The organism is Vibrio neptunius, from assembly GCA_019339365.1.
Classification (GTDB): domain Bacteria; phylum Pseudomonadota; class Gammaproteobacteria; order Enterobacterales; family Vibrionaceae; genus Vibrio; species Vibrio neptunius.
Genome location: CP079860.1, coordinates 692060 through 922745, shown reverse-complemented (window position 1 = coordinate 922745; position 230686 = coordinate 692060). Strand labels below are relative to the sequence as shown.

Below are 230686 nucleotides of genomic sequence, written 5' to 3'. Positions count from 1 at the left end.
ATTTTACCAACCAATTATTCAATGAAAAACAGTATGTTATATCATGTTAACTAATGCATCAAGACGAGTATTATATATTTGCTGTAAAAATCCGTTCTATCACACTTTGTAGGCAGACATTTAAATATAAAAATACAGCTTACCCCACATTGAGTAATAAACTTTGCACACGACGACCCGATGACTATACCCACCTCACTGTTTCAAAGAAGGGCTAAATAAATACATGACGTCAACACGTCACCAACAGATTAAAATATAAGATTGGGAGGATTCAAGACGTCTGTAATACCCAAAAATAAGCGGTGTCATTATCATCTTGTCTCAGCTCTGGCATTGTCTCCCCCTTGTTTGAGAGAGAGCACGTCCGAAGAAAGGTTAGATTGCCATTCCCCTGTCGTTGGGCAAATGGTTGTAATTGCTATCATCCAAATCAAACAACAAAGTCACCATGGCTGCTTCCAAGGCCCAATAACCAAAAAACGTTGGCAACCGTAAATTGGCGCCTATTATGCCAAGAACCCGATAAGAGTAGGCTAAGTACCTGTTTTGATTTTGTACTCTAAGTGGGATGAGTTTGAACACCGTGCGGCAAGTTGGTTCAGGCGATGGCATAACAATAGCTGTGGTGCTCAGCAATGATATGATGAGTTCAAATTGATGCGGTGAGGCAAAGCATAGGCGCTAAGCGGTGATTTGATGAAACCTTGACCACACGACAAACGAGCAACCCTAAGTAGATTCAGAGTTGCTCGCGATTGGTCTAAATGGTTAATTACGAGCGGACGTTGAGAAGTCATTTAAGGTGGACGAGATCCCCTTCGCCATGTCACTCATATCAACCGCAATATGAGAGCTGTCGATGATCTTCTTGTTGGTATTCTGAAGAAGATTAGATAGGTAGTCTTGTGCTTGTTTGAGTTCGTTGATGCTGCGAGACTGCTCATCAATCAGTACGGCAATGTCATTCTGTTGTTCGACGGTTAAAGTAATCGAGCTAGAAATTTTATCGATGTTATCCGCCGTTTCACTGCTGCATTGCTTACTGTTTTCCACTTCTTTCTGTAACTGAGCCACAGAATCAACAGAGACTTTCACTCGGTCGGTCAAGTCATTGAGCAAGCTACTAATTTCTCCCGTTGAGTCATTGGTTTTACTCGCCAGCATTCTCACTTCGTCAGCCACTACGGCAAAGCCTCTGCCTTGTTCACCTGCCCGTGCCGCTTCAATCGCCGCATTGAGCGCCAGTAAGTTGGTCTGTTCGGCAATGGTCTGGATAACATCAATAATGCTATAAACTTGCTCAGCAACAGAACTGAGTTCCTGTATATTTTCAGACACTTTATGCGATTCAGCAGAAGCTAGCTCGACGGCTTTCATATTGGCGTGAACGGAATCTAAACCACGCTTTGCACTGGTTTGACTTTGCGCAGCTGATTCTAACGTTTGACCCACCATCCCTGAAACACGGCTGAAGGAATCGACCAAACCATCAGAAATTTGAGCAATCTCTTCGTATTTGCGTTTTTCGTCATCGTAGCTTTGATTGACCTCTTGCGATAGCAACTCTACCCGGCCCGATAAACTGGAGATATTGTCCGCACTGGTTTTGAGGCCTTTGACCACCGAAGACAATGCATGCCTCATCGACTGAATATTCTTCGCCAACAGGCCAAGTTCACTCTTGTTGATCAGCGCATCGATATGATCTTTATCTTCTAGGTCACCTTTTCTGGTGTCTCGGCTCACTGCCACCAATTGATGAATGGGCTGGGTTAAACTGTGGCCGATAAAGTACGAGAGTACAATAACTGCGAGTATACCGACACCTGCTATGACTAAGATATCTTGCTTTAAGCCTTGAGCATTGCTGTCTGCATAGCGGTTATAACTCAGCACCGCTTGGTGCATCGCCCCCAGTGTTTTGTGGTTGGCTAGCATAAACTGATCAACTTGCTCTTCGGTCGGCTTGCCCGTTTGTTGCAGCAAAGAGAAAGCCATGGCTTTTTGCGTATTCCATAGCTGCTCTACATTACTGAGCCTGTTTTTGAAATCTTGCGCGGTACTTTCAACCAGATTAATCGGATTTTTCATGGTTAAATCAGAGAAAGTCTGGCCTCCTCCTTTTAACGCCCTGAGTGAAGTTTCGTAGAGTTTAATGGTATTGTCGTAATTGAGCTGAGGATGAGAAGACTTATGCCCCTCATAGATGGAGAGCATGACCTCACTGGCAAACTTCTTGGTCAACATTCGCTGTCGACCTGCGACATTAATGACCGTTCCGTCCTGCTTATTCTTTTCTAAAGTCACAATAATATCGGTCGCAATCAAAACGATAGTGACGACAAATACAACGAATATAGCTACCAAACGATTGGTCACAGACCATTGAGACAAAAGTCGCTTCATGTTTGTATCCCTACTCTACTCATAGCTTTCAATCATATGAATCTAGATGAATATATGATATTCCGCTACCGATCATCAAAAATTCATCGTAAAGCGAGATAGCGACGCAGGGATACGGATTTAGGTCTGCTTATTGGAGGTCTGTTTATCCTTTTCAGTGAGTAAATGGTCAAAAACATGCCTGACAAAAGGCGCCCCAACTTTTGACCCACCGTTACCATGTTCGATGACCACAGTGGTGACATATTCAGGGTGCTGGCAAGGCGCAAAACCGGTAAACAATGCGTGATCGAGGAGGTTGTGTCTCAGCGCTTTGGAGTTATAAACTTCGTCTTTCTTGAGACCAAACACTTGCGCTGTACCAGATTTCCCACCACTGCAATACTCAGTCCCTCTGAACGCTCTGCGGCCTGATCCTCTTGATCCCTCATTGACTAATCGCATCGCATTGAGAGCAATGTCCCATGATTTGTCATCGACTCGCTTCATGTCGTTGAACACTGGCTGATCCACCGCAGTTGCGGACTCAAAACTCTGGCCATGCTCAATCACTGCTTTGAGCAAGTGAGGGGGGTCACGTTACCATGATTGACCAATACCGATGTGGCTTTTGCTATCTGCAATGGTGTCGCCGTCCAGTAACCCTGACCAATACCGATAGGCACTGTATCGCCTTTGTACCAAGGCTGATGATGACGTCGCTGTTTCCATTCTCGGGTTGGCATATTGGCTGCGGTTTCTTCAAGAATATCGATGCCTGTCAGTTGACCAAACCCAAACAGCCCCATCCAGTCTGAGATGCGATCAATCCCCAAATCGTAAGCCATCTGATAGAAGAATGAATCCACCGACTCTTCTATTGCTAAAGTGACGTCGACATCACCATGCCCCCAGCGACGCCAGTCACGCCAAGCTTTAGAATGGCGACTGGAACCTGGAATCTGCCAACGACCATGATCGTTGCGAATCGTCGTTGGGCTAATGACGTGTTCGCTCAGCCCAGCAATAGCCATGAAGGGCTTCGCTGTAGAAGCGGGCGGATAAACACCAAGAGTGGCACGGTTAACCAATGGGTGATGGACATCCTCAAGCAATTGACGATAGGCAGGGCCTGAAATTCCATCGACAAACGGGTTAGGGTCATAGCTTGGGCTGGACGCCATCGCCAATATACTGTTGTCTTTCGGGTCGAGTACAACCGCACTGCCCTGCCTGTCTCCTAGTAACTCATAGACATAGTTCTGTAAATCAGCATCGATATTCAGCACAATGTCTTTCCCCGCGACAGGAGGAACATATTTGATGGTGCGAATCACTCGCCCGCGGCTGTTAACTTCGACTTCTTCGTAACCTTGCTTGCCATGGAGCATTTTTTCGTAGTAGCGCTCGATACCCAGCTTGCCAATGTTCTTTGTCGCCCGATAGTTAGATAGCTCGTCTCGACGCTTGAGACGTTCAATATCGCGATCATTGATGTGAGAAACATAACCTACAACGTGTGTGAGTGACTCACCGTAAGGATAGAAACGCTTCATCTCAGCGTTGATCATAAAGCCCGGAAATTGATGTTGATGAGCAGAAAAACGCGCCACTTCTCGTTCAGATAACTGCCCTTTTATCGTCACCGCCTTAAAGCGTCCGCGATAGAGATGCTTTAGCTTGTGTAACTGCTCCGGTGATAAGTCGACATATTTTTGCAGATTAACAATCGATTGTTCGAGGTTGACCGCTTTATCGGGAAACACATCCAGCACATAAACCGGAATGTTTTTGGCAATCAGATGACCATTACGGTCGTAAATCAGGCCCCGAGCAGGCGAAATAGGCAGAACCTGAATTCGGTTATCATTGGCCCGAGTTTGGTAGTAGCTAAAATCTTTGACCTCAAGATGGTAAAGATTTGCCACCAGCACCCCCAATAAGGTGATCATCGCAATAAACGCAACGACCGCACGGCGTTGGAACAGCTTCACTTCCCACTCATGATTGCGCATGGGGGTACGTTGTTGGTTGAACTTCATAATAAAGGGACAAATTGACGGTGGTTTTATCGTCCAAACCCTGTCAATTTATTTACATTTGGCTACATTGGGGCCTACTTTAACAACAACGGGTAAACCTTGTGTACGAAGAGTGTCAACAACTAAGTTAACTTCCCTATAACCAGCATTCAGTATTCCTGTTTATCATTCTGGACTCATGGATACTGTTCGCTCCTGATGAAGAGAGATATTGAAGGGGATACGGCCTTTTAACGACTCTACGTAATTGCTGGATAACGTTTTTTTGAGGGCTAGCCTGTCACGCTTCTATCAATATTGGCGATAAAACTCCATATCAAACTTGGAGAGGCATGAATGAGTGGTGTTTACCATCTGCTTGCGTGATGCCAAAAAAAGCCGCCTATATTGAGGCGGCTTTGATGTTAATGGAAGGTGATTATTACACCGTTATACCTTTTTTATGGACAACGTCCGCCCACGCCGTGCTAATCGCCACGCGAGATTTGCTGTCTAGGTTATCGATGAATCCATTGTCACCTGCCTGAGGGTCAAAGCCACTCATTGCTTGTACTAAAGCATCAATCGAACTTTCAGATAACGTTGTGTACTCACGTTCACCGTTTGCGTCTTTCTCGCCCATTGCGATAATCATCTGCGCACGCTTACCGTCGAAGTAATCATTGAACGTCACCGAACCAATATGCTCAAACTTCGCTTGGTCAGTCTCGCTGACTGGGTCACGCAGAATGGACAATTTCAGATCGTACCCGCTACGTTCGAACCACAGTTTCTGCCAATCGATGCCATTGAAGACAATGTTATCTTCGCTGCTAATATCTTCAACAAGGTTGTCGATGACATCACCGCTCACCACAAAGCTGTCCACATCCGTGCCACCTTTGAAGGTGTTTTGATAACCACCCAACACCATCAGGTCACGGCCTTCTTCACCATTGAACTGACTGAACTTAGAGATGGCAGCAGCGATGAGGTGATCCTCGCCCTCACCACCATTCAGCACGGCATGGTAGCCCATTAGCTTCACCACATCGTTACCCGCGCTTGCATTGATACGGTTATAGTTACCGAAGACATTAGCAAAGTCATTGCCCGCGCCTAGTTCTACTTGGTTGTTGTTACCAATCGTCACCGAGTAGTCTTGACCGTCTCCCGTATCCACACGGTTGAAGTTGCCAGACGTCACCACGTAGTCGCGGCCTAAGCCAGTGTCAATTTCACCGCCCTCACCAAAGACAAACGACTGGTCATCACCGGCGCCAAGGAAAACATGGTTAATGCGTCCAGCAACAACTGCCGTGTCGTTACCATCACCACCAAACATCATGTTTTCACGTCCCATCAGAACGCCCATATCGCTGCCTTCGCCACCAGTGAAGATGTTTGACGTACCTGTGGCATAGAATACGTCATCGCCTCGTCCGCCCCAGAAGTTGTTATTGTCTCCTAGATACGCACCAAGATCTTTACCATCACCACCCCAATTGAAGTTGTAGTTTCCTAGGGAGAGGTTAATATCGCCATCACCTTGGAGATGGCCACTGTTACGAAGGAAATCAAACGTTTTCTCCTTCATGTTCAGCAGATCGGCGGTGAGATTCTCTTTAAGATTTTCCACCAGCGATTTCATCTCTTTCTGCTTGTCTTGACTGAAGATAGTCGCGAACAAATTAGGCAGGTTAAGCGAGTTAAAGCCAAAAGCACGATCTTGCGTTTCTGCTGTTTCGGTATTGCCATCAGAAGCAGTCGCTCCTTGCGCACTGTTCACACTCGTACCATTGACAGAAACCGCAGACTTATTTTCTTCCTCTTCTGGTGCTTTGTCTTTCAGTCCATGAGTTTCAGCAAAAGACTGAATACCATCTGCCCCCATGTCGATACCCGACTTCAAGCTATCCAACAACTTAGCAGGGTCGACAAAGGCTTGCAGTTGATCACCACTGAACTCACCAATAACCTCCAACATCTCTGTGAGGATCGCCACACCATCGACGGCTTCACCATTGCGCGACACAATTTGGCCTGATGTGGTGTAATCCACACCAAAAATATCTGCCAGCGTGGTCTCAGCACCGATTCCAGCCATCTGCCCTAGCAGCTTATTCTTAAGCTGACGAGGCAAATCTTCTGGCGTGTAAGTGAAGGTCGTTTTTGCCTGACCCGTCGCAGAGAACTGCTGTGTCATGAGGCCAAAAAGTGAACCTAGGTTGGTATCCAAAATTGACTGGATGTTGTCACCAAACATAAAGTTCCAGTTGCCTGTCGTCACTTGGATATCCGCACCCTGACCACCCACGGCGAAGTTAAACGCCAGCTTTTCATTGGCTTGACGAAGCTTATCTGCACGGCTGAGTTTGCCAGCACTAGAGTCGCTATTGCCACTTAACCATTGGTTATACTGCTTGTTTAACGCCGCTTCCGTATCGTGTTTCAGGCCACGACTACTGCGCTCATTGTGCGAATCCAGTTCAACCAAACTGGTGTAATCAACGCTGCTACTCTGATCCAAGCCAGACATATCTTTGACGAACTTCTTCGCCCCCGACAATGTCCATTGCTGCTCTTGAGCAGCAAGCCAATCTTGGTCCTCACCCGAGGTAGCAATGCTCTGTAGCACACCCGAAATACGAGCGGCACCGTCGAACGGATTCACCAATGGTGGAGTCGGAATAGACTTGTCCATCATCACAAGCAGATCATTACTCTGACCTAAGTTGAAGCTCACATTGCGATTACCGATGAACATTTGTGCACCTTCTAGTGCCTGATAGCCACCCATATCGACGCTGTGTTTGCTCTCACCATTACCAATGTGAACCATGACGTTATTGTCACCAAAGGCCAGCGACTTAAAGCCACCGCTGCCGACTTTAATGCCCACATTGGATGTACCCCAGTTTACAGCTGTAAACTCACCATCACCCACGTTGACTTGAATGTTGCCGGAGTAGCTGAGTTTATTGTTTGCAGCGGAAGATGAGGTTTCCGTTTCCACTTTGCGTTTTTCTGGCGCATCAAACACATCATTGTTGTCACCAATCGCACCACGTGCAATCTCACCGACGTCGCTGACACCAATACGAGATAGGTCGATATCGCCTTCGGCAATGCCATTGCGAATACGTTCTTCCTTGGCAATCACTTCGCCTTGCTCATTCCAGCTTAGCGACACTTTATTGGTTTCGGCTTTTTGAATCCAATCGCCATTTTCGTCCTTAGTATGCTTGCGACCCGTCGCATCAACTGCCAATTCTGAACTACGCGCAGACACATCGACGCGAAGACCATTGACATCCATCGCATTGATAAACTGATGACCAAAGCCTTTTTGCTTGTCATCACTCACCAATGAACAACCAACAATACTAATATGATCAGGCGTATTGTTGATGTTTTCCGCTTGGCTAAACGACTGCTGGAAATTGGCTAATTTCGCTGCCAGATCTTCGGCGCTGTAACCACTCAAATGTGTGTTGTTACTGTCTGAATCATCACGACCATGACCCACTAACTGCCAACGTAGCTTTCCATCCAGTTTTGAAGGATCGCCATATACCACGCGATAATTGCCATCTGAATCCAGCTGCACTACTACACTGCTTTCAGGGTGCTTACCCGCGAGGTTAGCGGCAGCATTTGCAACAACAGAGTCGTTCTCCATTTGGACGATGATTTGACCGTCAAAACGGGTTTCACCACCGTCCGCTGTTGGAGTCACCGCAACACGTTCCCAGTCGTTGACATTTTGGTTGTGAATAGCTGTATTTGCGCCACTCAGGCTGTCCTTAAACGTGAGCTTCGGTTTGTTGGCCACATCATCGTAGACAACACGCAAAGTCATATCGTCTTGTTCAACCCTGAACTGGTTCGAGTCGCTGACTCTTAGCGCAGGAAGGTCAAGGCGGTGCGTGATACCTGGAACGAACCCTTCAATCCCTTTGTGCGACTGCAAGTGCGCTTTGCCATAGATGGCAACAAACTTTTCGTCATCAGGCAGGCTTTGTAGTACTTCCACCGCAATGTTGTTTGCTGCACCAGCACGGTACATTAGACCATGTTCAGTTCCCTGAACGTTTGGACGTGCAGAGCTGTTTGCATCCAGCGCCACAATACGCATACCGTTCGCACGTGCGTTTTCAAACAAAGTAGCATCGAGATGCTTGGTTTTCAGCATTGCACTTAATTCACTCGACATTACGCCTGTCGCTAAGTAGCGATCAATTAGTGGCTGCGCGAGGTCTGAGCGTAAATGCTCAAGGCCAATTACAGTAACACCCTGCTTTTTCAGTGCATCCATCTGCTCATTAACAAAGCGCAGGCCATTAACATCACTGCCATGCACTTCGCCAATCAATAGGCCTTTACGATCATCGAGAAGAACCGAAAGCTGCTCATCCACACCCGTTGCGCCAGCAAGCTTATTTGTCAGCTCATCGTAGCCTGCACCAGAGTATCGGCGATCCCAAGCATCAACGTCCGTCTCATGGCTACTACGGTAGATCCCTTCAATTTGATCCATACGGTCAGAATCAAGTTGCGATAGGTAGCTCTTGTCAGCGAACTTCTTCAGCAAAATCATTTCAGCTGAATCACCGGAAATCGGATCCGCTTTCTTCGCCGCTTCTTTCAAGAAGTAGAATGCCATTTGCACCGATTCTACACCCGTCAAATCCTGAAGTTCTTGATAGCTATAGCCAAGATGAACCGTTTTAGTCGATTCATCCAACGTAGCTTTACTCAACAAGCCATTCGACTGAGACGTTTCTAACCACTGTTTGAAATCAGCGTAATGATCACCGAGATCTACGTGGTATTTGGCATCAAAGCCTAGGTCATTAGGTGTTTCGCCTTTGTAGCCTTGCTTCGGTGCCAAGTATGGGTCTTCATTGGCCCAACGAACCATCATATCCGTCAAACCTCGATGTTCACCGTTGGCCTCTTCAATCGCGACCATAAAGATACGCGCTGCAAGCTCTGGTCTTGTTTGCGCAATGGCATCAATATCCACTTGGGCCACTTGCATCTTACCGATAAACAAGGCACTGGTGATCTGCTCTTTCAACTGCGTTAGCGCTTGATTACGCCCCGACGTTGGGTGTTCAGCTATGTAGGCATTGACCTTCTTATTCAGCTCAAAGCTCGCGACGATTTGATCACGGCTTACCGTCTGATGAACAAGATCAAGTTGATCGAGAATACCTTGATAGGATGCACCAATCGGCTTAGCGAAGACGTTTGCTCTCTCTTTCAGTTCTTGCCTAGTAAAGATCTGCGATACATCGACCGCTACTATGGCCTTGTTACCTGACACATCATCTGGATTACCAAGCGCCACCAGTGTCTCATCCTGAGCGTCGAGACGACCACCCGATAACTTTTTAAGTAATTGATCTCTCTTGTTTAGAAATTCATGAGACAGTTTACGCTTGGTCGTAAATAAGGGCTCATCTAAGCCATGATTCCACTTATCATTAAAGGAAGCGCGAAAACTTGCATTGATCGTCACCTGCTGGAAATTAGAAAACTCCTGTGGATTTCGGATGACCACTGCACCCTGTTCATTGACATTAAAATAGGTTTGGATCGAGCCCTTGCCTTCTCCTAAGCCATCTTCGGCGAATAAGCTTTTCGGAACGAAGAAAGTAGCAGGGAAGTTATCCGCCATAACGGCATAAGGATTTGCGTCATCTGCACCATGATGAACCATCTCGAGACCATTAGTTCGACCTAAATCAACATTAATCCGATCCTTAAGCTCTTTTAAGCGGCCGCTCACATTACCAAGGCTTGCTCCATCTTTCTTGTTGTAGAGCTCTTCATTGCTATAGAGCTCTTTGTATTTAGGCGTTAAGTCTTCATACGTAACAGAGTCTTTCCACTGCTGCCATGTTAATGGCTGTTTTACCTTATCCTGTGGACCGAGGTCTCCATAGGAATACATCACAGTAAGCAAATCATAATCTGCGGTCATCGGCTGCTTTGAGACCGGATCACCAATGACTTTAAACGGCGCCAATTCCCCATTTGTGATGTAATGAACCTGCCATAGCTCATTGCCGTCTACCGTCACCCTATTTAGGAAGAAAGGAACGCTTTGGTCACCATTGGTCGCCGTTGTTTTATACATACCGCTCTGGTCATCCAGCTCCAGAGGGGTGAGTGAGTGATATTTGGAGACCAGCTCTTCTACCCTAACTTGATTGAGGTACAAGTCGGCACTTACCGCATTACCAGATTGAATAGATTGCTCTGCATGACGGTTAAACGTTTCAAGATCTCTTCTTGCTGATGCTTTTGCAAATGATTGATCTACGGGGATAAAGCCTGACATTGGCCCCCAATCAGAACTTTTGGCTTTAACGAAGAGACCTTTACTGCTGTACATCTTAGATGCAATCAGAGATTTAGATTTCTCGTCAACAGGACGCACACCAATAATCACATTTTCACGCTCTGCAATATCTGCTAGTACTTTTTGATCCACCTCTGGCATGCCAAGTTCAACCGTTTCAGGCTGCGAAATTGGTTTTAGGATAAGATCTCGGGATTCGTAGTTCTTGCCGTGTGGTTCTAGGTTTAACTTTGCCTCATTATGTTTGATGTGTTGTGTATTCAACAAATCAGACACAATTTGTCCCGTATATTGGCTCATTAAACGATTGCTTGCTTCATGGCCGTAAAAAGTTTGCTCACCAGTGACATTGAATCCTGAATTCGAGAGTTTAACTCGCAGTTTCTCGCCTTCTTCACCCAAACCTTCGTTGTCCGTGAGTAGCAGAATTGGTGTCTCTTGAGGCAAACCTTTTAGGTTCTTCTCCACCGAGAATTGGCCGTTAACTGCTTTCGCAATCGTACCCACAATACCAGCAGGGTTCGCCACTTCATGAGCGGTGATGGCTTTGGTCATACTTGGCATAGGTCGATCAAGCAATAAGCCCGACACCGCTTGGCCATTTTGCGCAGCATAACGTGCTAAATCAGCGGCAATTGGACCGCCCATTGAGTAGCCGTGCAGGATGATGTTACTTGGGTCAATACCCTTGTCATTCACTAAGTAGTTGAACATGGTGCGAGCGTCTTGGTACAAGCCTTTTTCGCTTGGTCCGCCATCGCTTTCACCATAGCCACGCAGGTTGACTGCGAGCATGTCGATACCTTGTTTCTGGTAGTGGCTGCGAATCGCACTCGCTTGCTCTTCAGCAGACGAGCCAGAACCATGCAGGAACAACGCGACTTTGCCGCTTGTCGTGCTCGTTTCATCGTCGCTTGAGGCCGTTCCCTGATGGTAATACCCCGTTAGACGGCCCGCTTCCCCTTTCAGGGTGACTTTCTGCGACTCACCCTTTTCTACCGCATGATCAAGTAGGGTTTGCGTGATGTCGCCAATCTTACGACGCGCGTCTTTCTCACCGTATAATTCATTGTTGAGGAATCGAGTCAGCGGGCTAAGAGATGCTTTATCGCGCGGCGGCGTACCATCATTTTCAATCGCCACCTTGTCTTTATGCTTCTCACTGCCTGACAAGGCATCAAGGTCATCATTGACTTGATGACTTTGCTTCTTCGCGGCAATCTCAAGCTGAGCTTCCTGCAGTGCCTGACCAAAGTTGAAAAGCTCTGTCGGCGTCCAAACACCAAACTTAGGTCGCCATGTGTGACCGATAAGTTTGTCAGCCCCACCCGCTTTTAACACTTTTGCGACTGTACTTGAGCAGTTTTTGGTCAACAACTGATAGCGAGCATCTGGATCGTGACTTAAACGATTCCACTCTGCTTGCATCGCCGCCACATCCAAGCCTTCTAGGTTGATGCGGAACACTCGACCTTCATCAGCTTGGCTAGCTTTAAAGGCTTCGATTTCTTCCAGCGCTCTCTCAGCAAACAGACGAACCACGTTGTCGATGCGTTTTGCCACAAGGGCTGGATCACCACTCGCTTGAGCTTGTTTCTGTAGCTCTTGAGCAAAACGGTTTGCTACGTCCATCATGTCGTAGCTGGTGTCATTCCATTGATCGACGAATGGCTGGAAAACATGCGCTGGAATGCCTGTCGATACAAGCATATCCGGATTGCCCAGTAGCACACTCGCATAACCTTCAGAGGCATCTTTGTAGGCTGCGTCAATACCTTTCGCGGCGTTGAGCTTTTCGATAAAGCGTTTCAGCTTAGTTTCGCCATCGTTCAAGCCAAAGCCATCGTTTTCTTCCGATGCCATATCATGCTCAAGCGTATCATTTTGATGCGCCGGTTGACTGAAGTCGCTCCAGCGTAGTTTGAGATCTGGCTGATATTCTGTCGCCACGTTGAAGATATTGCGGATATTGGATGACTTGCTACCGAGTGGCCACCAACTGACGTAATTTTGTTTGTTGAAGTCGGCCGCGGCTTGAGCGTAGATCTGCGTGCGCCCTTGGCCAATTTGCAATGCGGCGTGACCCAACGCGCTGTGATCACTCGGCTTCCAAATGTACATGGTTGCGCTCACTGGTGACATATGCTGTTCAAGCGCTTGGTGTACTCTGTTTAACCCAGTGATATCAATGCCTTTGCCATCTTTGGCAAGTTCATTGGCAGAAAGCCCAGCGAAGATCGTATCGGCGATGGCTTGACCATATTCATGACTTACGGATGCTTTTACTTTTTCAAGTACAGCATCGCTACCACCTAGCTGATCGATCTTGGCAAGATTGCCTTTACCCTTAGTGACGAAATCGCCATTTCCATCCAGATACAGATGTTTACTCTGTTTTAAGTGGGCATTGTCAAGCTGATCATATAGACGGCTAAAACTATCGTGCGCTTTGATGCTTTGTTCAGAGACCGCCAGAACAGAGACTTCTTCTAAACGTGAATTAACCTGATTTAACAGTGAGTTCATCGCTTCAAGACGACCAGAATCTGGATGGCCCAGAGCATAACCTTCAATCTTTTTACGTAAGTTGACCAGCTGCTCCACTGACTCAAGTTCATAGTCTGCGTGTTCAGCTGTACTCGCATGATACTCAGCCAAAGCATCGATCACTTTTTGGTAGCTTTCACCACGCACTTTACCGCTTACATGAGCAGCATCAAGTAGTTCAGTTACCGACATCAACTCTGAGTTGGTGTTGTACGTCCAAGCACCGTCTTCTTTCTGAGCCAAAATTCGCGTGCGGCCATCGTGATGCGAGAGCACCTTGTTGTCCACTAAGAAAAGCTCATCTGGCATCTGCTCGAAATTGTCGAAGTTTGCTAGAATGAAGCGCTCAATGGCTTTTTGTTGAGCGGCATCTTCAGGATTATCCAGAAGGATGGTCTTGCTCTTATCATCGGAACCCGGCCATGAGCGGACTTCGAAACCTTCATCGCCTTCTTGCACCAAGAGATTACGCTCGGTACGAAGTGAGTAAAAGGGCAGAGATTCACGCAACATGCTGTCGATGGCGCTGAGTTTAACGTCCAATTCAACTAGCGTGTCAGCTCTATAATCATCAGGGTTGTCTGCCAATAGTTCCGCTTGTCGTGCGCTGCTCAACGCATCAAAACGGACTTTGACACCTACGCCTGCATCGGTAAGTCGGCGTCCAATCTCGTCTGCTGGTAGATCCTTGTACTCGGATACTGGCTTATCAAGCAGTCGAATTTCACCAACCAAACCTTCACGCTGCAATTGGCGCAGTGCAGGTAGCTCAACATGCCAAAAATAGTTACCAAGACGTACACCACCTTCTGCGATGACATACACATCATGTTGTGCACCCGTCGCATAGACTGAACTCCAAAACCCCGTATTGCTAAACGTTGCTGCATCAATTGACGATTTCAATTGATTTTGCTCGGCGTTATCTGGGTCAAGGAACAGGCCGCCCCAACGCATTAAATGCTTATTCAGGTCGATTGCAAATGCGTTGCCTTTAACATCAATGTCGTACACGACCTTTTTGCCATCAGTCTGGGCATTGTCGAGAACGTCTCGGTATTGCTTGAAGTTTTTACCAGACCAGAAGGAAACAATGCTTTTCTCTGCGTGTGGCGTTTCAAAACTATAACCATAGCTCTCAAGCTTAGTGAGAAACTCAACGCGTTTGTCCCAGTCATAATCGAGCGTCGATTCAACAAACAAAGTGGCTAATGCTTGCGCTTGATCTTTCGGTACTTGATTGTCGGTGTGTTCGATGTAACCGCTCATAGATTGAATCATGCGCTGCTTGACTTCATCAGAGACATCAGCATCGACGCGTTCAAAGCCAGGGACTGGTACATACTTGTCCGTCGCCACGTCATTATCAGTGTCTAGCCAACGATAGAGATTCGCCACTTTTTCTGCGCGAGCAGCTACAAGCGATTCAGCAGAGTCATGCGAAGCTTCACCAAGCCCTACTAAATTCACCCCAGAAATGCGAACCTCTTTTCGAACCACATCCTGAGACGCAGTAGTGTCTACCACAATGCTGTCAGCGTTTGCTTCCATGAACATTGAGGTGATGGTGCTACCACTGTTCTTACTGCGAATACCTGCGTTAATTTGCAGACGATTCACGGCGTTTGTCGCCCCTTCCAACGCTTCCAGCTCTTGCTCGGTCAAGCCATCACTGAATCGACCATCAGCGTTTGTTTGACTGTCGGTGTTAACATGACTGCCCGTTTCACCAGCCCCTTCCACGCGATGAGCGTTACCCGAAAGGCCGCTGCCAGCCACGCCTTGACGGTCTGGACGATCGCCTTCGTTTTGCTTCGCCCCTTGCGCATCATTCTGTGCTTGGTTAGCTTTGTTTTCGGCATTCATCGCATCACGATCACCACGCGATTGCGCGTCGTTTGCGGCGCTGTGTGCGTCAGATTCGGCCTGTTTCGCGTCGTGACTTTTCGCCACAGCATCGGCTTTGCGTGTTTCTGCATCAGCTTTAGCTTCGGCGATGTCTTGCTCTGCACCTGCTCGATTTTGCTCACCTTTTGCGACACCCGCTTCAGACTTGGCAATAGAATCTTTAACTTTGCTGTTATTGTCAGATTGCGTCTGCTTCGCCGCCGCCATCTTGTCACTAGCTAGCTGCTTGGCATCGTCGATCTGGCTTTGAACGCCATCGAGCAAACCGCCGGCAAAATCGTTGCGCCATTGTTCGCCTGACTTACCAGTATGCGTGGCTTGGCCATCAAGTACATCGAGACCTTGCGCCAGTGTTGTCAACTCAGCGGTCACGGCTTCCGATTCTTCTTTCACTGCATCACGTTGAGCCTGGCCGTTATTTTCTATGGCTTGTTGGTCGGTCGACTCCAATTGACTTTGTGAACCCGCGACAGCATCAAGCTGTTTCTGCTTTTCTTGTTCAAGGCGCTGACGATCCGCTTCTGCGCGCTCTTTATCTGATAGGGCATTCTGCGACGCTTGATTTTGTTTCGCGTGCTCACTCACTGCGTTGGCTTGTGGCGACGATTCCGATTTCGCCACGACATTATCTAAGATATAGCCCAGCCCATCATTGTGGCCTGTGCCTTTGAATTCGATTCGGTTACTGCCAGCATGTGCGGTCAGTTTTAAGGTTTTTTGCTGCCAAGCAGAGGCATCACCAGACGATGAGAAGACGACTTCACCGTTCCAAAGCACTTCAATGCCTTCGTTATTCGATAGACCTGCACGTTTTGCAAAATCAAAGCTCACTGCAATGACTTCACCTTCTGTAAGATCGGTCAAATCTTGATAAAGACTGGTATTGGTGTGGGTATCAAGCTCAGTGACTCGTGTGCCATGGCCTTCTCCATTCACGCCATACACGCTACCCGAGTAAGAAGCTTCAACACCGTGTGTCGATTGCCAACCACGATCGCCTTGTTCAAAATCACCATTCACAATCAGATTCGGAGCGTGATCAGAAGCGCCGTCAATGTTGAGGTCATTGTCCATCTCGTTGAGATCTGGGGTATCCACCTTAGTGACACTGCCTGTTAGGCTATCACCCAAGTCCGAGCCCACTTCTTCAATGGCATCCATTTGGAAACCATCCAGCTTGGTGATTTCAGGTGTTGCAATCGCACCACGACCTTTTTGCGTGCCGGATGTCGAGGCTTCATCACCTTGAACCAAGTAGTTAATGGCCTGGCTGCCACCGACACCCAATAGTGTTTGTTTGACGTTATCAAACAGTGCCGAGAGTTTGTTGCTGCTGGTGTTGCTCGATGCAACCGCTAAGCTGTAAAAATCGCCGTTACCGACTTTAATTGCCACGTTGTTTCGTGCGTAAGAGGCATTGATGTTGAGACCGTCACCGATGTGAATATTGGCGTTGGCTTTGCCTTTCATTACGGCAACATTAAGGCCATCCCCCACTTTCGTGTTGATATTGTATTTGCCCCAAGCCACGTTAACAGAAACACCATTGCCCACTTTGGTGTTGATGTTTGCGTCACCGTAGGCAGCCGTCACACTCAAACCATTACCGACCGTGGTGGTGATATTGGCTTTGCCTTTCGCAGCAGTCACCTGCATACCATCACCCACTTTGGTCACGACGTTGCCTTTGCTCCAAAGGGCGTTGAAGCTATCACCATCGCCCACTTGGGTAACAATGTTGGCCTCACCTTTTGCCAGTACCACGTTGCGGCCATCGCCCACTTTAGTAATGACGTTTGCTTTACCCCAAGCTCCGGTGTAGTCGTCGCCATTGCCCACATGAGTAATGATGTTGGCTTTACCTTGCACCACGGAGACTTCTTGGCCATCCCCCACTTTGGTGAGGATGTTGGCTTCACCTTTGGCAAAGTTGTAGCGATCACCGTCGCCCACTTGGGTAAACACGTTAGCTTGCCCCCAAGCGACATTGATGCCCAAACCATCGCCGACCTTGGTCACGATATTGGCCTTGCCTTTGGCAATACCTATGGTCGTGCCATCTCCGACATGGGTCATCACGTTGCCGATATCAGATATCAACAAACCCACTGTGGTGCCTTCGCCCACTTTGGTGAGTATATTACCTTTACCAGCCAATACCGCTGCGGTTGTTGCATCACCAACATGAGTCACGACGTTCGCTTTTGCTGCTGCCACCACGCCCATGAAATCATCACCCACTTTGGTGACAATATTGGCTTCGCCCAGTGCTAACACGCCCGTGAGACCATCGCCAACATGCGTCATGATGTTGGCTTTGCCAAACATCGCCGCCAAGGTTGTACCGTTACCGACTTTCGTCATCACATTCATTTCACCGGCGAACAATCCTAAACTGGTTCCATCGCCGACATGCGTGTAGATGTTCGCTTTACCGACCATCAGCGCCGCTGTCAGATCATTACCGACTTTGGTCATGACGTTGGCTTGACCAATCATCGCAGCAAACGTGCTGCCATTGCCGATGTGAGTAAAGATATTGGCGTTCCCAACCATTGCAGCGAGTGTGGTGCCGTTGCCCACTTTGGTCGCAACGTTGCCTTTGGCAAGCATCAGCGCCACTGACATGCCATCACCAATGTGCGTGAAGACGTTAGCTTCTGCCACCATTAATGCCAACGCATCACCGTTGCCTACTTTGGTAAAGACGTTACCTAGGCCACCCATCAGTGCCCAAGCATTCCCCTCGCCCACATGGGTGAAAATATTGCCCGCACCAATCATAGCCGCAATAGACGTTCCATCGCCCACTTTGGTGAAAATGTTGCCTGCCGCCCCCATCACACCAAGAGTTTGACCATCACCAACGTGCGTCAGAACGTTGCCAACCCCAAGCATAATGCCTGTCGTGTCGCCATTACCCACTTTGGTGAGGATGTTCGCACCACCCACCATCACACCGGTTGTTGAGCCATCACCGACATGAGTCAGTACGTTTGCGCCCCCCCATCACAGCAAGGGTATCCCCTTTACCTTTTTTGGTCAGAATGTTGGCACCGCCTAGGGCTACCGCGGTGGTGTTTGAGGCTTGTTCATCTCCACTAATGTGAGTCATCACGTTCGCACCGCCCAACATGCCTGCGGTGAGTTCACCTTCACCCACTTTGGTTAGTACGTTCGCCCCACCCGCAAGCACGGATGTTACCTCACCGTTACCGACTTGCGTCATCACATTGAAGCCGCCCGCCGCTAACCACAAACCGTGGCCAGAACCGATTTGGGTATGGGTGTTATAACCACCCAGCATCGCGACTCGGCTGTTGCCAATCCCTTTGTGCACAGAGATATTGCCGTACGCCAGCAAATGCGCAAGGTATTGACCATCGCCGATACGAACCAATACGTTGACCGCACCACCTGCATAAACATCCATCTTGCCTTGCTTGCTTTGATGTACCAACACGTTCGCCAAACCCGCACCTCGGAAGGTGAGATCCCCTTCCTCGCCACTTTTGACGATCACGTTTGCCGCACCACCACCGTTGAATTCGGTATTGCCGAACTGCGAACTGTGTAAGATGACGTTAGCGATACCACCACCATTAAAGTAAACATTGCCGCGCGTCACATTGGACTTGATGACGTTACCACCACCCGCACCACTGAAATGCACATCACCAGAGCTTTCACCGCTATCGGTCGCTGGCTTAAACAAGGTTTGATCGGTGTATTCGTCGATATCTGCAACAGTTTCACTCATGCTTCTTATCGCGTTAACGCTGTAGTTCAGAGCGCTGAGTGAGTAACCGCCTTTACCCATTGAGTGGTATCCGTTCGCAGACGAAATATCTTCGTTCGCTAAGTTTGCGGTATGATCACCTTCTTTGTACCAAGAGCGAGCTTGATACTTAAGCACACCTGTCTCGGCGTCGTTGGCCAGTTCAACCACCACAATTTTGGTGTATGGCCCAAGTACTTTGGCGTAAACATAAGTGTTTGGTTTTCGGTTTGATTTAATCGCTTGAACATCGACTTTCGTCCCATCGGTCGAGATAGCGTGACCGCCCATTTTCGCATCTGACAATACCACATCTTTTGCATCAATCAGTGCACCATTGGCGTAGGTCACCCACTCATATTCAGTCAGGTCTTTCTCCATCGCATGAACGGTTAACGATTGCTGATGTTCAACGGCAATATTAGAAAGGGTGTAACCACCATTGATTGGGTTGACTTCAAAACCACCGGCAGAAGACACATCGGAGCGAGCAAGACCAGATAAATGATTCCCTTGCTTGTACCAAGCTTCAGAATAGTATTTGAGTTTACCCGTTTTTGGATCGTTAGAGAGACGAACTTTGTTGATTTTAGTGTAAGTACCATCTGCGATAGCAAAAAGATAAGTATTTGGCTCTCGCTCTGATTTTACAGCGGTCACCGTATGAGTGCCGCTACCAATCCATGAACCATGCATTTTCGCCGTGGTGAGAACGATGTCTTCCGCTTTGGCATATTCCATACCCTGAGCATCAAAGCTACTGCCACTGCCTTTCCGTGTAATGGTGTTATAAGCACCACCACCAGAGAAATGGATATCACCATGTGCAACATCGGAATAAAGACTATTGTAGCCACCGACACCTTCAAAGAGAATGTTACCGTGTGTTTGTTGGTAGACATCTTCCGCTTGGCGCGTACGCTCAATACGGTTTGATGCGCCCGCACCTTGCAAGGTAATGTCACCTACTTTACCTTTACGGACTAAATGGTTATCAGCACCTGCACCACGGAAAGTGATGTTTCCGGTTTCAACGCGAGAACTAATGCTGTTTGCAGCGCCAGCGCCATCAAAGGACACATCCCCTCGAGAGCCTTGATATTGGTCAAACCAAGTACGGTCCAATTTATTGCCCGCCCCTGCACCAGCAAAAGAGAGGTTACCGTGGTTGGTTTCATGCCAAAGGGCATTGTAGCCACCAGCGCCTTTAAAGGTGACGTTGCCGCTCAGGCCTTTACGTTTAACGCTATTGTAAGCCGCGGCACCACCATAACTGACATCACCGTGATGACCCAAATGGTCAATCGATACACCGCCAGCAGCTCCAGCGAATGAAACATTACCATCGCCACTTTTGTTAATATCTGCATATCCTGCAGCGCCTTTTACAGAAAGGTGCCCAGTGGAGTCCTCCACTCTTAGATATGCCGAACCACCTACGACTGTATCGTTGCCGCTGCCGGTATGAACCGTTGCACCAATCGATCCGACGGTGACGTGATCATCACCACCGTAGGCATGGATTTCTCCACCAAACCCAATAGCAACAATATCGTTGTTACCATTATCGGCGGAATAGTTCCCTGTGAAGAAGTATTCAACACTTCTCCAAAATGGTTTTCCCATAAGCCAAACTCTTGTTTAGGAGTTAAATAGAAAACCACTGTACCTTTCTGATACAGCGGTCATTTTGAGCATCCACTTTGCCGCGGACAGTGCAGACTTTCTGCCCCTTCCACGGTAAAAATACACGGCGACGAAGATCGTTAACGACTTCACGACCATGCCCGAATGGAGCAATCATCTCTGGAATGTAGATATGCTGGCCAGAACGCCAGTCGGATGGAGATATTTCGCGCACTCCAGATAACAGCTCATCTCGGATCTGCTCAGAGACAAACGCCCAATTACAAAATGCAATTGGGCGTCCATGCTCATCTTCGTAGTAGCAAAACTGGTTTAGCTCAAAGGCAGGCATAATACGCTGTTGCCACTCTGCAACCACATATCGTCGATGAAGAGGCGAGTGCTGACTCAGCAGCATGACACCACCTATCATCTGCTGGATTTGAGCTAATGTGAGATTTGCTGGTTGATGTTTAATAGACATCTGCCCTATATCAACCGATATGCTGTTATTTCTTTGCTCGGGAAGTGCGTTTTTTCGGAGCGGCTTTCTCTTCCACGAGAGGTTCCGCTGGTGATTCTTCCGCCTGGTTTACCTCAGCATCACCTGCTGGCAGAAAACCGGCTGCCACTAGCTTGTCAAATTCAGCTTCCATTCTTGGATCTTCTAACATGTTCTTAATCATCGAGACCATGTACATAAATCCAGAGGCAGGCATATGGACAACTTGCTTAAGTTCAAGATCATTATCGCTTTCAGCCATTACGCCATTCGCCATATTGTTTTGATCCTGACCTACGAAATAAAGAGAAAAAACACCTTTATTGTAGTTAACACTAGATACTGTTTGAACAAACTTCTCAGTCATAAATTTCCCCGATTTATTTTAATAGACGCAGTAAAAGCCCCTCATCCTTAAATGAGATGGCTTTCAGTCTGAAAGCTAAATTAAAAGGCAAAATATAAAAATTCAGCCATAGATAATTATTGTAATGTTATTTTGTGCCGAAATATTACATCGGAAAACATGGGCCATCAATAGACTTAAATAAACTAAATTAGAGTAAAAACTCTTTTCTTTTTTGTCCATTATTCACTCAATACCATATCAATGTAACAATCACATCAGTTACTCAATAATGAGACACTCATCATTATTACAAATTGAATTAGTACAATAAATAGACAATACCAGCCTATTGGCGGGTAAACCATCCACAAATGGTGATTGATCGTGTTAACAAGCGGTGATAGGATTCAGCTCCTTTCAAGACGCTGAAAATAACATCGGCTAAGTAATTTAATTATGTCAAATAATGAAGGGTTGACGCTGATATGCATCCACTTTTATTTAAGTATCATCAGCGGCAATAGAGAACTATTAAAAGAAAATGCTAATTTAATAAATGCTAAAAATTACAAAGAAGAACTAAAAAAAATACAAAAAGAAAACGACGTAAGAATAACTAAAAAACATTTACCATTTAAAAGCATAGACAAAATTAAAACCCCTGCTATTTTATTTGATTCACAAGACACACCATTTATTTTAGCAAAATCTAATAAAGACAAATGTTTAATACAAAGGCCTAATAAAGAAAATCCGGATATAGTTTCATATCAAGAACTGAATTCAGCTTGGAACAAAAAGTCTCTCGAAGTAAAACAAGCGCAATCACGATTTGACATCACTTGGTTCATCCCCGAATTTCTGCAGCATAAACGAGTCTTGAGTGAGATCCTGTTGTTCTCTTTTGTCCTGCAGATCCTCGCCCTGATTTCTCCTCTTTTTTCCAAGTGGTGATGGACAAAGTATTGGTTCACCAAGCATGGTCAACGCTGGATGTGTTGGTATTTGGCCTCGTCGTTACCGGTGTGCTCGAAGTGGTCCTTCGCGGTTTACGTGAATATCAATATGCCCACACCGCCAATCGGATTGATATACAACTCGGGCTAAAGTTGGTGAAGCATCTGTTTGGCCTACCATTGATGTTTTTCAAATCTCGCCAAGTTGGCGCCATTGTGACACGCGTACGGGAGCTCGACACCGTACGTGAGTTTTTGACTGGCTCCATGTTTACACTTACGGTCGAAGTGCTGTTTATGTTCGTCTTCCTATTTGTCATGAGCGTACTTTCCGGGCCCCTCACTTGGCTTTTCATCGCCACCATACCCTGTTACGCCCTTCTTGCTTGGTGGCTAACACCACGAATGCAGGCTGCGGTTGAAAAACAGTTTTCACATGCCGCCGCTAATACATCCTTTCTGACCGAAACCGTCGCCGGTAGTGAAACGTTGAAAAGTTTGGCGGTTGAACCGCGATTTATACGCCGCTGGGATGAACAAACCGAAAAAATGGTTTCAACGGGTTACGATGTTCAACAACTCAATAACCGCTCCAATCACGCTGTTCAGTTACTGCAAAAAATCACGAGTGTCGCCATTTTATGGCTGGGAGCGACCGAAGTTCTCTCTCTTGAAATGACGATTGGTCAATTGATCGCTTTCAATATGATGACCAACCACATCGCACAACCTCTAGCGCGCCTGGTCGACTTGTGGGGGCAATTTATTCAAACTCGTGTCGCCGTAGAAAAACTGGCGGATATGCTCAACCTGCCAGTAGAACAACACACTGGCAGTGACCAAGTTACACTGCAAGGCGCGGTCTCTTTTAACAATATCACCTTTCGCTACCAGCCAGATATTCCCCCCACCATCAACAACTTGTCGCTGGACATTCGAGCAGGGGAAACCTTAGGCGTCGTCGGCACCTCTGGTTCAGGGAAAAGTACTTTAGCCCGCTTATTGTTGCGACTTTATAGCCCAGAACAAGGCACCATCACGATTGATGGCATCCCACTCAATCACCTCCACATTCAACACTTGAGACAGCAAGTGGGGGTGGTACTACAGGACAATTTCTTATTCAACAAAAGCGTAAGTGACAACATCGCCCAATCTAAACCCGATGCCCGCTTAGAAGACATTATTGAAGCGGCAAAGCTCTCTGGCGCACATGAATTTATCCTCAGATTACCGTTGGGCTACGACACCGTTCTAGCCGAAGGCGGACAATCGCTATCTGGAGGCCAAAGACAACGACTTGCCATTGCACGAACACTGTTGTCAGATCCAACGGTCTTGATTCTGGATGAAGCCACCAGTGCTTTAGACGATGAATCACAGGCGTTAATTCAGTCCAACATGGCCAACATCGCCCAAGGACGCACCGTGATCACCATCGCGCATCGCTTATCGACCGTTCGGGATTGTGATCGCATCATTGTGCTTCACCAAGGCGCGATTGTTGAGCAAGGCTCGCATCAACAACTGCTAACCCACGGCAAACAATACAAACAGTTATGGCAGCTTCAGCAAGAGCTCAAACAAGAGGACACCACGGCATGACCCATATCATCAAGCGTTTCTTGGCTATAGGTCAGCCTCGTCAAAGTCTCGGACACCATTATGAGTTTTTGCCTGCGCATCTTGCTTTAGCGCAAAAGCCACCGTCACCCTTTGCACGGCTAACGGCCATCACATTAAGCCTCGGTGTACTCGCTACATTGCTTTGGGCCTATTGGGGGAAATTGGATGTACAAGCCACCGCCACAGGTCGGTTTGTCGTCTCGGGGCGCTCTCAGGTTATCCAAGCTTATGAACAAAGCCGCGTCATGAACATCCATGTCAGAGATGGTCAGCGCGTCGAAAAAGGGTCGCCACTCTTGACCTTAGATACGCTTGGGGTGAATCAAGACATCATGCGTTTGCTCACTCAATCGGAATTTCAAACCAATGAACTGATTCGTTACCGCACTTTGATCAACGAGCAACCTCTGATTGAGGCCCCGATGTTCAAAGCCTTGCCAGCACAACAACAAGCACTGATCAGAGAAAACTATCTCAGCGAGAAACGAGAATTTGAGGCCACTTTGGCCAGCATTCACGCAGAAATGAAGGTCAACCTTACCTCTCAAGCAGCGCGACAAAGCGATATCAATGCGCTCATTCAGCTCACCGACAACATCAGTCAACGTCTTGAGGCGCGTAAAAGGCTCAATCAAGTCAAGGTGATTGGCCATGTCGAGTATCTGGAGCAAGAAAAAGAGCTGCTGGAAGTACAGCGTCAAGTCGCTCAGCAACAAGCACAACTGCAAATACTACAATCTCAGTATGAGAGCCTAGAAGAGCGCCAAACCAGCTTCAAAGCGCAGAAACAACGCGAGTGGCTTGAAAAGCGCCGCCAAGCTAAATTACAACTGGCTTCGTTAAATCAAGAACTGTCTAAAGTGCGTGAGCGCGAGCAGTTGGAACTCATTCGCTCTCCTGTCGATGGCACAGTGCAACAACTCAGCGTCTATACTCTTGGGGCGGTGCTACAACCTGCGCAAAATTTGATGATTATAGTGCCGGACAACAGCGTGCAGATTGCAGAAGTACAGATTCTCAACAAAGACGTGGGGTTTGTCTATCCAGGTCAATCCGTCACCGTCAAAGTGGACGCCTTTCCCTATACCCGCTACGGCACCATAGAGGCGGAACTGCTGAGCATATCTCGAGATTCCACCACCGACGAACAGCAGGGGCTGGTTTTTCCGGCTCAAGTACAACTCAAGAAAAACAATATTGTTATTGATGGGCAAACCGTTGAGCTCACCCCAGGCATGTCTGTGGTTGCTGAGATAAAAACCGATAAGCGACGAGTGATCGACTACCTACTCAGCCCCATTAGAGAATATCAAGCTGAAGCGCTGAGAGAGCGATAGCGATGACCGTCACTTTATCTGCCCACGACAATAGCAACGCCACAGAGCACGATCGACCGCAAGCAAATCCACGTAATAACTGGGGTGTTGAGGCGGTGGTTTATGCAGGCCAACAATTCCACAAGCAATACTCCAGCTCACAGCTTAAGCATGCGTTAGGTTTAAATCATGCCCACCTAAGTGACATGGAGATGAGAGAAGCTGCCGACTATCTGGGCCTCAAAAGCCAAATCACAACGCTGCGCCCACCCGCGCTCGACACACTCCCTCTCCCTGCGCTTATCGAAGATGACCATGGCTGGAAGGTCATGACTCAGATCAGCGAGGGGGCATGCTCGCTTTATGACCCTCAAACACAACAGTTGCAAACGCAACCTATTGCGACAACCCGCTCTCAGGGTAAACATAAAGTCATGCTGCTTGCCGATGAGCAGTTAAGCAGCAAAGAGGTAAAGTTTGGCTTAAGCTGGTTTGCCCCATCGATTCTTCGGCAAAAAAGCCAACTGCGTGATGTGTTTTTTTACGCCATCGCACTACAGGTGTTTGCCCTCGTTAGCCCAATGTTGTTTGAGAATGTCATTGATAAGGTGCTGGTTGGACGCAGCTTATCCAGCTTGCACGTGCTGGCTCTTGCCATGTTGGCCTTGGCCATTGCCGAACCAGCATACAGTTATTTACGAAATACAGTGTTTGGCCACCTTGCTAGCCAAGTCAACGCGGAGCTTTCAGGCCGGCTATATCGTCACTTAGTCGGTTTGCCATTGACCTATTTCAAGCAACGTCAAACCGGACAGATCATTGCTCGAGTACGTGAAATGGCACAAATCCGCCAGTTTCTGACAGGGTCGACATTGATGCTGTTACTCGATCTGATTTTTGTCACCGTGTTCCTCGCCGTGATGTTTCATTACGCCAGCACGCTCACTTGGTTGGTGATTGGCTCGTTGGTGGTTTACTTTGTGCTGTGGCTAATCGCGGGGCCGCTGATCCGCAAAAAAGTCGAATCTGAATATGAGTCCGACGCCAATACCACCACATTTTTGACCGAGGCCATCTCTGGCATTGAAACCATCAAGACCACAGCGACAGAACACCGCTTTCTCGACCAGTGGAAACGTATTCTTAGCCAACAATTAAACCGAAGCTTTGACGCGCAAAAATCCGGTCTGGTTGCAGGGCAAGCGATCGCTCTGGTGCAGAAGCTCACCGCGGCATTACTGCTTTGGTGGGGCGTGAACGCAGTGCTCAAGGGGGAAATTACACCCGGTCAATTAGTGGCCTTCAACATGCTCGCTGGCCATGTCACGCAGCCGGTCTTGAGACTGGCGCAAATTTGGCAAGATTTTCAGCATACGCTCATCGCGTTAAGACGCGTGGGCGATATTCTCGATGAACCCAGAGAGAACAGTAAACAAGGTTTAGCCTCAGTGCCCGAGCTTGAGGGCGGCATTGAATTTAGTAACATTCGTTTTCGTTATCACGAGGATGCACCAGAAGTGCTCGCCAATTTGTCCCTCAAGATTAAGCCTGGGCAATTTATTGGCGTTACAGGCCCTTCAGGTTCAGGAAAAAGCACGCTTACGCGTTTACTACAGCGCTTATACGTTCCTCAACATGGACAAGTGTTGGTCGATGGGATGGATCTAGCGATTGCCGACCCGGTTTCTCTGCGTCGCAACATGAGCGTGGTATTGCAAGAAAGCATCCTCTTTTCCGGCAGCGTGGCGGACAACATTCGTTTGTGTCAACCGCAAGCCAGCGACGAAGAAGTTCGCCATGCCGCACAACTAGCGGGGGCGTTAGAGTTTATTGAAGGGCTGCCTCACGGTTTTAACCAGCCTGTGGGCGAGAAAGGTGCCTCCCTGTCTGGTGGCCAACGGCAGCGCATTGCTTTAGCAAGAGCCCTATTGGTGGACCCGAGGATCTTATTGCTCGACGAAGCGACGTCTGCACTCGACTATCACTCTGAAGCCGCCATCATGAGCAATATGGATGACATTTGCCGCGGGCGAACCGTGATCAGCATTGCCCATCGACTTAACACCATTCGTCATGCCGATAACATTCTTGTGCTCGATAAAGGCAAAGTGACCGAAAGCGGCACACACGATGAATTGATTGCCCAGCAAGGCTTATACGCAAAACTTTGGCAACAGCAAGTGGGAGAATAGCCACTTGCTGAGACACTTACCTCGGTGAGGCCACACTGGCTCGTTGATAGCCAATCAACGCGAGGTGAGAGTTTGCTCTTGCTTAAGCGTCTTAACGATGCCGTCTCGCTGACTATCGCTCAATGGAAACCAACGGTTGTTCTGGATCTGCGGTTCATAAAAGTCAACGGTTTCAGCGCATAGGCCGATTAACTGGTTAAAAATCAGAATTTTTTAACCGTGTGTCTAGAAAAGGATGGGGGTTAGACAAGGCCGTCCCAGAAAACAGCTTCTATTGTTTAAGGTTGGGGATCATTCAGGGATCATACAGTGGGATCATACAGGACACACACCGAATGGGAGCATTCAGGACACACACCGAAAGGACTCAATAATTTGACCGAAGCATCACAACGAACTTCAGGGTGAAGTGAATCATCGATCTTTCTCTTTACATGTGTGTGTCCAATATTTTTCAAGCCTGTCATTAGAACGGGAGTCCAATTATCTTGTTATATGCTTGTGTTGCACCTATAGTTTATGCGCACATACAATACGCATAGGTTGCTATCATGAGAAACGCACATAGTAAGCAAGCACCAAAGAAAGCGACAAACTTAAGCTTAAACAGTGAGTTACTTGCTGAGGCTAAACGCTTAAATATAAACCTTTCGGCAACAATGGAAAAGGCACTTGAGAAAGAAGTGAATCAGCGCCTGAAAGCTGAATGGTTAGAGCAAAATGCTGATGCCATTAATGCTTGCAACGAGCTAACTGAAAACCACGGACTATTTTCTGATTCTTACCGAGTATTCTAATGCCACAATTTTCGCTGTACAAAAACAACGATAAAAGCACTTCAACCGCATACCCATACTTTGTTGACGTTCAAAGTGAATTGCTTGATACATTGAATACTCGATTAGTTATTCCGCTTACACCTACTGCGTTGTTAGAGAAAAAAGCGCCCAGTCATCTATGCCCCGTAATCAATATCGATGAAGGTGACTTCGTAATTCTGACTCATCAAATGGCAAGTGTACCAACCAAAATTCTAAGAGAACCTGTAAATGATCTAAGCACTTTTAGAGACGAGATCATCTCTGCTATCGACTTTTTGATTACTGGCATATAACAGGCAGTCTCGTTTTTCTGCGTGTTAGGTTTTATACTGATACTTTAGGGTTAGCACCGTACTCATTAGCGTCATTGCTGTCTTGCGTTAAAAAGACAATAAGAACTATCACACCAATAAGTGGAATTAAAGCAATTAACTGCCACCAACCACTACGCCCTGTATCATGAAGCCTTCTAGTCGCAATACTGATAGCTGGGATAAGCAGCGCTAATGAAAATATTATTGAAAATAATTCTTTACCAATTATCAAATCAATAACGACCAACCCGACATAAAAAAGCATATAAAAAAGAGTAAACATCCAATACTCCTTTCTTCTAGCTCGACCAGTAAAATCTGCATATTTTTTCAATGCTCCTATAAAATAATCCATTTGGATTCTCCTTGTAGTTGATAAAACTCTAGAACCTAACATTCTTAATAACAGGCAGTCTCGTTTTTTTGCCTGCCTGATTTACTATCAGCCTATTATAAGTGACTAAAAATTAATGTAAATATGTCAAAATATATATTCTGCCATCATATAAAAACGAGCATGCGATTTATCTTAGCAAGAATAGCACTCATCCTTTGGCTAATAATAACTTATAAAATATTCTCTCTGCTAAACGAGACTAGACTGTCAGAAAAACAAGCCTTTTTCATACTCAAACCGAATTCAACCCCAATAAACTGTATAAGTGAACAACAAAAAGGCTTAGAGAGAAGTTTTTATATATAGAGGGATCTACCGTGCCTCGACAGGAACCCAAACGGCTTTGTTGACTAATTGGTGGATGTGGTACTCAAAAAGATTATATTTCTTTAATTAGCGACTCTGCTACGTGTTTGAAAGGGATAAAGCAGGTATCAAAATCATGGGGTTAAGAAGACATTCAGAAGAAGACATTCAGTACACACACCGAGAGGACTTACCCTCAATGTGATTGAGACAACCTATCTTTCTCTTCACTGGCGTGTGTTCCCTCACATATTTTTCAGACGACAGATCACCTCATTCAAACACCACCTACGCCCCAGCCATCCCCCTCAATATTTTGTTCCTCATCCTCACCACAGTATAAGTTAGGATGATGTGCACATGGTTTCACATTATAAAATCAAATGCATAGTTAGGTGCACGTTTAACATGAAGTCGATTACCTAATTATTACTATCTAAATGTTTTTATGATGGGTGATTTTTCATCATTACTTGAGCGTTATTCGACCCGGATAACTCTTAAAACATTCATGATATTGCCTGAGTATAAAATAGTGAAAGATTCACTTTCTTAGACCCGGCTAAAACGACAACAAAAGATAGGGATATCCGTTTATATTCTCTTGCTGGAAATTTAAAATGACTGGATTTAACGAAGACATTGCCAGATTCAGAGGTAATGGGCCATATTTATACATTAATGATAAAACCCTTATTGATGCAGCCTCAGGAACATTTAATCTTCCTCTAGGCTACACTAATAAACGTTTAGCTGAAAAACTAAAACAACAAATCGACCGTTGTACACATTTAAGCTCTGCATTTACTAAACCTCTCTCTGAGCAAATATTATTAAAGTTACGCAAACACTTGCCTGCTGGCGTTGATCGTATGTGGCTGCGTGATGTTTCTGGTTCCGGTGCGGTTGAAGGGGCTATTCGTATGGCCCAGAAAAAAACAAAACGTTCTGGGGTTATTTCGCTATTTAAATCGCATCATGGACAATCTCTGGCTACGGCCAGAATATCCGGTAATGCGTTCCGCTTGGAGGAATTTACCGCCAACATTGATGGTTCTTTCAAAATTCCCGTTCCTCAGAGTGATCTGGTGGAGGAGTCGAAAACACAAAGCGCAGAAATTAACTATTTCAGTCAACTGGAGGACTTCATTAATTTTGGCTCCAGTGGAAATATTGCCTGCATGATCATAGAACCTATTCTGGGCAATGGCGGAAATATTGTCTTACCTGCCGAGTTTTACAGACAGGTTAGAAAAATATGTAGCCAATACGGCATTGTTGTTATCGCCGATGAGGTTCAGACAGGCTTTGGCCGTACAGGAAGTTTCTTTGCAAGTACAGGCTACGCCAAAGAGTTAGATCCAGACATTATCGTATTTGCCAAAGGAGCAGGCGGCATAGGTATTCCAATTGGTGGCATTCTGATGAAGCAGGCTTTGGATGTGCTAGAGCCCTACGAGCATTCAAGCACCTCAGGCGCCAATCCTCTGTCTCTGGTTGCTTTGCACGAGACCATTGAGATCATTGAAGACGAGCACCTGCTGCTGCAGGTTCAGCAAAACGAGCGCTACCTGAAAGAAGGGTTACTCGGCTTGCAGCAAAAATATGCCTCAATCAGCGGGGTCCGGGGCGTGGGGTACATGTTTGGCTTCGATGTGCCTTCGCCAGAGATCGCACGGATGGTCATCGATATCGCTTATTCGAATGGGCTGGTTATCCGCGGTTCGCGCTATGGCAAAGGACGGGCGATTAAGGTCAGGCCTCCATTGATTTGCACCCGAGACCACCTGACTGAAGTGATCCGCAAACTGGATGTAACTTTCGCCCAGTTGGCCTGTGAACTCGAAATGATGGACGAGGTGACCGCATGAAAGCATTAAAATTCAATACCGTGTGGGATGTCATCAACACTCAGGTAGAGCCTTTACAGTGTAAAGAAGGGGATGATGTGGTTGTCGCTGTTGAGGTCTGCGGCCTGTGTGGCACAGATGTCGGTATCATCTCCGGTGATTACCCTGTTGCGGTTCCGGGTACAACCCTTGGCCACGAATCAACAGGAACGGTGCTCCGTGTCGGTGAAGAGGTTTCAGCATTCAAGCCTGGTGATCGTGTAGTGATCAACCCAACCTATTCCTGTGGCAAATGTCGTATGTGCAAGACCGGAAATGAGAACCACTGTGAGCGTAAAGCTGGTACGGAAGCAGGGGTATCCTATGACGGAACTTTTGCCGAACAGTACTTGGCTAAAGCCAGCTCTCTTCTGCATCTCGACGACCATGTCAGCTTCGAAGCCGGTGCACTGACTGAGCCTCTGAGCTGCACACTGACTGGTGTCGACAAACTGAATATTACCCATCCGAACATTCGCGCCTGTGTCATTGGTGCAGGCACCATGGGAATGCTCTATCTGTGGTCTCTGCACTTGCGTGGCATAAGCCCGTTCCTCGTTGAAAAAAATGAACATCGTTATCAGTTTGCGCTCGACGTACTGCCGCCGTCTGTGCGGATATACCAAGACTTTACACAGGCAATGCGTGAAGAGTATGGAAATGACCAAGAGACACTGGATCTTTGTGTTGATACTACCGGTTACCTTACTGAAACCGTCTTCTCTCGCCTTGCTCCTGGCGGCAAAATCATGAATGTGGCGCTCAAGGAATCCAGTGCCCAGCTCGATATTCTGAAAATCGCCGATAAAAGCCTATCAGTCATCGGCTCCATCGATTCACTCAACAACAGTTTTGAGCGGGCCTACCAAATCATTCGTGACGGCTTGATCCCGGCAGAACAGCTCATCAGCCACCGCTTCGAGTTCGAGGAATTTGAGCAGGCATTTGCCATGGTGGGCTGCAACATCGGCAAGAAGCAGCTTGAACCTATTCAGGAACCAAACTGTAAGGTACTGCTGCGCATCCCTTCCCGTAAAGAGGAAGTCCACGCATGAATCACTCCGTAATAATATTCGATATCGATGGTGTGATCGTCGACAGCGAACAGTTGCACTTTGATTTGCTAAAAAACCTGTTACCCCATCAAACAGAAGGCGTGAAGGCGGAGGACCTTATTGGCCTGAGCCTGACTGAAACACTGGAACAACTAGGCGTCGGGAACGAGCAGCAGCCCGCCCTGATAAAGACCATTGTCCAGACCTACAAGATGGAAATAGGCCCTGCCTACCTGCGCAAGGAGGCAAAGCCTATCATTCATGCACTGCTTGAGAACCGCATCCCGGTGGGTTTTGTTTCAACCGCACCTCGTGATGTATGCCTTGCTAACCTCTCAGCGCTTGGATTACCGGCTGAGTCTTCTGTTCCTCTGATTTCAGGAGATGAAGTGGCGAAGACCAAGCCCCATCCAGATCCGTATCTGGCCATGCTGGAGATGCTTAACGCCAAAGCGAGTCAGGCTATCGTTATCGAGGACACAGATCTAGGTATCCAGGCTGCCGTTCAGGCGGGGATCCCTAGGGTATATGGCTGGCCCCACGCCCTGTCCAGTAACGAAACCTACCATCAGGCTTCAAAGGTTATCGGGACTCTGAGTGAGGTGGAAGAGTTCCGGCAGTTGCTGGTATGCGATTGAGTTAACCGAGAGTATTTAAACAGATCGAACGTCTTATCAGGGCTGATTTTTCATCACTCTAAGCCCTGCTGATACTGAAATAAAAAATCATAGTGGCTCCCACATAACTCGGGGCCACATCGAATTTACAGGAAACAACATGGAACTACTGGATTCCACACCTTCACCAGCGATTCCCCGCTCTATCAATGCCACCCGCATTGCCTTTTTTGTTGCTGGGTTGAGCCTGGCTGCTTGGGCACCACTTATCCCCCTCGCCAAAGAGAGGCTGATGGCCGATCACGGCACCATAGGGATGGTACTGCTGTCATTTGGTATCGGATCATTTCTGATGATGCCGCTGTCCGGCATTCTTGCATCGCGCTTCGGCTGCCGAGTTGTGTTCTTCACAGCGACAATACTGATGCTTGCTATGATGCCGGCTCTGGTCACGATGAATACTCCCCTGACCCTTGCTGTGGCCCTGTTTTTGTTCGGTGCAGGGATCGGCGCGATGGATGTGGTGGTTAATATTCACGCCGTATTGGTTGAAAAACAGGTAGACAAGCCTGTGATGTCAGGATTCCATGCCCTATTCAGCATCGGTGGTATCGCTGGAGCTGGGCTGGTAAGCCTGTTGCTGATGCAGGGGCTGGCTCCCCTAACCGTCATTGCGCTGATTATAGCGGCGGTTGTGATCATGCTGCTATTTGCCTATTCAGGCATGCTCACCTACAGCGAGTCAGACGAATCTCCGCTGTTTGTGGTACCCAAAGGTATCGTGATCCTGCTGGGCGTCCTCTGCTTCGTGGCCTATATCATGGAAGGCTCTATGCTGGACTGGAGTGGTATTCTTCTCACCAGCAATAATCTGATCACCGTTGACCATGCCGGTCTGGGTTACACGGTATTTGCGTGCGCAATGACCGCCGGACGCCTGCTGGGTGACCGAATAATCGCTGCTTTTGGCCGTCTGCGCGTTTTTGTGATCAGTGCGCTCATCGCGTCGCTAGGATTCGGCGTCATCGTTCTTGGGAACAGCCTAGAAACCATGATCGGCGGCTTCTTCCTGATAGGCGCAGGCCTGTCAAACATTGTCCCCATCCTGTTCACTGCGTCTGGGCAGCAAAAAGTGATGCCCAGCACCCTAGCCGTCGCGTCAGTCTCTACGATCGGTTACTCAGGGATCTTACTTGGTCCGGCATTGATTGGGTTTGTCGCCAACGCCACCACTCTGGGCTTTGCCTTCGGTGTCGTTGCCGTTCTTTCGCTAAGCCTGCTGATTTGCGCCCGCTTCATTTTTTCTGCTAATGACTAGAATTACCAACAAGGATAAACATGGATATCTCTCATTTTAACTGGATAAACCCACCAGCATCCTGGACTCAAAATAATGATAAAATCATCGTAAAAACGGACCTCAAGACCGATTTCTGGCGCGAAACACATTACGGTTTTATCCGTCATAACGGACATATATTTGGCTGTGAGGTGGAAGGTGATTTCACCTTTGAGCTATGTATTGAGGGCGAGTTCAGCGAACTGTACGATCAGGCAGGGCTGATGATCGAGCAGGGCGAAGAAGTCTGGTGTAAAGCAGGAATCGAGTTTGCTGATGAGCAGGCTCTGATGAGTAGTGTACTGACTAATGGCAAGTCCGACTGGGCGACAGGCCCCTTCCATGGCGATACCAAAAAGTTCTGGATGCGAGCAACCGTCATGGGAGACGTACTAAGGCTGCAATACTCAGGAGATGGTATTACCTGGCCCCTGCTCCGCCTCTGTACTATTCCTCTGGCTCAAAAGCGTTTTGTCGGCGCCATGTGTTGCACACCGGAACGTGAAGGGCTGCAAGTGGCATTCAGTCAGTTCCGCCTCAGCCAACCACTTGGTAAAGATCTCCACGATCTTTCATAAAAAGTCGTTTAATAAAGCCATACTCCCGTCCGCTGGGGTGTATGGCCTATTCCCGCTGAGAGCGTAAATTCAGGGCACACACCAATAATTGTGCACGAAGATTGACTCACTAAATATATATAACCCCAAAGTTACCCAGAATTATTGATAGCGTCTCTATTTCCCATTTTCATCGTCAAGTCCCCTTCATTTTCTTACTATCAGGCGAAAAAAACCACTATTGCGACCTTTAGACAATCATTGTTCTACCGAAACAATCCACTGCGCACTCACCCATTGAAGTTCAATAAAATATGGTATTTATGGACGTTGCCTTTCACCATAAATACGATTAAATTCAGGGCGATGAAACTGCGGCTCGGTAGGGTCTTGAGATTGTTCTGGAAACTTCTCATAAACTTCAGCTTCATCAAGAAGCAGCCCCGTTCTGCGTCTATCTACTTTCAATTCAGATTGTTTTTCACAGTACCCTAGAAATAATTTCTCTCCTTTGATTGATGACACATCATGCACACTAATATGACATCCATGATTAAATGAAGAGAGTAAATATCGGTAATTATTAATGTAAAAGTAGATCGAGCGCCCTTGCAAGCTCGGCGACAAACGGGTGTGATAAGTTAAAAAACGCCCTCTTGGTGGTTTTTTATCACTTGGGAACTCTAACTCTACACTCCCCACATCTCCATAACGGTATTTCACGTAGCCAGTATCGGGGCTGTAATGTTGATAAGCGCACAAAGACGCTAGTTTTCCATTTTCTAGTTGGGCATTAAAATAGATATCTTCATCATCTTGACAGAGTGTCCGATTCAAAGTGTCATCTTCTTTAATGATCAACGGATGAGCATAAACTGTTGACAAAAATACAACGTTAACAATTAAAGCCAATAATAACCTTCTCAACTTCATTCAAACACCTTAGCTTCCCATAGCTTGTTAAAATTATCCCTACGCAACTTATAACTATCAGTGCCACTATTAACAGCTCTCGTTACCGAGTTAATAGCGGAATCTTCTGCACCAGCATCGGCTTTCAAATAGACTTTGTTGACCAACCAAAAGTTCGCTGCTGAGCGCGTGGCATACTTAACCTCCAACAATATCTCTGGGTTATTAACTGCATCGATAATATCATCAGGCCAGCGCGCTTGGTGAGCAGCATGCCACTTATTAAAAGCGGTATAATTGCCACGACCAGTTAACTGCTTTAACCCTCGACCTCTAAAATTCCAACCATCATCCGTTGTTAAGTAATCACCATTTTTTAATTCTCCCCGACCTCCGTACATAACATTAAACAGGATGCGTTTATCATCTTCAGATGGTCTTGTGCCATCTTTTTTTACAAAAAACCATTTTCTTTTCTATCAATACCCAGAACATCAATATATCGTTTGCCGGGATGAAGTTTATGATCTGCTGGGTAGTTTCTCTTTCTCGCTGTCTCGAACTGAGAGGTATCTAACACCGTAGTCCGGTAATTGGTATGTTCTGCCATATTCAAAGTAGGCCCAGTTTCTTGCATTATCTGCGCGAAGAAATGAGTCCTACGCAAAGGGGTATCAAGCTTATAAAACTCAATATGGTCATTGAGCTCATCCACGATACCTTGCAACAGATTTTGCTTGCTACTGCTTACCCTTGGGTACACTGCTTGTAGCATCTCAAGTGTAAACCTAAACGAATACTTCCACTCTTCAACAACGGCCTCATCTAAAGCAAGAATGGTGTTTTTGTCGACAATCCCATCAACGCCGCCAAATGGGTAGCTTTTATGCGTGGTATGTGTCGGTTTATAGTGGGTTTGAAACTGTTTCACTGCGCCTTCTGTCGCGCGGCCAAAATCGCCATCAGCGCCAGATTTCCCCAAGTCAAAACCCAATGCCATCAAGGCCTGTTGGATTTTCTTTATTTCTTCGGTATCACTAGCGCCTTGTTTAACAGCATGAAAATTGCCGCCCGCCAACTGATTAAGAGGTTTTGACTCTTTCAATATTGAAGATTTCAACATCATTGTGTGTGTTGGTTTTCTGTTCTTGGCGAAAAACTGCAAATGAAACTTATCTAAACTGTCTTTGGTACCATTTGCCTCGCGCTCGGCAAGAACACGCTCTCTATTTTCAGCCCACCGCTGTCGATCTTTCGCGGTATAGGTTAATTCTGCTCTACGCTCTTGACGGTGACGTTGTGCTCTTTCTCGGGTGGTTTCTTGCCTTTCTTCTGGCTCATCTGGAAAAGATTTATAACGCATTTTAAGTTCGCTCACATAAGAAATGGAGCTAAATTGTATAAATATCGTTCAATGCGTTTTCAGGCTACATAACCATTATTATTATGATTTAACATTATTTATCAGCCCGTTCTCATTAGCTCGCTAGAAATTTACGACATAAAGAAGTTCGTAAGTTCAGGACACACACCTATCATTGTGGCAATGCATCAAAACCAGCCTCAAGGTAGAAAGCCTATCTGTCTATTTACTGGTGTGTGTCCAGTATTTTCCTTTTAAACCCGGTGTATTTTCAGTTAATAATCAAAAAATAATCTATAAAACCAATACTAAAGTCCAATATCATTAATGAAATCAATTGAATAAAGTGTGCCTGCTTGCATATTGCATGAGAACTTACTAACAACAACATGGAGAATTTAGATGGAACACGCAATCGATCAAGAACAGTTGGCTTCACAAGAGTTTGAACTGGAGTTTGAAGTGGAAGCGGAAGCGACAACATGTGGTAGCTGTACCAGCCCACGTCAAGATGTAGGCCACTAAGGTCGAGGATAGCCCCAAAAGGGGCTATCACTATCATGATAGACACAATCACCATTAGCCGCGCTATCAATAGCGCCATGAATTCAACACGAATCGAGCCAAAATACCGCGTCTTCCACCAACACTCACTTGATTACAAAGCCTGTAGTAACATTGTACACCGATGGGGCGAGTGTTTAGTTGAGCCTCAGGAACACCTCAATACCCTCTATGGTTCGGGTTACTGCCTAGCCTTGAATGAAATCACGAAGTGGAGCCTACCCTTAACGCTACAGGTCTTTGACTATATTCATAGCAATGAGCTTTTACTTAGCTATGATTGCCCCAAATTGGTCGACGTGTATATGTTTCTTACCTCATCGTCCAATTGGACCCCATTTGGTATACATCAAGACTTTGAAGATTCACACATTATTGATGTCGCGGGCTCTGGTCGGGATCTGTATCTATGGGAGGAAAAGCCCCCTTTCCAGCCCAAAGTGGTCAACTCGGAGCGATTCACTGGTATCCATCTCGATTACAAGCCTCTGTTACCAAGTGCAAAATGTTTATCACTAAAACCAGGACAACATTACAATGTCCGCCAAGGCGTAATGCACATTTTTCATGCGTTGGGGCCGGGTGTATTCATTGGGCTAAGTTGTGAGGAATCTGACTCAGACAAAGCTCACACTTATATTCCCCCTATCTATGATCCAAATATTGTCTCAAATCTCGATGCCTTATCAGGACGTCGCTTAACTTGGCGAACTCATACTTGCCTCGACCATGTAGTCAACACAGACTTTGGCAAAGTAAAGCTAGATGCTGACGAAGTAATTCAATTAAACGCCTTAAGCAGTCAATCTAGCCAACCCTTACTCGTTAACGACTGGTTGCAAGACCTAGGCCAAAGAAGGTTGCTCGCGAAACTCATCAAAGTAGGAGCTTTGCATGCTCACTAACTCGTTAGAATCGGTGCTGAACGCTATCGATCAACTCTCTATTTCCACTAATAAATCAGCGATATACAACAAAAGCCATGTAAACGCCGATTTGACACCACTCGCTTCAATGGTGTTCAGTCGCCTTTCGAACATAGGCTCTTCACGTATGAATATTCGCCTCATTGCCGATGGGAAAGACTTACACCCTGCACTATTTATTCAGTCAAGAATAGGCGACGGTCTCATTGAACATAGCTTACTCGATAACGATTTGGTGACCCAATGTCTCAATGAAGGCGGTACGTTAGTCTTCGACCACATCAACGATCATGTTACCGAGCTCAGAGGGATTCAAGAATACATAGAAGCCAGTTACGGAGTGAAATGCTGGATTCAGTGTTACTTAACTAAAGCCAACCAGACCGCATTCAACATGCACTCAGATGATCATCCATTTCTAGTCCTACAGCTGTTTGGCCATAAGCATTGGATCCATGACAACAACGACACTGTTGACTACAACACTGGTGATATTGCTTTTTACCCAAGAGGAAAGCGTCATGATGTTCATGGCAAAGGGGTCACTTCCATGCACCTAACCATAGCTTTTGAAGATTTCGACGGCCAAAACTACAACGAACTCAGCCAAGAGCAACAATTACAGGCCTTAAAACCACGTATTGGCAATGCACTGCCTTTCTCTATTGACTCTCAACACTCGTTATCTAACTGCGGTTTTCGGGGCTACTATAACTTTCTTCCCCCATTTGAAACAGAAGGAGAGGTAATCCGCCTTATCACTCCAAAGCGAACGATTAAGCTCAAACACAAGGACTACCTCGATATCTTACGATCGCTACAATGCTCCCCTTCTTCAACGGTCCTCGAACTATCGGAGCGACTGGACATCGATCCCACACGTGTTGAAGCCTTTATCCGCTTTGGCTTAAGCAATGGTCTAATTATCCGAGGTCTATGATATGGCTATTATCAAAACTCTAAAAACCATCGAATGGAACCGTAATTTCACCTTATTCGCTATGGCCAGTTTTGCTTCTGGAGCCGGTAATGCATTAATCCCGATCGCTTTTTCTATCGAATCTTTCAATATATCGCCTTCGGGAGTAGGGATAGCTCTGGTGATGCTGGCGCTCTGGTTAGGCCGTTTTCTAGGTATGCTTGTCTATCGCAAGCTAGCCATTACTGCACTAAAGCCAACCATGATCCTTGCCGATATCACGCGTTTACTCGCCCAGTTTGGGCTACTGCTCTATATTGCACTCGGCACGAATACTGTCATAGCGATGGTGATTTCAGCGTTTGTTTATGGCCTTGCCTCTTCCTTTTATCTACCCGCTAGCTTTCAGTTGCTCCCTAGTATCACTTCTGCAAAGAGCCGCGAGCAAGCCAACTCCGTGTTAGCCATTCTTGGCGACATCTACAGTATTATTGGACCTTTGTCAGGCGCGACTTTGGTTCTGTTGCTTGGATTTGAGACCGTGCTGATGATCGACTGTATCACTTTTCTCATCGCCATTGGATTGATCTACGCCATCCGACTTGTTCCCAAATCAGAAACGAGTAACGAACCTGCTGCAGAAGAAAGGAAAGGTGACACCTCAACGCCTCCAGTAACCTTGCCAAATTGGTCAATTAATGGGCTGAAAAGCTGGTTTTTTGTCTCGATTTGTCTTGGATTTCTCGGAGTTGCAGGGCCTGCAATGGTTATAGCCAATCACTCAGAAAGCGACTGGGCATTTGTCGCAACCTGCATCGCTATAGGATCATTAGTGGGTTCGACCGGGATGCTCAGCGGGCGCTTTAAACACTTCACATGGAATCGAGTCCATTTGCTATGCCTGATTCTATTGTCTTTACAAGCTATCGCAATAAGTAGCACCCTACCGATCACTGTGATTGTCGTTTGCGCTATGTTTGGCGCCTGTGCAACGACAATGAGTGGTATCAAATGGGACACGGTCACCCAAACACACCTAACTGCAAGTCAACTGCCTCGCTTTGCCTCGAACGACCAGATGGTCACCAATACCGCAGTGCCTTTGGGTATGGTGTTGTTTGGTATCACCAGCCACTTTGGTGTTAGTCATTATGGAATGATGGCTGTGGTAGCAACCGTTGTTTTGTCTTTTTGGTATATCCGCTCAGACGCACCAAATACAGCGCAGGAGCTTGCTCATGATTGATCTGATTTCTAACCGCAAAATGCGTGAGAAAATAACGCAAAATGGTTATCTATGTATTGATGATTTTTTTGATAAAGCAAGCTTTGCCAATTTCAATAAGGCGGTAATAGACTCTTGGCAGCAGCAGCAAGGATGGCGCACTCGTGTCGGACACAATGGTAAGAAGTTTAATACAGAGCTACTTACTCTAGAGAAACGGGAAAAAGTGTTCCAAAAAATGAATCTGCCGCCAGTACCGGCAGACAGATTCAGCTTTATCTACCACTTTGTCGATCAAGGTAGTGATGTGTTAGTCAGAAAAATTGCCAACCAAGCAATGGCACACTGGCTTCCTATACTCGGCCTTAACGCTACAGAGTTTGAGCAAAGCTTCTCGCTAACGTCATTTAATCGCTACTGTTTTATCGATAATCACAACGATCACACAAATAGTGCACAAGTCAGTCCATATAAAGTGACTATTATCGTCTATTTTGGTGATCCTGAGTTTCCACCTTCACAATCAAAGCTAGTATTTGACTATCGAGGTACAGTACATGAAATCACCCCCATGCCTAACCGCAGCGTTATGTTTTTCCCATCGCCCCATACCACCCATCGTGTCGAACACAATCAATCACAGGATGATGAACCACGATTGGCACTGTCTGGTTGGTTAATGTGATGAAGGGTATTGCCTATTGACAGGCAGAAGGCTCGTATGTGTTATGCGGTTGGTAATTCAAGAGTTTAATAGCATGATTATGAAAGTAATCATCTACTTCAAGTATCGTTATACTTCCAGAGCCTAGTTTATAGTCAATATATGCCATGCTTTCTACAGCTATTTGTTGGAAAGCCGCGATTACGAAGCTTGAGGAAAAACCATGAGCCACAATGATAATATCTTCGTTGCAGTCTATTACTGAGTTGACGAATTCCGCAACTCTAGTAGCTAACTCTCTTGGTGATTCCGCTCCTTCACAAATGCGATGATCTAATCTAGCTCCCTTTTTAGGTGGAAATCTAATCAGCTCATTGTGCTTTTCTTGAGGAATACCCTCGTTGTTACCAAATGACATTTCACGAAGGCGAGCATCTAATTTTAACCGAGAACCCTCGTTACATATTATTTTTGCCGTTTGCTGTGCACGGTTCAAATCTGAAGAATAAGTAACTAATTTACGGGAATCGAAGCCTAGTTCATTGATCGTAGACTTTATCAACTTAGCTTGTTCAATACCGTTTTCTGTTAGGTTTGAGTTGTACCAACCACCGACTAACCTATCAACGCTGTGAGTCGCTTCGGTATGTGTAACTAAACAAATTCTTTTCATTGTACTTCCTTTCAAGAAACCGAATAACGCCCTGCTCTTACGAGTCTCCTCATAATTTATATATAAAACAATGAGTAAACGCAACTCGTGAAGCGGTAAATTGTCTGCTGATGAGGGTCGACCAGTATCCCTCAATATTTTTCAATGTCGATTGGAGATTGGGAAAGCGAAGACTTTCAAAATCCACCGGAAGGTAACTTCAAACGCCCTATCACCAACTATGATTTAGCTGAATTCTGCGCTCTGCTGGGTTATTCAGGCACCAAAATGGCTTCCATAATGATAGAAACCGTTGGTGTTTTAAAAATGCCCTGAAGGAAGCGATTGAATTTACCGAAGCTCAAGGAATCGATGATAGAGAGCGTGAACACATAGAACGATGCGTTTCGCTCATCCAAACGGAATGTGAATACTTACTAGCGCAAGCCGACAGTGTTCCAGAAATGAGTGAGCTTCTTTAATGGCTAATGCAGGGGCTAGTGTCCAGTATCACTGGAGCATATCAACATCGAGGTTTCACCGTATTTGAGCCCTCAAAAGCCCTCTGACCTAGAAAACCGTATACATCAGCCTAAACTTATTAAGTTATCCTTGATGAGAGTAAACGAATGAGAATCGTATTGTTAATCTGTATGAGTTTGCTGATGAGCCAGGTCAACGCCAGTGTTGTCAATATCTACACAGAAGAGTTTCCTCCCTATCACCATACTTACGATGGCCAGGTTGTGGGTGTTGCAACACAAATCATTACGCAAGTTATGGAGCAGGCAGGTATTGAGTACCAGCTTCATTCACAACCTTGGGCCAGAAGCATGGCAACAGTTCAAAAAGACACAATGGGCTTGATTTATTGCATTTCTCGTCGGCCAAATCGTGAAAATCTGTTCATTTGGGTAGGAGAGATACTACCCGCTCCGCAGTCCATTTATTCCCTTAAAAGTCGTGAAGATATAACGTTGAGTCGCCTGAAAGACATAGAGAGCTACCGTTTTTCGACAATGATTAGTGATGCAAGAGAACGCTTTTTGGAAGAGAACTCTGTCTCTCTCGAAAACTCAATACGATTAAGCGGTATGGACGCTAGATATCGACAATATGAAATGCTTAAAAAGGACGAATTGACCTTTGGCCCATTGCGGATGCACAAGCTTACTATATCGCTAGAGAAATGGGTGATGACCCAACAAGGGTCCTCAATAAGCAATGGGAAATGGCATTCGGGCAAGAAGAGTACTTTTTGGCTGCTAACTTGAACTTACCGCCACAACTACTCGATAAAATCCGTACTGAGCTTAAAAACTACCGAGCTACTCAGGAGTATCGAGATCTTATCAACTACTGGGGATTAAACGACTAAATCAACACAAGACGTCAAGGACTGTAGATTGGCGTACAAAAGCTCTCCACGACCTGAACTATCAGATCTAGTCAGAAACAATATGAGTAAACCAAGTTACTTATCCACAACTGAGTAAATGGTAAAAGCTTACATCTATAATGTCTTTTTAATTAACAAAAAAGTCTTCCGAATTTATCCTTCATCTTTTCAGCCTAGAAGTTTGCTAAAACAAAAGGGCACTTTCGAGTTAGAAAGTGCCATGGATAAAAATTCAGTCTGTGACCTGCTCCAGCCAGACTGGATGGAGTTTATAGAAAAGAGAACGTAGCGATGTCAGTACAAGCTCTTGGCAATCATATTGGAGCAAACCGTCCCCTGCCGAGAGTGCTATGCCAAGATTCATCGTGACATATGGTTTTACTTGGCTCACCTTTTTTATGTTAAGCAAACCCTCTCTTATTCACTTTGAATTTGAAGATAAACATCGAGCTTTCAGCAGGCAAAAAAAATCGCCTAGCTGCATACTAGGCGAAGATTCCGAATGTTGATTTGAAAGTGGCGATGCTCTTAGCTGACTTTACATCGATTCGTTCAAACCATCCGCGATTTAGAGAATGGTGTCACCTTTGTTTACTATATCTCCTACAGAACAGTGCATGTGTAGTGGTACGGTGAATTTGGCCACCTAATTAGAGGTGTTAAGATACACCTCATAGCATGACAGGTGAAACTATGACCAAGCGTACCAGACGCACTTTCAGTGCGGAGTTCAAACTCGAAGCAGCACAACTTGTTCTCGACCAAAACTACACCGTTGTTGAAGCCGCCAAAGCCATGGGGGTCGGTAAATCGACCATGGATAAGTGGGTAAGGCAGCTCAAACAAGAAAGAAAGGGAGTGGCTCCTCAAGCCTCACCAATGACACCAGAGCAAATTGAGATACGAGAGCTGAAGAAGAAACTTGCTCGCCTTGAAGAGCACAATGAAATATTAAAAAAGGCTACAGCTCTCTTGATGTCGGACTCACTGAACAACTCTCGATAATCGAGAAACTCAGGCAGAGCTTTAGCGTTACCACCTTATGTCATGTGTTCAGTGTCCACCGCAGCAGTTACAAATACTGGCGTTGTCGCCTTAAACATGTTTCTCCAGAGTTGGTGAAGCTAAAAAGTCTTATTAAAGAAGTTCATACGGCAAGCAACGGCTCTGCGGGTGCGAGAAGCATTGCCGACATGGTTACGGCTCAAGGTGTAAAACTGACACGTTATCGAGCTTCTAAGATGATGAAATTATTAGGGTTGGTAAGCTGCCAAACACCGAAGCACCGATATCGAAAGGCATCACAAGAACACGTAGAGATCCCAAACCATCTGTCTCGACAATTTGCCGTTACCGCTCCCAACCAAGTCTGGGTTGGTGATGTGACGTATATCTGGACGGGACAGTGCTGGATGTATCTTGCTGTTGTCATCGACCTGTTCGCTAGAAAGCCAATTGGTTGGGCGATGTCAGTATCGCCTGATAGTAAGTTGACAGGAAAGGCACTCGCTATGGCGTTTGAATCACGAGGTAAACCCAAAGGCGTGATGTTCCACAGCGACCAAGGAAGTCATTACACCAGCCGTTCTTATCGGCAACTGTTGTGGCGTTATCAAATCAAGCCAAGCTTATCTAGGCGAGGTAATTGTTGGGACAATAGCCCGATGGAGCGGTTCTTCAGAAGTCTAAAGACAGCATGGGTACCAGTGTCGGGTTATCGGAGTTTTAGCGAAGCGAGAGAACATATAACTCGATACATCACGGGCTACTACAGCCAACTCAGGCCCCACCAATATAATGGTGGGCTGACACCCAATGAGTCTGAGCGATTGTATTGGGAAAACTCTAAAACCGTGGCCAATTTTAGTTGACCACTACAATTTACGGCCGTTTATTACACCAACACCGGTCACTATTGCTGCGCTCGGGAGAGGTTGCTCATAGACTTTGTATCCTGCTATTTGCCCGATTTCAAAGAATGAGGTTCCAACATCAATCACTTTTGATATCCGTTCCCGGGGAGAAAGTTTACCTCTAGAGCTTTGCTTTTCACGACTTGGCAACTCTAAAGCGAGTGATTCAGATTGGGCTTGATTAAACTTTTCTAGAATAGCTTGATAACCATCAAAGTTAACTTTGGCCTCTTCAGTTTTCGGATCTAATATTGAAACTAATTCAGACATGCTTTTTGCTCTTTATTCGTAAAACTAAGACCAAGAATCACTACTGCCATAATAGCAACCCAGTACGCCCAGCTATGACTTTGCCCCGCACCAACCGCTAATGCCGCTGCTATTCCGGCCATTGATTGCTGTAGGAATCCACACAAAGCAATGCTATGCGCGCCATTGTGCGAAGATTGGCTTGCAGCAATGGACATGCTGTTTGGAAAAACGATAGCTTGTCCAAAAATAATGAGTAGATACAAACTAAGATAAGCAGCAATAAGGATTTGCCTTGGAATCGCAGTGCTGAACAACCAAACCCCTAGCATGATTATTGAGCCTAACATCATCAGATAGGCCCCCAGATTCATTAACTTCTGACTGCCAACCTTGGTTACAAAATGTTTGACACAAAGAGAGCCTAAGAAATACGCAACACCAATACTAAGGCCAAAGAAACCAAACATTTGGCTAGATAGCTGTAAGTCATGTGAAAATACAAATGGACTCACTTCTTGCAACGTCACTATCGTGGCAAACCCAAGCCCTCCTTGAACGCAAGGGATCAGAAAACTGCGGTCATTTGCAATTTGAATATAACTTGATCGCGATGTTGGTGAAGCTTGACGCTTTTGTTCAGTCGATTGAAAAGGGATGAACATAATCACGACTAATGCTCCGACAGCTATGGCCGACAATAATATGAAGCCAAACCGCCAATCGCTATACTCAGTTAATATCGAACCGATAAACTGCCCGATACCTAAAGCAGCAATGAAGGCCATCGAAAGCAGCGAGAGTTTCTGCGTCAACTCATCTCCGCTCCAGTTATCTCTTACCAAGATCCTGGCAATGATTGCAGCACCACCCGCTCCCATCCCTTGGATTACTCTCGCGACCATTAAGCTCTCGATTGTTTGTGCAAAATAGAGATATAAACTCGCTCCAATAAACACACTTAAAGCCATCATCAAGGATCTATCTCGCCCATATTTTTCTGCAGCATGCCCCCAGTAAATAACGGGTAAAGCCGCTCCAATCACAAAAAGTGAAATGGACAATTCAGCGTAATGACGACTTATGGAAAGTTCGCTTGCGACCTCAGGCAAAGCTGGCAAATACAAAGTGGTCGACATCTGTGCCATCAGCACTAGCGTACAAGCTAAAACCAGTACGAGACGATTACCTGCTCTACGCATCATGCACTCCATGCTTTTGCTTGAGTTGATTCAATCTAATGGCGAACTCTTGAATATCTTTATCTTGCATATTTGAGCGCAACATGACTCTTAGACCCGCCTTACCTCTGGCGATGACTGGGAAGAATATCGCTGAAGTGTAAAAGCCCGAACTAAATAGCTCTCTGGCTATATTGATGGTCGCTTGCTCGTCTCCCAAAGAAACAAATCGGATAGGCAATCCATCACCTTTGGCTTGGGTCGTTACCAACTCGTCAAACAATTCAACTTTACGCATTAGCGTCGTTTGTAATCGATTAATTGTTCCATCCTGATGCAACTCAGTCGAAGCAATAATAGCGCCAAGGCCCGCCGTATTAATTCGCTGTGACCAAGTGATCGGCCCACCATATCTGGCTAAAAGGTTCCTGACTTTATTGTCCTTGTGTTGACGAAAGAACACGGCACCACCCGATGCACCAAAGCCTTTATTTAGAGATGCGATGAGCAACGTCTGATCATTAAGTTCATCGACTTCACTCAAAACCATGCCTACTCCATTATGACCAGTGGTAGAAAGGCCGTGAGCTTCGTCAATCAGCAGAAATAGCCCGTATTGACTTTGCAGTTCTAGTAACCTTTTTATCGGTGCCGCTCCACCTGTGCTGTATATAGAATCAGCGACAAACGCGACTTGTTGGTGCTGCTTACAAATATCCTCCAATGCGCACATGTCGTTATGCTCAATCGTGATGACTTTTGTTTCATCAGCGCAAATGGGTTTCATATAATTCAGACAAAAGTGCGCATGCTTATCAAAAACCATGACCGGGGGGTATTATTGGTAAGGGCACCAGATGAAAGTAATGGTAATACTGCGGCGGCGGCCGCTGCGCAAGAAGGCAGTGTGAACACGTCACTACTTGTTAGTTCACCTAATTGGCACTCTGCTTGGTTCAGTATTTCGTATTGAACACGAATGCGTGAAGTCGAAGAATTTAATGCCCCTGTCGACTGAATACCGTCAATTGCACCTTGTATAATTGCAGGATGGCTATCCAAACCAAGATAAGAGTACGAGGACATATTGACAAACTGCTCGCCTCCGGGAACTGTCAAGTGCTCACCATTTCCCATATTCTTACTGATAATATTAGCAAGGCCATTATTGCTGGTTGTATCCCAGAAACCTTCGCTTATATCTATTGATTTTTTTATATTTGTATACTTATTCAAAACTATTCCTTGTCATGCGAGCCTAATTGATAAAAAAAACCATATTTCAATGATACTTTTATATATTTGTAAATTTATGTCAACCTGACAAGCAATTCTTTATTGCCGTTAGTTAAGGCCTTCTTAATTGAAAAGACAGAATCTTCCTCTCCAAGGTTTACATTATTTTTATCGAGCGGCAGCTTTAGGGAGCTTCAAATTAGCAGCAAAAGAACTCTTCGTTTCTCCAGCTGCAGTAAGTCAGCAAATAAGACAACTCGAAGCTAGCGTAGACACTTGCCTGTTCCACCGTCATCACAGGAAAATTGAACTCACCCCTTATGGGGAAAGTCTTTACAAACAGGTCAAGAAAGGATTTAACCACCTAGAATCTGGTCTGGATGAACTGGTTGATGACCCATACCCAAACAAGCTCGCGATATCAACACCTAGCTCTTTTGCTCATCATTGGCTAATTCCAAGATTACAAGGATTCAGAGAGCGGCACCCTGATATCAACATTCTAGTTGAACCAACCAACCGTCTCTCTCAACCCACTGACAATAGTATCGATTTATGCGTACGCTTCGGTTCTGGTCAATATACTGGAATGCATTGTGAATGGTTGATGAAAGACATTATATATCCTGTATGCCACCCTTATTATCAAGAAAAGTATGGCATATATAGCATCGATGATTTGAATAATGGTGTGCTAATAGAAGATATTTATACAGATATGAGTTGGAAGACTTGGCTGGAATTAAATGATAAAAAACCCATTAATCCTTCGATTTTATTTCATGGTTCTCAATTTGTGGTAGAAAGTGCCCTAGCAATGCAAGGAATAGGATTAATAAAACACAGCCTAGTTAATAGATATATCAAAAATAAAACTTTAGTTAGAATTGGAGAGAATTTTACCGAGCTATCCTTCTCATATTTTATATGTTTACCTGAAAAGAACTTGAAAAGACCCAAAGTGACATTGTTTATTGATTGGTTAAAGGAGCAAGTCAACAGTGATTTTCCAACAGAAACATAGTTCTTAAACAACACATTAATCACTCTCGGTAAATCGATAATCTTTCTCTTTACGGGTGTATTTTTTGGGATTTGTTGACTATTACACGCCCCTTATTAGCCACCTTTATGCAATCTGCTCAATTCTGCACTTTTGGCAAAGAGGGTAACTAGTAACCAACTCTGAAATCTGCAATTTCATTTGAGCAAAGGAAGTACCATACAAGTAGAAAGCAGTTCCCTTTGGCCCTTGCCAGTAACTATAGACTTTACCATGACCATAAGTTAAACGATCCAACTCGCTGTGGACGTAGTTAGAGTCGCTATTTGCATATACTTCGGGATCTAGGTCTGTACCATTTAAGTAAATAGCTAAACCTTCTAAAGTACCGAGCTCAAGCTCCGAGTCAGTGGTTTCAATCTTTAATTTAGAACCTTTGGGTATTCCTATATTTTCGAGCGAAGATCTGATGACTTCAACCGTTTCTCTACTTGAGTTGTTAACCTGAATTACTACATCGCAATGCTCGATTTCCCCAGACTGGGATTGAAGTGTGCCGCCGCCAGAAACTTCACCGATTGAGTTTTTTGACAAAATTTCATCAAGAGGGTCTCCGTATACTTCAGCTCTGTGCATTGGTTGTATTCGAGCATTTATCGTGGCCACGATATATTCGGGCTCAGGTTCTGGCCTGCTGCCCTTTTCTTGAACAATCCGAACATCAGTCAATCTCCTTTTAATGGTCAAAGCTAAGCGGCGTGGCTTACAGTGAGTGAGAACACACCAAAAGAGCTACAGGCGCTTTTGTGAGGTGAGCTCTACGTCTCTTTGTGAGGGTTTCCTGTTTTTATATAGTTCTTTATGTAAAAACCAATATCTTCAGCAGTCCCTGTAATGACAATATCTCCGGTGTCTTTATTGACAATTAAAGGAGCATTTCCTCCAAGCGCCTCTCTGAAATCACCGGTTTCTATGTACTTCTCGGTGTTGTAATAGAATACCCATCCAAAGTCATATTGTTCAGTGTCATGGTCTTGAATTTTTAACTTTATATTGGGGTGCACGTAATTTGGTAAAGAAGAACCAAAGCTGTTCATTTTAATCTCTTCACCCTTTAAATAGCTTTCAACTTTCTTGACCGCTTCTGTAAAATTCATAATCACCTAACATTCTTAATAACATGCCGTCTCGCTTTTTATCTGCCTGACTTTCAATCAATTTATCCTAAGCTACTAAAAATTGAGCAACATTCAGGACACTCGAAAAGGCTGGGGTCTGAAACCGCACGCCTCACACTCCGTAACCTAGAAAGCATGGATTCTGATGGATTACAACTGATCAGAAAGGCATAAAGGCATTTGGACTGGCATTCAGGAGATCACGAATTTGTTTGAGCCCTTCAATCAATTTTCTCTCTTGACTGATAGAGGTAAGTGAAAGCCGGATATGTTGAGTGCTTGAGCCATCCACACTGAAATAGCTGCCACTGGTGACAATTAATCCGCGGTTCTTGGCTTCCATGGTAAACCTATCTTGCTGCCAATGCTCGGGTAAAGATAACCACATATGGTAGCCAGTAGATTCCACGCCATTCAATGAAAAAATCTCACGAGCGATTTTTTGTCGGCTCGACGCCATGTCTCTTTGGTTCGAGGCGAGAGTGAAAGCTTCACCCGACTCGATAAGCAGTGTCGCGGCAATGTAGTTGATAGGCGATGACAACCAGATATTGGCTCGTATGTGAGCATTGAGCCGTGCGATTTGACTAGCCGGTGCTTTAATAAACCCGCACCGCATTGCAGGGCTAATCGCTTTAGACAAAGCGGTGACATGAAATGTGTAATCTGGTGCAAAGTTAGCAATAGGGGGATGGGGTGTTCATCTAAGAAGCAATAGATGTCATCTTCTACCAACCAAACTTGATGCTCATTGATGATCTGAGCGATTTCTTTTTTTCTCATTTCAGGCATCGACACACCTGTGGGGTTCTGATGGCATGGAATGACAATCACGAGAGAGGGTGAATATTGTTGAATCGCACTATCCAGTGATGCTGGAGATAGACCATGTTCGTCTAAGTCAACGCCGACAACGTTACGGTTAGATAAATTGGCAATGGCCAATATTCCTGGATAAGTGAGGGATTCAACCAAAATGGTGTCACCAGGCTCAGTTAGCGTTTCTACTAATAAAGAGAGAGCATGTTGAGCCCCATTGGTCAATACGGTGTTATCGATACTACCGCCTTCCAGACCATACTGTTGAGCCCACTTGACGGCCGCTTGTCGGTGTTTTTCATGTCCCGAGTCTTCACAATATCCAATCAAAGTTTCAGTGAGATGATCAGACGCTTGTCGATAGGCGCTCTTAATCGCAGGAATGTTCTTGTGTAAGCACGGCTGTAGCAGAGAGAAATTGTAATTGGTGTCTTCATGGACCACTTGAATAGCTTCATTCAGATCAGAGTGAGCAGCAACAAACGTACCTTTACCAACAAACGATTCAAGCCGACCTTTGTCACTAAGCAACTTATAGGCTTTAGCGACCGTCGCTGGAGTCGTTTTAAGCTCATCAGCTAACTGTCGATGGGTCGGTAGCTTAGTGTTGGCCGTGTATTCGCCACTATTAATCTTTTCTTCAATAGCGTCAGCAATACGTACGAATTTGTTGTTATTCAATCGACTTCTCCTTAATTATCCTCTTCGATTATAAAGCATAACTATGTCTATTCGCTATGGAATTGATCAGTTAATGATGTCATTTTTAAATTGACATATGTCAATTTGACAAATAACATGCATCAAAGTGATAAGAAGATTACATAACACTAAAAACAATGCTCAATGAGGAAGCTCAGATTCACTCATTACCCCGTGTAGCGAAGAGGCCTATGTCCTATGACATCTGACCATAAAATACCATCACTGAATCTCAGATGAAGACTTTTCATAATTGACTATGAAAGGTTGGTAGATAAGTAAGGTTAAACACCTCGTGCCCACGGGATGATTGCAAAATCGCCATTAGTCAATGACACTAAAATTGACATATATCAATGAAAGAACATTGAAATAATATCTTATCAAAGTGGAACCGTGGAGACCTTAAACGCCATTTGGTCTATCAACGTGTGGGCCACAGCAGAGAAAGGGGTTATCCACGTCAAAATAGCACTGATCGTTGGTGAGTGAATTTGCAATAAGTTCGCTTGTTCAAATATTGCCGTACGGAAATTGAAAGCAAATAGCAAAGGACTAAGGAGAACGCTATGAAAAACAATGTTGCCTTTATTGGATTAGGTGTCATGGGCTACCCAATGGCAGGACACCTTTCTAGTCATGGTTACCCAACCAAAGTTTACAATCGCACAACGAAAAAGGCTCATGACTGGGCGAAAGACTATCACGGTGAGGTTTGTTCATCGCCAGGGGCCGCGGCTCAAGATTGTGATTTGGTATTTGTTTGTGTAGGAAATGATGATGACGTTCGCAGCGTGGTTTACGGTGAGACGGGTCTTATCGACAATATGAAACCAGGAAGTATCTTGGTCGACCATACCACCACATCCGCCGAATTGGCGATTGAACTCGGTGTGGCCTGCAAACAAAAAGGGATCGCATTCATTGATGCCCCTGTGTCTGGTGGGCAAGCGGGGGCTGAAAATGGTGCTCTAACTATCATGTGTGGTGGTCAAAGTGAAATGTATGAGCAGGCAGCATCTGTGATGAGCGTTTATGGAAAACAATCCAAGTTGATGGGAGGAAACGGCCAAGGCCAACGTTCAAAAATGGTCAATCAGATCTGTATTGCTGGCGTTTTGAAAGGCTTGAGTGAAGGACTGACGTTGGCAAAACATGCTGGCTTAGATATCGATGACCTTGTGGATGTCTTGAAGCATGGGGCGGCAGGTTCTTGGCAGATGGAGAATCGTTCCTCAACGATGTCTAGAGATGAATTTGATTTTGGGTTCGCGATTGATTGGATGCGCAAAGATTTAGGCATTTGTATCGACGAAAGCAAAAGGTTAGGGATAGATTTGCCACTCACGATCAAAGTAGATAGTGAATATCGTGAGCTACAGAACCACGGATACGGTCGTATGGACACCTCTGTACTCATCAAAACCTATCAAGAGTCATCATAAAAGGAGCAACACAGCGTGGAATTTCTAGGAAGCGATATTACATTTTGGATTCTGGTTGCACTGATGGTGTCTGCATTTGCTGCTGGGTTTATTGATTCGGTTGCCGGTGGAGGCGGTCTGATTTTGGTTCCTTCTTTCATTCTTGCCGGCCTACCGCCACACATTGCGCTGGGACAAGAGAAGATTGTCAGCACCATTGGTACCATTGCGGCGATCCGTAATTTCGTCAGAAATAAATGTGTGATCTGGACAGCGGTAGCAACGGGTATACCTGCGGGTTTAGTGGGGGCCTATGCGGGTGCGGAAGCAATACTTTATTTCGATCCTGATACGATCGGCAAGATCATACTCGCCATGCTTCCATTTGGTATTGTGTTATCTTTCATTCCCAAAAAGAGCAAAGAACACGATACGAATGCGCCCATCAATCGATACGTCATCTTGTTTGGTGTTCCTGCTGCCGTATTTGTGATTGGATTTTACGATGGTTTCTTCGGGCCGGGAACTGGAAGCTTTCTGATCCTTGCACTGCATTATTTGCTCAAGTTCGATTTGGTTTCCGCTTCAGCGACGTCAAAGTTATTTAATTTTGCTTCGAATATAGGTGCACTGATCGCATTCATGTTAGCGGGGAGTGTTATGTACGCATTGGCCGTCCCATTAGTGGTCATGAACTTATTTGGTAACCACGTTGGTAGCGCTTCGGCAATGAAGTATGGTCCAAAACTCATTCAACGAACGATATCCATCTCTCTGAGCCTGTTGATGATCTCATTAGGCTATAAGTTCATTTTCTAACGGGTATCCCTGTTTTCCCAGTAGCCCTTTATGTCAATCGACGTAAGGGGCTTTTTAAATGCATAAGAAGCATCAATATGAGGCAAGGTCGGTCTCAAATTTTGACTATTTGAGAAATAGAAACTAGAAATTCAGAGTAGAAATTCAGGACAAGTAGAAATTCAGGACACACACCAAAAGGACTTCAAGGGATGGCCATCTCTGGTTCTGAATGGGGCAGAGCCGATCTAGGCCAACCAGCCGTTCTAATCACCTCAAGGAAACGAAACCGATAGATTGTATTCAGACTCATTCACATAAAGCGACTTGCGCCGAGTATGAGCCTATCGCGAGACGCAATCAGTCAAGGAGCCGGTTCCTTGACTTCAAGATTTTAGCGATGCTCCGTGAGTCCGGATAACGTCCTGATACCAGAAAAAGCTTTTCTTGCACTTACGCTCTAATGTGCCACTGCCGTCATCATGACGATCAACATAAATATAGCCGTAACGCTTACTCATTTCCGCAGTGGAATTGGCAACCAGATCGATAGGCCCCCAACTGGTGAAACCCATCAGCTCCACTCCATCCAATATGGCTTCTCTGGCCTGAACCAAGTGGTCATTGAGATAGGCAATGCGATAATCATCTTCTATCTCCCCATTGGCGTTGATTTCATCGCGCGCCCCAAGTCCATTTTCAACTATGAATAGCGGCTTCTGATAGCGGTCATAAAGAAAGTTAAGCAAGATGCGTAGCCCTTTCGGATCAATCAACCACCCCCACTGACTTTTCTCTAGATACGGATTAGGTACGCTGTCGACAATGTTACCGACCTCTTTCTGCTTCGGATCCGCACTGGCACAGCCACTCGCATAATAACTGAATGAAATGAAGTCAACGCTGGCGCTCGCCAGTTCCTCTATATCACCCGGCTGCATGTCGATCTCAATCCCTTTTTCACGGAAATAGCGAAGCATGTAACCTGGGTAACGACCGCGAGTCTGGACATCACCAAAAAACAGCCATTTGTTATTTTCCTGCATCGCCGCGATAACATCATCGGGATTACAGGTATACGGATAATTAAGCGCACCAAGCAACATGTTACCTATCTTGGCATCTGGAATAATCTCATGACATAGTTTCACCGCTTTTGCATTAGCGACAAGCTGATGATGGATTGCCTGATAAATGGCCTGCTCACTAGCCTCTTCAGCCAAGCCCACACCGGTAAACGGCGCGTGAAGAGACATGTTGATTTCATTGAACGTCAGCCACAGTTTGACCTTGTTCTGATAACGTTCAAACACGGTACGAGCATAGCGCTCAAAGAGGCTAATCAGTTCACGGCTTGCCCAACCGCCATAGTTTTCTACCAACGCGTAAGGCATCTCATAATGAGACAAGGTGACAAAAGGCGTAATATCATGTTTCGTTAATTCGTCGAAGACACGATCATAATACGCCAACCCTTCTTCATTAGGCTCACATTCATCGCCATTCGGGAATATACGCGTCCAAGCAATGGACAACCTCAGACAGTTAAACCCCATTTCATTGAATAGAGCAATATCTTCTGGATAACGCTGGTAAAAATCTATCGCCAGATCTTTAATACCTTCGGTGCGTTGTTGGCGCGTCTGGTGCGGACTGAGAATCCCATTGGGCAACATGTCAGACGTCGACAGCCCTTTACCATCATGATCAAAACTGCCTTCCACCTGATTGGCCGCAATCGCGCCACCCCACAGAAAATGCTTAGGAAAAGTTGTCATCATATTCTCTCTCACTTCGAGTCTGAACTGAGTGTAACTCACATTTTAGGAACAAAATGAGGCTGAGGTGTGAGATAGTTATTTCCTAGTTTTTTCCGTTCACGCACACTACAACCCTTCCCTCCGATAGCAGTGAACAATGGATAAGAACAGCGAAACTTGGCACCAATACTACCAAAAGGTACTGGCCAAAAAGCACTCACCAAAAACTGAGAACGCACACCAAATCAACCGTTCTGGCTGTACAGTTGCGATTGACTGTGGCTGTGGTACGGGCAGCGACATCGCCTACCTAGCGCAGCAAGGCTATCAGGTGTATGGTTTTGATAATAATGAAGACGCGATTGGCCTCTGCCGCGATCGATTCGCAGACCAGCCTTCGATTAATCTCTCACTCTCCACATTTGAAACGTTCCGTTACCCACAAGCTGGAGTGGTTCTGGCACACAACAGCCTGTTCTTTGCTGAACCGGAGGCGTTTCCTGACACGTGGCAATCCATCAGTAACAGCCTAAAAATTGGCGGCGTATTTAGCGGTGATTTCATGGGTGAAAAAGACTCTTGGGCTCATGGATTCCGTATAGCAACTACACCACTGACGAAACCACAGGTGGAAGCTTTGTTCAAAGATTTCGATATTATCCAGTTCCAAGAGCGCGATGAATCAGGAAAGACAGCACTGGGACGAATCAAGCATTGGCATACCTTTTCTGTGTTAGCGGTCAAGAAACCCGCCTCTAACTAATTAGAACAATATCCTTATGTTCAACCAATGCAATTTGTAGCATTTCCGCGATCTCTTAGACAACATTTTTCAGCGATTCGCTCTATGATGAAATGAGTCAGTTCAATAAGAGGACATGGTAATGAAATATCGACATATTCTGGTCGCGCTGGAGCTGTCGGAAGAGAGCAATGTGTTGCTTGAAAGAGCGGTATTTATGGCTAAGCAGCATGACGCGGAGATATCGCTCATCCACATTGATGGCACCCATGGAGAAATCTATCCGGAGCTGGTCGACATTCAGGCTGACACCAGCGTCAGACCACTCAACGAATACTCGATGGAATGGTTGCGCGCATTCCAAGCCAAGCTAGATTTTCCTGTGAAGCATTTTTTAGTTGGGACTGGCGATCTGGGCGATAAGCTCAATGACACCATTGAGGACAACCGTGTCGACTTGCTGATATGTGGCCACCATCAGGACTTCTGGAGTAAGATCATTTCTTATTCGAGACACCTGATCAACAAATCTCCTGTCGACATTCTGGTTGTGCCAATTCCAAACTAATACAGCGAGTAAAAAATCAAAAAAGCCATCCTTGCGGATGGCTTCGTCATTTTATGTTACAGCTAAACTAACGCTTGTTGATTTAGTGAACGACATTGGCGTCTCCTCTCTCTTTTTGCATCTTGTCGATTAGGATAGAGGCAATTGGCGTATCATTCTTTGCACATCACTGCCATATTTTATGCGCTGGCGGGTTTCTTCCAGAGAATATAGCTGAGTCTTTCTCGCTTCAGGGTTTGAACTTCTACCCTCTGTTACCATACTGTCGCTCGATGATTTCTCGCTGTCTAGTCTTCCGGGGATAGTTTTGACCGTCGACCAGCCAATACTGCCAATAGAGCGAGCTGTCATAATGCCTTGATAAATGGTATAACCACGAGCGCCTACTTTGACTTGACCCAGCAGAATCTTAGTAAAACCACCGTGAATCGGGGGGGCGTATAAGTCATGGTTTTGCCGCCTTGTACCATTTTGGTGACAATAACTTGACCTTCTGAACTGCCAATTCTCATCGCAGGATTGGTTTTACGCGCCCAGTCAAGGTTGTACTCAGCTGACGGGCTAATCTTGTTCCACAGCCGAGAGCCTAGCCCCGGCTGAGTGACATCTTCCAAAGCACCGCCAGCTCTTACCCAACGTAAGTTTTGTACTGACTTGAAAGCTGAGTAGCCACCACTGACCACGCCAATAATATCAAATGGAATAGTAGCGATATCCAGTTTACGAGAGATGTCGCCATCATCAATGATGCCTGATGCAATCTGGAGCGCACCACTGGTCATTCCCGCAATACCGCCAATGATGCCAGCAGCAAGAACCAAACTTGAGCCTCCGGTCGGAGCAGCCAGTGCAATCCCCACAATACCCGCTATAACGCCGAACGCACCAAACAAAATCTTACTGATATTCAAATGACCACTTGGGTCCGTAAAGTTGAGTGGATCGTTATGACAGTAGACATAAGCATTATGAACGCCCTCACTAAATGGCGCTAAACTGTCTGGGGCGTTAAAACGCATTAACTTAGGTTGGTAGACTCGATAGCCTTGGCCTAAGTGGTAACCTTCGAGTACCGGGTCCAGCCATTCGCCGTTAAAGCCTAAGTGCGATGGCGAGACCGTCATAGATTGCGCCATTGCAAGACGCACAGAGGTTGGCAGTAGTGAAATGCCTCCAGCCACCGCACTGGTTTGGCCAATTTTAATCAGAAACTCACGACGATTAAGCGGAGTAATGAATACTGAATCTTTATTGCTCATTGTTATTTACCACCTGTTCGCGTTGACCATATGGAGAGTAGCGGTACATTGCATCCGTTTGACCCGCGGTGTTAGAAGCAATGACAGAACCGTTTTGATCGGTGGCTATCATAGAGACAACAGAGTCTTGTTCTGACCATTTCGGCACACCATCATCGTAGATGTAGTGGGTTACGCGGCCATTGTCTTCAATAGACGCGATGTCACTCCACAAATACTCAAACTGGCGACTATCGGTATCAGAGTACTGCCCAATGAGACGATCATTGCTGTCGTAGGTGTACATCCATTCCGTGTTATCAGACAGCACGCTGGTAAGTTTGTCGAAGTGGTCGTAACTTAGCGCTCGCCCTTCTGCATCCTCAATCATGTTGCCATTCAGGTCATACTTGAGTACGGTTTGGCTCGGAAGCTGAGGGTGCGTGTGGGTGATGCGTGTTAACTGTGTTGGATCATCTGCTTCGTAGTAGTAGTCTGCGAGGTCTTGAGAATCGTTGGTGACACAACGCTGAGTCAGCATATTACCGAGGTCATCGTAGTCCCATTCAAGGAATAAGATTGGTTCACCCCAATCGCTAAGTGGGCCGGTACCTAAAAACTCAACGCGCTTAAGTTGTGAGAGTGAATCATAGGTGTACGTCTCCGTTACATTGCCCAAGGTTGCACACTCTTTTTCTCGGCAGCGAAGTAAACCAAGTTCGTTGTAGTCTTGAGACTGCTCAAAGATGTAAACGTCGTTGAGTGCGACAGCACGGTTCACTTCGCGACTGTATTCATCCCATTCAATCTCGGTAATTTGAGTGTGACTACCCGATGTCAATTGCTCTAAAGTGATACGATCAAATTGATCATATTCGTATTCAACAGTAGCTTTATCTGTACTTAATTTGACTAATCGGCCAAGCTCATCATAACCGAACTGACGTCTGTCTCGCGTGCTTTGAATCGAGGTAATCACACCACCTTTTGAGTAAATGTACTGGCGGATGTTGCCGTCATGCTGCTCAAACTCAGGTAAACCCGTCACAGAATATGTAATCGAGCTTCGACTCCCGTTGCTATCTTCACTGCCAGTTGGTAGGCCGGAGACGGGATCATATTGGTATGTTGTTGACTGGTCTCCAGACTGTTTCTCGTTGAGAACACCTAACTGTGCATCGCGACTAAAACGTCTTGTTGGAGCGGATAAGCTGGTTTCTGTCTGCGGAATATTACTGCTATCGGCATAGGTCCAAGCTAAAGAGGCTTGGCTACTGGCACCCCGACGAAGTTCAAGAGGTCGCCCCAAACCATCAAGATCACGCTGCCCAACGATCTGTGAACCTATTTTTAACTGAGTGACTTGCGTTTGATCGGTATGTACCGCGTAGGTAATTTGCTGAGTCACATGGTTAGCTTGAGTAATATGAACGGCACGATCAAACTTGTCGTATTGATAGCTTTTCGATTGACTAGCTGGATCGGTTTCTTTCTTAAGTCGGCCCCAAGCATCGTATTCATAATGCCAAACGCGATCACCTTGTTGCTTTCTATCTTCTAACCCCCAGTTGTTCAAATCACTGACTGTTAGCGCTAACCCCTCAATGCCTTGTGTTTTTTGGCGGCTGGCTAGATTGTTAAACGCGATATGACGATTACCATTCGGGAGCGTAGTTGCTTTAATCTGCCCCCAATCATCGTATTCATACGTTTCTGTCTGAGTGACAGAAATCGTACGCGCCTTTTTATCGGGCAGATCGTCAAAAGTGCTCTTGCTGGCTAAGCGTCCGAATTCGTCATACTCTTTTTTCCAAGTGGTTGTAGTGCCGAGCTTCGCTTCTAACTCTCTGCCTTGCCCATCCCAACTCTGTTCGCACAAATTGCCCTTGCAGTCTGTGAGCACCATGGTTTGCCTAGCTTGGGTGGTATCCACTAGATATTGGTATGAACGTGCAGCACTACCATCAATGCGTTCGCTTTTTGTCCGACGTAACGAGTCATATTCAAAACTACAACGAACACCATCCGCATCTACATGATGAGCAATTTCGCCAATATCGAGATAGTGGCTAACAACCACATTAATTTTTGTATTGTCGTGACACACCAGTTCCTCATGTTCTTCAACCGTGTCACCCTCCAAAACATAGTGATAGCTTGAAGTCTTGGCATAGGTACCCTCTGCATGAATGAAATCGTTTTGGATGGAAGCTAGTCGACCCAAAGAAAATGTCTCACTGTTATTCTCGTGGTAGCGGTAATGGCTTTGGTAGCGATCATGAGCATTTTCCAAGCGCAGCACGACATCCTTTTGATTGTTGAGACCTGCAACCTCTCCGTACTCATAAGAAATCTTACGTTGTTCAGAACCATTGCTCAGAGTACGAGATTTGACAAAGTTCACCATGCCAGAAGGAGAGGCTGGACAGCCTGGCTCACCTTGTGATGAATAGTACTCATAATACTCAGCAATGTTGTTTTCATCGATAAAAGACAACATGTTACCGTACTGATCGTATTGCCAATGACGAGTTTGCAGATGACTATCTTCACCCGATGACCAAGTTTGCTCTTCTTGATTGATGAGCGCGTATTGAGCAGGCTGATTGGCAAAATCCTCGTTGTCACGAGCTGGATAGCCAAGCTTCTTGAGGTGGACAATTTTGTCGTTTATCAGGCGAGCTTCTTCAACCAACAAGTGGAATTGGTTATAGGTTTGAATGGTCTTGATCGTACCGCTTTCCACTTTTTGTACCCGGTATGAGTATTCGATTCCACGTTCAAGTAAGTTATCAACCCCTTCACCTAAACTACCGCCAGGCACGTTGTAGCCCATAAAGTTTCGGCTATCGGAATTCACGCTGCCATAGTGAGTCTCAATAATGGGGGAGTTTCTCGTTAAAACACGATGAGAAGTGACCGCTGGGAGGTAAGTGTTGGTGTTTACTCTTATTCCATTGGCGTCATAAGCCAGTTGCTCAAGCATTCCACAAGGGTGGGTAACACTCTGAATTAGGTTATAGGACCCTATCGTTTTGTAGCCAAAGTCATAACTACCCGCATCTTCAGATAATTGGCATTGAACGAGATTGTTATTGTTTAGGATAAGTCTGAAATATGCTTCGTGAGCACTGCCGATATTCGTAAAAACATTCACTCTGCTCGGATCAACGTGAACGATAAGCAAAAGTGGTTGGCTTTCTGATGTACGATCATCCCAGACTTTGTTCAGACGTTTTTCTTGACCTATGTTTAACCAGGAAAAATGCAGAGCATGGCCATCACTTTGGATGACTTTAATCAGATTACCGTGATCATCTAAGATGTCTTTGCGACCATTTCGATAGGTAATCTCATAGCCACTAGCGTCACCTTTCACTGAGAAGTCGAGCAATTTCTTATAGCGAAGATCAAGTTTGTAGTTCGCGCCCAATTCAGCTCGGTAAGACTGCCCATTCGCTAGATGCAGTTGTTTATTTTTAAGATCGTATCTTGGAATGTTTAACTGCCAACCCATGCCGAAACCTAGGTTATCCCGCGAGTAGGGTGAAAACTGCAGAGCGATATCAAGGTTAGGGCCTTTTAGCCAATTGCCGACTAAGGATCCTAAAAGAATTTGATAGGAGTAGCTTCTTGTTCTTTGGTCTACGCCCCCTGAACAATAACTATCAAAATTAAATGCATTTGAAGTCCAATTAGACATAGTGCCTCCTTTAAGGCGAAAGTTAGCCCAGCGTATGTGGGCTAACGGTTTTCTCAGGCGAGATATTATTGGTTAACTAGGTTCCATTGGGTGTAGTCCCATTCCTGACCGCCACCGCTAAACTGGCTTTCAGGGTAAGTCAGTTTTAGACGTGCTTTGTTTCCGTACTGGTCATAAGCGGTGAAACGATATTCTTTCTGAGAATCGTTAATTGATGTGTTGCCTGAAAAAGAAGCTGGCTCAATGTCACCGAACGCAGTTTTTGGTTAACACGCCATGTAGCTGTACGGCCCTCACCCGCTGCACTATTCCAAACGTATTGATCTGAAACCGTGCGCTCTCGACCGGGTTCAAAGATATAGCCTTTCACCGAGCGGAATCCGTTTGGACAATCGCTGTAGCAGCCAAGCCACTCGTCTTGCAGGAATACTTTGTCGCTGTTCGATTCTTCCCAATTATCCATGGCAACTTTGGTCATAGTGATAGAGGTGTCCGTCGGTGTGATGTAGAAGTTACGGACTTCAGCTTTGTCGAAATAGAAACCGTCACCTTCATCTTTCCAAACGGTTTCGCCTGTGCCAATGTCAGCAAACTCAGAAGCGCTGTATTCTTTAGGTTGCACACCTTGGTAAAGAGCACTTTCATCATATGGGTAAGCACAGCTATCGTAGACACTGCCGTTATCAAACTTGATTTGCGCACAAACTTGGCGATATTGAGCCGTTTCGTTGCCATATACCCAAACCGTTAGCTTGTTTGATGCTGTTGAGAGAATGCGTGAGTTAGGAAGACTTTTAATACTCTGATAAGCGCCACTGATTTGGTGGGCGTAGTCATTCTCGTTGTAGGTATAACCCCAACAATCTCGCCCATAGCTACAGTCTTTGTCCTGACCTAATTGGACGTCATTGCTTTTCAGATAAAACGAAATTGCATTCTTTACTTCATCATTGCTTACCGTCACAGGTGAACCGTAACGATCAGAAAAGGCCACCGTGACATTGAGCTTAGATTGCATTTTACCATTGGCGTAGAAAGGCATCGGAGCGCCAAGGCTTTCATTGTGATCCGCACTTAGCATGATCGATGAAACCTCATAACTACCATTAATGGCGGCAAACGTTGATGCAGAAAGTAAAGTTAACGGTAGTATGACGAATATATTCTTTTTTAACTTGCTCATTATTAATCCCTTATGATTTATAAGTGTAACCATTGCTAATTTCTATCTATTAATTTAATTATTATTTTTGCTCTAGATTTTATCTCTAAATTAATTAGAGACTATTAACCTCCTTACCATTAAATCTTCAGCTCAGATTAACGGAGGTTTTATCGGGTTTGCAAAAAGGGGATTAGAATGGCATTTAAACCATGATTGAATTTTTATTCCATTTAAAATCAGCAACTTGAAAATTATACTTTTAGCAAACTTAAGAATAACCGAACACTTAATAGCCGTTTTTTAGATTTGTTATGATAACTTCAATTCTATTTATAAAAATAGATATAGATATTTGTTGTCAGCCGAAATTTAATGACCTTTTGATGATAGAAGTAACAGTTAAATTAACTAAAAGGTTAGAATGATATACCTATATTTAGGTGTTATTTTTATTTTTAACGAGATTTTCAATCGAAAAAATCATATTTTGACGAAAGTGACGAGAACATTAATTTTGTTAATTCAGGTAGATAATGACATTGTTGAGGAGCTAATAACTTTAATGTCAATATAACAATGACAGAGAGGTGGGCAATTTAGGTCGACACCTATCCCATGATTGTTTTCGGGATGGGACCAAAGTCAGGCTAGGACAGCCTAAATCTGATTACACTTAGGTTCAAACGAAGGGTCGTGGTACTAAAAATGGGGCTAAACTAATAAGACGCGTTATGTTTCATAAAACTCAGCGGTGTTTGGCCCATTTGCTTCTTGAAGAATGCGATAAATGCACTGTCTGAGGAAAACTCTAGCCAATGCGCAACGTCGCTCACTTGCCTTTCTCGGCACAATAGCTCTATCGCCTTAAGCGTTCTCCATTGCTGCCTCCATTCCTGATAAGACATGCCCGTTTCGGCTTTAAAAATTCGAGTGACCGTTTTAGTGCTAGCTCCAGCTGAATTGGCTAACGTCACCAAATCTGGAGCCAAAAATGCTTCATCTGATACCCGAAGACGAAAACTATTCAACCTTCGGTCGGTTGGCAATGGCAACTCGTAGGAGTAGGTCTTACTATGGTCAAACTCTTCCCAGAACAGAGCAGTACAGTTGTTCATTTCTATTTCGGGTTTGTCTACTGGCCAGAAAGCCATTTTGTTAATCAGCGCTTTCAGCAACTCGCTGACTTCAATAATGGTAATGCTGTCTGGGCAACGAAAAGCATTGCAATCAAAATACAGCGAACGGTACGCCACTACATTGGTCATAAAAGCACGATGCACAGTGTCTGGCGGAATCCAAACCGCTTTAGTCGGTGGAAGGATACACACAGAGTTCGACAGCGCGAAGTTCATGCACCCTCTTGGCGCGTACAACAATTGACCTTTTTGGTGCTTGTGCATACCAGAATCGTGTCTGCCAAGATCAGCCGCAATTCCTACCACTTTCGAATCAATTTTATCGGGATCAAACATAGTATGTTCTTCGATCAGCACGCCCACCTGTCCTAATGTTGATGTTTTTGGTGTTATTGTCGTTAATGGAAAATTTTAGCGCTCTTTATACTTGATTCCAATTCAAATTTATTGAGGATTAACTATGCAGCCTAAACCTTCACTCTGGCTGATGTTCACTATGTTGATGTTTCCGCAGGTTGTCGAAACCATCTATAGTCCGGCATTACACTCTATCGCTCACTCTTTTTCCGTCACCAACGCTCAAGCTTCACAGACCTTATCTGTCTATTTTATCGCTTTTGCATTAGGCGTCGTGTTTTGGGGGGTTGCTGCTGATCAATGGGGTAGACGGCCTGCCATGATAGGAGGAATAACGGTTTACGGCCTATCAACATTGATTGCTTTGCTCAGCACACAATTTGAGTGGTTAATCACTGCTCGTGCTGCCAGCGCATTTGGAATTGCAGTTGGCTCAGTGGTGACTCAAACCATGTTAAGAGATGTCTTTGATGGAGAAGCTCTGGGGAAAGTGTTCAGTTTAATGAGTATGGGGATCGCTATCAGCCCCGTTATTGGTATGTCTATAGGTGGTCAGCTGGTACAAGCGGGAGGACATAATTATGTTTTTTCAACCTTACTGGCCATGGCTGTCATTCTGGTCGTTTACAACTTGTGGAAGCTCCCAGAAACTCAGCGCGAAAAAAAACCGCTTAACCTTTGCCAGTTGGGTACATCGATGTTTAAGGACGGTCATATCTGGTACTCAACGATCATGATTGCCGTCTTCAATATCGCCTTGTTTTCCTACTATCAACTGGGGGCTTTCATCTTTACTAAGCTTGGCTTCAACTCTGCCCAGTTTGGTTATAGTGGTATTATCCTAGGGATCGGTACCTTAATTGGCAGCTATTTAAACAAGTATTTGTTGAGCAAACATACTCCATCGTCAACGCTGGTTGGGATAGCAGTTACACTTCTATGCCTTGGAAGCCTAGGGGTTTATCTCACCCAGAACAGTATTTACTTTATCATCATGATGATGCTGGTGGTGATGGCATTTGGCATTGCTATTCCAAATGTCATCAGTGCAGCGCTTAAAGATTACAAGCATTACACAGGCTCTAGCGGAGCCATATTAGGCCTGATCTATTATATGCAGATCGGCATAGGTCTGGTTGTCGCAGGACAGGTTCAGCAGCTGGGTACAGTGTTGTTAGGCTGCTCTATGATAGCTTTAGTGTCCTACACCGTAAAATCGTACAACCAGTACCATTTGACCGGCCATTAGTTAAGAAAAAGCAGCCGTATAAAATTGGCTGCTTTTATCTATATTCAGTAGGCGGTTAGATTACTCTTGCTCAAGCGCTTCCTCATCCATTGCCGAGGCACATCGAATTTCATACTGGTTAAAAGAAAACGTACTGGTGCCATGCGCTCGTTTGGTAATGACTTTTTCGTCCCCGTATTGCACCGTCACGTGTGTATAAACCTTGTTCTTCACCTCAACAACACTCTCTGCCAGAGCTTGTTCAAGCTCTAGCTCGTGCCTGTCTCGTGCCATTTTCACTTTCTCTAGACGTGCGTTGGATTCCACTTTAAGTTGCTCGATACTGGCCCCCTCCTCTTCACTCCGCTCAGATTTAGGGGTTTTCTTATACTCTAGTTCCTTACGAACAACGTCCATCGTCGCCTCTTGAGCGAGCTTATATTGCTCTTTGTATTTCTGCTGACGATCTTTGAAGTTTTGATAGCGGGCAAATGGATTGATATAAGTTGCTGTATCCCCCTCAACACCAAGGTTTACACAGGTCACTTTACCACCAACTTTAGCGCTACCCCCGCTTAAAGTACCTTGCTTTCCAGCAGCGTCTGATACGGTTAAATCTTTACCACAACGAATCTCATTATTCATACAATGTACAGACAAGCTGATATTCTCTGCGGCTTGAAGTTCTGAAAACTGAGCATAATTCGCGGTTATTGACCCTCCCGCTTTGACGTGGCAGCTTTTTTCTTCATCTTCTGACACATTATGACCGATGATACCTTTAGCTACGTCAATATCCCCTTGAGCCTGAACATCTGCAGATTCAATAAAGCCACCAACCGTCAAATTCCCAGTAGCGCGAACCATCATATCGGACTCGATATTGCCAGTAACTATCACGTTGCCTTTAAATTTGACATGCCCTGTCGCGACCCCAATAGTTGGTAGGCATAGAGCATCTTCAACTTCTACAGTACGTTCTTTAATCATTGGCATCCCTGAAACCGCAGCAATAAGCAAGTTCGGATCATCGGGCGATATTTCTGAGCCTTTAGACGCTTTTAGCATGGCATCATTGCCGGGTTTCGGTGGGATAAGCTTCCCCTGAACCGTCATTCCCTGCGTTCCCTTCGTCGCAGGAATACGCTTCATGAGGCGTGAATTTGCTTCGACAGTCACCGTTTCGCCAAGATCAAGCATATCTACCTTGCCATCTTTATCTTGAGACGGAGCGAGTACTTGTTTGGTGATATCTTTAACTAAGGGAATGAATTTGGCGTCTTGCCCTTGAATAGGATTTTTGCCTTTAGCAACAGGCTGGGTAAAGGTCTCACCCGGCTTTAATTGATGGCTCATCATCAACACTTTTTTCAGCGCAAGTTTATTGATGCCTTTGGTGACGTGCGCTTGGGCTAATGCATGTACAATTTGTGGGCCTTTAAGCGGCGAGCCACGATAAGCCCCAGTGACCACCATACTGGCTAGCATATCATGCTCCGATAATACCACTTCAACCACAGCATCTCTGATTTCAGCGATAGCGAAACCCACTAAAGCTTCGCTTTTTCCTTCTTTGGCACAGTTAATGAATCGAGTGATCTCATCGCTCAATACGCAAAAACCGGTCGCACCTAAGCCTGCTATCGCTTCTTCAACACCTTTACTATCAAAACGACCATCGATATTCATATCTGGTCGCAATTTAGCAATAACCTGTTGATTATCATCAGATAAGCTGACTAACTTGTCCCACATTTACAGCCTACTTAATCCAGTTTCTATAACTTTAGTTTATATAATCCTCGCAAAATACAGTATTAAATTTGTGACAAAGTAAGGCTTAGGTCACTTCTCAGGTGCTTTTACACTGTAAATATACCTAAGCTGAGCTTGGGAAGTGGTGTTTCGCATCTAAACTGTACACTGCCTTAACACGCTTTCCTTGTTTCGAATAATTTAACGAATCACAGAGTTCTGAAGCCAGTACAACCCCCCGTCCATGCGTTAAAGACTTATCAATATTGTGCTGCAACTTACGGTAGTCGAACCCAGCACCATTATGTTCTAGCTCCAAGACGAGTTGTTTTTGTTCTGGTTTGAAATCAATCAGCAGAGTCACCCAAAACTCCTCAGAAAGTTCTTTAAGTTTTTCTTCACGCAATTGATAAAAGGTAAAGAAGCCATCAGGTTCTTCCTTGATTGTCGAGTCTAGGTGCAACAACCCATGTTCAATCGCATTTGCAAAAAGCTCAGACAGAACGGAGCAGACCAGATCTAAATGCGGCCCCGTCATCACACCTGTCAGAAACTGCCTGACTTCACTCATGATGGTGACCGATTTAAGCACACCAGCTGGAAAGTGCATTTTCGATTGAGCGGGCGTTTTACTCAAATAGTAATTGTTTTGCTGGGCAACTTTATCATTGCTGTTGGAGATGGGAAACTCCATCGCCAGTATTGATAAGTCATCGCCGACATTGCGACTCGCAAACTTCCGTACGGATTCAAATAAGGTTGGAATCAGTGCACGCCCAGTCGTTAAAGCTTGTTCAAGACGTTCTTGTCCGTATTGCTCACCGACACCATTTTCCGCTTCAATAACCCCATCGGTATAGCAGACTATCTTTTGATCGGGTTCCATCTTAAAGTGAACCAGATCGGCTTCGAATTCATGTGCCTTTAACACACCTAGAGGCATGTGTGTAGAGACGAGCTTTCTTCTAATTGAACCGTCTTTGTCGAGCAGATAACCGTCAGGTAAGCCTCCCCCCACCAAGAAACTTCAAAACCATTTGCCCGGATTTCAAAAACACTGGCCGCCAGCATCATACCCATAGGAAGGAAACGCACCAGCACATCATTGAGTTCACGTACAATCTCTCCCAGAGACAGGCCTTTCGACGCCATAGAGAAAAACGCCCGAGTCGCAGGTATGGCAGAAATAGCGGCTGGCAATCCATGCCCTGTCGCATCAGCGATCATCACGTATACGCCCCCATGCGGCCGATTTGCCACAATGATCAAATCGCCGTTGAAAACGGTAGATGGGGTAGAAATATAGTTGATGCCATAAATGCTTTTCACTTGAGAACTCATTTCATCCATTAGATTGGAGAAAATCGACTCAGCAATGGCATAATCATAGCGAACTTGTTCGTGAAATTTACTCAACTGATCGCGTTGAATTTTTACCTCGTTGTGCATTTTCAACGTTCTATAGTGCGCTTGCACCTTTGCAACGAGGACACTTTTCTCGACAGGTTTAGGGATAAAGTCTTCACCCAAAGTCAGGCAGCGTTCAAAAGAGTCGTGATCATCTAAAACCGTGAGGAAGATGATTGGGATGTGCAATTTAGGAAATGCATCATGTATCTCCTTTGCCGTAGTATATCCATCTTTAACTGGCATCATTACATCAAGCAAGATAACATCTGGCAAAGACGACATTTTCGACATTGCTTCGACTACGCCTTCGCCATTTTCGAACATCGTTATTTGCTTGGCCGTCTCCCCCAGCATACAACGACAAAGCTCTCGATTGGTAGCGTGGTCGTCAACTATCATGACATGCATACGACCCTCCTTGACCGCTATTCGATCAGAAACTTCTTATCAAAACGAGAAATGGTCAGTATTTTACGCACCTGTGGCAACGTATTAGTTATACGGATCATTCCATCCTCCTGCTCTAGGTAGTTATGCATATTGAGCAACATTCCCAGCCCAGCACTGTCAATATAATCGACTTTGCGCAAATCTATCGTAAAGCGAAAGTCCTTCTTGTCAGAGTAACAACGACGAAACTCTTGAACTAAATTGAAGCCAAAAGCCCCTTCAATTGAGATGGTCACTTGCTTAGATTGCGAATCTATTTGGGTTTCTATCGACATGATGTCTCCTTTTCAACAACGAAGGCGAGCACGCCTCCACGACCAATCGGTTATGTTTGGGCATCAAAACAGCTCCACTTCTCCTTCTTCAATATTTTCCTGAGAAGCGGCTGGAGCGCCTCGATGCTCAATACTGGATTTCAACTCTGCGACTGCTTGACTAAATGCTTGCTCATCAATGGTGCCATTTTCATAAGCCGTCAGGTAGTCTGTTATCTGCTCTAAAAATACCACACTGTGTTTGGCATAATCCCCTTGCTGGACAATGATGTCTGTGAATTGTAATGCTCGAATACCGTCCCCGACACGCCCATGTAGCGTGGCGCCAATCGATTTAATTTTCTGAACTTCTTGTTCAATCGCGACGTTAGCTTGCTGGACTCCCTGAAGCATATCATCCACTTTTTCTTTTGACTCAATCGCTTCGGTCATATCAATCGAGGCCATTTCACCCACCGTTTTATTGGCCTCTTTGACCGTGTTTTGTGCAATATTAATCTCTTTCTCGATTTCGCTATTCAGCTCCTCGGCTTTTACTGACAGGTTTCTCACCTCTTGCGCCACGACTGCAAACCCTCTCCCCGCTTCACCAGCCCGAGCGGCTTCAATGGCCGCATTCAGCGCCAAGAGGTTGGTCTGCTCAGACAGACCACGAACCTGAGCGAGTAATTTAAATACCGTATCCAATTTGTCCGACATATCATGAATGCTATGGACCGCAGAGATACTCCTCTCTGACACGTTAATCAATGTATCGACAAACTGGCGAATAATGCCTTCGGTCTTTGGTAAAACCTGAGTGATATCGTATGCACTGTCTTTATTTCCCATCATGCTTGTCACTAATTCTTCAGCAATCGCATTTTGGCTTTCCGCTAGGCTCTGCAACTCAAAAAAACTCTCATTCAACGTTTCGGCAGATTCATTCACAACACCATGTTGATGATCTGAGCGGTTCATTGAGCTGCGCAGCGATCTTGTGTAATATTTCACCGACACCATGCGTCGCAACCTTTTCGTGTTGGGTCAATGTTTGTTTTTCTTTTTCAAGCGATTTAGACACTGAAGCCGTACGCGGAAAAACAAGCCAAGGAACCGCTGCGGCTAACACCATCACGGCGACATGGGCGATAGATGAAGACAAAGTCATGCCTATGGATAACAACACAATCTGCGTTCCTATTGCTAAGCTATAGCGAGTTTTTGCGGTCATAGTTTTCTTATTCATAGTACATCCCTGACGTCATGCCCTTTCTAGGTCTCATTTTTTTAAGCAATCACATATCTGTTGAGGTATCTGCTTAAGGCTCAATACCTTCTGAGCCGCGTTCATCTCTACCGCCACTCTTGGCATCCCCAGACAACGGAAGAGGCCTTATCCTGAGCAATGGTCATTGCACCCACTTGACGCATTTTGAGCATACCGCGAGCACCATCTTGTCCCATACCGGTTAAAATAATGCCAAGCGCGTTTTGTCCAACCGTTTCTGCCACCGTATCAAACATCACATCCACTGACGGTTTGTGACGATTAACCGCGGGCCGATCATCGAGCTGGCAATACAAGTGCGCCCCACGCTTTACCACCACCAGATGCTTGTCGCCTGGAGCGACATACGCACATCCATTGACTAAAGGCGCGGTGTTGGCCGACAGTTCTTGTACCTGAATGTCGCTGTGATCGTTGAGGCGCTGAGCAAAAGACGCACTAAACATCGCCGTGATATGCTGGGTAATGACAATCGGGGGTAAACCAGAAGGAAGGGCTGACAGCACATTTCTTACCGCTTCGGTCCCTCCCGTAGATGCGCCAATAGCAATCAGCTCAACTTTGGTTTTAAAACTGGTATGGGCCACTTTCTGTGCAGGGGTATGTGCAGAGCGATCCAAGAAAACATTGGCGCCTGCCGCCATCTTGATTTTGTCGGTAATTTGATCTTTGTAATTGACCATTTCACCCGTGTTATCGACAGCAGGTTTGGGAAAATAGTCCACAGCACCTAACTCAAGTGCAGCTAATGTGGCTTCCGCACCATGCTGAGTTAAAGTGGATATCATCACCACGGGCATTGGGCGTAATCGCATCAGATTTTTTAAGAATTGGACGCCATTCATTTTGGGCATTTCGATATCTAGCGTCAGCACATCTGGGTTGTGAATCTTGATGAGATCCCTCGCCTGATAAGGGTCTTCAGCCATAGCGACAACGTCCAGCAAAGGATCAGCATTAATCATTTGAGCCAATAACGCTCTAAAAACAGGAGAATCATCAACCACCAGTACTTTTATTTTTTTCATTAGAACAGCTCCACATCATCATCATGAGGGCGGTGACTTTCTTTATCCAATTGACTAGCGTACTTATCTTCTTCATGCTGCAAGTGATGGATTTCGTTGTAGGGGATCCGCTTCATCCACGCTTGTCCTGTTAGTGGGTTGAAAATGATTTTGCGCGGATCGACGCCTCCTAAGTCTTGCGCCACAACCGACAGTTCTTCCTGCTCGACATAATTCAGAATAAAGGCAATATTTTTTTCTCCGATCATAGAGTGGCGACCTAACATTTGTGCACCCCCGAACAATTTCACTTTGAGGGATGATCGTCTAGCACCATGGGTGATCAAAGTATTGATTAACATTTCCATTGCATGGCTACCGTAGCGTGATGCTGTAGACACCACCTCATTAGGACGCCAGGCGTTAATTTCAGAGTGGTTATGGAAAGGCAACAGAAAGTGGTTCATCCCTCCTATGGCGGCATATTCATCCCATATACACGCCGCAATACACGAACCTAACCCCGTAGCAATGAGCTCGTCTTCTCGAGTGCAATATACGCCTCCAGGAAACACTTTGATCATGTGTCTCTCTTTTTTGAGGATGATAAAAGCGATTGAAATGGCTGTTTTCGTTTTTCGGCTTCCCGTTCTTTAGCCCAATCATAGCTGTCCCTATTGTTTTACATAGATGGTTTTGCCTAAGTGACGAAAAATATTGCTACAAGCTCCTACACTTTCAGAGTGTCCAATAAACAAAATCCCATTCGGTGCAAGCTGTTGATGAAACCGTTTGATCAGTTTTTCTTGAGTTGGTCTATCAAAATAAATCATGACATTACGGCAAGAAATTAAATCAAAAGATTGTTTGAAATCCCACTTATCTAACAAGTTGAGTTGAGCAAACTGAATACAATTCTGCAGCCCTTTAGCCACTTTGATATTGCCTTTCTGGTCGCCCTTGCCTCTAAAAAAACAGCGCTTCAGGTATTGCTTGGGGATTGAAGAAATGGCTTCATCGTTATAAATCCCCACTTTTGCATGCGACAGTACTTTACTATCAAGGTCGGTGGCAGTAATCGAGACTTGCTCAAACATCTCGAATGCATTTGCACAGTAAAGAGAAGAGGCAAAACTGTATGGCTCTTCTCCTGTTGAGCATCCCGCAGACCAAATCTTAATATTTTCCGTCCCCTGCTGCTGCCACTCCTCCAGTAGTACTTTCTCGAGAAACTCAAAATGATGGTATTCACGAAAAAACTGCGTTTTATTGGTCGTTAGGCTATTGATGAACCTCACTCGCTCGTTGCTGTCTTGTTCGATCACAGATTTGTAATCGGCAAAGCGAGTAAGCCCTAGTCGCCTGAGCTGGCGACTAATTCGTCCATAAACCATTGCCCGCTTTCTATCTGCAAAGTAGATTCCCACATGTTTGTGCATGAACCACTGGATAAACTTAAAGTCTTTATCCGTCAGTTCAAACTCTTCCCCAGACAGTCCGCCACCCTCTCGGTTTAGAACTCTTCCCATTCGTCCCCTTCCTCGCTGGCTTTAAAACCAGAGTTAACGACACGCTGTGTTCTTATCTCCCTAACATTGTCATTCTGCCTAGTCTCTTTCGTCGACGTATCAAAACTTGCGACGTTGTCATCGGAAGCAAAGAAGTTCATCAAGTGAATGAGTTGCTTACCTTCATCTTTAAGCGACTGGCTCGCTGCCGAGGTTTGTTCAACCAACGAAGCATTCTGTTGAGTCATCTCATCCATGGTCGTTATCGCTCGGTTTATCTCATCAATACCAGTCGATTGCTCAACACTAGACGAAGCTATCTGTGCGATGAGTTCGGTCACCTTCTCAACAGCCTCGACAATTTCGCTCAAGGTGTCACCTGATTCGTCTACTAATCGTGAGCCTTCGTCTACTTTTTCAACACTGTCTTTAATTAGGCCTTTGATTTCCTTAGCCGCAGCCGCACTGCGTTGCGCTAAATTACGCACTTCACCCGCGACAACGGCAAAGCCACGCCCTTGTTCACCAGCGCGTGCAGCTTCCACAGCGGCATTCAGTGCTAATAGGTTTGTCTGGAAGGCAATTTCATCGATAACACCAATGATGTCAGCAATTTTCTTGCTCGCGGTATTGATCTCCGACATTGCAGAAACCGCTTGGCCCACCACCTCACCGCCTTTACTCGCTTTCTTAGTCGCATCTTCCGCAAGAGAGTTTGCTCCTTTCGCATTATCAGCATTTTGACGAACCGTGGCCGTCATCTGCTCCATGCTTGCTGCTGTCTCTTCTAGATTGGAAGCCTGTGCTTCTACACGTTGACTAAGATCATTGTTGCCTTCAGCAATTTCAGTAGAAGCGGTAGCAACTCGTGCTGAGGCTTGAGTGATCTTATCAACCATATTACGTAGATTCAGAATTGACGTGTTGACGGCATCCGATAGACGACCGAATTCACCTTTGTTGTCTTCCGACATATTGGTATTCAGATCCCCATCCGCCACGCGGCTCATCACATCAATACACTGGCCTATTGGCTCAACCATGGTATCAAGTAGGTTGTTGATCCCATCCCCCAACTCTTTCATAAAGCCACTGTAAACAGAGGTATCAATTCGCTCGTTTAACTCACCGGAGATGGCGCGTTGGATTAATGCTTCAACCTGACGCTGACCATCTTGCTGCTCGGTAATATCTTCCCACTGCAAGGCTGGGCCAATGTAATTGCCTTGCGCGTCATGCATGGCAATACAGGTTAAATTAAACTCAAGACCACCCACGGCAATATTTGAGCTAAACGGTAAGCGGTCAGGGTTATTGATAATGTTTCGCTGATGACTCGGGTTCTTGTGGAAGACATCAATATTTTTTCCGACCAGATTGCTAGCATCGAATCCTGGTAGCGCTTGTTGTAAATCACTCTCTCTGGACTTGAGTAACGCGGCCAATGCTGGGTTGAGATACTGAATAATGCCATCTTTGTCAGCCATCATTAGGTTCGTCGTCATGCCTTTGACCGCCGAGGCTAAACGACCGACTTCCTGCTCTTTTTCACGCTCTTCGGTGACGTCACGCCACTCGAGAGTATTACCGATGTAGTTGCCTTGCGCGTCAGTAATCGCAGCAACATTAAGTTCTATTTTGATACCTGCAATATCAATATCCGTTTTATAAGGAAGATTATTTGGTGTAGAAAGTAGCTGCCTTTGATGGGCTGGATTGTGATGAAACTCATCAATACAACGGCCCATCAACCACTCTTCAGATGCTCTAAAGCCAGACCAAACCGTCCGAAGCTTAGACTCGTGTTGGCCAAAAAGATCAATGGTTTCTTTGTTGACATAAGTGATAAGAAAATCACGATCAATCATTACCATCGCAGTTTGAGCTTGATCAACCGCCGCTTGTAGCCTTGCCACATCGTCTTGTTGAGCACGTATGGCGGTGACATCTGACCACTCTAAAGTATTACCAATGTAATTGCCCTGCGAATCAGTAATCGAAGCGACATTCAACTCTATGATTAACTCTGCAATCTGAATATCGGTCTTATATGGTAAATTCGATGGGTCCGACAGCAATTGCCTTTGATGAGCAGGGTTCTTATGAAATTCATCAATACAACGCCCCATCAGCCACTCTTCTGAAGCCGTAAAGCCTGACCATACTGTTCGTAATGTCGCCTCGTGTTTACCAAATAACTTGAGGGTTTCTTGGTTGACATACGTGATGTTGAAGTCACGATCTATCATCACCATGGCCGTTTGGGCTTGATCAACCGCTGCTTGCAACCTAGCAATATCATCTTGCTGGGCAATCGCCGCCGTCACATCAGCCCATTCTAGTGTGTTACCAACGTAGTTACCTTGTCCGTCTATGATGGCGCCGACATTCAACTCAATTTTTACATCTTTGACGTCAATGGTCGTGGTATAAGGCAGATTTGAAGGATTGGAAAGCATTTGGCGCTGATGCGCTGGATTGGAGTGAAATCCATCAATACAATAGCCGATTAAAGACTTTTCATCGGCACGAAAATTTGGCCACAGCGACTGAAACAGCGTCTCGTGCATTTTCAGTAAGTCCAGTGATTTTTGATTCACGTAGGTGATGTTAAAATCCCTATCGATCATCATCAGTGCTGTTTGAGCGGCATTCAATGCAGAAAAGAGTTGATCTTTCGATAACCCTTGATTACTTTCCGGCTCGTAGTCTTCCATTAAACTATCCTGCGCAATGGATGAAAATTGCTCTGCAGCAGGTTGTGGTTTCCGATTCCAAAATGCCATGAGTCACCTCTCACTGGTTGCTTCGTTTGACGTATTTAGGCCCAACTCTCTTCGTTCTGGTCAGGTACAACAAGCTCTGAAACATCAAACAGAGCCTCAAGTTTTATTAAAATCAGATGACCATTTTCAACAGAGGCGATACCTCTGATATAGCTATGATCAACGGTATGAGATACATGCGGTGCGGGCTTTATTTGCTCATCGGTTAATGGATAAACCTCTGAGACACCATCAACAATGATGCCAAGCGGATGCATATCTGCGTCATTGAGAACGATCACCACCGTGGTAGCGCTGATCTCTGCTGGGGGCAATCCAAAGCGAGCTCGTAAATCAACAATGGGGACATACTCTCCACGAATCTCCAAAACACCGATCATGTAATCTGGAGAGTTAGGGACTTCTCGTACAGAGCTCCAACCTCGAACTTCACGCACATCCAAAATAGGCACGCCATATTCATCTCCCCCTAAGACAAAGCTCAAAAATTCATAGGGAATACTCATGAAACGCTCCTCAAAATTCTGTCTATATTGAGGAGCTCTTCGGTATTGAGTAGCGACATGACTTGCTCACCGACATTGATTAACCCCTGAAGATAAGGAGTCACGGCCGACTCACCCACTCCTGGATAAAGCTCATTTTGCCCTTGGCTAACGACATCGCTCACTGCATCAACCACTAGGCCCATCAAACGCTCGTTCTCTTCTGCCTGAAAACGCAAAACAATCACAACCGTACTTGGCAGATATTCACATTCACCAATTTCAAATCGACTTCGCAAATCCACAACTGGAACAATCATTCCACGTAGATTTATTACTCCCTTCACATACTGTGGTGCTCTCGGTATCGGTGTTGGACGCTCCCAGACACGAATTTCCTCAACATCTTTTATCTCAACACCATATAACTCATCCGCAAGCTTAAAACTTAAGAAGTCCGCACTTTCAGACACCCCCTCTTCGCTGACTTGCTCTAATACCGCTTGAGCCTTAGCTTCAATTGCTTGGCGAGAGTCTACCTGTTCCGCTGCCATCGATTCCATCATGCCTCCTTATGCAGCCAAGCCGCTGTGCGTTGAGTCTGATGCTCGATTGAGGAAATTGGTGATCAGCCCTTGTATGTCGAGAATTAACGATACTGAACCATCACCAAGAATAGTGGCGCCTGAAATACCAGCCACCTTACTGTAATTCGACTCCAAGCTCTTAATGACCACCTGTTGTTGATCAAGCAACTCATCCAACAGTAGCCCAACCCGATTACCAGCAGCCTCGACAAAGCAAAGAATACGTTCATCTAGCGAACCACTCTGACCCATCTCTAATTCTTCTTGGAGACGCAGGATTGGAATGTTTTCTTCGCGCAAGCGGTATAACTCAATGCCTCCAGAGGCAACCTTGATACACTCAGGGTCAATCTGTATGGACTCCACTATAGTTAAGAGCGGGATGACATACACTTCACCAGCCACTTTGACCAACTGACCATCTAAAATCGCCAACGTTAAAGGTAAGCTGATCGTGAAGCAGCTGCCCACTTCCAATTCCGATTCAACTTCAATGTGACCACCGAGTTCTTCAATATTTCTTCTGACTACATCCATCCCAACACCTCGTCCAGAGATATCAGACACTTCTTCTGCGGTCGAAAAACCCGGCGCAAAGATCAAGTTCATGATCTGCTTATCGCTCATGTCTTCACGGCGCGCATCTGGTGCGAGTACACCTTTTTCAGTCGCCTTGTTCCACAACTTGTCACAATCTAAACCCGCTCCATCATCTTTAATTTCAATCACGATTGACCCACCTTGATGATAGGCATTCAACTTGATCACACCTTGCTCTTCTTTACCTCTTTCTAATCGGGTTTGAGGTTGTTCTATTCCGTGATCAATCCCATTTCTAACCAAATGAACCAAAGGATCGACAATGCGTTCTAGTACGGTTTTATCCAGTTCAGTCTGCTCACCTTGAATTTGTAGATCGACCTGCTTCTCTAGGCGATTGGATAAATCTCGAACCAACCGAGGGAAACGGCTGAAAGCAAAGCTCATTGGTAACATTCGAATGTTGAGCACGTTTTCTTGCAGATCTTTGCTATTCTGGAGCAACTGCGCCAAGCCTACTTTGAGTTTCTCAAGCTTTTCCATCGTAAAGTCATTGCCAATTTCAGTAAGCATTGATTGGGTAATCACCAGCTCACCAACCAAATTGATCAAACTATCTACCTTGTCGATATCAACACGAATAGAACTGACACTAGACTCAGTTTTAGCCACTTTGGCTGATTTCTGTTCGGCTTTTGCCATAACGGGTGGGAGAGCATCTTTAGCAGCAGCCGCTTCCTGATCCACTGACTCTGATGGTTTGCTCTTCACGACGGTCGAGGGTTGTGAGACGAATTCAATCGACAGCTCACATTCATCTTCCACCCATTCGAAAATTTCTCGAATATCTGCTTCTTCGACCTCGGCAGCTAGTTGCGCTTGCCACTTGAGATAGCAAAGCTCAGATTCTATGGCCTCAATATCAGGCAAAGATTCAGTGATCACAGTGATCACACAGGAAGGATGAAGTTCGTTTAGTTCTCTTAGAATTCTGAGTGGATCATTGCCGCTAAAGAACATCTCGGGATGAGGCTCAAAGATGACATGCCAATCACCTTGAGTGGACTCAGTCTCAGGCTCTTCTGCCTCATCGGCCGAAACCTTAGTTTGTGTGGTTTGGCAATCTGGCGTAGATACGTCTTCGCCTAACAATTGATGAAGTTCAGCACTGACTTCTTGTTGTAATTCGCTATTAACCTCGCTTCCCTGCTCATGCCCCTCGAGCATACTTCGAATACAGTCACCACTTTTAAGAAGAAGATCCACCGTTCCAGCTGTGAGCTCTCTTTCGTTATTACGGACGCGATCTAGGTAAGCTTCGACGGAATGGGTAAATTCACTGATATCAAACAAATTAAACGTGGCCGCTCCTCCTTTGATAGAGTGAGCAGCCCGAAAAATAGTATTGATGGACTCCTCGTCAATAGAGGTCACGTCCAAATTAAGCAGCACATCTTCCAACACTTCAAGATTTTCACGACACTCTTCGTAAAACATCTTGCGCAACTGTTCCATATCTAAAGCCATGAGCGGTTCCCTGCCAAACGACGTTGTTAATGAATACTAATCTTATTTAAATAACGCGTTTTAGTGTTTTGAGTAGCGTTTCTGGATTGAAAGGTTTAACCAACCACCCAGTTGCACCAGCCGATTTACCTTGCTGCTTTTTCTCGGTGCTGGTTTCGGTCGTGAGCATTAAGATTGGAACAAATTTATATTGTGGCTTGCCCCTAAGCGCTTTGACTAATTCAAACCCTCCCATGTTGGGCATATTGACATCTGAAATAACCACATCAAATTTGCTACTCGCCACTTTGTTTAATGCATCTTGGCCGTCGTTGGCGGTTTCTACTTCGTATCCGGCATCGCGTAATGTGTGGCTTACCATCTGACGAATTGATACAGAATCATCTACTGCAAGAATCTTAGTCATTTTGATTACTCTCCGACTTTAGTTTTAAATCAAATACGTCTTGTAAACCCAGCGTCTCAATGCCTTCGAGCAAAACTTCACTAGGTTTAAGCAATTGAATTTCTCGTTGATTCTTCTTTGCGGAAATAAAAAGAGAAGAGAGGAGTTGTATACCTGCAGCATCCACCCTCACCACTGCTGTGGCGTCTAAGTGAATAGTGTCTTGGTTTGCAAGCCATTCTTGATACTGAGTTGTGGTATCTAGCACTGTAGAAATGTCTAGAGACTCAGGAAGTAAACATTCCATGTTTCTACCTACACTTTTCTTATATTTTCCTAGCCGTTATGGAAGCTGTTCGCTTATTTTTGAGTTTAGGAAGGAATAGTCATTTAGCAAACGCACTCGAGTACTTTATGAATCAAAAATCATATGTCGCTAGCTAAACTATAGCTAAATACTTTATTTTTTAGTCACTTACTCTTGTGTGCACCTCAGAAATAATTTCCACACTCTTTTTGTAGATAAATGGCAATTGGCATAGAAATCAAAAACATTTTTTAAGCTTGTGATCCGTTATTGGTTCTGTACGACATACGAGAATAACCAGCGACACGGTAAGTTTACATTGTAAATCTGCGCATACGAGTGTGATGTTTTCTCAAGCTGTAGTCGATAGAAGTAACATTTCCAAGACAAGCAATGCGCAATCCACACCCTATTAAACTAAGCTCATATTTGATTGTTACGTTACGTTTACATAACCGACATTCGCACTTGGCGATTTGTAAGACGAAACATAGGAATAAATCTATGAGCCTTTTTGCTGATCTAAAACTACGTTGGAAGTTAATAGCCATTGTTGTCATTCCCGTTGTTTGTTTGGTGTATTTTTCCCAAACTCAAGTAATGGGAAATATGGCATTGCTCAAGGAAGACAACAATATATTGATGCTGTCTGAGTTTTCCGTTAAAGCAAGCGCCCTTGTTCATGAATTGCAAAACGAGCGTGATATATCCGCTGGTTTCATTAACAGCCGGGGTCAACGTTTCTTCAAAGAACTCCAACAACAACGTGAGAGTGTCAATGAGAAGAGAAAACAACTCCGGCAATTTATGGATAGGTTTGATCCCGCCATCTACGGTTCGGCGTTTGAAAGTCAGTTGAATCATTCAATAACTGAACTCGGCAACATCGCATCAACAAGATCTGCCATTGACACACTAAATATTCCTAGTAGCCAAGCTGTTAGTTTCTATACCGAGCTGAACGCCCTGTTTCTTGCAGATATTGTTCATTTATCTAAAGCCAGCTCAAGTGGTGAGCTCAGTTCCATGGCTGCAGCATATGTGAATTTCTTACAAAGCAAAGAACGGGCAGGATTAGAACGGACCGTATTAACGAATGTCTTTTCAACAGATACATTTCAAGGACGCCAATACGAACGTTTCCTCAACTTGGTATCGGCTCAAAATAATTATTTGGACGTCTTTAAAACGCTCGCCGCTCCCTCTCAATTGGCTGTCTACGAAGAGATTATGACTGGACCAATTATTGAAGAAACACTTGCTTATCGTCAGGTGGCGATAAGAAAAGGGACTTTCGGTAATTTTGGTATTGATGCTTCCGTCTGGTTCACCGCACAAACATCAAAAATCAACATGCTCAAGCAAGTTGAAGATAAATTAGCAAACGATGTTATTGCCCTTACTCAAGCTTATGCAGACAAAGCGAGATACTTGTTAACACAAGATATTATTCTAACTTTAGTTTCAATACTTCTTACTGCTTTGGCCGTCTATTTTGTACAAAAAACAATCACCACCCCCATTTCAAGTGCTGTACAAATAGCGAACTCCATCGCATCTGGAGAACTGAACAATCAGGTAAGTTATAACTTTAATGATGAGTCGGGAATGTTGCTCAAGGCGCTGTCCAAAATGCAACACAATCTGCGTCAAGCGCAACACAGCCTAGAAGAGAGAATGGAACAAGAGCGAATTTTAGCTGAACAAAATAGCCGGATACGACAAGCACTGGACCAAGTTTCAGCCAATGTCATGGTGGCAGATAACAACAATGAACTCATCTACCTCAATCACGCAATGCTCAATGAGTTCAATACTAATGCGGCAAGTTTTAGCAAATCCATCAGCGGATTTGATCCCACTAATTTGTTAGGGACAAACATCGGTCACTTCAATCAGACGAATGAATATCAGCGTATTTTGAATAGCTCAGAGGCTAGAATCGATATTGAACTTAGCATAGATAATCGTACCTACAACGTCATCGCTAACCCTGTTCTGGGTGATAACAGAACTAGGCTAGGAACCGTGATTGAATGGACGGATCTCACAGAGCAGAGAGACGCCGAGCTACAAGTCGAAAATGTCATCCGAGCCGCCGCATCGGGTCAACTTAGTACACGTTTGGATACAACGCGCTTAACCGGATTCATGCATGAGCTGGGAGATGGGATTAATGAGCTGCTCGACGCAATTGTAGGCCCTTTAACCATGGCAGCAGATTGTATTGAAAAAATCTCGGCTGGCCAGGTACCAGAGACTATCACGGATGACTATCGAGGTGACTTCAATCGTTTGAAGGATAACCTCAATACCTGTATCTCTGCGATCAATTTGCTAATCACTGATGCCAATGCGCTTGCGGATGCCGCAGTCAAAGGCAATCTATCTGCACGAGCAGACGTCTCTCAACATCAAGGAGACTTTCGCTCCATCATCCAAGGTGTCAACAATACCTTGGACGCGGTCGTGACACCACTTACCGTTGCTGCCGATTGTGTTGACCACATAGCGAAAGGTCGCGTACCACAACCCATCAATGAAAACTACAACGGTGATTTCAATAAACTTAAAAACAATCTAAACACCTGTATTTCGGCCATTAACCAACTGATGGTCGACGCCAATTCATTAGCCTCATCAGCCGTAGAGGGTAATCTAGACAGCCGCGCTGATACCTCACTCCATCAGGGAGATTTTAAACAAATCGTACAAGGGATGAACCAAGCGTTAGATGCCATGGTGGAACCTATCAATGAGAGCAAGAATGTCCTAGCAAAACTAGCAAATGGGGACTTAACCTGTACAGTCAAAGGCCACTACAAAGGCGAGTTCTCTATATTAAAGCAAGCGGTGAACGCCAGTATTGAAAACCTGATGGGATTGATTAAGAACATCAACCAGTCTGCTGGAATTGTTCGCAGTTCTGTCAGTGAACTATCAAGTGGAGTAGTAAACCTTAGTCATCGAACAGAAGATCAGGCGACGTCACTAGAACGAACTTCCGTATCTATGTCAGAAATGACAGAGTCTGTGAAGCAAAATGCTGACAATGCGAACTTAGCTACAGAACTGGCTCGCGACGCCCAGACAAAAGCGCAGAAAGGGGGCGAGGTGGTTGACCGGGCAGTAGTCAGCATGGCGGAAATCAATAGTTCCAGTAAGCGAATCTCAGACATCATAGGCGTAATTGATGAAATAGCCTTTCAAACCAATTTACTTGCGCTTAATGCAGCCGTTGAAGCGGCGAGAGCCGGCGAACAAGGGCGGGGTTTTGCGGTTGTGGCTGGAGAAGTTCGAAACCTCGCTCAACGTTCGGCTCAAGCGGCTAAAGAAATCAAAGAGTTGATACGAGACAGCGTCTCTAAAGTAGAAGAAGGTACTGAATTGGTTAACGAATCTGGCTCAACTCTAAAAGATATTGTATCTGCCGTAGAGAAAGTCAACACCATGATCTCTGACATTTCTGCCAGTTCCTCTACTCAAAGTGACCGCATTACTAAAGTAAATGAAACGATTAAAGAAATGGATGGTATGACTCAGCAGAACGCAGCTTTGGTAGAACAAGCGTCAGGTAACAGTACATCAATGGAAGAACAAGTAAAAAGTGTCATTCAGCAACTGTCCAATTTTAAGATTGAAGACGCCTCTCCTTCATCAAGAAGAGAAACCAATAATTCGACCGTTCTAAAGCTAAGTAACTACCCTAACTAAATGAAGTAACCGATGAAAAAAGAGGAGAAGTTTCTCCTCTTTTACTTGAATGTTACTACTGAGTTGCCATAACAGTGAATGAGCTTGAGGCTTTTTACAGTGTAAATTGGTCCATTTTACACTGTCATCAAATCGAGCATTACCTGAATATCAATTCTCAATTGCTGCTCGGTTTGCTTCCTTCCACTCAAACTGAACTCGTCACCGCATTCTTGCCAGCTTCGCTGCTGCAATAATTTTCTAATCATTAAATCTGAACTGTTTTGCAATGCCGTATTTGAGGCTAGCAACATATTTGCAATAAAAGGAGCCACGCATTCGTACCCAGCACCTCCCTTGCAATAACGAGCGATCAACTCAAAGAACCCTCCGAATTCGTCGGAAGCATCTTCCTTACGCAATAGATTACGTACAATGTCGGTTTCAATATCATTAAAAGCTTCACCTAACAGATAGGGCATTGATTGCTCAAAGTGGTTCTCAGCAATTTGTAGCCAGGTTGGCTGCCCTTTTATCATCACGACAGAGTGGCAGCCACTTGCTTGGTCACGTTGGATGCCCAGCTTCACCGCTGTGAATCCATTCTTGAACCAGAACTGGAGTAATTCGCTAGTCGCTCCAAAACTGGTAGAAATAAATGCCGCGTCACTACCTAGAGACAGCTGCTCCACCATAGATGAGCCGATCCCTTGCTGCTGATAATCCGGATGAGTAGCAATTCGCATGATTCGTAGACTGGCTTGGCGAGCAGCCTCCCCCACTCCGATTTGGTTTGCCAGCATCACTGGCACTAGGTGCCCCTTAGGTCGCCGGTTGCCCTGCTGGATCGATTCTATCAAGGTTGGCTCTAGTTCCCCCTCGCAAACAGTGAGCATACACCCAAGACAGTCACCATGATTGAATGCAGCAAAAAGCTGGATCGCCTCATCTTCCAGCAACAACATTAAGTCATTCGGCGATGTCTGGTAATGCGCATTCACTAGCAAAGCAAAACAAGTTCGCAACAATTCGGGGTTGCTTATCAATTGAGTCTTATCAATCTTACTGAGTTTAACATCAGATGAAAGAACCGTTTCTGTCGGGGTCAGTTCCGCATTCAGCAAAAATGTGTCGAACAACCAATTTTCCAAAGGGTCATCCTTACTCCAGCGTATAGGTTGTTCAAGATGATAAAATGCGGTTCCAGCTCTTTGTTGTTTCAGCCATTGTTGGAACTTGAGCGTAAACCCTCTGCCACATCCTTCATAACCATGTATCGTGGTAGAAAAGACGCAGCGATGATGTCGCTCAACCATTTTTTTCAGCATAGGAATTGGAATCGCGGAAGCTTCATCAACCAAAAGAAAATCACATTTGGGTTCTTGTCTGATCAATTCATCTGGTGCTATGAACGTGAGTGAGGAAGCATTATAGCGAAGGTTCCCCTTGCTCAACGACGCACTAGGCAACAATCGCTGAGCATGCTCAAACACAGGGGTGACGGTAGCTAAGCTAGGTGCAGTCACTAGAATACGAAGGGTGCGAGTTTGCATCAGCTCAGCAGCCGCTATGCCCAATGCACTACTTTTTCCTCTTCCGCGATCAGCAGTCAAGACCAATGGACGTTTGCGATGGCCTTCGACAACTTTGCGAATCTTTTCAACAGCGATGTTTTGCTGCAGAAAGGGAGTAGATTCAATCTTTTCAACCAAAGGAAGTGACGGAAATGATTGAGCCTGTTCGATACAAATCAAACGCTCTAATGCGGAATTTAGCCACTGTGTGGCTAGGGAAGCAGAGTCAGATGGCGGTGGCAAAATCACCACTACGCCCCCACCTTTCACACAACCTAGTACCGCACTGAATGAGCTAGCATCAAACTCTGAGGACAAATCACACACCAAAAGTGAACACTCTTGCCCCAATAACCGCAGCCCGTGTTTGTAAGACACACAATAGCGCTGGTCACTGTCAACACAAAGGTCACCACCAAGCTGAAAGATATTGGCTCCTGCATACAAGTCTTTAATCGTCGATAGAGTTTGCTTTTGCCAAAGCTCATCCCCTTTGAGCACAACACCGAATCTATGATTAGCCGTACGAGCAGAATGCATTAGCTGAGAGAAATAATCGCGCATGGACCGTTGTCCGGTTTCAGAATGTATGCGAATTATAACAACTTGGAACGAGAAATGAGATATAGAAAAAAGCCGCTCTTCGCGGCTTTCATGTACTGACTGATGTTATTTCAATTTAGACGAAACAAAATCTAGGATTTCCTGCATAGTGGTATCGTCGACTTTCTTCAGGTTAAGCGCTAGATCAGCGCCTTTGCGGCTATAGCTCGCTCTTCCTTTAATGAGATCAACTTTACGAGTGGTAGGCCGCTTGCTTGGTGCAAGCGCTTCAATCCATTGCTCAATGGTCTCGGATACTTCTTTAGTGATACGAGCCACACCCTGAGCCTGGCTACGTTGCCAGACGAAACCATCGGTTGACTGGCATTTGTCCAAAAGTTTACTGCGGTTCGCGCTACTCAGCTCGTTAAACTGCTTATGCAACTTAACAATAGTAGGACGGCCTAAGTCTGCGACATTTGGGTAAGCTTGAAGTAAAGTGAGCGGCAAATCGGCTGCTTTTAATGCCCCACTCACCAAAGCCTCACTGCATTGGAACATTTTTGCCAGTGCTTTCTGATCTTCCGCTTCCCCACTTTCCAATTTAGCCTGCATCTCTTTGCCTTTCTCATACAAAGACAGCGGCTTGTGCGCGTTAGCGACATCAGACAGGAATTTTGCATGCTCGCCGTTGATGTTTTCAGCAACGTAAATCAAAAAATCTTTATCAGCCAAGATACATGACATGCGACGACGACTACCATCGAGCACTTCGATTTTACCATCATCACGTTTACGACCGACTGCCGGATATTGCTGACCGCGCTCTTTCAACGTAGCGAGTACATCGGATAACGCGTGCTCATTCAGAAACGATTGCTCACGAGCATTTTCAGCAAACACGACAGTATCTTGTGCAACCTGATTAGCCGGAATACGCACTAATTCAAAGGTCACTACGTCTTCACCAGCGACAGAGAGCTCAATAACCTGAGCCTGATCTTTCGCCGCCTTTTGTGCTTCCTGAGGGGTGGCGACGTGGCGTTTGTTCGCCTTGCCAAACAATCTTGCGTTTAAATCTGAAGTCTTAATTGCCATAGTCTCATTACCCCTGATTTAGTGATGACCAGTTGCTGTGTAGGACACGTTCTAGTTCCAACGCACTCTTTTGAACAGCGTCTTGCGCTGTCGCCAAGGTCTTTTTACCACCTTCGAAATCGCCCGTTGTCAGGTCAAACACAGTGCTGTAAGTATCAGCACAAGTTTCAAAAGCACGGCTACGTGGAATAGTGGCCATTGTCACTTGATCGCCTAATAGATAGTTCATTTCGGTCAGAACTGCCACTTGCTTCTTGTTGTCATCTTCAAACATAGTCGGCATCAAGCGAACAAACTCTAGTCCCTGCCAATCTTCTGGGAACATCTCATAGACTGTTGGCAGGTGTTGGAAAAAGTTAACCGTTGACGCCCAGTCTAAGCGTTTTGCCGCACATGGGATCAGCAAAGCATTGGAGGCGTACATCGCGTTCCAGACCAAAGGATCAACGTGTGGTCCCGTATCAATCATAATGATATCGAAATCGTCAGCAATTTGGTCAATCAGCTTTTGTTTAAGTAGTTTGACTATGTCCAACGACTGATTCTGTGACAGGTTTTGCCACGCTTCCGCGTTAAACATTGCGTCTTCTGGGAACGCTGATACGGTTTTCAGGTTCGGGTACTGAGTGGGCAGCAACACATTTTTATGCAGAAACTCTTTGTCGACTTCAACGCCTTCAGGCACGTTGTCGAGCATGACATCCACAGCTGAGTAAATGTTATCGTGGTCAGTCAGGCTAATTTGCGGATTAAGGAATAGCCGTAGCGAGCCCTGAGGATCTAAGTCAATCAGACAGATTCGGTAACGCTTGTCTAAATTCAACGCTAAGCATGCGGCTAGATGCACGGCCGTCATGGATTTACCAGTGCCACCCTTCTGGTTTTGAACGTTAATGATCCAAGGTTTATTGTCATTATTTTTCTTACGCTCATGGAATTTTGCTACACCTGCAGCGTCCATCAGCATATGCGCTTCTTGCAGCGAAATTGAATAATGGTTTGCATTATTCTTAGTAAACTGATGCCCGGATTCTTCAAGTTTACTGATGGCCTCATCCAGTTTACGGCGAGTCAGACCTGAACGAGTTTCCATCAAAGCTTTCGACATTGGTGGAAAATGCTCATCACTGCGCTCTTCTAAAACAATCTCAATGCGGTCGGCCTGAACCTGAGCCGTTTGCTCAGCCAGCTGAATGAGACTTTCGATTGTCTGTTCTCTTTTCATTGCCAAATTCCATTATTAGTGACTGTTGTCAATTGTACAGCATAACAAACCAAAAACAACGAAAAGGTGAACATGCATTTATCGACAACAATCACATTAATAAGAGAATTTTCAATCGATTTAATGAATCCTCAATAAAACCTGTCAATATTTAACCATAAATATAGTGAAATAACCCTGTAAGAATCTCCCACAATAAAAGTGTTACAATGTCACATATTTACATTGTAAACTTGATAGCCACTAAAAACCGTCTTATTTTCTCGGAACGATTGATATCTGCGTATGATTTACGGCCAGTGTAATTCCGATTGCGAATAACCTTACTTGCTGATGACATACACAGCGAGTACGACTGAAACAAGCTTTTCGAATTAGTACTCTAGATGAGCGATAAATTCACTCTCTGAAAGCATGATCAAGGTAACTCCTTTGATCATGCTTTCGAATGTAAATCATGAGAGAGGAACCATGATCAAGGTAAAAATAGACATGATTCAAGGACTCATACGCATAATTTAAAATGATCATAGTACGGATCAATGATCAAGCTCGTTTGTTCCTCGGAAGCATGAAAATATCGTACTAAGTTACGGCAGAGTGCAGATGAACTAAGGGATTAAACTAATATGACCAATTCTGAACATCAATCGAGGAACCCACTTCGTGATGTATCGTACATCGGCTTTTATCTTGATCATGCTTTCATACACTAAGTCAGGGAATGAAATCGATGTCAATCAACACAAAGATGTCAAACGGATTTCACGTTGATGAATAAAGCGACATTTATGAGCCATTTTCAACACGAATCAAGAACACCTTGATCATCGTTTCGTACTTATTTGTACAAAAATGCATTACTCTATATGCATGTCTAGTTAATAGTGAATATTCTTTGTGGATAAAGTGTGAGTGCACGATGATCATGCTTCTGAAGAACTAATGATCATGCATTCGAGCTTCTATTGATCATCGTTCTGGATAATATTGATCATGCTTTCACTCTAGTTATGATCATCGTTTCGAACTACTCATGATCATGCTTTCAACGGTGGATAAAAAAACACTTTAAATTACATTAACTTAAAAGCGACACTACACTCAGATCAATAGATCATATAATCATTTAAGATCACTTTAATCATAAAGATCAGCTTATTAAAACAATAAGTTTTCCCTTTATTTATGATCGATTTTTCTTTATCCTTTCGGAACCATAGCGATATTACGGCCATTGTGATACGGATCATAATAAATGAGCTCAGAAGAAAAAGTATTGATCAAAGCTCCTAGGAGCCATAAAGATGGGCACATGTTTGAAGTGTCTGAAGCCGCAGTCAATTGGATTGAACAGTATCAACACTTCAAAGGGGTCACTAAAAGCATAGTTGAACTTCTGAATCTCATCTCTCTACAAGGCTTCAGTAGTAAAGATGGCCTAGTCTCTACGACAGAACTGATTGAAGCAACAGATGGTCAACTGACTAGAGCAGCGATCCAGCAACGATTACGCGCTGCTGTGAACATCGGTTTGTTCCAGCAAGTTCCAGTTCGATTTGAAGAGGGTCTCGCAGGAAAAACAATGCTACATCGTTTTGTGAACCCCAACCAACTGATCTCAGTACTTGGCGCAACTAGCCTTATGACCGAATCGGTAAAACAGAGCGAAAAGCAAAAACGCTCTAAAGCGTTAGCGCAGACTCACGTTAACAAACGTTTGTTGAATGAGTATGGTCTGAACACTCCACCAGCAATGAAAGATGAAGCAGACCAGTTTGTTGTGTCACCCACCAACTGGGCTGGCATTATTGATCAGGCTTTAGCTCCTCCTCGTACGCGTAAGCAGTATCAGAAAAGTATGGTGTCGATCTCGGGTACTAAAGCCGTGATCGAAACGCGCTCTTCGAAGAACATCATGACGGTAGATGATCTTATGACGTTGTTTGCCTTGTTTACTCTGACCGTTCAATATCACGATCATCATCAGCATCAGTACCAGTTAGATGCGAAGCAGGCACCAAATAAAACGCCACTCTACATTACCGATATTTTGTCACTGCGTGGCAAGAAAGACAGTGGTCCGGCGCGTGATTCGATCCGCGACAGCATCGATAGGATCGAATTTACCGATTTTCAATTACATGAACTTACAGGGCGCTGGTTGAGTGAGAACATGCCAGAAGGCTTTAAGAGTGATCGTTTTCGTTTCTTAGCTCGAACCATTACTGCTTCAGAGGAAGCGCCAACAGAAGGTGCAGATGGCGAAATTCGTATTAAGCCAAACCTCTATATCTTGGTCTGGGAGCCGTCCTTTTACGAAGAATTGCTGACTCGGGACTATTTTTTCCTCTTTCCACCGGAAATCCTGAAACAACATACGTTAGTTTTCCAGCTTTATAGCTATTTCCGAAGCCGAATGTCACGCCGTCATACGGATGTTATGCTACTCAGCACGCTCAATCAGAAATTGGCGCGCAACATAGAGTGGCGTCGATTTTCTATGGATTTGATCCGCGAATTGAAGAGATTATCTGAAGGAGAGAGGACAGAAGAACTGTTTGAGGTAAACCTCTGGGGTTACCACCTGACGATCTCGACGATTGAAGAGGGCGGTAAGATCAAAGATTATCAGCTTGACATTAAGTGCGACGCCGAAGAAGTCCTTCGTTATTCTCGTGCCCGCACGACCAATGCTGGTAAACGCAATATGGCGCCCACTTTACCAAACCCGCTACGCAATGAAATGGTGACAAAACAGCAATTGGATGAAATGTCTCAGATCATTGATGGCGAGTTCGAGCCAATTCAACGTAAACAAAGATCGCCTAAAGGGAAATTGGGCCGTCGAGTAAAAGTTCGCAAGCATCTTGTTGAGATTAACGCGGATGAAATCACTATTACTCTATCTAAATATACCTCACCAGAGGCTCTAGAACGCTCTATAACGGCTTTAGCAGCGATGACTGGTCATTCTCACAATTCAATTCAAGAAGAGTGTCAGGAGCTCATTGAGAAGCTTGATTTCCTTCGAGTAGGGGAAAAGATCATTCCATACGAGACACTTAGCAAGCTGATTGAACTTTACAATGGCCAAAGTGAAAACAAGCATTTATCCATTGAACGCCTGATCGCCGGCTTAGCAGTGAGACGCAAAATATGTAAACAGGTTTATGAAGGACATCTTGATGAAGCTGTATTTAGAGTGCTTGACGAAGTTGCAGTCTGATTAAAGATAACGCTCACTTTCGTATTAGCCAGCCATTGCTGGCTTTTTTACCCTTGATTACTCAGTGACACAGCCTGTTACACACCTAGAGTGAATAGACAAATCTACTACATTCCCCTGACAGTGAACTGACATTGTTTGCAACTGAGTTGGATAACATTTACCCCGAATAGACAACCTTTTGTCCTTTCTGATGAATAAGGGATCTGGATTATCCCTGATAGATTGGCTCATATTGTTACATTCATTCTGAATATTTCGCGAGTTCTTAAGAACTCGCTTTTTTTTGCCTGCTATTCCTCAACCACTGAAAGCATGATCATGGCAAAACCTTGATCATTGTTCCGTCAGTCTAAAAACAGTGAGTTTTGTTGTGAGCGCTATTGGTTTTGCGATCATCCAAATCAACCGCAGATAAATCAAGAAGATCGCTGTGTTTGAACATCTCAACAATATCACCACGGTCTTCGCAACACTGCCATTCAAACGATCAATGACACTGTGCGGATAAGTCTTGATCATCGTTCCGAGGTTCATTCCAGCTTTGTGCGGCCATAAACTGGACGTGTGACTCAATCATCTGATTTGACTGAGTTTGCCAGTGTGCTTCGGGACGTTGATTACAAAACTCTAAACTGAGCACCGCCAGGTTTTGCAGTCGTCTCATGCACCAATCTTTTAACAATAACTCTGTATCGCTTTTGCAGGCGCATAATTGGAGTTTGCTGTAGGCGAGTTGCAGATACTGGTAAGCCTTATCAGGTTGTGAGTAGCGCTCAAAATGGAAAACTCGCAGACAAGCATCCAACCAGCAGGCAATGGCTTTACTTTGTAATTCGCTAATCTCTGGACCCCAAACTTCGTCAGGCACACCCAGTACTAAACCTTCAATACCTTGATCATGCTTCTGTGTTTGGTACCAGTTGTCGATGTGTGAGACCCAGTTCTCAAGCGTCATCATGCCGCTTTAACCCAATGTTTTACAAAATGATTTGGACCAATTTGATCAAAGCCTTGTTGCACTACCGCGCTGGTCGCGCGAATTTGATCTGCGTCCACAGAGTAGTTTGGCTCACTCTTGACCAGGTTGCCAAACGACAGATCAGGATCCGGCACCGCAGAGATCAACAGCTTGGTGTAAGGATGTTGCGGATCGGTTAAGATCGCCTGTGTGTCACCCCACTCAACAATCTGTCCTTTATACATGACGGCGGTTTCTTCCGCGATGTAATGAGCGGTCGCTAAATCATGTGTGATGTACAAAAAGCCGATACCCAGTTCTTTTTTCATTCGTTGCATCAGGTTCAGAACGCCAAGCCTGATCGAGACATCAAGCATCGACGTCGGCTCATCAGCCAATATCACTTCCGCGCCAACTGCTAGTGCTCGCGCTAAATTCACCCGTTGTCGCTGGCCTCCGCTTAACTGGTGAGGGTACTTTTCTAATGTGTCTGGAGCGAGTTCGACTAAGTCCAATAACTCAGTCAATCGTTCCGGGATGGCGTGGCTGCTCTTAACCTGCTTATGGATCTTAAGTGGGCGGGTGAGGTGGTGAGCAATGGTATGAGTTGGATTAAGTGAGCCAAACGGGTCCTGAAACACCATTTGCACTTTACTGCGATAATCAAGCAGGGCTTTTCGGCTCTGGATCTGTTCAATGTTGTTGCCGTTAAACAGGATCTCTCCTGATGTGGCCGAGTGGACTTTGGTGATCAAGCGGGCACAGGTGCTTTTTCCACAACCGGACTCACCGACCAACGCCAGAGTTTTGCCTTTGTGGAGACTAAAACTGACGCCTTGCAGTGCTTTAAATCTATCTTGCGCGGCGAAACCACCGCCAATCGTGAACTCTTTGACAACATTGTTGAGTTGGATAATCGGCTGGCTCATACCGTCGCTCCTTGTGCGTGATGCTTACCTTGATGAATATTGGGGAATGACGCCCATAGTTTCTGTGTGTAAGGGTGTTGAGGATGGTTACGGATCTGAGCCGATTGATTGACTTCAACGATCTCTCCATGGCGCATAATGGCAATCCGATCACACAACTGGCTCATTAGTGCCAGATCATGGGTGATGAACAGAACTGAGAAACCAAACTCTTCACGCAACTGATAGATTTGCTGCAGGATCTCACGTTGTACTACGACATCCAGTGCGGTTGTGGGTTCGTCCATAATGATCAGTTTTGGGCTAAGCGATAACGCAATCGCAATCACGAGTCGCTGGCGCATGCCGCCACTGAACTGGTGAGGATATTCGCTTAACCGTTCGCGGGGAATGTTAACCAGATCCAGCAGTTTTTCTGCTCGGTCTTTAGCCTCAAGGTCACTCATGCCTTTATGGTGGCGCAACACGTCGGCAAACTGTTCCTGAACGGGCAGAACTGGGTTCAGCGAATTCATTGCACTTTGGAAAACCATCGCAATTTCGCTCCAACGAATCGCGTTTATCTCGCGATCTGAAAGCTTAAGCAGATCCTGACCGTCGAAATGGATTTGCCCTCCAGAGATGAACGCGGGTGGCTTGTGGAGGCGATTGATAGCAAAAGCGATCGTGCTTTTACCACAGCCAGATTCGCCCGCAAGACCAAATATTTCACCTTTGCCTATATCAAAGCTGACGGATTTCACGGCACGAAAGTCGCCGTTGTCCGTTATGTAGTCGACGCACAAATTACGAACCTGAATGATAGGGTCGTGATGTACCGCATGCGTTAGCTCTTTATCACTAATAATCACACTTACTTAAAAATAAAGGAGAATGATTATCATTAACTGTTAATTTTTGACTGAAAAGAAGTCGTGATTAAAACAGTGAAGTGACTCGAAAAACGATTGGTATCTGAACAGGCTTGTCATTTGTGAAGGAGAAATTCCACTGACGTCAGCGTGGAAAGTGAGAGCTGGATCGCCTTAAAAAGGCTAGGGGTAATCTTTTAAATGTACTTCGTCATTTGGCCATGCGCAAAGCTTATTTATACAAAAAACATTAACTGTGTGCGAACTATTAGCGCAATCACATTATCAAGCTAAAATTCTTAACAAGGGCGGCGAGCTTTTGCTACAGATTAGCTGTCCCTTGCATGGTTTGTTCGGAGGTTACAATGTCCATTAATTCTATTGACCATGATGAAATGACGAAAATCACAGACAAGTGGGACTTCACGGAAGAAGTACAATCACAGAAGCCAACCAAAAGTGTTAAGTCGGCGGAGGCTCGTCGTCGTATTGAAGCATTAAGAGAGATTCGCGAAAGCGGCTTAACCATAGAGGAAGCGAAAGACCTAGGCATACTGCACTAGTGTGATGACAGTGATAATCGATGTAAGGGTGGCTCATATTGCCACCCTTAATTTTTCTTTTTTTGATCTTAGTTAACGCACTTGTCGTGCTTTGATGTCCATTTAAGTGACGGATGTGCTATATTCCCTTTCCATATTTTTGCAGATTCAGCCCTTTGTATGTCGATTAATTTATCTACCCTCCCTGCCAATGAAAAAAACAAAATTGAGCTTGATAAACAGGCCTCATTTTTAGTCTGGAAGTTGCGTGAAGCGAAAGCAGGGCCAGATGAAATTGATCAGCAAGCGAATAAAATCAGAGATGAAGATGAACGAGCATCTTTTCTCGAATCTGTAGCCAAGTACAAGCGAGTGATGGGGGTCGCCTGACCTCCTGTTGCAATATACCGAGAAATTGAAATGGTCTCGATTTTTGCTAAAATCCTTCGCGTTAAATTGAATTAGAGAGAACATCCCGATGGGAAGAAGTTTTGAAGTGCGCAAAGCCTCTATGGCGAAAACAGCTGGCGCAAAAATTAAAGTTTATTCCAAATACGGTAAAGAAATTTACATGTGCGCGAAAAATGGCGGTGCAGATCCAGACATGAATTTGTCTCTTAAGCACCTGATCGCAAAAGCGAAAAAAGACCAAGTTCCTGCACACGTTATCGACAAAGCGATTGATAAAGCTAACGGTGGCGGCGGTGAAGACTACGTTCCTGCACGTTACGAAGGCTTCGGCCCTGGCGGTACTAGTGTTATCGTTGATTGTCTAACAGATAACGGTAACCGTACTTTCCAAGATGTACGCCAGTGTTTTGTTAAAACAGGTGCGAAAATTGGCGTTGAAGGTTCAGTTTCGCATATGTTTGATCACCAAGCGGTATTCCAGTTCAAAGGCGATGATGACGAGATCATTCTAGAAACGCTAATGATGGATGATGTGGATGTTACTGACGTTGAACTTGAAGATGGCGTGATTACGGTATTCGCTCCTCACACTGAGTTCTTCAAAACGAAGACGGCGCTAAACGGCGCTTTCCCAGATCTAACGCTTGATGTTGAAGAAATTACATTCGTTCCTCAAACTCACACGCCTGTTGCGGGTGAAGATGCAGAGAAATTCCAGAAATTCCTCGACATGCTAGATGATTGTGATGACGTTCAGCAGGTTTACCACAACGCTGAGCTGTAATCTCAGGCACACTAACATGTGCTGAAGCATTGCTAAAAAGGGATCCTTGTGATCCCTTTTTTGTTTCTGAACCCTGATAAAACTCATCATCTGATTAGACAAGTCGTTGTCTTTTAGGTAATAAACGCTTTCAATAGATGCTGGTTAGATAAGGTACCGGACGACAGATGAGTAAACGACTCGCGATATTTCTTAGCTGCTGCGTAGCATTTCCCGCTATTTCTGCACAAACGGATGTGCTCGAACGAGCCAACACACTCTATGAACAGGGTGAAAAGGAGCAAGCCAAATCGTTATACATGGTTGCCGCAGAGCAGGGCAGTGCTGAGGCGCATTTCAGGCTCGCTTACCAATACATCCTGTCTGACCAGCAGAGTGTCTATCACTATCAGCAAGCCGCTTTGCAAGGTCATCAAGAGGCACTAGACAACTACCTTGAGAAGGTGTTTTTTAGAGCGGGCAGTATATCAATGTCAGACCCTAAAAGTGCGCTTGAGACCTATCAGAAGGCCAAACAACACAATCCCGCTTTATCGCTTTATGATGAAGAGCAAAAAGTTCAAACGATCCGCTATGCGGCAGAATTACCTGAGCGGGACGCTGAAGCGTTTTTCGTCCAGTATGACGTAAAGGATGAAGATGGCGACTGGCCATTTTATGATGTATGGGAGCTGGCAGAACAGGCCTCGCGTGAAGGTAGCGTATTTGGCAAACCCGATCCAGAGCTCGTTTTCTGGCTCATCACCCGTGGTGGGTGGGTTCCCGCTGAGCTGTCATATGCGGTCAAAGACTATTATCAGCATTGGAAAGACAACCAAGTGGTGCCTTTTAACCTATGCGATTACATTTCCAGTGGCGCAGGCGCTGGGTATTGCGCTAAAAGAGATGCACTAGAACAAGAAACTCGTCGTCAGAGTGCGTTAAGTGCTTTGAATGCGCAACTCTCAGGGCAGTATTCGGGGTTGATGGAGGCCGCTTACAACGAAATGACGACCTTTGTTACTCTTAAAGCGCAACAAGAAGAAATGCATGGCGGTACTGGGAGAGCGGCGTGGATATCGGATTCCATCCAAGAACAGAAAAACGATTACCTAGAAGCTTTGGAAAGGGCGGTTCGGGGCAACATCGAGAGCGTGCCTACACCTCTGGTTGAAACGGATAAGCGTCTCAATGCGACTTATCAAGAGGTGATGAACTATCTCAAGCTGCCATCACCAGAGTCTATGTTGCCAAAACCTCAGTCTTTCGAGTTACGAGAGGTACAAAGGCAATGGATAAAGCACCGAGATGCGACCTGTCGCTTAGTGACTGCGCCCCATCCGTCGTTAAAAGAGCAATGCCTGAATTGGCTCACCGCTCAAAGAGAACAGCAACTGCGCGACATCATCATTCCATAACCATTTCAAAATCGTAGAAGAGGGAGCAAATCAGACGCTCCCTTATCGCTCACAAAGCAATCATTGGGCCTGCGATACAACACCGACCCCAGCTAGCCAACTTGAGAGCTTACGTATTAGCGGCAGTACGGTCAGGTTGAGTACAAGTGCTGCTGGCCATGCAAGAATAAAACTGTCGAGCCAGACCGCTGGCCATTCGCTACCAAAGCCAAGTTTATAGCCAGAAATTAATCCAGACATGATGGCGGCCATAGTCAGTGAAGAAAGTAGGGCTGAAATCCAAAAATGTTTGCGACTCATATTTCGCCTCTTCTGCTTGTTCTTATGTTGTCACTAAGGATATAACTAGCCATATGTGAAAAAAATAAGCAGGTTTAGAAGCATGAATTCCATATTTGGAAACATCGATGACCTTTATTTGTTCTGTTGCGTTGTCGAAGAAGGCTCTTTGCTGGCGGCGTCTAAGAAACTGCAATTGCCAGTATCAACCATGTCGCGCCGTCTCTCGGCGTTAGAGCAGCGTCTGAATATCCGTTTGCTTGAGAAGAAGGGCAGGGAACTGGTCGCAACACAAAGTGGCGTACAGGCGTTTGAGGTGTTGCAGAGCGGTATGGAGTCGATCGAGTCTGGCTTTGGTCAAGTGGTCTCAGATACGCAGCAAGTTTCGGGCAAGATAAAGTTAGCGATCCCACACAACTTCTACCGTGCTTTTGTGGGCGATGTCGTTGAACAGTTTTTGGTTGATTACCCCAATGTCTCGCTCGACTTGGTGCTAAGCCAGGAGCAAGCCGTTCCCCAAACTGACCGAGATTTATTGATCACCTTCGATTTGGCAGAGATGAACGACATGATAGCCAGGCCTTTGTTTACAGCTCGCCATGCCTTCTTTGCCAGCCCTGAATACATCAAGCGAGTGGGGAATGTGAAAGATTTACAGCAGCTCAGCAAGCTGGATTGGGTCAGTGTCGATCATGCATTAGATATCTCGGTTTACGAACAGGAACGTTTGGTTGATGTCATGACGGTCAAACCTAAGTTGATTGTTAACGATATATTGGCGGTATGCGGCGCGGTTGAAAAAGGGTTAGGCGTGGCTTCTTTACCATTTAGGCATGTTCATGAAGGGATGAATATTGTCCGAGTATTGCCTCAGTATCAGCGTAGTGTGAGACAGGCGTATCTGGTGTATAAACAAAGGCGCTACCAACCTAAGGCGTTGACCTTACTGGTTGAGCGTTTAATGAGTGGTGTGGAGAAAATGCAGGAACCAACGCATTTTACAGTGTAAAACCAACCTAATAGAAAAGATAAGGAAAGGACGAGCAGATGGATAAAGTGGTCATCGTTACAGGAGCGGGAAGAGGAATTGGCGCAGAAACCGCCAAGCTTCTTGCGCGGCAGGGCTACGCGGTGTGTGTCAATTATCTTAAAAACCACCAGCGTGCTGATGAGGTGGTGGAGGCGATAACTCAGTCGGGTGGTCGTGCGTTCGCGCTTCAGGCGGATGTGTCGGATGAAGATCAAGTTGCAACCATGTTCAGTGTCGTCAAGGCTCGTTTTGGTGTGGTGACTCATCTGGTGAACAACGCCGGTGTATTGTTCCAGCAAACGACATTGAATAAGGTCGATGTAGGCCGATTTAGACAGGTGATGGAATCCAATGTGGTGAGTTGTTTCCTGTGCTGCAAAGCGTTTATCAATCAACTGGATGCGTCAGGAGCTATTGTCAACGTCTCTTCGGCAGCGTCAAGAACGGGAGCTCCGTTTGAATATGTCGATTATGCCGCATCGAAAGGAGCGATGGATTCCTTAACTAAAGGTTTGTCTCTAGAGCTGGCTGAACGTGATATTCGAGTCAATGGCGTCAGGCCGGGCTGCATTTACACTGAGATGCACGCCGATGGCGGTGAACCAGGACGTGTAGACCGACTCGCTTCTCAAATTCCGCTTGGGCGTGGTGGTACGGCACTAGAGGTTGCTCAGTCGATCGCATGGCTGCTGTCTGACGAAGCGTCGTTTGTGACCGGTTCGTTCATCGATATCGCTGGTGGAAAATAGGGTGATTGAACTGGCCATCTAAGTTAACCAGATGGCCATGTTATCGAATCATTTAGCGTAATAAGGGCAAGTGCCCTGTTTTGACCAGAATGATGGTTTCCTGCTCAACAAAAGGAAAATGCTCGCTCATATGTGGGCTACGTAACCAGCTCCCTTTTGGGTAGCGGCCATGTTCGTCGGCGAACTCTCCTGATAGGACAAAGATCTCTTCACCGCCAAAATGTCGATGCGGCTGAAATCTTTCTCCCGCTGGCCATTTCACCAAAGCGACGTGTTCATGTTCGAACTCATGCAATGGCATCACTTCAAGGCCGCCAATTCCAGGTAACCAAGCTTGCATGTGGGTGTTCACTCTGATGCTCGCGTTATCTCTCTCATCAAACTGATTCAGTTTCACCAAGATGGTACAGCCTTGATCGCTGAAAGGAGCGTGTTGACTGCCGGGTGGGTTACGCAGATAGGTGCCTGCGGGGTAGTCCCCCTGTTCATCGGAGAAGATACCCTCCAAGACGAATATTTCTTCTCCCATTGGATGTGGATGCGTGTTGAAACGAGAGCCCGCATCGTAGCGGACGACACTGGTTGTATGACCGGATTCCGCGTCTTCTCGCTCTAGCGGTTTGCGCCAAACGCCTTTGGCTGGGCTAGCAACCCAAGGCATCGACTCAGTATCAATGACGACGCGCTGGGCAAAGTTCATATTGAGCATCAGTTACTCCTTAGGTTGATATGCATTAGTTACGGCCAGCGATCACGCCGCCATCCACGTCCCAGATAGCGCCTGTCACCCAGCTCGCCTGATCCGAAAGTAAAAAGCTGATGCTGTTCGCCACATCCGTCGCGGTTCCGACTCGACCTATCGGGTGAAAATCGTTAAAGCTTTCCAAAGCCTGATCGACGTCTTTAGGGTCAATAAACGCTTCATAGATGGGCGTTTTGACCACGGCTGGCGAGACAGCGTTGACTCGAATATTGTAATCAGCCAACTCCATCGCCAAGTGCTGAGTCAGTGCATGCAGACCCGCTTTAGCCATCGAGTAGGCGGAAGAAGGTGTGGCTTTAATCGCTTGTTTCGCCCACATGGAACCAATATTGACAATACTACCACGGTTGGCCTGAATCATCTTTTGCGCAACGGCCTGCGTGATTTGAAATATCGCCTTATTAAGCTGGTGGTAGCGATCATAATCCTGTTCAGTATGGTCAATGAAGGCTTTGGGATTAAAGTAACCCGCGGCATTGACCAAATAGCCGATGGTTTGCTGGGAATCTTGGATTTCCTGTACAAGTTGCGAGACAGAGTCAGCATTATACAAATCTACCTGGTGCGTTTTTACCATGCCCAACTCACCAAGCTCGCTAGCCGCCTGTGCGAGCTTGTCGGCACTTCTGCCTACTAGCGTGACTGGGACTTGATTTTGTAGCAGTAGCTTGGCGGTTTCAAAACCCATGCCGCTCGAACCACCGATGATGAGTGCGGTACCGTGATTACTGTATGTCATTTTTCTTTCTCCTGATTGATTCGGACATGCTAATATTAGGAGCAATGTAAATCACTGAATAGTAAGTACAAATCAGTAGGGTAGGTACTTTTTGGTCCATCTTTATGAATAACAAAGAAAAACTTTTTACGAGAAAAACTGCCCCCAAAGCAGCGCGCGAATGGTGGAAGCAATCTATGGCTGCAAATGGTCGCTAACGGTCTATCAATTACTCGCTGCAGGGGTAAATCGACCGGGAGAAATGGTGCGCAATGTTGAGGGGCTATCGACGAAGGTGTTGAACCAGTGTCTTAAGCGCAATGTGGAGTTTGGAATACTCGATAAAGTGATTTATAACGAGTTGCCACCAAGGGTGGAGTATCAGGTGACAGAGTTCGGAGAGAAATTTTTAGCCATTCTTGAACAGCTGGAAGCCTTACAAGACGAAATCGATCAAATCGGGTGAGCCAAAGTGACTCACCCATACATTCGTTAGCCCGCCAAACGCATCATGTTACTTAAGCGTTGGTAACTGGTGCTGCCTATGTCGTTATGATCGCAAACTGACAGTAAGTCCTCAATAAAGTGGCTCAAAGCTCTGGCCTCAACGCGGCGTACACCTTGCTGCTGAGCATCAGTCAGATAGTCGTACACTGAGGCGGCGCCGAAATCGCCGAATATCATCTCACCTTGTCGATTGATCAAAACGTTGTGGGCATACAAATCACCATGGCAGACTTTGTTGTCATGCAGGTGGCTGAAAACGTTGAGCATTTGATCAACGATGTATTCGATCTTTTCGACACTAAGGGTCAATTCCGGTTTGAATACATCACGCGTGCAGGTATCCAGAGTCGGCGGTAATCCCAAATTAAAATAATCCGATGGGATCAACTCCATGACCAGCGCAAGGTGATCATCTTCGTTCACCTGTGCAATCGATTTGACTAGATTCGTGTGTAGCCCTGCCTGCAGGCAAGCTTGCAACTCATCTTGCGGGTAGCCGTCGCTGGTTACTTCGCCTTTAAACACTTTTACCGCGACTTCTGCAGGGAAATCAAAATCCCTATCGAGCCAGTCTGCGTGTGAGATAACCCCAGAAGCGCCTTGGCCAAGCACGTGATTGAGTGAATAACTGGCCGATGAGATCTGAGGGACACTTTCGTTATGCGACAGACGCTCACAGAATGGGTTGCCCGCAAACGCCATCCAAGCCAGCTTTGGCAGCTCAAGCAAGACTTGAGGAAACACATCGAGTTGGTTGGCTGACAGCCTGACTAGCTCTAGATTAAACAAATTTTTAAAGCTCTTTGGTAGAGCCGTGATCTGGTTACCCGCTAACGCCAGTTTTTGCAGTCGTGGTCTGTGGCCCAAAGATTCTGGTAGCTGCTTTATCTGGTTATCGGTCAGAATCAGCCAGCGGAGTTGTTCTGGTAAAGATTCTTCCGCCACACGGACAATTTGATTGCTCTTAAAGCCAACCATTTCTAACCGTTCACATTGGCCGAGCACCAAAGGAAGACGGGTAAAGCGGTTATTGGAAGCAAAAACAATCTTGAGTTGGGTAAGCTCGGTCAGCCATTCTGGCAGTTCGCACAGTAGATTGTTGGACACATCGAGGATCTCTAAGCTGTCAGATAACGTTAAGATCTCTCGTGGTAACTCAGTTAATTGCTCAGAAAGCTGAAGGCGCAGAATGCCTGCCAGCTGGCCATTTCTTAGTTGTTCTACTGTGTGCAAACTTGTCTGCCTATCAATGTTTGGGGATGGAAAAGAGCGCGTATTCTACGCAGTAAATGGATGAAAGGCGAGACAAGGACGATGCGCCTAATCATAAGAGGCGCTCGTCACTACGTTATTGCTGGGCGAGTTGCCGATAGCTCAGTATGGTCAGCAGAGTGAAAAACGCCGGGTCACTCCAGCCAAAACCGACAAAAATGCCGATAAACCCTGCGTAACCGGTGATCACTACGCCAAGTAGGTTGGTCACCACCAGAGCTTTAAACAGCTGACGCATTGTTTCTCTGTGTTCAATGTGGCGCAGCAACAAACTGACAGCGGCCACCCCGCCCAAAAAGATGCTGGTATGTTGAGATAAGAAGTAGGCGTATCGATCATTGATTTCTACGCCATACATCGGCCACATCACATGGGGCAGAAAAAACAGAGCGATAGCAAAGGCGGTATAAATACCGCCATGTAGGGTTAGGAAGGTTTTGTTGTTCATTGTGCTACCTGCTGATTGACAGGGCCTTGGTTTATGGCTGTCAGTGGTTGGTTGATGTCGAAGATAATGCCGCGTACTTCTGCGACCCCCATTTGTTTTAAGCGTGCAGCGTGCATCTCAAGATAGCGTTGAGCGCTGGTTTCATCTTCAAACAGGTATATTCCTCCGCCGAGCTTTTTAGCTTCACTCTCAGTCCAGATTTTCCAGATCATGCCCGGTTCGCGATTGATTGACTCAGCTAGCTCTATCAGCGCCTGAGACATTTCTTCTCCCATCGGACCGTGGTATTCAAAATCGACTTGTAATAGTTTCATGATGGTTTCTCCGTAAGTGGTGTTTGGTTGCTGTTGGGATGATTTTTATCTATAAAAAATAAACAGAAAAGTTCATAATTTTGCGTATAAATGTCTAAAAAACTGACAGGTGAAAGCGGTGAGATTAAAAAGCACGTTAGAGCAATGGGTCACGCTTCGTGAGATAGAAAGAGCTGGTAGCATTCAGGCTGCCGCGGTCGTGCTCAATAAGAGCCACACGACCTTAATTTACTCGGTCAAAAAGCTGGAAGAGCAACTCAGTGTTCAGCTTGTTGAAGTAAAAGGTAAGCGAGCAACATTGACTGAGCATGGCCAGTCTCTGCTGCGTAGAGCAAATAGCATGCTGGATCAGGCAAGAGAACTTGAGGATCTTAGCCAGCAGATGGCAGATGGCGTTGAGTCTGAAATAATTGTTGCAATGGATCACTTGTGCGATCCGTCTTTGCTCTATCGTCCAATGGCATATTACCTCAGGCAAAACAGCGCGACTTCGATTCAGGTTGTGGAAACGTCACTATCGAAAACATCTGACATGGTCACTAGTGCACAGGCTGATATTGCCATCATCACCCTGCCAGTGACTAACTATCCGGCTCAGGCATTTTCGCTGACCAGCATGGTTCCTGTTGTGTCGACCGAACACCCGCTTGCTCAGCAAGCGAGTTTAACTATGGCTGATTTCGCAACGCATTGTCAGATCGTTATTCGCGATCTTGGCGCGTCTCAAACCAATGAGCAGGCGCAAAATGTCGGCTGGCTGAAATCCAACCAGAGAATTACTGTTGATAACTTTGACCACGCCTTTCGGGCGGTAGAGCAGGGTGTGGGTTTTTGCCGTTTGCCGACTCACATTATTGCCAAGCGAAATCAAGGACAGTTGCAGGTACTTAATGTGGAGGAGAGTGACTGTTATCAAGTCCCGCTTCATCTTACTCTACCCAAAGGGGCCAAAACCGGCCCAGCAGCGCGGTGCTTCTATGAGTTATTGCGCAATGGAGCTTGGTCAGAATCTGGTGAAAAAAAGTCAGTAGTGAGACGATAAGTGAATCATTGCACAGTGAATGGGTTACTATGGGCGCTAAGTTTGGATTTTTGCAGGGAATCGTGAATGCAACCGTGGTTAGATTGGGCTAAACAAATTAAAGCCATCGCACAGGCCGGCGAAACGTATGGTAGAGATAAATACGATCTGGAGCGCTACCGTCAGTTAGATGAGATTGCCCATCAAATGTTTGCTCATTTGAGTGGTAGCCCAGTTGAGCAGGTACAGAAACTGTTTATTCCGGAATCAGGTTACCCAACACCAAAAATAGACCTACGCGCTGCCGTGATTAAGGATGGAAAAATACTCTTAGTCAGAGAAAGAGAAGATGATTGCTGGACGCTACCCGGAGGTTGGGGTGACGTATGTGAAACACCGAAAGCCGGTGTTGTACGTGAAGTATTGGAAGAGTCGGGCTATGTGGTGAACAACCCTCGGCTGGTTGCGGTGAAAGATCGTGCAGTGCATGACTATCAGCCAGAGTTTCCGTTTCATATCTATAAGATGTTCTTTCTGTGTGATTTTGTATCTGGTGAAGCCACGACTAATATTGAGATTTCTGAAATTGAATTTTTTGCACCGGATGAGCTTCCTCAACTGTCCCAAGGGCGTGTTTTGGCCGAAGACATTGAAATGATGTTTGATTATTTGGCCAACCCAGATAAGCCTATTTACGTTGACTAATCGTTGAGAATTGATGTTTACAGTGTAAACCTCAATGCGATAACAATGTCATGCATTGAGGTTTGTTGGACTATAGAGACTTAGCTAGTGACTGACTCCTGAATAACGAAAGGCTTCATGAGTCAGCTTATCGAGCTCTGCATTCTCCATTTCATTGTGTACCACGCTGATGCGACCAAGGTAGATCAGTGGAATTTCATCGGCTCGATTTTCCAAATGAAATTTTATCGCTTCTGCGGTCGCTACACCAAGGTCGTCACTCATGCGCATCGGAGTGGCATCCAGTTCGTCAGAGCGTATCTTTTCTATTTCCTTTGCCGTGCCACCCCAACCGGTGACATAGATGTCAGAGAGTTTCCCTGCTTCAGCTAGGGCATCAATGGCGCCCATTGTCATCGCTGTGTTCGCATTATGGATCATAGTAACTTCAGGGAAGTTATCCAGTACCAGCTTGACACCATCAGCGCCGCCCAGTTTTTGGTATTGGCCGAAGTGCTCGTAGGTTGTGAACCAGTTACCTTTTTCTCTTACACAATCTATAAACCCTTGGGAACGCTGGGTATCTGTAATGCCAGGAATACCTCGGTTAGCAGCAAAGTCGACCTCGTTGCCTAGATGTTTGATGACATGTTGACACAATACTTCTGCCCCCATCGTGCTAGAAAAGTCAAACCATGCATCGGGCTGGTGTTGCCATTGTGAATCTGGGGTATGAAACGCCCAAATAAAGGTTTTGAAATCATTAGAGGCGGACAACTTCTGGATGTTTCCTGATTGCAGACTAAGCTCTGACGGGCCAAAAATAACAAAATCGTAAGGCTTCGCAGCGTTTAACACCTGTTGGGTATATTGAGTTTGCAATGAGTGCTCAATTTGTTTTGAGGTGTACTGAACGATTTTAAAAGGGACTTCGAGATCCTTAAGGCGTTCGATTAGTGCAGTATAGTTACGTACCCAGAAATCAGAGATATCGGCACTTGGGTAAATTAAGGCGATTTTTACTGATTTCTCGGCTGCAGTTTTAGTGACAGGAACTGCAGCGCCGCTCACTGTCTTTTGAAACGTTTCCAACTTCTTTTGATCTTGTTGAGTTTGGGAAGGGTCGGAACTAAAAGCAAAAGATGAAACGCATAAAGTGCCAGTCAGTGCGGCTGTTAGCACTTTATTGATGTGAAATCGCATACTTGTTACCAAATGTTTTGATTGTGTATTAACATTATTATAAATATATAAAAATTATGAGTTAAAGATTTTTATACTAAGTATGCATAAATTCTTAAGTGTGGCGAGCCTATTGCTCGCCACTGTTTGTAGCTTGCCGTTATTTGCTAGTTCGACTGACATCGATTTTTTCACCTATGCCAAAGAGAAAGTAGCGCTCGCGATAGCCAGCGATCAGGCGTGGGATGGTCCGAAAATAGGCCCTAAAATTGTTCGTGAAAGAAACATTATTTTCGTTGCTTCAGACCTTCGTAATGGCGGTGTATATGGAGTGGCGAGAGGTATGTCTGAAGCGATATCTCACCTTGATTGGCACTTAAGATTTATTGACGGCCTTGGCTCAGAAGTTCGCCAGGGCGCGGCGATAAGAAAGGCGATTGGTTTTGAACCCGATGCGATTGTGTTAGGTGGGATTGATGCACACCGACATAAGCGTATCCTCAAGTTGGCTGAAAGTTTAGGTATTACGGTGATCGGTTGGCATGCCACGGAGCTCGCTGGGGGCAACGCTGATATTGGCTTGTTCACTAACATCACCACCGATCCATTGGCTGTTGCAGAAGTGGCTGCTTTGCTGGCGATTGTGAATTCTAATCGCCATGTTAATGCGTTGGTATTTACTGATCCGAACTACAAGATTGCAACGATTAAGTCGGATGCTATGGTTGCGGCTATTGAGCGATGTGCAACCTGTAAGGTGTTAGAACTCAAAGCGTTACCCTTGGATAAAATTGCTCAACAAATGCCTGCTGTTCTCGATCAATTGTGGGAAAAACATGGTGATGAGATCACCCACATACTGGCTATCAATGATTTGTATATCGATTATGCGATTCCTTCTTTGGAGTCGATTTTAGAAGCCAATAAACCGGTGCCTGAGAACATTTCTGCTGGCGATGGCAGCAAAGCCGCCTACAAACGTATCGATAGCGACACCTTTCAACTGGCTACTGTACCTGAGCCCCTTTACTTACAGGGGTGGCAAATCATTGATGAGCTTAATCGAGCTTTTCATAACATGCCGCCAAGCGGCTACTCCGCGCCTGTACACCTTGTGACACCTGACAATGTTGCAGAGTTAATCAGCCCAAAAGATAGCGGGATATATGACCCACAAAATGGCTATCGCGAAGCGTATCTCAGCATATGGAAGCCGCAATGAAATTCAGCCACATTAACCTAACTCAGCGCCTGATCATTGCTAACTTGTTCTCTTTGTTGATCGTTAGTTTCGCGGTATTTATGGTCATTCGCTCACTTCATTCTGTCGAGTCGACCCTAAAAACGGAAACTACGTCACATGTGTCCGATCTGATCGTCAATTCAGAGATCAGTCGGCGCGTTTTTGCGCTCACCTCCAGAGTAAAACTGCTTGAACAGACATTTCTCTTCAGTGAAACGACCTTGTCAGAAGAAGCATTTAATGTCGATTTCCAGTTGCAGAGGTTACGCGACCTCTCGACCAACCAAGCGTTCTCGTTGAGGATAGATGCGTTTATCGAAAGCTTTCATCGATTTCTTGGCAGTTCGCTAGCGCTAAACCGCATACTTAAACAGACTCACGAGATCGATGAAACCCTAGCGGAGCAGCTGGATAAACTAGAACTGGCGATTGCTGACAGCAAGCTTCGCCACATCAATGAGCCTGACTTTATGCGGTACAACAATGAGTTAGACTTAGTCAACATGCTGAGAGAAGCGTTTCTTTCCGCTGGTAAAATGGTCGGGGATATTCACAGCAGAATTACTCCTGAAACAGAAAAAGTGCTGTTGATCGAGGTCGAAAAAGAGCTTGATATCTTCCTGCTTCATCTGGAAAACGTCGACATTAAAACAGAAGCGGTGGTGCTAGAAAAGCAGCGTATCCATCGTACGGTCAAGCGCTATAACTCGGCTTTGAGACGTATCCGCGCTAACCTAGAGCAGCGTTGGATAGTGATGGCATCGCTGGTGGACGCACAAACTCAGCTACTGAACATGGTGGAGAATACCGAAGCGCGCGTACTCAATCAGGCGCTTGAGTTAACTAAAAAGCTGGAAAAAGATATCGAAGCATCGCGGCTCAATGCGGTGACGATGAGCTTTGCTGCGGTACTGCTATCTGTGCTGCTGGTGAGCCACGTGGTGCGTCGTCATATCCGAAAACCACTTGATGATTTAAAAGACGGCTTTGATCGTCTTGAGTCCGACTCGATCAAAAAGCCCATCGATTCTAGGACGCAAAGACGAATGGGGACACATAGAAAGCGCCTACAACAACATGGCCTCACGCCTGTCAGATGCTTACTTAGAACTGCATGATGAGAAAAAGAACTTCGACTTTCTCGCGCATCATGACCCTTTGACCGGTCTGGCTAATCGCCTACTCGCGACGAAAAAGCTCAAACGTGAAATCGCACAGAGTACCAAAAATGGCGAATCGTTTGTTTTGCTTTATCTTGATACCGATGAGTTCAAAACCATCAATGATTCCTTAGGTCATGCCTCTGGGGACAACCTATTGGTTAACATGTCGGAAATTCTGATGAAGATAATTGGAGATTCAGGGTTTGTCGCACGCATGGGCGGTGATGAGTTTATGATTGTTATCTCTAACGCCAACCTTAAAGATGGTGAATTACTCGCAGAGCGAATCAACAAGGCATTGCGCAAACCTTATTACATCGAAGACAACTTGATTTTTGTTTCTACCAGCATTGGTGTATGTGAATTCCCACTTCATGGTAAAGATGGTGAAACTTTGGTTCGTAATGCGGATACGGCTATGTATCATGCCAAGCGATGTGGCCGCGATCAGTACAAAGTCTACGCGGATAAGATGACCCATGAAGTGACGGACTTAGTCGAGACCAATATGGGCCTTCGCCAAGCGATAGCCAATGATGAGCTGGTGGTGTATTTCCAGCCCAAGGTGGATTTAGACTCAAACACCATTGTTGGGGCCGAGGCTCTGGTTCGCTGGAATCACCCTAAATTGGGGATGATTCCACCAGCTGAATTTCTTGAAGTGGCTGAGAAAACGGATTTAATCACTGAGATCGACACATGGGTATTCAGAAAAGTCGCGAATTCGATCACCCAATGGCAACGTGATGGCATTGAATTACAAGGCTTGTTGTTCTCTATTAACTTTTCAGCGCGGATGTTCTATCGAACGGATTTAGCTCAGCAGTTGCAACAGATATTAGATGACACCGACTGCCAGCCGCATCAGCTGTTACTGGAAATCACTGAGCGCGATATGATGCGTGATTTTGAAACCTGCGTTCGAACCATTGCGACTTTGCGTGAGAAAGGCTACAAGATTGCCATTGATGATTTTGGCACTGGCTACTCATCACTGTCGGTACTCAAAAATCTGTCAGCAGATTGCATCAAGCTTGACCGGAGCTTTATCGAAGATGTGAATTCCTCAAAAGTTGACTACGAGATCACCCGAGCGGTGCTTAAATTGGCGCAGATTCTTGAATTTTCGGTGATTGCAGAAGGAGTCGAAACTGAATCTCACGTTGCTACTCTGCGGCAGATTGGTTGCCGATTTGCGCAAGGGTACTACTTTGCCAAACCTCTGCCGGTGGAAGAGTGGATTCACTATCTTGCTGCAACTGAGCAGCCAGTCATTGTTTCCTGACACGTGCAGTCAATCAAAAAGGGCCACATCAAAAGTGGCCCTTTGCAATAGGTCGAATTACTCAGCTTGATTGGCACTGCGTTGGTGACGGTTTGTTTTGTCTCAGCGCCAGTATTGCCTGTGGTAGCAGAGACATCACGATCATACCGCTCATCAGGCTGTACTGGAGTGGGGTAAAAGATTCACCCAGCAGCACCAGACCCGTTACGATACCTGCAATTGGGTTGGCAATGCCGCCAAAGGTAAAGTCCACCACAGTCATGCGTTGCAAAAGCCACACATACATGCCGTAACCCAATGCGGTGTTGAGACCGACGACCCACAATAAACCTAAGCCATTACTAAGCGAGAAATTGCCTAGTGCGTTGCTGTATTGCGCTGGGTCCACGACTGCCTGAAACCCTGCCGCGACAGACAGAATCGCGCCGCCGAGAATCAGCTGCCATGTCAGTACGGTCCACCAGTGCATGCGGTTGCCCAATGACTTGGTCAAGGAGCTACCCGCAACGATACACATGATGGCAGCGAGCATCGCCCCCAAACCAATCGGATTGAGGCTAATCGAGTTTGGAGAGAACAACATCCACGCCAGACCCACTAGGGCCGCACCACAGACAGCCTGAATCGAGCTAGGGCGAGTTTTGTTCACTACCCAGTTGTACACCATGGCAAACACGGGGACAGACACCATACCCACACCGGAAATTGCCGAAGGCAAGGTCAATGCCATAACAAAAATCAGCCCGAAGAAGGTCGCAATGTTAATCAGTCCAAGACTGAAGAGAATTTGCCAGTCTCCTTTTTTTTGGCAGAGACGGTTTAATCATCAGTAACAAGAGCCCGGCAGGAAGTGCGCGAATGGCTCCCAGCAGTAGGGGAGGCCAATCAGTCAAGCTATATTGTGTCACTGCGTATGTTGTACCCCAGAAGAAAGCGGGGATCATCGCCAGTAATATATTCATAATTTTTATCTTTACGTTAAGATATTTTGCGTGAATGTACGCCTAAAAGTTCTGTTTGTAAAGTATCTTTATGTTAAGATACTTCGATACGTCATTTTGTTAGTGGAGAAACCAGTTCATGGACGCTATAGATAGAGTGGTCGAACAATGGGCAAAGGAAAAGCCCGAATTAGATACTGAACCCATGGCCATCATGGGCAGGCTGCTCAGAATTGCCAAACATATGGAAACGGAAGTCACGCAATTGCACAAGCGCTATGACTTAAAGCTGGGTGAGTTTGATGTCTTGGCCACCTTACGGCGCAGTGGTTCACCATTTCGCCTAACCCCTTCTGAATTAATCGATTCTATGATGCTCACTTCTGGTGCGATGACAAATCGTCTTGATAAGTTGGAGTCCAAACGCCTCATTGCGCGTGAGCACAGTAAACAAGACCGCCGCAGTGTCACCGTGCAACTGACGGATGAAGGGTTTACCTTGATTGATAAAATCATTGAAGAGCATGCTCAAGTACAGCATAAACTGGTAAAAGGCATGAACTCAAACCAGAAGCGTCAGATTAATCAAATCCTCAAAGGTTGGCAGACTCAGTTCGAATAACCTCCTATCGCAACCCGATGGGCGTTCATCGGGTTAAGCTTAGCCCGTTTTAGTTATCATGACATGCAGTGACGGCAACATCTCTCAGACGACCTAGGTCATGGATGATGCTTCTACCCTCTTCGCACCTTATGAGCCGTGCGTACATGATATGAAGAATGACACGTGGCGCATATTTCCCTCGAATTGGTGTAATTTCAATCTTTTTTTTTTGATTAGACATCACATACCGGAAGATATTATTTTCGTCAACGCTTGGCTCTAACTGTCGATATACCAGTCAATAGTGGCATTACCTCTAGCTTTTCAGTACAAAATACTGTCATTAATTAAGATTTGGTTGTTTTTTGACCGCTTTTTCGGGTCGATATGCAATAGTGCGATTTTTAACCAGGTTTGGTACGTTAATTTTTTTATCGGAGGTATAACATGTCTACAAGAGCTTTTCTTTCAATAGAGAGTGTCGACAACGGATGTCTGTCTCATGCTTGTAATACCCCCTATCTATGGGGAACAGCTACCAATCTGGTCATGAAGATCAAATCACCGTTTTGTCTTTCTCTCATTCCATCGATTACGATAACAAGGCTATTCATCACCCGATTCAAATAGTGAAAAAGATAGATAAGGCCAGTCCGATTCTCGCTCAGGCTTGTTCTGATGGGGATGAACTCAAATGTTGCTTAAATTTCTACCGTCCAAGCTCTAAAGGTGGCAGCGAACTGTTTTACGAAATTAAGCTGACAGGGGCGCTGATACGTTCTTTATCGACACATATGCCACATGTTATTGACTTCAACGACAACGAAATGAATGAAACCATGCTGATCTCATACCGAGACATCAGTTGGAGGCATATAGGAGCCAATACTGGCGCTTTTTCCTCATGGCTTCAAGCGTTCTCAGACGTTAGGGATAAGGACGAACGATGAGCTCAAGTCGAGGTGAAATCACCCAAGATGAGGTGAAAATGATTGTCCGTGGGCTGCTTCAACAAGCCAACACATACAGTCTGACGCACTTGTCTGACCCTACCATTCAGCATGAGTTTCGAGAGCAGTATCGTTTTCTTGGAAAATGTCTATTGCGAGACTACGAGAACGGTATTTTAGTTGGGGAGAGGGTTGTCCGACTTGTAAAAAGAGAACGTCAAAGCCTGATTGATCAAGCCTTGGAGTTAGGTGTGTATGGTATAGGTCTAGTGGCGGGGATTGGGCAATTGTCGGTCGGTTATGGGGGGTGTGTGACCAGCTCGATTTTCTCTATTGCGGGGGCATCTTGGTGCAGTACGGTAGGCATGCCAATGATGGCGCATGGTGGTAACAATATTTATGAAAACTCATACAATATGACAGGAAATATAATTCAAAACTGGAAAGGAGAGTACACTGGCAAATATGGAAATAGTAATAGTCTGTTGCGCAAGCAATATCACAAAGCAGCCTCATCTCTTGGCTTGAGTAAACGAGATGGTGACGCCGCTTATGCCGTTGTGGACCTTGCTACAAGCGGATATGGCCTGGTTTCCAAAAAGCGAGTCGTTCAAAAATGGACCAATATGCCAGACTCAGAACAGCTTATGTTATTTCGATACTTTAAACGAGACTATGCCAAAGGGTGGCGTTCGATGTCAAAAGGATCGCTATGGTTTGAGTCGGGAGCAAACACGGTAACCGCTGCATCTGCGATCAGCCCCTATTTTGAAGGGGATGAATAATGTCTATTTGGCTGTACGTTTTTGTCAGTTTATTCGGTGTGATTATTTGCCACTATCTCTCTGAACTGTATCTGCGCAAAGACAAGGTGATTTTCTTTATTGTTTATTTTTTTGTTTTTGTTAACTTTTTTAGTCAACACTACTCTTTAACATTTGACAAAGCCTTCCTTAATAGCTGGTTATTCTTATTCGAAGCAGATAACTCTGCCTATACGGATTGGTATCGCTATATTGGATTGGTGTTCGTGATAGTTATGCTCCTGACAACACCACCCTCTAGGCTGACGTTTTTAAATCGTTTCTTAAACAAGGACAGACGCTAGTTTGTTAATCTATGGCGATGTTAATGTTTCTCAGACGGCTTAGGTTATGGATGAGGCTCGCACATGCGATGGTCGAGATGATGAAAGACCGAGTTGCCTTCGGTGACTACTTCACCGGTTGCAATAACAAGGCTAGCCATCCTTTGATGCTGGCCCGCGCTGACACTCATGGTGAACAATAATGTCTATTTGGCTGTACGTCTTTGTCAGTTTGCTCGGTGTGATTATTTGCCACTATCTCTCTGAACTGTATCTGCGCAAAGACAAAGTGATTTTCTTTATTATCTATCTTTTTGCTTTTGCTAACTTTTTTAGTCAACACTACTCCTTAACGTTCGACAAAACCTTTGTAAGAAACTGGTTATTCTTATTCGAAGCAGATAACTCTGCCTATACGGATTGGTATAGCTTTATTGGATTGGTGTTCGTGATAGTGACGATTTGTACATTGCCACCCTCTAGGCTGACGTTTTTAAATCGTTTCTTAAACAAGGGCAGACGCTAGTTTGTTAATCTATGGCGATGTTAATGTTTCTCAGACGGCTTAGGTTCTGGATGAGGCTCGCACATGCGATGGTCGAGATGATGAAAGACCGAGTTGCCTTCGGTGACTACTTCACCGGTTGCGATAACAAGGCTAGCCATCCTCTGATGCTGGCCCATGCTGACACTCATGGTGAACAATAATGTCTATTTGGCTGTACGTCTTTGTCAGTTTGCTCGGTGTGATTATTTGCCACTATCTCTCTGAACTGTATCTGCGCAAAGATAAAGTGATTTTATTTATTATCTATTTTCTTGTTTTTGTTGAATTCGGTAGCCAGCACTATTCCTTAACGTTCGACAAAACCTTTGTAAGAAACTGGTTATTCTTATTCGAAGCAGACAACTCTGCCTATACGGATTGGTATAGCTTTATTGGATTGGTGTTCGTGATAGTGACGGTTTGTACATTGCCACCCTCTAGGCTGACGTTTTTAAATCGTTTCTTAAACAAGGGCAGACGCTAGTTTGTTAATCTATGGTGATGTTAATGTTTCTCAGACGGCTTAGGTTATGGATGAGGCTCGCACATGCGATGGTTGAGATGATGAAAGACCGAGTTGCCTTCGGTGACTACTTCACCGGTTGCAATAACAAGGCTAGCCATCCTCTGATGTTGGCCCGCGCTGACACTCATGGTGAACAATAATGTCTATTTGGCTGTACGTCTTTGTCAGTTTATTCGGTGTGATTATTTGCCACTATCTCTCTGAACTGTATCTGCGCAAAGATAAAGTGATTTTCTTTATTATCTATTTTCTTGTTGGTGTTCAATTCGGTAGTCAACACTACTCCTTAACGTTTTACAAAACCTTTGTAAGAAACTGGTTATTCATATTCGAGACAGATAACTCTGCCTTTACGGATTGGTATAGCTTTATTGGATTGGTGTTTATGATAGTGATGGCTTTTACATTACCACCCTCTAGGCTGACGTTTTTAAATCGTTTCTTAAACAAGGGCAGACGCTAGTTTGTTATGTTATTTCGTCGGCAGTGATGGGGTGGTACCGTGGTTGACCGTTAAGAGTGATGACAAAAAGCGGCCGTAGCCGCTTTTTTATCAAGAGTTATGCCGCGTTCTCGTCACAGAACAGGTCAGCGTGAGTGATACCAAGCAAGGCGCAGCTTTCGTCGAGGTTAGAAGATATCTCCACTGACACCGACCACCAGAGCAGCGCTGTGGCTCTGTTGTCCAGCCTGAAATGTACCGTCAATAACGGCTAGTGCTTGTTCTGGAGTTAAACTTCCCATGTTATCTGCTGATTTGTTGTTTACGCGGCTCCTTGCAGAAGCTCGTAGCTCGGTAAGGTCAGGAAGGTGGCGAACGCTTGTGCGGTAGACAACTGATAGAAAAGGTCAGCAGTTTGTTCAAAGCGGCCTGCCGCATAGCGAGCCTCACCCACTTCCTGTTTGATAGTGTCGAGTTCCTGATACAACCACGTGTGGAATAATTGTTTGTTGAAGGTCTGGCCGTCATCCAGCTTGACGCCGTGATGAATCCACTGCCAGATGTTTGCGCGTGAGATTTCGGCGGTTGCGGCATCTTCCATCAGGCCATAGATAGGCACACAACCTGAACCCTGAATCCATGCCTCAATGTAGTAAAGGGCAATGCGAATGTTCTTGCGCACCCCAGCTTCGTCACGCGAGCCTTGACACGGTTTAAGCAGCAGCTCTGCGCTGATTTCGTGCGTAGGGCTGACAAAATCAAGCTGATTGACTTTGCCTGCAAGGTGTTTATCAAACACAGACATCGCCAAGTCGACCAAAGCAGGGTGAGCCACCCAAGTGCCATCGTGACCATTGCGCGATTCGCGTTCTTTATCTTCAATCACTTTGGCGGTCACGCGTTCCATCTCCTGCGGGTCTTTGGTTGGAATAAAGGCCGACATGCCGCCCATGGCCAACGCCCCACGCTGGTGGCAGGTTCTGACTAATAACTGGCTGTAAGCATTGAGAAACTCTTTATCCATACCGACCACATGACGATCTGGCAGGATGCGATCTGGATGGTTTTTCAACGTTTTGATGTAGCTGAAAATGTAATCCCAGCGGCCACAGTTCATCGCCACAATATGATCGCGCATGGCATAGAGCATTTCTTCCATCTGGAACACAGCGGGCAGGGTTTCGATCAGTACCGTCGCGCGGATCGTGCCACGAGCCACGCCGAAGTGATCTTCGGTGAAAGTAAATACGTCCTCCCACCACGCTGCTTCTTCCATGCTTTCAAGCTTAGGAATGTAGTAGTAAACGCCCAGCCCTTGTTGCGCTCGGGTCAGGTAGTTGTGATAGAAGTACAAAGCGAAATCCATTAGACAGCCTGGAATCGCTTGCTGATTGAATTGGATTGATTGCTCTGGCAGGTGCAGGCCGCGTGGACGAGCGATCAGTAGGGCAGGGTTGGCATTCAGCTTATATTGCTTATTTTTTTTATCGTCAAAGTAGCTGATGGTGCCTGCGTTGGCGTCTCTGAGGTTGATTTGCCCTTCGACCATGTTTTCCCATGTTGGAGAAGAAGCATCTTCAAAGCAGCACATAAAGACTTTTGCGCCGGAATTCAAAGCGTTGATGACCATTTTTCTGTCAACTGGTCCGGTAATCTCTACGCGGCGATCCAATAGCTCTGGTGGTGGTGGGGCCACTTTCCACGATGTGTCATCACGAATCGCTTGCGTGTCGGTTCTGAAATCTGGCAATGCGCCTGCATCGTATAGCTTTTGCTGTTCCTCGCGTGCTTGCAGTAAAGCGTGACGACGGGCGCCAAATCTGTGTATCAATACGGTCAGAAAAGAAAGGGCTTCATCTGACAGGATCTCCTTATAGCCTGGCTTGTCTGTATGACCGACAACCTTCAGACAGGCAGTGTCTTCTCTTTCGGCTGGATCGTTCAAAATCATTGTTCGCCTCCTTTAAACAATATTGATCTATTTTGTATACAAAATAACCTCACATGAATACTTATATGAGAAAATTGGCAAACAATCAAAGAGTATTTAACATTTATTTTTCAATTGCATGTTTGATCAATTATTTTTACGTAAAGATAATTTATATAAAACAATGATTGCTTGGTCTTATGGGGTTAGCAATCACTTAGGTTAAATATTCTATGTTGAAAAAATATGGCAATAGGGGTTGCTATATTGAGAGATTTAACCATCGAACATGGCATTTTTAATTTGTATACAATTTAAATGAGGGTTCGACGGGGTGTTGAAGCGATTAACATTCGTGATATTGCGGGCTTTTTTAGCCTCATCACTTTGTCTCTCTTAACATATTGTTTAGTATGTTGTTACACCAGATGTATAGGGAATAACAATGTCTCGTATCAGGCAGAAAAATCAGGGATTGATTATCGATGTCGCGAGTGAACAATTTGCCAGCCATGGCTACGCAGCGACAAAGATGGCGGATATTGCAAAAGCCGCGGATATCCCTAAACCCAATGTGTTCTACTACTTCAGCAGCAAAGACAAGCTCTACTATGCCGTACTCCAGACGGTGACTCAGCCGTTGCTGGAAGCCTCTCGCCCGATTGAAGAACTCGACGACCCAGTCGAAGCCTTAACTCAATACATTGAAGCTAAGCTGCGCATTTCACGCGACCACCCACACGCGTCCAAGGTGTTCGCTAATGAAGTGATGTCCGGTGCTAAGGCGCTGCCACAAGATATCGGGCAGGAGCTATTTAAGCAGTCACAGATGATGTTGGATAAGTTCGCGACTTGGAGTGAACAAGGACTGATGGATAAAGTCCCTGCCCACCACCTAATGTTCACCATCTGGGCGGCGACGCAGACTTACGCTGATTTTAGCTGGCAGATCGGTACCGTCATGCAGAAAGATAGCCTAGATAATGATGATTACCAACAAGCCGCTGAATTTATCACCCAGTTAGTGATCAAAGGTTGTGGAGTAAAGGGTAAAGCGTAAGCAACACCTTTGCGAATGGGCCGCTGACGTTGTTTGCTGTGGTTGTCTTTACTTCTAGGTTAGTGTGACCAATGGCGAACTCAGGCTGCTTGTTAAAGCCGCTAAAAAAATGCGTAACCCACTGAGGGTTACGCATTACCTGTTACTTTGTAGGTCAGAACCGCTTTAGCGCCCAACCATCACTGGTATCATAAAAAGTATTTTAACGGAGCAATCTCTTTAAACACCATTTTGTATAAGCGGCCGCTTCTTTTTGGTTTCATACCCATTGCTTTCATTGCAGGACACTGATCTAGATATTCATCAGACAGTTCGAGCATGTCATCCCGATACTCTGGCTTTACATTCAGTCCGAAATAGCGCTCATAAATATCGAGGAGTAGGCCGTAACCGGTTCCTCTTTCGTCTCCCTGCAAACTCCATGCTGCTTCTAGAGCTTCGATCAGCTCTTTAGACGCTTCACTTTGCTTCCACTTCTTTGCATGCTCATATTTTTTTATCACCTTATGAGTGTGGAGGATCAGAGGAGGGATTTTCAGCTTTCCTGCGAGATAAAAATTCCCGTTGGTGTTCAGTAGGTGTTCCAAATATTTCGGGGTGACGCCTCGAGGATCTGAGCCGAAACACGTTTTTCCATATATGGCAACAGAGGCACCCTCATAGGCGGCGACAGCGAGCTGTGAACAAAACATGTTAGGGATTGTATTGCTGGTACCATAAACGAAATCGACAATTTCTTCGATAAACTGATTGGTCGTTGACTTAAATTCTCTTTGTTTGAACAAAGATTTTTTGGCTCCATCCATATCATAATACCCATTATGAATGGTCCTACCTTTGGGTCTGGTGTCGACCTCGATTCGACATAACGCCTTGGATACCGCCACCGCTCCTTTAGCCAATTCTTTGTTTTTACATTTAAATACAATCGCTGGGTTATTTTCTATTTCATGAACCTCATGCACTTCTGCACAAGCCTCAGCGACCGTGTCATTTTCCAAACCAATGGCGGCATGCTCAGACGATGATGAACCTCTTAATTTTATGCCAAATTTCTCGTCCGCTGATTTTTTATGAAGAAGTTTTTGTCCCCATGTAATTCCGAGTTCGATTTTACCAAATGCCCACCCGGGAAAGACTTTAAATATCAGTACGTCTCCGGGTTCTACGTCAACCTCGTCCAGTTTGTTGTATTGTTTTAGACTCGCAATTGCATCATTTTTATACATTGGTTCCTCTCCCCCAATTGTTGTCGCGTCTTTACGTTTATACCATCTTAAAAGTGCCGTATTTTTGTTGTTGATTTGTAGCCCGTTAACTTTGCACTGTTAAATGCAGCCAGTGCGTTAATGTGCTGTTTAATACAGCCAATGAACTTCTCAATACCGATTGCTAACAAGATATAGTGCGAGCAAATTAGTCAAATTTCATAGCTTCTAGTTGAATGTAGCTCAATAGTGAGATCAATATAAGTATTTTGTGAATGAAATTTGAACCTAGAATATGAGCTTGTTTACTTAAAAGTAGACATTGCATCGATGATTAAGGTAGGCAAAGGTACGCAGCATAAGTGGATGAGGAATAAGTGAATTTGTCTCACTGTTTGCCAGTGACATAAGAGGTATTATCGATGCTAGCGTGCCTTTCTATCTAGCTCAATGGTCAGCTCTACCGTTATCTCGCTTCGCGAGCACCGAACGCATGCCACTAAAATACACTGCGGCGAGCGCGCATTTACCAGCAAAATCGCCATTAATCATAGTGCTTCTAACCATTTTACTGTGCATTATAACTTACTTGCCTTTATGTGGTTGAATTTTAACCAGAGAGTCATTAGTTTATCGTTCACCAAATCCTTATATAAACCTCAGGTTTATTGGCTACCGCTTTAAAAAACATTAAGGGTTGTGGAGGACTCACATGTTATTGGTTTGCAAATTTGTGCCGGCATACACGGCTTCTCGTGACATGCTGGACTACTTACTCTCGCCAGATGAATGCATCGGGCAGCTGTCGCGTGCCCACAATCCAAAGGACTTACTCGCAGCACTACCTAAGCCCCTGTCTGATGCTATCCCTCAATCGGCTCATAAAGACAACTACCGCCTACTGGAACATATTAAACAGCACCTCGCGCGTGCCGACTGGTTGGCGCTCTCAACATTTAGGCGACAACACCCGCTCTCAGAAGCTGAACTGATCGCTTACCCTATGCTCAAGAAGCGTATTGAAGCGCTGGCGGCGAAACCAGCCAAGAAATTCCTTAAAGCCAACTACGATGCTGTCAGCGACGATGTTTATTTGGCCCCCAATCCTAAGGTGACCCCAGTTGAACCTTCTCCAGACAAAAAGATTGTGGTTGAGGTTGCCGGACAGCTGCCAAATCATGCCGCGTACCTGATGTTGTCTAAGACAGAGTTTCATTATCGAAAAACCGCCAAACCGAAGCAAGACCCTCACAATCGCCATCGCAGCCTTTCCGTGTTTGATGCTCTCGATGAAAGTCCAAGGAACCTGTATTTGGCCTTGCCGATGCGCGGCTTACCGCAACCACTCAAGCTGTTACTGGCAAAAGGTGTCGAGCCTGTGGATAGCAGCGTCGAGAAGGACGAATGGGACAATGTCTTGGTGCCTGTGGTGCCGATGCATTTTATCACGGATGAAAAGTCGGAAAAATCCGCTGCACGGCATATGAAGGGTTACATTTACGTGCTGTGGAAAGATAAGATTTGGCGCGAATTAGAGATTAATGACAGTGGCTATTTCTTAGATATCGATGTTGACTATTACCGTTATGCCAAGCCAGGGGAACAGAAACCGAAACGACACGCCGATATTCGTCTTACTCATCCAGAAACAGGCAGCCCGTACTGCTACGAGCCGTTTCAAGTCCGTGTCAATGGCAGCGTGATTTATAAGGGAAGGCTTAATGATGTCGGTGAAGCGCGTGTCTTCAATATCATTCAAGAAGAGATTGAAGTGGTGCTGACCGATTTTGACCCTCAGGTAGTGGTAAAAGTGGCAACCAAACCCAGCCCATTCACTGGGGCAACCCCGAACTACCGTGAAGCCGAAGGGCACCCTTTACCGCATATTTGGATACCTTACAAAATTCTTGGCGAACAACAGAGCGTGTCACTCTACTACAGCGAATCCCAACTGAGCCTACAGCAGTTGGCCGCCTTTGAGTCGGACCCAAGTCAAGCGACCGAACTGACCGATATCGAACACTACAGCAGTACGCAAAGTTTTAAACAATCAGAGGGCGTGACAAGAGCCTTAGTGATGCCTGAAGTGTCGCAAGAGCAAATCAGGCGATATTTAGTGCTGGCCAATCAGGTAGATAAAACGATAGCAGGGACTTATATCAATGGACCAAAGCCCAAGTTAACCTTCACTTATCCAATTGATACGACGGTGGATGAGCTTGACGACTACTTTGAGTTACGAGATACCCAAGGTGATTGGTGTCAGCGCCACTACTTAAAAGATTGTGTCGCCCACCAAAAAGGGATTCGCTCTATCCAGTTTTCAGGTTGGCCTGCTGAGGTGAAAAATGTCGATTTAGTGCGAGTGTATCTCGGACAAAGCCGCCATAAGCGCAACAACCAAACGGAGATCTTCAGTAACAAAACGTTGAGTGACTTGTTGGCATCTCAATCTGATGTGGCGTTGGCCGAGGAATCATAATGCATGGGCGCGGGCAACAACCATAAAGAGGCGATGATGAAAGCGCATTCACTCTTACCCTTGCTGGGGTTGGTTTTACTGGCAGGGTGCAAGTGGCAAGAGACGCAGCCCAAGCCAACGGCCAGTGTCGAACCACCACAAAACCCGCAGTCTGTTGCTGCGCCACCGCAAACGGTAGAAGAGCGGATCGCGGCCAAAAATGCCCAGCAATGGGACGATGGTCGGGTGTATATCACAGAGCATAACTACGTTACTTACGATCCAGACACAGGGAAACCAAGTTACGCTATTTACAAGGCCAAAGAGTGGCCCAGAGAAGATCTCAACAACCAAGACTCGTACGATCTACCGCGAGTGGTATTCCGCTGGGACAATGGCAGCAATGTTTCAAAAGATCTTTATGAGCGGCGCGATAAAGTGTGGAGTATAAAAACCGATGGTACCGATCTGCGTTTGGTGGCCGATGAATTTAATGGCAAGGTTCGCTTAATGCGTATATCACCCAATAACCGCTATCTCGCGCTGGCTTATTCAGCCGAAGAGGGCATGTTTAAGGTGATTAAAGATTTGCAAACCGGCGAATATATTGAGCTGGGCCGCTCACGGGGCTATCCAGAATTTTTATGGGCCGAAGACAGCAGCTACCTCTACTATGTCGACCAATTTAAAGACTGGAAATACACCTTAAGCAGCGGTGAAAAGCAGCAAGTCGATATCAAGTTTAATGAAGATTCGGTTATCTATAATGGTAAGCGCATTATTGCTTCGGATTTAGGGGTCGGCGTATACGATGAAGCCACCAATAAAAGGCTTTATGGTGTGAGTCCTGATGACACTAGCAGCGTTGAAGATGCTCGTTTTCGAAAAAGAAGTATTAGCCCCACAGGTCGTTATGTCTGGGCTGAAACACGTAAATATCGCTATTTAATTGATGTGGAAAATCGAACGTTTCAATCAGAGGTCAAAGATGGCAATGTGATCGGTAAGTTTGAAATGCTAGAAGTGATTAGCAAAAATGGCAACTACGCGCGCAGTGGCGGCGCAGCGCGAGTATTTCTTTTTAAGCTAAATAGCCAACAGCAGCTTGATGAGTATAAGGTTTGGAACCAGATAGGCACAGGTCATAGTGCCACCAAGTCATGGTTATATAACGCCTTTGCCAATAATGGTGACTTTGTTAAAGGAGGGGCGTTATGAACACTTCTCCAGTCGATAAAGCGATGCCAGTGCCAACCCATGACGCCTTAGGTGGCGTTTATATTGCCGCGATTCGAAGCCACAGCGGGAAAAACAAACCGCCTACTGACTCTGTATCTCCCGCTCACTCGGCCCCTGCTGATCACGCTTTAACGCGGTTGTATTCAAACATCAAGCATTCACTCTTACCCTTGCTGGGGTTGGTTTTACTGGCAGGGTGCAAGTGGCAAGAAACGCAGCCCAAGCCAACGGCCAGCGTCGAACCACCACAAAACCCGCAGTCTGTTGCTGCGCCACCGCAAACGGTAGAAGAGCGGATCGCGGCCAAAAATGCCCAGCAATGGGAAGATGGTCGGGTGTATATCACAGAGCATAACTACGTTACTTACGATCCAGACACAGGGAAACCAAGTTACGCTATCTACAAGGCTAAAGAGTGGCCCCGAGAAGATCTCAATAACCCAGACTCGTACGATCTACCGCGTGTGGTATTCCGCTGGGACAATGGACGCAATGTAGCAAAAGATCACTATGACCAGCGCGATAAAGTATGGAGCATTAAAACCGATGGCACCGATCTGCGTTTGGTCGCCGATGAGTTTAATGGCAGGGTTCGCTTAATGCGTATATCACCCAATAATCGTTATCTCGCGCTGGCTTATTCAGCTGAAGAGGGCATGTTTAAGGTGATTAAAGATTTGCAAACTGGCGAATATATTGAGCTAGGCCGCTCACGGGGCTATCCGGAGTTTTTATGGGCCGAAGACAGCAGCTACCTCTACTATGTCGACCAATTTAAAGATTGGAAATACACCTTAAGCAGTGGTGAAAAGCAGCAAGTCGATACCGACTTTAATGAATACGCCATTATTTATAATGGTCGACGCGTGGTGGCCAATGATTTTGGTGTGGCTGTCTATGATGAAGCCAAAGACCAATTTCTATTTAGTGTTGGAGTCAACGCGGACGAAGATAATCTTCAAGATTACGAGTTCCACAAGAGAGGTATCAGTCCGACAGGTAAATATGTCTGGGGTGAGAGCCGAAAATACCGTTTTTTCATTGATGTCGAAAATCAAACGTTTCAATCAGAGGTCAAGGATGGAAACGTGATTGGCAAGTTTGAAAAACTGGCACTGATTAGCAAAAATGGCAACTACGCGCGTAGCGGCGGCGCAGCGCGAGTATTTCTTTTTAAGTTAAATAGCCAACACCAGCTTGACGAATATAAGGTTTGGAAGCAAACGGGTGGCACAGGCCAAAGTGCAACTGGTTCTTCCCTTTATAATGCCTTTGCCAATAATGGCGATTTTATTAAAGGAGGGGCGTTATGAACACTTCTCCAGTCGATAAAGCGATGCCAGTGCCAACCCATAACGCCTTAGGTGGCGTTTATATTGCCGCGACTCGAAGCCACAGCGGGAAAAACAAACCGCCTACTGACTCTGTATCTCCCGCTCACTCGGCCCCTGCTGATCACGCGATAACGCGGTTGTATTCAAACATCAAGCATTCAATCTTACCCTTGCTGGGGTTGGTTTTACTGGCAGGGTGCAAGTGGCAAGAAACGCAGCCCAAGCCAACGGCCAGCGTCGAACCACCACAAAACCCGCAGTCTGTTGTTGCGCCACCGCAAACGGTAGAAGAGCGGATAGCGGCCAAAAATGCCCAGCAATGGGACGATGGTCGGGTGTATATCACAGAGCATAACTACGTTACTTACGATCCAGACACAGGGAAACCTAAGTACTTTGTTTTTAAGGCCAAAGAGTGGCCCCGAGAAAATCTCAATAACCAAGACTCGTACGATCTACCGCGAGTGGTGTTCTACTGGGATAATGGTACTTACTCTTCTGATGATTTTAATGAGCAACGCGATAAAGTGTGGAGCATTAAAACCGATGGTACCGATCTGCGTTTGGTCGCCGATGAATTTAATGGCAAGGTTCGCTTGGTGCGAATGTCACCCAATAACCGTTATCTCGCGCTGGCTTATTCAGCCGAAGAAGGCATGTTTAAGGTGATTAAAGATTTGCAAACCGGTGAATATATTGAGCTAGGCCGCTCACGGGGCTATCCAGAATTTTTATGGGCCGAAGACAGCAGCTACCTCTACTATGTCGATAAATTTAAGGACTGGAAATACACTTTAAGCAGTGGTGAAAAGCAGCAGGTGGATACCAAGTTTAATGAGTACGCGACGATTTATAATGGTCGACGCGTGGTGGCCAATGATTTTGGTGTGGCTGTCTATGATGAAGCCAAAGACCAATTTCTATTTGGCGTTGGAGTTAACGCAGACGAAGATAATCTTCAAGATTATGAGTTCCACAAGAGAGGTATCAGTCCGACAGGTAAATATGTCTGGGGTGAGAGCCGAAAATACCGTTTTTTAATTGATGTCGAAAATCGAACGTTTCAATCAGAGGTCAAAGATGGCAATGTGATTGGCAAGTTTGAAATGCTAGAGGTGATTAGCAAAAATGGCAACTACGCGCGCAGTGGCGGCGCAGCGCGAGTATTTCTTTTTAAGTTAAATAGCCAACACCAGCTTGATGAATATAAGGTTTGGAAACAGATTGGTACAGGTCACTTAGCTCAAGGCTCTTCTTTGTATAACGCCTTTGTCAATAATGGTGATTTTATTAAAGGAGAGACATTATGAGCACTTCTCCAGTCGATAAAGCCATCCCATTGCCAGCCAATTACTATCTATTTGGTGTCTATTTTAAAGGGGAGCTAGACCAAAAAACCAAGAATACGGTGTACCCTAAATGGCATACTGAAACCAGCCTAATTGAAAACCAAGAGATCACCAATGTGCGCCCGCTGGCTCGGGTGCCGCTATTAAATGTCACCGATAGTGATAAGCCCGAGCTTTGGGCCACGCGGCATGACTTTAAACTCAGCCAAATTAACCATGGTCAGCCCGATGAGCACGGGGTATATGAAGCGCTCAAACCCGAATCACCGATCCATGTGCTAGGTTCCCCGATCGCTAAGAGCGAAATATTTGGCATTCATTTTCCTGCAATTCGCAGCACCAACGGGGAAAGGCGCCGCTTTCTGGGCCCTATCCCCCGTTTATTTTGCCCATACTGGCAAACCAATACACTTTTTATATCGATAAATACGAGGCGATGATGAAAGCGCATTCAATCTTACCCTTGCTGGGGTTGGTTTTACTGGCAGGGTGCAAGTGGCAAGAAACGCAGCCCAAGCCAACGGCCAGCGTCGAACCACCACAAAACCCGCAGTCTGTTGCTGCGCCACCGCAAACGGTAGAAGAGCGGATCGCGGCCAAAAATGCCCAGCAGTGGGACGATGGTCGGGTGTATATCACAGAGCATAACTATGTTACTTACGATCCAGACACAGGGAAACCTAAGTACTTTGTTTTTAAGGCCAAAGAGTGGCCCCGAGAAGATCTCAATAACCAAGACTCGTACGATCTACCGCGAGTGGTGTTCTACTGGGATAATGGTACTTACTCTTCTGATGATTTTAATGAGCAACGCGATAAAGTGTGGAGCATTAAAACCGATGGCACCGATCTGCGTTTGGTCGCCGATGAATTTAATGGCAAGGTTCGCTTGGTGCGAATGTCACCCAATAATCGTTATCTCGCGCTGGCTTATTCAGCCGAAGAGGGCATGTTTAAGGTGATTAAAGATTTGCAAACCGGCGAATATATTGAGCTGGGCCGCTCACGGGGCTATCCGGAATTTTTATGGGCTGAAGACAGCAGCTACCTCTACTATGTCGACCAATTTAAAGACTGGAGATACACCTTAAGCAGCGGCGAAAAGCAGCGAGTCGACACTGAGTTTAATGAAGATTCGGTTATCTACAATGGTAAACGCATTATTGCGTCGGATTTGGGGGTCGGCGTATACGATGAAACCACCGACAAAAGGTTATATGGTGTGATTCCAGATGAGACCAGCAGCGTTGAAGAGGCTCGTTTTCGTAAGCGTGGGATTAGCCCTACAGGTCGTTATGTTTGGGCTGAAACACGTAAACATCGCTATTTAATTGATGTGGAAAATCAGACGTTTCAATCAGAGATCAAAGATGGCAATGTGATTGGCAAGTTTGAAATGCTAGAAGTGATTAGCAAAAATGGTAACTACGCGCGCAGTGGCGGCGCAGCGCGAGTATTTCTTTTTAAATTAAATAGCCAACACCAGCTTGATGAATATAAGGTTTGGAAACAGATTGGTACAGGTCATTTAGCTCAAGGCTCTTCTCTGTATAACGCCTTTGCCAATAATGGTGATTTTATTAAAGGAGAGACATTATGAGCACTTCTCCAGTCGATAAAGCCATCCCATTGCCAGCCAATTACTATTTATTTGGCGTCTACTTTCCTGCTACTCGAAGCCAAAGTGGGAAAGATGAAAAAATCTCTTACCCTAATTGGCATGCTGAAACCAGCTTAATTGAGAACCAAGAGATCACCAATGTGCGCCCACTGGCTCGGGTGCCGCTGTTAAATGTCACCGATAGTGATAAGCCCGAGCTTTGGGCCACGCGGCATGACTTTAAACTCAGCCAAATTAACCATGGTCAGCCCGATGAGCACGGGGTATATGAAGCGCTCAAACCCGAATCACCGATTCATGTGCTAGGTTCCCCGATCGCTAAGAGCGAAAAACGCCAATATCGCTTTCGCTTTCCGCCGCTGCCACTGCTCGCTTCACTGGCAGATTTAAGCACCAAACAGCTCAACGACAAAATCACTCAGTTGGGCAATGCATTAGGTAACAGTGAGGCCGAACTGACTCTAACCACGATTAGCCCAGCTCAGCTTGCACCGCCCTATAGCCGCGATGCCAGCGGCCAACTCACGGCCGATCAGCAAGCCTACAATGCCTGGCACCAAACAGTAAGCGAGCCGCTTGAAGGGTTTGTTTTACCTGTGGTCGCCAGTTGCGCGGTGGTGTTTTCAGATAAAGGCTACGCGGGTGCTCTCGTCAGCCTGTATAAGTTTCAGGTTACCAAACAAGCGGGCACCGAAGTGGGGGAATATGTGCCAATCGGTCCGAGTGTCCAAGCGGCGCTGCCGAAAAATGAACTGGCAGAAGATGAAAAACAATACCCGTGCGCCCTATTTCATCTAGACCCGGCTGAGTTTGACGAAGGCTTATACAGTATTCGAGTAGAGTTTAACCCTAACTTGATGAAAGAAATCCCTGATTTTATCAAAACAGCTAACATCGAAGAAAAACAGTTTGGTTTAAACACGGGTTACCAATACGAACTGCGTGAAAAAATCACCTTTTCTTCCCAAACCCCTCTAGGTCAGTTTGCCATTGTGAGCGGTGATATGATCTCTCTTGAAGAGTCGCTGATGTATCAGTACCCGCAGTACTTTACCCATATGAAGCACTACCTAACGGGTAACACACAAGGCCAAGCGGCCACCACCCCAGCGGCGCGCAGTATAGCCCTGCTTAAAGACATTCGCGATGCATCGGTGGAGCTCGGCGCGGGGTTAATGAGCGGCAGTTTGCAACAAACCTTAGGCGAGGACGGAAGACAAGCGGTACTGAACAATGTCTCCAAGCTGTATTGGAACGCGGTCAAATCGGAGCTGCCCGAGGCAATGCAAGCGGCTGGTGAGCTCTATTATGGTGTCTACAGTACCAAAGAGGCGTTAGATAACTTACGCAGTTTGCAAAACCCCGCCACTGCCAATGTGGGGTTGAAAGCCCTGTTTACCGCTAAGGTGTTTGATCAACAAACCGCCTTGGCACAAGGCTTATCGTCGGCGATTGAATCTCGGCTGGGTGCGCGACGCGTGGTCGCTGGTCGAGTCGTAGAGGCTTGGTTGAGTGGCGGAGCCACATTAGGCCTTAACGTGATAGGGACCATAGGCAGCGTTGCTGATTTGTACACCAAGGGCAAAACGGTTGTTGAAATGGCGCAAAAGGCCAAAGAGACCAAGCAAGACATAGGCGAAGTCGCTTATGACTATTTGGACAAGATCCCTGTTTGGAACACCAGCCGCGACTATCAGCAACAAAAGATCGAGCAAGCGCTGGAAAAAGCCAGAGCGGGCAACAGTGACATTGCCGCGACCATGGTCAATAACCGTCGTGGTGCAGGGATTAAAATTGAGTTTAGTTTTAACTCCCGAAAAAGTGAGCTTGAACACAATGAGCCGGTGTTTGTTGAGCTCGCCAGCGCCTTGGCTGAGGTGCTGGAAAGTGAATCTAACTTAAGGGTTGAAATTGAAGGCCACGCCTGTCAGGTTGACAGCGAAGAAGCCAATATGAAGGTCGCGGCGGAGCGGGCTAATTATGCCAAGCAGCTACTGGAGAAATCCGATGTGTTTAAAGATAGGATTTCTCTGGCTGTGTTTGGTGAGAGTGAGCCTATCTATATCCCGAAAAAAGGCGAAAGCATCGATCGCAATAACCCTAATCTGCGCCAAAACCGTCGCGTAGAGATTCGCATCTATATGTCATCATTGGATGTGGTGTTTCACCCGAGCCGTTATGGTTCACAAGCGATGGAGCGCTCTCGGTTGGCGGTGGAAACCGCCATGACGGCCGAAGACAAAGCCGAAGTTGAGTTGCGCAAGGCAATCTTTGAAGGGGTTGTTGATGTCGCTTCTTACCTTCCCGTTATTGCTCCCGTTGCGCGAGGCGTTTTGTTAATTACAGAAGCCAATAAGGCACTGACCTCGGCGATTAAGTTCATCGACAATGCCTTTTTAGATTCTTTCTTTACCGATCTCAACCAAAAGCACGATGTGGTTCGAGAGTTAGAGCGTTTGTCTAAGATTCATATGGAGTTGTTGGCAAAGCTGCGCAACACCAATATTGACCTAGAGTTCACCTGTCACACTTATAAAGAGTTGGTTGCCTACCTTGATAGTGAGAAGGCACAGAAAGAGTTGTTGAAACGCTACCAACTCAGAGCATTGGCGATGAACGGCTTGATATTACTCTTGGCCGATCTCGGGGTGAAAGCGAAGCACCGTTCTGACGAAAGCTTTGAAAACTTGGTTGAACGATACCAAGTTCAGCAATACATCGAGCACTATATACTTAGCGACAATTGGTCGGTGAACACCATCAAGGGCACCACCTTGGCGGCCGACTGGAAAAATCGTTGTGACGATGAGTACTATGATAAACTGCTCAAGAATATGCCCGATGGCAGCAGAGGTATGCCACTGCCAAGGCGCAGCAACTCTGTAGCGGGCTTTCAGCCCTACAGTTATCACCCCTTAGCCAGTGATTCAAAAGCCTCGGGGGCTTTCAACCGTGTGTTCCCGGTGCAAACCACCCTTTACGACCATGCTGAAGAGTCTTTGTTTAAACACTTTTCTCAGTCGTTTAACCCGCAAGTGTATGAATTGAAGCAAGAGGCTATCGGTTACTGTCGAGTATTGATTCAATCGGCGGCTAAAACACCACAAGATAAGCCTGCGTGGTTAACCTATCAGGATTGGATTCAACAAGCCGAGCATGCGCATATTGGCCCATACGACAAAGTCAAAGTGCAGATAATACTCAAATCGGAATACGATACGCCGAGTATGGTGACCATAGGTTACGATAGGGTCGACGGCTATAATATTCAGGGCCCTGCGTTCAGTGATTGGATGTTGCCGATGAAGGCCAGTGACTTTGAGCTGAATGCAGAGATTAAACGCTATTATCGTGATCAAAATCTCGATGATGACGGGGTGCTTATTGCGATAGAGCATACGCCTTGTTATCGCTTTGGCGAAGTGATGCTTGATGGGCTAAAACCCATCACATCAAAAGCGCGATTGTTGTTGACCGATACGCTGACAGCCTATGCGGCTTCGGGTTATGACGCCGCGAATAGCTACGGTGATTCCGATTCCTTTACCCGCTATGTGGCGGCGGGTGGTTTCAGAAATATGCGTTACTCTATGGCAATCAGACAAAAAGATGGCAAGAGTGCGTTTTATCTTCCTCTGGTTTTTGAGCAAGGCGAAGCGAACAAGGAAGACAACGAAATGCAGGTGGGTGTGCTTACCACAGAGGACAAATATGTCTTGCTGCAAACCTATGTCGGTGACAGGTACCTCAAGCTACGTGAAAGGGATTTGCTGCTAGAAAGTTTTACTCTGCGCAGTGAAGAAGGCAGCAAAAATACTATCCCTGTGCTTCATGGCATTAAACAGCAAGTGGTGGCTATCGAAACCCAAGTCTCTGGGTTGAACTTTTTCAATCAGCCTAAGTGGTATCAATCCGCCGACAATATTATGCGTGATGGATTCAGGTGGGGAAATCGAGGTAAAGAAGATCCAGCCTCAATCTACATGCTGCTGTTGGGTGAAAACCATGAAAAAGACACCTACGAACGCATCGAGATGGATTGGAAATCGGTGAATATGTGCATGCAATTGGAGCTCGATGGTTATGATGAGAAGGTGAAAGGGCCGATCTATTTTACCAAGATGCATCATGTTGGAGGGTTTACACACCATGCGGGTCAGTGGTCATTTAGCGCCTCAGCCGAAGTGGATAGCCTTAACGAGATGCCTTCTCTGCAAGGGTTTTTAGATCAAGCTATTAAGCGCTTAAAGGCAGAGAATGACTTGTCTCGGGGTAAAGACTATGTGGTGTATTGCATGCGTTTCGAGCTTGGGTATGTTTCTCCCACTGGGCTTAATCTCAAGGGTTTAAGGCCGTTTGGTCAAGTGATTCAACCGAGCAACTCTATCTATGATAGTGGCTCTCCTGAGCTGTCGGTGGCTCACCTTAAACAGGTCGGTTTAGTCGGAGGCGAAGATTACGATAAACACCGCGATTTGGTGATTTGTGTTCCTTCTCTTACCGAGAGCCGGACGGCCCATGATCACTATTTTGGCGACATGCCGTGGTTGGTGACCAAAGACTCTTGCAGTGATGGCGTCGATAAGTCGGCGGCAGAAACATGGAAGAAATACGATCAAGACAAGCGTAAGAAGTGGGTCAGGGATTGGATTGAGAAGCAACCCACCCTGGTACTAGCGCCTAAACCACTAGAAAAATCGTTGGACGACCCAAACTAACCCAGAGCGGGTTGGTGAGTTAGCCTAAAGCCATTTCTGCGAAGAAATGGCTTTTTTCTAAGTTTTATTTGAGGAAGTTTTATTTGAGGACACACACCAAAGAACTTCTGACTTCAACCGCTGTTCTGGCTTATTCGCGCTACGATAGTCATGCTTTTTCTTCGGCTTAGACACTCCCTGTCACAGGCTTTGATCACCTTAGGCTGACCGTGTTCATCAATAAGTCTTCCTACCTGAGGCACGTTTTTAACTCAACGAACTCGTGTTGTTGCATAGCGTCTGATAATGTCGCTTAACCTTAGCTCGTCCGTTAATTCATGTTGAGAGGAAGATGATTCGATCGAACTGGTCACCAGTGTGTCGCTTTGGGAGTTAGTGAAGCTAGAACGCATTGCGAAAGAACTAGAGAACTAGAGAGTTAGAGGAATAGAGAGCTAGAGAAATAATCAAAAACTGGGTTTTATACCCAGCCAAGAGGGCTTCAAACTGAAGCTGTAACCGACTTACTTGCGAAAAATAACCAGATGCAGATATCCATTGTTCAGGCTGAAACGGCTGACTTACCTGATTTTTTTACTTACCTTGAACGTCAACTTAGAGAAAACGGTGTCAATGGCACGCCACTTTTTCAACCTCTATCTCGTAATAACACGACCATTGCGACTCAAACACAGCAGAAGTTTATCGACGGAGTGAGTGCTGAGTTTTCAGATATTGGGTGGAGGCCACTGTGGCTCGCGAAAGACGCACAGGGGAAGATTTGCGGCCACATTGACCTTCGACGCTATATGGAAGCGTATTGCTCCCATCGGGTTAGGCTCGGGATGGGCGTAGAGAAAGAGTGCCGAAAAATGGGACTCGGCAGTCGATTAATCCAATCTGTGCTTGAGTTTTGTCAGCACCACGAGCAGATCATGTGGCTTGATTTAAATGTGCTATCAGTCAATCTTGCCGCCAAAAATCTTTATCTCAAACATGGCTTTCAAATTGTTGGCGAAATGACGGATTATTATCGAATTGATCAAGAGTCTATTTCTGAGCTCACTATGACTCTTAACACTCAAGTAGGGCTTGGTGATCAATCGCTTCACACTGGCCATTTTTACACTGTAAACCAAGGTATGTAATGCAACCTAATATAGAAACACACAGATTAGTCCTAAGACCCTTTCGTTTATCAGACAGCGAGAGGGTTGCGCTATTAGCGGGAGAAAAAGTCATCGCTGAGATGACGGCGAATATTCCTCACCCTTACGAATCGAATATGGCAGTGGAATGGATTAAGACCCATTGTCATCATTTTGCCGAGCAAACGGCCGTGGTTTTTGCCATCACGATCAAAGGGTGTGATGACATCATCGGTGCTGTCAGCCTTCCAACACTCAGACAAGGGGTTGGCATTCTCGGTTATTGGTTAGGCACACCTTATTGGGGCAAAGGCATTGCGTTTGAAGCCTCCCAAGCCTTAATTGAGTATGCCAAACAGCACCTGAATCTGGTCGAGATTGAAGTTCAGCATTTAGTCTGTAACCAGCGTTCAAAATCTGTAATTGAAAAACTGGGGATTGAGTACCGCGAAGACCGGACGGTTGAGATACACGGTGAACAACGTAAGGTTTGTGTCTACCGTTCATTGGTATAGCTCAGTGATTGTATTCAGTCAGGGTAGGATTAGATAAGGAGGTTAGATGATTAGCCATATTGACCACATTGTTCTTACTGTCTCAGATATTCAAGCCTCGGTTTATTTCTTGACCCTGATAGCAACCTGATTGAAGTCAGTCGCTATTCATTTAGACAAACTGATCATTGACAAGTAAGTCTAGGCATAATCAGGCTTGTCAGTTCTTCTGTTCTGGTGTCCAACCCTTACAGAATGTTGTCCTTTAAATGTGGAATAATGTGATTAACATCTCATTTAAAGTTTAATTTGATAATTGATTAATCACTTACTACTTTTTTATTAACTGCCGAAAATCATAAGGGGCACGTTTTGAAAAGGTTAAAGGTAGTATTTTTAGTCCAAGTTATTGTCGCTTTGACGCTGGTATTGCTGGTCTCAGCATTTATTAAATATCAAAATTTCAAAGGTAATTTACATCAAGAGCTGTTAGTTAACGTGCAAAACACGAGCCAACGGATGTCAATTAGCTTGCCTAAAGCGGTATGGGATTTTGATTTAGATACGGCAAAAGTGGCGATGTCGGCAGAATTGGATCTGCCCGAGATATCTGCGATCAAACTCATTGATGCGCAAGGCAGTGAGCTGTTGTTTCTCACCCAGAAGGGAGAAGGCGAGGATAAACAACTGGTTGAGGTGACCGACAAGCAGGCTTACACCGCTGAAAACAGCCAAACGACGCCTCTCACGTTTGTCGATTACGGTGAAGAGAACAGTGTCGGCGAAGTCACCGTCTATTACGATACCCACGCCATGGATGCCAAATTAGCGGACTCTTTGCAAACCAATATCATTGAGTTGCTTGTTCTGGATATCATTATCTCTTTCGTCATCATCATAGTGCTAACGGTTACGGTATTAAGGCCGATATCCCAGTTAACGGACGTGATCAAGGATTTAGCGTCAGGAGATGGTGATCTCACCAATAAACTTGCTCCGGCCAAATATCGAGAATTCGACGCCATTACCAACGGCATCAATAGTTTTACCGAGTCTTTGAGAGTTATCGTTCAAGATGTCAATCAATCCTCAGAAGCGTTAGGAGAGACGGCATCGGCGAATGGTGCAACGGCACGCTCCAACGCCGAAAAGCTGAAATCTCAAGAACATCAACTTGCTACTGTTGCTGCCGCGGCTACTGAGCTCAACCAATCCGTCGCTACGGTTGCTGACACGGCGTCAGAAACCGCCGATCAAGCACAGGCGGCCACAGGTTTAGCCGCCAGTGTTAATGAGGCGATCGAAAACTCAGCCAATGACATCATCAATATGCGTGAGGAAATGAACCATGTGAATGCAGAGATGCACATATTGATTGAAGAAGGCGACAAGATCACAACAGTATTGAACGTGATCAACGATATCTCTGAACAAACCAACCTATTGGCATTGAATGCTGCCATTGAAGCGGCTCGTGCTGGCGAACAGGGACGAGGATTCGCTGTGGTGGCGGATGAGGTGCGTAACTTGGCAGTGAAAACCAGCCAGTCTACCGAGCAAATTCAAAAAAACATTACCGCGTTAGGCGTCGCAACCAAATCGGTTGAGGATGAACTGACTCGGATTGCGACCTTGCTGGAGTCTACCGCTTCACGGGTGAGCGCTTCTCAAAGCTCGGTTGGTGAGGTACAGAGTTTAATCACGATTATCTCGGACCGCAGTGGACAGATTTCTCAGGCAACCGATGAACAAAGAATGGCGGTAGAGGAAATCAGCCAAGCGATTGTAGAAGCCTCGGAAGCGACCAATGAAGTCTCTTCTGGCGCGACCCAAAATGCACAAAGAACAGAAGAGGTTCTGGGCTTAAGTCAGAGTATCGCCAGCCATATGGCGAAATTCCGCACATAAGTTGTTTCAAAGAGGATTTGTTATGAGAAATTTGCTTTTACTGGCTTTTACCGCCCTGTTTTCAATGACTGGCTACACGGCAACGATTACCGCAGCACAGGACCCTTGGGCGCCTTTTGTGCAGAAAGATAGCGCCAGCCCCGGGGTGTCGGTTGAGATCATTACTGAGGCATTCAAATCTCAAGGCCACGATGTTGATTTTAAGATCATGCCTTGGACGCGTGCCCTTAATGAAGTGAAAGGCGGGCGTGTGGATGTGTTAGTCGCTACATGGTTTACCAACGAAAGGACGTCTTATCTGCACTATAGCGATCCCTATTTGGAGAACTCGCTGAAGTTCATTAAACTTAAAGGCGATGGCTTCGAATACAATGGTATGGATAGCCTATCTGGCAAAACGGTTGGCATCATTCGTAACTACGGTTATGGCGATGATTTTCTTGGTGCTTCCAATTTCAAGAAACCAGAAGCGAATGATTTAGTCTCCAATGCAAAAAAACTCATGGCGAAGCGGATCGATTTGACGCTGGAAGATGAGCTGGTGGCTAAGTCCACCTTGTCTGGAGCGGGTATGAACCTCGATGATTTTGAGTTCACCAGTAATGCGCTTTCGGTCAACCCATTGCATGTCACATCAGGTTTAGCCAACCCCAAACATGCAGAGATAATCGATGCGTTCAATAAGGGCTTAGCGGAAATTAAGTCTAACGGTACGTTCGATAAGATTCTCGCCAAGTATGGGATCAAGTAACGTTTTGCTTGCTAAAGCCTCAGCCATTGCTGAGGCTTTTTTGTTTTCAGTCGCCGCGTTAGGGGAGGTGGTTTAACTGGCGTATTGTCTGCGAATTCCCCCGTCACTTTTGCCTAAACGCAAGGGCTGACTATCTCTTCAATACCTGAACTCATTTCGTTTGGCCTTTCAGTTGGGTCAAAGTTATTTCTCTAAGGAATGATCGGTTCGATTAATTGTTTTATTTATGAATACCATTGAAAAAATACGTGATCTCCATTGTTTGATTTTGATCACATTTTGAGGCTTTTAGATCGCGCTGATTGAGGTGGTGAAGGCCATTCAATCAACCTACCTTCCGCTGAGTGACAAACCTATATCTATCCCTTAGTTATCATGGCTTTCTTCTGTGGCACGTGATTGGTGTCGTGGAATGTAATCCGCTGCAAACTCACGGTTCAATTTCATAAATGAAAGGTTAGTTTCCAAGTTCGACAGATGAGCTTGATTGTCGATCTAAGCATAATGCCCAGAATGTAACATTGTATTTCAAAGTGTAACAATTAAACCACGTTAACAGCATGGTTTTTTACAGGGTATCTGTTGATGATCTGGCACTTTGATTTTCGATGTTGCACATGCTCAACACATAAACATTCTAATGACTATAACAACCGGCCTTCAGGCATTGCCCTGCAACCGGACAAACATCGAGAAAGTTAATGGAAGCCTCAAGATATAAACGCATCTTGTCGAGGGCAAGTTTGGTGATCGCCATTCTGCTGCTCTCAGGATGCAATTCTGCTTTGCTTGACCCGAAAGGGGCTATTGGTGTCCAGGAAAAAGAGCTGATTATTACTGCTCTGTTGCTGATGTTGATCGTTGTGATCCCCGTGATTCTGATGACGATTTACTTCGCCTACCGATACCGAGCGACCAACACCGACGAAGAGTATGCGCCCGAATGGGCTCATTCGACCAAGATCGAAGTGGTGGTATGGACGATTCCGATCATCATTATCGGGATTCTTGCCACCATTACATGGCGTTCAACGCATGAACTGGAGCCTTCTAAGCCTCTGGTAAGTGATGTGAAACCCATGACGATTGAAGTGGTGTCACTCGACTGGAAATGGTTGTTCATCTATCCAGAAGAACACATTGCAACGGTTAACTATGTTGCGTTTCCAAAAAGATGTGCCAGTCAATTTCAAACTGACGTCAGACAACATTATGAACGCGTTCTTTATCCCACGCCTTGGGACGCAGATCTACGCGATGCCGGGCATGGTGACCAAGCTCAACCTGATTGCTAACCATGAAGGCGATTACAAAGGTTTTGCTTCTAACTATAGCGGCGAAGGTTTCTCGCAGATGAAGTTTACTGCGTCGGCTATGCCTGATCGCGCCGCATTCCTGAACTGGGTGCAGAAGGTCAAAGCCAGCCCAGATCGCATCGAAGACTGGGAACAATTCCGCTCTCTGGCAGCGCCAAGTGTCGCTGAGCCAGTGACGCTGTTCTCCAGTGTTCCGCCGTTTTTGTTTACTGATGTCGTGACCCAGCATCCTGGTTCAATGAACTGTTTGCCTGAAAACCAAGGACAATCGTAATGTTTGGAAGATTAACTCTCGATTCAATTCCATACCACGAACCCATCATTGTCATCACCTTAGCGATTGTTGCTCTGGTTGGCTTGGCAGTGGTTGGCGCGGTGACCAAAGCAGGGAAATGGCAGTACCTGTGGAACGAATGGTTTACGTCAGTAGACCACAAAAAGCTTGGCTTTATGTACATCGCCGTTGCGATGGTGATGCTGATACGCGGATTTGCCGACGCGGTGATGATGCGCAGTCAACAGTTGCTGTCTTCTGCGGGTGAAGCGGGTTACTTGCCGCCTCATCACTATGACCAGATTTTCACCGCGCACGGTGTGATCATGATTTTCTTCGTCGCGATGCCTCTGGTTATCGGCCTGATGAACATCATTGTTCCGTTGCAAATTGGTGCTCGTGATGTCGCCTTCCCCTATTTGAACAACCTCAGTTTCTGGTTGTTTATTGTTGGTGTGATTCTGACCAATATGTCGCTAGGTTTAGGTGAATTTGGTCGTACTGGCTGGTTAGCGTATCCGCCTCTGTCGGGGATAGATGCTAGCCCAGGCGTTGGGGTCGATTATTGGATATGGGCCTTGCAGATATCTGGTGTTGGTACCACGCTGACGGGGGTGAACTTCTTCGCCACCATCCTGCGTATGCGTACTCCGTCTATGCCAATGATGAAGATGCCAGTGTTCACTTGGGCGTCTCTGTGTGCCAACATCCTTATCATCATCTCGTTCCCAATCCTAACAGTCACGATTGCATTGCTGACACTGGATCGATACCTCGGATTCCATTTCTTCACCAATGATCTTGGCGGCAACGTGATGATGTATGTCAACTTGATTTGGGCATGGGGTCACCCTGAGGTGTACATCCTGATCCTGCCAATTTTTGGTGTGTTCTCGGAAGTGACCGCGACCTTCTCTCGCAAGAAATTGTTTGGTTACACTTCATTGGTGTGGGCAACGGTAGTGATTACGATTCTGGCGTTTGTCGTATGGCTGCACCACTTCTTCACGATGGGATCGGGTGCGAACGTTAACGCCTTCTTCGGTATCGCAACCATGATCATTTCCATCCCAACTGGGGTGAAGATTTTCAACTGGTTGTTCACCATGTATAAAGGCCGCATCCGCTTTACTACACCAATGATGTGGACGGTGGGCTTCCTGATCACCTTTACTGTCGGTGGTATGACAGGCGTATTGATGGCGGTGCCGGGGGCTGACTTTGTTCTTCACAACTCAGTATTCCTGATCGCGCACTTCCATAACGTGATCATCGGTGGTGTGGTGTTTGGTTGTTTTGCGGCAATCACTTACTGGTTCCCGAAAGCGACGGGCTTCACGATGAACGAAGCGTGGGGCAAGCGGGCGTTCTATCTTTGGATTGTCGGTTTCCTGATGGCTTTCCTACCACTGTACGCATTGGGCTTTATGGGCATGACTCGTCGTTTGAGCCAAGACATTAACCCAGAGTATTTCCCTCTATTGGCGGTTGCGGCGGCAGGTACTGCTGTGATTGCGATGGGCGTGGTATGCCAGTTCATTCAAATTTACGTCAGTATCCGTGATCGCGAACAGAATCGTGATCTGACCGGTGACCCATGGGGTGGCCGTACCTTTGAATGGGCGACGTCTTCACCTCCGCCATTCTACAACTTTGCGCATTTACCAAAAGGCGACGAACTGGACGCATTCTGGTACCAGAAGCAGAGCGGTGAGTTCGACCCAACCAAAGAAGTGGAATACGAACGCATCCATATGCCGAAAAACACGCCAACAGGTATTTATGTGTCTGCATGGGCGCTGGTATTTGGCTTTGCGATGATTTGGTACATCTGGTGGCTGGCAGCTGCGAGTTTCGTCGGCATCATCGTGACCTGTATTCAACATAGCTACAACGATGACGTGGACTACTACGTTGAAGTCGAAGAGATAAAAGCGATTGAAGCTGAGCGCCGTGCTCAGTTTGAAGAAGCGAATAAAAAACCTGTGCAAGATGATAATAAGAAAGACGATCTGGAGGTGACGTATGCAAGCTAACATCGCGTCTCACGATCATGATCACCACGATACCAGCGGCAATAAACTGTTTGGTTTCTGGGTTTACCTGATGAGTGACTGCGTACTGTTTGCGACTCTGTTTGCGACTTACGCAGTACTAGAAAGCGGCTCGATTAGCGGGCCGACAGGTAAAGATATTTTCGAACTGCCATTTGTGTTCGTTGAAACCATGCTGCTGCTGTTCAGTAGTATCACATTTGGCTTTGGCATGATTGCGATGAAACGCAAAGATGTCGCGGGCTTAAAGCGTTGGTTGCAAGTGACTTTCTTGCTCGGGCTTGGCTTTATCGGCATGGAGGTGTACGAGTTCCATCACCTGATTGCTGAGGGCTACGGCCCGCAGGCGAGCGCATTTTTGTCTGCGTTCTTCACGCTAGTGGGCACTCATGGCCTGCACGTGACGTTTGGTCTTATTTGGCTGGCGGTGTGTTATCACCAACTGGCGACGAAAGGCCTAAACGACAATATGGCGATGCGCTTTAACTGCCTGAGCCTGTTCTGGCACTTCCTAGACATTGTTTGGATCTGTGTCTTTACCATCGTTTATCTGTTGGGGGTTATGTAATGGATCAACATCTGGAAACGGGTGCGTCGGATTACGTTAAAGGGTTCGTTGCATCTCTGATTTTGACCGTGATTCCGTTCTACTTTGTTTGGACGCAATCGCTGCCTGATACGATGACATATGTTGTTCTGTTTGGCTGTGCTTTGGTACAAATCTTTGTGCACTTTAAGTACTTCCTCCATATGGAAGTGAAAACCTCCGATGGTCGCTGGAACTTAGTGTCACTGATGTTTACTGCCATCGTTGTCTTGATTCTTATCGCCGGCTCGGTGTGGATCATCTACAACATGAACGTCAATATGAAGCTGTAGGCCAGAGTATGCTGAAAAGTTATTTGTCTATTACCAAACCGGGCATCATTTTCGGCAACCTGATATCTGTTGCGGCGGGTTTTTTCCTCGCCGCAAAAACAGAGCACGCCAGTCTGTATTTGTTACTGGCGACACTCGCTGGTGTCGGGCTTGTGATTGCTTCAGGCTGTGTTGTGAACAACATCTTTGACCGAGACATCGACCAAAAGATGAAGCGCACTCAGAATCGTGAAACGGTCAAAGGTAACATCAATATCGATGTGGCTTTTGTCTACGCCTTGGTGATGCTGCTTGGCGGGACGGCCTTGTTGTTCCAGCTCGCCAATCCGCTATCGGCAGTGGTAGTACTACTGGGCTACGTGTTTTATGTGTTTTTCTACACCATGTGGTACAAGCGTACCTCTGTGTACGGCACGTTAGTGGGTAGCATTTCCGGTGCAGTACCACCACTAGTCGGCTATCTGGCAGTAACAAACTACATCAGCCTTGAAGCCATTCTGCTGTTTACCATGTTCTGCTTATGGCAAATGCCACACTCGTACGCGATTGCGATGTTCCGTATGCAAGATTATCGCGACGCGGGCATTCCAGTTTTGCCAGTGAAAGAAGGCATCAACAAAGCTCATCGCCATATGAAGGCGTATGTTGTGGCTTTTGGTGCCGTTTCACTGGCTCTATTCCTATTGGGAGAGGCTGGTTATGAATACCTAGCGGTTGCCGCTGCGGTGTGCTTTATGTGGACGCAGGTGACGTTTCGCAAGGTTGACTACAGCAATTACGTCCAATGGTCGAAATCGGTGTTTAAAGTCTCTCTGCTGGTGGTGATGAGCATCAGTGGCGTGCTGGGTCTGGAGCTGATTCCACTACCCATCTAACGAGTTAAGCGCTCCTTCCTCAACCTGCTAAGCCGATAACGGTTTTATGCCTGAGATATCCGATACCGGCATATTTGTGTAAGCAGAGAAAGGACGGGGCGCTTTTTTAGTTCCCATAAGTAGATAACAAGTATTTTTTGACCTTTAGTAACGTATCGTATTTATACTCGCTCGTGCCACCATCAGAGTAGTATCCAGAAAAACCCTCTAAGTTGTTGTCCTGAGATATGTTCTTTTCACGTATCAGTGACCCATTGTCAAACTTGTACAGATAAGAAGTATATTGAGTCCCTTTTATATCGAAGTGGTTTATGTCCCAGAGTATTTGGACTATAAGGTACGGGTTGTTTCTTAAGGATATCTCATCCATACCGTTGAAAATCGGCGGTCCTCCTTCAACAGTATATTCGTCTACTTTGGTGGTCTTACTTCCGGTAGTGATGGACAGAAAGTAGGGAGCGTACTCGTGATCCTGTTCGGAAATATTAATCCTATCCCCTTGTTCTGTCACTAGTGTGTCAATTGAGAAAGCAGGAAATGCAAATGCTATAGATAATAATATTAGGGTGTTTTTTATTAAGTTCATGATTTATCATGTTTTGATAGTGTCAGTGTGTCTCTCTTTAGATATCCAATTGTATTATTATACTTTGCAAGTGCCCATTCAATATTGCCATCATAGTAATATTCGGTGATGTTAACTTCATCACCTTCAATAACGTAACTTCCGAGTCTGTTAAACTCGTTATCATAAAAATAGGAGCGATTGGTAGTGACTTTAGCATGGAGTCTTTGTCTTTTTAATATATCTTTCTCATGGCTAACTAAAAATTCTTCTTTGGAAGTTTTTCGCTTTATGTAAAAGTCACCAACAATCTTATCTTCATAATTTAGTAATAAACTATGATTATTTATTTTCCAAACACTTTCATAGGTTTCTAAAGCTGAACTTCTATTATTGTCAATAATGTAATCACCAGACTGTTTTATATTACAGAGAGTAACTTCTTCCATGTTCTTATCCTTTATATAAACGAAAGCATCTTTTGATCTGTTTAAATGATATATTTTCCCACATTCATTGGCTCCGGAAAAGGTATCAGACAGGAAGTAATAATTTTCATATGGAGCAGAGAGTTTTTTTATATCTATAAAGTCATTTAAGTTGCTATTTTCTATAGAGATATTTCTACAAATTCCATTCTGACATACTCTTGCGAGGGCAGTGCTATTTTTTAATTCTATGAACGCTTCTGATTCCGCAGAGTACAAAACAGAGGAAGCAAACATGAGTGTTGTGAAAGTTATGGCGATCAAATATTTATTTCCAACACCGTTAATAATCATAACGATATTTCCTTATAATAGAAATTCAACCTCATTTTACAAAATTCGTTACTCTCGCTGTATAACTTATTATTTATTTGGCAGCTTTTTTCTATATAGTCATTCCATGATCTCATCGGCTGATCTAAGGGCTTGATATTATTTGCTTGACTGAAAATTAAATAAGCTAATTCAACGTTCTGATTTTCTATATAGTCAAATTCAATCAACCTTGCCTTTGTGACCCATGAATTACATTCGGCGATTAAATATTTTGTCATTATGTCAGTAATGGGTTCACCGCTAGGAAAGAACTCTGCTACAGAACAAGCTTGATTCTTATAATTGATCCATTCGAGCTGGGACTCTTTAAAATCTTCGCCTAATTCGAATGTTCTTAACTTATTTTTGAGAGCTTTGTACCGAGTATTGAGCTCTGTGTCATATTGTTTATACTCTGATTCACGCTGCTTTAGTTTTTCTACATAATTGTCGGAAAAATCATACATCTGATAAGAAAACGAGTAGCCAGAGTATGTGATACTTATCAAAGTAAATATTCTTAATACCAAAATCATATAGTTACCATGATTGTTATTTTTAAATTAATCTCTTAATCTTAATTAAGCAAACTAATCATTACTAGTTCAGCGTTATATCTGATTCCAAAACATAGCCTTGAAAGCGGTCTGATTCCAGTTTATAGAATACGAAAAATTCAGACTCCATATACTCTTCTATAGCACCAGTTATTATAATATCTTCATTTTCTTTGATAGATATCTCTTTTAGTTTAGTAACTGTTATCTCTTCATTTTCGTCAACTTTTATATCATAAAGCCAAGTTCTTTCCGATTTTGACTTTACACCAATTAATTTTCTTTCTCTAGGATCTTCGTCATAAGATACCATTATTTCTTTATTATTTTTTATTGAGTAATAATTACCTAGATCATCACTTATGTACATGTTATCTAGTTTGATTTTTTTCTTATTTAACTTGAAAGAATATTCTATCCGACCATTAAACCCCATAGGCTTATCAGATAATGAAATTATTTTACCAAAATAAGAAACATCGCCACATAATGAAACAATGCTGCCATCATCAAGATTTACGGCTTTTGCTTTGCCATTTTCAACTTTAGATAATACACCGCAATCATCTTCGTTTCTTATGTAGATATAATTATTAAAGGGAGGTGAAAGTTCCTCTAAGCGATAGTTTTCTCCTAAATAACCTCTTACATCTCTTAAGTCGAGTTTATTCATTACCAATTCTTGTGAACTTTGACTAACATAAGGGTAAAGAGTTCCACAAGTAAAAACTAATATTCTGGGAATATTTACGATTAATTTAGTTGTGTAGTTAAATAATAACATTAAAATTTTTAACTCATCATGTAGCCACTCGGTGAGTAGGTGTTCTATATGAAAATAGAATTAAAATTAATTTTATAAATTACCAATCTCCACTCCAATACTCGGATCTAGAAATCTCGCTAAAAAATTTAGGATCTGGAAATGGTTCATATCTACCACGCTGATTTAAATGTTCTTATAAAATTTCTTAACCAATTTAAAATATCAACAATTATATAAAACAAAGTCTGTATCAATCTAACCAAAAAACTAGTTAAAATGCCCGACTTGCTATTCTAAGTCACTAAATTGATAGATTTGTGCTGGACGTCTCACAAAAAGGTCTGGGCCATGCTGTGATGCTCTTCAATACGAGGTGTTTGCATGACATCCAAAACTGCGAATGTTACGGTTGTCTTTGTCCAAAAGTAACAGGTGTATCGCTTAGATGAGAGGGGACTATGATTACCGCGTTGGCGATTAAAAACTATCGTTCAATTCTAAATCTGGTTATGCCACTAGGCAGATTGAATGTGATAACGGGAGCGAACGGTTCCGGTAAATCCAATTTATATAAAGCTCTGCGTTTGTTGGCTGATACCGCGCAAGGTGGTGTTGTATCTGCGCTAGCAACTGAAGGTGGGCTTGATTCAACATTTTGGGCAGGGCCGGAAAAGATAACCAACTCGATGAAGCGAGGTGAACACGCCGTTGAAGCCACGGTTAGGCAGAATGTTAAACGCCTCAAGCTTGGCTTCGCAACCGAAGAGTTCAGTTACGCGATTTCGTTGGGTTTACCAGCACCGACTATGTCAATGTTTGGTTTTGACCCTGAGATCAAACGAGAATGTATTTGGAATGGTCCGTTTTATCGACCTGCCAGTGCGTTAATAGACAGAAATGGCTCAGCAATTAAAGCGCGTGAAGGACGAAAATGGCAAGTCATTTCTAGCCATATTGCCACGTATCATAGCCTGTTTGATCAAATTGCCGACCCGATGGCCACGCCAGAGGCGTTTATGCTGCGAGAAACGATTCGCGGCTGGCGTTTCTACGATCACTTCAGGACTGACAAAGACGCCCCAGCTAGGCAACCTCAGCTTGGCACTCGCACTCCGGTTTTGCATCATGATGGCCGTGATCTGGCTGCTGCCTTACAAACCATTATCGAAATTGGTGATAAAGAGGTGCTTTATAAAGCCATCGACTATGCCTTTCCTGGCGCTAGCATCCGCATCGTCAATCAGGTCGATGGTCGATTTTCTTTGGAGTTTTCCCAGCACGGACTTTTAAGGCCATTAAGTGGTGCTGAGTTGTCCGATGGGACTTTACGTTACTTGCTATGGGTGGCCGCTCTTCTCACGCCTCGACCACCAAGCTTGATGATTCTCAATGAGCCTGAAACCAGTCTTCATCCCGATTTGTTGCCCGCTTTGGCGCGTTTGATTTCTCACGCGGCCGAGAATACTCAGGTCTGGGTTGTGTCTCATGCTCCACGTTTGATCGCGGCGTTGTCGGAGCATCCAGAATGCAATGCTATTCAACTGGACAAGGAGTTTGGTCAGACGATTATTCCGGGTTTGGACCCTCTTTCATCGCCAAATTGGTATTGGCCTGATTCTTAAACAGAAAAAATCGTAATGTATTTTTTCTCCCTAAAAAGGGAATCAAATAATGGTCTATGCACCTCTCGTTAAACGTCAATCGCGACTAAACTCAACGTTACGTTCAATCAAAAGCGGTCTTTCTGGGAGGGCATAATGACAACCCAAAATATTCAGCACTTTTTTCATCCTCAATCCGGTAGCCTGAGTTATGTTGTGGCAGATTCGGACACCAATGAGGCAATAGTGATTGATCCTGTTGCTGATTATGATGAGGAAAACTGTAACATCAGTTTTGAATCGGCGCAGCAAATCATTGACCACGTTGAACAAAATCAACTTCATGTCACCGCGATTCTTGAAACACATATTCATGCTGATCATTTGTCGGGTTCGTTCTATCTCAGTAAAGTACTGCAAGCGCCCATCTACATTTCTGATCATGTCAAAGAGGTATACGCTAGCTGCAAGGATGATCTGTCACTCACCGATCTTTATCACTTTGAACATTTCTTACTGGAAAATGAGCAACTGGATTTTGGCCATTCGCATATAGAAGTTTTGGAAACCCCAGGGCATCCGCCATCTGATCTAACCTTCAAAATTGGTGACGCATTGTTTGTGGGGGACTCACATTTGCATTCGCGAGAAGGGTCGTCGGTTGAAGCGACTGATCCGACGTATGAATCATTGGCGAAGATATACGAGCTCAAAGATTCGACTCAAGTCTACCTATGTCACAATGAGCCAAGTAGTTCAGACGAGTTGATTTATAAGACGACACTAGGTGATGAATTACACCAACAGGGCTCTGTTCATCAGTCTAGTGCCAGAAGGCCAAAGCTTCCGACCCCGAAACTGATTAGCTCCGCGTTAGAATACAATCTGACTGCAATGCGGCCACCTATGTAGATCGCATACTGCTATCTTATTGAGTTTATTGCTTGTCAAAATTCATCGTCAGATAACATTGGTGTCATGATTGCTGTGTTAAATCGTCCGCATGTTTAACTCCACAGGAACAACAATCATGACAAAAGGACTAACAGCGTTTCGTTGGCTGATGCTGCTACTCTTTATGTTTGCTACCACTGCGCAGGCGAGCAATAAGAAGGTTTTACTGGTCGGTATTGATGGCATGCAGTTTGAACATATCGGTAAATTGTCGACCCCTGCTTTTGATCGTCTCCAGATTACGCAAGCTTATACAGGGGGCGTGAAGGGGCGATTTAGTGCACAGAAGACCAGTAGTGGCCCGGGTTGGACAACGATTTTAACGGGTGTTTGGGTTAACAAACATGGTATTTCGAGTAACAGTGTTGGCCCAGCCAATTCTGAGTGGCCGAGTATCTTTCGTCAGATTCACAACGCCAACGACCAAGCTCAGATGTATTCATTCTCGACCTGGGGAACCATCAATACGCTCTATTTCCCAGCGGATATGCCTTTGTTAGCGACTCATTCTGAAGGGGGTAGTGACGATGACAGTGTCAATCGAACCTTGGAGGTTCTGAACTCTCAAAACCCTGATTTCATCTTTATTCATTTGGATGAGCCCGATGGTGCGGGCCATAGCCATGGCTGGGGTGACGAATACGATAAATCAATTACAGACAGCGATGCTAGGCTGGGTAAACTGCTAGATGCGGTTGAGAAACGCCAGCTTGAAAAGAACGAGGATTGGTTAGTTCTGGTCACCACAGATCATGGCCGCAATGCGAGAACAGGCAGTGGTCATGGTAACCAGACTACGAGTGAAAAGACCATTTTTATTGCTTCCAACCAACCTTTGCACAACCGCTATCAGTCTTATATTTCGGTGCCGAATCAAGACTTTGACGGCCTGTATAACCTGCCAGCGCAAACCTTTATTGTGCCAACGATTTTAGAGTTTCTCGGTATCAAGCAAAATCGATTACGCCTTGATGGCTTTCCTCTTGTTGGTGATATAGAGGCGCAAAAAGCCTATGCCACGATTGAAAGTAAACGTTGCGGTTTGGAGTGGGATGCAGACAAGGGCTCTCCGATCGCGCTAGCCAGCTATGAGCATGTGGCAAAATTTGATTGTAATGGCTCAGCCGATCCTGTGCAGATCGAAGACGGTTATATCTATGCCAATATTTACGGCTCTTCCTGCGGATTGCAATGGCATGCCGCCAAAGGTACGCCAAGCCCAATGGGTAGTAATGAGCATATAGCCAAGTTTGATTGCAGCCATGACGGCGACCCGCTGTCTATTAGTAGCAGCTACATTTACAGCCTGATTGAGAGCAAGCAGTGCGGTTTTGAATGGAATGCGAAAAGTGGTGTGCCGATGACGTTAGAGGGGTACGAGCATGTCGCTAAGTTTGATTGTGATGGCAACGCGGACCCACTCAGCTTCGAAGTAATGCGTTAACGAAACCATCTGATGATTTGGCCTGAGCAGCTATGCTCAGGCCAGTTTTCGATGGGATGACTGAACTCAGCCTCGTGCGAGCGCGTCAGGAGCCAAAGTAATCGTCAATGTGCGGCCTTGATTTGGCTCGATACCCGTTGAATATGGCGGCTTAAGTTATCAACCATGGCTGCGCTAAGTGATAAGCCTCGGAGAGATTCCGAGGCCCAGTATTAGTGATTAACAAAGTCCCGTAAGATAGAAATAAAGTCGTCTGGCTGTTCCAACATCGGTGTATGACCACACTCAGGTAAGCTGACGAGGTTTATGTTGGGGAAAGGCGGATAAATATCTGACCAAGCAGAAAGCGGCGCAACACTGAAATCTTGAAGGCCTCCCAGTGCCAGTACAGGTACCACAATAGATTGCGTGTAGGTGCTGATATCCAAATGAGCAAAGTCATTGCCCCAAAGTTTATCGAGCAAGGCAGTATGCATAGGAATGTCTTGCCACAAAGGGAGCTCATCGAAGTTTGGATTGAACCAGCGCATTGGGCCTAATCGTCGGCAAAGGTGGGCAAACTTTCTATCAGGCTCAAGCTGAATATCACCTGCCAATAAAGCGATACTTTTCTCAAATGCCGTTTTGCGATCCTGACAGGCATGTCTTTGCCAATTAGCCATCTGCAGAGTTCGCATTTCCTCTGATAAGCTTGGCGCCGCGCCGATCAAAGCACACCCTTTTACACGAGTTGGAAATCGATAGGCGAAGTCGAGAGCCATATAGGCATGGCCAGAATGTCCCATCACCCAACAAGGTTCTATGTCGAGTTGACTGCAGGCTCGTTCAACATCCTTTGATATCTGTTCCAATGACACGTCATGTAAATGAACAGGCCTTTCGCAGTGCGCAAAGCCTCTGTGATCAATGAATACGCAGTAAAAATGTTGATAGATGTCATTCGGCATAATGCGATAGTAGTAATCTGCACTGCCGATAATTAGGAGTGTTGGTCCTTGGCCTTGCTCAATGACTTTTAGCCTGAACCCATCCGCTTGAATAAAACTTGTCGTCTTGTTGTACATGTCGTTCCTTTTTCAGGTCGCAAGCGACCCCTTCAGATTTAACAAAGTGATTGTTGAGTTGGAAAAAGGAAAAAAACGTCAACGAATAAGTTTCATCGGTAAGCCATCATAATGGGAATTTGTCTATGTTATTAAAAACGTTTGCCTGATGCTAGGGGCAAGAGCGGTTATCTAACCAACCGACGTTTTGCTGTCAATCGACAATTCTCAAACGGGATTTCTGCCGACCCAGTATTATTGATTTGAATTGAGAGAGTGGGCTTAGCTGGTTACCACTCCTTGAGTAGGGGCGTGTAAACCTAATAGGTGGCGGACGTCGACAAACGCTGGTGAGTGCAAGGGAATTGACGTGTATGGGGCTCGCCTGAGTGGGTGCTCAGGCGAGGGGGTAGAGACGGATTAGATGTAAACCAGTTTGGCAACAAAGATGAGCGTCAGAATGTACATCGAGATAGAGACGTCCTTCGTTTTACCCGTGGCAACTTTGAGCACAGTGTAAGTAATGAAGCCTAATGCAATGCCGTTAGCAATTGAGAAGGTCAGTGGCATCATCAGTGCGGTAATCGCAGCGGGAGCACCGTTGGTGAAGTCTTTCCAGTCGACGTGCTGCATGCTACTCATCATGACAAAGGCAACATAGATCAGTGCGCCAGCCGTCGCATATGAAGGAATCATCCCCGCCAGAGGTGATAGAAATATAGCAGCGAGGAAAAGAACAGCAACGACAATGGCAGAAAGACCTGTTCGGGCACCAGCAGCCACACCAGCGGCGCTTTCAACATAGCTGGTGACCGGAGGACATCCTACACACGCACCTGCAACACTGGAGATACTGTCTGCTTTTAATGCTTTGCTTAATCCCTCGATCTTACCTGTTTCTTTGTTTACGAGGTGAGCTCTTTCGGCCACTCCCATCAGGGTGCCTGCGGTATCGAACATATTGACGAACAAGAAGGCCAGAATCACACTCACCATCGATATGTTAAATGCCCCAGAAATATCCATTGCCATGAAAGTGGGAGCAATACTGGGTGGCGCAGAGAAGAATCCGTTGTAATGAACCAGCCCTAGCATCATACCGATCAGAGTGACACTCAGAATACCGATAAGAACCGCACCGAAGACTTTACGTTCGCTGAGCACAGCGATGATCAGGAATGCGATGGCAGCGAGCATAGCGTCTGGCTTTGTGAAATCACCCAATGAGACCAAGGTCGCTGGGTTTTCGACGACAATACCTGCAGTTTTAAGGCCAATCAGACCAAGAAACAGTCCGACACCCGCTGTCATCGAGAAGCGCAAGCTTTCCGGGATGCTTTCGATGATCCACTGGCGGATCTTGTAGAAGCTCATCCCAACAAATAGGATACCAGAGAGGAACACCGCCCCGAGTGCCACTTCCCAGCTATAGCCCATTTCGCTAACAACGGTAAATGAGAAAAAAGGCGTTGAGGCCCATACCAGGAGCCAGACCGACAGGCCAGTTAGCAAACAACCCCATTAACAGACAACCAATGGCTGCACCGATACAGGTTGCGACGAAGACAGCGCCTGAATCCATTCCAGAAGCGGCCATGATCTGAGGATTTACAAAAATGATGTACGCCATTGTGGCAAAGGTGGTGATACCCCCAATCATTTCATTCTTGACACTGGTTCCATGTGCTTTCAGTTTGAAAAAGCGCTCCAAAAAGCCACCAGATTCGCCTTTGGTGTTAAGCAGTTCTGTTTTGCTTTCATTCATGTCAGCAAGTCCTTTTGTCGGTGTTTCGTGAATTGAAGACAGCACTTCGCCGTGCGTCTCTACCTCAGACGAATTTCAATGGTTCTGATTGATGGGTGATGACACGGTTGGGTGATGCTTGTCGTTATTCGCTAGCTGCCCCGATAAGTCGAGAAGCTATAAGGTGAAACCAGTAGCGGAACGTGATAGTGCGCATCTTTATCACCCAATCCAAAACGGATTACGACGTCATCGAGAAACGCAATATCGCCTAATTCAACTTCCTTACTGCGAAAATAATCGGCAACGTGAAAAACAAGCTGATACTTACCAAGCTCAAAATTTTCGCCTTCTAAAACCGGCTCGTCAGTCCGGCCATCAAAGTTCGTTGTGACGGTTTTCATCTTGGTTAGGTGGCTACCTTCCACTCTGAACAGTTCAACTTGAATGCCTGCACCAGGCAGACCATGCATTGTATCCAATACATGTGTGGTTAGTTTTCCCATAATTCCTGTCCGCGCGTCGCGCTCTCCTTAGCTTTTTCGGGGGCTTTTAATTGTATACAAAGCTATATAGTGATTTTGTTGGATATCTATATATGTACACAAAAATTTTATGTAGTAAAGCTCGTTGTTATAGAAATGTTATTATTGAGGGAGTTGGAAAATGAATTATGTGAACTGGGATTTGGTGTTTATTACAGGGTTAAAACTTTTAAACTATTGATTAATAAAGATGTAGCTATAGATATTGACGTCAGAAACAAAATCTTTACATAAAGATAATTTATTGTATACAATGAATTTGTGAAGTTGATGTGGCGTTGCAATCACGCCATGCTTTTTAAGGAGAGCCTGAATGGATAAGGATTATTCACGAGATCTGGTTGGCTATGGGGCAAATCCTCCGCATCCCAAATGGCCGGGCGATGCCCGTATTGCAGTGTCATTTGTATTGAATTACGAAGAAGGGGGGGAACGCTGTCTTCTACACGGAGATGACGAGTCTGAAGCTTTCCTCTCTGAGATTCCGGCCGCTCAACCTATCAAGGGTGAGCGACACATCAGTATGGAGTCTATCTATGAATACGGTAGCCGTGCTGGTGTGTGGCGTATCTTACGCCTGTTTGACGAATATGAAATTCCACTCACCGTTTTTGCTGTAGCTATGGCGATCGAGCGACACCCTGATGTGGCGGATGCTATGGTGCAAGCGGGACATGAAATTTGTAGTCACGGTTATCGTTGGATCGATTATCAGTATATGGATGAGTCACAAGAGCGTGATCACATGACAAGAGCGATTGACATCATCAAAACGATCACAGGTAGCCGACCTCTCGGTTGGTACACCGGACGCACTGGCCCAAATACTCGTCGTTTAGTGGCTGAAGAAGGTGGTTTTTTATACGACTCTGATGCCTATGATGATGATTTACCGTATTGGCACACCGAAGCTGGCCGTCCGCAATTGGTGATTCCATATACCTTGGATGTCAATGATATGCGTTTTTCTACCGCTCAAGGGTTCAACTCTGGCGAACAATTTTTCCAGTATCTGAAAGACACGTTCGACACTCTATATGAGGAAGGAGAATCCGCACCCAAAATGATGTCGGTTGGATTGCATTGCCGTCTAATTGGTCGACCCGGCCGTCTCGCTTCACTCAAGCGTTTTCTCGATTACGTCAAACAACATGATGATGTGTGGCTATGTCGACGCATTGATATTGCTCACCACTGGCATGAGCACCACCCATACACACCACAGAAGGAGAAGTAATATGACTGAATTTCGTACTTGCAAACCATCAGAGATGGCTCGCGCGGAATTTGTCTCTCATTTTGGTGATGTGTATGAGCATAGCCCATGGGTGGCTGAATCTGTGTTCGAGCAAGGGCTTGATACCGAAGACAACAAAATTGAAAACTTGCATCAGCGTATGGCTAAAACCTTGCTGGCTGCAGAGAGAGCCCAACAATTGGATCTGATTAAGGCTCACCCAGACTTAGCTGGACGTGCTGCCGTTGATGGGGAACTGACCGCCGCCTCCACCGCTGAACAAGCTGGGGCTGGCATCGACCAATGCTCCGCGGACGAGTTCGAGACATTTACCACTTATAACAACCGCTACAAAAGTCGCTTCAATTTTCCCTTCATTATGGCTGTGAAAGGGGCCAATCGTTACCAAATTCTTGAGTCGTTCGAGATGCGATTAGGAAATGATAGTGAAACTGAGTTTGCTACTGCGATTCAGGAAATCAACAAGATTGCGCTGTTTCGCCTGCGAGATATGTAAGTCACAGGGCTGGCGACTATCCCGCTATTACGCTCTCCAGAGAGCAGATAACTGACTCACTTAACCTATTTTTGATTAATTGGAAGGATGAAGGAAATGTCCTTAGATTTTGAACAATACATAAACCTCGCTGATGAAAAACTGGGCGCTCAAGCTATTTACGCGACCGACGATTTCTTTGCTGATAAAAGCCGCCTTTTACGCCGTGCAGCGCCAGAGTGGAAGGAAGGGGTTTATGATGACAATGGCAAATGGATGGATGGCTGGGAAAGTCGTCGTAAACGTGGCGAAGGCTACGACCACTGTGTGATTCGTCTAGGCTTAGCTGGCACGATTGCAGGCGTTGATATCGATACCTCTTTCTTTACGGGTAACTTCCCTCCATCGGCGTCTATTGATGCGTGTTACTCACCAGATGGCGACCCAACGGATGCCACTGAATGGCAAGAAATTCTGCCGTCAATGAGCTTGCAAGGCGATCATCATCACCTTGAGCAAATTGAAAGCGACGAAGTGTTCACTCACTTACGTCTTAACATCTATCCAGATGGCGGTGTTGCACGTCTTCGTGTTTACGGCCGACCAAGTGTGGATTGGGACCGTATTGATGCTCAGCAGAAAGTGGACTTAGCCGCTGTTGAAAATGGTGGTCGTGCGTTGTCATGCAGTGACGAGCACTACGGTAACAAATCTAACATTCTTGGCCCGGGCCGAGGCGAAAACATGGGTGATGGCTGGGAAACCGCACGTCGACGTACACCAGGGAATGACTGGGTGATCGTTGCGCTGGGCCATGCAGGCAACATTGACCGTGTTGTGGTCGATACTGCGCACTTTAAAGGCAACTTCCCAGACAGCTGCTCTATTCAGGCGGCCTACGTTAAAGGTGGCACGGATGATCAAGTGGCGACACAAAGCCTGTTCTGGCGTGAGCTTTTACCAGCACAGAAGCTCCAGGCACACGACATTCATGAGTTTGTCTCTGAAGTGAATCAACTGGGCGCTGTGACGCACGTTCGTCTGAATATCTTCCCGGATGGTGGTATCAGCCGTCTGCGTTTATTCGGGACTAAAGCGGAATAAGCGAGGGAAGCGCAATGAGCAATGGAACTCGCCGATTAAAAATAGAGCCACTCACCAAAGAGACGTTTGCAGAATTTGGCGACGTTATTGAAGTCGAAAACAGCGACTACTTTATGATCAATAACGGCTCAACCCGTCGTTACCACAAGCTGGCGAGCACGGACGTACAAGATCAAGGTGGTGAAGCCATCATCAGTATCTTTCAGGCCACGCCGCTGAGCTACCCGTTAACGATTAAAATGCTGGAACGTCATCCGCTTGGCTCACAGGCCTTTGTTCCGTTGTTTGGGCAACCTTATTTAATTGTTGTTGCACCGAAAGGAGATGACCCGCAGTTGTCGCAAAGCCGTGCCTTTATCAGCAATGGCCGACAAGGTGTCAATTACCACAAAGGTGTTTGGCACCATCCGGTGTTGGCGCTGACCGAGCGTGATCAGTTTTTGATCGTTGATCGAGGTGGTGACGGGCATAACTGTGATGAAGTGTTTTTCGACACCGATTTGGTCTCTGTGCATCTGGAAGATATTCCAGCCAACAGCATCACGGATGAAAAGCAACGCATGGAACAAGCGTTGTAATGCTGGCACTGCCCATTACAGGGTTCCCTTGTGATGGAAAGCGCTGGCAGTAAATAGGAGTTTATTATGGATCCACATATCACGGAGTGGTTGAATCTGGCGATTCGCTGGGTTCACATGATAGTCGGGATCGCCTGGATTGGCGCATCGTTTTACTTTGTTTGGTTGGAGAACAACCTAAACCGCGTTAACCCGAAAACTGGCCTGTCAGGCGACTTGTGGGCAATTCATGGCGGTGGTATCTACCACCTTGAAAAGTACAAGCTTGCGCCACCAGAAATGCCAGAGCACCTGCACTGGTTTAAATGGGAAGCATACTTCACTTGGATTACCGGTGTGTTGCTACTGGCGGTTGTTTATTACCTCAATGCAGAAATCTATCTGATTGCACCGGGCTCTGGCCTGTCACCTACTACTGCGATTGCGATTGGTGTGGGGGCGTTAGTCGCGGGCTGGTTCATTTACGATCTCTTGTGTGACTCGCCTTTAGGCAAAACCCCAATGTTGCTGGGACTGGTTCTGTTTGTGCTGCTTGTGGGTGCGACCTACGGATTGGCTCAGGTATTTAGTGGTCGCGGTGCTTACATTCACGTTGGTGCCATCATAGGTACTATCATGGTGGGCAACGTTTTCCGCGTTATCATGCCTGCGCAGCGCAATCTGGTGAGTGCGATTGAAGAAAACCGCGAACCGGATCCAGCACTGCCAGCGAAAGGCTTACTGCGTTCTCGCCACAATAACTATCTAACATTGCCTGTACTGTTCATCATGATCAGTAACCACTTCCCGAGCACTTATGGTTCGGAGTACAACTGGGCGATTCTAGCGGGTCTGGCGATCTTCAGTATCCTAGTGCGACACTACTTCAACACACGTCATGGCAGTCAGAAATTTGCCTGGACGATCCCTGTGGCGGCTTTGGGTATGATCACGTTGGCATTTGTGACTTCTCCTTATGCGAACCGACCAGCAGCGCAAGCACCGGTTGTACAACAGCAGGCTGCGCCTGTTGCTGAACCTGCAACAACAGAAGCAAATGAAACCGCATCGGCATCAACCACTGAGCAGACTATCCCCGCAGCAAATGGTGTTAGCTTTGCCGAAGTGAACAAGGTCATTCAGGAGCGCTGCTCTGTATGTCACTCTGCTACGCCAACGCATGCAGCATTTGCGGTTGCGCCTGGAGGTGTTGTATTAGATACCCCTGAAGAGATCTTAACTAATGTTCCACGCATCATTTCTCAGTCCGTTGCGACGAAAGTGATGCCGCTGGGCAACCTGACTCAGATGACCGATGAGGAACGATCCCTTATCGGCGTTTGGGTGGAACAAGGTGCAGTTATCCAGTAACTGCGCTGCGGGACTGAGTATCGGCCTGATTTCCTGCCTGCTGGTAAGCCTTATCTAACCAATCTCTCACGTATGGGCGATTGGACGTTCACTGAACCAACGTTGGGTAAAGGCCATCATCATCCAGCACGTGCAACGCAGCGGGTGGGGAGAAAGTACCGATATGTTCAATATTACTCCAGCATGGAGGGCGACATGGACTTTGTCGTGATTGTTGTCACTCAGGATATGAAAGCCGATGACGCATTGTCTAGGCGTCTGTTTATGTCCAACCAAAACATCAAAAAGTTTTCGACCAAAGTGGTGATCCAACCGGGTAAAGTTGGCCTTGAACTCCCTGTGTGAAAGGTGCAGCTTTTGTTTTGACTTCAAAGGCTTGAAAAGGCATTTAATCAATCCTTGTCTATACTGATTCTAAACACTGATAAATAGTGTGAATAATTGAAGCGGGATATTCGAGGGGTCTCTATGCGCAGAACAACATGGTTTAGCACTTTGGTGATTGGTTTGATGTTAGCCAATGTGGTTTACGCTCTGCCTACTCCGGAAGGTGACCCAGTTCTTTGGGTGTCGGGAGCGATCACCGAGTCCAACACTGCCGATGGTGCTGAGTTAGATTCCGCAATGATCAAGCAACTTGAGCAAGGGACGATCAAAACCAACAACCATGTCGTTTCCAATGTTGTCGAATACAAAGGACCGAAACTCAGTGCGTTGTTGGATTATGTCGGAGCACAAGGTTCAACGGTTAAAGTGATTGCTTGGGATGATTATGTGGTCAGTATTCCAGTAGCAGACATCAAAAAATACGGTGTTTTGCTGGCAACACATGAAGACGGCATCAAAATGACCATAGACGGTAAAGGTCCTTTCTTCGTTGTTTTCCCTTTCACTGATAACCCCGAGATCCAAACTGATCTGTTTTATAGCCTGTCAGTGTGGCAAGTTCGTGAGATTGTTATCGAGTAAACAGTATGGAACGATTTTGGGACAGGGGACGTTACTTTGTTGTCACTATTTCGGCATTGTGCGCTCTGCTTCTAATGGTGATTACTTACGTTTTTTATTCTGTCACTGAAATCAAAAATGTCTCCTCTGAGCCTTATGTCACGATAATTAATAACAATATTTCAGCGAAAACAAAATTGCTGTTCGTCAAAGCTGAAGTACTTTCTTTCGCCGCCCTGAAAGATGAGAAGAGCCTGTCAAAACTTAGATTCAAGTCCAGAATTTATAAGTCGAGTATCTTGCAGGATCTCCTTGCAGAGAGAACTAATCGTGTACATGAACAATTTGGTAATCTAAATGAACTTCAGCAAGTTGTTGTGGATATTCGGTCTGTTTTCGACTCGATAGACAAGCTTAGTCTTACCAATGTGGAAGCCATCGATCTTGTGGTAGATCGCATCGACGTTACTTACTCGAGACTTAATATTTACCTAGCTGACTTTGTTACTGAGGTGCAACGCCAGCAGCTCGAATTTCTCGACTTCAAAGAATCTTTCTATAACAAGCAGTATGTCTATTTAGGCATCATTTTGTTCTGTTCCATGCTGATGATTGGTGTGATTTCATGGATGTATCTGCACCAGATTAGGCTAGGTAAAGATCTAGAGGAAAGAACCAAGGTGATGGAGGAGGCAAAGCGCAACGCTGAGCAAAGCTCCATTGCGAAAGCCCGATTTCTCGCCAACATGTCTCATGAAATGCGTACTCCTCTGAATGCCATTATTGGCTTGAGTCAGAAAGAGTATTACCAAGCGTCTGATGAGCAAACCAGACACTTCCTATCGATGATCAACAGCTCTGGGGAGCATTTGCTTAAGCTGATCAACAACGTGTTAGACCTCAGCAAGATTGAGCAAGGTAAATCCAAATTGGAGAGCGATGAGTTCTTTGTTAGTGAGCTGATTGATGTCTCTAAAACTGTGTTTATTAACTTCGATAAGCAGCAAGGGGTTGATGTCTTTTTTTCAGTCTCTTTGGATCGAAACTACAAGATAAAATCAGACAAAACCAAGCTTGTTCAGATAATCAATAACTTAGGTTACAACGCACTCAAATTTACAGAATCCGGTCACGTCGAGATCCAAATATCACTCAGCTCAGAGTCTGGGATTTTCAATATCGTAGTGAGGGATACAGGGATTGGTATGACTCAAGAGCAGCTTGATAAGGTGTTTCAGGAGTTTACCCAAGCAGACGACTCGATTACCCGAAAGTATGGAGGAACAGGGCTGGGGTTGTCGATATGTCAGTCTTTAGTAAATTTGTTGGGCGGCGCTATCAGTGCAGAAAGCTCGCTGGGTGAGGGGAGTGAATTCTCAATTGAAGTCCCCGTGAGTATTACTGGTTCGGTGCCTTTAGTCGATGACAAGCAGGCGACAAGAGCAGTGAGAGTGGTTTCAGACAACCACTATGCGAAGGAATTGATTACCGAAGAGCTCAATACGCTGGGTTTGTATGATGCGCATGGGACAAAAGTATTATGTTATCTGAGCAGTGACGATGCTTTGGAAAATACGCTCAAGCAAGCACACTGCCGTGACGACCAACCCCTGATTGTGTATGGCAATATCAATACGACACTGCCGCCGAGAGAAAACATGACATTATTGAGTAAACCGTACGATTTGTTTAGTTTGCTTGATTGTTTAAAAGCGCTGGCGAATACGGGCTCACAGCAAGAGTGCACCGTCGATGGGGCTGACGTTTCAGGCGTCTCCGTCATGTTGGTTGAAGACATTCGCATGAACCAAATCGTCGCTCAGAAAATGCTGGCAACCTTGGAGGCTGAGGTCACGACCGTGAATAACGGGCAGGAATGTGTCGACTTACTTAATCATGAGCATTTCGATATTATCTTTATGGATATCCAGATGCCAGTCATGGATGGGTTAGAAGCACTCAAACAGATAAAGCGTGACAACCTTGCGCCAGACACCGCTATCATCGCCCTGACCGCCAACACATTTGAGAGTGATGTACAGCACTACTTAGAGCAAGGCTTTGATGACGTGCTCCCTAAACCCTTTAAGTTGGAGTGGTTGAAAGGGATGCTAGAGAAACACGCATGAGTTTGTGTTTCTAATCAGATTTTACACCCACAATCATTCCCACTCTTTGGTTCTCGATACCTAGCAGCCATTTTTTGATGGGATTTAAGTTGCCAAAGTCGTAACAGTGGGCAGAGAAGACGCTATTGAAGCCTGCCTTGATAAGTTGCTCTCGCCAGAAAAGCTCTGAATTAAAACACACCCCGATACCGGCAGTATTTGATCCTAACTTGGCGACTAGGGCTTTAATCATAGTCGAGGAGGTGAGCTGATAGATTCTTTTACCTGGAATATTTGAGTGGTCCGTGCCTTCATACAGATTTTCAAAAATCACCACGATGCCTTCTGGTGCTAGCATGTCGTAAGCATCTTTTAGCCCCTTTAACTGTAAGTCATGCGTCTTGGAGTAGCTTGGCGCGACAAAATGATTGAGTACCCAATTGAACTGGATTAAGTCGTATTTGAAGAAGCAGTCGAAGCTTTGGTAATGGGCTTGGATCAGGTTTTTGCGACTATTAGGGTTGTTCTCGTTCAATGCAGTTTCGTCAGGGTCAACGATAGTGACCTGGCAGCCGGGATATCGGCCGATGAGTTTATCTGCGTAGCTGCCGTTGCCTCCACCGACATCGAGAAAATGTGCTTGGTTAGGATTTGGGATGTAGCGTTCAATAATATCTGAGACAAGGTGAAATAGCTCCTTGTCGATAATGTCTCCCTTGGATAAAACAATCTTATTCTGGCCAAGATACTTAGCTTGTTCACTCATATTCAACACCTCCATTGTTATGATGAAACTTAGCAGTTATTGTGCCGATATTATTTGTGTTTAAGTTATTGTTTTATCTTTGTTTATTTCTATCGTTGCAGACATTGTTATTTTGAGATTGATTTTGATATTCAATAAGATACGAGGAACAAAAAAAACGCCCTTGCGAAGCAAGAGCGTTTTCACTAAAAGACCGAGTTAACTAGCAAACTTTTTTGCGTCGATACGTCCTTCTGCGTCATAGGCTTTCTCGCCATAGATGTACGTCTTAGAAACGGTGCGGTCATCGCCAAGGCTCATCAGCACAAACAGCTTCTCTTCCAAGGTCTTGGCTTGCTCCATGCGGAAACGCATCAGTTGAGTTGCATGTAAATCCAGCACGACAAAGTCCGCTTCTTTACCCACTTCAAGGTTACCAATGTTGTCTTCAAGGTGGAGTGAACGTGCCCCGCCCAGTGTTGCTAAGAACAGGGATTTCAATGGGTGCAGTTTTTCCTGTTGAAGCTGCATGATCTTATACGCTTCACTCATCGTCTCAAGAATCGAGAAGCTGGTACCAGCGCCGACATCGGTGCCCATACCGACGCGAACCCCATGTTCTTCCAGTTTAGGCAGTTTGAACAGACCAGAACCGAGGAACAGATTCGATGTTGGACAGAAAGCAATTGCCGATTCCGTTTCTGCCAAACGCTGACATTCACAATCAGAGAGATGAATGCCGTGAGCAAACACAGAGCGCTTATGCAGCAGTCCGTAATGGTCGTAGACATCCAGATAAGAGTCGCGCTCTGGGAACAGCTCAAGTACCCATTCAATCTCTTTTTTGTTTTCTGAAAGGTGGGTATGCATGTACACATCTGGATATTCTTCCAGAAGTTTACCTACAGTCGCCAGCTGTTCCGGTGTGCTGGTTGGCGCGAAACGAGGCGTAACCGCATAAAGCAGTCGGCCTTTGTTGTGCCATTTTTCAATCAGCTCTTTAGATGCCTCGTAGCCAGATTCTGGCGTATCAGTTAAGTAGTCTGGTGCGTTGCGATCCATTAGCACTTTACCTGCGATCATACGCAAGTTGCGGCGCTGTGCCTCTTCAAAGAACACATCGACCGACTCCTTATGTACTGTGCCAAACACCAATGCTGTGGTGGTACCGTTGCTTGCCAGCTCATTGAAGAAAAGTTTTGCGACCTTATGCGCGTACACCGGATTTTTGAAACGCTTTTCTTCCGGGAAGGTGTAGTTTTCTAACCAGTCAAGCAGTTGCTCACCGTAAGAGGCGATCATGCCGGTTTGCGGGTAATGAATGTGAGTGTCAATAAAACCTGATGTGATCAGCTTGTCTTCATATTCGGTGATATTGAGGTTCTTTGGCTGCCTTTTAAGCACCTCTTCTGTCTCACCGATATCGACGACGTGGCCGTCTTCTACCACGAGGAGACCGTCGTCGAAAAACTGATACGAGTTTTCCAGTCCGACGTCTTTGGGGTCAGCAATACTGTGCAGAAGGCTTGCACGATAAGCTTTACGTTGAGTTGTCATGTTTACTTCCTTTAAAGGCCCTCTTTGGGGCTAGGCGATTTTCTCTTCCAATGATGAATCGCTCAGTTGTTGTTCTTTACTGTGTGGCGTAGGGCGTTTTTCTTCAAGCGAAATCCCCTGATAGTGTGCGATTAATTCACCCGCAACCGATACCGCAATTTCAGCAGGATGTTTTCCATTCACCATGCTGATTCCAATTGGGCAAATCATCGTATTTATTTGTGGCTGGTTGTAGCCTCGCTGCGCCAAACGCATGTCGAATTTTTTGCGCTTGGTTAGTGAACCTATCATGCCGAAATACGCACTGTCGTCTCGATCGATGATGGCTTTTGCCAACTCAAAATCGAGCTGATGATTGTGCGTCATGACCAGATAGTAACTATTCGGTGACATGTCGCGTACTTCAGCGACCGGATCATCGCTCACCAGCTTGGTGACGTTACGAGGGAGTTCATCAGGGAATACGTCTTCACGCTCATCAATCCAAGTGACACGGAAAGGGAGCGTCGAGACAATATGTAAAAGTGCTTTGGCAACATGGCCAGCACCGAATACCACGAGATGTTTTTGCGCGGTGCCAATTGGCTCGAAGCTCAGTGTTGCCATTCCGCCACAACACTGACCTAAGCGAGCCCCAAGATTAAAGCGCTCCACTTTCAGTGAACCTTCACCCGCGAGCAGCATTTCACGCGCCATTTTGGTGGCGATGTGCTCCAGATGACCGCCACCAATGGTGGCAATCAAACGGTCGCGAGTGACCAACATTTTTGTGCCCGCATCCCTTGGCACTGAGCCACGGTCTTCCAATACGGTCACCATCACGCAAGGTTCACTGTTTTTCTCTAGCTGTGCCAGTTCATGAATCCAATTGTCCTTAAACATACGTCTCTCCTTGAACTATTTATCTTGTCGCCATTTTCGGCAATAAGGACTCTTTAGCCATTGTCATCCTCAAGAGCGAGGAACGAGAGAGTTGGGGATCTTTTATAGATAGTGCCGATGTTAAGAGGTTCCCTGCTCCTTCCTTCGTCAGTCTATGGAATGACGTTGGTTAGGCTTTCTCTGCCTGCTCTGGCGTCGTTTGTGGTTGGCTCACTTTCGCAATTGTCATCCTCCTTGAACTATTTATCTTGTCGCCATTTTCGGCAATAAGGACTCTTTAGCCATTGTCATCCTCAAGAGCGAGGAACGAGAGAGTTGGGGATCTTTTATAGATAGTGCCGATGTTAAGAGATTCCCTGCTCCTTCCTTCGTCAGTCTATGGAATGACGTTGGTTAGGCTTTCTCTGCCTGCTCTGGCGTCGTTTGTGGCTGGCTCACTTTCGCAATTGCCATCCTCCTTGAACTATTTATCTTGTCGCCATTTTCGGCAATAAGGACTCTTTAGCCATTGTCATCCTCAAGAGCGAGGAACGAGAGAGTTGGGGATCTTTTTATAGATAGTGCCGATGTTAAGAGGTTCCCTGCTCCTTCCTTCGTCAGTCTGTGGAATGACGTTGGTTAGGCTTTCTCTGCCTGCTCTGGCGTCGTTTGTGGCTGGCTCACTTTCGCAATTGCCATCAACACACGCTCTGGTGTTGCTGGTGTATCTAATTTAGGTATAGCACCTTCAACGGCCACTGAGGCAATGGCATCTTTCAGTGCACTCCACACGGACATACCGAGCATGAATGGCGGCTCACCGACCGCCTTGGAGTTAAACACGGTATCTTCTGGGTTGGCTCGATTTTCCAGAAGGTGAGTGTGGAACTCGATAGGCATATCGGCGATCGCCGGAATCTTGTAGCTGGCGGGCCCGTTGGTCATCAGACGACCTTGTTCGTTCCATATCAGTTCTTCTGTGGTCAGCCAGCCTACACCTTGCAAGAAGCCACCCTCGACCTGGCCTATATCAATGGCCGGGTTAAGAGAAGTCCCTACATCGTGCAGGATATCTGCGCGCAGAATTTTGTATTCGCCTGTCAGGGTATCGACAATGACTTCTGAACAAGAGGCGCCGTACGCGAAGTAGTAGAACGGACGGCCACGCGCTTTTTCATGGTCATAGTAGATTTTTGGTGTGCGGTAGAAACCTGTACTCGATAGCGATACTTGGTTGAAATAGGCCAGCTGGACAAAGGCTTCGAAAGTCAGGATTTCATCACGAATCATGACCATACCGTTTTTGAACACCACTTCTTCTGCTGACACTTTGTAGTGACTGGCAGCGAAGTCGATCAGACGCTGTTTGATGGTCAGTGCGGCGTTCTGGGCGGCCTTACCGTTGAGGTCGGCGCCCGATGAGGCCGCGGTTGGTGATGTGTTCGGTACTTTGTCTGTGTTGGTAGCGGTGATTTGGATACGTTCAACATCTACTTGGAAGGCCTCAGCAACGATTTGCGCCACCTTGATGTTCAGACCCTGACCCATTTCCGTACCACCGTGATTCAAATGAATACTGCCATCGGTGTATATATGGATGAGCGCACCAGCCTGATTCAGGAAAGTCGCAGTGAAAGAAATACCAAATTTCACTGGTGTGAGCGCCAGACCTTTTTTAAGGATCGGGCTTTGCTTGTTGAACTCAGCGATGGCTTTACGGCGTGCGTGATAGTCACTGCTTTGTTCAAGTTGCTCAGTGATTTCTGGCAGGAAGTTGTCTTCAACTGTCTGGTAGTAATGAGTGACGTTACGCCCCTCACCACCGTAGTAATTCGCTTTACGGACTTCGAGTGGATCTTTACCCAGATAGCGGGCAATTTCATCCATGATATGCTCAATGGTCATCATCCCCTGCGGGCCACCAAATCCACGGTAAGCGGTATTCGACGCTATGTTGGTTTTGCAGCGGTGACCTGTCACGGTGGCATCACCAAGGTAATACGCGTTGTCTGAGTGGAACATGGCACGGTCAACAATCGAGCTCGACAGATCCGGAGAGTAACCACAGTTACCCGTTACGATGATATCAGCCCCCTTAATGACGCCATCATCGTTAAATCCGATTTTGTACTGGTTGTAAAATGGGTGACGCTTGCCCGTCATGGTCATGTCTTCCATGCGCGGCAGACGCATTTTAGTTGGGCGTTTAGTTAGGTGTGCAATAACTGCCGCCATACACGCTGGCGCTGCGGCTTGCGTTTCTTTACCCCCGAAACCGCCACCCATGCGACGCATGTCTATTACGACTTTGTGCATCGCAATCCCAAGCACTTTGGCGACCAGCTTTTGTACTTCAGTTGGGTTTTGTGTCGAGGTATAAACGACCATGCCGCCATCTTCGGTTGGCATCACGCTGCTGACCTGAGTTTCAAGGTAGAAGTGTTCCTGGCCTCCAATCTCCAGATCGCCTTCAATCACGTGTTTTGCTTTGGCAAGTGCAGCCGCTGAGTCACCACGTTTTTGCTGGTGGCTCTCAGTGACAAACCACTCTTTCTCTAGCGCTTCTTTCACGTTGAGTACTGGTGGTAGGGCTTCGTATTCAACAATGGCGGCTTGCGCAGCTTTGCGTGCGGTTTCCATATCATTTGCGGCAACAGCAAGTACGGGTTGGCCATAGTATTGAACCAGGCCGTCAGCAAGCAGTGGATCACCGGGCAGAATGGCACCGATATCCAACTGGCCCGGTACGTCTTCGTGGGTGATGGCAATCGCAACGCCTTCAAATTCGTAACACGGCGAGACATCCAATTTGGTGATTTTAGCATGAGCTTGAGTGCTCAGGCGTGCATACACATGCAACTGGTTAGGGAATTCCAAACGGTCATCAATATAAACCGCTTCACCTGTGACCTGCTTCGGGGCACTGTCGTGTTTTACGCTTTTACCAACGCCGGTTTTCAGATCCTGCTTTACGATGGCGACCATCTCTTCTTGAGTCATGGTCTGATGATGTGCGTTAGACATAAGACGTTACCCTTGTTTCGATCTGGTTGTTGTGATGAGTCTGCTCGATATAGAAGCGACGCAGCATGTTCGCTGCTGTCATAGAGCGATACTCTTTGCTGGCACGGAAGTCACTCAGTGGCTCAAAATCGTTATCGATTTCAGCCATCGCGGCATCAATGGTTGTTTGTGTCCATTGTTTACCTAATAGCGCGTTTTCACAGTGCGTTGCGCGTTTTGGCGTTGCCGCCATACCACCGAAAGCGATGCGGGCATCAATGACTTTATTGTCTTCAATCTCGATATTGAATGCGCCACAAACCGCAGAAATATCGTCGTCTAGACGCTTGGAAAGTTTGTAAGCACGGAAGGTTTCGTTCGCTTTTGATTTAGGGATAATCACTTGCTCGATAAATTCACTTTCCTGCTGAGCGGTAACTTTATAGCTGATGAAATAGTCTTCAATCGGCAAGATTCTGGTCTGCTTACCACGACGCAATTTCACTTGAGCATTCAGTGCAATCAACAGCGGTGGGGCATCACCGATAGGGGAGGCGTTACCAATGTTGCCCCCTAACGTGCCCTGATTGCGGACTTGCAGAGAAGCAAAGCGATGCAGCAGCTCACCAAAATCAGAGAAATGTTGAGTCAGAAGCTGGTACGCATCGCTGATGGCAACATTGGCACCAATGTGCAGAGCATCGTTACTTTCTTCGCAAACTTTCATGTCTTCAACCAGATTTACGCTGATCAATGTTTCTATTTCGCGATGGAATTGGGTGACTTCAAGAGCTAAATCAGTACCGCCAGCAACCAGTTTGGCTTTTGGATTTGCAGTGTAAATTTGAGCCAGTTCTTCAATGCTCCGAGGGATATAAGCTGTCAGGTTACCTTGGCTCAGACTGGCGGGTTGCCCCTGAAGAGCTTCTAGCCGAGCAATGGTCTCTTTTTCCAGCTCGACAAACTGATCCATCAATGGTTCATCAGAAGCCAGAGATAAGGCGGCGTCAACAATAGGGCGGTATCCGGTACAGCGGCATAAGTTACCCGCCAGAGACTCCATGACATCTTCCTTATTCGCCGCAGGTTTGTTCTTGCTTAGAGCAAACATCGACATGATAAAACCTGGAGTACAGTAACCACATTGAGAACCGTGGAAATCGACCATCGCTTGCTGAGTTGGGTGAAGCTTGTTTTTGTTCTGTAAGTCTTCAACGGTGATCAGCTGCTTACCATGTAGTGCGGATACGAACGTCAGACAAGAATTCACTGAGCGATACTGAAGTTGTCCTTTGACTACTTCACCGAGTACCACGGTACAGGCACCACAGTCGCCTGAGCCACAGCCTTCTTTCGTACCTGTTTTTTGTACATGTGTTCTCAGGTACTGCAGCACTGTCATATTGGGTGACAGCTCACTCTCTTGTCTGAGTTCTTGATTGAGTAGGAAAGTAATCAAGAGACCTCCTTGTGCATTGACACTATTGTTCCAAAAATAATTTTCTGACCTTTGGGTCAATAATTGGATAGTTTGACCTCTTGGTCAACTTTAATTTTACAATATTGCAACATTAAGAGAGAGTGAAAAGGTCAAAGATATAATTTAATCCATTAAGTTTATGAAATTATTAAGATTAATTTCTATCAGTAGGTAGGGCATTTTAAGGAAAATAGAGTTAATATTGTATTTTATTTTGTATACAATGAAATGTGGTTTGGAGAAAGCCTGGCAGAGGCGCCGGGCTTAGATGATGAAGAATAAGTGGATTATTTGCTTTTCAGTAGTTCTGAGAACACGACATGCAGGTCATTTGACGCAGTATTGCTATCAAGGTTGAGCTTGGAACGAATATGAGACAAGTGCGCTTCCATTAAGCTGATTGCTTGCTCGGTATCACCAGATTCAATCGTATCCAGTAACTGCGTATGCTCATCTTGCGAACAGTTTGAATGATTGCCCGTTTCGTACTGAGCAATCAGCAATGACGTTTGCGATACTAAGCTTCTCTGGAATGCGAGCAATGGGGCGTTGTTTGCCATTTCGGCCAACTTAATGTGGAACTCACCAGACAGTCGAAGTCCCTTACCATAATCACCGTTATCGAAGGCTTCGTTTTCTTTCTCTACTAAACGTCGGCATTCATCTATCTTTGCTGTGGTGGTATGTTCAACGGCAAGCTCTACAATGGCAAGTTCCATGACTTCCCGCGCTTTGATGATTTGCTTGGCTTCTTCTTTGGTCGGTGCAGATACCATGGCACCGCGGTTTGGCCTGATGCTGACCACTTGTTCCATCGATAGTCGGAGTAAAGCTCGGCGTATGATGGTTCGACTAACGCCGAATATTTCGGCCAAAGCTTCTTCATTCAACTTGGTCGCTGGTGGTAGTCGTTGTTCAAGTATTGCATCGAAGATATGGCAATAGACCACGTCATCTTGCGTTTGACCAGCGACCTTTGTTTTTATATTTTTCGCCACAGAATTTTTTAGATTTGCCATAGGCGGCTTGTCACCCTCAACCTATTTATTTCCTTGATAAAACAATGATACTTCACTTTGTATACACGTGGCTAGCTTTGGCAAAGCTAGCAAACACAGAAGTGAAACATATAGCGCAAATTTCCATCCATTGTCATAGCGTTTTTGTTAAAAAAGTGTTTTTCAGACAACTTAGATTCAGAACACATAACAAGGAGGTGCGATCAATACGACGACAAAAACCTAGTCATATCATCTTAAACACTAACGTCACACCAGGTTACTAATCTGCTTAAGTGGAGTGCTCTGCAACTTAGCTCTCCTCCAGTTCATACCCTGACTTAATGTAGGTGGTTCCGCTTTGCTTTGGCGGTTACACTGTTCCTGCAAACAAAACAAGGAATGCAGACATGATTCAGAAAGGCCAATCTATACCAACCGCAACCCTCAGTGAACTAAGCGATGAGGGCATGATTACCCATAACACAGAGGAGCTTTTTGCAAACAAGCGAGTGGTGCTTTTTGCTGTTCCAGGCGCATTTACGCCAACCTGTTCAGAAGCTCATTTACCCGGTTACGTCGTACTTGCCGACAATATTAAAGCGAAGGGCATCGATATCATCGCATGTGTTTCAGTCAACGATGCTTTTGTTATGCAGGCGTGGGGAGAAGCACAAAATGCTAATGAAATTATGATGCTGGGCGATGGTGATGCGAGCTTTACAAGATCGCTGGGGCTCGAAATGGACACAGCGGCCTTCGGTGGGGTTCGTTCGCAGCGCTACGCTATGGTTATCGATAACGGTGTGGTGACTCAGTTACATGTCGAAGAACCTAAGCAATTTGAAGTGAGCAAGGCTGAGACGATTCTAGCGGCTCTTGAGTAACCGTTAACACTGCTAAGGGTTCAGGTTAGTCTATTCTGAACCCTTAGTAATGAGGCTTGTGGGGCGAGAGTCGTGCAACTCACTCAATATCAGAGGTTGGAAATCTTGCTTATAGTTTTGATAGATAAAACCGTATTCACTTCCAACCTTGAAGCCATTTAGCTTGGTGTTTCAACTCTTGCCAGTCAATCGAATATTCCTTTTTGGAGAGTATCGCTTCAATTTTGCAGGAGATCACTACACCATCGTCATCGAACTCAATGTCAGAAACCAAGAAGTGCTTTTCCCGATTAACCGGTTCTTTGGCAGTCCATTTGCTGTTAAGTAATTTAGCTGGGTTAATTCGATTCATATAGGTACAACACCGCTTAAAATAAGAAAAATAAGCCTTAGATACGCAGGTTCTATGGCATAAGTTCAGTCACATTTTGCGTTTGATCAGACAGTAACGTCTAGCCTCTTGTTATGTTGTCAGTGAAAGGTACAATCGCCACTCCTCCATAAAGACGAGCCAGCATGCTATTTAACAACGATATCGATGAGATGATTGGGTATTTAGAGCGATTCTGCAAAGCGCCGCATGTCCAAGCATTAGATAGTGTTTCAGATGAGCAGATCAACTTACTACTCGACTTCTTAGCACTCGCTCATAAGTTGAAATGTGATATCTACCCAACGAGAAACATCAACAGCGCCCACTTTATTGGCGTCGGCGTCTTCGCTCTTACACAGGAGCGAGCCCCTCAGGGCAACCTGTTTGTTAAAATTGAACAAAACCGAATTCACCTAGCATTCGAACTCGATCCTTGTCATGAAGACAACTTGTTAACGCCTATCCGAGTGATTGACGCACTTACTTATCTTGCTGAGCATTCAGGCGACGCTCTTCTGCCCGAAGACTACTGCCAGTAAATCCATGCAGCGCTTGTTCTGTGTTTAGGGCTATCCATCGACAATGGTTTCAGTATTCTACCCCAGTGGTAACGGACGAAGCTCCGCGTAGTCGGTCGTAATTTTTATCCCTTTATCGACTTTGATAAGGACACCATCACCGACGACTAATGTCGCGTCCTCTAGCACTACCTTTACGCTTCCTGTCACGACGGAAGCGGCTTCTGTCCCCCACAGTTCATCCGACTCGACTTCAAACGTCAAATCTTCAGGTACAAATATTTCTACATTGCCACTGAAGATCTGAGAGTCATTTTCATCAGATTGTTCTATCTGATCTGCGTTAATTTCAATCCCTGAAGCCATTGTAGGCTGAACAAAAAATAGTAGAGCGCTGACAAAAAAAACGACAATTGAAGAGCACAAAGCGGTGAGTTTCGTTTTGACATTTATCTTGGATGAGTTTTTAGGAGGCGCTTCGGGTAGCAGAAGTTGATTGACGTCTAATGCAAAACTTGCCGCCAATGCTTTTACTGTTTCCGGTGAACCTGTTCCTTCCTTCTCAACTCTTTGAATGGTTCTTAAACTTAAAGCACTGACATCAGCGAGATGTTGTTGGCTCCATGCCCTTGATTTACGTTCACTTGATATTTTTTTAGTGTTCACTTTCATGGTATGTCCAATATCGAATGGTTGAGACAAAAGCCTATAATTAAATTAGCATTTCTTATACGACAGTTTAATGCCAATCATGCGCCAAAGGGGTGACAAACGTTCTGGCTGAGCCACTGTCAGCATAATTCTCGTCATTGAACGCTATATCTCTTTACTCTGCTCTGCACATACAAGGCTGAGACATTTTGCCCTGAATATGGAGGTTTTTGCAAAAGTGGAGTGGGCTTATTCGTGGCGAGGAATGGCAACAGGCTGATGCGATGACTAAAGTGCGGTTGAAATCCAAGAGGGTAGAAGCCATGAATAACCGTAAAAAACGTGATTGTTCGATCAGATTTTTGGACTCAAGCGTTTTCTTGATGAGTTCGGTGGTATGTATTTATCAGCAAAAAATGCCAGTCAGTCAATACTGACTGGCATGATTGTTCAAGGTTGTGGGGGCCGTTAGTAGCTCGCTTGGACGCTCACACCGCTAAAGCTAGTGTAGCCATTAAGCATCACGTAGTAGCGACCGTTTTGAGTGTTAGACACTGTGCACGTTTCGCTGTTTCCGTAGCGGTAAGGACGGCAGTCCCAAGAGCTAGTTGTTGGTTTAGCACCAAAGCGAACATAGAGGTCAGCATCGCCTGAACCACCGCTAGTGGTGACAGTCAGAGTCTGACCGGCAGTCACGTCGATGAAGTAATGCTTTTGTTCACCGCTGCTACCGCTGATACCAGTGACTGGTTGGCCGTTAGTCAACTCACCCCCTGGATTCGGTGTGCCACAATCTGGGTCACAGCCACTGTCTGTTTGGCTGTATAGCAGCTTGTTGACGGTACCTTTAGTATCACTAACTTTGTTTGTGCTCGCACGTTCGCTGATCAGCGTTGATACTTGAGCTGGTGACAGAGTGTTGTTTTCTTGCAGATACAGAGCCGCGACACCTGCTACGTGAGGTGTTGCCATCGATGTACCACTAATGGTGCGGTAGCCACCATCGTACCAAGCTGATTTAATATTCGAACCGGGCGCAAACACGTCAACACAGCTACCCCAGTTAGAGAAGCTTGAGCGACTATCGCTGCTGGTTGTTGAACCGACCGTCACACCGCTCGCTTCGCGAGCTGGTGAGGAGTTACAAGCGTCAGCGTTGGAGTTACCAGCTGCAAGCATAAAGCTGACACCTGACTGAACCGCGCTGGCAACCGCTTGATCAAGAGCGGTTGAAACGCCCCCACCTAAACTCATGTTGGCCACCGATGGGCCAGAGGCGTTGGCAGCGACCCAATCCACACCGCCAATGACACCTGAAGTGGTACCAGAGCCACTACAGCTTAGTACACGTACACCGACGATATTGACGTTTTTCGCCACACCGTATTGAGCACCACCAATGGTGCCCGCTACATGAGTACCGTGACCGTTACAGTCAGTCGCGTCACTATCGTTGTCGACGAAGTCATAACCTGATCTTGCACGGCCACCGAACTCAGCGTGAGTGTTTGTCACACCAGTATCGATAACATAAGCTGTCACACCTGAACCGTCGTAGTTATAGGTGTAGCTGTTGCTGAGTGGTAAATCACGCTGATCGATGCGGTCTAATCCCCAAACAGGATTGCTTTGAGTGGCGTTCGCCGAGATAACAGGATCGAGCGAGATGATTTGGTCTTGTTCAATAAAGTCGACTTGTTGATCAGCACGCAGGGCTTTCAATTGTTCATCAGAAAGGGTAGCGACAAAACCACTTAACGAGCGGTCATAAACTTTATCGATTTTAAATGCATGTTGGCTAGCGAGACCAGACACAGTTTGTTGGGTAAACTGCTGAAGGGCTTGTTGATCGTTACTCATCGTCAGTGGTTGTTTTAGCACAACGATGTATTGATTTTTAATCGCAGATTTTGCCGACGCTGTCATTAAAGGCGCAAGCATTTGGTCCTCAGATGCAATGGCTCCTCCTTCGTTTTGTTGCGCAAGCCCCGCGGTTGAGACGACTGAAAGAGTCGAGGCGATACAACAACTTAATAATTTCTTAAACATACTGTCTTCCTTTGAATAGTAAAAGAGATTGTTGAACATGGCCTACTACAAACATCAAGCATGTTTACTGGGTTCTCGTTGTGCAAAGAGAACCTGATTACAATTTTCACACTATGCATCTATTCATTGAATTGCATATTGTTGTTTTAGTTAATCTATAAATATGCGCACGGTTTATAAAATTATTGAAATTGATATTTTACTATTTCTTGATTGGTGGGATAACAATCAAAGATGAGAGCTTTTGCTCTATGAGGTGAAATCTACGTGCTAAGGCAATAGTGATTTGTTTTGTATGAGTCATCAGCAGAAGGCCTCTGTTGGATAAGAGGCCTTAATTGAGCCTTAAATCAATTGTTCAGTATTTATCAACGGAACGCGTGCAGAGATGGCATGAAGGGCGATGTTATGAATCATTTCATCGGTGGTGGTGCAACAATCGGCCAGTACAGATACTTCATATTGCTCTGCTGCTTTGGAAATCGCTGTATGAGTCACGCAGTTTTGCGTCATCATGCCGCAAATAATCACTTCAGTTACCCCATGCTTTTTGAGCACATCGTCTAGCTCTGTTTGTTCAAAGCTGTCTGCGAAAGATTTAACCACAATATTCCCTTCTGGTGCACTCGCGAGGATCTCTGAGTGAATATCTGCACCTGTACTACCTTGGTTGAAAAAGGGTGCGATACCCATAGCAGGGTCTGCAATATGCTGAATGTGAATCACAGGAATCTGTTTCTGTTGGGCTTTTTAATCGCCGCTTTGATATTGGTTAACGTGTTCTCTGTGTTCCAAAGAGGAAATTTTCCGTTTGGAAAGTAGTCGTTTTGTAGATCGATGACGAGTAGTGCTTTCTGCCTCATGATGCCTCTCCTATTTGGTGTCGTTCAAATTGGAGTCATTATGGCGCTTTATTTTTGGCCTTTTTAGAGTCTAAAATGACATAAATAATGCTAAAAACGACATTGCATGCCTAAGATTAATATTGCCGTATTTAACTATCCTTTTGCTCTCAAATCGGCCGTGTTTGGTTTCGAAGAGCTTTTTCAACTAGCCAACCGAGTATGTCGTGAGAGTGAACTTGAGATTGAGTTCAACGTGCACATTGTTGAGGCGTGCAATATGCCTCCCAAGCAATTTGATGTCGTACTACTCCCGCCCAGCATTGACGCTCAGTTCTACCGAAAACCAGACACACCAAAGCTTGAGTGGTTGGTTGAGCAACATCGTCGTGGCAGTGTGATTGCGTCGGCGTGTGCTGGCGCGTTTATCTTGGCGGCGTCAGGGATTGTTGGACAAAGGGCTTTGACTACTCATTGGGGGCTAGCTGAGACCTTTAAGTCACAGTACCCGTCGCAGCCTACGGAGATAAATCAAATTCTAATTGATCATGGCGATGTGATTACAGCAGGCGGCATGATGTCTTGGTTGGATCTTGGACTGGAGTTGGTATCTAGGTATGCTTCACCACAAATCATGCGACAGCTGGGCAAGATGTTGGTCATAGATACTGCATCAAGAGAACAGAGGTTTTATCAGCAGTTCACGCCATCATTTTCTCATGGTGATATTGCAATTGTTGAAAGTCAGCACAGAATCAGTGCTCACTTTTCTCGGACAATGTCGGTAAAACAATTGGCTGTTGAAGCAAACTTGACCGAGAGAACGTTTCAGCGTCGATTTGTTAAAGCCACAGGTATGAATCCAAACCAGTATTTGCAGCGAGTACGAGTGCAGAAGGCTTGTGATTACCTCGAAGGTTCAACTCGTTCTTTTGAGTGGATTAGCCACCAGGTTGGGTATGAAAACGCCAGTGCGTGTCGTAAGGTGTTCAGTCAGATCATGGGGTTGACACCCAGCGAATTTCGTCGGCGTTTTAGACGATAAAAAAGCCCGCAGTGCAAGCATTGCGGGCTATTGAGTAATATGTGCTTATACCTTAAATCGATCCACCAGTTCGTAAAGCTCGTTGGCTCGTTGGTTTAGCTCTTGGCTTCCTGAACGGTTGTCATTGGCTAGTTCTGCGGATTGTGAGCTTTGGTCAGAAATGACGACTATGCGCTGCGAAATTTCTTGGCCGACGAGACTTTGCTCTTCGGTCGCGGTGGCAATCAGTGAGTTCATATCCATGATGGTGCCGATGGATTCCTGAATCTGAATCAGCGCCCGAGCAGCAGCATTGGCTTCTTCTACTGTACTGGCACCACGTTTCTGACTTGACTCCATGGCTTTTACTGCATCATCTGAGGCCGCTTTTAATTGTTCAATCATCTGATGAATCTCACCCGTACTGTCTTGGGTACGACTAGCCAGTTTACGAACTTCGTCGGCCACGACGGCAAATCCACGGCCCTGTTCACCGGCACGTGCGGCTTCGATCGCCGCATTGAGTGCGAGTAAGTTAGTTTGCTCGGCGATATCTTGAATCACTTCCAAAGAGGAGGAAATGTTTTGTACATCCCCTTCAAGGCGAGAGATAACACCATTCGCTTGGGAGACTTCTTCGGCCAGGGCTTCGACAGACTGCGCCGCAGAATTAACGATGTCTTGAGCTTCTTTGGCATTATCGTCGGCTTCCTTAGCTGAATGCGCGGCTTGGCTGGCATTATTCGAAATCTCGGATGCTGTTGTGGTCATCTCCGTCATCGCGGTGGCAACTTGCTCAGTCTCTTGACGTTGACCTGAAGCCAATTCATCGACTTTTGCGGCACGGCTTGACATATCGCTGGTCTCTGAGACGACCTGTTGACCAACATCACTGACGCTTCGAATGATGGTTTGCAGACTGGCGACAAAAGCATTGAAGTTTTTACTCAGTTGGGAAAACTCCGGAGCTTCAAAATCTTCCATACGGGCGGTCAGGTCAGCATCGCCGCTGGCAAAGGAACTGATCGAGGTATCGAACATTTCTAACGGCTTAAGGATGGTTCGGTTAACGGCGACGGCGAAGGCAGCAACGACGCCCGCAATCACGATACAGAATATAATGATGGCAGACAGGGTTTCTTGTAGTGCTTCTGTGGTCGCACTTTCCATTTCGGCCACAATGGCATCAATGTCGTCGGTGTAGAATCCTGTACCTAGCATCAAATCCCACTCAGGTATATATATCGAGTAACTCAGCTTGGGCAGTGCCTCGGTCTCGCCGGGTTTAGGGAAGTAATAAGTGGTGAACTCTCCTGTTTTGGCGTTACGAATCAGATCCTGAATTAGGTAATTACCGTGTTTGTCCTGCAGGTTCCAATAGCTATCGCCAATCCCTTCGCTACTGCTACCTTGGACTTTACGAATACCTTGGGAATTGTAGCCAAACACATAACCTGTCTTGCCGTATTCTAACGTTTTGAGGGTTGGGTAGGCGTCCTCTAGGCTTGCGCCTTTGTCAAGAAAAGGCCGGACGGCAGACTTTGCCATTTGAAGGTAACTTTTCAGTTCCGCTTTCTTCATGTTCATCATGTTAGTGCGGGTTACCTCAATCTGCTGATCGTTGAGTTCATTGGTTTTAACGTAAGTGAAACCAAGCATACCGATCGCAATTACCAGTAATGGAACAAGCGCCAAAATGTACAGGCGACTTCGAATAGTTAGACTCATACAAACATCCTGTCTTTCAAAAGGTATTGGCGTTTAAATATGACCAGAGAGGCTTCTGGCATGAAACGCCTGTTGTTATAAATTTGGTTCATGCCCCCTTGACTGCTCGGTTTGGTGACCAGTGAAGAGAACATAAACCAAACGTTTATTGTATAAGACTAGCCAATTTATCGAAGCAGGACTGTGAATCTCGATAGGTTAATTCGTGTTCGCTGACAGGTAAGATCTCTGTTTTATCGAAAACATTGACCAGAATCGCACTTTCTTTTTCCAGTCAGCCACTTAGAAATGGTGTATCGATTGTTTGCAAATCTGAGGTAACACCAATCTGCAACTGGACGGATGAGTTTCCAGCGTAATGGAGCGTACAGCCAGCCTTTTCCAACCAGCTTCCATGCGAGATAAGTGACATCTAAACCGAGCAGCAGTGTTCCGTTATTATCAACGGCATGAAGAATTTTAGACGCTTGTTTTGCGTCGATCTCAGGGTAATTGAGGAAGTTTTCGGAGTGGATATCAACGAGCAATAAATGTTGCTCGCCATCGTAATGAGCTAAATGTTCCATCTCTTTCACACACAATGGACAGGTACCATCGTAGAAAATCGTAAGTTGAGTCATAGGCTTATCCTTTTTTATCTTCTACGTATGAGTGGCTTGATTGATCAGCCACTGGTGCTTATAAATTGGTGTGCTTATCGGCTTGGCTTGCGGGCGTTATCGCTGTCGTCATAGAAACAATTGCCAGCGGTAAAAGGTGTTTAAACATAGGCAAACTCAATCTATCTGTATATTTAATATGCTGACTCAATATTGACATAAAAACCGCCTTTTCGCGTAAAGTTGCGCCTCGAAAGGAGACCTGACTATGAAAATCATCCCGCTGCTCAAGCAGCCGCGCATCCAATAAGCGTTGTTTAGCTGAACGTCTAAACAACGCCACGAAATTCGTTCCGTGGCAAATCTGAATGATGCATTGAGGATTTTGTCATGCCACAAAAACATTGGTCGACATTTCAGTTACTGCATAAAGTAGTGCAGAACAAAAACATTCATATCAAGGGGACTCATAGCTACTACAGCGATTGTTGGGATAACGGTTTTGAACAGTCCGTCGTCCGCTACTTGCATGGGGACGAAATCAGCAAGCAATGGCAGCCGAGATGGGATATTGATCAGCTCTATATCGGTGACTATGTTTGCATTGCAGCAGAAGCCGTTATTCTGATGGGTGGGAATCACAACCATAGAACAGACTGGTTTTGTCTCTATCCGTTTTTGGAAGAGGTTGAGCGCTCTTATCAAGGTAAAGGCGATACTGTCATTGATGACGGAGTATGGATAGGCATGCGTGCCATGATCATGCCGGGCGTGACCGTAGGTGAAGGTGCGGTTGTCGCGGCCAACAGTGTTGTGACCAAAGATGTGGAACCATACGCGATTGTCGGTGGAAATCCTGCCAGATTGGTTAAATATCGTTTTGCCCCTGAGCTAATAGAGAAGCTGGTGGCGCTGGAAATTTACCAATGGCCTGAAGAGAAATTTGCGGCGATGCGTAAATATCTGACTCAACCAGACTTCGAGTTGCTCGAAAAAGCCATCAAAGATTACGACCAAAAACACGGCTAACGACTAAAATTAGGGCAGCGAGTCAGCTTGTGCTACACTCGCCGCCCTTTTCTGTTTCAATGAGATCAATACCATGAGTACTAAGCAAGAACTTCAAAACCTTCACAATCGTCTGGACAAGTGTCAGCGTAAGCTGGATGCGGCGAAATCTCGTGGTGATCAGGAAATGGTGACTAAGTTCACTGACGAAGCAGATAAACTAAGCAAAAAAATTCACGTGATGAAAAGCAAACAGAAATACGACATGAACAAAGAGCGTAAGAGCTTGATCGACATGCCGTTCTCACGTGCAATTACTAAAGAAGAACAAGCAGACATGGGTAAGCTGAAAAGGTCAGTCAAAGGTCTAATCGTGGTTCACCCAATGACTAAGCTGGGTAAAGAGCTGAGACTTGAAGTCATGACTGGTTACGCACCGAAAAAATTCTGATTTCCAGATAACAAAAAAGCGCCGTAAGGCGCTTTTTTGTTATTGCTTTCTGTTATTGAGGGAGGCTTAGTGAATATCGAGTTTGCTAAGCAATGATGGATACCCCCAACCATTTTCTCCGGCTTTAACGTCATCTCCAGTCAGATATTGATACAGAGTCGGAGCCAGAGAGCCGTTCTCCTCACTACTCAGTGGCGTAGCTTGTTTGCCAATTGGAGCGCCCCAAAATCCGATAAAGGCGTCCTTCTCCAAATAGCTTTCACCCGCATGGCGACCCGGTACTTTCGTGTTGTAGCCAATCCCTACCCGAGGGAACAAATTCACTGTGCCTGCTCGTGGTTCGGCGTAAAGCTTGGCGAGTTGTACGACTGAATCAGGCCTCGGCGTAAATTGGGTCAGTTCGCGCCATTGCATTTCATCACACCAGCTTTGTGGGTTGTTGATGTCTGCTCGATTGACACATTGATTGACCAACTGAGCAAACGTCTCAAGCTGTGCTTGGTTTGGAGCAGGAAGATAAGGGTTGAGTTTGTTGACTTCCAGTAACGCCGTTTTGCTATTGGCTTGGTAGAAATAGCGTTCTCCTTGTTTGATGATGAGCTCATCGATTCGTTTGCCGTCACGCTGAGCGACCAAACGTACCTGACACTTTGTCTCATCACAGGTTGATTCTCTGACGGCTAGATAGTCGAGACTGTCTGCCAGCTTTTCTACTGACTCGGCAATGATGTCGAGCTTTTTCCCTTGTGGTGCATTGACTGGTGTCCAGTTGGTCAGCTCCGAATAGACAGGTTGTGTTTGCCAACCCGATTGCGAATTAAACATATCCATCATGAAGTTACCGCCAGCGGTAGAGGCGACCACCACATCAACACCTTGGTTACTCGGATAATTTAATGCATTGGTGATCTTTGGTCCTTCGCCTTCATCCGATGAGATTTTCTTGATCACTAGAGGGTAGTCGAGTGATGCCGAAAGTGGCTCAAAGATCGCTTTCTCTGGATTTAACGTGTAGTAGACCGGAGATAGACCATGGTCCCCCGCCATTCCCCAGAGTGTCTGCTGGTAAATGCCAGCGTCCTTGTACGCTTGTTCAATTTGACGTATCCAGTAATCGAGGCGGTTGAGTTCCCCGGTTGGCATAATGATTTCATCGCTAAAAGGACCAACAAAGTGGGCAAAGTGATCTGGCCACGGATTGTAGATCAGGGCGTAATCTGGCATACCTTGTCCATCTAGCTCTGTATAACTCGCGATGTCCTGTTCAATCTTCCATTTGCGGGTTAGCTTGGTGTAAAAGTCCCATAGCGGTATCTCTTGATAGCTTTGAATATTGTCGATGAGGGACTGACGCTGTTTCGTTAACACGTTTTCCACTTCGGCTCTTTCATTCAGCTCTCTCAAACAACGTTTCTCACCAAAGTCACGCAGTGCTTCGCCAGCGCCAAGGTTAACCAGACCGTCGTAGCTGGTATGTGCATTCCAGTCATATTGGGCGTTACAATTCAGGGTTTTCAGGTGAACCAGTCGGTCAAACATCGTCTGAACCTGATTGACCTGCATTAAGCGATCGAGTTGAAGAGCATCATTACCAAAGAAGTAATAGGCTCTGTCTTCGTTACGGTCGACAAAGTGGAAATTCGGAATTCCTGTTCCTTGTTCGCCAGACACTTTTGCCCCTGTTTTGATGATAGGCAGGTTTCTTACGCTGATCGTCGGTGTGGATGAGATTCCGACCCGAGCAATGGAGTCGGTATGGTTTTGGTAAAGTCGTTTGAAGAACGGTAAGTAATAAGGGTCACGATACGTTTGTTCTGATAGAACCTGAAGAAAACGCATGGATTGAACGTGTTCTGGGCTACTTGTTGCGACAGGGCTACCGAGCTCAGTACTCTTAAGATGTTGCTGGTAAGCGTGGGAGAGAAAAGGTTTATCTGGATCAACCAGTCCTTCGATTAACCCTTGTTGCAACCCGTCGACCGTTACCTGAACAGCGAAGCGGCGGTTCTGCTGTGACTCGAGAAACTCAATGGCTTGTTGAGGGTGATGGTCAAACGCGTTTTGTAGCCAGTCATTGAGACGTTCTTGTCTCTCATCCTGATAGACAAACTGGCGATAGGCTTTCAGCACATTGAGACGCACAAAATCAACTAAGGTAATGGTTAACGCTTGCGCTTTATTATTCGGTTCGCTGGCTCTGTCGGCAGCACCATCGGCCACAATACCGAGTATGGTCTGTTTCATGTCGCCATCTTCCATCCCCGTAGCGGCTTGCTGCATGATCCCGACCACGATAGGTTGAATCTTGGCGACCAATGCTAAATCATCAGGTGATTGGGTCAGATAGGTGTATTGCTCAGGCAGGCGGTCCATATCTTGCCATTCGCCAATCTGAACCAAAGCATCATATACGGTCACCATGGCCGCCATAAACTGACCATTAATTTGGATACCTTCCTGGTGAGCCTGATCTTTGGCGTGCTGTTTAGGCTCTTTTTTCACCTTCTCTGCTAGTGCAAAGAGCGAATGCTCAAAGCCTTTCAGAGCTTGTTTGTCATACACCGTTTGCAGGTAGGCTTTAAATTCATCGTCACTGCTTATTCCTGTGTAGCGATCGTAGAACTGATAAAGAAAATAGCCGAGAGGAATGGAATAAGTCGGATCGGCAAGTTGTGTCATGACCCGGCTTTTCGTGCTTACATCAAGTGGTAATGTCAGTAGGTAGGTCTCTAGAGTGAGGCCGCCAATGGTAAACAGGGTCATATCGCGAGTAAAGCGCGTCGAGTAGGACAATGACGAGGTGATTTGATTTTTCAGCACTTCTGTTGAATTAAATAGCCCACCGATCACTGGGGTATCACCGATATCGGCGTAAGCCGAGCTCATAGGAGTAAGTGCTGCCATCATTGCCGCAGGAAGAAGCCGTTTTCTCAACCAAGCCATTGTTTATTATCTCTTTCATCATGCTGATGATTTTCATTCTGGCAGGCTTATGGGAGAGTGCAATAACAGTCTGACCAAAGCCTGTATTTGATAGCGTCATAATGTGACTTGGTTCCAGTTGTCGTGGCTGTTAGGTATTGGTTTCTTGTCAGTCATCGCCTACTTCAGATGAATTTACAATGTAAACCCTAAAGAGGTTGATAGTGGAAACTATCCTCTATAATCACTTTTTATCATGATAAATATGATTTAAAGTGATTTTAATTCATCTTTGATTGGTTCTACCCTAATCGCTGTCCAGATGATATTTAAGAGAGATGACTATGAGCCAAAAAAACCTTCGTATAGTGCCTATCGCTGCGGAACATGACACAAATATCTGCCAGATAATCAAGCAGGTCGGCAAAGAGTATGGCGCTGTAGGTGAAGGGTTTGGGCCGTCTGATGCTGAAGTCGACAATATGAGTCAGCATTATCATGAACAGAACCGGAGCTTGTACTTAGTTGCGCTCTTAGATGACAAGGTGGTTGGGGGATGTGGCGTTGCGCCTTTTGGGCAAGACGAGCAAACGTGTGAATTGAAGAAGCTGTTTTTACTCAAAGAGAGTAGAGGGCTTGGCTTGGGCAAAACTTTGTCGTTGGCCTGTTTAGAGTTTGCCAAGCAACAAGGTTTTGGACGCTGTTATTTAGACACTTTGTCCAATATGTCTGCGGCGGTGCGACTCTATGAGAGTTTAGGTTTCGAGCACCTCACTGCGCCGTTAGAAGGCACCGTGCACAACGGCTGCGATGTATGGATGCTTAAGTCTTTATGATTCTAAGAAGGTGATATGAATAACTACAAACTGCTGCGCCCATTGTTGGTACTGCTCCAAACTCGTAGCTTGACCGAGGCTGCACTGCAGCTCAACGTCACTCAGTCAGCGATGAGCCGAACCTTGAGCCAGATAAGAACAGCCTTTGATGACCCGATTTTGATTCGTGAAGGCAAACAGTTTGTAGTCAGTGCCAAAGGCCAGCAGTTACTCGCTCAACTGCCTGAGTTGATTGGGTCATTAGATGAGCTTTATGCGGTGGAAGCATTTTTGCCTCACGCTTGTCAACGAGAGTTTAGGCTGGCCTACACGGCATTTTTATCTGAATCGAGTGTGCCTCTGGTGTCTTCTGAACTGCTTAGATTGGCCCCAAATGCAGGGGTAAATGGAGAGCTGTGGCAAGATCAGCATGTCAGCGTTCTCGGTGACAGCCTGATTGATGTACTGGCGACCACACTCGACTACTTTCCTGAGAATATCTACGGCAAAAAATTACTTGAAGACCAATATGTAGTACTGATGTCTGGTAATCATTCATTGGCTGAAGCTAGCCTTGAACTGGATGATTATTTTAGTGCTCCCCATGTGATGGTGCATGGTATGCGAGAGATGCGTCAGTATGTGGGCGAGCAGTTCGAACAGCGCAAGGTTCAGCGTAAGGTGATTGCCAGAGTGCCATCGTTCACTGCGGCAATGGAATTAGTCTGTCAGAGTGCTGCACTGGTTACCGCCCCTTTGCATCTGGCGGGCTACTTCGCCAATCGATTTGATTATGTTGTGAAACCATTGCCTTTCGACTTACCTAAGCATAGTTACTATCTGCTGTGGCACAGTCGACATCAAAAAGATCCTGCCCATCGATGGTTTAGAGAGCAGAGTTTTGCGGCATTACAGCGGCATTTGAAACTGATGCACGCGATGGGTGCGGAGCAGATGTAAAAAAGCCCTGATAGTCAGGGCTTTTTGCTGTGAGTGATAACCTAGTATCAATAACCCATTAATTGTAATAGGTTTTCAGCAGTTTTTATCGCCTCTTTTCGGTTGGCGATATTGAGCTTCTGATATAGGTTACGGATATGGGTTTTGATGGTGGTGCCTGCCACGTCCAATTCCTGAGCAATTTGCTCGTTACTGAAGCCAGAATAGATCAATCCGAGTACTTGCCATTCTCTCTGGGTTAGAGGACTGGTGCGGACCAGCTCTGGAATGTTTGGATGGTTTACTAACTTCTCAACAAACTCCTCATCAAAATGCACGGAGCGGCTGCGCTGAGTCGTCGATATATCCTTGAGGAGCTGTTGAGCACGGTGTCGTTCAAGATCAGCCAACTCATTTTTGTTGACCAGCTTTTCTAGAACATGGCCGATCTTGCCACCTTCCACCAAGAAGTTACCCAAAATACCGGTCTGATTCGTCAGTTCTAAGGCTTGTTTGAGCAATAATTTCGCGCGCTGTTCATCTTGCTGTACCGTTGCCAATACGGCTTCGACGATTAGGTTGCGATTATTGTCTGTGACTAGGCTGTTGAGATTGGCTTGCTCTTGCAGGAATTTCAGCGTTTGAGCTGCCTCTTCAAACATGCCTAGGTTGATCTGTGCACGTGAGATGTTCCGCCATTGAAGCTGGGTAAAGTGGTTACACGCTTTTTCTGGGCGAGGTGTGGTTTCCAGCCAATGTTGAATGGCTTCCATATCGCCTCGTGCCTGCCAGAACAGAATCAAAGACAACGAAGCGTTAGCCGTCCAGTCAACATGGTAGGTAGACTGCTTCTGTAGGTGAACAATTTGCTCAATGAACTTGCTGGCTTTGTCCAGCTCACCACGACCAATAGCGATGCGCGCCAGCATAGAGTAGCTATGTAGGTGCTTACTTGGGCTGTGATTGCCGAGTACATCAAGCCCTTTGTACGCACACTCTTCGGCTTCATCGAGACGATTCCAGCACCAGAAAATCTGTGCACGAATACGTAGCAAAAACTCATGCATTGGAACTTGCTGCAACTGCTGTTCTTCGATGAGCTTGAAGGCATTTTCCTGTACTTCAAAGGCCGCTTGAACATAGCCTTGAGCAATCAGAATTTCGCTTTGCTGCAGCATTGCCCACAACGCCTGATGGTAAACTTGATACTGCCTCGCTAGCTTCTCGGTCTGCTGCATCATAGGTAATGCACGGCTCAAATGACCCAGTACATGGTTTACTTCACCAACAACAGACGTAGCCACGATGCGGCTTCGGTAAACCGTACTATCAAGTTGCCCTAGTGACAATTCAGCCAGTTCGAGTGCCTTCTCTGGTTCGTTTTGGTTTATGGCTACCTGAGCGCGTAAGGCGTTAAACTCGCCTTGCTCTTTGGTGCTCAGTGTTACATTGAGCGCCTCCATTTGCTCATCCGCCTTGGACAGTAGATCGCCAACATCGTTGTATCTGTGTTGACTTTGCGCTAACCATGCTTGAAGCATGCACAATTTCGGCTCGCTGTAGAGCTGTTCAGGGGCGAGGGTGTTGATCGCTTTCTCTACCGTCTGCAATTCGCCACCATTGAACATTTTCCAACCAGATTGACTCAAGATGTCAGCAGTAAGCTGGCGATTGCCGGCTTTTTGCGCATGCCGAAGTGCTTGATGCGGAGAAGATAAGTTTAACCATGCTTTAGCCGCGGTTTGATGCAGTTCTTGCTCTTGCTGAGGAATACGTGCTGAGCGCTCATGGGATAAAAATTCAGCAAATAGATTGTGGAAGCGGTACCAGTTCTGCTCACCTTCAAGCGGGTGGATAAACAGACCATAGCGATTGAGTGACTCAATCATACTTAGGGCATCATCACGCTTTGTCAGAGCTGATACTAACACATCATTGAAGTGATCAAGGACAGAGCATTGCAGCAGGAACAGGCGTGTTTCTGGATCCAATAGGTCAAACACCTCTTCCACCAGATAATCCCATAGATGAGCGTGGTTAAACTGTGAGAACGACTCGGCAGATTGTGCCAGTGTTTTATGTTGATGCTGCGCTTGAAGTGCGATCAACTGTAGTGCAGAAGGCCAGCCTTCTACGTAGTTTCTCAAGTTGTCAGCAGTGATATCATCAATCCCATCAGCGATTCGTTGGTTAAAGAATCGGGTGGTTTCTTCGGTATCGAATGCCAGCAATTCGTCGCTGATCTCTATCATCAGGTCGCGGACACGTAAGTTTGCCGTACCAAGCGGCGGTGTCGCACGGCTGGTGACAACCAGCGTGAGATTGTCAGGCATGTGTTTGAGGAAAAAACGGATGGCCTCATGAATTTCATCGTTGGAGATAAGATGATAGTCATCCAGAACCAGATAACACTCTTGATGGAAATTGGCGAACTCGGCAAAGACTTCACTAAAAAGAGAATGAAGTGATGAAAACTGGCGCTTTTCTGCCAGCTTCTGAGAATTTGGGCAGGCGTTGTGTGTCGCCTTGTTCAATGCCTTTAGCAAGTAATTGATAAAACGGAATGAGTCGTTGTCGCTTTCATCAATACTGTACCAGCCCGTATTGGCTTTATCAGACAACCACTGCGAAGCCATTGTCGTTTTTCCGTATCCTGCTGGCGAGCGGAATAGTACCAGTTTGTAGCAGGGGGCTTGCTGTAATAAATCGAGAACTCTTGGGCGGACAATTGCGTTGTGTAAGCGTCCCGGACGGGTTAATTTCGAAGGAATCCACATCTTCTTTTCCCTGTTCTTAAACACTCTTGAATTCAGATTCTATTATCCAGATTCTATTCAGAGTGTGTGGATGAAAACTTAGTCAGTTAGACCTAATGACAGGGATGTTACTTGAGAACAATAGCGACAGTTATTGATCAACCACCAGATTTTCGCGTATTTCACACTTTCCCTATCTCTACGCCCTATATTTGTGATTATTGTCACTTTATGTTGATTTTATAAGTAAGGGTTATCGCTTCTTCTGCACCAAAAATAATGAAAGTTGCGTAAACAACCCCCTCAATATGTGATCGGATATGCATATTGATTATTTTATTGAGAATCACAACACCTAACCTTCATACATCAGCGCTAAGGTGAAACCCGTTGATGGTGTGATCTTTATCACCAGAGCTAAGGTGTGGACTCGCTTGATTTGAGAGTTAGATCACTGAGGTTCTGGTCATACGCCCTCTACGCCCTGCATCCTCCTCCTAACAAGCCGTGTAGCTGGGAGGATGTTTTGGTTGTCGTGTCAATGCACGATATGTCTCAGATGGATTAAACCCAATAAGTGAGATTTCTCTAATGAAACCTACGCAACAGAAAAATTTTGATAAGGCGTCATTTCAAGCAAGCGTCAAGAAACATTTGACCGCGACTTACGCTACGACGGTCGAAAAAGCCGAAAGCCGTGCATGGTATTTGGCAATGGGCCGAGCTCTGGCTGAGCAGACAACATTTGATATGCTGCAAACTGAGCAGGATGACAAAATCCTTAACGCAAAAAGCGTTAACTACTTATCTCTTGAGTTCTTGATTGGCCGCTTGACGGGCAACAACCTGATTAGTCTTGGCTTATATGAGCAAGTTACGGCAGCAATGGAAGAGATGGGGCAAAATTTAACAGACCTGCTTGAAGAAGAACGTGACCCATCATTGGGCAATGGCGGTTTGGGTCGTCTGGCTGCGTGTTTCATGGATTCACTAGCGGCACAAGAATTCCCAACGGTGGGGTATGGCCTTCACTATGAATATGGTCTGTTTAAGCAATCGTTCCAAGAAGGTCACCAGCAGGAAGCGCCGGACGCATGGCGTTGTGTAGAAGGTTACCCATGGGAAATCGCACGCCCTGAATTAGCTCAGGAAATTGGTTTTTATGGTCACGTTGAAGTTTACCGTGAGGACGGCAAAGAGAAGCGTCGTTGGGTTCCGGGTATGTCTGTAAAAGCGATGCCGTGGGACCTGCCAATTGTGGGTTACGAATCTGATACCGTTTACCCACTGCGCCTCTGGGAATGTCAGGCGATTGCACCATTCTCTCTCGCTAGTTTTAACAATGGTGATTACTTCGAAGCTCAGCACTCGCTGATAGACGCAGGCAATATCACCAAAGTCCTTTACCCGAACGACAACCATGAGAAAGGTAAAACGCTGCGTTTGATGCAGCAATACTTCCACTCGGCTGCATCAGTACGTGACATTCTTCGTCGTCACGAACAAGCTGGCCACACACTGGCGTCACTTCCAAAATACGAAACCATCCAGCTCAACGATACGCACCCGACGATCGCGATTCCTGAATTGATGCGTATCCTGATCGACGAAAAAGGTCTCGGTTGGGATGAAGCTTGGGATATCAGCTCAAAGACGTTTGCTTACACCAACCACACCTTGCTTCCAGAAGCATTGGAAACGTGGAGTGAGTCTCTGATCCAACGTCTGCTGCCTCGTCATATGGAGATTATTTACCACATCAACCACCTGTTCCTACAGGAAGTGCGTCAGAAGTGGCCGGGTGATGTCGCAAAACAGCAGAAACTGTCGATCATTCAAGAAGGCTTCCACCGTATGGTGCGTATGGCGAACCTGTGTGTTATCGGCTCTTACGCGGTGAATGGTGTGGCTGCACTGCACTCTGAACTGGTTAAGCGTGATTTGTTCCCTGAATTTGATGAGCTGTATCCAACTCGTCTGCACAACGTGACCAACGGTATCACGCCACGTCGTTGGCTGAAATTCTGTAACCCGGGTTTGTCTGCACTGATTTCTGACAAAATTGGTACGGAATGGCCAGCGAAACTGGAGCAGCTAGAGCAAATCGCTAAGTTTGCGGATGACGCGAAGTTCCAGAAAGAATTCATGGCAGTGAAGAAAGAGAACAAACAGCGTCTGGCGGACTGGGTGTCTGAAAACATGGGTATCGAACTTGATACCAACGCAATTTTCGATGTCCAGATCAAGCGTTTGCACGAGTACAAGCGTCAGCACTTAAACATGCTACACATTCTGTCACTCTACCATCGTTTACTGAACGATCCTGATTTCGATATGGCGCCACGAGTTGTGTTCTTCGCAGCAAAAGCGGCACCGGGTTACCACTTAGCGAAAGAGATCATCTATGCAATCAATAAGATTGCTGAGAAGGTTAACAACGATCCTCGTATTGGCAACAAGCTGAAAGTCGTCTTCATTCCTGATTACCGCGTTAGTATGGCAGAAATCATCATTCCAGCTGCTGACGTATCAGAGCAAATCTCTACGGCCGGTAAAGAAGCGTCAGGTACAGGTAACATGAAGATGGCACTAAATGGTGCACTAACTATTGGTACGATGGATGGTGCGAACGTAGAAATTCGTGAAGAAGTCGGTGACGACAACATTTACATCTTTGGTCTAGAAGTGGACGGTGTTGAAGCGCTGCGAGCTCAAGGCTACAACCCATTTGAGTATTACCACGCAGACCCGCTACTAAAAGCGTCTCTAGAGCTGCTACTGGGTGAAGAGTTTACACCGGGTGAACCAGGTAAATTACGTGCGACCTACGACAGCTTATTGGATGGTGGTGACCCATATCTATGTTTGGCGGACTTCGCATCCTATGTCAAGGCGCACGAGGATATGGACAAGCAGTATCGTGACCAGGCCGGATGGGCGAAGAAAGCGATTCTAAATACGGCACTGGTTGGCAAATTCAGTTCAGACCGATCTATTCGCGATTACGTCAATAACATCTGGAAACTGGAAGCCGTTAAACGCTAGTTTCTAACAACAAAGCCAAGGCTGTGAAGCCTTGGCTCTCTTACGTTACCTATTAATAAAAACCCTACATTTTGAAGGTATTTAGTCCTTCGGAGAGAGCGATGAAACAACAATACGCATTACAACAAGTCGCCGAAATGGCAAGAATTGCCGACAGCTACGTTAGCGCGTGGGGAGATGAGGCAAAAGTAGACGAAGAAACCATTCGCTATTTATTGAGATCTTTAGGCTACGACACGACGAATGATGACACTCTTCTGCAATCAGCAGAGAAAAAACACAAGAAAGACGTACTAGATTCTGTGCTGGTGGTGCGTGATGGCGAGCCAGTAGAAGTTGCACTTAATCTGGGCGCAAGTGCCCGTGAAAGCGAGTTCAGCTGGCGTTTAGATACTGAGCAGGGAGAGGTACTTGAAGGCTATCTTCAGTCTCAAATCGTTCGTGACGAGCGTAAAGAGGGTGGCCCTTTAGTGTTTGCATTACCGAATGATTTGGCTTGGGGTTACCACAAGCTGACCATTATTCGTAAGCGTCGTAAATCCCCTTATGAAATGGCTCTGATTGTCACGCCAAAATCTTGCTATAAGCAAGAGGAAATCGATGCTGGCAAAAAAATGTGGGGACCGAGTGTTCAGCTATACACCTTACGCACTCAGCACAACTGGGGCATTGGTGACTTCGGTGATCTAAAACAACTGGTGGCTGATATTGCTTCCCGAGGAGGAGATTTTGTCGGCCTGAACCCGATCCATTCACTCTTCCCTGCAAACCCAGAAGGGGCCAGCCCTTACAGCCCATCTTCACGACGTTGGCTGAATATCATGTATATTGATGTCAGTTCTGTTCCTGAGTTTGCATTGAGTATTGAAGCGCAGCAACGTGTCGGCAGCGCGGAATTCCAGCAGCGTTTACAAAAAGCTCGCGAATCGCATTGGGTGAATTACACTGAAGTGGCTGATCTAAAATTGAGCGTTTTGCCACTGCTGTTCAGTGAATTTAAAAAGCGTCACTTGGATAAGAACACTGAGCGTGCTCAAGCTTTCTTAGCCTTTGTTGAAGAAGGTGGCGACAGCCTAGTACATCAAGCGGCGTTTGATGCTCTGCATGCTTCCCTGCATGCTGAAAATTCCAACATCTGGGGTTGGCCGGTTTTCCCTGACGAGTATCGTCGTTTTGAAAATACCGCGGTTCAGAAGTTTATTGAGCAGAACCTTGATCAAGTGCATCTCTACATGTACTTGCAGTGGGTCGCAGATATCCAAATTAATGAAGCTCAGGCATTGGCGGAAGAGAAAGGCATGTCTGTTGGCTTGTACCGTGACTTAGCGGTTGGTGTCGCCGATTCTGGGGCGGAGACTTGGGCAGATGACGGTAACCTTGTGATGGATGCCAGCATTGGTGCTCCACCTGATGTACTTGGCCCATTGGGACAAAATTGGGGTCTGCCGCCATTGAACCCACAAGTGCTTCAGGAAACCAGTTACGACGCATACATCAAATTGTTGCGTGCCAATATGAAGCATTGTGGTGCGCTGCGTATTGACCATGTTCTTGGCCTACTGCGACTGTGGTGGATTCCAAAGGGTGAAAACGCAACAAAAGGCGCCTACATCTACTACCCAGTAGAAGACATGCTCGCGATCTTGGCACTTGAATCTCACCGTCACCAGTGCAGTGTGATTGGTGAAGACCTAGGCACAGTGCCCGATGAGATTGTAGAACTTCTCCGTGAAGCGGGAGTGCATTCTTACAAGGTATTTTTCTTCGAAACGTCTGAAGACGATGGCGGTTACATTTCGCCCGCTCATTATGCGAATCAATCGATGTCTGCTCTGTGTACGCACGACATGCCGACATTGCGTGGTTTCTGGCATTGTGATGATCTTAAAATGGGTGAAGAGCTGGGTTTGTACCCAGATGCCGAGCAACTTAAAGGTTTGTTCACAGACCGTTTAGAGAGCAAACAGGGTATTTTGGACTCAGTCGCTTGGCATGGTTATCTTCCTGAAGGGGTTGGCCGAGATGCGCAGTATGTCCCTATGGACTCGTATCTTGCAGAAGCACTGCAATTGCATGTTGCAGCGGGTGCTTCAACATTGTTGAGTGTTCAGCTTGAAGACTGGTTGGAAATGGATAAGCCAGTCAATATTCCTGGTACCGTTGAGGAATACCCAAACTGGCGTCGTAAATTGTCGATGAACCTAGATGAAGTGTTTGCTCAGGAAGGGGTAAACCGCATTGCTTATAAGCTGACAGAAGTGCGTGCTAAGGTCAGCAAATAACAGGATCTTATCTCGAATAACATAGAAAAATATCGACTCTATCACTCTATGTGAAACAGGAATTCGGTAGACTTTCATAATGCTATATTAAGCCCGCATCCATTAGCGGGCTTTGTTTTATAAACCAAAAGCTGTTTACGTTGCGCCTCGATTTCAACGCTGTTAAATCCGCGTTCCTGTCCGCAATTATCTACCTCAAAATGTAAGCAGACTTTCGGAGTTTTTTAGAAAGTTAGGTTAGGGAGAGAATAACTTGAAAGCTTCAACACTAGACAAAAAAACCAGAGTGTATAACCAACTTTCACACGCGTCGTATGCGGATCCCTTTTCGTTTATTGGACCTTTTCTGGAACCGGAACACGGTGCACTTCGGGTATGGATGCCTGGGGCCGACAAAGTGGAACTGGTCATTGAAGGCGAAGAACGCGTTGAACTAGAGCGTGAAGAAGCGTCTGGTTTTATTCTGCAGCAGCAACGCGATCTGAAACTTACCCATTACCAGCTCGCTGTTGACTGGGCAGGGGAAGTACAACTGATCGATGATCCCTATCAGTATCATGCTATTTACGCAGAGTACGATGACCTGCATACGCCGAAAGATATGTACCATCACATGGGCGCGCAGTTTGTGACGATTGAGCGTGATGGCAAATCGATCTCGGGCATTCGTTTCCTCGTTTATGCACCCCATGCTTCAGCTTGTAGCTTAGTCGGCGAGTTTAACCAGTGGGATGGCCGACGCACGCCGATGCAGCGTCTCGACTATGGTATCTGGGGTATTTTCATCCCGGGTCTGGAAGAAGGGACTCAGTATAAGTTTGAGCTAAAAGGGCCAAACGGCGAAGGGCTACCGCATAAGGCAGATCCTTGGGGAGCGTATGCAGAACAGTACCCTTCCTTTGCCTCGGTGACTTATGATCACGCCCGCTACGACTGGCAGGATAATCAGTGGCAAAATCGACCAGTCACGGAAAAGCGGAAGGAAGCATTGTCATTTTATGAGCTTCACGCGGGCTCATGGCGTCGCAATGATCATGGCGATTTCTTGAACTACCGTGAATTGGCTGATCAGCTTATTCCTTATCTGGTCGATATGGGTTATACCCATGTTGAATTGATGCCGGTCTCTGAGCACCCTTTCTACGGCTCTTGGGGCTATCAGCCCGTTGGGTTGTTTGCACCAACAAGTCGATTCGGTTCGCCGGATGACTTTAAATATTTCGTTGACCAGTGTCACCAAGCTGAAATTGGTGTGGTACTAGACTGGGTTCCGGCTCATTTCCCTTCCGACGATCACGGGCTGGCCAATTTCGATGGAACACCGCTTTTCCATGATCCGGATCCACGCCGTGGTTGGCATCAGGATTGGAATTCCTACATATACGATTTAAGCCGTGAGCACGTTCGCCGCTTCTTGGTCTCCAATGCCTTGTACTGGTTTGAACAATTCCATATTGATGGTATTCGAGTTGATGCTGTCGCCTCTATGCTCTACCTTGATTATTCTCGTAGCCACGATCAGTGGATTCCCAATGTCGATGGCGGTAACGAAAACTACGATGCGATTGCGACTCTTAAATGGATGAATGAGGAAGTATATAAATATTTCCCGAACGCGATGACCATTGCAGAAGAATCAACGGCTTTCCCCGGCGTTTCTGCTCCGACATTCATGGGGGGACTCGGTTTCGGTTTTAAGTGGAACATGGGCTGGATGCACGATTCTTTGCAATACATTAAGGAAGATCCTGTCCATCGAAAGTACCATCACGACACCATTACATTCCCAATGGTATACGCTCACAGTGAAAACTATGTCCTGTCTTTGTCTCATGATGAGGTGGTATACGGTAAAGGTTCGATTCACAATAAGATGCCGGGTGATGAATGGCAACAGACGGCTAACTTACGTGCTTATCTTGGTTACATGTATGCTCAACCGGGTAAGAAGCTCAACTTTATGGGTGCTGAAATTGGTCAGACGGCGGAGTGGAATCATGACGATCAGTTACAATGGTTCCTGCTGGAGTTTGAACGCCACCAAGGTGTGCAAGCACTAACTCGCGATCTCAATAACTTGTATACCTCTGAATGCGCGATGCATGAACTGGATTGCGAACCACGCGGCTTTGAGTGGCGTCTGCAAGATGCAGCAGAATCATCGATTTTAGCTCATGAACGATTGAGTGATAACGGAGAGCGGATCCTTATCATCACCAACTTTACCCCTGTTCCGCATGATACTTTCCGTTTAGGTGTGCCATTGGCTGGTGAATATGAGTTGTTGCTCAACACTGATGATGATAGGTATTACGGTAGTGGTTATGCCGTCAAGCATTCAGTGAGAACGGAAGAGGTTGAAAGCGAAAGTCAGTCTCAGTCGTTATCTCTTAGCTTACCGCCACTGGCAACGGTGTTCTATAAACTTAAATAATGTTACATCAGTAACAAAAAGAGCCGATCAATTGATGGGCTCTTTTGCTTTTCAGCGTCAACCCGTTAAGGTAACCAAATCTAAAGCAACAAGCCATCACACAGGGACGAGAAAGTTGGAGACGACACTGCTTAAACATGACTTTGAAGTTATTACTTTTGAGCCACAGCATACACAGGATGTGGTGTGCTTGTGGCGCGATTCGATGCAGGCCGCAATCGGAATTCCACCAGTTCATACTGTTGAATCACAGGCATTTTTCCTAAACCATATCTTACCTGAAACGCATAATATCTATGTGGTGATAAACAATGAAACGCGTCAGCCTGTAGCCTTTGTTGCTATTAATGACAGTGAAGTCAATCAGCTTTATGTCCATCGAGGTTATCAGTCAATGGGGCTAGGTAGCCAGCTTTTGGTCATGGCCAAACAGCAGTCGTCAGGTCGCTTGAGTTTACGAACGTTCGAAAACAACATTCGCGCTCAGCAATTCTATGAGCGCCATGGTTTTGTTGCGATTGGCGGCGACGCAGAAAACGAGGAAGGGCTTCCAGACATTCTATACGAATGGAGGCGTTAACCATGAGGGTAAAAGTATTCTGGGATAGCTTTTATCAAACCGTTGCACTTGAAAAAACTTTGTTGGGTTAAGGAGTACCCGCTTTGTCTATATTATTGCCACGTCGTCTATCGAACGGTGACACCATAGGATTTTTCTCACCTTCGTCACCAGCTACTTATTTTGCCCCGACTCGATTTCAACGAGCCAAAACGTATCTCGAAAGCAAAGGATTCAAGCTCAAAAGCGGAAAGTTAACCGGAAAGTCAGATCACTACCGCTCAGGTTCCATTCAAGACCGTGCCGAGGAACTTAACATCCTGATTCGTGACCCAGAAGTTCGTTGTATTATTTCGACCATCGGTGGCTATAACAGCAACGCCTTACTGCCCTATATTGATTATCAGGCCTTAAAAGCGGATCCGAAAATCATTATCGGTTACTCTGACGTCACGGCTCTTTTATTGGGGATCTATGCTCAGACAGGGCTTATCACCTTTTATGGCCCCGCTTTGGTTGCATCATTTGGCGAGTTTCCCCCTCTGGTTGATGAGACTTTTTCTTCGTTTGAATCTCTACTCTGCTCCGCGCCTTCACTACCTTATTGCTATCAGATGCCTGAAGTCTGGACAGATTTCATGATTAACTGGGAATCCCAAGCTAAGGCGAAACCTGTGACAGCCAATGAATGGCAGTTTATTGGTGACGGGAAAGTGCGAGGGCGGATTATTGGTGGAAACCTGAACACCATGAATGGGATTTGGGGCAGCCCCTACATGCCTGACATTGGTCAAGGCGACATCCTGCTTATCGAAGATTCTCTTCATAACATTGCCGTGGTAGAGCGCAGCTTTAATCTACTCAAGCTTTGCGGCGTGTTCGACCGTGTCGCTGCCATCGTACTTGGTAAGCATGAGCTGTTTGATGACAAAGGAACAGGCCGCACGCCTCTTGATGTTTTGAATGAGGTGTTGAACGAACAAAAAGTGCCCATTCTGTGCGGTTTTGACAGTTGCCACACACACCCTATGCTGGTGACACCGTTGGGCGTTGAAGCGGAGTTGGACTTTGACAAACAAACGGTTTGTCTTGTGTCTCCTTGGCTTGCAAGCTAGGTATTACTGGCCTGGTAGTGGGCAGTTGACCCTTTCCTTGATGCCGTTAACAATGCAATGCCATTGAGACAAAACATTCATCCTCTTCAATGACTTGATAGCCTAGTCGAGTGTAAAACTGGATAGCTTTGGTGTTGCGAGCGAAGCTAGACAACGTGATTTTGTTGCGGCCTTCACTTTTAACGAGAGTGTTGATCTTCTGCATGACCCCTTGTCCCAAACCCTGATTTTGATACTGAGGAAAGAGGATCAACAAGTGAATGTGGTAAGCGGTGTCGTAAGGTTTGAAGCACACTAGCCCGACCTTGTTCTGCTGGCTAACAATCCAATGAAACCACTCTGGCTGATAGTCGCTTGACAGCCGCTGCCTCTGAAACTGGTCATCCCAGCCGAACACCGCATCAACATGATCATATAGTGCTTGTTTGACACTAGAAAACACCTCAGGAAATTCTTGTTCAGGGACGGGCAAAAGCTGAATGGTCATGGATATCAACACCTTGATTTAATTAGACTTGATAGTAAGCGATGTTGGCTTAGAAAAGGCAACTCGGATGTGTCGAAATTGTGACAACCGATGAGTAGCAAGCCCTACCGGATCAGTTCAGCGTTAGGTGCAGTGAACATCGCGCTAACGTAGTCGGGATAAACTAAGCCCCCCTGAATGTGCCATACACTGTCTGCTAAATGACAACGTACTTGCGAATGGTGCCATTGAGTCTTGAATGGCATCGAGAAAAAACTCTGTCATTTCTTCTTCTTAGCGAACTGTTTTCAACTAAATTTTATGTATGTGAAATTTTCTTATTGATTTCCCTATCTTGTTAACCATGGCGCAGTGATAAACGCCATGGATAGTTAGCCGGCCTATGCGAGTAGCGCTGAAGATTTGAAGAAGTATTACTGAGGTTAGAGATGGAGTTAGCAAATCAGATACAGGCATGGTTGTACGCTGGGCATACATCAGTCGCAATGCTGTTTGTTGGCATCATCCTGCTTTCATATTTACTGGAAGACTTAGCCATTGTGACCGCCGCAACGCTCGCAGTACAAGAGTTAATGCCAATGAGTATCGCGCTAGCGGCTATCTTCGTTGGAATTGCCACAGGCGACCTTGGCCTCTATCTGATGGGGAAGAGTGCGCAACGTGTACGCTTGCTACGATATCGAATTTTCCAATATCAACGTGTTCGTCAAGTAAAGAAGAAACTCCACCAGAGCGCGTTTATTACCCTGTTTATTGTCCGTTTCATTCCTGGCCTGCGAACTGTGGGCTTCACCCTAAGCGGTTTTCTTGATGTGCCTGTGATGCGATTTTTTGTCGCGGTGATTGGTGCAACAGGGCTCTGGACTGCTTTGATTTTTGGTTCCTTCTACCAGTTAGGCAGTGTGGCTTGGCTGAAAGACAGTCACATTAGCTGGGTGCTGATTCCGGCAGGTCTATGCTTAATGTGGATGCTCAATAAAATTATTACAAAAACGTTTTTAAGAGGCTCTTATGACACAGCTCGCTAATGTCGAAATGATTCCACAAGGAAAGGTCAATGCGGGAATGCCTGTTCTCCATGAACCGAAAAGAGTCATCTCGCCATTTGAATTTTTACCAGCTTGGTTTGTTTATGCCCCTGTGGTTGTCCAAAGTGCAGCATTAAGCCTATATCACAGAGATTGGGCGCTACCGCTGATTGCTAACCCTGCGATCAAACTCAGCGGCATGGTGGGAGAATCGAAACACGACATTTTCAGCGCGGCTGGAGATATGACTCGCCAGTGGATTTTGCCTTTCATTACGTTGGAGAAATCTGACACCAATGAAGAGCAATTGTTTACACAGGCAAAAGCACAACTTAAACAGCAAGGAATTACTTACCCTCTTGTGGCAAAGCCTGATTTGGGTTGCCGAGGCGTTGGGGTCAAGTTGGTGAATGGCGATCAACAACTCAAAGATTATATTGCTCAATTCCCTTCTCAAGGACGCTTTCTGTTGCAAGTTCGCTCGGACTACAGTGCTGAAGCGGGCATATTTTATGTCAGACAACCGGGAGAGGAGCGAGGCAAGGTTATTTCCATCACCCTCAAATACTCCCCACGTGTGACGGGTGATGGTCGTTCTTCACTCAAGCAATTGATTGAGCACTGTCCACGTGCAGGCAAACTTCAGCATTTGTATTTGCCTCGTCATAGCGAACACCTCGGTGTGGTTATCCCTGAAGGGGACGAGTTTCAGTTGGCATTTGCGGGCAGCCATTCACGTGGTTGTATCTTCCGCGATGGCAATCAATTCATCACACCGGCATTGGAACAAAAGCTGGACGAAGTTCTCGGTGATTTTGAAGGCTTTAACTACGGTCGTCTAGATGTGAAATTTAAAGATATCAATACATTAATGCGTGGGGAAGCGTTCGACATTCTCGAAATCAATGGCGCGAGTAGTGAAGCTGCGCATATTTGGGACAGCGACACATCACTGTCGCATATCTTCAGTACGCTGCTTAAGCAGTACCGTTTGCTATATCAAATTGGCTCTAAACACAAACAGCAAGGCCATCAGACGCCTTCTCTCGGTGCGCTACTACGGGCGTGGCGAGAAGAAAAATTGCTGACTCAGCTTTATCCCATGACCGATTAGTCGCTCTGCGCAGGAAACATGTTTATGAACAATACTTCGACGCTTTCAGCCATGCTTGCCAAATCTCAGCCTTCTCAGGCCATTGTCGGCTGTATTGAGACGCTCAATCAGGGTTACGAGTTTTTAGAAACGTTGCAGCCGGAAGATTATACCTATATCGCCCAACCTCATGTGAGCAGCTCGATTGGAGAGCACTACCGTCATTGGCTCGACCTATTTCATGCTATTCGTTTGGACCGTGACAAAATCGATTACAACGTTCGCCGCCGCGGCCATAACGTTGAGCGAGATATTAATGTTGCTAAGCAGGAAATCGCAGAGTTGATTGAGTGGCTGTTCGCTTTACCAGCCAATGAATTACACCAGCCAGTTCAAGTCGAAACAGAAGTGATGCTCTCTCAAACGCACGTTGAAGAAGTGACTTCGACCTTCGTTCGCGAAATTACTTTCGCCGCGCTACACGCCACTCATCACTTTGCGATGGCGAAAGTGGTGGCATCGTTAAGAGGCGTGGCATCAGACAGCCATTTTGGCGTCGCACCAACGACGGCAACTTACCAAAGGGCGCAGTAATCTATGTGTACATTATCTTGGGTTTACCATGGCAATAACCACTACGAAGTCTATTTCAATCGCGATGAGCAGCGTTCTCGCCTGCCAGCGCTTGAGCCACAAAGTCTAGTCATTGATGGTGTGCATTGTGTGATGCCGATTGACCCTGTCGGTGGAGGCAGTTGGATATCCGCCAATGAACACGGTGTTACTGTGTGTCTGCTTAACTTCTACCAAGGGAACACACCACAAGGTCCGCTAACCAGTCGGGGCATGATCATTAAACGTCTTGCTAGCAGTTGTTCCAGTAAAACGGTTGATGCTCGATTGTTGGAAATGACACTCACACATTTTGCACCTTTCACTGTGGTCTCTTTCGATACACGCAGAACCGCGAATGAAACCGTGCTATGGACTTGGGATGGGGAACAACTTACGCGTTCACATGCGTTTGCTCCGATAGTCTCTGCGGCTTTGCACTACGAAGATGCCAGACAATATCGACTAAACCTATTTAACGAATTGATGTTGACGACGCCAGATAAAGAGATAGGTAAGCGCTTTCATCAGACGTTTGATGAAAGCTATCCACACCTTTCTCCTCTTATGGAAAGAAATGACGCTCGCACTGTAAGTTTTACCTCAGTTGTCGTGTCTTCTACTAAACAAGAAATGAACTACCAATCAGTCGACAATCACCGCAATGTTGATTTTCGAACGACACAAAGTTGTTTGAAGACCGACGTTGTTGCACAAGGAGTCTTTAAATGAAGAAGTTATTTGCCCTTTTAATCATGTTAGTCAGTTTTCCATCTTGGTCAGCAGATAAAATTTACACCGGAATATTCAGCAGCAAAGCGGTAAGCGGTTATGACACGGTGGCCTATTTTACCGAAGGCAAGCCTGTCAAAGGAGATAGCAAGTGGCAAGTCGAGTATGAGGGTGCTGACTGGTATTTCTCTTCTCAGGAGAACTTAGACAAATTTAAAGCAGACCCTGAAGCTTACGCACCTCAATATGGCGGTTACTGCGCTTGGGCAATTTCAGCTAAAAACGATTTTGCGTCAGCGGATCCAAAACAATGGGCGATCGTCGACGGTAAGCTTTACTTGAACTACGACGCAGAAGTGAAAAGCTGGTGGGATGACGACCGTACAGGTCACATCAAACAAGCTGATATCAATTGGCCAACTCTCGTTAACTAACAAGGACTGCCCTCTATGAAATTTTCTCCGATTAAGCATATTCCTTCAGCGTTCATTGCCTTTGTTTTTATTCAATCGTTGTTCTTCAAGTTCTCTGGCTCTTATGAAACGGACCATATCTTTGGCACGTTGGGAGAATGGTCAGGGATTGAATGGTTTGGTGTTTACGGTGGTTACTTGATTGGTTTTTCTGAGCTGATTGCTTCAATCCTGCTGTTTACTCGCTTGCATGGTGTTGGTGCGGCAATGAGTGCAGGTATCATGACAGGTGCGATTTTCTTCCACCTATTCACTCCACTAGGCATTGTAATGCCTGAGTTCAACGCTATGGGGGAGATTATTGGTGATGATGGTGGTCTTCTATTTGGTATGGCATGTATTGTTTGGGCGTGCGGTGTATTCCTCTTCATTCGTGATGTAAAAACAGAAGGAACCTTTACCAACAACTTGCTAGCAAAAGGAGCTTAATATGTTGGACAGTCCTTTCAGATTGCCGCGAAAAACACCGTTTGGTATTGGTGAGTCAATGGTGGAGTGGGCAACGGGTTTATCAACGCTCGACGCCCTCTACAAGCAAGATATCTTGCCGGAAGACAGCTTTGAGTTTATGCAAGAAGCGCTCAACCGAATTGGCACCCAGTATGAAGTCGACCATGGCAGTCTGGAAAATATCCCCGCCGAAGGTTCGGTGCTGATTGTCGCTAACCATCCATTTGGTGGCATTGAAGGGATCATTCTCGCGTCTCTGATTTCTAAGGCGCGAAAGGACGTAAAAGTACTGGCTAATGAGCTGCTTAAACGCATTCCTGAACTGAATGACCTGTTCATTGGAGTGAACGTATTTGGCGGAGAACAAGCCAGACAAACCAACAGAAAAGCGATTAAAGAAGCCAATCAGCACCTCAAAGAGGGTGGGGTGTTGATTATCTTCCCTGCCGGCGAAGTGTCTGCTTGGCAGGCGAATGAAAACAAAATCACTGATAAAGCTTGGAGTAAATCTGTCGCCAAGTTTGTCAAGCATGCCGAAGCGACAACGGTGCCGGTTTTTATCAATGGCATGAACAGTAAGCTCTTTTACCAAGCGGGACGAATCCATCCTTTGCTGAGAACGGCGCTACTTGGACGTGAACTGCTGAACAAAGCAGGGCAGACGATATCTGTCTCAATCGGCAATGCCATCCCATTCTCAGAAATCAAAGGTTTTGAGGATGAAGAAGATATTACCCAGTACTTCCGTCTTAATACGTATTTAATGGGCAGCATGGGAAAGCCACAAACGTCTGCAACCCAGACGGATGAGGCCGAGCCAATCATTGCTCCTGTTGGTGTTGCCACATTGGAGAATGAGTTGTCGCAGATTGAACACTACAAGCTCCTCGAACAAGGTGACTTTGATGTTTACTGCGCTCCAACGGATGCGATTCCACACATGATGCAGGAAATTGGCCGAGTGCGTGAAGAAAGCTTCCGTGAAGTCGGTGAAGGTAGCGGTTTATCGTGCGATATCGACAGATTCGACCCGCACTACCATCAGTTATTTGTTTGGAATCATGCCAACCAAGAGTTAGTGGGTGCTTACCGCTTAGGTCTGGTGGATGAACTGATGGCTAAAGGCGGGATTGAACAGCTATATTCCACCAGTCTGTTCAACTATGACCAAGCGTTTGTTGATACCTTGGGTCAGTCGATTGAGCTTGGGCGTTCTGTGGTATCGAAACAATACCAGCGTAACATGCACTCCTTACTCCTGTTATGGAAAGGTATCGCCAAGTTTGTTGAGCGCCATCCGAAATACACGCACTTATTTGGTCCGGTCAGTATCAGCAATGATTATAGTCCGGTTGCGAGACAGCTGATTGCATCGGTAATGTCTGTCCATTATTACGATGAAGAGAAGGCAAAACTCGTATCGCCAACCACACCATTAGAGAAAAGTGGTCAGGAATTCTGGCGTCCGGACATGTTGAGTACATTGGCTGATTTACCCCTGCTCTCTAAAGTGCTAAGTCGCCTTGAGCAAGGTATGGGGTTACCTGTGTTGTTGAGACAATACCTTGGAATGAACGGTAAGCTGGTTTGCTTTAATGTTGACCCTGCCTTTAACTTTGCACTGGATGGCTTGATTGTTGTCGACCTGACGTCGGTGCCAGTCAGAACATTAGGCAAATATATGGGGCGTGAAGAAGCGAAAGTGTATCAAGAGCTCCATTCTGCACAATTAAGCCGTGAACAGTCTCACTAAACTCATCCACGAGTCTAAGCCGCGATAATCATCGCGGCGGTACCTGTGATTGCGTTTATTGCGGGTAGTTTACTACTGGGTGAAATGCTGACTTTAAATGCAGTCATGTCGTCATTACTGATTTTGGGAGGTATCGCGCTGATTTTTACCGTTCGTTTCAGGGGCTAACTCTCGTTTTTGCTATCTATCTCAGTAACATGCTGAAATGACGGCTAAATTATGGGAAAGAGATAAGAAGATAATGAGACCAAATCGATGAAAATCTGGATGACGCTAGGGCTTGTATTGATCTCTTTGAGTGCTTTTGGGCAGCAAGACTCTGAGAATGACAGTGCCTTTATTGACGTTAATGTGACGCTGGAGTTGGAAGGGATTGAGAAGTCCATCGATCAAACTCGTGTATCCTTGGATAACATTGCGGGTGCGCTTGATGGCATAGCGCACAGTGACAATCTGACCGAACAACAGAAGCAGACGCTGAGTGAGACTATTGCCAATCTCAATCAACTGGTCACCATCTCCAAAGAGTCTGTTGCGAGCTTCCCTGCTGCTATTCAGCACTCACAACAAGTGGTCAGTGAAAAGAGTCAGCGATTTTTCGACGATTTGCAGTTTAAGATCGTGTTGATCGTTACTTTAGTCGGTGTCATCTTGATCGCTGTTATCGGGGCAGTGTACTGGCTATTGCTAAGACCACTTCAGAGTACGGTATTCAGTGCAACGCATAATGTGTCTCAGATGGCCAAAGCCCTTAAGGTGACAGCAGAGACAGTTGAACGCTGCTCCAAGAAGCAAGAAGATATCACGCAGCAACTCGCAGACCTATCGGAGCAAGATAAAGCCTAGGCAGTGATAATCGAAGATGAGAAAAAGCCCGAAAATGACGCTGACGGGCTTTAAGTGGATGCGCTTTAAAGCAGCTTGTCCTTAATGATCTGAAGGACGCCATTCTCTCGATTACTGGGTGCGCGGAATCGAGCGGTTTGCTTTATGGTCTCGTGGGCATTCTCCATCGCATACGAGTGGTAGCTCTCTTTGAGCATTTCCAAATCATTGAGGTAGTCGCCAAAGCTCATGGTTTGCTCATGACTGAAGCCAAGCGTCTGTTGGAGATGTTTAATGGCTGCGCCCTTAGAAGCCTCCGCATTCATCACATCGAGCCAGATCTTAGCGCTGACTACCACTTGATGACTGTCGCCAAAGTGCTTGTTCATGGTGGGGAATACGAGCTCTTCGGTGCCGTCGAAGTGACAAATGGCGACTTTAATGAACGCTTCTTCAACGCTGAGTAGATCTTCAACGTACTCGCAGCGATGGTAATACTTGGCAAATTCTTCCAATGCTCGCGGGTCTTGCGTTTCAATGTAAGCTGAGTTTTTACCGCAAAGCACAATGTGTGTTCCGCTGATCGCGCGTGCCTGTTCAATAATGGCTGCAATCGCACTGCCATCAATCGTGCAGCTGTAAAGCTCTTTTCCTTGATGCATGACCAGCGTGCCATTTTCAGCGACGAACATCATACGATCTTTAATTGGAGAGAAAGTCTCCATCAGGCTGTAATATTGACGCCCTGACGCCGCTGCAAACATGATCTGCTTCTGTTCAAGCTGCTCGTAGAGTTCGAAGAATTCAGGGTTAAGATGGCTGTTTTCATCCAAGAGAGTGCCGTCCATATCGGCAGCGACGAATTTGATATCTGAAAGCGACATGTATATTTACCTAAAAATAGAGGTGGCCAAAGGCTCGAAAAAACGCTCAAGCGAATATCAGGTAAAGTACAGGAAAATACAGCGATCTCAAGCTGAAATACAGAGGAAAAAATGGTGGCCCGATAGTGTCGGGCCGGCTATTAGGAAGCATTCGCTTAATAGTCTTGGTAAGCGCCGCTTTGTACCATCGCGCTCTGGAGCAATTTATGCAAACGAGAACCTGGTTTGAGCGGCTTTCCGTACTGACTGGCCAATACGCTACTTTTGGCAGAGACAGACATATAGTAATTCACTGCGGTCACTAGTTTGTCGGAATCTCTACGAGTGATTAAGTTTTTCAGCGTTCTCACAGCCTGCTTGGATTGACTGCTTTGGCGAAATTTAATCGCACTGTCGTACTTAGCCAAGGCACCTGAAATAAGATCGATAAAGTAGTGATTGTCTGAAACGTTATCTTCACCAATAACGTAATCAAAAATGATCTCAGGGTAAGCTTGGCTAGCACCAGTAATCATAAACTCATTATTGCCGCTGGAAATATTCCAGAAGTGATTATTTGTGCCTCGAGAAATCACTGAGTCATAGCCTAATTCTTTCGCCTGAACTGAACTCACTTTTTTAAAGGCACTTCTGGCGGAAGTGAACGGATTGGCTTTATGAATAAGGTGAGGAAAGAGCTTTGAATGACCGAGGCACACTCGGGAAATGAGCGCCGTTTTACTAAATTTCCTACCTGTGCTGTCTCTGCAAAAGCAGCGATAGTCACCACATTGAGGACAAGTTGAATAGGTCATTATCTTTGAGAAGTTATCCGAGAAATAGGCACCTTGGCCGAGCATCCCATAACATCCAGACTTCGCATTTTTCTTGCCGAGATCGGGTCTGAATCCGCCTCCTGCAATCAAATCACCGATATAAGGTGAAGTGCCATGGAACAGCATTAACTCACCATTTCTTCGGTTAAGCACCGGAGCACAGAAATCCGTATAGTCGGTGTCATTTTGAAATTTAGACTGGAATTTGGTGGCACCAATCTTATTGGCTGAGTTTTCACCAAGTGAGTAATTGGTATTGAGAAACGATTTATAAGTCGCTAACAACGCTTTGTTGTAAATGATTTTCAAAGAGCGAATGGAAATGTTCGCAGACTCAGGAGGCTTAACGTCACCTTTACCCTCTTTCATTCTGCGTGTCATTCTTGCCACCATCATTTCGCTATTATCGGGATTGCTTTTCATCTCGAAGGCGTAATGCATACGGGCACCTTCTGCTGTGGGGGACACCACTTTCCTAGCTGAGATGTTTTCGTTAACAAAATCTTCGACATGTTTAAGGAAAGGATGACCGCTGGTGAGCTCTAGGTAGATGTATTTGCCACTTTTTGGTGATTTCCACGATGTCTTAATCTCTCCCCAGTAATTTGGCAGCTCAGAGCTTAGATATTTATCGTAATCTGTAATCATATGCTTCAATACCCCGTCTAGAACTCTATTTTAATGACATTTATCTTGCAGTGTAGGCGCGCCGCCTATCTAGAGCAACACAGCGACTGTTTAATTGTCAACCAACAGATGATTGAAATTTCTACCGTATTGTAAGGCTTGGTATGAGTTGTTGAGCGTAAAAGGCTTGCGGAATCTACTATCAAAATCTGGTCAGAACAGTTTTTTAAAGGGGTAAGCGAGTGCGAAGTCAGGTGTGTCATTTGATCAGAGTTTGGCTTGACGAATTAAATGATTTGTATACAATTCGTATATGTTTTATATATTGGTTATTGTTTTGGGTATAGTCAAAATTTCTGATGAGTTACACGAAGAAATAAGAAAAGCCAGCTCAGTTATGTCTCGCTCTATCAACTCTCAAGCGGAGTTTTGGATAAAAATGGGTATGTTGGCAGAGCTTCATCCTCAATTGTCGTTCAATCAAATTGTTTCCGACTTGATGAAATCAGCTGAGGTATCGGCGGCGAATGTGGTCTCGGAACAAGGAGAAGCGATTGAGTCATAATGTGACGGTTAAAACGGCTGCAGAGGCAGAATTAATGCGTGAGTCTGGCCGTTTGCTTGCGGAGGTTTTCCATATGCTAGAAACCTACGTAAAGCCTGGAGTGTCGACAATGGACATTAACAATAAAGTAGAGGAATTTATTGTTAATCAGCTCAAAGCTAGGCCTGCGAGTAAGGGGCAGTATGGCTATCAATATGTGTTGAACTCATCCATCAATGATGTGGTGTGTCATGGTGTGCCAAAAATCAGCCAGTTTTTAAAGCCTAAAGATATTGTTAATCTAGATATTACGCTGGAGAAAAATGGCTTTATCGCGGACTCCAGTAAAATGTATGTTATGCCTGAGGCAACGCCGTTAGCGAGAAAGCTTGTTGAAGTTACCTATTCAGCTATGTGGCAAGGGATTAAACAAGTCAAACCCGGTGCGACATTGGGTGATGTAGGGCATGCGATTCAACAATATGCCGAATCCCATGGTTATAGCATTGTTAGAGAGTATTGTGGCCACGGTATTGGCCGCGAAATGCACGAAGCCCCGCAGGTACTTCACTACGGGTTGCCCAATCATGGGCTGACCTTAAAGGAAGGCATGACTTTCACTATTGAGCCTATGGTGAATCAAGGTGCGGCAAGGGTAAAAACAAAGAAAGATGGCTGGACCGTTGTCACGCGAGATAAAAAACTGTCTGCACAATCGGAGCATACAGTGTTGGTAACTAGCTCCGGCTACGAAGTCTTGACCTTGCGAGAGGAAGAGAGGGCACTGGTTTAATTTCAGGGGGAGTGGTATCGCTATTCAATTCGTAAGGTTAAGCGCCAGTTGTGTGACTAGACTGGTGTCATAACTTGCCCGTTTTTTGTTGATCCCTACTGTGTTATCCACTCAAAATGAGTACCCTTCCGTTCTTCAATCACTTAAAAGAGAAATGGTAGCCTACCATTAGTTTCCTTTTACTAAACCCATGCCTCTCCACGTCATAACATCGTTAAACGTGACGACTTCGAGTAATCACTTGTGACTCACCTTTGTATTTGTCCACGGTCAAAAAGATAGCGCCTCAATACTAGATAAAGATAGAAATCAGATTTATAGACATTGAAAAAACGTCAAAGCTTACATCTACATCAAGCCTATATTTACTGGACGACTTATTTACCGTTATTTAAATGTTGGCTTTATTGTTTTAGCCATATGGCTAAGGTTTCTTGATATGTATCATCTTTAATTAAAAATCGAGCAGGTTAATTGATATTAATATCTTTTATTAATGTGTTTTTTGTCGTTATCATCTTATTTACCAGATTTATGGTTTAATATTTAAAATTAAATATGCAGAATGAATAGGGAATTATAAAGGAGTAAAATTTTGAAAAATGTTATTGCAGTTTCAGCGTTGGTCACTTTATTTTCTACTAACGTTTTCGCTAAGGTTGAGACATACCCTGCAGCAAGCGTATGTCATGAAGATGTTGTGAAAAAGAATTCAGCATTTGAAAAGCATTTAGCCAAAGAGGGTAACTTTGAACAAGCAATGAAAACTTTGACGCTCGAAAAAGTTGGAGTTGCGGATGGTCGGTTTATGTTTGCTCCATCTTTTGGCAGAACAGAGCGTCAATTTGTGTGTAATATCCCTTTAAATGATGATATGGGGAATGTTAAAGTCAATATGCATGCCTACCTAACGGGTATGAAGGCTGGTCGTCCTGGCGGTTGTGAGTTTTCAACACTACGCCGAATTTCAGACGGTACGGGTTGGAAAATATTTGACTATGCAATGCCTGGCGGCTTTGCATGGACGGGCCTTAAAAGTAATGGTGGCTTCGTAGACTTCTCCCGATTTATTGACAATGAATATCGTCGTTCGACTTCGTTAAAAGTAACTTGTAGAACAACCTGGGATCAAGGTGAAATACAACTTAATCATATCGAGTTAGAGTATTAACGCCTAAACAACTTTCGATAAAATACAGTCGAGTTATTTTTGACTCGACTTTTTCATTTCTCTATTTCCATTGTGGATTTTTTCTATACCTTACCTTTCAATAATCTTGAACAGCATATGAACTATTTATTCTCACCTTAAGGATAAAAATTCATTATTCTGGTTTATATAATCGTTGAGTAACACATTTTATATTGCCGATTTGTAGTGAAAGCTTATGTGATTTCGCCAAATAACCATCAGCGAATTTGTCTTGTCGAGAAGCATGCTTGTATAAGCAGCGCTAGCAAATGCCATTGAATATCTTGACAGCATCAACTGAGTGTACAATAAACCTGAACATCGCAGCATGTTTGACGTTATCCCTTCTCTGTTTGGAAAAGAGAGTTACTGGCGCGCAGCCCTTGGCGTTTGTTGGTGACTTCTGCGTATCGCAGCCTCAACTTGCCGTCTATAAAGGTTGGTAAAGCTATGATGACAACGAGCGGTAAAGTGTTCTGACCACGACGCTCTGTTTGCTGATTTGATCATCTATGCTCACCAAGTATGTTTGGGGTACAACAAGATCGCGTAGCGACCCTAACTCAACAAGCAGCCATCACTCAATATGGTTTGCCTTTCTAAGATCCTTTTAACGTATCAATTATAACATTATTAATAATATATTATTATTTAAGTGCATGATTTTAATGGTTTTAGTTTATAAATTAAGATCAATTAATCGCCCCTTGCGCTCCGTCTAAATATTCTCACCTAGCTTGCTCAGCTTTTTGAACAAGTGCATATGTCAGGCTACAGGTGAGAATTAAATTATGAGCATTATTAACCCTAAAATAGTAATTAAAAACAAAGGCATACTGGTACTCCGTTCTATTTTATTGGTATGTGGCTTAAGCGTGATGCTTTCTGGTTGCAGTGATGGCAGTGATGATAGTGCACAGCTAGATGCCGGGAATACTACTGAAGAAGCCAAAGATACGTCAGCGAGTACGACCGATAACAATAATCAGGGTGATACAAACCAAGAAACAGAAGAGGGTACTGCCGCAGTAGAAGAGAGCAATTCATCCAATGAAAATAATGGTGGGGAAGCTGGTTCTGGTAGTGGTGAAGATGACGCCAGCAACAGTGAAGATAGTTCTGGTGATGGTGATAACGCCAACGGTGGTGAAGGTGGCTCCGGTGATGGCGATAACGCCAATGGCGGCGAAGGTGACTCTGGTAACGGGGATCCTATAGATGATACGCCGGCGGATACCTCTAAACTCTACATAGAGTTTATTCGACCAGACCCTGCCGCGAATTCAGCTCCGCATATACAAAGAAAAAATCAGGAACTATCGGGTCGTCAGTTTCAATTAGCGGTTTATACCATAGATGACGAACTCAATTTGCAAGAGGTGACCACTGAAGTCACTTGGACAGCGGTCGATGAAAATTGTGGTGGAGAGACATGTTACACACTAAGCCCTGAAGGCAGATTGGTTGCTGGAGCGGTCGGTCAATTCAGTGTGCAAGCAGAGTACAACGGTCTGTTATCTCACGAAGTGGCGCTTGAAACACCGAGAAAACTGGAAACTTGCGGCGTGGAAGGCAATGCCGACAAAGCTCACCGCACAGAAGAGTGTTTGCATATTATCGTTGGAAACTCTGGCGATGCTAAAGGTAAATGGTTTACTGAGCCCCCTAGACCGCAGGTAATGAGTTACATGTGGTATTCGTTTGACAATAAAATGTATAACTCGGGATACACACATTCAGGCCTTACTGCTGACGGTGGCAGTGGTACTAACCAGTTTGTTCAAATGAGAAACGATGGTTACGACCAGAGCGTTAAGGATGCTGGAAAGCCAGTAGATGAAGGTCAATTCGGTCAGCATGAACGCTACTGCGCAGATTTATCGGCTATTAAGTTTAATGGTAGAGGTAACTGGCGAAAAGCGACATTAAATGAACTAACTGAACTATCCAATATGTCGATAGGAACTACCTATGACTGGCCAATTAGTGGTTATTATTCTTCAGGGTTGCCACATCAGAGAGGTGATGCAAGAGGTGGCCTTCATTACTTCAGTATGATTATGTCGTCAACAGATAGTGTAAGCTTGTTACCAAAAATAAAGACATACCCTACCTGCGTGTCTGAACCTTAAAAAGTTGGGGGGACGACGTCACCCCCAAAACACATTGAAGTGAAGTTTAGCTAGGAACGTTAAGTGTGTTGGATAGTGAAGTGAAAACCTAGCAATATTCGAGACGCCGGAGTGAGCAAAGAATCCACTTCACTCACCTAGCCTAAGCGCAACTTGGCTGGTGGGTTAGTAAATTAACCATTAATTATTGATTCCATTTGATGTTAAATGAAAATTAATAAATACAAACATGCTATTAAGTCAGCCGTTTTATCTTCAACTGGATTATGGTTGGCTCAATTCCGAATGTGTCACCCAAGCCAATCAGGGTTAGCTTCCCTGCTTCAATGATTGCCGGAACGATTTATTTAATAAGTCGTTACACAACTTGGTACTTTAACCCTTTACATCTTGTTCTAAGCAATGAACACTGCCTCTCGAAATTGTATAACAGCCGATTTTATAGAGTCAGTAGGAAATTATGAGTAACACGACGGCAAAAAAGTCGAACCCCCTATTCGAGATCCTTTTCAATGTATTTATCCCTTCATTCATCTTAATGAAGTTCAGTGGTGATGAGCATTTAGGCACAGCCACGGCCTTAGTGGTCGCTTTGCTATTTCCCATTGTTTACGGTTGTATGGATCTGATCCGCAACAAAAAATTTAATTTTATCTCTGCACTCGGATTTGTCAGTGTGCTACTAACGGGTGGGATTGGGTTACTAGAGTTAGATACGCGCTGGCTAGCGTTGAAAGAAGCATTGATTCCTGGCCTGATTGGTTTAGCGGTATTGGGCTCTACGTTCACACGCTATCCGTTTATGCAGAAGATGATTTTGAACGACACGGTATTGAATCTGGCGTTGATCACTGAGCGTTTAGAACAAAGTGGCAAGAAGGAAGCGTTTGAACGTTGTTTGATGTCATCTAATTATCTTTTTGCCAGCACGTTCGCGTTCTCTTCGGTAATGAACTACTTTTTAGCCACTTGGATTGTGACAAGCCCAGCGGGAACACCAGAATTCAATGAAGAGTTAGGTAAGCTAACGCTATACAGCTATCCGATCATCGCAATTCCAAGTATGTTGATGATGTTTGGTATTTTCTATTACCTCTGGCGTCAAATCAGAGCCATGACCTCGCTTGAAACTGAGCAGATATTCCACACAAAATAACCGCCAAGGGCATAGCCTGACTCGAGAAAAAGTCAGGCTTTTTCTATCATACCAACGCTTATTAATCGCCCGATAAGTGCCAAATCTTTTAAAAATCACTTCCATATCAGAAATTTACACTTTTCTTTACGCCATTCTTTTATCAGTTTGTTTGTCTACAGACTCTGTTGTGATAGCGCTTTTACTTGATTGAGTCTTCCTCTGAAAGTTATTTTATTCCATTAACTAACTGAATGTTTTCTCACTGTAAAGGCGTGATATTTGCCGCATATTGATATTATTCCTACCTTTTTGTCAGATCTATCAGGCCAGAGATGCTAACTTATTTTCAGATGATTATTTATTCGGCAGTGTAAATGTCTTTCCCTACTACAACATGAAATAAGACAACAAGATAATTAACTGAAAGGTAGAATTATGTTTAAGATGAGTAAGATAGCGACCTCGTTGGCGTGTATGGTGTTAAGCGGCCACTTATTTGCGGCAGAGCCTTATGACTCGAGCAAATCTTATGCTGGCGGGTCACAAGTCACGGTTGATGGAAAAACCTATGAAGCCAAATGGTGGGCGGGTGCGGGCCAGAGTCCAACGGGTGAGTATCCCAATGAATGGGACTCACCTTGGAAGCTGATTAGCGATACCACTCCTGAGCCAACCCCAGACCCTAATCCAACGCCTGATCCAGACCCCACTCCAGATCCTGCTCCAACGCCTGACCCAGCGCCCACACCGGGGCCGGTTGACGACTTGTGTCTTGAGTTCAATGAGTATCCAAACTGGACCCAAGGTGACCACGCCAAGGGTGGCGATATCATGGTAAAAGACAATATTGCTTATAAAGCGAATTGGTGGACGTCGTCCGTTCCGGGTAGTGACGGTAGCTGGGCTCATCATCTAAACTGCGATAGTACTCCTCCGGGTACTGCCCCATTGCTTTCCTTACCAAACCCTATGGATCCGGTAAGACTGGAAGTCAACGGTTGGCCAAGCCATTTTGTGGTCACCAGCCCTGCCACATTTAATGCGCCCTCTACGTTAGTCGTTGACACCATCAGCAGCACCAACCTGTCTGATGCCACGCAGTTAACGAATGCGTTCGTGTCTCTAATTCAAACGGTCGAAACTGCTGGTTCTTCATCGGTCATTATTAACAGTGATGTTCTGGATGTTGCGACGGCAGATAAAGGCCAATCTCTAGGTGTTGTCGCTGTTAAGCAGGCGCTAACCGCTGCTGTGGATGCGACGGGCAGCCAGATCGATATCAATGATATCAATGCACTGACTGACGATGTAAGCGGTTGGGCTCAAGCCTATAACCTGGTTATTTCGACACTTGCTCCTCAAGCGACGTTTGGCTGGACACTGAGTATCGGTGACTTTGCTTACGACACTCACTCGGGCCGGAGAGCCGTTTGGAATGCTGCTTCGGGCGCTACGTCGGATCTGCTGTCTGCATTTGAGCTGTACAAAGCCGATTCATTAACCAAAGCAGACTTCGTCGCCTTTACTAAGTCGAGCGCTTCGCCTGCATTGAGCGACAATCAGTGGCACTACGCACTAGAATATGTGAAACAGGTGACGGATTACCTTAAAACTCCGGCTATGTTGACGTCTCTTCCTACTGCACAAACTGCGTCTTACTTCTTAGGCAATACATCTGGAGAACGCCATATTCGTAAAGCGGCACACAGCAATATTTTTGCCATCAATTTTGATACTGACACTGCCGACCTAAGCGCTAAGATTACCCGTTATCAGCAGGCGACTGTGCCGCTCTACTATGTCGGTGAAAGTGTGACCAGTGGGCCGTTAACGCGTATCGAATCACTCAACAACGAGTTGGCAAACGCAGAAACGGCAATGAATAACCAAGCCTTCCTGTTTGAAACCCCTCAATCGCAATGGATCCCATCCACAGTGTATAAATGGGCAGATTTCCTTGCCGGTCTCAACTCAATGCATAATGTAGGTGTTGCGGGTAATACCTTCTGGCTGTTGGACGATACAGCGGATGATGCGACCAACACTCTTTATGCGAAAGTGGCTATCGCTGCCTTCTTATCGCAAAGTATGCAAGAGACTATTCGTTACAATGCTTGTGATGAAAATAACTGGTCTGAAGTTCGCTATGGTGCGCCAGTAGACTATCCAATGACAGCAAGTTGTGGTCAGCTAGGTCAGAAGTACGCTGATTATGGTATGGATCCAGTCACAGGCCAAGACCACCCATACTCATGCCCTCGTGATCCGAAGATGGAAGTGAGCGCGTTAACCAATGCGAAATGGTATGGTGCGCCAGCGCCTATCTTTGCTGCTCCAGATTCAGTATTGAAAGAGCAAGGGTTGCTCGTCAATGGCAATGTTGGTCGCTGGACAAACAATGGGCACTGTAATGAAGTACCGAGTGTTGTCGATACGTCTAAGCAAGTTTGGGAACGTGATGAATGTAAAGTCTATGCTGAACAAAAAGCGGGTAAGTTTATCTGGGATGGTTCAGATACCAACGGTACAGTACAAGGCTGTGGTTGGTGGGGACGTGGTGTTATTCAAACCACAGGTCGCCAGAACTTTGGTACCTTAAACCACTTTATGGGCCGCTCACATGTTGACCCAGAGACTATTGGCACCACAGTTAATGGTGTGACGGTTGAAGCGCCACCGGCAAATCCTCTGTATGCCGATCTTGATTTCTGTTCTAACCCAGGACTGATTTGTAGCTCTGAAGAAAACCGTGAGATCAAATGGATCGCAGGTTTGTTTTACTGGGTTACATCAGTACAAGCGTACAATGACGTCGGTGGGCCATACGCAGACTGGAATTACCATACTGAACTGAAAAAATACGTGGATGGTGGTTTGCAAGGTACACAGTTTATTGATGCGGTATCTGGCATTGTGAACCGAGGTTGTCCAGACCATACCTGTCCAGTCAGCGGTGAAGTACACGCAATCAAAGAGCGTCAAGATAACTTCAAACTTGTTCTCAAAACACTGGGTCTGAATCCTCAATAGCAAAGGGGAGGAGTCGTCTTACTCCACCGAGATCCTAACCGAAAGGCTCCCGAACCATGGGAGCTTTTTTATTAGCCTTGGCTTGGGCGTTCGATAATGATGCCATATTCGAAATGGCTCAATGAATGGCAAGCTGGGGACGCTTCTATCAACTAAAAAGCCAGTCGCAAAAGTGACTGGCTTTGATTGAATTTACTCGGCTAACAGCGCAAATCTGGAAACACAGAGTTAAATCTTAAATGACCCAACATGTCGATCGAGAACTTGTGATAGCTCGGCAAGTTTCTGGCTTGAATGCTCTAACTGTTCGCTAGCATTAAGACCATGTTTCACAGAGTGACTCACCGTATCCATGTTTAGGTTGATTTCATTGGCGACTGTGGATTGCTGCTCAGTTGCGGTTGCGACCTGAGTATTGATATCCAGAATCGTGACGATCTGTGTGGCAATGTCTTCCAGCGCTTGTCTTGCCACTTGAGTTTCAGATGTGCCTTCCTGAATCAGTGTTTTACTATTGTTCATTGACGCCACGGCATTTTGCGCCTCGGTTTGCAACTGGTTAATCATGGCGTCAATTTCATCCGTAGACTGTGCCGTTTTAGTCGCTAGGTTGCGTACCTCATCAGCGACGACCGCAAAGCCACGCCCCGCTTCGCCTGCGCGTGCAGCTTCAATGGCGGCGTTCAGTGCCAGTAAGTTAGTTTGCTCTGATATACCTCGAATGACGTCGAGAATGGTACCGATTGACTGGGTATTGTCCGCGAGGTTTGTGATGATGTTCGACGTGCTATTCATCTCGGTTTCAAGATCATTAATTGCCGTGGTCGTTTTTTCGATCGTCTTCTGTCCACCTTGAGCTTCACTGGTTGCTGTGCTGGCGGCGTTCGCTGCGCCAGCCGCACTTGACGCAATTTCATTGACTGTAGCAATCATCTCATTCATTGAGGTGACGACCAGCATCGCTTGCTCATTTTGTTCATGGCCTCTTGTTAGGGCTTGTTGAGATTGCTGACGAAGGGCAATGGCGGCGTTGTTGAGCTCTGCACCTGTTTTTACCACTTGTGAAATGATTTCGTGGACTTTGCTCACAAAGACGTTGAACGCCGAAGAGATCTGAGCGACTTCGTCATTTCCCTTAGTGGGTAGTCGAACCGTGAGATCACCGTTGCCTTGGGAGATATTGTGTAATGCGTTCTTAAGTACCGAGAGAGGTTTCATTAGCTTACCTAACAAGAAGAACAGCACGACGACACAAAGCACGAAGATCGCCACCATAGAAGAGAGCTGATAAGTAACAATGCCATTGGTTGCTTGGCTGACTTCAGTGATGGGAATACCGATGTCGAAGGTGCCATAGAGTTGGCCGTTTACATAGATCGGCGCCATGATGTCATAGACCCACACTTGCTGAACATCTGCATACCACTTTGAATATTGCTGAACACCTCTTGTCGCGCCAGCGACGGTATAGCTGTCCTCATAGGTTTTGTTGAGCTTTTGTTTATCACTGTGAGCAACCGCTGTCACATTACTATCAATGACAATTGCGTAGCTGACATCAGATCGTTGTTTTAGCTTGCTGACTAAAGATTGCAGGTCTTTTAACGGATGTTGTGAGTTTTCGAGGATGTACCCAGCATTGCTTGCCAAGAATTCCGCTTGCACTTGTGATTTATGGAGGATGATCTCATCAATTTTCTGACTGGAGATAAGGTAAGTTGAGATCATACTGGCGGCCACCGCAATGCCAAACATGACACATACTGCGAGGAGGATTACTTTCTTCATTCTGAACGTCTCTATGCAAATCTTATTATTGGTTTTTGCTGATGCTTGATACAAGGAAAGCTCAATGATAAGCAACAACTCTTATATCGAGTATGTTTGCATAAATTTCAATAACTTTAGTTGTTAGATCTAAAACTCTAATTGAGGATCACACTTTTGGCGAAAAAGTGCCACAAGCGGTCGGTAAAGGTGGGTATTGGTAACGAACGCTCAAACAGTGGAGCGGAGATAGATAGCCAGTATTTGATTGGAAAACTTGGGGCGTAATGGAGCGAAAGTCCAAGCTGCCTCACCTTTGCAGGCAGCTTGAGATAGTGAATTGGCTAAACGGACAGTTCTTTTCGCACCAGTTCAGCACCGGCACTGAGTGCATTCAGCTTGTGGCGTGCGACGTCTCGCGGGAGTGGTGCCATACCGCAGTTCGTACATGGGTAAAGTTTATCGGCATCGACGTATTTGAGTGCCTCTCGCAGTGTTTGCGCTACTTGTTCAGGCGTTTCAATACTCTCAGTTGCCACGTCAATGGCGCCAACCATCACCTTTTTGCCTCGAATCAGTGCTAGCAACTCGATGGGCACGCGTGAGTTATGGCATTCCAGTGAAATAATATCAATATTAGACTGTTGTAGTTTCGGGAAGATTTCTTCGTATTGTCTCCATTCATTGCCGAGCGTCTTTTTCCAGTCGGTATTGGCTTTTATTCCATAGCCGTAGCAGATATGTACGGCTGTTTCGCATTTCAGCCCTTCAATTGCGCGCTCCAAGCATGCGATACCCCAATTATTGACGTCTTCAAAGAACACATTGAACGCGGGTTCATCAAACTGGATGATGTCTACACCTGCAGCTTCCAGTTCTTTGGCCTCTTGATTGAGTATTTTGGCAAATTCCCAAGCCAGTTCCTCACGACTTTTATAATGATCATCGTACAGCGTATCAATCATGGTCATCGGGCCGGGCAGTGCCCATTTGATGGGCTGATCGGTTTGCTGGCGCAAGAACTTGGCGTCTTCGACAAAAACGGGTTTTTGACGGCTAACGGGACCAACAATTGTCGGAACACTTGCGTCGTAGCGATTACGAATCCTCACGGTTTTACGATGTTCAAAATCAACACCGTTTAAGTGCTCAATGAAAGTGGTCACAAAGTGTTGGCGGGTTTGTTCGCCATCACTGACAATATCGACACCCGCATGTTGTTGTTCTTGCAACGACAAACGCAGTGCATCCTGTTTGCCATGGGTAAGTTCATCACCTTGCAGTTTCCAAGGAGACCAGAGTGTTTCTGGTTCTGCTAACCAAGAAGGCTTAGGTAAACTGCCAGCGGTTGAAGTTGGTAATAGTGTTTTCATAGTCAGCCTTTCATCCCTCTGTCAGTTGTTAAGCGTATTGCGCAGACCATTGTTCAAGCACGGTCTGGTATGGCTTAATGAAATGTTCTTGAGCAAATTTTCCTTGTTCAACCGCCAACCTGCTGCGCTCTTCGCGGTCATAAACAATCTGCGTTAAAGAGTGATCACGGTTGTTTAAGCTTGGCTGATAAGACTTACCTGCCGCCGCGTTTGCGTTGTAAATTTCAGGACGATAGATTTTCTGGAATGTTTCCATTGTGCTGATGGTACTGATCAACTCCAGATTGGTGTAATCGTTCAGTAGATCGCCAAAGAAATAAAAGGCGAACGGAGCGACACTGTTTGGTGGCATAAAGTAACGAACTTTTAGCCCCATTTTTTGGAAATATTGCTCTGTCAGAGACGACTCATTCGGTTGATATTCGTAGCCTAATATAGGGTGCTGATTGTCAGTTCTATGGTAGGTTTTATTGTCTGACACACTCAAGCAGATAACAGGAAGCTTTGTGAAGTTTTGTTTGTATGTCTCTGAATTGACGAAATGTTTGAACAGTTTGCCATGCAGCTCGCCAAAGTTATCAGGGACGCTGAATTGCGACTTACCTTTATTATGATCAAGCAAGAGCACACTAAAGTCATAATCGCGAACGTAGGAAGAAAAGTTATTGCCTACAATGCCTTCGATACGTTCATTGGTTTTATGATCGACAATATAGGTTTTGAGTACTTCAATAGAAGGGAAGCGCTCGCCATCGGCTGCAATATCCATGTCGACAGAAACGATTTCCAGTTCAACAGAGTAACGATCGCCATTAGGGTTATCCCAGTGAGCAAGGGCATTAAAGTTATTGTCAATCATCTTAAGCGCATTGCGTAGGTTCTCTTGGCGACTTTCTCCCCTCGCCAAGTTGGCGAAGTTTGTTGTAATGCGCGTGTTGTCTGAAGGACGATAGTTTTCATCAAGGCTAAGGCTCTTGATAGTAAATTTGAAGTCTGTAGTCATGGTGATCGGTTATCCTATTTCCTTAGATGAACGCTGAAGTGATGGCTTACTTCTTGTATTTGTTTACGTTTCTAGTCAGTCATTTGTTGTCTCTAAATTCTGTCTAGATATAAGATTAGAGTCCTTTATAACGTTGTTCTGCACTTGAATAACAATGGTATTGCTTCACATTGAACATGAGAGATTTTCATGAGCAAGTTAGCTTAAGTACGGTCGGGACAGCAGAAAGCATCGCTCAACGCGTCTGTGACTCGTTGTCATGCCATAGAGGAGAGCGAGTAAAGAGGTAAAAACAAGTGCACCCGATTAGCGAATTTCCGAATAGGTGATTTACCGCTAGTTTGACGTAAGAGTTGATAAGTTATTTTGTTATGTTATAACGTTTCCATTGTGATTTTGTCTGTCATTCGTGGTCATCGCTCAAACAGGTAGGTTGTCACCATGAATGAAGTATGAAGCTGGCAAATCATGCTTTTTAATATAGGAGGTTATGCAATGAATGCGGCTTTGGCTGAACAAAAAATCTATAGTGCTGAGCTTGATGTTGTGACCGCCCCCAGTTTCAGTTCAGGGAAACAACCGACGGTATTGGCCGATATCTATAAAGACGAAGTGAATATTGCGATTTGGCAGCGTCAATTCGAACCATCGTTCATCGAATCGGTTCGTGAATTTGTTGACACCAACCCCTCATTGAGCAAGTCGCTGACAGTCTCTCCTGAGAGCGCAATGGACGATTTGGTTTATGCTACTGACGGTCAAGCACCGCAAGCTCTGCTAGAAAACATCGTTCAGCTTGTTGATATGTTTTGCTGCTTATTTGAGCTTGAGCAAGTCGGGCTGAGGCTTGCAACACTTGGCGGTGCAATGTGTCCGCGTTTTCATGTTGATCAAGTTCCTTGCCGTTTGGTAACGACTTATCATGGGGTGGCTACAGACTGGTTACCAAACCATGTTTTGGATCGTTCAAAGTTAGGTCATGGCAGTAACGGCCAACCCGACTGTTCATCCGGTTTATATAGAGAAGAATCTGACGTGCAGCAGCTTAGCTGTGGAGATGTAGCATTGCTGAAAGGTGGGCGATGGGAAGGCAACGAAGCAACAGGGCTTGTTCATCGCTCTCCGTCGATTGAGAGTGATCAACCCAGACTATTGATGACATTGGACTTCGGTTAACCTTGATGGCCAGTGACACAAAACAGAACAGGGCGATCATCGCCCTGTTCTCGATTCCGGTGGCCGAATTAAAACACACCATTGCCATTTTGAATATCGCCACCACTGAGCAATGAGTACAGTCGCATTGAGAAATCAAGCGCCTGAATAGAGTCCCAGTGCTCAACGATTCGGCCGTCTTCGAGTCGCCAAGTGTCGATGATATTCATACCTTTCTCGTCATTACCTCTATCTTCCTTATCCAGCGTGGCATGTGAGTGGAAAATGACGTAGTCGCCATCGACATAAATGTGTTTTACGTCGTAGGTATAATCAGGGTATTCCTCAACAAAATCACGCAAGAAACCCACTAGGCCTGTTACTTTGTCGGGTAGATTACGGTTGTGTTGTATGTAGGCGCTATCATTGTAGTGCTCTAGTACATAATCAAAATTATGGTCATTCATTAAATTCTGCACAAAATCGGTAATCAATTCGGCATTAGCTCGCTCCTGCTCAGTCCAGTTTGGTTTCTGCAACTCATGGAGGTTAATCGTCAATTTGTTTGATGATTGCGCATAACTCGTGGTCGTTAAGAGCAAAAGAATGGTGGATATGGTTCGTGTTAGCATGGCTCTCTCCAAGGTACTAGTTGTTATTTAGGTATACATTGATCATCATAGTAATTAATAGTAACCTACATGACAAGAAGGCACTTTCATGTTCGCTAGGCACATTTTGGTAACCTATGCGCGCTTAGAGTTTGATAAGGGGTACACATGGCTGAACAAGCTAAACCGGAAAGACGAGTTTTTTATAACAATGAAGATTGCGCTGTGCGCAATGTGGTTTCGCAAATTGGTGACAAGTGGTCGCTTTTGATCTTGTTTGCGTTGGTGGATGGGGAAGATAGGTTCAACGCTTTAAAATCTAGAATAGAAGGCATATCACAACGGATGCTGACTCAAACATTAAGAGATTTAGAGCGAGAAGGCTATGTCAACAGAACGGTCTATCCAGAAGTACCTGTAAAAGTAGAATACGGCTTAACAGAAATGGGTCGGGAGCTAGTGAAGCCTCTTTATCAACTGGTATGTTGGGCTGATGACCATCGGCAAGATATTGAGCGTGCGCGCAAAGCTTACGATGAGAAAAACGCATAGAAGAGCTGGCACCAAGGCAGGCTGTGGATTCTACGCCTTGATGCCAAATCGATTAAGCTAAAATTTCCACCAACTTTTGGCCTACACTGTGGGCACTGGTTGGGTTTTGGCCTGTGATGACTCTTTGGTCGACAATGACAAATTCCTGCCAAGGTTGAACCTTGCTAAATTGTGCTGCACTTCGCGCAAGCGACTCTTCTAGCAGAAACGGGATGTCGTTAATGGTGCCGAAATCGATTTCTTCTTCACGTGTGAATCCGGTGACCGATTTAGAGGCCAATAGTTTATCGCCATTGCTCAGCGTTATTGGCAATAAGGCCGCAGGGCCATGACATACTGCTGCTACAACGCCACCCTGTTCATAATGTTTAGCGGCGATAATTGCAAAGTCTTTATTGACGGCAAGATCGGATAATAAGCCAAAACCGCCTGGGTAGAAAATCGCATCATAGTCTGAGCCATTGATCTGAGATACTGGAATTGTATTGTTGATTTTGTTCAAGAAATCGTCATTGCTCAAGACTTCGTCATTCACCGCGTCACCCTCGATATCCGTACCGTACAGAGGCGCTTTCCCGCCTTTGATTGAAGCGATATCGTACTCAATTCCAGCCGTAAGGAGTGTCTTGACTACGTGGGTGAGTTCTGGCGCGTAAGTACCATTAGCTTGATCTGTGGTGCCCAGTGTGGCGTGGTTAGTGACGGGTATAAGTACTTTTTTCATGTGTCTATCCTTCCGATTGATTCATATTTTTTGTTCCCCTTAATACTAATTGCACTTTATTTGGGTGATAATATGCTTTGTTTGCAAAACATTATTGCTATATAGCAAAGGTGAGTATGGATAGCTTTGAAGGGATTAACGAATTTGTTGCCGTTGCGGAAAGTCAGGGGTTCTCATCTGCCGCAAAGCAGTTGGGATGCAGTACTAGCCACGTTAGTCGACAAGTTTCAAGGCTTGAAGAACGGGTGGGCGTAGCGCTGCTTGCCCGATCGACCCGCATGGTATCATTGACGGACGCAGGTCAAATTTACTATCGCCAATGCAAAGAGCTGGTCAATGGGTTGCAACATGCCAACGAACAACTCTCATCACAACACATCCAGCTCAGCGGGACGTTGCGTGTTAGCGCTGCTGGAGCCTTTGCCGAGGATTATGTGGCACCTGTCTTGATGACGTTCGCCAAAAAAATATCCCGAGCTCACAATTGAGTTGGATTTCAACACTCGGATGGTCAATTTTATTGAAGATGGCATCGACTTTGCCATTCGCTATGGTCGGCTCAATGATTCAGGGTTAGTCGCAAGAAAGTTAGCAGACAGACCGATGGCGGCCGCTGCAAGTCGTGACTATATTGAACAATTTGGTTTACCGACGCATCCTGAACAGTTAAAAAAACATAGCTGTATTATTGCTAACAGTGATCACTGGTTGTTTGAACAAGATGGTCAACCCTTGAGCGCAGTTCGCGTTCATGGTCGATGGCGCAGCAACAATGCCTCAGCGGTGATAGAAGCTTGTCAGCACGGCCTTGGTATCGCTTACTTACCTAAAAGCAGCTTTAAACATGCGCTTGAAGATGGAACACTGATGCCAGTGCTGGAGCCATTTTGGGGCAAAGGCACAAGCAGTTGGATTGTGTATCAGAATCGACGATTTTTGCCCTTGAAAGCCAGAATGGCGATAGACTACTTGGTCAGTTATTTTGCCGATTGGCAAGAGTAATGCCTTATGTTGGCCAATAATAAGTGTTGTCCAAAGCCTATTCGTTGTGAGAAAGATCTGGAACACGGGTGAGATTCTTTTGGTGTGTGTCCTGAATCTCTTCCTTACCTAAATCAACCTAGTAAGAGCTGGGAGGTCGGCTTGAACTCATCAGTTTATCGAGATCTTTCTGAGCTTTGTTGGGGTTTTCTAAGTCAGTGACTTCTATCATTTCACACTCATCCCGAACCATTTCATTGATCAGGCTAGGGTAGTGACGGCAATCTTCTGGTCGGTCGAAGTAAATACGGCAAGTGTATTTATCTTTTTCTTCTGGTTTGGATTTAGGTACTAGCTGCAAAAATGGACAGCGGTTTAATGGCTCTCTGGTTTTTGGATCAAACCAAATCTGCCCATCTTTGACATATTCGAAAATATCAGGGTTAAACAGTTCCCACAGGTCTATTTCTTCCTGCGTGGCTGCCAAATCACCATCGCCATACTTGATACAGCATTTTCCGCACTGGTTGCAGTCTTTCATGGTGTTTACTTCGAATTGAGAGCTATAGATTGAGTTTATCATCAATGGTGGAAATAGATCTGCATTTGGGGCAGATATCCGTTGTGGTGTGTGTCCTGAATTTCTGTGGTGTGTGTCCTGAATTTCTGTGCTGAGCAACTATCTAGAAAAGTTAATGAGTGAAAAACTTCCCTCACCTAAAAGCTCTTGTATAAGGAAAGAGCCCAAGCATTTAGCATTCAATGCTTGGGCTTATTATCAATTACCGAGAAGTCCGGTATTAGATTTTTGTCGTTTGAATGATAACCGTACCAAGCGCTCCAGAGTCTAAATTCGCGCCTGTTTGAGACGTGATGTATTTATTCAATGGAGGCTGAGGGCCTGATAGAGTCCAACTTGAATCGTTTGTTTTACTTCCCCAAGGGCAATCCCAAGAATAAGTACCAACGTGTGTTGAGCCGTCGTATAGTTCGAATGAGCCTTCTGTACCTGATGCTGAATCCGAGCGACCACATGCATTAATCGAGAATGATGTGCCTCTTTCAATAACTTGTCCTTCTATCTCACTAGGCTCATATTCGTTATCTTTGCTACCACCCGCTACACCGATCTGTTTTGAGTCATAAAACTTGCCCCAAGAATGACTGACATTTTTCAGAGTCACATCATAGTTGGTTGCATAAATCGTAATTGTTACCCATTGTGCATATGCCATGAGAGTTACCTTTCCATTTGACGTTTAAGTTTTTATGTTTATCCAAACGATAAACTTTGCTCTGTACTCGCCTTCGTATGGAGCAACGAGCACTTCACTAAACAATCTAGTCCGTTTCTCTCATTATTCTCGTTGTCTTTATCTTTCTGTTGTCACTAACACAACCTTTATGAGACTAAGTGCAATCATGTTAAACGTTAATAATCCTTCAATCCGTTGAGACTAAAATCAAAAAAGCCATCGCGAACAGCACACCTATTGAAAAAGGTTTTTGAACGCGATGGCTTACACTGATAGTTGGCTAATTAATACTCAAATTGAATGCTAGCCATATAATTTCGACCCTCACCAATATCAACATCTTCAGCACCTAATTGAGTGCTTCTTGTATTGCCACCTCCATCTAGATAATCAGTATCAAATAGATTTTCAATATTGAAGCGAGCTACGATGTTGAGGTCATTGTACTTCTGAGTGTAAGAAATGCCGGTATCAATACGCGTATATGCATCTTTCTTGAAAGTGTTACCTGAGTCACCGTAGCGGCTTCCGACATGGACAACGCCTAGATTTAGATTGGTGTCATCTCTAAGTTTGTAATTGGACCATATTGACGCTGAAAACTTAGGTGTATTCGCTGGTACATTGCCCTTGTAAGAAGCGCTATTTGTTATCTCAGCATCAAGATACGTCGCAGATCCTGAAAGACTTAACTGACTACTAATAAGACCCTGTGCTGCGAACTCAGCACCTCGATGAACTTGTTCGCCATCTTGAGTCAAAATATCTTCATCTGCATTCGCTGGGTTTTCAACGCTTAGTTGAATGTTCGATAATGTTGTCTCAAACAAAGCTCCAGTCAAGAATAAGCGACGATCAAATAGCTCCCACTTGGTGCCGACCTCATAAGATTTACCTAATTCAGCGTCGAGCTTTTCACCTTCGTTTACATAAGATGTGCCCACTTCACCTTGAGGAACGAAACTTTCTGAGTACTGGACATAAATAGAGCTATTGTCTGAAGGGTGATAAATAATCCCTGCTTTTGGTGAGACTTGGCTTTCAGTTATATCATCATGTTTTTCGTCATAACGAATACCCACTAGCAGATGCCATTTATCATTAAATTTTGTGAAGTTTTGGAGGTAAGTACCCCAAAGATCATAAGAAGACGCTCTTATGCTGGTATTCAACGATACAGGGAAGTTGATCGACTCTCCAACACTTGCACTGACTGCGTCGCCTTTATGACTGATACGATCGAAAGAATACCTCAAGTAGTTCGCACCAATTAATAGCGTATTCTCAGTTCCAGCTAAATCGAAGTTATGGGTGAGATCAACATAAGCAGTATCATGATTCCACTCGTCATACTGTTTGCCGGGGGTCAGAGTGACAGTCCCATTTTCCTCATAGTTGCTAAAGTTAGTCCAGGTGTAACGATAATCACGTTCATATCTTTGGGCGTTGTAACCCGTCTTTATGTTAGTGTCATAGCTTGGTGATAGGAGCAGGTCAAAACCGTAGTTTTGAACTTTAATATCAGTATTCGCCCAGTCAGCGTCCCAAATATACTGGCTACCGGCAACTGGCTTACCATCGACAATGTAAGAGCCAGTATCTACTCCACCTTCATAATCAAAATAGTCATAATGCAGAGATAACATCGCTTTTTCATTGATGTCATAATCAACCACTAGTGCGCCGATCATGCGTTCGGTTTGAGGGTTGCTGCCATCTGCATATTCGCGCCAAGAGCTGTAGCTATCCTTTACTAGAATAGTTCTCGCGCGCAAAGATTGGTCTTCGTTAAGTGAGCCACTAACATCGATCATCGTTTTAGATTTATCGTTAGAGCCAATGTCTTGGCGCAAAATGAGTTGTGTCTCAGAGGTTGGTTTTTTTGTCACCATATTAATGAGACCACCAGGCTCTGATTGACCATAAAGTAAACTTGATGGACCTTTTAACACCTCGACTCGTTCTAGTAGCTCGGTCGGTTGTGGGTAATACGACCAGAGTTGATGACCATCTCTCATGATCCCGCTACCACTGCCAACATCAAAACCACGCATGGTAAAGTACTCAATGTTGTGCCCTTTAGTACTTCCTGTTGTTACACTTGACTCATACTCTAAAACTTCTCCAAGACTACTTGCCCCTTGCTCTTCGAACATTGAACTATCGATGATCGTAACTTGCCCCGGCGTTTCTAATTGAGTCATCTCCATACGCATGGCGGTGTTGTTAGTATCATTCTTATAATGAGTAAACTCGCTACCCATAATGGTCATAGTCTCAGTTTGCACCACTGATTCTTCTTTCGTATGACTTTGTGCAAATGCTTGATTCGCTAATACGGTACTGATTAGTAGCGATACCTTTGTTTTGAAAAACACTCTAGTTTTAACTCCTATTGATTATCGTCGTTAGATTTTTTGTCGCGTAACCAGTTTCGCTAATGCCAAAGACTGACCGTATTGGCTTCCGTAGCCCTGTCGTTGTTTAAGCGATGGAAGAAGCAAACTATCCGTGATCTGAACCGCGCTCATTCTTTGATGATGTCTAACGAGTCGTTTATTCCCCCGCAAGGTAAATGACAATGATTTACATTTGCATTGAATTTACATTTTTTACATTCGCCTATATTTTTCTGTGCTTGAATCACAGCTCTCTGGTTGGTGTAAAATTGTTCAAAAGACACAACGACGACTCAATCGGAAAGGCACGCGTTACTAATGTCGTATGGTTTAGAGGTAAACTAAGCAAGTGCAGGAATCGGAGACAGTAAAAAACGCCACCTAAAGTGCCTATTCATATTGATGGGCAGTTTGTAATGGCTCGCTGGGTTGGCCACGTTTATTCAAATCGACTTCGGTGTTTAGGGCACACCTTTTAAGTTGGGCGGTATAGCGTTAGCAAGGTGTTAGCTGGTAGGAGGTTATATGGAGTTTAATACCAACTTTGAGAAGATGAGCTTTGATGATGTGTCTATCAAATATGTTTCCAGAGTTGACTCCTAGGTTACCATGGTTCTCAGTGGTATGTTCATCAGCAAACAGCACCCACGTACAAATGGCAGCGACCTAATTGTTCAAAATGGGGGAGATGACTCTATATAACGTGTCTGATGAAAAAAGCCTCACTTGGTTAAATAACATTGCACCTGTCGCCCACGAAACACCAGAGTACCCGATTGATCAAATTATGAACGCGAAGTTTGATGGCAGTAGATCCCACTTTGGTGGTTTTAAGGAATCGATGCCTTGGCATGAGTGGTTTATTCAGGCAACAAGTTTCAATTTGGTAGCTTTGGATGTCGTGGAAACGACCAGCTAACAAGATGAAAACCGCGCTCATTGGCGTTGACCTAGCCATTAAGGCGATATAAATAGGTGTTTATTGAAACTCAAAGCTGCTTTCTAATAGAGAACTGACGCCTCAGTAATTTAGGCATTTTTGCCTCAACAATCTCCACGTGTCGTGATATTGGAATCTTGCAGCGGCCAATTTTAGTTGGCCACTGCATAGAGATAAGCCGTAAATCTATAGATCAACCGCTACTGGGCAAACATAGGAAGCTGCTCCTCAGTCAATACGCTGTCTTTAACAAAAGAGCCATGATCAGTTACTTGGCTAACATTCCAATTGCTAATATCTTGGTTAAAAGCTTCAGCACCCTCAAACATACTATTCATATCAGTCACATTAGAGGTATCCCAGCGACCTATATCTTGGTTAAAAGCTTTCGCCTTTAAAAACATCTGAGACATGTCAATCACATTAGAGGTATCCCAATCACCGATATCTTGGTTAAAAGCTTTCGTCCCCGCAAACATTGCACTCATATCTGTCACATTAGAGGTATCCCAGCGACCGATATCTTGGTTAAAAGCTTTCGTCTCAATAAACATCGCAGACATGTGCATCACATTAGAGGTATCCCAATCACCGATATCTTGGTTAAAAGCTTTAGCACGTTCAAACATATAACTCATATTGATCATATTAGAGGTATCCCAGTGCCCGATATCTTGATTAAAAGCTTCAGTCTCATAAAACATTCTAATCATATGAGTCACATTAGAGGTATCCCAGTTTCCTATATCTTGGTTAAAAGCTCTAGCTGCGGCAAACATCCCATTCATATTAGTCACATTAGAGGTATCCCAGCGACTTATATCTTGATTAAAAGTAGACGTATCCCAGCGACCTGTATCTTGATTAAAAACTTTCATCACAGCAAACATATGACTCATATCAGTTACATTAGACGTATCCCAGTGCCCGATATCTTGGTTAAAAGCTAAAGCACTCCAAAACATCGAAGACATATCCTCCACATTCGAAGTATCCCAGTGCCCGATATCTTGATTAAAGGCTTTAGCGTCCCTAAACATTTCAGACATGTAAGTCACATTAGAGGTATCCCAGTGCCCGATATCTTGGTTAAAAGCTTCAGCACCATAAAACATCGACTCCATAACGGTCACACTCGAGGTATCCCAGTGCCCGATATCTTGATTAAAAGCTTCAGCCTCAGAAAACATCAAAGACATATTCTTCACATTCGAAGTATCCCAATGACCGATATCTTGATTAAAGGCTTTAGCCTCGCAAAACATTTGATACATGTAAGTCACATTAGAGGTATCCCAGTGCCCGATATCTTGGTTAAAAGCTTCAGCCTCAGAAAACATCACACCCATGTAAGTCACATTAGAGGTATCCCAATAACCGATATTTTGATTAAAGGCTTCCGCTTTATTAAACATACCCGTCATATCAGTCACATTAGAGGTATCCCAATCGCTGATATCGGCATTAAAGGTGGCTCTGTTAGAGAACACATAAGACATATTAGTGACTTGGGTGGTACAAAAGCCAATATGGCCTTGCTCTAGGTTATCGAGCATAATTGGGTTTTTAATCAAAGTGTTGTCGACCACCACATACACCTTGCCGTTTTCGAGTATCACGGAATTGACGGGCTGATCTGGGCATTTGACTGAAATATCGATGGCATAAGCCTGCTGGCTGACGAGCGCCGCCGCCCCAACAAGCAGTGACAGAAGATTCTTTTTCATGGTTATTTCCTAGGTTGAATCGACATTATTAAGAGAAATTAGTGCGAAAATAGCGGCAGGTAATAATTAGGTAGGCCACTTTGCAGGGCGAAGTCTTTATGGCGAGTGACCTTTTCCACCGACCAATTGGATAAATCTTGCTTAAAGTGCTTCGCCCCTTTAAACATACGATCCATATTGGTCACGCGGCGCGTGTCCCATTGACTGATGTCGTAATTAAAATAGGGTGATTGAGCAAATAAATCGCTCATATCAGTGACATGACTTGTACACAGCTCTATCTTGCCGTTGATAAAGTTTTGCCAGTAATCTTGTTGGCGCAATAGCGCATTATCGACCACCACATATAAGCGCTCATCGATAATCACCACACTACCGGGAGGGTTAGCATCACAACGAATGGTATGATTTTCTTCGGCAAAACTGGCTGTACTACCCAAAGCCATGCAGGCTAAAATAACAGACGTTATTTTCATGATTAATATATTATTTATTATGATTAGTTTTAATATTATATTTACTTAACTAATCAAAGTTAACGCTATTTTTTATCTTGATGCATGCCAAATATAATAATGATATCAATGTCACGCATAGGGTGTGATTTAATGTTATTTAAATCATTTATGGATGGTTAAATTTAATATATTAATGACAAGCTATATTGACTTTCTAAAAATTTACATTTAATCGAACACTTATTAACCCACTTATTAACCCAGAATTCGAGGACACACACCAATCTTTTGGTGTGTGTCCTGAATTGAATTTCAAACAATAGAAACCGTTTTCTGTGACGGCCTTGTCTAACCCCCATCCTTTACTCGACACATTGTTAACACACTTCTCTATAAGAACCTGATTTTTGACCAGTTAATCGGCCTATGCGTTGAATCCGTTGACTCTTCTGAACCCCAGCGATATCCTGCAAAAGCACTGGCAAAATCCAGTGCCAGGATTGATACCCTGCCTCAATTCACTAGTCACATAGAGCGTCAGCAAAACGCTGCTCTTTATGTGCTGCCTTGGCGCACCTGTAGAAAACGGATTGGTTTTTGTTTGAACAATCCGGTTGGTATTACGGTGGGCTGGGCGAGGCAGCTTCGGCTGGCCGTTCCGAGTGCGCGGTAGTGCTAACCTTGTTCAGTTCACCACCCTTTGTTATGGGGTCTCTGTGTGGTGATGGAAATGTTTTCCTGTTGGAGGTTACCATGCCAAAGCTCACGGCCGATCATGTTCTGAAAGTTCTCAACTCTATTTGTTACCGTATTCACACCGAGCCGGAATCGATTCGCTCCCATATGCGTGATTTATCGACGCTGCTCAATGGGCCCGACCCTAAACAAACGTCCAAATACAGCTGGCTCGAAGCGATTATTAGACAAGCGCAACTCAATCGCTTTACCGAGCACTGCTCCCCATCTCCTGGCACTCCCGATCTTTGTTTAGTTAAGATGCAGAACCAAAATGCCTATAACTTGTGTTTTACCCAAGATGTTGACCAATGTATTTGTCGTTTGCAGTCTTTGTGCGCACAGCCGATTGAGTTGGTGGCATACGGGAAGGCGAAACTCAGCCCAGACGCACTGCTTGAGGTGCTGTCTGAACCGCAGATCCAGAAGAACCGTTGGTTTCCATTAAGCGATAGTCAGCGAGACGGCATCGTTAAGACGCTTAAGGCAGAGCAAACTCTCACCTCGCGTTAATTGGCTATCAACGAGCAGGCACAGAATCACTGAGCTTTGGAGTAGGGTGGTCGCTCTAAATTATTGTTACTAATAGAATTTTTACTCTTCTTACTAAGATAACCCGCACGCTCGCTTTTATGTATTGATAGAATGTATAATTCTATGTATTTTCATTAATTTTCAGTTATATACGATGGCTGATGGTTAGTCAGGCAAACAGAATAACGGGATTCGGGGACACACCAATCTTTTGGTGTGTGTCCTGAATTGAATTGTTATGTATCCGCCAGAATATCAAAAGGAGGTTTAGGTGTATCAAAACAAGCAAGCTTTAGCATTAGGGACATTGTTTGCAATGTTTGTTCTATTCATTTTACTCATTGCTTTATCATTGTGGGCTTGGCCCAAGTATAAAGTTTATAAGCTTGAACTAGACGGTATTGCAACCTTAAAAGAGGCGGAATGGAGTAAGCAGATTCTAATTGAAGAAGCTAAAGCAAGAGAAACAGCAGCTTTAATGCAAGCAAAAGCTAAGGTGACGCTAGCGGAAGCTGAGGGTAAAGCCATGATCGCGAAAGCCAAAGCTGAAGGTCTAGCTGACATCGAGCGCGCAAAAGCAGCGGCAAAAGCGAACC

At 45.5% G+C, this 230686-nt stretch carries 171 protein-coding genes and 23 pseudogenes (2 of these 194 cut by a window edge); 103 read left to right on the top strand and 91 right to left on the bottom strand.

What is annotated here, in order from left to right:
* The 9 genes and pseudogenes from KW548_20775 to KW548_20735 form a co-directional block, all read right to left on the bottom strand.
* A protein-coding gene (locus KW548_20775) for a DUF4177 domain-containing protein (protein QXX08108.1) crosses the window boundary here: on the bottom strand, positions 1-2 show a 2-nt sliver of it. 214 nt of this gene lie to the left of the window's left edge; just 2 of its 216 coding nucleotides fall inside the window; only part of the start codon is in view: it crosses the left edge, with 2 bases visible at positions 1-2; its stop codon lies beyond the left edge, outside the window.
* Between the two features lie 376 nt (positions 3-378).
* Positions 379-615: a DUF1911 domain-containing protein gene (locus KW548_20770; protein ID QXX08107.1), complete on the bottom strand. Its 237-nt coding sequence runs from the start codon at positions 613-615 to the stop codon at positions 379-381.
* A gap of 156 nt (positions 616-771) precedes the next feature.
* Positions 772-2409, bottom strand: a complete 1638-nt coding sequence (locus KW548_20765; GenBank protein ID QXX08106.1) for a methyl-accepting chemotaxis protein — start codon at positions 2407-2409, stop codon at positions 772-774.
* Between the two features lie 120 nt (positions 2410-2529).
* A pseudogene (mrdA, locus tag KW548_20760) lies at positions 2530-4403 on the bottom strand (penicillin-binding protein 2).
* Positions 4404-4851: 448 nt separating this feature from the next.
* Positions 4852-8217: pseudogene (locus tag KW548_20755) on the bottom strand (RTX toxin).
* 1584 nt (positions 8218-9801) lie between these two features.
* Positions 9802-13851, bottom strand: a pseudogene (locus KW548_20750) (alpha/beta fold hydrolase).
* A gap of 939 nt (positions 13852-14790) precedes the next feature.
* Positions 14791-20641, bottom strand: a pseudogene (gene rtxA / locus KW548_20745) (MARTX multifunctional-autoprocessing repeats-in-toxin holotoxin RtxA).
* Positions 20642-20663: 22 nt separating this feature from the next.
* Positions 20664-21125 carry an RTX toxin-activating lysine-acyltransferase RtxC gene (rtxC, locus tag KW548_20740; protein ID QXX08105.1) on the bottom strand — a complete coding sequence of 154 codons (462 nt, stop codon included), beginning with the start codon at positions 21123-21125 and terminating at the stop codon, positions 20664-20666.
* Between the two features lie 25 nt (positions 21126-21150).
* On the bottom strand, positions 21151-21510 hold the full coding sequence (locus tag KW548_20735) for a peptide chain release factor 1 (protein ID QXX08104.1): 360 nt from the start codon (positions 21508-21510) through the stop codon (positions 21151-21153).
* A gap of 438 nt (positions 21511-21948) precedes the next feature.
* Between KW548_20735 and rtxB the strand changes: the two are divergent.
* The 5 genes and pseudogenes from rtxB (at position 21949) to KW548_20710 (ending at position 28696) form a co-directional block, all read left to right on the top strand.
* Positions 21949-24053: pseudogene (gene rtxB, locus KW548_20730) on the top strand (RTX toxin T1SS ABC transporter subunit RtxB).
* Positions 24008-25411 carry an HlyD family type I secretion periplasmic adaptor subunit gene (locus KW548_20725; GenBank protein QXX08103.1) on the top strand — a complete coding sequence of 468 codons (1404 nt, stop codon included), beginning with the start codon at positions 24008-24010 and terminating at the stop codon, positions 25409-25411. Before rtxB ends, KW548_20725 begins: the two are co-directional and overlap by 46 nt.
* Before the next feature lie 2 nt (positions 25412-25413).
* Complete coding sequence (locus KW548_20720; GenBank protein ID QXX08102.1) at positions 25414-27582, top strand: type I secretion system permease/ATPase; 2169 nt, start codon at positions 25414-25416, stop codon at positions 27580-27582.
* A gap of 551 nt (positions 27583-28133) precedes the next feature.
* Entirely contained in the window at positions 28134-28379 is a 246-nt protein-coding gene (locus KW548_20715) for a type II toxin-antitoxin system CcdA family antitoxin (protein ID QXX08101.1), read from the top strand.
* Positions 28379-28696 (top strand): CcdB family protein, encoded by a 318-nt coding sequence (locus KW548_20710; protein QXX08100.1) that lies wholly within the window; start codon positions 28379-28381, stop codon positions 28694-28696. The genes KW548_20715 and KW548_20710 overlap by 1 nt, the downstream gene beginning before the upstream one ends.
* A gap of 31 nt (positions 28697-28727) precedes the next feature.
* Here the strand turns inward: KW548_20710 and KW548_20705 are convergent, their stop codons facing one another.
* Positions 28728-29072 (bottom strand): DUF805 domain-containing protein, encoded by a 345-nt coding sequence (locus KW548_20705; GenBank protein QXX08099.1) that lies wholly within the window; start codon positions 29070-29072, stop codon positions 28728-28730.
* A gap of 968 nt (positions 29073-30040) precedes the next feature.
* Here KW548_20705 and KW548_20700 point away from each other — a divergent pair.
* From KW548_20700 to KW548_20680, 5 genes are all read left to right on the top strand, one after another.
* A complete protein-coding gene (locus KW548_20700; protein ID QXX09440.1) occupies positions 30041-31291 on the top strand; it encodes an aspartate aminotransferase family protein in 1251 nt (416 codons plus the stop codon).
* Positions 31288-32364 (top strand): alcohol dehydrogenase catalytic domain-containing protein, encoded by a 1077-nt coding sequence (locus tag KW548_20695; protein QXX09439.1) that lies wholly within the window; start codon positions 31288-31290, stop codon positions 32362-32364. The genes KW548_20700 and KW548_20695 overlap by 4 nt, the downstream gene beginning before the upstream one ends.
* On the top strand, positions 32361-33002 hold the full coding sequence (locus KW548_20690; protein ID QXX09438.1) for an HAD-IA family hydrolase: 642 nt from the start codon (positions 32361-32363) through the stop codon (positions 33000-33002). The genes KW548_20695 and KW548_20690 overlap by 4 nt, the downstream gene beginning before the upstream one ends.
* 139 nt (positions 33003-33141) lie before the next feature.
* Complete coding sequence (locus tag KW548_20685) at positions 33142-34299, top strand: MFS transporter (protein QXX09437.1); 1158 nt, start codon at positions 33142-33144, stop codon at positions 34297-34299.
* 20 nt (positions 34300-34319) lie between these two features.
* The gene (locus tag KW548_20680; protein QXX09436.1) at positions 34320-34898 is read left to right on the top strand and encodes a DUF1349 domain-containing protein; all 579 of its coding nucleotides are present in this window, start codon (positions 34320-34322) and stop codon (positions 34896-34898) included.
* A gap of 300 nt (positions 34899-35198) precedes the next feature.
* Here the strand turns inward: KW548_20680 and KW548_20675 are convergent, their stop codons facing one another.
* Genes KW548_20675 through KW548_20665 form a run of 3 tightly spaced genes read right to left on the bottom strand, consistent with a single transcriptional unit; the run spans position 35199 to position 37152 of the window.
* Complete coding sequence (locus KW548_20675; protein ID QXX09435.1) at positions 35199-35810, bottom strand: hypothetical protein; 612 nt, start codon at positions 35808-35810, stop codon at positions 35199-35201.
* Positions 35807-36190 carry a hypothetical protein gene (locus KW548_20670; GenBank protein QXX09434.1) on the bottom strand — a complete coding sequence of 128 codons (384 nt, stop codon included), beginning with the start codon at positions 36188-36190 and terminating at the stop codon, positions 35807-35809. Before KW548_20670 ends, KW548_20675 begins: the two co-directional genes overlap by 4 nt.
* A gap of 53 nt (positions 36191-36243) precedes the next feature.
* On the bottom strand, positions 36244-37152 hold the full coding sequence (locus KW548_20665) for a peptidoglycan-binding protein (protein QXX09433.1): 909 nt from the start codon (positions 37150-37152) through the stop codon (positions 36244-36246).
* Positions 37153-37712: 560 nt separating this feature from the next.
* Between KW548_20665 and KW548_20660 the strand changes: the two genes are divergently transcribed.
* The 4 genes from KW548_20660 to KW548_20645 are packed head-to-tail and all read left to right on the top strand — an operon-like array spanning position 37713 to position 41471.
* Entirely contained in the window at positions 37713-38621 is a 909-nt protein-coding gene (locus KW548_20660; GenBank protein QXX09432.1) for a hypothetical protein, read from the top strand.
* On the top strand, positions 38611-39582 hold the full coding sequence (locus tag KW548_20655; protein ID QXX09431.1) for a cupin domain-containing protein: 972 nt from the start codon (positions 38611-38613) through the stop codon (positions 39580-39582). The genes KW548_20660 and KW548_20655 overlap by 11 nt, the downstream gene beginning before the upstream one ends.
* Before the next feature lies 1 nt (position 39583).
* Positions 39584-40807: an MFS transporter gene (locus KW548_20650; protein QXX09430.1), complete on the top strand. Its 1224-nt coding sequence runs from the start codon at positions 39584-39586 to the stop codon at positions 40805-40807.
* Entirely contained in the window at positions 40800-41471 is a 672-nt protein-coding gene (locus tag KW548_20645; protein QXX09429.1) for a 2OG-Fe(II) oxygenase, read from the top strand. The genes KW548_20650 and KW548_20645 overlap by 8 nt, the downstream gene beginning before the upstream one ends.
* A 13-nt stretch (positions 41472-41484) precedes the next feature.
* Here KW548_20645 and KW548_20640 read toward each other — a convergent pair whose 3' ends face one another.
* Positions 41485-42123: a histidine phosphatase family protein gene (locus KW548_20640; GenBank protein QXX09428.1), complete on the bottom strand. Its 639-nt coding sequence runs from the start codon at positions 42121-42123 to the stop codon at positions 41485-41487.
* Positions 42124-42196: 73 nt separating this feature from the next.
* On the opposite strand from KW548_20640, the pseudogene KW548_20635 reads away from it, so the two are divergent.
* The 3 genes and pseudogenes from KW548_20635 (at position 42197) to KW548_20625 (ending at position 45372) form a co-directional block, all read left to right on the top strand.
* Positions 42197-42584, top strand: a pseudogene (locus KW548_20635) (type II toxin-antitoxin system HipA family toxin).
* A 183-nt stretch (positions 42585-42767) separates the two neighbouring features.
* Positions 42768-43376 (top strand): transporter substrate-binding domain-containing protein, encoded by a 609-nt coding sequence (locus tag KW548_20630; GenBank protein ID QXX09427.1) that lies wholly within the window; start codon positions 42768-42770, stop codon positions 43374-43376.
* An 818-nt stretch (positions 43377-44194) separates the two neighbouring features.
* Positions 44195-45372, top strand: a protein-coding gene (locus tag KW548_20625) for an IS3 family transposase (GenBank protein ID QXX09426.1) whose coding sequence is annotated in 2 segments (ribosomal slippage) — positions 44195-44462 and positions 44462-45372 — 1179 coding nt in all. Because the reading frame shifts where the segments join, the coding sequence is not laid out codon by codon here.
* A 3-nt stretch (positions 45373-45375) separates the two neighbouring features.
* Here the strand turns inward: KW548_20625 and KW548_20620 are convergent.
* Genes KW548_20620 through KW548_20605 form a run of 4 tightly spaced genes read right to left on the bottom strand, consistent with a single transcriptional unit; the run spans position 45376 to position 48080 of the window.
* On the bottom strand, positions 45376-45684 hold the full coding sequence (locus tag KW548_20620) for a hypothetical protein (GenBank protein QXX09425.1): 309 nt from the start codon (positions 45682-45684) through the stop codon (positions 45376-45378).
* Complete coding sequence (locus tag KW548_20615) at positions 45672-46865, bottom strand: MFS transporter (protein ID QXX09490.1); 1194 nt, start codon at positions 46863-46865, stop codon at positions 45672-45674. Before KW548_20615 ends, KW548_20620 begins: the two co-directional genes overlap by 13 nt.
* The gene (locus tag KW548_20610) at positions 46858-47670 is read right to left on the bottom strand and encodes an aminotransferase class I/II-fold pyridoxal phosphate-dependent enzyme (GenBank protein QXX09424.1); all 813 of its coding nucleotides are present in this window, start codon (positions 47668-47670) and stop codon (positions 46858-46860) included. Before KW548_20610 ends, KW548_20615 begins: the two co-directional genes overlap by 8 nt.
* Complete coding sequence (locus KW548_20605) at positions 47637-48080, bottom strand: hypothetical protein (protein ID QXX09423.1); 444 nt, start codon at positions 48078-48080, stop codon at positions 47637-47639. The genes KW548_20610 and KW548_20605 overlap by 34 nt, the downstream gene beginning before the upstream one ends.
* 127 nt (positions 48081-48207) lie before the next feature.
* Here KW548_20605 and KW548_20600 point away from each other — a divergent pair, with 127 nt between their 5' ends.
* Positions 48208-49104 (top strand): LysR family transcriptional regulator, encoded by an 897-nt coding sequence (locus KW548_20600; protein ID QXX09422.1) that lies wholly within the window; start codon positions 48208-48210, stop codon positions 49102-49104.
* A gap of 105 nt (positions 49105-49209) precedes the next feature.
* Here KW548_20600 and KW548_20595 read toward each other — a convergent pair whose 3' ends face one another.
* From KW548_20595 to KW548_20585, 3 genes and pseudogenes are all read right to left on the bottom strand, one after another.
* Positions 49210-49812 (bottom strand): hypothetical protein, encoded by a 603-nt coding sequence (locus KW548_20595; GenBank protein QXX09421.1) that lies wholly within the window; start codon positions 49810-49812, stop codon positions 49210-49212.
* Between the two features lie 89 nt (positions 49813-49901).
* Complete coding sequence (locus KW548_20590; GenBank protein ID QXX09420.1) at positions 49902-50240, bottom strand: YrhB family protein; 339 nt, start codon at positions 50238-50240, stop codon at positions 49902-49904.
* A 181-nt stretch (positions 50241-50421) separates the two neighbouring features.
* Positions 50422-51761, bottom strand: a pseudogene (locus KW548_20585) (PLP-dependent aminotransferase family protein).
* 590 nt (positions 51762-52351) lie between these two features.
* Here KW548_20585 and KW548_20580 point away from each other — a divergent pair.
* Positions 52352-53227, top strand: a complete 876-nt coding sequence (locus tag KW548_20580; protein ID QXX09419.1) for an NAD(P)-dependent oxidoreductase — start codon at positions 52352-52354, stop codon at positions 53225-53227.
* Between the two features lie 15 nt (positions 53228-53242).
* Positions 53243-54025 (top strand): TSUP family transporter, encoded by a 783-nt coding sequence (locus KW548_20575; GenBank protein ID QXX09418.1) that lies wholly within the window; start codon positions 53243-53245, stop codon positions 54023-54025.
* 365 nt (positions 54026-54390) lie between these two features.
* Here KW548_20575 and ascB read toward each other — a convergent pair whose 3' ends face one another.
* Positions 54391-55782: a 6-phospho-beta-glucosidase gene (ascB, locus tag KW548_20570; GenBank protein QXX09489.1), complete on the bottom strand. Its 1392-nt coding sequence runs from the start codon at positions 55780-55782 to the stop codon at positions 54391-54393.
* 139 nt (positions 55783-55921) lie between these two features.
* Between ascB and KW548_20565 the strand changes: the two genes are divergently transcribed.
* Both KW548_20565 and KW548_20560 read left to right on the top strand, forming a co-directional pair.
* Positions 55922-56527, top strand: coding sequence for a class I SAM-dependent methyltransferase (locus KW548_20565; GenBank protein ID QXX09417.1), 606 nt, complete (start codon positions 55922-55924; stop codon positions 56525-56527).
* Positions 56528-56648: 121 nt separating this feature from the next.
* Positions 56649-57074 carry a universal stress protein gene (locus tag KW548_20560; protein ID QXX09416.1) on the top strand — a complete coding sequence of 142 codons (426 nt, stop codon included), beginning with the start codon at positions 56649-56651 and terminating at the stop codon, positions 57072-57074.
* Positions 57075-57203: 129 nt separating this feature from the next.
* On the opposite strand, the pseudogene KW548_20555 reads toward KW548_20560, so the two are convergent.
* From KW548_20555 to KW548_20540, 4 genes and pseudogenes are all read right to left on the bottom strand, one after another.
* A pseudogene (locus KW548_20555) lies at positions 57204-58333 on the bottom strand (RHS repeat-associated core domain-containing protein).
* Positions 58323-62015, bottom strand: a complete 3693-nt coding sequence (locus KW548_20550) for an RHS repeat protein (protein QXX09415.1) — start codon at positions 62013-62015, stop codon at positions 58323-58325. The pseudogene KW548_20555 and the gene KW548_20550 overlap by 11 nt, the downstream one beginning before the upstream one ends.
* A gap of 65 nt (positions 62016-62080) precedes the next feature.
* Positions 62081-63198 (bottom strand): annotated as a pseudogene (locus tag KW548_20545) (hypothetical protein).
* Positions 63199-63896: 698 nt separating this feature from the next.
* Complete coding sequence (locus KW548_20540) at positions 63897-64673, bottom strand: helix-turn-helix transcriptional regulator (protein QXX09414.1); 777 nt, start codon at positions 64671-64673, stop codon at positions 63897-63899.
* A 103-nt stretch (positions 64674-64776) separates the two neighbouring features.
* Here KW548_20540 and KW548_20535 point away from each other — a divergent pair, with 103 nt between their 5' ends.
* Positions 64777-65922 carry a multidrug effflux MFS transporter gene (locus KW548_20535; protein QXX09413.1) on the top strand — a complete coding sequence of 382 codons (1146 nt, stop codon included), beginning with the start codon at positions 64777-64779 and terminating at the stop codon, positions 65920-65922.
* Positions 65923-65982: 60 nt separating this feature from the next.
* On the opposite strand, the gene KW548_20530 is transcribed toward KW548_20535, so the two are convergent.
* The 13 genes and pseudogenes from KW548_20530 to KW548_20470 all read right to left on the bottom strand — a co-directional run bounded on the left by KW548_20530 (position 65983) and on the right by KW548_20470 (position 80193).
* Positions 65983-67656 (bottom strand): FapA family protein, encoded by a 1674-nt coding sequence (locus tag KW548_20530; GenBank protein QXX09412.1) that lies wholly within the window; start codon positions 67654-67656, stop codon positions 65983-65985.
* 124 nt (positions 67657-67780) lie between these two features.
* Positions 67781-69474, bottom strand: a pseudogene (locus tag KW548_20525) (fused response regulator/phosphatase).
* Between the two features lie 17 nt (positions 69475-69491).
* A complete protein-coding gene (locus KW548_20520; protein ID QXX09411.1) occupies positions 69492-69791 on the bottom strand; it encodes an STAS domain-containing protein in 300 nt (99 codons plus the stop codon).
* A 63-nt stretch (positions 69792-69854) separates the two neighbouring features.
* Positions 69855-71019 (bottom strand): annotated as a pseudogene (locus KW548_20515) (methyl-accepting chemotaxis protein).
* A gap of 33 nt (positions 71020-71052) precedes the next feature.
* A pseudogene (locus KW548_20510) lies at positions 71053-72089 on the bottom strand (chemotaxis response regulator protein-glutamate methylesterase).
* Positions 72089-72734: pseudogene (locus tag KW548_20505) on the bottom strand (chemotaxis protein CheD). The pseudogenes KW548_20510 and KW548_20505 overlap by 1 nt, the downstream one beginning before the upstream one ends.
* An 8-nt stretch (positions 72735-72742) precedes the next feature.
* A complete protein-coding gene (locus KW548_20500; GenBank protein ID QXX09410.1) occupies positions 72743-73597 on the bottom strand; it encodes a protein-glutamate O-methyltransferase CheR in 855 nt (284 codons plus the stop codon).
* A complete protein-coding gene (locus KW548_20495) occupies positions 73582-76293 on the bottom strand; it encodes a PAS domain-containing protein (GenBank protein ID QXX09488.1) in 2712 nt (903 codons plus the stop codon). The genes KW548_20500 and KW548_20495 overlap by 16 nt, the downstream gene beginning before the upstream one ends.
* A gap of 104 nt (positions 76294-76397) precedes the next feature.
* Positions 76398-76868 carry a chemotaxis protein CheW gene (locus KW548_20490; protein QXX09409.1) on the bottom strand — a complete coding sequence of 157 codons (471 nt, stop codon included), beginning with the start codon at positions 76866-76868 and terminating at the stop codon, positions 76398-76400.
* Complete coding sequence (locus KW548_20485) at positions 76865-77410, bottom strand: chemotaxis protein CheW (protein ID QXX09487.1); 546 nt, start codon at positions 77408-77410, stop codon at positions 76865-76867. The genes KW548_20490 and KW548_20485 overlap by 4 nt, the downstream gene beginning before the upstream one ends.
* A gap of 9 nt (positions 77411-77419) precedes the next feature.
* Entirely contained in the window at positions 77420-79501 is a 2082-nt protein-coding gene (locus tag KW548_20480) for a chemotaxis protein CheA (protein ID QXX09408.1), read from the bottom strand.
* A gap of 46 nt (positions 79502-79547) precedes the next feature.
* Positions 79548-79907: a response regulator gene (locus tag KW548_20475; GenBank protein ID QXX09407.1), complete on the bottom strand. Its 360-nt coding sequence runs from the start codon at positions 79905-79907 to the stop codon at positions 79548-79550.
* Positions 79900-80193, bottom strand: a complete 294-nt coding sequence (locus KW548_20470) for an STAS domain-containing protein (GenBank protein ID QXX09406.1) — start codon at positions 80191-80193, stop codon at positions 79900-79902. Before KW548_20470 ends, KW548_20475 begins: the two co-directional genes overlap by 8 nt.
* Before the next feature lie 504 nt (positions 80194-80697).
* Here KW548_20470 and KW548_20465 point away from each other — a divergent pair.
* Positions 80698-83907 carry a nitrate- and nitrite sensing domain-containing protein gene (locus KW548_20465; protein ID QXX09405.1) on the top strand — a complete coding sequence of 1070 codons (3210 nt, stop codon included), beginning with the start codon at positions 80698-80700 and terminating at the stop codon, positions 83905-83907.
* A 116-nt stretch (positions 83908-84023) separates the two neighbouring features.
* Here KW548_20465 and KW548_20460 read toward each other — a convergent pair whose 3' ends face one another.
* The 3 genes from KW548_20460 to KW548_20450 form a co-directional block, all read right to left on the bottom strand.
* Positions 84024-86024 (bottom strand): GNAT family N-acetyltransferase, encoded by a 2001-nt coding sequence (locus KW548_20460; GenBank protein QXX09404.1) that lies wholly within the window; start codon positions 86022-86024, stop codon positions 84024-84026.
* 105 nt (positions 86025-86129) lie between these two features.
* On the bottom strand, positions 86130-87101 hold the full coding sequence (locus KW548_20455; protein QXX09403.1) for a ParB/RepB/Spo0J family partition protein: 972 nt from the start codon (positions 87099-87101) through the stop codon (positions 86130-86132).
* A gap of 7 nt (positions 87102-87108) precedes the next feature.
* Positions 87109-88326: an AAA family ATPase gene (locus KW548_20450; protein ID QXX09402.1), complete on the bottom strand. Its 1218-nt coding sequence runs from the start codon at positions 88324-88326 to the stop codon at positions 87109-87111.
* 1258 nt (positions 88327-89584) lie between these two features.
* Here KW548_20450 and KW548_20445 point away from each other — a divergent pair.
* The gene (locus KW548_20445; GenBank protein ID QXX09401.1) at positions 89585-91555 is read left to right on the top strand and encodes a DUF3346 domain-containing protein; all 1971 of its coding nucleotides are present in this window, start codon (positions 89585-89587) and stop codon (positions 91553-91555) included.
* Positions 91556-92045: 490 nt separating this feature from the next.
* Here KW548_20445 and KW548_20440 read toward each other — a convergent pair whose 3' ends face one another.
* Genes KW548_20440 through KW548_20430 form a run of 3 tightly spaced genes read right to left on the bottom strand, consistent with a single transcriptional unit; the run spans position 92046 to position 94290 of the window.
* Positions 92046-92516: a transcriptional regulator gene (locus KW548_20440; protein ID QXX09400.1), complete on the bottom strand. Its 471-nt coding sequence runs from the start codon at positions 92514-92516 to the stop codon at positions 92046-92048.
* Positions 92513-93445, bottom strand: coding sequence for an ATP-binding cassette domain-containing protein (locus KW548_20435; GenBank protein ID QXX09399.1), 933 nt, complete (start codon positions 93443-93445; stop codon positions 92513-92515). Before KW548_20435 ends, KW548_20440 begins: the two co-directional genes overlap by 4 nt.
* The gene (locus KW548_20430; protein ID QXX09486.1) at positions 93442-94290 is read right to left on the bottom strand and encodes an ABC transporter ATP-binding protein; all 849 of its coding nucleotides are present in this window, start codon (positions 94288-94290) and stop codon (positions 93442-93444) included. The genes KW548_20435 and KW548_20430 overlap by 4 nt, the downstream gene beginning before the upstream one ends.
* A 371-nt stretch (positions 94291-94661) precedes the next feature.
* Here KW548_20430 and KW548_20425 point away from each other — a divergent pair, with 371 nt between their 5' ends.
* The 4 genes from KW548_20425 to KW548_20410 all read left to right on the top strand — a co-directional run bounded on the left by KW548_20425 (position 94662) and on the right by KW548_20410 (position 97430).
* Entirely contained in the window at positions 94662-94859 is a 198-nt protein-coding gene (locus KW548_20425; protein ID QXX09398.1) for a hypothetical protein, read from the top strand.
* A 159-nt stretch (positions 94860-95018) separates the two neighbouring features.
* A complete protein-coding gene (locus KW548_20420) occupies positions 95019-95228 on the top strand; it encodes a DUF3283 family protein (protein QXX09397.1) in 210 nt (69 codons plus the stop codon).
* Between the two features lie 88 nt (positions 95229-95316).
* Complete coding sequence (locus KW548_20415) at positions 95317-96033, top strand: YebC/PmpR family DNA-binding transcriptional regulator (protein ID QXX09396.1); 717 nt, start codon at positions 95317-95319, stop codon at positions 96031-96033.
* Between the two features lie 299 nt (positions 96034-96332).
* The gene (locus KW548_20410) at positions 96333-97430 is read left to right on the top strand and encodes a DUF1311 domain-containing protein (protein QXX09485.1); all 1098 of its coding nucleotides are present in this window, start codon (positions 96333-96335) and stop codon (positions 97428-97430) included.
* Between the two features lie 60 nt (positions 97431-97490).
* Here KW548_20410 and KW548_20405 read toward each other — a convergent pair whose 3' ends face one another.
* Entirely contained in the window at positions 97491-97730 is a 240-nt protein-coding gene (locus KW548_20405) for a DUF2798 domain-containing protein (GenBank protein ID QXX09395.1), read from the bottom strand.
* A gap of 82 nt (positions 97731-97812) precedes the next feature.
* On the opposite strand from KW548_20405, the gene KW548_20400 reads away from it, so the two are divergent.
* Together KW548_20400 and KW548_20395 are read left to right on the top strand one after the other, a co-directional pair.
* Complete coding sequence (locus tag KW548_20400; protein QXX09394.1) at positions 97813-98718, top strand: LysR family transcriptional regulator; 906 nt, start codon at positions 97813-97815, stop codon at positions 98716-98718.
* A 38-nt stretch (positions 98719-98756) separates the two neighbouring features.
* Positions 98757-99488 (top strand): SDR family oxidoreductase, encoded by a 732-nt coding sequence (locus KW548_20395; protein ID QXX09393.1) that lies wholly within the window; start codon positions 98757-98759, stop codon positions 99486-99488.
* A gap of 52 nt (positions 99489-99540) precedes the next feature.
* On the opposite strand, the gene KW548_20390 is transcribed toward KW548_20395, so the two are convergent.
* Both KW548_20390 and KW548_20385 read right to left on the bottom strand, forming a co-directional pair.
* Entirely contained in the window at positions 99541-100197 is a 657-nt protein-coding gene (locus KW548_20390) for a cupin domain-containing protein (protein ID QXX09392.1), read from the bottom strand.
* A 25-nt stretch (positions 100198-100222) separates the two neighbouring features.
* Positions 100223-100990 (bottom strand): SDR family oxidoreductase, encoded by a 768-nt coding sequence (locus KW548_20385; protein QXX09391.1) that lies wholly within the window; start codon positions 100988-100990, stop codon positions 100223-100225.
* Positions 100991-101150: 160 nt separating this feature from the next.
* Here KW548_20385 and KW548_20380 point away from each other — a divergent pair, with 160 nt between their 5' ends.
* Entirely contained in the window at positions 101151-101435 is a 285-nt protein-coding gene (locus KW548_20380) for a helix-turn-helix transcriptional regulator (protein QXX09390.1), read from the top strand.
* 26 nt (positions 101436-101461) lie between these two features.
* Here the strand turns inward: KW548_20380 and KW548_20375 are convergent, their stop codons facing one another.
* From KW548_20375 to KW548_20365, 3 genes are all read right to left on the bottom strand, one after another.
* Complete coding sequence (locus KW548_20375) at positions 101462-102709, bottom strand: leucine-rich repeat-containing serine/threonine-protein kinase (protein ID QXX09389.1); 1248 nt, start codon at positions 102707-102709, stop codon at positions 101462-101464.
* Positions 102710-102824: 115 nt separating this feature from the next.
* Complete coding sequence (locus KW548_20370) at positions 102825-103196, bottom strand: hypothetical protein (protein ID QXX09388.1); 372 nt, start codon at positions 103194-103196, stop codon at positions 102825-102827.
* Complete coding sequence (locus tag KW548_20365; GenBank protein ID QXX09387.1) at positions 103193-103510, bottom strand: monooxygenase; 318 nt, start codon at positions 103508-103510, stop codon at positions 103193-103195. Before KW548_20365 ends, KW548_20370 begins: the two co-directional genes overlap by 4 nt.
* A 118-nt stretch (positions 103511-103628) precedes the next feature.
* Here KW548_20365 and KW548_20360 point away from each other — a divergent pair, with 118 nt between their 5' ends.
* Together KW548_20360 and KW548_20355 are read left to right on the top strand one after the other, a co-directional pair.
* A complete protein-coding gene (locus KW548_20360) occupies positions 103629-104552 on the top strand; it encodes a LysR family transcriptional regulator (GenBank protein QXX09386.1) in 924 nt (307 codons plus the stop codon).
* A 66-nt stretch (positions 104553-104618) separates the two neighbouring features.
* On the top strand, positions 104619-105236 hold the full coding sequence (locus tag KW548_20355; GenBank protein ID QXX09385.1) for an NUDIX hydrolase: 618 nt from the start codon (positions 104619-104621) through the stop codon (positions 105234-105236).
* A gap of 84 nt (positions 105237-105320) precedes the next feature.
* On the opposite strand, the gene KW548_20350 is transcribed toward KW548_20355, so the two are convergent.
* Positions 105321-106418: a substrate-binding domain-containing protein gene (locus KW548_20350; GenBank protein QXX09384.1), complete on the bottom strand. Its 1098-nt coding sequence runs from the start codon at positions 106416-106418 to the stop codon at positions 105321-105323.
* Between the two features lie 82 nt (positions 106419-106500).
* On the opposite strand from KW548_20350, the gene KW548_20345 reads away from it, so the two are divergent.
* Positions 106501-107619 (top strand): substrate-binding domain-containing protein, encoded by a 1119-nt coding sequence (locus KW548_20345; protein ID QXX09383.1) that lies wholly within the window; start codon positions 106501-106503, stop codon positions 107617-107619.
* Positions 107616-110088 (top strand): annotated as a pseudogene (locus tag KW548_20340) (EAL domain-containing protein). Before KW548_20345 ends, KW548_20340 begins: the two are co-directional and overlap by 4 nt.
* A 61-nt stretch (positions 110089-110149) precedes the next feature.
* Here KW548_20340 and KW548_20335 read toward each other — a convergent pair.
* Positions 110150-111050: pseudogene (locus KW548_20335) on the bottom strand (DMT family transporter).
* Between the two features lie 118 nt (positions 111051-111168).
* Here KW548_20335 and KW548_20330 point away from each other — a divergent pair.
* From KW548_20330 to KW548_20300, 7 genes and pseudogenes are all read left to right on the top strand, one after another.
* Positions 111169-111651 carry a MarR family transcriptional regulator gene (locus tag KW548_20330; protein ID QXX09382.1) on the top strand — a complete coding sequence of 161 codons (483 nt, stop codon included), beginning with the start codon at positions 111169-111171 and terminating at the stop codon, positions 111649-111651.
* Between the two features lie 429 nt (positions 111652-112080).
* Positions 112081-112583, top strand: a pseudogene (locus KW548_20325) (Hcp family type VI secretion system effector).
* Positions 112580-113368 (top strand): DUF4225 domain-containing protein, encoded by a 789-nt coding sequence (locus KW548_20320; GenBank protein QXX09381.1) that lies wholly within the window; start codon positions 112580-112582, stop codon positions 113366-113368. Before KW548_20325 ends, KW548_20320 begins: the two are co-directional and overlap by 4 nt.
* Positions 113368-113691, top strand: a complete 324-nt coding sequence (locus tag KW548_20315; protein QXX09380.1) for a hypothetical protein — start codon at positions 113368-113370, stop codon at positions 113689-113691. Before KW548_20320 ends, KW548_20315 begins: the two co-directional genes overlap by 1 nt.
* A 181-nt stretch (positions 113692-113872) precedes the next feature.
* Complete coding sequence (locus KW548_20310; protein ID QXX09379.1) at positions 113873-114196, top strand: hypothetical protein; 324 nt, start codon at positions 113873-113875, stop codon at positions 114194-114196.
* Between the two features lie 181 nt (positions 114197-114377).
* A complete protein-coding gene (locus tag KW548_20305) occupies positions 114378-114701 on the top strand; it encodes a hypothetical protein (GenBank protein QXX09378.1) in 324 nt (107 codons plus the stop codon).
* Positions 114702-114882: 181 nt separating this feature from the next.
* The gene (locus KW548_20300; protein ID QXX09377.1) at positions 114883-115206 is read left to right on the top strand and encodes a hypothetical protein; all 324 of its coding nucleotides are present in this window, start codon (positions 114883-114885) and stop codon (positions 115204-115206) included.
* A 97-nt stretch (positions 115207-115303) separates the two neighbouring features.
* Here the strand turns inward: KW548_20300 and KW548_20295 are convergent.
* Both KW548_20295 and aceB read right to left on the bottom strand, forming a co-directional pair.
* Positions 115304-115487 (bottom strand): annotated as a pseudogene (locus KW548_20295) (hypothetical protein).
* Positions 115488-115507: 20 nt separating this feature from the next.
* Positions 115508-117133, bottom strand: a complete 1626-nt coding sequence (aceB, locus tag KW548_20290) for a malate synthase A (GenBank protein QXX09484.1) — start codon at positions 117131-117133, stop codon at positions 115508-115510.
* A 427-nt stretch (positions 117134-117560) separates the two neighbouring features.
* Here aceB and KW548_20285 point away from each other — a divergent pair, with 427 nt between their 5' ends.
* Positions 117561-118175, top strand: a complete 615-nt coding sequence (locus KW548_20285) for a TetR/AcrR family transcriptional regulator (protein ID QXX09376.1) — start codon at positions 117561-117563, stop codon at positions 118173-118175.
* 188 nt (positions 118176-118363) lie between these two features.
* On the opposite strand, the gene KW548_20280 is transcribed toward KW548_20285, so the two are convergent.
* A complete protein-coding gene (locus tag KW548_20280) occupies positions 118364-119404 on the bottom strand; it encodes a hypothetical protein (protein QXX09375.1) in 1041 nt (346 codons plus the stop codon).
* A gap of 691 nt (positions 119405-120095) precedes the next feature.
* Between KW548_20280 and KW548_20275 the strand changes: the two genes are divergently transcribed.
* The 16 genes and pseudogenes from KW548_20275 (at position 120096) to cyoE (ending at position 141783) form a co-directional block, all read left to right on the top strand.
* Complete coding sequence (locus tag KW548_20275) at positions 120096-121865, top strand: hypothetical protein (protein QXX09374.1); 1770 nt, start codon at positions 120096-120098, stop codon at positions 121863-121865.
* 36 nt (positions 121866-121901) lie between these two features.
* Positions 121902-123062, top strand: a complete 1161-nt coding sequence (locus KW548_20270; GenBank protein QXX09483.1) for a Tricorn protease domain-containing protein — start codon at positions 121902-121904, stop codon at positions 123060-123062.
* 158 nt (positions 123063-123220) lie between these two features.
* The gene (locus KW548_20265; protein ID QXX09482.1) at positions 123221-124396 is read left to right on the top strand and encodes a Tricorn protease domain-containing protein; all 1176 of its coding nucleotides are present in this window, start codon (positions 123221-123223) and stop codon (positions 124394-124396) included.
* Positions 124397-124554: 158 nt separating this feature from the next.
* Complete coding sequence (locus KW548_20260) at positions 124555-125727, top strand: Tricorn protease domain-containing protein (protein QXX09481.1); 1173 nt, start codon at positions 124555-124557, stop codon at positions 125725-125727.
* On the top strand, positions 125724-126206 hold the full coding sequence (locus KW548_20255; GenBank protein QXX09373.1) for a hypothetical protein: 483 nt from the start codon (positions 125724-125726) through the stop codon (positions 126204-126206). Before KW548_20260 ends, KW548_20255 begins: the two co-directional genes overlap by 4 nt.
* On the top strand, positions 126206-127366 hold the full coding sequence (locus tag KW548_20250) for a Tricorn protease domain-containing protein (GenBank protein QXX09480.1): 1161 nt from the start codon (positions 126206-126208) through the stop codon (positions 127364-127366). Before KW548_20255 ends, KW548_20250 begins: the two co-directional genes overlap by 1 nt.
* Positions 127363-132105 carry an OmpA family protein gene (locus KW548_20245; GenBank protein QXX09372.1) on the top strand — a complete coding sequence of 1581 codons (4743 nt, stop codon included), beginning with the start codon at positions 127363-127365 and terminating at the stop codon, positions 132103-132105. Before KW548_20250 ends, KW548_20245 begins: the two co-directional genes overlap by 4 nt.
* Before the next feature lie 530 nt (positions 132106-132635).
* Positions 132636-133232, top strand: coding sequence for a GNAT family N-acetyltransferase (locus KW548_20240; protein ID QXX09479.1), 597 nt, complete (start codon positions 132636-132638; stop codon positions 133230-133232).
* The gene (locus tag KW548_20235; protein QXX09371.1) at positions 133232-133747 is read left to right on the top strand and encodes a GNAT family N-acetyltransferase; all 516 of its coding nucleotides are present in this window, start codon (positions 133232-133234) and stop codon (positions 133745-133747) included. The genes KW548_20240 and KW548_20235 overlap by 1 nt, the downstream gene beginning before the upstream one ends.
* Positions 133748-134098: 351 nt before the next feature.
* The gene (locus tag KW548_20230; GenBank protein ID QXX09370.1) at positions 134099-135634 is read left to right on the top strand and encodes a methyl-accepting chemotaxis protein; all 1536 of its coding nucleotides are present in this window, start codon (positions 134099-134101) and stop codon (positions 135632-135634) included.
* A gap of 22 nt (positions 135635-135656) precedes the next feature.
* A complete protein-coding gene (locus KW548_20225; GenBank protein QXX09369.1) occupies positions 135657-136385 on the top strand; it encodes a transporter substrate-binding domain-containing protein in 729 nt (242 codons plus the stop codon).
* A 701-nt stretch (positions 136386-137086) separates the two neighbouring features.
* Positions 137087-137975, top strand: a pseudogene (cyoA, locus tag KW548_20220) (ubiquinol oxidase subunit II).
* Positions 137975-140011, top strand: coding sequence for a cytochrome o ubiquinol oxidase subunit I (gene cyoB, locus KW548_20215; GenBank protein QXX09368.1), 2037 nt, complete (start codon positions 137975-137977; stop codon positions 140009-140011). Before cyoA ends, cyoB begins: the two are co-directional and overlap by 1 nt.
* A complete protein-coding gene (gene cyoC, locus KW548_20210) occupies positions 140001-140597 on the top strand; it encodes a cytochrome o ubiquinol oxidase subunit III (protein ID QXX09367.1) in 597 nt (198 codons plus the stop codon). Before cyoB ends, cyoC begins: the two co-directional genes overlap by 11 nt.
* Positions 140597-140908 carry a cytochrome o ubiquinol oxidase subunit IV gene (gene cyoD, locus KW548_20205; protein ID QXX09366.1) on the top strand — a complete coding sequence of 104 codons (312 nt, stop codon included), beginning with the start codon at positions 140597-140599 and terminating at the stop codon, positions 140906-140908. The genes cyoC and cyoD overlap by 1 nt, the downstream gene beginning before the upstream one ends.
* Positions 140909-140916: 8 nt before the next feature.
* Positions 140917-141783: a heme o synthase gene (gene cyoE, locus KW548_20200; GenBank protein QXX09365.1), complete on the top strand. Its 867-nt coding sequence runs from the start codon at positions 140917-140919 to the stop codon at positions 141781-141783.
* Between the two features lie 106 nt (positions 141784-141889).
* On the opposite strand, the gene KW548_20195 is transcribed toward cyoE, so the two are convergent.
* The 4 genes from KW548_20195 to KW548_20180 all read right to left on the bottom strand — a co-directional run bounded on the left by KW548_20195 (position 141890) and on the right by KW548_20180 (position 144381).
* The gene (locus tag KW548_20195) at positions 141890-142369 is read right to left on the bottom strand and encodes a hypothetical protein (GenBank protein ID QXX09364.1); all 480 of its coding nucleotides are present in this window, start codon (positions 142367-142369) and stop codon (positions 141890-141892) included.
* Positions 142366-143130 carry a hypothetical protein gene (locus tag KW548_20190; GenBank protein ID QXX09363.1) on the bottom strand — a complete coding sequence of 255 codons (765 nt, stop codon included), beginning with the start codon at positions 143128-143130 and terminating at the stop codon, positions 142366-142368. Before KW548_20190 ends, KW548_20195 begins: the two co-directional genes overlap by 4 nt.
* Positions 143127-143687 carry a DUF1311 domain-containing protein gene (locus KW548_20185; protein ID QXX09362.1) on the bottom strand — a complete coding sequence of 187 codons (561 nt, stop codon included), beginning with the start codon at positions 143685-143687 and terminating at the stop codon, positions 143127-143129. Before KW548_20185 ends, KW548_20190 begins: the two co-directional genes overlap by 4 nt.
* Positions 143688-143751: 64 nt before the next feature.
* Positions 143752-144381 (bottom strand): hypothetical protein, encoded by a 630-nt coding sequence (locus KW548_20180; protein QXX09361.1) that lies wholly within the window; start codon positions 144379-144381, stop codon positions 143752-143754.
* A gap of 551 nt (positions 144382-144932) precedes the next feature.
* On the opposite strand from KW548_20180, the gene KW548_20175 reads away from it, so the two are divergent.
* The 3 genes from KW548_20175 to KW548_20165 all read left to right on the top strand — a co-directional run bounded on the left by KW548_20175 (position 144933) and on the right by KW548_20165 (position 148473).
* A complete protein-coding gene (locus tag KW548_20175; protein QXX09360.1) occupies positions 144933-146096 on the top strand; it encodes an AAA family ATPase in 1164 nt (387 codons plus the stop codon).
* 135 nt (positions 146097-146231) lie between these two features.
* Positions 146232-146987, top strand: a complete 756-nt coding sequence (locus KW548_20170) for an MBL fold metallo-hydrolase (protein QXX09359.1) — start codon at positions 146232-146234, stop codon at positions 146985-146987.
* 118 nt (positions 146988-147105) lie between these two features.
* Positions 147106-148473, top strand: a complete 1368-nt coding sequence (locus tag KW548_20165; GenBank protein QXX09358.1) for an alkaline phosphatase family protein — start codon at positions 147106-147108, stop codon at positions 148471-148473.
* Positions 148474-148685: 212 nt separating this feature from the next.
* Here KW548_20165 and KW548_20160 read toward each other — a convergent pair whose 3' ends face one another.
* From KW548_20160 to uraH, 3 genes and pseudogenes are all read right to left on the bottom strand, one after another.
* Positions 148686-149537 carry an alpha/beta hydrolase gene (locus KW548_20160; GenBank protein ID QXX09357.1) on the bottom strand — a complete coding sequence of 284 codons (852 nt, stop codon included), beginning with the start codon at positions 149535-149537 and terminating at the stop codon, positions 148686-148688.
* A gap of 399 nt (positions 149538-149936) precedes the next feature.
* Positions 149937-151281 (bottom strand): annotated as a pseudogene (locus tag KW548_20155) (NCS2 family permease).
* A gap of 131 nt (positions 151282-151412) precedes the next feature.
* Positions 151413-151766: a hydroxyisourate hydrolase gene (gene uraH / locus KW548_20150; GenBank protein ID QXX09356.1), complete on the bottom strand. Its 354-nt coding sequence runs from the start codon at positions 151764-151766 to the stop codon at positions 151413-151415.
* Between the two features lie 352 nt (positions 151767-152118).
* Here uraH and puuE point away from each other — a divergent pair, with 352 nt between their 5' ends.
* The 8 genes and pseudogenes from puuE (at position 152119) to KW548_20110 (ending at position 159647) form a co-directional block, all read left to right on the top strand.
* A complete protein-coding gene (gene puuE / locus KW548_20145) occupies positions 152119-153042 on the top strand; it encodes an allantoinase PuuE (GenBank protein QXX09355.1) in 924 nt (307 codons plus the stop codon).
* 1 nt (position 153043) lies between these two features.
* Complete coding sequence (gene uraD, locus KW548_20140) at positions 153044-153559, top strand: 2-oxo-4-hydroxy-4-carboxy-5-ureidoimidazoline decarboxylase (GenBank protein ID QXX09354.1); 516 nt, start codon at positions 153044-153046, stop codon at positions 153557-153559.
* 96 nt (positions 153560-153655) lie between these two features.
* Positions 153656-154642 carry an allantoicase gene (alc, locus tag KW548_20135; protein ID QXX09353.1) on the top strand — a complete coding sequence of 329 codons (987 nt, stop codon included), beginning with the start codon at positions 153656-153658 and terminating at the stop codon, positions 154640-154642.
* Positions 154643-154656: 14 nt separating this feature from the next.
* Positions 154657-155220, top strand: a complete 564-nt coding sequence (locus tag KW548_20130; GenBank protein QXX09352.1) for an ureidoglycolate lyase — start codon at positions 154657-154659, stop codon at positions 155218-155220.
* 66 nt (positions 155221-155286) lie between these two features.
* Positions 155287-156570 carry a urate hydroxylase PuuD gene (locus KW548_20125; GenBank protein ID QXX09351.1) on the top strand — a complete coding sequence of 428 codons (1284 nt, stop codon included), beginning with the start codon at positions 155287-155289 and terminating at the stop codon, positions 156568-156570.
* Positions 156571-156759: 189 nt separating this feature from the next.
* Positions 156760-156915, top strand: a pseudogene (locus KW548_20120) (Lrp/AsnC ligand binding domain-containing protein).
* A 123-nt stretch (positions 156916-157038) separates the two neighbouring features.
* On the top strand, positions 157039-157539 hold the full coding sequence (locus KW548_20115; protein QXX09350.1) for a hypothetical protein: 501 nt from the start codon (positions 157039-157041) through the stop codon (positions 157537-157539).
* 5 nt (positions 157540-157544) lie between these two features.
* A complete protein-coding gene (locus KW548_20110) occupies positions 157545-159647 on the top strand; it encodes a response regulator (protein QXX09349.1) in 2103 nt (700 codons plus the stop codon).
* Between the two features lie 10 nt (positions 159648-159657).
* On the opposite strand, the gene KW548_20105 is transcribed toward KW548_20110, so the two are convergent.
* The 6 genes from KW548_20105 to KW548_20080 form a co-directional block, all read right to left on the bottom strand.
* Complete coding sequence (locus KW548_20105) at positions 159658-160392, bottom strand: class I SAM-dependent methyltransferase (protein QXX09348.1); 735 nt, start codon at positions 160390-160392, stop codon at positions 159658-159660.
* 198 nt (positions 160393-160590) lie between these two features.
* Positions 160591-161928, bottom strand: a complete 1338-nt coding sequence (gene guaD, locus KW548_20100) for a guanine deaminase (protein ID QXX09347.1) — start codon at positions 161926-161928, stop codon at positions 160591-160593.
* Between the two features lie 30 nt (positions 161929-161958).
* Positions 161959-162810 carry a xanthine dehydrogenase accessory protein XdhC gene (gene xdhC, locus KW548_20095; protein ID QXX09346.1) on the bottom strand — a complete coding sequence of 284 codons (852 nt, stop codon included), beginning with the start codon at positions 162808-162810 and terminating at the stop codon, positions 161959-161961.
* A 618-nt stretch (positions 162811-163428) separates the two neighbouring features.
* Positions 163429-165813, bottom strand: a complete 2385-nt coding sequence (xdhB, locus tag KW548_20090) for a xanthine dehydrogenase molybdopterin binding subunit (GenBank protein ID QXX09345.1) — start codon at positions 165811-165813, stop codon at positions 163429-163431.
* The gene (gene xdhA / locus KW548_20085) at positions 165806-167251 is read right to left on the bottom strand and encodes a xanthine dehydrogenase small subunit (GenBank protein QXX09344.1); all 1446 of its coding nucleotides are present in this window, start codon (positions 167249-167251) and stop codon (positions 165806-165808) included. The genes xdhB and xdhA overlap by 8 nt, the downstream gene beginning before the upstream one ends.
* Before the next feature lie 308 nt (positions 167252-167559).
* On the bottom strand, positions 167560-168291 hold the full coding sequence (locus tag KW548_20080; GenBank protein ID QXX09343.1) for a GntR family transcriptional regulator: 732 nt from the start codon (positions 168289-168291) through the stop codon (positions 167560-167562).
* A gap of 389 nt (positions 168292-168680) precedes the next feature.
* Between KW548_20080 and KW548_20075 the strand changes: the two genes are divergently transcribed.
* Positions 168681-169157 carry a peroxiredoxin gene (locus KW548_20075; GenBank protein ID QXX09342.1) on the top strand — a complete coding sequence of 159 codons (477 nt, stop codon included), beginning with the start codon at positions 168681-168683 and terminating at the stop codon, positions 169155-169157.
* 136 nt (positions 169158-169293) lie between these two features.
* Here the strand turns inward: KW548_20075 and KW548_20070 are convergent, their stop codons facing one another.
* Positions 169294-169509 (bottom strand): TIGR02450 family Trp-rich protein, encoded by a 216-nt coding sequence (locus KW548_20070; GenBank protein QXX09341.1) that lies wholly within the window; start codon positions 169507-169509, stop codon positions 169294-169296.
* A 164-nt stretch (positions 169510-169673) separates the two neighbouring features.
* Here KW548_20070 and KW548_20065 point away from each other — a divergent pair, with 164 nt between their 5' ends.
* Entirely contained in the window at positions 169674-170069 is a 396-nt protein-coding gene (locus KW548_20065) for a hypothetical protein (GenBank protein ID QXX09340.1), read from the top strand.
* A gap of 57 nt (positions 170070-170126) precedes the next feature.
* Here the strand turns inward: KW548_20065 and KW548_20060 are convergent, their stop codons facing one another.
* The 3 genes and pseudogenes from KW548_20060 to KW548_20050 all read right to left on the bottom strand — a co-directional run bounded on the left by KW548_20060 (position 170127) and on the right by KW548_20050 (position 173611).
* A complete protein-coding gene (locus tag KW548_20060; GenBank protein QXX09339.1) occupies positions 170127-170720 on the bottom strand; it encodes a helix-turn-helix transcriptional regulator in 594 nt (197 codons plus the stop codon).
* A 447-nt stretch (positions 170721-171167) separates the two neighbouring features.
* Positions 171168-172748, bottom strand: coding sequence for a S8 family peptidase (locus KW548_20055; GenBank protein QXX09338.1), 1581 nt, complete (start codon positions 172746-172748; stop codon positions 171168-171170).
* A 345-nt stretch (positions 172749-173093) separates the two neighbouring features.
* Positions 173094-173611: pseudogene (locus KW548_20050) on the bottom strand (cysteine hydrolase).
* A 106-nt stretch (positions 173612-173717) separates the two neighbouring features.
* On the opposite strand from KW548_20050, the gene KW548_20045 reads away from it, so the two are divergent.
* Complete coding sequence (locus tag KW548_20045) at positions 173718-174635, top strand: helix-turn-helix domain-containing protein (GenBank protein QXX09337.1); 918 nt, start codon at positions 173718-173720, stop codon at positions 174633-174635.
* Positions 174636-174680: 45 nt separating this feature from the next.
* Here the strand turns inward: KW548_20045 and KW548_20040 are convergent, their stop codons facing one another.
* The 3 genes from KW548_20040 to KW548_20030 form a co-directional block, all read right to left on the bottom strand.
* The gene (locus tag KW548_20040; protein QXX09336.1) at positions 174681-176342 is read right to left on the bottom strand and encodes a cache domain-containing protein; all 1662 of its coding nucleotides are present in this window, start codon (positions 176340-176342) and stop codon (positions 174681-174683) included.
* Between the two features lie 233 nt (positions 176343-176575).
* Positions 176576-176962 carry a DUF393 domain-containing protein gene (locus tag KW548_20035; protein QXX09335.1) on the bottom strand — a complete coding sequence of 129 codons (387 nt, stop codon included), beginning with the start codon at positions 176960-176962 and terminating at the stop codon, positions 176576-176578.
* Between the two features lie 58 nt (positions 176963-177020).
* The gene (locus KW548_20030; GenBank protein ID QXX09334.1) at positions 177021-177284 is read right to left on the bottom strand and encodes a hypothetical protein; all 264 of its coding nucleotides are present in this window, start codon (positions 177282-177284) and stop codon (positions 177021-177023) included.
* Positions 177285-177331: 47 nt separating this feature from the next.
* Between KW548_20030 and KW548_20025 the strand changes: the two genes are divergently transcribed.
* Positions 177332-177970: a CatB-related O-acetyltransferase gene (locus KW548_20025; GenBank protein ID QXX09333.1), complete on the top strand. Its 639-nt coding sequence runs from the start codon at positions 177332-177334 to the stop codon at positions 177968-177970.
* 73 nt (positions 177971-178043) lie between these two features.
* Positions 178044-178400, top strand: coding sequence for a YibL family ribosome-associated protein (locus KW548_20020; GenBank protein QXX09332.1), 357 nt, complete (start codon positions 178044-178046; stop codon positions 178398-178400).
* A 66-nt stretch (positions 178401-178466) separates the two neighbouring features.
* Here the strand turns inward: KW548_20020 and KW548_20015 are convergent, their stop codons facing one another.
* Complete coding sequence (locus tag KW548_20015; GenBank protein ID QXX09331.1) at positions 178467-181343, bottom strand: alkaline phosphatase family protein; 2877 nt, start codon at positions 181341-181343, stop codon at positions 178467-178469.
* Between the two features lie 323 nt (positions 181344-181666).
* Between KW548_20015 and KW548_20010 the strand changes: the two genes are divergently transcribed.
* Both KW548_20010 and KW548_20005 read left to right on the top strand, forming a co-directional pair.
* Positions 181667-182158 carry a GNAT family N-acetyltransferase gene (locus tag KW548_20010; protein QXX09330.1) on the top strand — a complete coding sequence of 164 codons (492 nt, stop codon included), beginning with the start codon at positions 181667-181669 and terminating at the stop codon, positions 182156-182158.
* A 15-nt stretch (positions 182159-182173) separates the two neighbouring features.
* Positions 182174-183097 carry a LysR family transcriptional regulator gene (locus tag KW548_20005; GenBank protein ID QXX09329.1) on the top strand — a complete coding sequence of 308 codons (924 nt, stop codon included), beginning with the start codon at positions 182174-182176 and terminating at the stop codon, positions 183095-183097.
* A 47-nt stretch (positions 183098-183144) separates the two neighbouring features.
* Here KW548_20005 and malT read toward each other — a convergent pair whose 3' ends face one another.
* Positions 183145-185853 carry an HTH-type transcriptional regulator MalT gene (gene malT / locus KW548_20000; GenBank protein QXX09328.1) on the bottom strand — a complete coding sequence of 903 codons (2709 nt, stop codon included), beginning with the start codon at positions 185851-185853 and terminating at the stop codon, positions 183145-183147.
* A gap of 570 nt (positions 185854-186423) precedes the next feature.
* Here malT and KW548_19995 point away from each other — a divergent pair.
* The 5 genes from KW548_19995 (at position 186424) to KW548_19975 (ending at position 195267) form a co-directional block, all read left to right on the top strand.
* Complete coding sequence (locus tag KW548_19995; protein ID QXX09327.1) at positions 186424-188877, top strand: glycogen/starch/alpha-glucan phosphorylase; 2454 nt, start codon at positions 186424-186426, stop codon at positions 188875-188877.
* A 101-nt stretch (positions 188878-188978) separates the two neighbouring features.
* Positions 188979-191159 (top strand): 4-alpha-glucanotransferase, encoded by a 2181-nt coding sequence (malQ, locus tag KW548_19990; protein ID QXX09326.1) that lies wholly within the window; start codon positions 188979-188981, stop codon positions 191157-191159.
* A gap of 253 nt (positions 191160-191412) precedes the next feature.
* The gene (gene glgB / locus KW548_19985) at positions 191413-193593 is read left to right on the top strand and encodes a 1,4-alpha-glucan branching protein GlgB (protein ID QXX09325.1); all 2181 of its coding nucleotides are present in this window, start codon (positions 191413-191415) and stop codon (positions 193591-193593) included.
* A gap of 34 nt (positions 193594-193627) precedes the next feature.
* Positions 193628-194173, top strand: coding sequence for a GNAT family N-acetyltransferase (locus KW548_19980; protein ID QXX09324.1), 546 nt, complete (start codon positions 193628-193630; stop codon positions 194171-194173).
* 89 nt (positions 194174-194262) lie between these two features.
* Positions 194263-195267, top strand: a complete 1005-nt coding sequence (locus KW548_19975) for an LD-carboxypeptidase (protein ID QXX09478.1) — start codon at positions 194263-194265, stop codon at positions 195265-195267.
* A 46-nt stretch (positions 195268-195313) separates the two neighbouring features.
* On the opposite strand, the gene KW548_19970 is transcribed toward KW548_19975, so the two are convergent.
* Complete coding sequence (locus tag KW548_19970) at positions 195314-195754, bottom strand: GNAT family N-acetyltransferase (protein ID QXX09323.1); 441 nt, start codon at positions 195752-195754, stop codon at positions 195314-195316.
* A 428-nt stretch (positions 195755-196182) separates the two neighbouring features.
* On the opposite strand from KW548_19970, the gene KW548_19965 reads away from it, so the two are divergent.
* From KW548_19965 to KW548_19930, 8 genes are all read left to right on the top strand, one after another.
* Positions 196183-196782, top strand: coding sequence for a VTT domain-containing protein (locus KW548_19965; GenBank protein QXX09322.1), 600 nt, complete (start codon positions 196183-196185; stop codon positions 196780-196782).
* A complete protein-coding gene (locus KW548_19960; protein QXX09321.1) occupies positions 196766-197896 on the top strand; it encodes a D-alanine--D-alanine ligase in 1131 nt (376 codons plus the stop codon). Before KW548_19965 ends, KW548_19960 begins: the two co-directional genes overlap by 17 nt.
* Positions 197897-197920: 24 nt before the next feature.
* The gene (locus KW548_19955; GenBank protein QXX09320.1) at positions 197921-198469 is read left to right on the top strand and encodes a hypothetical protein; all 549 of its coding nucleotides are present in this window, start codon (positions 197921-197923) and stop codon (positions 198467-198469) included.
* Positions 198470-198472: 3 nt separating this feature from the next.
* The gene (locus KW548_19950) at positions 198473-199219 is read left to right on the top strand and encodes an NRDE family protein (GenBank protein ID QXX09319.1); all 747 of its coding nucleotides are present in this window, start codon (positions 198473-198475) and stop codon (positions 199217-199219) included.
* Positions 199216-199653 carry a YHS domain-containing protein gene (locus KW548_19945; protein ID QXX09318.1) on the top strand — a complete coding sequence of 146 codons (438 nt, stop codon included), beginning with the start codon at positions 199216-199218 and terminating at the stop codon, positions 199651-199653. Before KW548_19950 ends, KW548_19945 begins: the two co-directional genes overlap by 4 nt.
* Before the next feature lie 15 nt (positions 199654-199668).
* Positions 199669-200121, top strand: coding sequence for a hypothetical protein (locus tag KW548_19940; protein ID QXX09317.1), 453 nt, complete (start codon positions 199669-199671; stop codon positions 200119-200121).
* 1 nt (position 200122) lies between these two features.
* Entirely contained in the window at positions 200123-201895 is a 1773-nt protein-coding gene (locus KW548_19935) for a lysophospholipid acyltransferase family protein (GenBank protein ID QXX09316.1), read from the top strand.
* Positions 201896-202150: 255 nt separating this feature from the next.
* Positions 202151-202741, top strand: a complete 591-nt coding sequence (locus KW548_19930) for a hypothetical protein (protein QXX09315.1) — start codon at positions 202151-202153, stop codon at positions 202739-202741.
* Between the two features lie 65 nt (positions 202742-202806).
* Here KW548_19930 and KW548_19925 read toward each other — a convergent pair whose 3' ends face one another.
* Positions 202807-203604, bottom strand: coding sequence for a Cof-type HAD-IIB family hydrolase (locus KW548_19925; GenBank protein QXX09314.1), 798 nt, complete (start codon positions 203602-203604; stop codon positions 202807-202809).
* A gap of 155 nt (positions 203605-203759) precedes the next feature.
* The gene (locus KW548_19920; GenBank protein ID QXX09313.1) at positions 203760-205067 is read right to left on the bottom strand and encodes a hypothetical protein; all 1308 of its coding nucleotides are present in this window, start codon (positions 205065-205067) and stop codon (positions 203760-203762) included.
* 316 nt (positions 205068-205383) lie between these two features.
* Between KW548_19920 and KW548_19915 the strand changes: the two genes are divergently transcribed.
* The 6 genes from KW548_19915 (at position 205384) to KW548_19890 (ending at position 213875) form a co-directional block, all read left to right on the top strand.
* Entirely contained in the window at positions 205384-205611 is a 228-nt protein-coding gene (locus KW548_19915) for a ParD-like family protein (GenBank protein QXX09312.1), read from the top strand.
* Positions 205601-206383: a type I methionyl aminopeptidase gene (gene map, locus KW548_19910; protein QXX09311.1), complete on the top strand. Its 783-nt coding sequence runs from the start codon at positions 205601-205603 to the stop codon at positions 206381-206383. Before KW548_19915 ends, map begins: the two co-directional genes overlap by 11 nt.
* 595 nt (positions 206384-206978) lie before the next feature.
* Positions 206979-207554, top strand: a complete 576-nt coding sequence (locus KW548_19905; GenBank protein QXX09310.1) for a hypothetical protein — start codon at positions 206979-206981, stop codon at positions 207552-207554.
* Between the two features lie 812 nt (positions 207555-208366).
* Positions 208367-209707: a hypothetical protein gene (locus KW548_19900; GenBank protein ID QXX09309.1), complete on the top strand. Its 1341-nt coding sequence runs from the start codon at positions 208367-208369 to the stop codon at positions 209705-209707.
* Between the two features lie 460 nt (positions 209708-210167).
* Positions 210168-210863 carry an MFS transporter gene (locus KW548_19895; GenBank protein QXX09308.1) on the top strand — a complete coding sequence of 232 codons (696 nt, stop codon included), beginning with the start codon at positions 210168-210170 and terminating at the stop codon, positions 210861-210863.
* A gap of 417 nt (positions 210864-211280) precedes the next feature.
* Positions 211281-213875, top strand: coding sequence for a chitodextrinase (locus tag KW548_19890; protein QXX09307.1), 2595 nt, complete (start codon positions 211281-211283; stop codon positions 213873-213875).
* A 228-nt stretch (positions 213876-214103) separates the two neighbouring features.
* Here the strand turns inward: KW548_19890 and KW548_19885 are convergent, their stop codons facing one another.
* The 3 genes from KW548_19885 to KW548_19875 all read right to left on the bottom strand — a co-directional run bounded on the left by KW548_19885 (position 214104) and on the right by KW548_19875 (position 218018).
* Positions 214104-215630 (bottom strand): HAMP domain-containing protein, encoded by a 1527-nt coding sequence (locus KW548_19885; protein QXX09477.1) that lies wholly within the window; start codon positions 215628-215630, stop codon positions 214104-214106.
* A gap of 356 nt (positions 215631-215986) precedes the next feature.
* Positions 215987-217015 (bottom strand): methionine synthase, encoded by a 1029-nt coding sequence (locus tag KW548_19880; GenBank protein QXX09306.1) that lies wholly within the window; start codon positions 217013-217015, stop codon positions 215987-215989.
* A gap of 28 nt (positions 217016-217043) precedes the next feature.
* Positions 217044-218018, bottom strand: coding sequence for a DUF1852 domain-containing protein (locus KW548_19875; GenBank protein ID QXX09305.1), 975 nt, complete (start codon positions 218016-218018; stop codon positions 217044-217046).
* Positions 218019-218513: 495 nt separating this feature from the next.
* Here KW548_19875 and KW548_19870 point away from each other — a divergent pair, with 495 nt between their 5' ends.
* A complete protein-coding gene (locus KW548_19870; GenBank protein ID QXX09304.1) occupies positions 218514-219194 on the top strand; it encodes a DUF1826 domain-containing protein in 681 nt (226 codons plus the stop codon).
* A gap of 68 nt (positions 219195-219262) precedes the next feature.
* On the opposite strand, the gene KW548_19865 is transcribed toward KW548_19870, so the two are convergent.
* Positions 219263-219805, bottom strand: coding sequence for a nuclear transport factor 2 family protein (locus KW548_19865; protein ID QXX09303.1), 543 nt, complete (start codon positions 219803-219805; stop codon positions 219263-219265).
* Between the two features lie 147 nt (positions 219806-219952).
* Here KW548_19865 and KW548_19860 point away from each other — a divergent pair, with 147 nt between their 5' ends.
* Positions 219953-220336, top strand: coding sequence for a helix-turn-helix transcriptional regulator (locus KW548_19860; protein ID QXX09302.1), 384 nt, complete (start codon positions 219953-219955; stop codon positions 220334-220336).
* 52 nt (positions 220337-220388) lie between these two features.
* Here KW548_19860 and KW548_19855 read toward each other — a convergent pair whose 3' ends face one another.
* A complete protein-coding gene (locus KW548_19855; protein QXX09301.1) occupies positions 220389-221060 on the bottom strand; it encodes a type 1 glutamine amidotransferase domain-containing protein in 672 nt (223 codons plus the stop codon).
* Positions 221061-221176: 116 nt separating this feature from the next.
* On the opposite strand from KW548_19855, the pseudogene KW548_19850 reads away from it, so the two are divergent.
* Positions 221177-222062 (top strand): annotated as a pseudogene (locus KW548_19850) (LysR family transcriptional regulator).
* A gap of 118 nt (positions 222063-222180) precedes the next feature.
* Here the strand turns inward: KW548_19850 and KW548_19845 are convergent.
* The 3 genes from KW548_19845 to KW548_19835 all read right to left on the bottom strand — a co-directional run bounded on the left by KW548_19845 (position 222181) and on the right by KW548_19835 (position 225675).
* Complete coding sequence (locus tag KW548_19845; GenBank protein QXX09300.1) at positions 222181-222582, bottom strand: YkgJ family cysteine cluster protein; 402 nt, start codon at positions 222580-222582, stop codon at positions 222181-222183.
* 259 nt (positions 222583-222841) lie between these two features.
* A complete protein-coding gene (locus KW548_19840) occupies positions 222842-223276 on the bottom strand; it encodes an aegerolysin family protein (protein ID QXX09299.1) in 435 nt (144 codons plus the stop codon).
* A gap of 305 nt (positions 223277-223581) precedes the next feature.
* Positions 223582-225675, bottom strand: coding sequence for a TonB-dependent siderophore receptor (locus KW548_19835; protein ID QXX09298.1), 2094 nt, complete (start codon positions 225673-225675; stop codon positions 223582-223584).
* A 546-nt stretch (positions 225676-226221) separates the two neighbouring features.
* On the opposite strand from KW548_19835, the pseudogene KW548_19830 reads away from it, so the two are divergent.
* Positions 226222-226615, top strand: a pseudogene (locus tag KW548_19830) (hypothetical protein).
* A gap of 221 nt (positions 226616-226836) precedes the next feature.
* Here KW548_19830 and KW548_19825 read toward each other — a convergent pair.
* Both KW548_19825 and KW548_19820 read right to left on the bottom strand, forming a co-directional pair.
* The gene (locus KW548_19825; GenBank protein QXX09297.1) at positions 226837-228363 is read right to left on the bottom strand and encodes a DUF285 domain-containing protein; all 1527 of its coding nucleotides are present in this window, start codon (positions 228361-228363) and stop codon (positions 226837-226839) included.
* Between the two features lie 38 nt (positions 228364-228401).
* Positions 228402-228839, bottom strand: a complete 438-nt coding sequence (locus KW548_19820; protein QXX09296.1) for a DUF285 domain-containing protein — start codon at positions 228837-228839, stop codon at positions 228402-228404.
* Between the two features lie 579 nt (positions 228840-229418).
* Here KW548_19820 and KW548_19815 point away from each other — a divergent pair.
* A complete protein-coding gene (locus KW548_19815) occupies positions 229419-230069 on the top strand; it encodes a hypothetical protein (protein QXX09295.1) in 651 nt (216 codons plus the stop codon).
* A gap of 292 nt (positions 230070-230361) precedes the next feature.
* On the top strand, positions 230362-230686 hold the 5' portion of the coding sequence (locus KW548_19810) for a hypothetical protein (GenBank protein ID QXX09294.1). The gene runs 143 nt beyond the window's last position; the window shows 325 of its 468 coding nt (coding positions 1-325); the start codon lies at positions 230362-230364; its stop codon lies off the right edge, out of view.

Bases quoted from the DNA above. Each gene is read 5' to 3' on its own strand.
- KW548_20700 (QXX09440.1), top strand. From the start codon at position 30,041: ATGACTGGATTTAACGAAGACATTGCCAGATTCAGAGGTAATGGGCCA.
- KW548_20655 (QXX09431.1), top strand. From the start codon at position 38,611: ATGCTCACTAACTCGTTAGAATCGGTGCTGAACGCTATCGATCAACTC.
- KW548_20390 (QXX09392.1), bottom strand. From the start codon at position 100,197: ATGCTCAATATGAACTTTGCCCAGCGCGTCGTCATTGATACTGAGTCG.
- KW548_20160 (QXX09357.1), bottom strand. From the start codon at position 149,537: ATGTACAACAAGACGACAAGTTTTATTCAAGCGGATGGGTTCAGGCTA.
- KW548_19900 (QXX09309.1), top strand. From the start codon at position 208,367: ATGAGCATTATTAACCCTAAAATAGTAATTAAAAACAAAGGCATACTG.
- KW548_20485 (QXX09487.1), bottom strand. From the start codon at position 77,410: ATGGAATCGATGGCAGCGGAACAGGTAGACTCTCGCCAAGCAATTGAA.
- KW548_20550 (QXX09415.1), bottom strand. From the start codon at position 62,015: ATGTCTAATTGGACTTCAAATGCATTTAATTTTGATAGTTATTGTTCA.
- KW548_20075 (QXX09342.1), top strand. From the start codon at position 168,681: ATGATTCAGAAAGGCCAATCTATACCAACCGCAACCCTCAGTGAACTA.
- KW548_20195 (QXX09364.1), bottom strand. From the start codon at position 142,369: ATGAACTTAATAAAAAACACCCTAATATTATTATCTATAGCATTTGCA.
- KW548_20560 (QXX09416.1), top strand. From the start codon at position 56,649: ATGAAATATCGACATATTCTGGTCGCGCTGGAGCTGTCGGAAGAGAGC.
- KW548_19820 (QXX09296.1), bottom strand. From the start codon at position 228,839: ATGAAAATAACGTCTGTTATTTTAGCCTGCATGGCTTTGGGTAGTACA.
- KW548_19825 (QXX09297.1), bottom strand. From the start codon at position 228,363: ATGAAAAAGAATCTTCTGTCACTGCTTGTTGGGGCGGCGGCGCTCGTC.
- KW548_20350 (QXX09384.1), bottom strand. From the start codon at position 106,418: ATGCGATTTCACATCAATAAAGTGCTAACAGCCGCACTGACTGGCACT.
- KW548_20070 (QXX09341.1), bottom strand. From the start codon at position 169,509: ATGAATCGAATTAACCCAGCTAAATTACTTAACAGCAAATGGACTGCC.
- KW548_20010 (QXX09330.1), top strand. From the start codon at position 181,667: ATGAGCCAAAAAAACCTTCGTATAGTGCCTATCGCTGCGGAACATGAC.
- KW548_20080 (QXX09343.1), bottom strand. From the start codon at position 168,291: ATGGCAAATCTAAAAAATTCTGTGGCGAAAAATATAAAAACAAAGGTC.
- KW548_20065 (QXX09340.1), top strand. From the start codon at position 169,674: ATGCTATTTAACAACGATATCGATGAGATGATTGGGTATTTAGAGCGA.
- KW548_20725 (QXX08103.1), top strand. From the start codon at position 24,008: ATGGCAGCTTCAGCAAGAGCTCAAACAAGAGGACACCACGGCATGACC.
- KW548_19860 (QXX09302.1), top strand. From the start codon at position 219,953: ATGGCTGAACAAGCTAAACCGGAAAGACGAGTTTTTTATAACAATGAA.
- malT (QXX09328.1), bottom strand. From the start codon at position 185,853: ATGTGGATTCCTTCGAAATTAACCCGTCCGGGACGCTTACACAACGCA.
- KW548_19885 (QXX09477.1), bottom strand. From the start codon at position 215,630: ATGTTTGGCATTGCGGTGGCCGCCAGTATGATCTCAACTTACCTTATC.
- cyoE (QXX09365.1), top strand. From the start codon at position 140,917: ATGCTGAAAAGTTATTTGTCTATTACCAAACCGGGCATCATTTTCGGC.
- KW548_20060 (QXX09339.1), bottom strand. From the start codon at position 170,720: ATGAAAGTGAACACTAAAAAAATATCAAGTGAACGTAAATCAAGGGCA.
- KW548_20715 (QXX08101.1), top strand. From the start codon at position 28,134: ATGAGAAACGCACATAGTAAGCAAGCACCAAAGAAAGCGACAAACTTA.
- KW548_20355 (QXX09385.1), top strand. From the start codon at position 104,619: ATGCAACCGTGGTTAGATTGGGCTAAACAAATTAAAGCCATCGCACAG.
- KW548_19965 (QXX09322.1), top strand. From the start codon at position 196,183: ATGGAGTTAGCAAATCAGATACAGGCATGGTTGTACGCTGGGCATACA.
- KW548_20445 (QXX09401.1), top strand. From the start codon at position 89,585: ATGAGCTCAGAAGAAAAAGTATTGATCAAAGCTCCTAGGAGCCATAAA.
- puuE (QXX09355.1), top strand. From the start codon at position 152,119: ATGGATAAGGATTATTCACGAGATCTGGTTGGCTATGGGGCAAATCCT.
- KW548_20455 (QXX09403.1), bottom strand. From the start codon at position 87,101: ATGGCAATTAAGACTTCAGATTTAAACGCAAGATTGTTTGGCAAGGCG.
- cyoB (QXX09368.1), top strand. From the start codon at position 137,975: ATGTTTGGAAGATTAACTCTCGATTCAATTCCATACCACGAACCCATC.
- KW548_20765 (QXX08106.1), bottom strand. From the start codon at position 2,409: ATGAAGCGACTTTTGTCTCAATGGTCTGTGACCAATCGTTTGGTAGCT.
- KW548_20115 (QXX09350.1), top strand. From the start codon at position 157,039: ATGCGCAGAACAACATGGTTTAGCACTTTGGTGATTGGTTTGATGTTA.
- KW548_20395 (QXX09393.1), top strand. From the start codon at position 98,757: ATGGATAAAGTGGTCATCGTTACAGGAGCGGGAAGAGGAATTGGCGCA.
- KW548_20035 (QXX09335.1), bottom strand. From the start codon at position 176,962: ATGACTCAACTTACGATTTTCTACGATGGTACCTGTCCATTGTGTGTG.
- guaD (QXX09347.1), bottom strand. From the start codon at position 161,928: ATGACAACTCAACGTAAAGCTTATCGTGCAAGCCTTCTGCACAGTATT.
- KW548_20025 (QXX09333.1), top strand. From the start codon at position 177,332: ATGCCACAAAAACATTGGTCGACATTTCAGTTACTGCATAAAGTAGTG.
- KW548_20270 (QXX09483.1), top strand. From the start codon at position 121,902: ATGAAAGCGCATTCACTCTTACCCTTGCTGGGGTTGGTTTTACTGGCA.
- KW548_19925 (QXX09314.1), bottom strand. From the start codon at position 203,604: ATGTCGCTTTCAGATATCAAATTCGTCGCTGCCGATATGGACGGCACT.
- KW548_20735 (QXX08104.1), bottom strand. From the start codon at position 21,510: ATGACTGAGAAGTTTGTTCAAACAGTATCTAGTGTTAACTACAATAAA.
- rtxC (QXX08105.1), bottom strand. From the start codon at position 21,125: ATGTCTATTAAACATCAACCAGCAAATCTCACATTAGCTCAAATCCAG.
- KW548_20660 (QXX09432.1), top strand. From the start codon at position 37,713: ATGATAGACACAATCACCATTAGCCGCGCTATCAATAGCGCCATGAAT.
- KW548_19875 (QXX09305.1), bottom strand. From the start codon at position 218,018: ATGACTACAGACTTCAAATTTACTATCAAGAGCCTTAGCCTTGATGAA.
- KW548_20695 (QXX09439.1), top strand. From the start codon at position 31,288: ATGAAAGCATTAAAATTCAATACCGTGTGGGATGTCATCAACACTCAG.
- KW548_20385 (QXX09391.1), bottom strand. From the start codon at position 100,990: ATGACATACAGTAATCACGGTACCGCACTCATCATCGGTGGTTCGAGC.
- KW548_20320 (QXX09381.1), top strand. From the start codon at position 112,580: ATGAGCTCAAGTCGAGGTGAAATCACCCAAGATGAGGTGAAAATGATT.
- KW548_20055 (QXX09338.1), bottom strand. From the start codon at position 172,748: ATGTTTAAGAAATTATTAAGTTGTTGTATCGCCTCGACTCTTTCAGTC.
- KW548_20305 (QXX09378.1), top strand. From the start codon at position 114,378: ATGTCTATTTGGCTGTACGTCTTTGTCAGTTTGCTCGGTGTGATTATT.
- KW548_20170 (QXX09359.1), top strand. From the start codon at position 146,232: ATGACAACCCAAAATATTCAGCACTTTTTTCATCCTCAATCCGGTAGC.
- KW548_19840 (QXX09299.1), bottom strand. From the start codon at position 223,276: ATGGCATATGCACAATGGGTAACAATTACGATTTATGCAACCAACTAT.
- KW548_20185 (QXX09362.1), bottom strand. From the start codon at position 143,687: ATGATTTTGGTATTAAGAATATTTACTTTGATAAGTATCACATACTCT.
- KW548_20580 (QXX09419.1), top strand. From the start codon at position 52,352: ATGAAAAACAATGTTGCCTTTATTGGATTAGGTGTCATGGGCTACCCA.
- KW548_20280 (QXX09375.1), bottom strand. From the start codon at position 119,404: ATGTATAAAAATGATGCAATTGCGAGTCTAAAACAATACAACAAACTG.
- KW548_20165 (QXX09358.1), top strand. From the start codon at position 147,106: ATGACAAAAGGACTAACAGCGTTTCGTTGGCTGATGCTGCTACTCTTT.
- KW548_20630 (QXX09427.1), top strand. From the start codon at position 42,768: ATGAGCCAGGTCAACGCCAGTGTTGTCAATATCTACACAGAAGAGTTT.
- KW548_20460 (QXX09404.1), bottom strand. From the start codon at position 86,024: ATGCGCGATTATTTCTCTCAGCTAATGCATTCTGCTCGTACGGCTAAT.
- KW548_20640 (QXX09428.1), bottom strand. From the start codon at position 42,123: ATGAAAAGAATTTGTTTAGTTACACATACCGAAGCGACTCACAGCGTT.
- KW548_20710 (QXX08100.1), top strand. From the start codon at position 28,379: ATGCCACAATTTTCGCTGTACAAAAACAACGATAAAAGCACTTCAACC.
- uraD (QXX09354.1), top strand. From the start codon at position 153,044: ATGACTGAATTTCGTACTTGCAAACCATCAGAGATGGCTCGCGCGGAA.
- KW548_20275 (QXX09374.1), top strand. From the start codon at position 120,096: ATGTTATTGGTTTGCAAATTTGTGCCGGCATACACGGCTTCTCGTGAC.
- KW548_19920 (QXX09313.1), bottom strand. From the start codon at position 205,067: ATGATTACAGATTACGATAAATATCTAAGCTCTGAGCTGCCAAATTAC.
- KW548_20300 (QXX09377.1), top strand. From the start codon at position 114,883: ATGTCTATTTGGCTGTACGTCTTTGTCAGTTTATTCGGTGTGATTATT.
- uraH (QXX09356.1), bottom strand. From the start codon at position 151,766: ATGGGAAAACTAACCACACATGTATTGGATACAATGCATGGTCTGCCT.
- KW548_20490 (QXX09409.1), bottom strand. From the start codon at position 76,868: ATGAGTATTCCCTATGAATTTTTGAGCTTTGTCTTAGGGGGAGATGAA.
- KW548_20685 (QXX09437.1), top strand. From the start codon at position 33,142: ATGGAACTACTGGATTCCACACCTTCACCAGCGATTCCCCGCTCTATC.
- KW548_20180 (QXX09361.1), bottom strand. From the start codon at position 144,381: ATGAATAAACTCGACTTAAGAGATGTAAGAGGTTATTTAGGAGAAAAC.
- KW548_20720 (QXX08102.1), top strand. From the start codon at position 25,414: ATGACCGTCACTTTATCTGCCCACGACAATAGCAACGCCACAGAGCAC.
- KW548_20435 (QXX09399.1), bottom strand. From the start codon at position 93,445: ATGAGCCAGCCGATTATCCAACTCAACAATGTTGTCAAAGAGTTCACG.
- KW548_20250 (QXX09480.1), top strand. From the start codon at position 126,206: ATGAAAGCGCATTCAATCTTACCCTTGCTGGGGTTGGTTTTACTGGCA.
- KW548_19955 (QXX09320.1), top strand. From the start codon at position 197,921: ATGAACAATACTTCGACGCTTTCAGCCATGCTTGCCAAATCTCAGCCT.
- KW548_19995 (QXX09327.1), top strand. From the start codon at position 186,424: ATGAAACCTACGCAACAGAAAAATTTTGATAAGGCGTCATTTCAAGCA.
- KW548_20470 (QXX09406.1), bottom strand. From the start codon at position 80,193: ATGGAATGTTTACTTCCTGAGTCTCTAGACATTTCTACAGTGCTAGAT.
- KW548_20380 (QXX09390.1), top strand. From the start codon at position 101,151: ATGGTGGAAGCAATCTATGGCTGCAAATGGTCGCTAACGGTCTATCAA.
- KW548_19890 (QXX09307.1), top strand. From the start codon at position 211,281: ATGTTTAAGATGAGTAAGATAGCGACCTCGTTGGCGTGTATGGTGTTA.
- xdhC (QXX09346.1), bottom strand. From the start codon at position 162,810: ATGTTTAAGGACAATTGGATTCATGAACTGGCACAGCTAGAGAAAAAC.
- KW548_20285 (QXX09376.1), top strand. From the start codon at position 117,561: ATGTCTCGTATCAGGCAGAAAAATCAGGGATTGATTATCGATGTCGCG.
- KW548_20255 (QXX09373.1), top strand. From the start codon at position 125,724: ATGAGCACTTCTCCAGTCGATAAAGCCATCCCATTGCCAGCCAATTAC.
- KW548_20370 (QXX09388.1), bottom strand. From the start codon at position 103,196: ATGAACAACAAAACCTTCCTAACCCTACATGGCGGTATTTATACCGCC.
- KW548_20465 (QXX09405.1), top strand. From the start codon at position 80,698: ATGAGCCTTTTTGCTGATCTAAAACTACGTTGGAAGTTAATAGCCATT.
- KW548_20770 (QXX08107.1), bottom strand. From the start codon at position 615: ATGCCATCGCCTGAACCAACTTGCCGCACGGTGTTCAAACTCATCCCA.
- KW548_20020 (QXX09332.1), top strand. From the start codon at position 178,044: ATGAGTACTAAGCAAGAACTTCAAAACCTTCACAATCGTCTGGACAAG.
- KW548_20440 (QXX09400.1), bottom strand. From the start codon at position 92,516: ATGATGACGCTTGAGAACTGGGTCTCACACATCGACAACTGGTACCAA.
- KW548_20130 (QXX09352.1), top strand. From the start codon at position 154,657: ATGAGCAATGGAACTCGCCGATTAAAAATAGAGCCACTCACCAAAGAG.
- KW548_20330 (QXX09382.1), top strand. From the start codon at position 111,169: ATGGACGCTATAGATAGAGTGGTCGAACAATGGGCAAAGGAAAAGCCC.
- KW548_20680 (QXX09436.1), top strand. From the start codon at position 34,320: ATGGATATCTCTCATTTTAACTGGATAAACCCACCAGCATCCTGGACT.
- KW548_20310 (QXX09379.1), top strand. From the start codon at position 113,873: ATGTCTATTTGGCTGTACGTCTTTGTCAGTTTGCTCGGTGTGATTATT.
- KW548_20110 (QXX09349.1), top strand. From the start codon at position 157,545: ATGGAACGATTTTGGGACAGGGGACGTTACTTTGTTGTCACTATTTCG.
- KW548_19845 (QXX09300.1), bottom strand. From the start codon at position 222,582: ATGAAAGACTGCAACCAGTGCGGAAAATGCTGTATCAAGTATGGCGAT.
- KW548_20450 (QXX09402.1), bottom strand. From the start codon at position 88,326: ATGAAAAGAGAACAGACAATCGAAAGTCTCATTCAGCTGGCTGAGCAA.
- KW548_20420 (QXX09397.1), top strand. From the start codon at position 95,019: ATGTCGATTAATTTATCTACCCTCCCTGCCAATGAAAAAAACAAAATT.
- KW548_20345 (QXX09383.1), top strand. From the start codon at position 106,501: ATGCATAAATTCTTAAGTGTGGCGAGCCTATTGCTCGCCACTGTTTGT.
- KW548_19940 (QXX09317.1), top strand. From the start codon at position 199,669: ATGAAATTTTCTCCGATTAAGCATATTCCTTCAGCGTTCATTGCCTTT.
- KW548_19930 (QXX09315.1), top strand. From the start codon at position 202,151: ATGAAAATCTGGATGACGCTAGGGCTTGTATTGATCTCTTTGAGTGCT.
- alc (QXX09353.1), top strand. From the start codon at position 153,656: ATGTCCTTAGATTTTGAACAATACATAAACCTCGCTGATGAAAAACTG.
- KW548_20045 (QXX09337.1), top strand. From the start codon at position 173,718: ATGCCTAAGATTAATATTGCCGTATTTAACTATCCTTTTGCTCTCAAA.
- KW548_20495 (QXX09488.1), bottom strand. From the start codon at position 76,293: ATGGAAGACTACGAGCCGGAAAGTAATCAAGGGTTATCGAAAGATCAA.
- KW548_20530 (QXX09412.1), bottom strand. From the start codon at position 67,656: ATGTGGGACAAGTTAGTCAGCTTATCTGATGATAATCAACAGGTTATT.
- KW548_20650 (QXX09430.1), top strand. From the start codon at position 39,584: ATGGCTATTATCAAAACTCTAAAAACCATCGAATGGAACCGTAATTTC.
- KW548_19855 (QXX09301.1), bottom strand. From the start codon at position 221,060: ATGAAAAAAGTACTTATACCCGTCACTAACCACGCCACACTGGGCACC.
- KW548_20405 (QXX09395.1), bottom strand. From the start codon at position 97,730: ATGAGTCGCAAACATTTTTGGATTTCAGCCCTACTTTCTTCACTGACT.
- KW548_20225 (QXX09369.1), top strand. From the start codon at position 135,657: ATGAGAAATTTGCTTTTACTGGCTTTTACCGCCCTGTTTTCAATGACT.
- KW548_19960 (QXX09321.1), top strand. From the start codon at position 196,766: ATGACACAGCTCGCTAATGTCGAAATGATTCCACAAGGAAAGGTCAAT.
- KW548_20015 (QXX09331.1), bottom strand. From the start codon at position 181,343: ATGGCTTGGTTGAGAAAACGGCTTCTTCCTGCGGCAATGATGGCAGCA.
- KW548_19870 (QXX09304.1), top strand. From the start codon at position 218,514: ATGAATGCGGCTTTGGCTGAACAAAAAATCTATAGTGCTGAGCTTGAT.
- KW548_20615 (QXX09490.1), bottom strand. From the start codon at position 46,865: ATGCGTAGAGCAGGTAATCGTCTCGTACTGGTTTTAGCTTGTACGCTA.
- KW548_19950 (QXX09319.1), top strand. From the start codon at position 198,473: ATGTGTACATTATCTTGGGTTTACCATGGCAATAACCACTACGAAGTC.
- KW548_20480 (QXX09408.1), bottom strand. From the start codon at position 79,501: ATGGCTTTAGATATGGAACAGTTGCGCAAGATGTTTTACGAAGAGTGT.
- KW548_19970 (QXX09323.1), bottom strand. From the start codon at position 195,754: ATGACCATTCAGCTTTTGCCCGTCCCTGAACAAGAATTTCCTGAGGTG.
- KW548_20315 (QXX09380.1), top strand. From the start codon at position 113,368: ATGTCTATTTGGCTGTACGTTTTTGTCAGTTTATTCGGTGTGATTATT.
- KW548_20425 (QXX09398.1), top strand. From the start codon at position 94,662: ATGTCCATTAATTCTATTGACCATGATGAAATGACGAAAATCACAGAC.
- KW548_19945 (QXX09318.1), top strand. From the start codon at position 199,216: ATGAAGAAGTTATTTGCCCTTTTAATCATGTTAGTCAGTTTTCCATCT.
- KW548_20245 (QXX09372.1), top strand. From the start codon at position 127,363: ATGAGCACTTCTCCAGTCGATAAAGCCATCCCATTGCCAGCCAATTAC.
- KW548_20610 (QXX09424.1), bottom strand. From the start codon at position 47,670: ATGGTTTTTGATAAGCATGCGCACTTTTGTCTGAATTATATGAAACCC.
- KW548_20665 (QXX09433.1), bottom strand. From the start codon at position 37,152: ATGCGTTATAAATCTTTTCCAGATGAGCCAGAAGAAAGGCAAGAAACC.
- KW548_20105 (QXX09348.1), bottom strand. From the start codon at position 160,392: ATGAGTGAACAAGCTAAGTATCTTGGCCAGAATAAGATTGTTTTATCC.
- KW548_20400 (QXX09394.1), top strand. From the start codon at position 97,813: ATGAATTCCATATTTGGAAACATCGATGACCTTTATTTGTTCTGTTGC.
- KW548_20565 (QXX09417.1), top strand. From the start codon at position 55,922: ATGGATAAGAACAGCGAAACTTGGCACCAATACTACCAAAAGGTACTG.
- KW548_20535 (QXX09413.1), top strand. From the start codon at position 64,777: ATGCAGCCTAAACCTTCACTCTGGCTGATGTTCACTATGTTGATGTTT.
- KW548_20415 (QXX09396.1), top strand. From the start codon at position 95,317: ATGGGAAGAAGTTTTGAAGTGCGCAAAGCCTCTATGGCGAAAACAGCT.
- cyoC (QXX09367.1), top strand. From the start codon at position 140,001: ATGCAAGCTAACATCGCGTCTCACGATCATGATCACCACGATACCAGC.
- KW548_20040 (QXX09336.1), bottom strand. From the start codon at position 176,342: ATGAGTCTAACTATTCGAAGTCGCCTGTACATTTTGGCGCTTGTTCCA.
- KW548_19895 (QXX09308.1), top strand. From the start codon at position 210,168: ATGAGTAACACGACGGCAAAAAAGTCGAACCCCCTATTCGAGATCCTT.
- KW548_20235 (QXX09371.1), top strand. From the start codon at position 133,232: ATGCAACCTAATATAGAAACACACAGATTAGTCCTAAGACCCTTTCGT.
- KW548_20590 (QXX09420.1), bottom strand. From the start codon at position 50,240: ATGAATTTTACAGAAGCGGTCAAGAAAGTTGAAAGCTATTTAAAGGGT.
- KW548_20005 (QXX09329.1), top strand. From the start codon at position 182,174: ATGAATAACTACAAACTGCTGCGCCCATTGTTGGTACTGCTCCAAACT.
- KW548_20705 (QXX08099.1), bottom strand. From the start codon at position 29,072: ATGGATTATTTTATAGGAGCATTGAAAAAATATGCAGATTTTACTGGT.
- ascB (QXX09489.1), bottom strand. From the start codon at position 55,782: ATGACAACTTTTCCTAAGCATTTTCTGTGGGGTGGCGCGATTGCGGCC.
- KW548_19865 (QXX09303.1), bottom strand. From the start codon at position 219,805: ATGCTAACACGAACCATATCCACCATTCTTTTGCTCTTAACGACCACG.
- KW548_20670 (QXX09434.1), bottom strand. From the start codon at position 36,190: ATGTACGGAGGTCGGGGAGAATTAAAAAATGGTGATTACTTAACAACG.
- KW548_20500 (QXX09410.1), bottom strand. From the start codon at position 73,597: ATGGGAAGAGTTCTAAACCGAGAGGGTGGCGGACTGTCTGGGGAAGAG.
- KW548_20675 (QXX09435.1), bottom strand. From the start codon at position 35,810: ATGAAGTTGAGAAGGTTATTATTGGCTTTAATTGTTAACGTTGTATTT.
- KW548_19880 (QXX09306.1), bottom strand. From the start codon at position 217,015: ATGAAAACACTATTACCAACTTCAACCGCTGGCAGTTTACCTAAGCCT.
- KW548_20645 (QXX09429.1), top strand. From the start codon at position 40,800: ATGATTGATCTGATTTCTAACCGCAAAATGCGTGAGAAAATAACGCAA.
- KW548_20365 (QXX09387.1), bottom strand. From the start codon at position 103,510: ATGAAACTATTACAAGTCGATTTTGAATACCACGGTCCGATGGGAGAA.
- KW548_20410 (QXX09485.1), top strand. From the start codon at position 96,333: ATGGTTGCCGCAGAGCAGGGCAGTGCTGAGGCGCATTTCAGGCTCGCT.
- KW548_20520 (QXX09411.1), bottom strand. From the start codon at position 69,791: ATGTCGATAGAAACCCAAATAGATTCGCAATCTAAGCAAGTGACCATC.
- xdhB (QXX09345.1), bottom strand. From the start codon at position 165,813: ATGTCTAACGCACATCATCAGACCATGACTCAAGAAGAGATGGTCGCC.
- KW548_20175 (QXX09360.1), top strand. From the start codon at position 144,933: ATGATTACCGCGTTGGCGATTAAAAACTATCGTTCAATTCTAAATCTG.
- KW548_19935 (QXX09316.1), top strand. From the start codon at position 200,123: ATGTTGGACAGTCCTTTCAGATTGCCGCGAAAAACACCGTTTGGTATT.
- KW548_19980 (QXX09324.1), top strand. From the start codon at position 193,628: ATGGGCTCTTTTGCTTTTCAGCGTCAACCCGTTAAGGTAACCAAATCT.
- KW548_20620 (QXX09425.1), bottom strand. From the start codon at position 45,684: ATGTCTGAATTAGTTTCAATATTAGATCCGAAAACTGAAGAGGCCAAA.
- KW548_20475 (QXX09407.1), bottom strand. From the start codon at position 79,907: ATGACTAAGATTCTTGCAGTAGATGATTCTGTATCAATTCGTCAGATG.
- KW548_20125 (QXX09351.1), top strand. From the start codon at position 155,287: ATGGATCCACATATCACGGAGTGGTTGAATCTGGCGATTCGCTGGGTT.
- cyoD (QXX09366.1), top strand. From the start codon at position 140,597: ATGGATCAACATCTGGAAACGGGTGCGTCGGATTACGTTAAAGGGTTC.
- malQ (QXX09326.1), top strand. From the start codon at position 188,979: ATGAAACAACAATACGCATTACAACAAGTCGCCGAAATGGCAAGAATT.
- KW548_20690 (QXX09438.1), top strand. From the start codon at position 32,361: ATGAATCACTCCGTAATAATATTCGATATCGATGGTGTGATCGTCGAC.
- KW548_20190 (QXX09363.1), bottom strand. From the start codon at position 143,130: ATGATTATTAACGGTGTTGGAAATAAATATTTGATCGCCATAACTTTC.